Source organism: Isoptericola chiayiensis (assembly GCF_013149805.1).
Lineage (GTDB): Bacteria > Actinomycetota > Actinomycetes > Actinomycetales > Cellulomonadaceae > Isoptericola > Isoptericola chiayiensis.
Genome location: NZ_JABEZT010000003.1, coordinates 451,773 through 641,346, shown reverse-complemented (window position 1 = coordinate 641,346; position 189,574 = coordinate 451,773). Strand labels below are relative to the sequence as shown.

The 189,574-nt window shown below is 73.9% G+C and carries 176 protein-coding genes, 6 tRNA genes, 1 other RNA gene, 1 pseudogene and 2 riboswitches (1 of these 186 running past the window's edge); of the genes and pseudogenes, 90 read left to right on the top strand and 94 right to left on the bottom strand.

What is annotated here, in order from left to right; genetic code table 11:
* The 3 genes from HDG68_RS09275 to ffs all read right to left on the bottom strand — a co-directional run.
* Positions 1–657: IS110 family transposase (locus HDG68_RS09275; RefSeq protein ID WP_172151324.1), on the bottom strand; the 657-nt coding region annotated here is incomplete at its 3' end.
* A gap of 389 nt (positions 658–1,046) precedes the next feature.
* The gene (locus HDG68_RS09270; protein ID WP_172151322.1) at positions 1,047–1,937 is read right to left on the bottom strand and encodes a MetQ/NlpA family ABC transporter substrate-binding protein; all 891 of its coding nucleotides are present in this window, start codon (positions 1,935–1,937) and stop codon (positions 1,047–1,049) included.
* Positions 1,938–2,299: 362 nt separating this feature from the next.
* Positions 2,300–2,396, bottom strand: an RNA gene (gene ffs, locus HDG68_RS09265) — signal recognition particle sRNA small type.
* A gap of 159 nt (positions 2,397–2,555) precedes the next feature.
* Here ffs and HDG68_RS09260 point away from each other — a divergent pair.
* The 4 genes from HDG68_RS09260 to HDG68_RS09245 all read left to right on the top strand — a co-directional run bounded on the left by HDG68_RS09260 (position 2,556) and on the right by HDG68_RS09245 (position 5,610).
* Positions 2,556–2,640 (top strand) — tRNA-Ser (locus HDG68_RS09260).
* Positions 2,641–2,715: 75 nt separating this feature from the next.
* Positions 2,716–4,515, top strand: coding sequence for a glycoside hydrolase family 35 protein (locus tag HDG68_RS09255; RefSeq protein ID WP_172151320.1), 1,800 nt, complete (start codon positions 2,716–2,718; stop codon positions 4,513–4,515).
* 83 nt (positions 4,516–4,598) lie between these two features.
* Positions 4,599–4,895 (top strand): type II toxin-antitoxin system VapB family antitoxin, encoded by a 297-nt coding sequence (locus HDG68_RS09250; protein WP_172151318.1) that lies wholly within the window; start codon positions 4,599–4,601, stop codon positions 4,893–4,895.
* Between the two features lie 37 nt (positions 4,896–4,932).
* Positions 4,933–5,610 carry a LytR C-terminal domain-containing protein gene (locus HDG68_RS09245; protein ID WP_172151316.1) on the top strand — a complete coding sequence of 226 codons (678 nt, stop codon included), beginning with the start codon at positions 4,933–4,935 and terminating at the stop codon, positions 5,608–5,610.
* A 12-nt stretch (positions 5,611–5,622) separates the two neighbouring features.
* Here HDG68_RS09245 and HDG68_RS09240 read toward each other — a convergent pair whose 3' ends face one another.
* The 6 genes from HDG68_RS09240 to HDG68_RS09215 all read right to left on the bottom strand — a co-directional run bounded on the left by HDG68_RS09240 (position 5,623) and on the right by HDG68_RS09215 (position 13,505).
* On the bottom strand, positions 5,623–6,891 hold the full coding sequence (locus HDG68_RS09240) for a uracil-xanthine permease family protein (protein WP_172151314.1): 1,269 nt from the start codon (positions 6,889–6,891) through the stop codon (positions 5,623–5,625).
* A 91-nt stretch (positions 6,892–6,982) separates the two neighbouring features.
* Positions 6,983–9,109, bottom strand: a complete 2,127-nt coding sequence (locus HDG68_RS09235; RefSeq protein ID WP_172151312.1) for a glycosyl hydrolase — start codon at positions 9,107–9,109, stop codon at positions 6,983–6,985.
* Positions 9,106–9,837 (bottom strand): efflux RND transporter periplasmic adaptor subunit, encoded by a 732-nt coding sequence (locus HDG68_RS09230; RefSeq protein ID WP_172151310.1) that lies wholly within the window; start codon positions 9,835–9,837, stop codon positions 9,106–9,108. The genes HDG68_RS09235 and HDG68_RS09230 overlap by 4 nt, the downstream gene beginning before the upstream one ends.
* A complete protein-coding gene (locus tag HDG68_RS09225; RefSeq protein ID WP_172151308.1) occupies positions 9,834–11,627 on the bottom strand; it encodes a glycosyltransferase family 2 protein in 1,794 nt (597 codons plus the stop codon). The genes HDG68_RS09230 and HDG68_RS09225 overlap by 4 nt, the downstream gene beginning before the upstream one ends.
* A 324-nt stretch (positions 11,628–11,951) precedes the next feature.
* Entirely contained in the window at positions 11,952–12,875 is a 924-nt protein-coding gene (locus HDG68_RS09220) for an LLM class F420-dependent oxidoreductase (RefSeq protein WP_172151306.1), read from the bottom strand.
* A 9-nt stretch (positions 12,876–12,884) separates the two neighbouring features.
* Entirely contained in the window at positions 12,885–13,505 is a 621-nt protein-coding gene (locus HDG68_RS09215) for a mycothiol-dependent nitroreductase Rv2466c family protein (RefSeq protein ID WP_172151304.1), read from the bottom strand.
* An 83-nt stretch (positions 13,506–13,588) separates the two neighbouring features.
* Between HDG68_RS09215 and HDG68_RS09210 the strand changes: the two genes are divergently transcribed.
* Positions 13,589–13,816 (top strand): hypothetical protein, encoded by a 228-nt coding sequence (locus HDG68_RS09210; RefSeq protein ID WP_343037507.1) that lies wholly within the window; start codon positions 13,589–13,591, stop codon positions 13,814–13,816.
* A gap of 110 nt (positions 13,817–13,926) precedes the next feature.
* On the opposite strand, the gene HDG68_RS09205 is transcribed toward HDG68_RS09210, so the two are convergent.
* From HDG68_RS09205 to HDG68_RS09195, 3 genes are read right to left on the bottom strand one after another with little or no spacing between them, the layout of a single operon-like run.
* On the bottom strand, positions 13,927–14,499 hold the full coding sequence (locus HDG68_RS09205) for an ECF transporter S component (protein ID WP_216648168.1): 573 nt from the start codon (positions 14,497–14,499) through the stop codon (positions 13,927–13,929).
* Positions 14,500–14,534: 35 nt separating this feature from the next.
* Positions 14,535–15,347, bottom strand: coding sequence for an energy-coupling factor transporter transmembrane component T family protein (locus HDG68_RS09200; protein WP_172151300.1), 813 nt, complete (start codon positions 15,345–15,347; stop codon positions 14,535–14,537).
* Positions 15,344–17,098, bottom strand: a complete 1,755-nt coding sequence (locus tag HDG68_RS09195) for an ABC transporter ATP-binding protein (protein WP_343037506.1) — start codon at positions 17,096–17,098, stop codon at positions 15,344–15,346. The genes HDG68_RS09200 and HDG68_RS09195 overlap by 4 nt, the downstream gene beginning before the upstream one ends.
* A gap of 115 nt (positions 17,099–17,213) precedes the next feature.
* Here HDG68_RS09195 and HDG68_RS09190 point away from each other — a divergent pair, with 115 nt between their 5' ends.
* From HDG68_RS09190 to HDG68_RS09175, 4 genes are all read left to right on the top strand, one after another.
* Positions 17,214–19,205: an ABC1 kinase family protein gene (locus HDG68_RS09190; protein ID WP_172151296.1), complete on the top strand. Its 1,992-nt coding sequence runs from the start codon at positions 17,214–17,216 to the stop codon at positions 19,203–19,205.
* Between the two features lie 87 nt (positions 19,206–19,292).
* Positions 19,293–20,057 carry a TetR/AcrR family transcriptional regulator gene (locus HDG68_RS09185; protein WP_172151294.1) on the top strand — a complete coding sequence of 255 codons (765 nt, stop codon included), beginning with the start codon at positions 19,293–19,295 and terminating at the stop codon, positions 20,055–20,057.
* 10 nt (positions 20,058–20,067) lie between these two features.
* Complete coding sequence (gene pnuC / locus HDG68_RS09180) at positions 20,068–20,763, top strand: nicotinamide riboside transporter PnuC (RefSeq protein ID WP_172151292.1); 696 nt, start codon at positions 20,068–20,070, stop codon at positions 20,761–20,763.
* A gap of 52 nt (positions 20,764–20,815) precedes the next feature.
* Positions 20,816–21,511, top strand: coding sequence for a GOLPH3/VPS74 family protein (locus HDG68_RS09175; protein ID WP_172151290.1), 696 nt, complete (start codon positions 20,816–20,818; stop codon positions 21,509–21,511).
* A 225-nt stretch (positions 21,512–21,736) separates the two neighbouring features.
* Here HDG68_RS09175 and HDG68_RS09170 read toward each other — a convergent pair whose 3' ends face one another.
* Positions 21,737–22,987 (bottom strand): acyl-CoA dehydrogenase family protein, encoded by a 1,251-nt coding sequence (locus HDG68_RS09170; protein WP_172151288.1) that lies wholly within the window; start codon positions 22,985–22,987, stop codon positions 21,737–21,739.
* A 172-nt stretch (positions 22,988–23,159) separates the two neighbouring features.
* Here HDG68_RS09170 and HDG68_RS09165 point away from each other — a divergent pair, with 172 nt between their 5' ends.
* The 9 genes from HDG68_RS09165 (at position 23,160) to HDG68_RS09125 (ending at position 32,140) form a co-directional block, all read left to right on the top strand.
* Positions 23,160–24,482: a glycosyltransferase 87 family protein gene (locus tag HDG68_RS09165; RefSeq protein ID WP_172151286.1), complete on the top strand. Its 1,323-nt coding sequence runs from the start codon at positions 23,160–23,162 to the stop codon at positions 24,480–24,482.
* A gap of 89 nt (positions 24,483–24,571) precedes the next feature.
* Complete coding sequence (locus tag HDG68_RS17085) at positions 24,572–25,660, top strand: acyl-CoA dehydrogenase (RefSeq protein ID WP_172151285.1); 1,089 nt, start codon at positions 24,572–24,574, stop codon at positions 25,658–25,660.
* A complete protein-coding gene (locus tag HDG68_RS09155; RefSeq protein ID WP_343037504.1) occupies positions 25,657–27,030 on the top strand; it encodes a PIG-L family deacetylase in 1,374 nt (457 codons plus the stop codon). Before HDG68_RS17085 ends, HDG68_RS09155 begins: the two co-directional genes overlap by 4 nt.
* Positions 27,027–27,758 (top strand): glycosyltransferase family 2 protein, encoded by a 732-nt coding sequence (locus HDG68_RS09150; protein ID WP_343037503.1) that lies wholly within the window; start codon positions 27,027–27,029, stop codon positions 27,756–27,758. Before HDG68_RS09155 ends, HDG68_RS09150 begins: the two co-directional genes overlap by 4 nt.
* Before the next feature lie 144 nt (positions 27,759–27,902).
* Positions 27,903–28,979, top strand: a complete 1,077-nt coding sequence (locus HDG68_RS09145) for a glycosyltransferase family 4 protein (protein WP_484496822.1) — start codon at positions 27,903–27,905, stop codon at positions 28,977–28,979.
* 1 nt (position 28,980) lies between these two features.
* Positions 28,981–30,252, top strand: a complete 1,272-nt coding sequence (locus tag HDG68_RS09140) for a glycosyltransferase (RefSeq protein ID WP_172151282.1) — start codon at positions 28,981–28,983, stop codon at positions 30,250–30,252.
* Positions 30,249–31,169, top strand: coding sequence for an SGNH/GDSL hydrolase family protein (locus tag HDG68_RS09135; RefSeq protein ID WP_172151281.1), 921 nt, complete (start codon positions 30,249–30,251; stop codon positions 31,167–31,169). Before HDG68_RS09140 ends, HDG68_RS09135 begins: the two co-directional genes overlap by 4 nt.
* 54 nt (positions 31,170–31,223) lie before the next feature.
* A complete protein-coding gene (locus HDG68_RS09130; protein ID WP_172151280.1) occupies positions 31,224–31,853 on the top strand; it encodes a dihydrofolate reductase family protein in 630 nt (209 codons plus the stop codon).
* Positions 31,850–32,140, top strand: coding sequence for a DUF1905 domain-containing protein (locus HDG68_RS09125; protein WP_172151279.1), 291 nt, complete (start codon positions 31,850–31,852; stop codon positions 32,138–32,140). The genes HDG68_RS09130 and HDG68_RS09125 overlap by 4 nt, the downstream gene beginning before the upstream one ends.
* Positions 32,141–32,149: 9 nt before the next feature.
* Here the strand turns inward: HDG68_RS09125 and HDG68_RS09120 are convergent, their stop codons facing one another.
* The 3 genes from HDG68_RS09120 to HDG68_RS09110 all read right to left on the bottom strand — a co-directional run bounded on the left by HDG68_RS09120 (position 32,150) and on the right by HDG68_RS09110 (position 34,039).
* On the bottom strand, positions 32,150–32,293 hold the full coding sequence (locus HDG68_RS09120) for a hypothetical protein (protein ID WP_172151277.1): 144 nt from the start codon (positions 32,291–32,293) through the stop codon (positions 32,150–32,152).
* Complete coding sequence (locus HDG68_RS09115) at positions 32,286–32,951, bottom strand: helix-turn-helix domain-containing protein (RefSeq protein ID WP_172151274.1); 666 nt, start codon at positions 32,949–32,951, stop codon at positions 32,286–32,288. Before HDG68_RS09115 ends, HDG68_RS09120 begins: the two co-directional genes overlap by 8 nt.
* Before the next feature lie 110 nt (positions 32,952–33,061).
* Positions 33,062–34,039, bottom strand: coding sequence for a substrate-binding domain-containing protein (locus HDG68_RS09110; protein WP_216648167.1), 978 nt, complete (start codon positions 34,037–34,039; stop codon positions 33,062–33,064).
* Positions 34,040–34,204: 165 nt separating this feature from the next.
* Here HDG68_RS09110 and HDG68_RS09105 point away from each other — a divergent pair, with 165 nt between their 5' ends.
* The 4 genes from HDG68_RS09105 to HDG68_RS09090 are packed head-to-tail and all read left to right on the top strand — an operon-like array spanning position 34,205 to position 39,600.
* Positions 34,205–35,923 carry an HAD family hydrolase gene (locus HDG68_RS09105; protein ID WP_216648166.1) on the top strand — a complete coding sequence of 573 codons (1,719 nt, stop codon included), beginning with the start codon at positions 34,205–34,207 and terminating at the stop codon, positions 35,921–35,923.
* A gap of 40 nt (positions 35,924–35,963) precedes the next feature.
* Positions 35,964–36,947: a DUF8171 family membrane protein gene (locus HDG68_RS09100; protein ID WP_172151272.1), complete on the top strand. Its 984-nt coding sequence runs from the start codon at positions 35,964–35,966 to the stop codon at positions 36,945–36,947.
* Entirely contained in the window at positions 36,947–38,728 is a 1,782-nt protein-coding gene (locus HDG68_RS09095; RefSeq protein ID WP_172151270.1) for an ABC transporter ATP-binding protein, read from the top strand. Before HDG68_RS09100 ends, HDG68_RS09095 begins: the two co-directional genes overlap by 1 nt.
* The gene (locus HDG68_RS09090; protein WP_172151268.1) at positions 38,725–39,600 is read left to right on the top strand and encodes an energy-coupling factor transporter transmembrane component T family protein; all 876 of its coding nucleotides are present in this window, start codon (positions 38,725–38,727) and stop codon (positions 39,598–39,600) included. Before HDG68_RS09095 ends, HDG68_RS09090 begins: the two co-directional genes overlap by 4 nt.
* Before the next feature lie 95 nt (positions 39,601–39,695).
* Here HDG68_RS09090 and HDG68_RS09085 read toward each other — a convergent pair whose 3' ends face one another.
* Complete coding sequence (locus HDG68_RS09085) at positions 39,696–42,356, bottom strand: M14 family zinc carboxypeptidase (protein WP_172151266.1); 2,661 nt, start codon at positions 42,354–42,356, stop codon at positions 39,696–39,698.
* A gap of 125 nt (positions 42,357–42,481) precedes the next feature.
* Complete coding sequence (locus HDG68_RS09080) at positions 42,482–44,773, bottom strand: sodium-translocating pyrophosphatase (protein ID WP_172151264.1); 2,292 nt, start codon at positions 44,771–44,773, stop codon at positions 42,482–42,484.
* Between the two features lie 238 nt (positions 44,774–45,011).
* Between HDG68_RS09080 and HDG68_RS09075 the strand changes: the two genes are divergently transcribed.
* The 5 genes from HDG68_RS09075 to HDG68_RS09055 all read left to right on the top strand — a co-directional run bounded on the left by HDG68_RS09075 (position 45,012) and on the right by HDG68_RS09055 (position 50,477).
* Positions 45,012–46,742, top strand: coding sequence for a carbon starvation protein A (locus HDG68_RS09075; protein ID WP_172151262.1), 1,731 nt, complete (start codon positions 45,012–45,014; stop codon positions 46,740–46,742).
* 2 nt (positions 46,743–46,744) lie between these two features.
* Positions 46,745–47,002: a cory-CC-star protein gene (locus tag HDG68_RS09070; protein WP_425483755.1), complete on the top strand. Its 258-nt coding sequence runs from the start codon at positions 46,745–46,747 to the stop codon at positions 47,000–47,002.
* Positions 46,993–47,955 carry a TRC40/GET3/ArsA family transport-energizing ATPase gene (locus HDG68_RS09065; RefSeq protein WP_172151260.1) on the top strand — a complete coding sequence of 321 codons (963 nt, stop codon included), beginning with the start codon at positions 46,993–46,995 and terminating at the stop codon, positions 47,953–47,955. Before HDG68_RS09070 ends, HDG68_RS09065 begins: the two co-directional genes overlap by 10 nt.
* A gap of 152 nt (positions 47,956–48,107) precedes the next feature.
* Complete coding sequence (locus HDG68_RS09060; RefSeq protein WP_172151258.1) at positions 48,108–49,082, top strand: glycoside hydrolase family 19 protein; 975 nt, start codon at positions 48,108–48,110, stop codon at positions 49,080–49,082.
* A gap of 75 nt (positions 49,083–49,157) precedes the next feature.
* Positions 49,158–50,477 carry a M18 family aminopeptidase gene (locus HDG68_RS09055; protein WP_172151256.1) on the top strand — a complete coding sequence of 440 codons (1,320 nt, stop codon included), beginning with the start codon at positions 49,158–49,160 and terminating at the stop codon, positions 50,475–50,477.
* Positions 50,478–50,510: 33 nt separating this feature from the next.
* Here HDG68_RS09055 and HDG68_RS17375 read toward each other — a convergent pair whose 3' ends face one another.
* Both HDG68_RS17375 and HDG68_RS09045 read right to left on the bottom strand, forming a co-directional pair.
* The gene (locus HDG68_RS17375; protein WP_216648165.1) at positions 50,511–51,311 is read right to left on the bottom strand and encodes a transglycosylase family protein; all 801 of its coding nucleotides are present in this window, start codon (positions 51,309–51,311) and stop codon (positions 50,511–50,513) included.
* Positions 51,312–51,433: 122 nt separating this feature from the next.
* Entirely contained in the window at positions 51,434–52,282 is an 849-nt protein-coding gene (locus HDG68_RS09045; RefSeq protein WP_172151254.1) for an NPXTG-anchored protein, read from the bottom strand.
* A gap of 188 nt (positions 52,283–52,470) precedes the next feature.
* On the opposite strand from HDG68_RS09045, the gene HDG68_RS09040 reads away from it, so the two are divergent.
* Together HDG68_RS09040 and HDG68_RS09035 are read left to right on the top strand one after the other, a co-directional pair.
* A complete protein-coding gene (locus tag HDG68_RS09040) occupies positions 52,471–55,011 on the top strand; it encodes a DEAD/DEAH box helicase (RefSeq protein ID WP_172151253.1) in 2,541 nt (846 codons plus the stop codon).
* A gap of 25 nt (positions 55,012–55,036) precedes the next feature.
* Complete coding sequence (locus HDG68_RS09035; protein ID WP_172151434.1) at positions 55,037–55,888, top strand: aldolase/citrate lyase family protein; 852 nt, start codon at positions 55,037–55,039, stop codon at positions 55,886–55,888.
* A gap of 90 nt (positions 55,889–55,978) precedes the next feature.
* Here the strand turns inward: HDG68_RS09035 and HDG68_RS17370 are convergent.
* The 7 genes and pseudogenes from HDG68_RS17370 to ssd form a co-directional block, all read right to left on the bottom strand.
* Positions 55,979–56,320, bottom strand: a pseudogene (locus HDG68_RS17370) (Rv3654c family TadE-like protein); the annotation flags it as partial.
* Entirely contained in the window at positions 56,317–56,730 is a 414-nt protein-coding gene (locus HDG68_RS09025) for a TadE family type IV pilus minor pilin (RefSeq protein WP_343037501.1), read from the bottom strand. The gene HDG68_RS09025 and the pseudogene HDG68_RS17370, both read right to left, overlap by 4 nt.
* The gene (locus HDG68_RS09020) at positions 56,727–56,993 is read right to left on the bottom strand and encodes a DUF4244 domain-containing protein (RefSeq protein ID WP_172151252.1); all 267 of its coding nucleotides are present in this window, start codon (positions 56,991–56,993) and stop codon (positions 56,727–56,729) included. The genes HDG68_RS09025 and HDG68_RS09020 overlap by 4 nt, the downstream gene beginning before the upstream one ends.
* 113 nt (positions 56,994–57,106) lie before the next feature.
* Positions 57,107–57,787 carry a type II secretion system F family protein gene (locus tag HDG68_RS09015; RefSeq protein ID WP_343037500.1) on the bottom strand — a complete coding sequence of 227 codons (681 nt, stop codon included), beginning with the start codon at positions 57,785–57,787 and terminating at the stop codon, positions 57,107–57,109.
* Positions 57,784–58,443 (bottom strand): hypothetical protein, encoded by a 660-nt coding sequence (locus HDG68_RS09010; protein ID WP_216648164.1) that lies wholly within the window; start codon positions 58,441–58,443, stop codon positions 57,784–57,786. Before HDG68_RS09010 ends, HDG68_RS09015 begins: the two co-directional genes overlap by 4 nt.
* Positions 58,440–59,594 (bottom strand): TadA family conjugal transfer-associated ATPase, encoded by a 1,155-nt coding sequence (locus tag HDG68_RS09005; protein ID WP_172151249.1) that lies wholly within the window; start codon positions 59,592–59,594, stop codon positions 58,440–58,442. Before HDG68_RS09005 ends, HDG68_RS09010 begins: the two co-directional genes overlap by 4 nt.
* Complete coding sequence (gene ssd / locus HDG68_RS09000; protein ID WP_172151248.1) at positions 59,591–60,376, bottom strand: septum site-determining protein Ssd; 786 nt, start codon at positions 60,374–60,376, stop codon at positions 59,591–59,593. The genes HDG68_RS09005 and ssd overlap by 4 nt, the downstream gene beginning before the upstream one ends.
* Positions 60,377–60,512: 136 nt before the next feature.
* Between ssd and HDG68_RS08995 the strand changes: the two genes are divergently transcribed.
* Entirely contained in the window at positions 60,513–61,349 is an 837-nt protein-coding gene (locus HDG68_RS08995; RefSeq protein ID WP_172151247.1) for an HAD-IB family hydrolase, read from the top strand.
* A 479-nt stretch (positions 61,350–61,828) separates the two neighbouring features.
* Positions 61,829–63,826: an acetate--CoA ligase gene (gene acs / locus HDG68_RS08990; RefSeq protein WP_172151245.1), complete on the top strand. Its 1,998-nt coding sequence runs from the start codon at positions 61,829–61,831 to the stop codon at positions 63,824–63,826.
* A 202-nt stretch (positions 63,827–64,028) separates the two neighbouring features.
* On the opposite strand, the gene HDG68_RS08985 is transcribed toward acs, so the two are convergent.
* The gene (locus tag HDG68_RS08985; RefSeq protein WP_172151243.1) at positions 64,029–64,808 is read right to left on the bottom strand and encodes an AraC family transcriptional regulator; all 780 of its coding nucleotides are present in this window, start codon (positions 64,806–64,808) and stop codon (positions 64,029–64,031) included.
* Positions 64,809–64,846: 38 nt separating this feature from the next.
* Here HDG68_RS08985 and mshD point away from each other — a divergent pair, with 38 nt between their 5' ends.
* The 3 genes from mshD to HDG68_RS08970 all read left to right on the top strand — a co-directional run bounded on the left by mshD (position 64,847) and on the right by HDG68_RS08970 (position 69,293).
* Entirely contained in the window at positions 64,847–65,782 is a 936-nt protein-coding gene (gene mshD, locus HDG68_RS08980; RefSeq protein ID WP_343037499.1) for a mycothiol synthase, read from the top strand.
* Positions 65,783–65,869: 87 nt separating this feature from the next.
* Positions 65,870–68,242 (top strand): RNA degradosome polyphosphate kinase, encoded by a 2,373-nt coding sequence (locus tag HDG68_RS08975; protein WP_425483754.1) that lies wholly within the window; start codon positions 65,870–65,872, stop codon positions 68,240–68,242.
* A 4-nt stretch (positions 68,243–68,246) separates the two neighbouring features.
* Positions 68,247–69,293, top strand: a complete 1,047-nt coding sequence (locus tag HDG68_RS08970; RefSeq protein WP_172151239.1) for an NUDIX hydrolase — start codon at positions 68,247–68,249, stop codon at positions 69,291–69,293.
* A gap of 4 nt (positions 69,294–69,297) precedes the next feature.
* On the opposite strand, the gene HDG68_RS08965 is transcribed toward HDG68_RS08970, so the two are convergent.
* The 3 genes from HDG68_RS08965 to HDG68_RS08955 all read right to left on the bottom strand — a co-directional run bounded on the left by HDG68_RS08965 (position 69,298) and on the right by HDG68_RS08955 (position 71,747).
* Positions 69,298–70,302: an inorganic phosphate transporter gene (locus tag HDG68_RS08965; RefSeq protein ID WP_172151237.1), complete on the bottom strand. Its 1,005-nt coding sequence runs from the start codon at positions 70,300–70,302 to the stop codon at positions 69,298–69,300.
* Between the two features lie 2 nt (positions 70,303–70,304).
* A complete protein-coding gene (locus HDG68_RS08960; RefSeq protein ID WP_172151235.1) occupies positions 70,305–70,925 on the bottom strand; it encodes a DUF47 family protein in 621 nt (206 codons plus the stop codon).
* 222 nt (positions 70,926–71,147) lie between these two features.
* Positions 71,148–71,747, bottom strand: coding sequence for a hypothetical protein (locus tag HDG68_RS08955; protein ID WP_172151428.1), 600 nt, complete (start codon positions 71,745–71,747; stop codon positions 71,148–71,150).
* Between the two features lie 178 nt (positions 71,748–71,925).
* On the opposite strand from HDG68_RS08955, the gene HDG68_RS08950 reads away from it, so the two are divergent.
* The 4 genes from HDG68_RS08950 to HDG68_RS08935 all read left to right on the top strand — a co-directional run bounded on the left by HDG68_RS08950 (position 71,926) and on the right by HDG68_RS08935 (position 76,216).
* Entirely contained in the window at positions 71,926–73,386 is a 1,461-nt protein-coding gene (locus tag HDG68_RS08950; protein WP_172151233.1) for a sugar porter family MFS transporter, read from the top strand.
* A gap of 144 nt (positions 73,387–73,530) precedes the next feature.
* Positions 73,531–73,983, top strand: a complete 453-nt coding sequence (locus HDG68_RS08945; RefSeq protein WP_172151231.1) for a MarR family transcriptional regulator — start codon at positions 73,531–73,533, stop codon at positions 73,981–73,983.
* Complete coding sequence (locus HDG68_RS08940) at positions 73,980–75,599, top strand: MFS transporter (protein WP_172151229.1); 1,620 nt, start codon at positions 73,980–73,982, stop codon at positions 75,597–75,599. The genes HDG68_RS08945 and HDG68_RS08940 overlap by 4 nt, the downstream gene beginning before the upstream one ends.
* A gap of 89 nt (positions 75,600–75,688) precedes the next feature.
* On the top strand, positions 75,689–76,216 hold the full coding sequence (locus tag HDG68_RS08935) for a MarR family winged helix-turn-helix transcriptional regulator (RefSeq protein ID WP_172151227.1): 528 nt from the start codon (positions 75,689–75,691) through the stop codon (positions 76,214–76,216).
* Between the two features lie 13 nt (positions 76,217–76,229).
* Here HDG68_RS08935 and HDG68_RS08930 read toward each other — a convergent pair whose 3' ends face one another.
* From HDG68_RS08930 to HDG68_RS08920, 3 genes are all read right to left on the bottom strand, one after another.
* The gene (locus HDG68_RS08930) at positions 76,230–76,946 is read right to left on the bottom strand and encodes a tyrosine-protein phosphatase (RefSeq protein ID WP_172151225.1); all 717 of its coding nucleotides are present in this window, start codon (positions 76,944–76,946) and stop codon (positions 76,230–76,232) included.
* A 25-nt stretch (positions 76,947–76,971) separates the two neighbouring features.
* The gene (msrB, locus tag HDG68_RS08925) at positions 76,972–77,379 is read right to left on the bottom strand and encodes a peptide-methionine (R)-S-oxide reductase MsrB (RefSeq protein WP_172151223.1); all 408 of its coding nucleotides are present in this window, start codon (positions 77,377–77,379) and stop codon (positions 76,972–76,974) included.
* 68 nt (positions 77,380–77,447) lie between these two features.
* The gene (locus HDG68_RS08920; protein ID WP_172151221.1) at positions 77,448–78,917 is read right to left on the bottom strand and encodes a DEAD/DEAH box helicase; all 1,470 of its coding nucleotides are present in this window, start codon (positions 78,915–78,917) and stop codon (positions 77,448–77,450) included.
* Between the two features lie 178 nt (positions 78,918–79,095).
* On the opposite strand from HDG68_RS08920, the gene HDG68_RS08915 reads away from it, so the two are divergent.
* Positions 79,096–79,833 (top strand): M50 family metallopeptidase, encoded by a 738-nt coding sequence (locus HDG68_RS08915; RefSeq protein ID WP_172151219.1) that lies wholly within the window; start codon positions 79,096–79,098, stop codon positions 79,831–79,833.
* 17 nt (positions 79,834–79,850) lie between these two features.
* Here HDG68_RS08915 and HDG68_RS08910 read toward each other — a convergent pair whose 3' ends face one another.
* Positions 79,851–80,672, bottom strand: a complete 822-nt coding sequence (locus HDG68_RS08910) for a DUF1206 domain-containing protein (protein ID WP_172151217.1) — start codon at positions 80,670–80,672, stop codon at positions 79,851–79,853.
* A 138-nt stretch (positions 80,673–80,810) separates the two neighbouring features.
* Positions 80,811–81,098 (bottom strand): iron-sulfur cluster biosynthesis family protein, encoded by a 288-nt coding sequence (locus tag HDG68_RS08905; RefSeq protein ID WP_172151215.1) that lies wholly within the window; start codon positions 81,096–81,098, stop codon positions 80,811–80,813.
* A gap of 240 nt (positions 81,099–81,338) precedes the next feature.
* On the opposite strand from HDG68_RS08905, the gene HDG68_RS08900 reads away from it, so the two are divergent.
* A tRNA-Lys gene (locus HDG68_RS08900) sits at positions 81,339–81,411 on the top strand.
* A 21-nt stretch (positions 81,412–81,432) separates the two neighbouring features.
* On the opposite strand, the gene HDG68_RS08895 is transcribed toward HDG68_RS08900, so the two are convergent.
* Positions 81,433–81,849: a hypothetical protein gene (locus HDG68_RS08895; protein WP_172151213.1), complete on the bottom strand. Its 417-nt coding sequence runs from the start codon at positions 81,847–81,849 to the stop codon at positions 81,433–81,435.
* 172 nt (positions 81,850–82,021) lie between these two features.
* On the opposite strand from HDG68_RS08895, the gene HDG68_RS08890 reads away from it, so the two are divergent.
* A complete protein-coding gene (locus tag HDG68_RS08890) occupies positions 82,022–82,801 on the top strand; it encodes a glycerophosphodiester phosphodiesterase (RefSeq protein WP_172151211.1) in 780 nt (259 codons plus the stop codon).
* 57 nt (positions 82,802–82,858) lie between these two features.
* On the opposite strand, the gene HDG68_RS08885 is transcribed toward HDG68_RS08890, so the two are convergent.
* Together HDG68_RS08885 and HDG68_RS08880 are read right to left on the bottom strand one after the other, a co-directional pair.
* A complete protein-coding gene (locus tag HDG68_RS08885; RefSeq protein ID WP_172151209.1) occupies positions 82,859–84,550 on the bottom strand; it encodes a mechanosensitive ion channel family protein in 1,692 nt (563 codons plus the stop codon).
* A 10-nt stretch (positions 84,551–84,560) separates the two neighbouring features.
* A complete protein-coding gene (locus HDG68_RS08880; RefSeq protein ID WP_172151207.1) occupies positions 84,561–85,163 on the bottom strand; it encodes an antibiotic biosynthesis monooxygenase in 603 nt (200 codons plus the stop codon).
* Positions 85,164–85,380: 217 nt separating this feature from the next.
* On the opposite strand from HDG68_RS08880, the gene HDG68_RS08875 reads away from it, so the two are divergent.
* On the top strand, positions 85,381–86,574 hold the full coding sequence (locus tag HDG68_RS08875) for a M15 family metallopeptidase (protein ID WP_172151205.1): 1,194 nt from the start codon (positions 85,381–85,383) through the stop codon (positions 86,572–86,574).
* A gap of 12 nt (positions 86,575–86,586) precedes the next feature.
* Here HDG68_RS08875 and HDG68_RS08870 read toward each other — a convergent pair whose 3' ends face one another.
* Positions 86,587–86,949: a metallopeptidase family protein gene (locus HDG68_RS08870; RefSeq protein WP_172151203.1), complete on the bottom strand. Its 363-nt coding sequence runs from the start codon at positions 86,947–86,949 to the stop codon at positions 86,587–86,589.
* Between the two features lie 58 nt (positions 86,950–87,007).
* Here HDG68_RS08870 and HDG68_RS08865 point away from each other — a divergent pair.
* From HDG68_RS08865 to HDG68_RS17070, 5 genes are all read left to right on the top strand, one after another.
* Positions 87,008–87,083: transfer RNA gene (locus HDG68_RS08865), tRNA-Glu, on the top strand.
* A 191-nt stretch (positions 87,084–87,274) separates the two neighbouring features.
* Positions 87,275–87,348: transfer RNA gene (locus HDG68_RS08860), tRNA-Asp, on the top strand.
* A 49-nt stretch (positions 87,349–87,397) separates the two neighbouring features.
* Positions 87,398–87,470: transfer RNA gene (locus HDG68_RS08855), tRNA-Phe, on the top strand.
* Positions 87,471–87,669: 199 nt separating this feature from the next.
* Positions 87,670–88,101, top strand: coding sequence for a phage holin family protein (locus tag HDG68_RS08850; protein WP_172151201.1), 432 nt, complete (start codon positions 87,670–87,672; stop codon positions 88,099–88,101).
* Complete coding sequence (locus HDG68_RS17070) at positions 88,098–88,421, top strand: DUF3618 domain-containing protein (protein ID WP_172151199.1); 324 nt, start codon at positions 88,098–88,100, stop codon at positions 88,419–88,421. Before HDG68_RS08850 ends, HDG68_RS17070 begins: the two co-directional genes overlap by 4 nt.
* 88 nt (positions 88,422–88,509) lie before the next feature.
* Here HDG68_RS17070 and HDG68_RS08840 read toward each other — a convergent pair whose 3' ends face one another.
* Entirely contained in the window at positions 88,510–88,764 is a 255-nt protein-coding gene (locus HDG68_RS08840; protein ID WP_172151196.1) for a BldC family transcriptional regulator, read from the bottom strand.
* 297 nt (positions 88,765–89,061) lie between these two features.
* On the opposite strand from HDG68_RS08840, the gene HDG68_RS08835 reads away from it, so the two are divergent.
* The gene (locus tag HDG68_RS08835) at positions 89,062–89,265 is read left to right on the top strand and encodes a DUF3073 domain-containing protein (RefSeq protein WP_172151194.1); all 204 of its coding nucleotides are present in this window, start codon (positions 89,062–89,064) and stop codon (positions 89,263–89,265) included.
* 134 nt (positions 89,266–89,399) lie between these two features.
* Here HDG68_RS08835 and purM read toward each other — a convergent pair whose 3' ends face one another.
* From purM to HDG68_RS08775, 12 genes are all read right to left on the bottom strand, one after another.
* Positions 89,400–90,503, bottom strand: a complete 1,104-nt coding sequence (purM, locus tag HDG68_RS08830) for a phosphoribosylformylglycinamidine cyclo-ligase (protein WP_172151192.1) — start codon at positions 90,501–90,503, stop codon at positions 89,400–89,402.
* 49 nt (positions 90,504–90,552) lie between these two features.
* The gene (gene purF / locus HDG68_RS08825; protein ID WP_172151190.1) at positions 90,553–92,100 is read right to left on the bottom strand and encodes an amidophosphoribosyltransferase; all 1,548 of its coding nucleotides are present in this window, start codon (positions 92,098–92,100) and stop codon (positions 90,553–90,555) included.
* A 55-nt stretch (positions 92,101–92,155) separates the two neighbouring features.
* Positions 92,156–92,527, bottom strand: a complete 372-nt coding sequence (locus HDG68_RS08820) for a histidine kinase (RefSeq protein WP_172151188.1) — start codon at positions 92,525–92,527, stop codon at positions 92,156–92,158.
* A 46-nt stretch (positions 92,528–92,573) separates the two neighbouring features.
* Positions 92,574–95,426: an ExeM/NucH family extracellular endonuclease gene (locus tag HDG68_RS08815; RefSeq protein WP_172151186.1), complete on the bottom strand. Its 2,853-nt coding sequence runs from the start codon at positions 95,424–95,426 to the stop codon at positions 92,574–92,576.
* A 167-nt stretch (positions 95,427–95,593) separates the two neighbouring features.
* Positions 95,594–95,767, bottom strand: coding sequence for a hypothetical protein (locus HDG68_RS08810; RefSeq protein WP_172151184.1), 174 nt, complete (start codon positions 95,765–95,767; stop codon positions 95,594–95,596).
* 77 nt (positions 95,768–95,844) lie between these two features.
* Complete coding sequence (locus HDG68_RS08805; RefSeq protein WP_172151182.1) at positions 95,845–96,219, bottom strand: sterol carrier family protein; 375 nt, start codon at positions 96,217–96,219, stop codon at positions 95,845–95,847.
* A gap of 52 nt (positions 96,220–96,271) precedes the next feature.
* Positions 96,272–97,099, bottom strand: coding sequence for an ABC transporter ATP-binding protein (locus tag HDG68_RS08800; RefSeq protein ID WP_172151180.1), 828 nt, complete (start codon positions 97,097–97,099; stop codon positions 96,272–96,274).
* Positions 97,096–97,995: an ABC transporter ATP-binding protein gene (locus tag HDG68_RS08795; RefSeq protein WP_172151178.1), complete on the bottom strand. Its 900-nt coding sequence runs from the start codon at positions 97,993–97,995 to the stop codon at positions 97,096–97,098. The genes HDG68_RS08800 and HDG68_RS08795 overlap by 4 nt, the downstream gene beginning before the upstream one ends.
* Entirely contained in the window at positions 97,992–99,032 is a 1,041-nt protein-coding gene (locus tag HDG68_RS08790) for an ABC transporter permease subunit (RefSeq protein WP_172151176.1), read from the bottom strand. Before HDG68_RS08790 ends, HDG68_RS08795 begins: the two co-directional genes overlap by 4 nt.
* Positions 99,025–100,017: an ABC transporter permease gene (locus HDG68_RS08785; protein ID WP_172151174.1), complete on the bottom strand. Its 993-nt coding sequence runs from the start codon at positions 100,015–100,017 to the stop codon at positions 99,025–99,027. Before HDG68_RS08785 ends, HDG68_RS08790 begins: the two co-directional genes overlap by 8 nt.
* 57 nt (positions 100,018–100,074) lie before the next feature.
* Positions 100,075–101,820 (bottom strand): ABC transporter substrate-binding protein, encoded by a 1,746-nt coding sequence (locus HDG68_RS08780; protein ID WP_172151172.1) that lies wholly within the window; start codon positions 101,818–101,820, stop codon positions 100,075–100,077.
* 202 nt (positions 101,821–102,022) lie between these two features.
* Complete coding sequence (locus HDG68_RS08775; RefSeq protein ID WP_172151170.1) at positions 102,023–103,498, bottom strand: RNB domain-containing ribonuclease; 1,476 nt, start codon at positions 103,496–103,498, stop codon at positions 102,023–102,025.
* A 198-nt stretch (positions 103,499–103,696) separates the two neighbouring features.
* On the opposite strand from HDG68_RS08775, the gene HDG68_RS08770 reads away from it, so the two are divergent.
* Positions 103,697–105,925 (top strand): NADP-dependent isocitrate dehydrogenase, encoded by a 2,229-nt coding sequence (locus HDG68_RS08770; RefSeq protein ID WP_172151168.1) that lies wholly within the window; start codon positions 103,697–103,699, stop codon positions 105,923–105,925.
* Positions 105,926–106,074: 149 nt separating this feature from the next.
* Here HDG68_RS08770 and HDG68_RS08765 read toward each other — a convergent pair whose 3' ends face one another.
* Positions 106,075–106,467, bottom strand: coding sequence for a hypothetical protein (locus HDG68_RS08765; protein ID WP_172151166.1), 393 nt, complete (start codon positions 106,465–106,467; stop codon positions 106,075–106,077).
* A gap of 197 nt (positions 106,468–106,664) precedes the next feature.
* Between HDG68_RS08765 and HDG68_RS08760 the strand changes: the two genes are divergently transcribed.
* Entirely contained in the window at positions 106,665–107,150 is a 486-nt protein-coding gene (locus tag HDG68_RS08760; RefSeq protein ID WP_172151164.1) for a Dps family protein, read from the top strand.
* Between the two features lie 171 nt (positions 107,151–107,321).
* On the opposite strand, the gene purL is transcribed toward HDG68_RS08760, so the two are convergent.
* Positions 107,322–109,655, bottom strand: a complete 2,334-nt coding sequence (gene purL / locus HDG68_RS08755; RefSeq protein WP_172151162.1) for a phosphoribosylformylglycinamidine synthase subunit PurL — start codon at positions 109,653–109,655, stop codon at positions 107,322–107,324.
* A gap of 115 nt (positions 109,656–109,770) precedes the next feature.
* Positions 109,771–110,322 carry a MarR family winged helix-turn-helix transcriptional regulator gene (locus tag HDG68_RS08750; protein WP_343037498.1) on the bottom strand — a complete coding sequence of 184 codons (552 nt, stop codon included), beginning with the start codon at positions 110,320–110,322 and terminating at the stop codon, positions 109,771–109,773.
* Between the two features lie 70 nt (positions 110,323–110,392).
* Between HDG68_RS08750 and HDG68_RS08745 the strand changes: the two genes are divergently transcribed.
* The 3 genes from HDG68_RS08745 to crtI are packed head-to-tail and all read left to right on the top strand — an operon-like array spanning position 110,393 to position 113,951.
* Positions 110,393–111,391 (top strand): polyprenyl synthetase family protein, encoded by a 999-nt coding sequence (locus tag HDG68_RS08745; RefSeq protein ID WP_172151160.1) that lies wholly within the window; start codon positions 110,393–110,395, stop codon positions 111,389–111,391.
* Positions 111,388–112,317, top strand: a complete 930-nt coding sequence (locus HDG68_RS17065) for a phytoene/squalene synthase family protein (protein WP_172151158.1) — start codon at positions 111,388–111,390, stop codon at positions 112,315–112,317. Before HDG68_RS08745 ends, HDG68_RS17065 begins: the two co-directional genes overlap by 4 nt.
* Positions 112,314–113,951, top strand: a complete 1,638-nt coding sequence (gene crtI / locus HDG68_RS08735; RefSeq protein ID WP_172151156.1) for a phytoene desaturase family protein — start codon at positions 112,314–112,316, stop codon at positions 113,949–113,951. The genes HDG68_RS17065 and crtI overlap by 4 nt, the downstream gene beginning before the upstream one ends.
* Before the next feature lie 47 nt (positions 113,952–113,998).
* Here the strand turns inward: crtI and HDG68_RS08730 are convergent, their stop codons facing one another.
* A complete protein-coding gene (locus HDG68_RS08730; protein WP_172151154.1) occupies positions 113,999–114,571 on the bottom strand; it encodes a hypothetical protein in 573 nt (190 codons plus the stop codon).
* Positions 114,572–114,770: 199 nt separating this feature from the next.
* Between HDG68_RS08730 and HDG68_RS08725 the strand changes: the two genes are divergently transcribed.
* Positions 114,771–115,253, top strand: a complete 483-nt coding sequence (locus HDG68_RS08725; protein WP_172151152.1) for a T6SS immunity protein Tdi1 domain-containing protein — start codon at positions 114,771–114,773, stop codon at positions 115,251–115,253.
* 195 nt (positions 115,254–115,448) lie between these two features.
* On the top strand, positions 115,449–115,751 hold the full coding sequence (locus HDG68_RS08720; RefSeq protein ID WP_172151150.1) for a hypothetical protein: 303 nt from the start codon (positions 115,449–115,451) through the stop codon (positions 115,749–115,751).
* Between the two features lie 6 nt (positions 115,752–115,757).
* Here the strand turns inward: HDG68_RS08720 and HDG68_RS08715 are convergent, their stop codons facing one another.
* Entirely contained in the window at positions 115,758–117,848 is a 2,091-nt protein-coding gene (locus tag HDG68_RS08715; protein ID WP_172151148.1) for an acyl-CoA dehydrogenase family protein, read from the bottom strand.
* 2 nt (positions 117,849–117,850) lie between these two features.
* Positions 117,851–118,579 (bottom strand): TetR/AcrR family transcriptional regulator, encoded by a 729-nt coding sequence (locus HDG68_RS08710; protein WP_172151146.1) that lies wholly within the window; start codon positions 118,577–118,579, stop codon positions 117,851–117,853.
* A gap of 59 nt (positions 118,580–118,638) precedes the next feature.
* Here HDG68_RS08710 and HDG68_RS08705 point away from each other — a divergent pair, with 59 nt between their 5' ends.
* The 4 genes from HDG68_RS08705 (at position 118,639) to HDG68_RS08690 (ending at position 124,179) form a co-directional block, all read left to right on the top strand.
* Positions 118,639–120,000 (top strand): acetyl-CoA C-acetyltransferase, encoded by a 1,362-nt coding sequence (locus HDG68_RS08705; protein ID WP_172151144.1) that lies wholly within the window; start codon positions 118,639–118,641, stop codon positions 119,998–120,000.
* Positions 120,001–120,017: 17 nt separating this feature from the next.
* Positions 120,018–121,379, top strand: coding sequence for a 3-oxoacyl-ACP reductase (locus tag HDG68_RS08700; RefSeq protein ID WP_172151142.1), 1,362 nt, complete (start codon positions 120,018–120,020; stop codon positions 121,377–121,379).
* Positions 121,376–122,497 (top strand): MaoC/PaaZ C-terminal domain-containing protein, encoded by a 1,122-nt coding sequence (locus HDG68_RS08695; RefSeq protein WP_343037496.1) that lies wholly within the window; start codon positions 121,376–121,378, stop codon positions 122,495–122,497. The genes HDG68_RS08700 and HDG68_RS08695 overlap by 4 nt, the downstream gene beginning before the upstream one ends.
* Before the next feature lie 221 nt (positions 122,498–122,718).
* A complete protein-coding gene (locus tag HDG68_RS08690; protein ID WP_172151140.1) occupies positions 122,719–124,179 on the top strand; it encodes an amidase in 1,461 nt (486 codons plus the stop codon).
* 18 nt (positions 124,180–124,197) lie between these two features.
* On the opposite strand, the gene HDG68_RS08685 is transcribed toward HDG68_RS08690, so the two are convergent.
* Positions 124,198–125,625 carry an aminotransferase class V-fold PLP-dependent enzyme gene (locus HDG68_RS08685; protein WP_172151138.1) on the bottom strand — a complete coding sequence of 476 codons (1,428 nt, stop codon included), beginning with the start codon at positions 125,623–125,625 and terminating at the stop codon, positions 124,198–124,200.
* A gap of 32 nt (positions 125,626–125,657) precedes the next feature.
* A riboswitch (SAM riboswitch) is annotated at positions 125,658–125,773 on the bottom strand.
* A 285-nt stretch (positions 125,774–126,058) separates the two neighbouring features.
* Here HDG68_RS08685 and HDG68_RS08680 point away from each other — a divergent pair.
* From HDG68_RS08680 to HDG68_RS08660, 5 genes are read left to right on the top strand one after another with little or no spacing between them, the layout of a single operon-like run.
* Positions 126,059–126,514 carry a rhodanese-like domain-containing protein gene (locus HDG68_RS08680; RefSeq protein WP_172151136.1) on the top strand — a complete coding sequence of 152 codons (456 nt, stop codon included), beginning with the start codon at positions 126,059–126,061 and terminating at the stop codon, positions 126,512–126,514.
* Positions 126,511–127,782 (top strand): O-succinylhomoserine sulfhydrylase, encoded by a 1,272-nt coding sequence (locus tag HDG68_RS08675; RefSeq protein ID WP_172151134.1) that lies wholly within the window; start codon positions 126,511–126,513, stop codon positions 127,780–127,782. The genes HDG68_RS08680 and HDG68_RS08675 overlap by 4 nt, the downstream gene beginning before the upstream one ends.
* A gap of 54 nt (positions 127,783–127,836) precedes the next feature.
* Positions 127,837–129,195, top strand: coding sequence for an MFS transporter (locus tag HDG68_RS08670; RefSeq protein WP_172151132.1), 1,359 nt, complete (start codon positions 127,837–127,839; stop codon positions 129,193–129,195).
* A gap of 40 nt (positions 129,196–129,235) precedes the next feature.
* The gene (locus tag HDG68_RS08665; protein ID WP_172151130.1) at positions 129,236–129,742 is read left to right on the top strand and encodes a GNAT family N-acetyltransferase; all 507 of its coding nucleotides are present in this window, start codon (positions 129,236–129,238) and stop codon (positions 129,740–129,742) included.
* Complete coding sequence (locus HDG68_RS08660; RefSeq protein WP_172151128.1) at positions 129,739–130,143, top strand: Rid family hydrolase; 405 nt, start codon at positions 129,739–129,741, stop codon at positions 130,141–130,143. The genes HDG68_RS08665 and HDG68_RS08660 overlap by 4 nt, the downstream gene beginning before the upstream one ends.
* Before the next feature lie 4 nt (positions 130,144–130,147).
* On the opposite strand, the gene HDG68_RS08655 is transcribed toward HDG68_RS08660, so the two are convergent.
* Entirely contained in the window at positions 130,148–131,227 is a 1,080-nt protein-coding gene (locus tag HDG68_RS08655) for an FUSC family protein (RefSeq protein WP_172151126.1), read from the bottom strand.
* Positions 131,228–131,358: 131 nt separating this feature from the next.
* Between HDG68_RS08655 and HDG68_RS08650 the strand changes: the two genes are divergently transcribed.
* From HDG68_RS08650 to HDG68_RS08625, 6 genes are all read left to right on the top strand, one after another.
* Entirely contained in the window at positions 131,359–132,405 is a 1,047-nt protein-coding gene (locus HDG68_RS08650; RefSeq protein WP_172151124.1) for an LLM class flavin-dependent oxidoreductase, read from the top strand.
* A gap of 71 nt (positions 132,406–132,476) precedes the next feature.
* Positions 132,477–132,758 carry a type II toxin-antitoxin system prevent-host-death family antitoxin gene (locus HDG68_RS08645; RefSeq protein ID WP_172151122.1) on the top strand — a complete coding sequence of 94 codons (282 nt, stop codon included), beginning with the start codon at positions 132,477–132,479 and terminating at the stop codon, positions 132,756–132,758.
* Positions 132,755–133,141, top strand: coding sequence for a PIN domain-containing protein (locus HDG68_RS08640; protein ID WP_172151120.1), 387 nt, complete (start codon positions 132,755–132,757; stop codon positions 133,139–133,141). The genes HDG68_RS08645 and HDG68_RS08640 overlap by 4 nt, the downstream gene beginning before the upstream one ends.
* Before the next feature lie 72 nt (positions 133,142–133,213).
* Positions 133,214–133,834, top strand: a complete 621-nt coding sequence (locus tag HDG68_RS08635; protein ID WP_343037495.1) for an acetyltransferase — start codon at positions 133,214–133,216, stop codon at positions 133,832–133,834.
* A gap of 41 nt (positions 133,835–133,875) precedes the next feature.
* Entirely contained in the window at positions 133,876–134,595 is a 720-nt protein-coding gene (locus HDG68_RS08630; RefSeq protein WP_172151420.1) for an MBL fold metallo-hydrolase, read from the top strand.
* Positions 134,596–134,602: 7 nt separating this feature from the next.
* Positions 134,603–135,478: an LLM class flavin-dependent oxidoreductase gene (locus HDG68_RS08625; protein ID WP_172151118.1), complete on the top strand. Its 876-nt coding sequence runs from the start codon at positions 134,603–134,605 to the stop codon at positions 135,476–135,478.
* A gap of 30 nt (positions 135,479–135,508) precedes the next feature.
* Here the strand turns inward: HDG68_RS08625 and HDG68_RS08620 are convergent, their stop codons facing one another.
* The 3 genes from HDG68_RS08620 to purS are packed head-to-tail and all read right to left on the bottom strand — an operon-like array spanning position 135,509 to position 137,006.
* Positions 135,509–136,018, bottom strand: coding sequence for a GNAT family N-acetyltransferase (locus HDG68_RS08620; RefSeq protein WP_172151116.1), 510 nt, complete (start codon positions 136,016–136,018; stop codon positions 135,509–135,511).
* Positions 136,015–136,734 carry a phosphoribosylformylglycinamidine synthase subunit PurQ gene (purQ, locus tag HDG68_RS08615; protein ID WP_172151114.1) on the bottom strand — a complete coding sequence of 240 codons (720 nt, stop codon included), beginning with the start codon at positions 136,732–136,734 and terminating at the stop codon, positions 136,015–136,017. Before purQ ends, HDG68_RS08620 begins: the two co-directional genes overlap by 4 nt.
* Positions 136,734–137,006: a phosphoribosylformylglycinamidine synthase subunit PurS gene (gene purS, locus HDG68_RS08610; RefSeq protein ID WP_172151112.1), complete on the bottom strand. Its 273-nt coding sequence runs from the start codon at positions 137,004–137,006 to the stop codon at positions 136,734–136,736. The genes purQ and purS overlap by 1 nt, the downstream gene beginning before the upstream one ends.
* Before the next feature lie 192 nt (positions 137,007–137,198).
* Here purS and HDG68_RS08605 point away from each other — a divergent pair, with 192 nt between their 5' ends.
* Positions 137,199–138,737 carry an arylsulfotransferase family protein gene (locus HDG68_RS08605; protein WP_172151109.1) on the top strand — a complete coding sequence of 513 codons (1,539 nt, stop codon included), beginning with the start codon at positions 137,199–137,201 and terminating at the stop codon, positions 138,735–138,737.
* Between the two features lie 25 nt (positions 138,738–138,762).
* Here the strand turns inward: HDG68_RS08605 and HDG68_RS08600 are convergent, their stop codons facing one another.
* From HDG68_RS08600 to HDG68_RS08580, 5 genes are all read right to left on the bottom strand, one after another.
* Positions 138,763–139,734 (bottom strand): phosphoribosylaminoimidazolesuccinocarboxamide synthase, encoded by a 972-nt coding sequence (locus HDG68_RS08600; RefSeq protein WP_172151107.1) that lies wholly within the window; start codon positions 139,732–139,734, stop codon positions 138,763–138,765.
* Positions 139,731–141,023: a phosphoribosylamine--glycine ligase gene (gene purD / locus HDG68_RS08595; RefSeq protein WP_172151105.1), complete on the bottom strand. Its 1,293-nt coding sequence runs from the start codon at positions 141,021–141,023 to the stop codon at positions 139,731–139,733. The genes HDG68_RS08600 and purD overlap by 4 nt, the downstream gene beginning before the upstream one ends.
* 54 nt (positions 141,024–141,077) lie before the next feature.
* Positions 141,078–141,785, bottom strand: a complete 708-nt coding sequence (locus tag HDG68_RS08590) for a transporter substrate-binding domain-containing protein (protein WP_172151103.1) — start codon at positions 141,783–141,785, stop codon at positions 141,078–141,080.
* Positions 141,782–143,077, bottom strand: a complete 1,296-nt coding sequence (locus HDG68_RS08585) for an adenylosuccinate synthase (protein WP_172151101.1) — start codon at positions 143,075–143,077, stop codon at positions 141,782–141,784. Before HDG68_RS08585 ends, HDG68_RS08590 begins: the two co-directional genes overlap by 4 nt.
* A gap of 108 nt (positions 143,078–143,185) precedes the next feature.
* The gene (locus HDG68_RS08580; RefSeq protein ID WP_172151099.1) at positions 143,186–143,563 is read right to left on the bottom strand and encodes an STAS domain-containing protein; all 378 of its coding nucleotides are present in this window, start codon (positions 143,561–143,563) and stop codon (positions 143,186–143,188) included.
* A 99-nt stretch (positions 143,564–143,662) separates the two neighbouring features.
* On the opposite strand from HDG68_RS08580, the gene HDG68_RS08575 reads away from it, so the two are divergent.
* Positions 143,663–144,106, top strand: coding sequence for a DUF3151 domain-containing protein (locus HDG68_RS08575; RefSeq protein WP_172151097.1), 444 nt, complete (start codon positions 143,663–143,665; stop codon positions 144,104–144,106).
* A gap of 33 nt (positions 144,107–144,139) precedes the next feature.
* Here HDG68_RS08575 and HDG68_RS08570 read toward each other — a convergent pair whose 3' ends face one another.
* A complete protein-coding gene (locus HDG68_RS08570) occupies positions 144,140–146,311 on the bottom strand; it encodes an ATP-binding SpoIIE family protein phosphatase (protein WP_172151095.1) in 2,172 nt (723 codons plus the stop codon).
* Positions 146,312–146,425: 114 nt separating this feature from the next.
* Between HDG68_RS08570 and HDG68_RS17060 the strand changes: the two genes are divergently transcribed.
* Entirely contained in the window at positions 146,426–146,845 is a 420-nt protein-coding gene (locus HDG68_RS17060; protein ID WP_172151093.1) for an STAS domain-containing protein, read from the top strand.
* Positions 146,846–146,901: 56 nt separating this feature from the next.
* Here the strand turns inward: HDG68_RS17060 and fbaA are convergent, their stop codons facing one another.
* The 3 genes from fbaA to HDG68_RS08550 all read right to left on the bottom strand — a co-directional run bounded on the left by fbaA (position 146,902) and on the right by HDG68_RS08550 (position 149,765).
* Positions 146,902–147,921 carry a class II fructose-bisphosphate aldolase gene (gene fbaA / locus HDG68_RS08560; RefSeq protein WP_172151091.1) on the bottom strand — a complete coding sequence of 340 codons (1,020 nt, stop codon included), beginning with the start codon at positions 147,919–147,921 and terminating at the stop codon, positions 146,902–146,904.
* A gap of 232 nt (positions 147,922–148,153) precedes the next feature.
* The gene (locus HDG68_RS08555; RefSeq protein ID WP_172151089.1) at positions 148,154–148,801 is read right to left on the bottom strand and encodes a TrmH family RNA methyltransferase; all 648 of its coding nucleotides are present in this window, start codon (positions 148,799–148,801) and stop codon (positions 148,154–148,156) included.
* The gene (locus HDG68_RS08550; protein ID WP_172151087.1) at positions 148,794–149,765 is read right to left on the bottom strand and encodes an undecaprenyl phosphate translocase family protein; all 972 of its coding nucleotides are present in this window, start codon (positions 149,763–149,765) and stop codon (positions 148,794–148,796) included. Before HDG68_RS08550 ends, HDG68_RS08555 begins: the two co-directional genes overlap by 8 nt.
* Before the next feature lie 31 nt (positions 149,766–149,796).
* Here HDG68_RS08550 and HDG68_RS08545 point away from each other — a divergent pair, with 31 nt between their 5' ends.
* A complete protein-coding gene (locus HDG68_RS08545) occupies positions 149,797–150,573 on the top strand; it encodes an HAD-IIA family hydrolase (protein ID WP_172151085.1) in 777 nt (258 codons plus the stop codon).
* Between the two features lie 150 nt (positions 150,574–150,723).
* On the opposite strand, the gene pyrE is transcribed toward HDG68_RS08545, so the two are convergent.
* On the bottom strand, positions 150,724–151,299 hold the full coding sequence (pyrE, locus tag HDG68_RS08540; RefSeq protein ID WP_172151084.1) for an orotate phosphoribosyltransferase: 576 nt from the start codon (positions 151,297–151,299) through the stop codon (positions 150,724–150,726).
* Between the two features lie 29 nt (positions 151,300–151,328).
* Positions 151,329–152,102: an SDR family NAD(P)-dependent oxidoreductase gene (locus HDG68_RS08535; RefSeq protein WP_172151083.1), complete on the bottom strand. Its 774-nt coding sequence runs from the start codon at positions 152,100–152,102 to the stop codon at positions 151,329–151,331.
* 31 nt (positions 152,103–152,133) lie between these two features.
* On the opposite strand from HDG68_RS08535, the gene HDG68_RS08530 reads away from it, so the two are divergent.
* From HDG68_RS08530 to HDG68_RS08520, 3 genes are all read left to right on the top strand, one after another.
* Entirely contained in the window at positions 152,134–152,931 is a 798-nt protein-coding gene (locus HDG68_RS08530; protein WP_172151082.1) for an exodeoxyribonuclease III, read from the top strand.
* A gap of 52 nt (positions 152,932–152,983) precedes the next feature.
* Entirely contained in the window at positions 152,984–153,631 is a 648-nt protein-coding gene (locus tag HDG68_RS08525) for a septum formation family protein (protein ID WP_172151081.1), read from the top strand.
* Positions 153,632–153,925: 294 nt separating this feature from the next.
* A riboswitch (cyclic di-AMP (ydaO/yuaA leader) is annotated at positions 153,926–154,089 on the top strand.
* Positions 154,090–154,092: 3 nt separating this feature from the next.
* Entirely contained in the window at positions 154,093–154,941 is an 849-nt protein-coding gene (locus HDG68_RS08520; RefSeq protein WP_172151080.1) for a C40 family peptidase, read from the top strand.
* Positions 154,942–155,020: 79 nt separating this feature from the next.
* Here HDG68_RS08520 and clpB read toward each other — a convergent pair whose 3' ends face one another.
* Positions 155,021–157,630: an ATP-dependent chaperone ClpB gene (gene clpB, locus HDG68_RS08515; RefSeq protein ID WP_172151079.1), complete on the bottom strand. Its 2,610-nt coding sequence runs from the start codon at positions 157,628–157,630 to the stop codon at positions 155,021–155,023.
* 151 nt (positions 157,631–157,781) lie between these two features.
* On the opposite strand from clpB, the gene HDG68_RS08510 reads away from it, so the two are divergent.
* The 5 genes from HDG68_RS08510 (at position 157,782) to HDG68_RS08490 (ending at position 162,691) form a co-directional block, all read left to right on the top strand.
* Complete coding sequence (locus HDG68_RS08510) at positions 157,782–158,840, top strand: LppM family (lipo)protein (protein WP_172151078.1); 1,059 nt, start codon at positions 157,782–157,784, stop codon at positions 158,838–158,840.
* Positions 158,841–158,876: 36 nt separating this feature from the next.
* Positions 158,877–159,830, top strand: coding sequence for an alpha/beta hydrolase (locus HDG68_RS08505; protein WP_172151076.1), 954 nt, complete (start codon positions 158,877–158,879; stop codon positions 159,828–159,830).
* 85 nt (positions 159,831–159,915) lie between these two features.
* The gene (locus tag HDG68_RS08500; RefSeq protein ID WP_172151074.1) at positions 159,916–161,550 is read left to right on the top strand and encodes a bifunctional transcriptional activator/DNA repair enzyme AdaA; all 1,635 of its coding nucleotides are present in this window, start codon (positions 159,916–159,918) and stop codon (positions 161,548–161,550) included.
* A complete protein-coding gene (locus HDG68_RS08495) occupies positions 161,547–162,053 on the top strand; it encodes a methylated-DNA--[protein]-cysteine S-methyltransferase (protein WP_172151072.1) in 507 nt (168 codons plus the stop codon). Before HDG68_RS08500 ends, HDG68_RS08495 begins: the two co-directional genes overlap by 4 nt.
* Before the next feature lie 377 nt (positions 162,054–162,430).
* Positions 162,431–162,691 (top strand): hypothetical protein, encoded by a 261-nt coding sequence (locus tag HDG68_RS08490; RefSeq protein ID WP_343037510.1) that lies wholly within the window; start codon positions 162,431–162,433, stop codon positions 162,689–162,691.
* A gap of 56 nt (positions 162,692–162,747) precedes the next feature.
* On the opposite strand, the gene HDG68_RS08485 is transcribed toward HDG68_RS08490, so the two are convergent.
* Together HDG68_RS08485 and dcd are read right to left on the bottom strand one after the other, a co-directional pair.
* A complete protein-coding gene (locus HDG68_RS08485) occupies positions 162,748–163,875 on the bottom strand; it encodes a hypothetical protein (protein WP_172151070.1) in 1,128 nt (375 codons plus the stop codon).
* A 104-nt stretch (positions 163,876–163,979) separates the two neighbouring features.
* Positions 163,980–164,555 carry a dCTP deaminase gene (gene dcd / locus HDG68_RS08480; RefSeq protein ID WP_172151068.1) on the bottom strand — a complete coding sequence of 192 codons (576 nt, stop codon included), beginning with the start codon at positions 164,553–164,555 and terminating at the stop codon, positions 163,980–163,982.
* Positions 164,556–164,728: 173 nt separating this feature from the next.
* Here dcd and HDG68_RS08475 point away from each other — a divergent pair.
* Positions 164,729–164,799, top strand: a tRNA-Gly gene (locus tag HDG68_RS08475).
* A gap of 92 nt (positions 164,800–164,891) precedes the next feature.
* Here HDG68_RS08475 and HDG68_RS08470 read toward each other — a convergent pair.
* The 3 genes from HDG68_RS08470 to HDG68_RS08460 form a co-directional block, all read right to left on the bottom strand.
* Positions 164,892–165,935 carry a pirin family protein gene (locus HDG68_RS08470; RefSeq protein WP_172151067.1) on the bottom strand — a complete coding sequence of 348 codons (1,044 nt, stop codon included), beginning with the start codon at positions 165,933–165,935 and terminating at the stop codon, positions 164,892–164,894.
* Between the two features lie 732 nt (positions 165,936–166,667).
* Positions 166,668–167,669 (bottom strand): hypothetical protein, encoded by a 1,002-nt coding sequence (locus tag HDG68_RS08465; RefSeq protein ID WP_172151066.1) that lies wholly within the window; start codon positions 167,667–167,669, stop codon positions 166,668–166,670.
* A 111-nt stretch (positions 167,670–167,780) separates the two neighbouring features.
* Entirely contained in the window at positions 167,781–168,323 is a 543-nt protein-coding gene (locus tag HDG68_RS08460; protein WP_172151065.1) for a DinB family protein, read from the bottom strand.
* A 51-nt stretch (positions 168,324–168,374) separates the two neighbouring features.
* On the opposite strand from HDG68_RS08460, the gene HDG68_RS08455 reads away from it, so the two are divergent.
* Positions 168,375–168,980 carry a TetR/AcrR family transcriptional regulator gene (locus HDG68_RS08455; protein WP_172151064.1) on the top strand — a complete coding sequence of 202 codons (606 nt, stop codon included), beginning with the start codon at positions 168,375–168,377 and terminating at the stop codon, positions 168,978–168,980.
* A 34-nt stretch (positions 168,981–169,014) separates the two neighbouring features.
* On the opposite strand, the gene HDG68_RS08450 is transcribed toward HDG68_RS08455, so the two are convergent.
* Positions 169,015–169,875 carry a sugar phosphate isomerase/epimerase family protein gene (locus tag HDG68_RS08450; RefSeq protein WP_172151063.1) on the bottom strand — a complete coding sequence of 287 codons (861 nt, stop codon included), beginning with the start codon at positions 169,873–169,875 and terminating at the stop codon, positions 169,015–169,017.
* 92 nt (positions 169,876–169,967) lie between these two features.
* Between HDG68_RS08450 and HDG68_RS08445 the strand changes: the two genes are divergently transcribed.
* Positions 169,968–170,612 carry an HAD family hydrolase gene (locus HDG68_RS08445; protein ID WP_172151062.1) on the top strand — a complete coding sequence of 215 codons (645 nt, stop codon included), beginning with the start codon at positions 169,968–169,970 and terminating at the stop codon, positions 170,610–170,612.
* Positions 170,613–170,616: 4 nt separating this feature from the next.
* Here the strand turns inward: HDG68_RS08445 and HDG68_RS08440 are convergent, their stop codons facing one another.
* Positions 170,617–171,381 carry a GAP family protein gene (locus HDG68_RS08440; RefSeq protein WP_172151061.1) on the bottom strand — a complete coding sequence of 255 codons (765 nt, stop codon included), beginning with the start codon at positions 171,379–171,381 and terminating at the stop codon, positions 170,617–170,619.
* Positions 171,382–171,499: 118 nt separating this feature from the next.
* Here HDG68_RS08440 and HDG68_RS17550 point away from each other — a divergent pair, with 118 nt between their 5' ends.
* Positions 171,500–172,783, top strand: a complete 1,284-nt coding sequence (locus tag HDG68_RS17550) for a histidine kinase (protein ID WP_172151060.1) — start codon at positions 171,500–171,502, stop codon at positions 172,781–172,783.
* A complete protein-coding gene (locus HDG68_RS08430) occupies positions 172,780–173,469 on the top strand; it encodes a response regulator (protein ID WP_172151059.1) in 690 nt (229 codons plus the stop codon). The genes HDG68_RS17550 and HDG68_RS08430 overlap by 4 nt, the downstream gene beginning before the upstream one ends.
* A gap of 27 nt (positions 173,470–173,496) precedes the next feature.
* Here the strand turns inward: HDG68_RS08430 and mnhG are convergent, their stop codons facing one another.
* The 8 genes from mnhG to HDG68_RS08390 all read right to left on the bottom strand — a co-directional run bounded on the left by mnhG (position 173,497) and on the right by HDG68_RS08390 (position 182,266).
* On the bottom strand, positions 173,497–173,880 hold the full coding sequence (gene mnhG, locus HDG68_RS08425) for a monovalent cation/H(+) antiporter subunit G (protein WP_172151057.1): 384 nt from the start codon (positions 173,878–173,880) through the stop codon (positions 173,497–173,499).
* Positions 173,877–174,278 carry an MrpF/PhaF family protein gene (locus HDG68_RS08420; protein ID WP_246253703.1) on the bottom strand — a complete coding sequence of 134 codons (402 nt, stop codon included), beginning with the start codon at positions 174,276–174,278 and terminating at the stop codon, positions 173,877–173,879. The genes mnhG and HDG68_RS08420 overlap by 4 nt, the downstream gene beginning before the upstream one ends.
* The gene (locus tag HDG68_RS08415) at positions 174,278–174,841 is read right to left on the bottom strand and encodes a Na+/H+ antiporter subunit E (RefSeq protein ID WP_172151055.1); all 564 of its coding nucleotides are present in this window, start codon (positions 174,839–174,841) and stop codon (positions 174,278–174,280) included. The genes HDG68_RS08420 and HDG68_RS08415 overlap by 1 nt, the downstream gene beginning before the upstream one ends.
* The gene (locus HDG68_RS08410) at positions 174,838–176,469 is read right to left on the bottom strand and encodes a Na+/H+ antiporter subunit D (RefSeq protein WP_172151053.1); all 1,632 of its coding nucleotides are present in this window, start codon (positions 176,467–176,469) and stop codon (positions 174,838–174,840) included. Before HDG68_RS08410 ends, HDG68_RS08415 begins: the two co-directional genes overlap by 4 nt.
* The gene (locus tag HDG68_RS08405) at positions 176,466–176,990 is read right to left on the bottom strand and encodes a Na(+)/H(+) antiporter subunit C (RefSeq protein ID WP_172151051.1); all 525 of its coding nucleotides are present in this window, start codon (positions 176,988–176,990) and stop codon (positions 176,466–176,468) included. Before HDG68_RS08405 ends, HDG68_RS08410 begins: the two co-directional genes overlap by 4 nt.
* The gene (locus tag HDG68_RS08400) at positions 176,987–179,872 is read right to left on the bottom strand and encodes a Na+/H+ antiporter subunit A (protein WP_172151049.1); all 2,886 of its coding nucleotides are present in this window, start codon (positions 179,870–179,872) and stop codon (positions 176,987–176,989) included. Before HDG68_RS08400 ends, HDG68_RS08405 begins: the two co-directional genes overlap by 4 nt.
* Before the next feature lie 137 nt (positions 179,873–180,009).
* Complete coding sequence (locus HDG68_RS08395; protein ID WP_172151047.1) at positions 180,010–182,019, bottom strand: thioredoxin-like domain-containing protein; 2,010 nt, start codon at positions 182,017–182,019, stop codon at positions 180,010–180,012.
* A gap of 25 nt (positions 182,020–182,044) precedes the next feature.
* Positions 182,045–182,266: a hypothetical protein gene (locus HDG68_RS08390; protein WP_172151045.1), complete on the bottom strand. Its 222-nt coding sequence runs from the start codon at positions 182,264–182,266 to the stop codon at positions 182,045–182,047.
* A 113-nt stretch (positions 182,267–182,379) separates the two neighbouring features.
* Between HDG68_RS08390 and HDG68_RS08385 the strand changes: the two genes are divergently transcribed.
* Positions 182,380–183,225, top strand: a complete 846-nt coding sequence (locus tag HDG68_RS08385) for an aldo/keto reductase (protein WP_172151043.1) — start codon at positions 182,380–182,382, stop codon at positions 183,223–183,225.
* A 127-nt stretch (positions 183,226–183,352) separates the two neighbouring features.
* Here HDG68_RS08385 and ptsP read toward each other — a convergent pair whose 3' ends face one another.
* On the bottom strand, positions 183,353–185,026 hold the full coding sequence (ptsP, locus tag HDG68_RS08380) for a phosphoenolpyruvate--protein phosphotransferase (RefSeq protein ID WP_172151041.1): 1,674 nt from the start codon (positions 185,024–185,026) through the stop codon (positions 183,353–183,355).
* A gap of 115 nt (positions 185,027–185,141) precedes the next feature.
* On the opposite strand from ptsP, the gene HDG68_RS08375 reads away from it, so the two are divergent.
* The gene (locus HDG68_RS08375; RefSeq protein WP_172151039.1) at positions 185,142–185,594 is read left to right on the top strand and encodes a PTS sugar transporter subunit IIA; all 453 of its coding nucleotides are present in this window, start codon (positions 185,142–185,144) and stop codon (positions 185,592–185,594) included.
* 26 nt (positions 185,595–185,620) lie between these two features.
* Here the strand turns inward: HDG68_RS08375 and HDG68_RS08370 are convergent, their stop codons facing one another.
* Positions 185,621–186,703, bottom strand: a complete 1,083-nt coding sequence (locus tag HDG68_RS08370) for a chymotrypsin family serine protease (RefSeq protein ID WP_172151037.1) — start codon at positions 186,701–186,703, stop codon at positions 185,621–185,623.
* Positions 186,704–186,864: 161 nt separating this feature from the next.
* On the opposite strand from HDG68_RS08370, the gene HDG68_RS08365 reads away from it, so the two are divergent.
* On the top strand, positions 186,865–187,095 hold the full coding sequence (locus tag HDG68_RS08365) for a hypothetical protein (protein WP_172151035.1): 231 nt from the start codon (positions 186,865–186,867) through the stop codon (positions 187,093–187,095).
* Positions 187,096–187,143: 48 nt separating this feature from the next.
* On the opposite strand, the gene HDG68_RS08360 is transcribed toward HDG68_RS08365, so the two are convergent.
* Positions 187,144–189,574, bottom strand: partial view of a YhgE/Pip domain-containing protein gene (locus tag HDG68_RS08360; RefSeq protein ID WP_172151033.1) — the 3' portion only. The gene runs 53 nt beyond the window's last position; 2,431 of the gene's 2,484 nt are visible here — the last part of the coding sequence; the start codon falls outside the window, past its right edge; it ends in the stop codon at positions 187,144–187,146.

Here is a 189,574-nt window from a genome sequence, read left to right as displayed (position 1 = left end):
TTGGTTGGCCTTGAGGAGCTTGTCGATCGTGGTGATGGCTTTGGCGGTGCGGATCGCGATCTGGCGGGCGTGGGCGCTCAGGGGGTCTTCGTGGCGGGCGCGCCAGGTGGTGATCGTGGTGATCTGGGTGGTGGTGAGTCCGGTGCGGGCGTCGATGCCGAGGCTGTGGGTGCGCGCCAGCGCGGTGAGCTGGTTGATCTTCGCGGTGCGGTCGCTGTTGAGGGCGTCGCGGTCGGCCAGGAGCAGGGCGGCGAGCTGTCCGGCGTGGCCGGTGCGCGGTCGGCGTAGCCGGTCGGGGTGGGTGCCCAGCACGGTGCGGGCGATGCGTGCGGCGTCCAGCGGGTCGGACTTGGCGGTGCGCAGGTCGGCGCGGGTCGGGGTCATGGCCTCGACGGTGGTGTAGCCGGTGCGGGTGAACCTGGCGGCGGCGATGCGTCCGTAGGAGCCTGCTCCCTCCACGACGATCAGGACCTGGTCCAGGTCGCCGTCGGTGCGTCGGGCGATCCAGGCGATCGCGCGGTCGATGCCGGCGGTCGTGGTGGCGAAGGACTGCAGGTCCTGGCAGGCGCCGTTGCTGGTGAGCAGGGCGTAGGTGTGTTGCTCGGCGTGGGTGTCGATGCCCACGACGTATCGGTAGGTCTCTGCGACGATGGTCATTGCGGCGGACTCCGTTCGGGTGGACGTCGTGACCGGCGTCGTTCCCGGGGTGGAGTCACTTCGAGGCAAACCTGTGACGAGCCACAGCCCCCTGAGGTTCTAGCGGGGGGCTGGTGCATGTTTCTATCAAGCCATCGAGGTGGACCGGGGCGGCGCCGGCCCGGCCGCGGCAGCGGGCAGTTCTCGCGAAAGCCACTCCCGACAGGCTCGGGAGGGCAGGTAGGCAACGAGCCACGCCACCGCGACCAGAACAACACCACCCTGGCCAGCCGACCCCGGGTCAGCCACCCGAAGACTCACAGGTAGGCAACTTCTCGGCGAGGCGACGCCTACCTGGCGGGAACGTTGCCTACCTCGCCGGAAGATTGCCTACCTGGCGGGACGTTTGCCTACTTCGCGGCGAGGTTGGTCTCGATCTCGCCGAGGATCGACTGCAGCTCGGCCGCCTCGTTGCCCTTGATGACGCCGGTGCCGCCGGAGGCCTCCAGGACGCCGTCCTCGATCTCCGGCGAGTGGTAAAGGTCCACGAGCTGCGCGAGCGTCTCGTCGTCGGCGTCGGCGGACCGCGCGACCCACACGTTGATGTACGGCTCGGCCGCCGCGGAGTCCGGGTCGTCGGTGTAGATGGCGTCGTCCTCGGTCAGCCCCGCGTCGCCCACGAAGTCGTTGTTGATGATCGAGGCGTCGACGTCGGCGAGGGCGATCGCGGTCTGGGCCGCGTCCACCGGCGTCACCGTCACCCGCGACTCGTCGGCGATCACGTCGGCCGGGGTGGAGAACGAGTTGCCGCCGTCGCGCAGCGTGATCAGTCCGGCGTCCTGCAGCACGAGCAGCGCGCGGGCCTGGTTGGTCTCGTCGTTGGGGATGGCGACCTGGCCGCCGTCCGGGATCTGCTCGACGCTGCCGTGCGCGGTCGAGTACAGGCCGAGCGGGTAGACGGCGGTGGCGCCGATCGGGGTCAGGTCGTCGCCGCGGGCCACGTTGTAGCCGGCGAGGAACTGCAGGTGCTGGAACTGGTTGAGGTCGAGGTCGCCGTCCGAGAGACCCTGGTTGGGCAGCTGGTAGTCGGAGAAGTTCACGATCTCGACCTCGATGCCCTCGTCGGCGGCGGCCTGGGCGAAGGTGTCCCAGTACTCCTCACCAGCGGAGACCACCCCGATGCGGATCGGGTCCTCGGCGGTCCCGGCGGCAGGTGCGGCGGAGGAGTCACCGCCGCAGGCGGCCAGGGCGAGCACGGAGGCGACGGCGCCGGCGGAGAGCAGGGTGGAGCGCAGGTTCATGGTGGTCCTTCCGGGCAGGGATGCACGACGGCGGATCTCGCCGTGGCACGGGGTGGTGACGTTGCGGGGCCGCGCCGGCACGCGCGGCGGGCGGTCGTCAGCGGTGGACGACGGCGGGGCGGGGGCCGATCAGCGGCGGCACATTCGCGTGCGGGGCATCGACGGGACGCACATGACGGCGCGCGAGGCGGTGCGCGGGGTCCGGGGTGCGACGTGGTCGGTGCGGTGCATGCTTACAGGTGAACACCGTGGGACAGGGGCGGCCAACTCGACGGCGGAGAAATCTCGCCATGCGAACCGACCGTGTCTCACATCGAGAGAAAGTGCAGGTCAGAGCCCGGTGTGACGCACCGCTCAGCCACGCAAAGGACCCCTCGCGCACCCACCAGAGCTCACTTACCCTTGCTGCCTTCCGGCCCTGGGGGAGTTCGGCGAGATGGTGCCGCACGAGGGGTCTGCCCCCTACCCTAACGGAGACCGGGCGGTGCTCCGAAACCCGTCGCGACCGCCGTCGCGCACCTCACACCGGGCCGATTCGGCCCCCGGGCACCTCGTCCGCTATTCTGCTGGGGTTGCCTGCGCCAGTGTGCACACCGGAGACCTCAGGCAGCACCACGAGGAGGATTCGCCTAGCGGCCTATGGCGCACGCTTGGAAAGCGTGTTGGGTTCACGCCCTCGGGGGTTCGAATCCCCCATCCTCCGCACGGCCCGAAGGGCCCTGCACCACCGGTGCAGGGCCCTTCGTCGTTCCCCGGTCCAGCATGCTTGAATCGGTTCATGCCACGCTTCGACACCGGCGACGAAGACTTCCTGCTCGACGGCCGCCCGCACCAGGTCATCAGCGGCGCCCTGCACTACTTCCGCGTCCACCCGGACCAGTGGGCGGACCGGATCCGCAAGGCCCGGCTCATGGGTCTCAACACCGTCGAGACCTACGTGGCGTGGAACCTGCACTCCCCCGCACCCGGCACGTTCCGCACCGACGGGCGCCGCGACCTCGGGCGGTTCCTCGACCTCGTCGCCGCCGAGGGCCTGCACGCGATCGTGCGCCCCGGGCCCTACATCTGCGCCGAGTGGACCGGCGGCGGCCTGCCCGCCTGGCTGTTCACCGACCCGCGCGTCGGCGTCCGCCGCGCCGAGCCCCGGTTCCTCGAGGCCATCGCCGACTACTACACCGCCGTGGCGCGGATCGTCGCGCCCCGCCAGGTCACCCGCGGCGGCCCCGTGCTCATGATGCAGGTGGAGAACGAGTACGGCGCCTACGGCGACGACCCCGTCGAGACGCGACGGGCCTACCTGCGCACCCTGGCCGCCCTGCTGCGCGAGCGCGACCTCGAGGTGCCGCTCTTCACGTCCGACCAGGCCAACGACGAGCACCTGGGCCGGGGCAGCCTGCCCGAGCTGCTGACCACGGCCAACTTCGGTTCCCGGGCCCGCGAGCGCCTCGCCGTCCTGCGCCGCCACCAGCCCACCGGCCCGCTGATGTGCATGGAGTTCTGGAACGGCTGGTTCGACAGCGTCGGCGGGCACCACCACACCACGCCCGCCGCGGACACGGCCCGCGAGCTGGACACCCTCCTGGGCGCCGGCGCCTCGGTGAACCTGTACATGTTCCACGGGGGCACGAACTTCGGGCGCACCTCGGGCGCCAACGACAAGGGCGTCTACCGGCCCGTCACCACCTCCTACGACTACGACGCGCCGCTGGCCGAGCACGGCGCCCCGACGCCGAAGTTCCACGCGATGCGCGAGGTCGTCGCGCGCCACGCCGCCGTGCCGGACGAGGTCCCCGGTGCCGCTCCCCCGGCGCCGACGGGCACGGTGGCGCTGGACCGTCGGGTGCCGCTCACCGACCTCCTGGACGCGCTGGGCACCGAGCACTCCGTCGACGGCCCCGCACCCACGCACGACGACCTGGGCGTCTGGGACGGGTTCGTCCTCTACCGCACGCAGATCTCCGCCGGCGACGCCGTCCTGACGGTCGGCGACGTCCGCGACCGCGCCCTGGTGATGGTCGACGGCGAGCCCGTCGGGCACCTGGACCGCACCACGCACCAGCGGGCGGTCGCGCTGCCGGCGCGCGACGGCGAGCTGACCGTTCTCGTCGAGGACACCGGGCGCGTGAACTACGGCCCACGGATCGGCGAGCCGCACGGCCTGGTCGCGCCGGTGCGCACCGCACTTGGCGAACTGACGGGCTGGTCCGCGCGCCCGCTGCGGTTCGACGACGGCGACACGCTGTCGTCCGAGGTGACCACGGCGCTGCGTGCCGCGCCCCGGGCGGCCGTACCGCCGTCGTCCCCGCTGGCGGGCCCGGTGCTCGCGCTCGGCACCTTCGACGGCCGCGCGGGGACGGACCTGTTCCTGCGCGCCGACGGCTGGACGGCCGGCGTCGTCTGGGTCAACGGCTTCTGCCTGGGCCGGCACCGCGCGGCGGGGCCCGCGCGCACCCTGTACGTCCCGGGGCCGGTGGTCCGGGACGGTGAGAACGAGGTCGTCGTCCTCGAGCTGCACGGGGCGGACCGCGCCACCGTGGGTCTCGCCCCGGCGCCGGACCTGGGCCACACCGAGGAATAGGTCAAGGAATCGTCATGGCATCGTGACCGAAACATGGTGCGGACGTCCCAGGACCGTCACGTCCTACCCCTACGATGAGCCGCATGATCTTCAAGGCCGTGGGCGACGGGCGCCCCTATCCGGATCATGGACGCGAGAGCAGCCAGGACTGGTCCGACGTCCCGCCCCGGCAGGTCCGCCTCGACGAGCTCGTCACGACCAAGCGCAACCTCGACCTCGACACCCTGCTGGCCGACGACTCGACGTTCTTCGGCGACCTCTTCGCCCACGTGGTCGAGTACCGGGGCGTCCTCTACCTGGAGGACGGTCTGCACCGTGCGGTGCGGGCCGCCCTGCACCAGCGCCCGATCCTGCACGCCCGGGTCCTCACCGTGGGTTGATCCGAGCAGTCCGAAGATTCTCAGGTAGTTTCGTCGCGTGACTTCACCAGCCCAGGATCCGGCCCGCGTCGCCCGCCGGCGACGCAAGCACGAACGACAGGCCGTGGTCTTCGGGCTCCTCATCGCGTTCATGGTGCTCATGGGCCTGGGGGCGCTCGCCGTCTACACCGGCACGATCGACTCCCCGTTCGACGAGCCCATCCAGACCCCCGGCGGCAACGCCGACTCGATGCCGCCGCCGTGCGTCCCGCAGAACGACAACTGGCCCGACGGCGCCCCGCCGCTGGCCTACGACGACGTCCGCGTCCGGGTCTACAACGCGGCCGACTACAGCTTCGCGATCGCCGGCGCCAACGCGGACGTGCTGGCCGCCCGCGGCTTCGACATCCGCGACACCGGGGACTTCTCCCGCCTCGTCGAGGGGCCCTCGGAGATCCGCTACGGATCCGGCGCCGTCCGGCAGGCGTACACGCTCGCCGCGCAGTTCCCCTCGGTGCGCCTCGTGCTCGACGACCGGCCCGGGCGCATCATCGACCTCGTGGTCGGCGAGGACTACACCGAGCCGCTGCCCGTCGACCAGGTCCAGCTCGCCGCGGGCGAACCCATGACGGACATGGAGGACTGCGTGCCCGTCGGCGAGCTCACGCCCGTGCCGCGCGAGTTCGGCGAGGGCGACGGGCCGGAGTCCGCCGAGGATGACGCCCAGGACGCCTGAGGTGCCCCGAGCTCAGCGCTCCTGCGGGACGGTCCCCCGCCACCGGCCGATCGCGCGCATCCCGTGGTACAGGACCAGGGCGGACGCCGTGCCCAGCGCGATGCCCTCGAACGTTAGCCCGCCGACGACCCACTTGTAGTTCGCCACGGCCACCACCAGCGGCACGGCCGCGACGGTGAGGTTGACCGGGTCGGCGAAGTCCACGCGGTTCTGCACCCAGATGCGGAAGCCGAGCACGCCGATCATGCCGTACAGCACCGTGGTGACCCCGCCGAGGACGCCGACCGGGACGGTCGCGACGACCTCGCCGAACTTGGGCGAGAAGGACAGCAGCAGCGCCGCGACGCCGGCCACCCAGTAGGCGGCCGTGGAGTACACCTTGGTGGCCGCCATGACGCCGATGTTCTCGGCGTACGTGGTGGTGCCGGACCCGCCGCCGGTGCCCGCCAGGGTGGTGGCCACGCCGTCGGCGAGCAGCGCCCGGCCCATCAGGGGGTCGAGGTCCTGGCCGGTCATCGCGGCCACCGACTTCACGTGCCCGACGTTCTCCGCGATCAGCACGAACACGACCGGCAGGAACAGCCCGAGGACACCGGGCTCGAAGCTCGGGGCGGTGAGCTGCGGCGGACCGAACCAGCCGGCCTCCTCGACCCGGGTGAAGTCGATCTCGCCGCGCACGGCGGCGAACGCGTACCCGATCAGCACGCCGACCAGGATGGACAGGCGCCCCAGGATCCCGCGGAACAGCACCGAGATCAGCACCACGGCCACGAGCGTGACCATGGCCGTGACCGGCGCCTGGTTGAAGTTGTCCCAGGCGGCGGGCGCGAGGTTGAGCCCGATGAGCGCCACGATCACGCCGGTGACGACCGGCGGCATGACGACGTCGATCCACCGCGCCCCGGCGTAGTGCACCAGCACGCCGACGCCCACCAGCAGCAGACCCGTGAACAGGATCCCGCCGATCGCGGCCGCCTGACCGTGCGAGGCGGTGGCCGCCCCGATCGGGGCGATGAACGCGAAGCTGGAACCCAGGTAGCTGGGCAGCCGGTTGCCGGTGATCAGCAGGAACCCGATGGTGCCGATCGCGGAGAAGAACAGGGTGGTCGACGGCGAGAACCCGGTGAGGATCGGCACCAGGAACGTGGCGCCGAACATCGCGACGACGTGCTGGAGCCCGATGCCGATCGTGCGCGGCCAGCTCAGCCGCTCGCCGGGCGCGACGACCTCACCGGGCGCGACGTGCGCGCCGTCGCCGTGCGTGGTCCAACCGAGCTGCATGGTGCTCCGTCCGTGAAGGGGTGGTGAAGGCAGGCCAACCCTAACCGCCGGGCACCGGGCGGGTCCGGTCCTCCCCCAGGGAGCCCGTGGCCTACGCCGCGGCGCGCGTCATCAGCCAGGCCAGCAGCCACGAGCGGGTGGACCCGTCGTCGACCCGCTCGTCGGGCAGGTCCCGGGCGACCTCCAGCGCCGCCTCGGCGTCCTGCGGGCCGAGCAGCCCGGCGTACATCAGCAGCTGGTCGCCGAACATGACGTCCCACGTGTCGGCCTCGGACCACAGGTCGTCGGTGCCGAGCGCCTCGGCGAGGTTGGCCCGTACGCGGTCGGGGTCGTCGCCGAGGTAGGTGGACACCCCGGTCACCGGGAGGACGAGGATCCCCAGGGCGGCGCTCTGCTCGGCAGAGAACCACGTCGCCCGTTCCCGCTTGCCGTCCCACACCAGGGACGTGACCGACGCCTCGAGGCCCTCGGCGACCGGGTCGTCGCGGTCGAAGTCGGTCCAGTAGGCCCGCGCGGAGTCGGCCTCCAGCGACAGCATCCAGCGGGCCTGCTGCGACAACGCGTCGTCGCCGCTCGCGTCGGCCCACAGGGCCAGGCCGTGCCAGGCCGCCACCGCCTCGGAGGCGGACTCCTGGTTGTTGCCGTCGGCGAACGGCGAGGGGCCGGACGCCCACGAGTGCCCCATGACGACGTCGAGCACCCGCAGCGCCGGCATCGGGGCGCCGTCGCCGGCGTCCACCTCCGCGGCGGCGGCGACGTCCGCGGCCAGCAGGTCGATCACCGGGGCGACCTCCTCGGCCAGCGCGGCGTCGTCGGCCGCCAGCACGCCGGCGGCGTACAGGAAGTAGCCGTAGTGGAAGTGGTGGTCGTTGCCCTCGTCGCTGCCGAAGGACACGGCCTGCCCGACGACGGTCCGCAGGGTCGGGTCCCAGGTGAAGCAGCGTTCGGGCCGGGTCGTGCACCCGTCGGGCTCGGCCCAGGTGCGCAGGTCGGCGACGACGCTGTCGTGCAGGCTCGCCGCCTCGTCCTCCAGGCCGAGGTCGAGCGCCAGCATCCACAGGTTCGCGTCGCGGGCCAGCGCCTTGCCGCCGAAGTACGTGTCGGCGGGCCGCGTCTCGGCCAGCGCCGCCTCGACATCGGCGCGCACCTGGTCGGCCAGCTCGTCGCGCTGCTCCGTGGACAGGCCGGACAGGTCCAGGCCGAGCACGGGCTGCCGCGCGGGCGAGTGCCAGGCGATCTCGTCGCCGAGGCACAGCTCGGCCGTGCCGAGCACCGTCGCGTACGTGCCCAGTCCGCACGCGGCCTCGTCGGCGGCCTCGGCCTGGTGCGGGAAACGCACGAGGACGGCGTCCCCGCCGCCCGCTGTCTCGTAGCGCACCGCGGTGGTCACCTGCCCGTCGCCGGTCGCGTAGTCGGCCTGCGAGGCCACCACCGGGTCGCGGACGGCCTCGACCAGGTCCGCGAGCGCCGTCGTCCCGGCGTCGCCGTCCTCGGTGTCGCCGTCCTCGGTGTCGGGCTCGACCAGCCAGGACACGGCGTCGCCGGCGGACAGCGAGATCGTGCCACCGTCGCCGGCCAGCGCCGCGGTGACGTCGAGCCCGTCGGAGCCGACCAGCACGTGCCGGCGGCCGTCGACGTCCGCGGCGGCGACGTCGTCGGGCAGGTCGCCGGCCGCGGCGAAGGTCTGGCTGAGGCGGACGTCCTGGTCGCGGCTGGCGGTGTAGTGCAGGACGGGCGACCCGCGGGTCAGGCGGAGCTCGCCGAGCACGGTGCCGTCGCCGGCGACCAGGTCGACGCTGACGGTCGCGGCGTCGTACCCGCTGACCTGCCCGGTGACGGGTTCGCGCAGGTCGACGGCCACCTGGGGGACGAACGGCCCGGCCACGAGCGTGCCGTCGGCGCGGACGTCGGGCAGCCCGTAGGCGAACCCGGAGGCGGTGACGTCGACGGCGAGCGGCAGCGGGAAGACGGGCTGGGACTCGTCGCCGAAGACGAGACCGGAGAACCAGCGGTTGGTGGGGGGCGGCAGGTCGTCGGCGAGCCGCATCGCGACGTCGGGGCCCTCCGCGGCGGGCAGCACCGTCGGGTCGACGGCGGGGGCGGCGGCCTCGACCACCTCGACGCCGGAGGACGTCGGGCCGGCCGGGGCCTGCGCCGTCGTGCACCCGGCGAGGAGCGCACCGGCCGCCACCACGGCGGCGAACGGACGCGTCCTCACAGACCGATCCTGGTCAGGAAGCGCTGGAACGCGAGGTCCGGGCCGGCGAGCGGTCCGTCGTCGCGCAGCTCGACGCTGGCCTGCACGGGGGTGCCGGGCAGCACGATGCCCTCCCCGGCCTGCTGCGCCAGGGCGGCGCTGGTGATCGTCAGGGTGGCCTCGGCGTCGTTGCGCGTCGACTGCACGGCGAGCGACTCGACCTCCCCGGGCAGCTCGGTCTGGTCGGGCAGGACGATGCGCGCGTAGGAGCCCTCCTCGATCCGCGCGAAGTCGGCGGGGTCGAGGAGCAGGCGCGCGTCGACGGAGATCGTGCCGTGGCGCTGCAGCGTGGCCAGCACGGTGCCGGACTGCACGAACCCGCCGGGCGCGGCGTCGACCGCCGAGACGACGCCGTCGTCCGGAGCCGTGATGGTCATCTCGCCCTCGTCGGTCACTTCGTAGGTGGCGGCCTTGCGCGAGACCATGCCGATCGACAGGTCGTGGGCGAGCACGAGGCTGCGCAGCGTGAACACGGGGTCGCCCTCGGCGACGACGTCACCCTCCTCGACAAACGTCTCCACGACGGTGCCGGCGTAGTCGGTGCCGACGGAGATCTCCTCGGCCACGATCGTCGCCTGCGCGGAGACGGCCTGGCTCATGCGACGGTTCAGGACCAGCGTGAGGGTGGCGCACAGCGCCAGGATGACGACGACGCCGACCGCGAGCTTGAGGCGGGTGGTCCAGGTCATGCGGCACCTCCGGAGGTGACGGTGGTCCGACGGCGGTCGCCGCGGCGGGTGTTCCGGTCGCGGCGGGCGGCACGGGAGTCGCCGGCCGCGGGGCGGGCAGGTGCCTGGGGGCGGCGGGCGGCCCGCTGCTCACGCATGGCGACCCGGTGCTCCCGGACCGCGGTGAGGACGAACCCGCCCAGGATCAGGGTGTTGGTGACGTTCCAGGCCACGGACAGGCCCGGCAGACCGTCGTCGCCCCAGTGCTTCCAGAGGCCCACCACGGAGGTGACCAGGAGGAAGACGAAGCACAGCACCTGCGGGACGATCACCTCGAACGGGGACGTCGCTCCCCCGACCCGGCCGGTGACCGCCCAGGCCTGCTGCTTGCCCGTGAGCGCGTTCCAGAACGCCTTGACGTAGATCGGCCAGGACACGGCCGCGAGCAGCAGGACCTCCCACCGGAACGAGCCGAGCGTGAAGAACGCCAGGGTGATCTGCAGCCCGTAGAACCCGAGGTAGTACAGCGCCCACGTGCCGACCGACACGTCGAGCCGCATCGGGGTCAGGTCCAGGTAGATCTGCAGCGGCGGGACCAGCAGGAGCAGCAGCGGGGCGATGCCCGACAGGTAGTGGGTCGAGGTCACGAAGTACTGCAGCCGCTGGTCCACGGTGAGGTTGCGCCGCGGGGACAACGGGTTGTGCTGCAGGAGGATCTCGAACCCGCCCGTGGCCCAGCGCAGCTGCTGCTTGGCGTACGCGACGATCGTCTCCGGCGTGTCGCCGACGGCGAGGGTCTGGGGGATGTAGGTCGAGCGCCAGCCGCGTTCGTGCAGGTGCAGCGAGGTCCACACGTCCTCCGACTTGGAGTCGGTGTACATGCCGCCGACGTCGTCGATCGCCTCGCGGCGGAACACCACGTTGGTGCCGACGCAGAACGCCGCGTTGAAGCGGTTCCGGCCGGGCTGGACGAACCGGTAGAAGACCGCCTGCATGTAGCCGGCGCCGCGCGAGATGAGGGAGTTCATGTTGCCGTACGTCTGCGGCGACTGGACGAACGCGACGTCGTCGCGCACAAAGAACGGGACCGTCTCGACGAGCAGCTCGGGCCGGGGCACGAAGTCGGCGTCGAGGATCACGAACAGCTCGCCCTTGGCGATGCTCAGCGCGTGGTTGACGTTGCCGGCCTTCTGCCCGCCGCTGGACAGGCGCCGGATGTACCGGGCCCCGAGCGTGGCCGCGAGGTCGCGCACCTGGTCGTCGCGTCCGTCGTCGAGCACCCAGGTGCGGTGCTCGCCGTGCACCGCCACGGCGGCGCGGACGGTGCGCGCGATGGTGTCGACGTCCTCGCCGCAGGTGGTGATGAAGATGTCCGCCGTCACGGGCCGGTCGTGCAGGTACATGCGCCACCGGGTCGGGTCGTCGGTGGCGCCGTCGCGCAGGATCTCCGGGGCGTCGAAGAGGCGCTCGCGCGCCTGGTGGTAGGCGAAGTCGCGCGGGTTGTACCCCGAGGACAGCACCGTCCACATGGCCAGCAGCGCGAGGCCGAGCAGCACCGACTCGGCGACGACCACGAGCGTGTACGGCAGCAGGTCGCCCCGGTTGTCGGGGTTCAGCAGGAAGACGGCGTAGGCGACGGCGCCGAGCGTGGCCAGCAGCATGACGAGCATGAGCGACGGCGAGTGCGCGGCGGCGTTCGCGTCCCGACGGCGAGCGGCGGCCTGCGGGTCGCCCTGGATGGTGGTGCCGGGCGTCGGGGGCGGGCCGGCGGTGTACGGGATTTCGGTACTCGGTGAGTCCAGGGTGGTCATGACGGGTGTCCCTTCGCGAGACGCCGGTGGAGCAGTGCCTGGCGGTACGGGGGAAAGCTGCCCCCGAACGCACGAGGTGGGTCCCCCGCGTCGGGGAACCCACCTCGTCGTCTGCTGCTCAACCTAGGTCGCGCTGTGGTGGCTGTCACGATGGAAAGCGCTGTCGCCGAGGATCTCCACCAACCGGCAACCGGGGTGCGCTCAGCCCGCAATACCCCGTTCACACACCCCAGCCCACGCTGTGGGCGTGATCCTTGGCCCGAGATGCACCTTTTAGCCACCTTCACAGCCCAAGAATCACGCCCACAACTCGTGGGGGCTCGCTCAGAGCTGCGGGGCGATCTCCCGCGCCACCAGGTCCAGGTGGTCCAGGTCCTGCTGGTCCAGCACCTGCAGGTAGACGCGCTGCACGCCCTGGTCGCGCAGCGACGCCAACCGGTCCACGGCCTCGGCGACCGTGCCGGCGACCCCGTGCTCGCGCAGCTCCGCCGGCTCACGGCCGATGGCCGCGGCCCGGCGGGTGAACTCCGCCTCGTCGCGGCCGACGGCGAGCACCAGCGCCACCGACTGCGTCAGCGAGTCCGACGGGCGTCCGGCGTCGGCAAGGGCCTTCTCGATGACCCGGATCCGCGGGCCGACGGCCTCGATCTCGGGGAACGACTGGTTGTACTCGCTCGCGAACCGTGCCGCGAGCCGCGGTGTCCGCCTCGGCCCACCACCGCCGACGATGAGCGGGATCGACTCCTGGGTGGGCTTGGGCAGGGCCGGGGAGTCGGTGAGCGTGTAGTGCTCGCCGGCGAAGTCGAAGGTCTCGCCCACCGGGGTGCCCCACAGCCCCGTGAGGATCTCCAGCTGCTCCTCGAGCAGACCGAACCGCTTGTCCGGGAACGGGATGCCGTAGGCGGCGTGCTCGGCACCGAACCAGCCGGTGCCCAGGCCCAGCTCGACGCGGCCGCCGGACATCTGGTCCACCTGGGCGACCTGGATCGCCAGCACCCCGGGGTGACGGAACGTCGCCGACGACACCAGGGTGCCCAGCCGCACCGTGGACGTCTCGCGGGCGATACCGGCGAGCGTGGTCCACGAGTCCGTGGGCCCGGGCAACCCGTCCCCGCCCATCGCCAGGTAGTGGTCCGAGCGGAAGAAGGCGCTGAACCCCAGCTGCTCGGTCGCCTGGGCGACGGCGAGCTGGGTGTCGTACGAGGCCCCCTGCTGGGGCTCGGTGAAGATGCGCAGATCGAGAGTCATGACGCCCCCTCAGTCGTGGACCGGGCGCTCGGTGCGGGAGCGCTTGAGCTCGAAGAAGTGCGGGTTGCGGGCCAGCGACACGGCGGCGTCGAAGACCTCGGTGGCCTCCTCGCCGCGCGGGACCCGGGTCAGCACCGGGCCGAAGAACGCGACGCCGTCGACGTGGATCGTCGGGGTGCCGACCTCCTGGCCGACGGGGTCCATCCCCGCGTGGTGGGACGCGGCCAGCGCGTCGTCGTACTCCTCGGAGGTCGCGGCGTCGGCCAGCTCGGCAGGCAGGCCGGCGTCGGCCAGCGCACCGGCGATCACGCTGTCGACGTCCTTGACTTCCTGGTCGTGCCAGCGGGTCCCGAACGCCGTGTAGTACGCGGACAGCGCCTCGGCACCGTGGTCGGCCTGGACCGCGGCGGCCACCCGACCGCCGCCGCGGGAGGCCTCGATGCGCTCGCGGTAGTCGTCCGGGATGTCCTTGTCCGCGTTGAGCAGGTAGAGGCTCATCAGCTTGAACGTGAGGTCGACGTCGCGGTGCTTCTCGACCTCCAGCGCCCAGCGCGAGGTCACCCAGGCGAAGGGGCAGGTGGGGTCGATGTAGACGTCGACGACGGGCTTGGTCGTGTCGGTGGAAGTCATCGCCTGCACGATACTCCGGAGCGTGTATCGATTCGACAGCAGCGCACGATCGCGTGCGATCACGGGTCGGTAGGGTCGGCGTCGTGCTCTCGATCGTGCGCAGGGTCCCGTGGGCGAGCGTCCTGACCATCGCCGCCGCCGCCGTCTTCACCCTGGTGACGCTGTTCGCCGCGCTGCGCGGCCGGGTCTGGGCCTGGATCCCCTTCGCCCTGGCCGCGGCGATCCTGGTGCGCGAGATCCGGCACGTCCAGCGCAGCCGGCGGCGGCACGTCGGGTTCGAGGAGCCCGACCGCCGCAACCCCGGGACCTAGGCGCTCCCCTGCGAGGTAGGCACCGTCCCTGTGAGGTAGGCGACCTCCTCCGCGAGGTAGGCACCGTGCCCTCCCTCGCGGGAGAGTTGCCTACCCCGCGGGAAGAATGCCTACCTCGCCGGTTCCGGGCCGACCTCGCGCGCCCGGGCCGGGCCGGACGGCGCCAGGCCGCGCGCGACGCCGGCCTGCGCCAGCTGCCGCGCCAGCAGCAGCCCCAGCCAGGTGAACACCACAAAGCTGCCCATCATGAGCACCACGAACGCCGCCAGCACCCCGGGCGCCATCGCGGCCATGTCGAACGCCGCCCATCCGGAGGCGACGTACGCCGCCCCGAACACCGCCGCGTCCAGGTAGAACAGCCAGGCCCTCCACACGCGGTACCGGGTCACCAGGAACGCCAGCTCCACCGCCACGCCCGCCATGAGGCACGTGACGATCGACCACGCGCCGACCGGGGAGGCCGACGAGACGACGCCGGCGACGAACGTGGTCAGAACGGCCGCACCCGGGCGGCGGATCAGCGCCAGCGCCAGCACGGGCCCGATCATCCACAGCCCGACCAGCGGGGCGTAGGCGAGGGGTGCCGCCGCGGCCAGCGGCGCGCTGACGAAGTTCGCCGGGACGAGGAGCACGCCCACGGCCGCGCCGATGGCGGCGCAGGTCATGAGGTAGCGGGTGGTCACGGACTGCATGGTGGGACTCCGGTGTCGAGGGGCGGTCAGAGGAGGGTGGCGAGCGCGGCGCAGGCGGCGGCTCCGCCCCACAGCGCGAGGAGGAGGACGACGTCGCGGGGCCCGAACGGCACCCGGACGCGTTCGGTGCGGGTCGGGTGGGCGCCGAACCCGCGCGACTCCATGGCGAGCGAGACCCGTTCGCCGTGCCGGATCCCGCCGGCGAGCAGCGGCACCACGTACCCGGCGCGGCGGCGCACTGCCCCGAGCGGGCCGCGGCTGAGGGCGACGCCCCGGACCCGGTGCGCACCGCGGATGACCTCGAGCTCGTGGCCGAACCGTGGCACGAACCGCACGGCCGCGAGCGCCGCGTACCCGATCCGGTAGGGCAGGTGCAGCTGCTGGGTCATGGCGCGCACGAGGTCGGCGCCGGTGGTGGTGAGCCCGCCGAGCAGCACGAGCATCAGGAGCGCGACGGTGCGCACGGCGGTGGCGAGCCCGGTGGCCAGCGCCCCGGACCACACCTGGACGGGTCCGATGGAGGCGATCAGGGTGCTGCCGGTGACGGCGGCGGGGTCGGTGAGCAGCCCGAAGGAGAGCGTCATGACGGCGACGAGCGCGGCGGCGGTGAGCGCGACGCCGGCGAGCACCGTGGGACGGACGCGGCCCATCGCGGCGAGGACAGCGAAGGCGGCGGCGCCGATGAGCGCGGGGGTGAGCACGTCGCGGGTGGTGACGACGTAGAGCATCACGGGCACGACGCCGAGGATCTTGACCAGCGGGTTGTAGGTGCGCAGGTCGCTGCGGCCCTCGCGGGTCCGGGTCGTCGACGCCGGCGCGGGCAGGACGGCGGCGCTCATGCCCCGACCTCCACGGGCGCCGTGGCGGTGGGCAGGTCGGCGAGTCGCGTCACCGACCGCCACCGCGGGTGCCGGTGCACGTCGCGCGTGGCGCGGGCCAGCGGGGGTGTGCGCAGCCCGGCGCGGGCCAGCAGGGCCTCGTCACCGAGGACGACGGCGGGGCTGCCGTCGGCGACGACGCGCCCGTCGGCGAGGGCCACCACGCGGGTGGCGTGCTCCGCGACGAGCTGCATGTCGTGGGAGACCACGACGACGGTGGTGCCGTCGTCGTGCAGGGCGGTGAGCAGGTCGAGGAGCTCGACGGCGCGTTCGCGGTCCTGGCCGTAGGTGGGTTCGTCGAGGACGAGCACGTCGGGCCGGCAGACGATCGCGGTGCCGACGGAGAGGCGGCGCTTCTGCCCGCCGGAGAGCCAGAACGGATGGCGGTCGCGCAGGGGGGTGAGGCCGAACCGGTCGAGCACGTCCTCGACGCGCGCAGCGATCTCGGGCTCGGGCAGGCCGCGGGCCCGGAGCCCGACGGCGAGCTCGTCGTCGACGCGGGAGGTGACGAACTGGTGCTCCGGGTTCTGGAACACGAAGCCGACGGCGGCGGTCAGGTCGCGCACGTCGGCGCGCCAGGGGTCGAGGCCGGCGACGGCGACGCTCCCCTGCACGGCCCGGCGGCGCGGCCGCAGCACGCCGGCGACGAGCTGGGCGAGGGTGCTCTTGCCGGCACCGTTGGCGCCGACCACGGCGAGGAACTCGCCCCGACCGACGGCGAGGCCGACGTCCCGCAGCACGGTCGTCCGGCCGCGGCGGAACGTGAGCCGGTCGACGGTCAGGACGGGCGGGCCCGGTCGCCGCGGGTCCGCGTGCGCGGCCGGGTCGGGCAGGTCGTCGGCGGCCTCGAGCGTCGCGGTGAGCTCGGCGGGGGTGAGCGGCAGCGGGTCGACGACGACGCCCTGGTCGCGCAGCCGCAGGCCGGCGAGCGTCGCGGTCGGCAGCCAGACGCCGAGCGCGTCGAGCAGCTTCGCCTGCCCGGTCAGCACCTCGCGCACCGGGCCCTCGGCGGCGACGCGGCCTCCGTCGTCGAGCACCACGACCCGGGATGCGACGTCGGCGGCCACGTCGAGGTCGTGCTCGACGAGCAGCACGCCGTGCTCACCCGTGGCGACGAGCGTGCGCAGGACGTCGTAGACCTCCTCGACCCCGGCCGGGTCGAGGTTGGCGGTGGGCTCGTCGAGCACGAGGGTGCGGGCCCCGGCCGACAGCGCGGCGGCCAGCGCGAGCCGCTGCCGTCCCCCGCCGGACAGCGTGGCGGGGTCGTCGGCGCGGCGCGCCCACAGCCCGACCTGCCGCAGCGCGGTCTCGGCGCGGGCGAGCACCTCGTCGGCGGGCCGACAGAGGTTCTCGGGGGCAAAGCAGACCTCGTCGAGCACGGAGCCGGTGACGACCTGGGCGTCCGGGTCCTGGAAGACCATCGCGACGTCCCCGGCGAGCTCCGGAGGGCGCGTCCGCGCCACGTCCCGCCCGCCTGCGGTGATCGTCCCGGCGACGTCGGCGGCGACCACGTGCGGGACCAGCCCGTTCGTGGCCAGCGCCAGGGTGGACTTGCCGCACCCCGAGGGCCCGAGCAGGAGGACGACCTCGCCGGGATGCACCGCGAGGTCGACGCCGTCCGGGGCCGCGGCACCCAGCCGGAACCCGCCGTCGTCGTGCGGCAGATGGTGCCGCACGCGCAGGCCGGTCGTCTCGAGCAGCGGAAGGATCACCGGGCCAGGATAGGCAAACCTCACTCTCCTGACGAGGCCCTGTCCGTCCGACGGACAGGACACGATCCGCCCGCTCAGCGCGCCGGAGGGCGCGAGACACGCCAGAGTGGGCGTCATGTCGTGGCTCTCGGGACTCGTGGTGCTGGTCGTCACCCTCGTGTCGGGGCTCCTGCTGGCCGCGGCCGCACGCCGCGCGCTCGACGCGCCCGTCGGCTGGATCCGCTCGATCGTGACCACACTGGTCGTGTTCGGCGTCGGCACCTCCCTGCTGGACGCCGGGATCGGCACCCTCGACGTGGGCAGCACCGGGGAGGCCCTCGGATTCTTGCTGCTCGTCGTCGTCGCCTGGGCCTGGATGTTCGCCGTCGCCCTCGGCTTCCTCCTCGCCTTCGAGGTGCTGCTGCCCACCGGGCGGCTCCCCTCGCCCCTGCAGACGCTGCGCGGCCTGCGCGAGGGCCGCCAGGAGTCGCAGCGGTACGCCCAGGTCGTGGCGATCCTCGTGCAACGTGGCCTCGGCGGGTTCCTGCGGCGCGGCGCCGACGGCGAACCCGAGTCGACCGGGGCGCTCGCCGCGCACGCCCGGTCCCTGCGTCTCGCGCTGTCCGACGCCGGCGTGACCTACGTGAAGTTCGGCCAGATGCTCTCCAGCCGACGCGACCTCGTCCCCGACGTCGTCGCCGACGAGCTCACCCACCTGCAGTCCCGCGTGCCGCCGGAGTCCTGGGACACGGTCCGCACCGCCGTCGACGCCGCGCTCGGGCGCCCTCTGCAGGAGGAGTTCGAGCGGTTCGACGAGACCCCGCTGGCCAGCGCGTCCGTCGGCCAGGTGCACGCCGCACGGCTGCGCGACGGCCGCGACGTCGTCGTCAAGGTGCTGCGACCCGGCGCCCGCGCCCAGGTCGAGGTGGACCTGCGGATCCTCGGAAGGCTCGCCCGACGCCTGGAGCGGGACACGCAGTGGGCCCGGTCGCTCGGCGTGGAGGGCCTGGTCGCCGGGTTCGCGGCATCCCTGCGCGAAGAGCTCGACTACACGATCGAGCTCGGCAACACGCTCAACCTCGACGGGGCCCTCGCCGCGACGCCCGGCGGCGTCGACCCGCGCGTGCAGCTGCCCACCATGCACCCCGAGCTGTCGGGCCCGACCCTGCTCGTCATGGACCGCATGGAGGGCGTCCCCCTCGGCGAGGCCGACGCGGTGCTCGCCGACCTCGACCCGGACGAACGGCAGGCCATGGCCGAGGCGCTGCTCGGCAGCGCGATGCGCCAGCTCGTCGTCACCGGCGTCTTCCACGCCGACCTGCACCCCGGCAACATCCTGGTCCGCGCCGACGGCACGCTCGGCCTGCTCGACCTCGGCGCCGTGGGCCGCATGGACGAGTCCGAACGCATGGCGCTCGGCGCGTTCCTGCTCGCCGTGCAGGGCGACGACTCCATCGCCGCCCTCGACGCGCTGCGCGAGCTGCTCGACCAGCCCGCCCACCTCGACGCCCGCGACGTCGAGCGACGCCTCGGCGCCGTCATCGTCCGGTTCCGCCACGGCACCGGCCCCGGCGGCTCCGGCGAGCTGTTCGGCACGATGATCTCGCTGTTCGCCGACGCCGGCATGACCGTCCCGCCCGGGCCCGCCTCGGCGCTGCGCACCATGGCCTCCCTCGAAGGTGCGCTGGCCCTGATCGCACCCGGGTACGACCTCGTCGCCGGCGCCCAGGAGATCGGGGCACCGCTGCTGAAGGCGTCGATGGGCCCGCGCGCCGTCCGCGACCGCGTGACCCGGTCCCTCGCCGGCATGGCGCCCACCCTGCAGCGCCTGCCCCGCCGCCTGACCCAGGTCGTCGAGGACCTGCAGGACGGCAACCTCACCGTCACCGTCCGCTCGTTCGCGCACCCCGAGGACCGCCGGTTCCTGACCTCGCTCGTCCAGCAGCTCGTCACCGCGGTCATCGCAGCGGCGTCGCTGGTGGGTGCCGTCCTGATGATCGTCTCCCCGACCGGGCCGATGCTCATGCCCGGCATCGACCTGTACTGGGTGCTCGGCGCGGGCCTGGCGTTCGTCGGCACGCTGCTCAGCGTCCGGGTGCTGGTGTTCGCGCTGCGCTCGCGGCGCTGACCGGGCACGCCGGGGCCCGCCGTCGGAGACGCCGTCCACCGTCCGGCGACTGGGACGCCGTCTCACCGCGGAGTAGCCTCGTGTGCCATGACCGCCGTCCGGACGCACACCCACGCCCAGGCCGTCGACGCCGCCATCGAGCTGTTCTCCCGGAAGGGGTTCGAGCAGACCACCGTCGAGGAGATCGCCGACGCCGCACAGATCAGTCGTGCGACGTTCTTCCGTCGATTCCGGTCCAAGGAGGACGTGGTCTTCGCCGACCACGAGATCCTCCTCGAGGAGGTCGTGGTCATGCTGGCGGCGACCCGCCCGGAGGCGCGCGTCAACGAGGAGGCCAACACCTCACGCGAGTCGGCGTGGGACCCGTCGGTGGACCCGTACCTGGAGGTGTGCCGGGCCGCGCGCCTGGTGTTCGACCACCACGTCGGGCAGCGCGAGACGTCGCTCGCGCGACACCGACTCCTGCAGCAGGTGCCGGCGCTGCGGGACCGCGAGCTCGTCACCACCCACCGTTACGAGCGCGCCTTCACCGCCTACCTGCGCGACACGCTGCCCACCGACCGCTCCCGCACCACCATGTCGATCGCGTTCGCGGCCTCGGTGGTCGCCGTGCACAACGCGGTGCTGCGTCGCTGGCTGCGCAACCCCTACCTCGACCTGCGTCCCGACCTGGAGGAGGCGTTCGCGGACCTGCGCCGCGTCGCCGCTGCTCCGGCGTCCGACGGCGGCACCACGGCCGCGGAGGACGTCGGCGAGCCGCACGCCGGCAGCAAGCGCGTCGTCGTGGCGGTGCTGGAGGAGGGCGCCGGCCCCGACGACGTCGCCCGTGCCGTGCGCGACGTGCTCAACTGAGGAGGCACGGATGATCGAGTGGCTCTTCGACGCGACGTTCACGGTCGGCGACTCCGGTCCGGTCCTGTGGCGCGAGGTGATCGGCAACGCGTTCGGACTCGCCTCGGCGCTCGGCGGCATGCGCCGCAAGGTCTGGGCGTGGCCGGTCGGCATCATCGGGAACCTGCTGCTGCTCACCGTGTTCCTCAACTCCGTGTTCGGCGACGCGAGCCGGGCCGACATGCTCGGCCAGGCCGGCCGCCAGGTCATGTTCATCGCGGTCTCGGTCTACGGGTGGATGCGCTGGCGCGAGACGAGGAAGCAGGACCTGGAGGTCCGTGCGGACGGCAAGGTGCCGTCGTCGGGCGCCGAAGGGGTGCACCCGCGCTGGGCGACCTGGCCGCAGCGCGCGTTCCTGGTGGTCGCGATGGTGGGCGGCACGCTCGCGCTGACCCCGCTGTTCAAGGCCCTGGGCTCCTACGAACCCGTGTGGGCGGACGCGTGGATCTTCATGGGTTCGCTGCTGGCCACCTACGGCATGGCGCGCGGCTGGGTCGAGTTCTGGCTGATCTGGGTGGCCGTGGACGTCGTCGGGGTCCCGCTACTGTGGTCGGCCGAGTACTACGCCACGGCCCTGATGTACGTGTTCTACGGCGCGTTCACCCTGGTCGGGTTCTTCGTCTGGCTGCGGGTGCACCGCCGCGAGCAGGCCGAGGCCACACCCTGACTCCGTCGCGCGGGGGATCCGCGACACGGGCCCGGCGCGCGATGATGGCCCCATGCTGATCGCCGAGGACCTGCTGCTGCTCGCCTACGACGACACCACCGGCAAGCCGGACGGCTGGCTCACCGACCTGGACACCCGGCTCGGTGCCGCGCTGCTGCTCGAGCTGGCGCTGGCGGGTCGCGTCCAGGTGGCCGGCGCCGGGACGACGACGGCGGCCGGGTCGGCCGTGCCGCAGGGCGCCGTCGTCGTGCTGGACGCCTCCCCCGCCGGGCACCCCGCGCTCGACCGGGCGCTCGCCGTCGTCGCCGAGCGGCCGCGCACCCCGAAGGACCTGCTCGGCCCGCTGGCGAAGGACGTCCGGGACGAGCTGCTCACCGGGCTCGTCGAGCGTCGGATCCTGCGCCGGGAGTCGGGCAAGATCCTCGGGATCTTCCCCACCACGTCCTGGCCGGCCGCCGACTCGTCGCACGAGACGGCGTTGCGGGCCGAGTGCGAGGACGTGCTGCTGGGCCGTCGTGACCCGCGGCCCGAGACGGCGGCGCTGCTGTCCCTCGTGGCGGGCACCGCGCTGGTCAAGCAGCTCGTGCCCGCCGAGCACCGCAAGCAGGCCGAGGCGCGCGCGAAGGAGCTCGCCGAGGAGTCCTGGGCGCACGACGCCGTCAAGAAGGCCGTCGACGAGATCAACGCGGTGCTCCTGACGACGATCATCCTCCCGGCGATCATCACGCCGACGATCCTGTCGTCCTGACCGGACGGGCCGCCTTTCCGGCGACCTGTCGGCACTCCGCGGCCGGATCGGCACGGATGATTGCCGACCCGGCCGCGGAGTGCCGACGCGACGCCTCGGGAACGACGCAGCGCCGCCCCGGATCACGGGGCGGCGCTGCGCCTCAGGTGGACCGCCGTCCGGCTGGTGATCGCACGGCGGTGCACGTGACCGGCGTCGACCCACGCCGGAACCTGCGGTGATCGTCTACGCGAAGGCGGAGACACCGGTGATGGCGCGGCCCACGATCAGCGCGTTCATCGACTCGGTGCCCTCGTAGGTGTGGATCGCCTCGATGTCCGCGAAGTGCCGCGCGACGCGGTTGGCCAGCAGGATGCCGTTGCCGCCCAGCATGTCGCGGGCGATCGAGGCGACCTCGCGGGCGCCCCGGGTGCACGTGTACTTGGCCAGGGAGGCCTGCTCGCCGGTGAGCTCGCCGGCGTCGGCCTGCTCGGTCAGGCGCGTCACCAGCAGCTGCAGCTGGGTCACCGTGGACAGCATCCGGGTCAGGCGCTCCTGGACCATCTGCTTGGCGGCGAGCGGCTTGCCGAACTGGACGCGCTGGGTCGCGTAGTGCACGGCGGCCTCGTAGCAGGCGATCGCGTGCCCGACGGCGGACCACGCGACGGCGAGACGCGTCGCGAAGAGCACCTCGGAGGTGGCCTTGAAGGACGTGGCGCCCGGCAGGGCGGCGTCGGCGGGCACGAACACGTCGTCGAGCACGATGTGCGCCTGCCAGATGGCCCGCAGCGCCATCTTGCCCTCGATGGTGGTGCCGGTGTAGCCGGGGGCGTCCTGCGGGACGACGAACCCGTGCACCTGGCCGTGACCCGGGCTGCCCTCGTCGACCAGGCGGGCCCACACCACGGTGATGTCGCCGCAGGAGCCGAACCCGATCCACTTCTTCTCGCCGTCGATGACGTACCCCTCGACGCCGTCGCGGGTCTCGCGGCGGGCCGTGGTCTCCAGGGACACGGAGTCCGAACCGTGGGTGGGCTCGGTCAGCGCGAACGCACCGAGGATCTCGCCGCGCGCCATCGGCTCGGCGTACCGCTCGACCTGCTCGGGCGAACCGTGCATGACGATCGAGCGCAGGGCGAGCCCGCCCTGGACGCCGCAGATGGTGGCCACGGAGCCGTCGCCGCGGGACATCTCCATGCTGGCCAGACCTTCAGCCATGAAGGAGATCGACGGGCGGCCGGGCACGTCGACGCCGTCGCGCAGGAAGTCGCGCTCGGCGAGCGCCTTGACGAGGTCGAACGGCACCTCGGCGCGCTCCCAGTAGCCGTCGATGACGGGCAGGACCTCGTCCTGGACGAACTCGCGCACGGCGAGCTGGTGCGCGCGGGCGGCGGGGTCGACGTCGGCGAACGCGCGGGCGAAGTCGACGTCGAGGGGTGCGGCGACGTCGTAGTCGGGCGCGGTGACGCCGATCTGTGCGGGTGCGGGGCGGTTCATGAGGTCCTTCTCTCCAACTGGTGCGCCGGCGCCGTCACCGAGGCTGGTGGCGACGGCGCCGGTCTGCCCCCATCATGCGCACGCGACTCGGTCTCAGTCAAGCGATACGGGGTATCACAGCGTCCGCGGCTCGTGCCGGACGGCGTCCCCGCGTGATCGCGGATCTGGCACGATGTGGCGCGTGCCCGACGACGCCCCCGCCCCCACGACGGCCGCCGCCGCGCGGGACCGCGGTGCCCACCTCCTGGCCTCGCCGTGGCTGCTCGCGCTCGCCTTCGTCGTCGTGCACGCCCGTCTCGTCCACGAGGCCATCACCTGGCAGAACACGATCTACGGCGACGTCACGCTCTACGAGTGGTGGGCCCGCCACGGCCTGACCACCGGCCAGTGGCCCGTCCTCGACTACGACTGGGTCTACCCCGCCGGCGCCCTCGCCCCCGTCGTCACGCCCGCGCTGGTCACCGACGACCTCCTCGGCTACGAGATCCTGTGGACCGCGGCGATCGTCGCGCTCAACGCGGTCGCCACGGTGATCCTCGTGCGCTCGACCCCCCGCGGCGTCCTGGGCGCCTGGTGGTGGCTGCTATTCCTGCTCGCCCTCGGACCCATCTTCCTCGGCCGCCTCGACGGCGTCGTCGCGCCGATGATCCTCGTCGCCCTCGTCCTCGCCCGGCGCCACCCACGGATCGCCGTCGCCGTCGCCACCGCCGGCGCCTGGATCAAGATCGCCCCCGGCGCCGTCGTCGTCGCGATCGCCGCCACCCGCCGCAGCCTGCGCGACCTGCTGCGCGCCGTCGTCGTCCCCGGAGCCGTCGTCAGCGCCGTGGTCGTCGGCCTCGCGCTCCTCGGCGGCGCCGGCACCCGTGCGCTGAGCGTGTTCGGCCAGCAGGGGTCGCGGACCCTGCAGGCGGAGTCCGTCCTCGCCACCTGGTTCTCCGTCGCCCGCTGGTGGGACCCCGGCATCCGCATCGAGTACAACGACGAGATCTTCACCTACGAGGTCCAGGGCGACGCCGCGCGAACCGTCGCCGACACCCTCGACTGGCTGCTCGTCGCCGCCGTCGCCGCCCTCGCGCTCGTGACGCTGTGGGCCGCCCGCCGGCACCCCGAGAAGGCCTACGAGCTCGTCCTGCTGTCCGCGGCAGCGCTGCTCGTCGCGCTCATCGTCTTCAACAAGGTCGGCTCGCCGCAGTTCGTCGCCTGGATCGGGCCCACCGTCGCGGTGGCGCTCTCCGCCGCCCCGGCCGGTCGCTCCCTGCGCTGGTGGTGGCCACCGGCGCTCGGCATGATCCTCGTCGCCTACGCCACCTACCTCGTCTACCCGGTCGCCTACGGCCCCTTCCTGGGCGGCGAGACCTGGATCGTGGTCGTCGAGGCGCTGCGCAACCTCGCCCTCGTCGTGCTGCTCGCCGGGGCCACCTGGCGCATCGTCCACCTCGGCGCCGAACCGGCGGCACGGACGCGCGACGGCCGCCCCGTCCACCCCCGCCCCTGAGCACTGCGCAACCGGATCCTTCCGGTTGCGCACGCACCCACCTCCCCGGACGCTGAGGCAACCATCGCCGTCCCCGTCCAGGAGGTCCCGTGGCAGACCCCGCCGCACCGTCGCCCGTCACCCTGGCTCCCGACCCCTCGCCGGGCGCCGACGCCGCGCTGCCGCCGTCGGACCTGGCGTTCGTCGCCGACCACGCCACCGACGTGCCGGCGCTCCTCGACCGGGTGGGGCGCATCGCACCGTCGCTGCCCGCACCCGGCGAGGGCGACACCGTCCGGCTCTGGTCGGCCCTGGCCTCGGTGGCCGCCGCCGACGTCGGCGCGGCACGCGTCCTGGAGCCGCACCTCGACGCCCTGACGATCCTGCGCCAGGCACCGGACGGCGTCGACCTGGGCCTTCTCGACGCCGGACCGGCATCGACCTGGGGCGTCTACGCCGCCGAGGGACCGGGCGTGCGCGTCGAGGCCCGGCCGGACGCCGCGGGCGAGGGCTGGGTGCTCGACGGGACCAAGCCCTGGTGCTCCCTGGCCCGCCACCTCAGCCACGCCCTCGTGACGGCCTGGGTCGGCGACGAGCGACGGCTCTTCGCCGTCGCCCTGCGCACCCCGCACGTCCGCGCCGACGAGGGCCCGTGGGTGGCGCGCGGGCTCACCCAGGTGGTCAGCGCTCCGGTGCACCTCGACTCCGCACCCGCCGTACCCGTCGGTCCGACCGGCTGGTACCTGCGGCGCCCCGGGTTCGCCTGGGGCGGGATCGGGGTGGCCGCCTGCTGGTGGGGCGGTGCGGTCGGGCTGGCGCGCAGCCTGTGGTCCTCGCTGCAGGGCCGCGAGGCGCAGCAGCTCGCGCTCGCCCACCTCGGCGCCGTGGACGTCGCGCTCGGCGCCGCACGGTCGGCGCTCGCCGAGGCGGCCGTGCTGGTCGACGGCAGCGTCGACGGCGGGCTCGACGACGCCGTCGCGGGCCTGACGGCGCGCCGCGTCCGAACTGTCGTCGCCGACGCCGTCGAGGAGGTCCAGCGGCGCTGCGCGCACGCCATGGGTCCCGGGCCGCTGACGACCGACGAGGCCTTCGCCCGGCGGGTCGCCGACCTCGGCCTCTACGTGCGCCAGCACCACGCCGAACGCGACCAGGCCTCCCAGGGTCGCGACCTCCTGGCCCGCGGGGAGCTGCCGTGGTGACGTTCGACCACCGGGAGCCCGGCACCGCGGAGCAGACCTGGGTGGACGCCGGCATCCTCACCCGGCCGCACCCGCTCGACCTCGAGGGCGTCGACGAGCTCGTCGTGCTCGCCGCCCACCCGGACGACGAGTCGTTCGGCGCGGCGGGACTGCTCCACCGGCTCGGCGGGGCCGGGGTCCCCGTCACGGTCGTCGTCGCCACCGACGGCGAGGCGTCGTACCCCGGCACGGCGGACGTCGAGGAGCTGCGGACCACGCGTCGCGGCGAGCTCGTCGCCGCCCTGGCCGTCCTCGCCCCGAGCGCCCGGCTGGTCCTGCTCGGACTGCCCGACGGCGGTCTGCGCGAGCACCGCGACGAGCTGCGCCGCGGGCTCGACGCAGCGCTGGCGCCGGGCCGGGGCCAGGGCCACGGCCAGGGCACGCTCCTCGTGGCGCCGTGGCGCGGTGACGGCCACCGGGACCACCGGGTCGCCGGGGAGACCGCCGCCGACGTCGCCGCCGCCCGCGACGCCCGGCTGGCCGAGTACCCCATCTGGTGGTGGCACTGGGGCGACCCGGCGTCCGACGGACCCTGGCAGCACCTCCACGGCCTGCGGCTGACGCCGACCGAGGTCGCCGCCAAGGCGAAGGCCCTGGCCGCCCACGCCACCCAGGTCGCCCTGCCGACCCCCGGGACCGAGCCCGTGCTGGGTGCCGAGATGCTGCGCCACGCGGCCCGACCCGTCGAGGTGTTCGTCGTCGAGCGGGCTCCCGGTGCCCCGCCGCCACCGACCAGGTCGCTCGACCGCGGCTTCTTCGACACGTTCTACGCCGGACGGACCGACCCGTGGGGGTTCGAGACGCGCTGGTACGAGGAGCGCAAGCGCGCCGTCCTCCTCGCGGCCCTGCCGCGCCCCCGCTTCCGGCACGGGCTGGAGATCGGCTGCTCCACGGGGGTCCTCACCGCCGAGCTGGCCCACCGGTGCGACCGCGTCACCGGTGTCGACATCGCCGACGCACCCCTGGACCGCGCCCGCCGACGCCTCGGCGACACCGTCGAGCTGCTCCGCCTCGACACCCCCGCCCGGTGGCCCGACGGCACCTACGACCTGATCGTGCTGTCCGAGGTCCTGTACTACTACGACCGCGCCGACCTGGACACGGCCGTCGACAGGACGGTCGCGACGCTCGACGACGACGGCGTCGTGGTCGCCTGCCACTGGCGGCACGAGGTCCCCGAGTACCCGCTGGCGGGCGACGAGGTCCACGACGCCCTCCGGTCGCACCCCGGCCTCGACGTGCTCGTCCGCCACGAGGAGGAGGACTTCGTGCTGGAGGTCCTGGTCCGGCGACCGGCACGGTCGGTCGCCCGCGAGACGGGGCTCGTGTGAACGCCGCGCCGGACCCGCTCGAGGCGATCCACGTCGTCGTCCCGGTCCACGACGAGGAGGAGCTGCTGCCACGGTGCCTGCACGCCCTGCGGGGCGCCGTCGCGCTCCTGCACGACGCCGCGCCGCTCGTGCGGGTGCGCACCGTGCTCGTCCTGGACGGCTGCACGGACGGCAGCGCGGACGTCGCGCGGGCGTCGGGGTTCGCGACGCTGACGACGCCGGGCGTCGGCGTCGGGGAGGCCCGCCGGGCCGGCGTCGACGCGGTCGGGCGGGCCGACCCCGGTCGTGACACGGCGCGCGTCTGGCTCGCCTGCACCGACGGCGACTCCGAGGTGCCCGAGCACTGGCTGGTCCGGCACCTGGAGCTGGCCGACGGCGGTGCGGACGTCGTGGTCGGAACCGTCCGGCCCCGCCTGGAGGAGCTGTCCGCGGACCGCGCCGACGCGTGGCTCGCGTCGCACCGGCCGGGCGTGGCGAACGGCCACGTGCACGGCGCGAACCTGGGGATCCGACGCTCGACCTACGAGTCCGCCGGCGGTTTCGCGGCCCTGCGCGAGCACGAGGACGTCGTCCTGGTGGACCGGGCCCGCACGACCGGGGCGCGCGTCGTCGCGGACGCCGCGTGCGAGGTCGTCACGTCGGCGCGGCTGGTCGGCCGCACGCCGGGAGGCTACGCGCGGCACCTGCGCGAGGACCTCGTCCCGCCGGGGTCGGTCCGCTCCGCGTAGTTCCGCCCGAACGTTTGCCGCCCGTTCGGCAACCCGACCCCGACACGTCGCCGCCCGCTCCCCCGCAGGTCACCGGGCCCCACGACAGTGCAAGTCGTGAGGGTAGCGATCGTCGCAGAGTCCTTCCTTCCGCAGGTGAACGGGGTGACGAACTCCGTCCTGCGGATCCTCGAGCATCTCCGCCGGACCGGCCACGAGGCCCTGGTGCTGGCGCCCGACTGCGACGACGGCGACGTCCCGCCGTTCGTCCACGGCGCGCCGGTGGTCGAGGTCCCGTCGGTCGGCCTGCCGGGGTACCCGGACGTGCGGGTCGTCGTCGGGCAGCGTGCGCGGATCGAGCGGACGCTCGCCGCGTTCGGGCCCGACGTCGTGCACCTCGCCTCGCCGTTCACCCTCGGCTGGCGCGGGATGCAGGCCGCCGAGTCGCTCGGTGTCCCGACCGTGGCGGTCTACCAGACCGAGGTGCCCGGATATGCGGCGCGGTACGGGATGCGGCACCTGGAGCCGTTCCTGTGGCGGCGGGTGCGCAACCTGCACGACCGCGCATCGGTCACGCTGGCGCCGTCGACGCCCACCATCGACCACCTGCGCGCCCACGGGATCCCGCGCCTGCACCGGTGGGGCCGCGGCGTCGACACCGTGCAGTTCCGCCCGGAGGCCCGCGACGAGGCGTGGCGGCGCGAGGTCGGGGCGGGCCGCCGGCTGCTCGTGGGGTACGTCGGGCGGCTCGCCGCGGAGAAGCAGGTCGAGGCCCTGCGGGTGCTGCACGACCGCACCGACGTCCGCCTCGTCGTCGTCGGCGAGGGTCCCGAGCGTCCGCTGCTGGCCGAGCTGCTGCCGGACGCCGTGTTCACCGGTCTGCTGCGTGGCCAGGAGCTGGCCCGGGCGATGGCGAGCCTGGACGTGTTCGTCCACCCGGGCGAGCTGGAGACGTTCGGCCAGACCCTGCAGGAGGCGAACGCGTCCGGGGTGCCCGTCGTCGCGCCGGCCGCGGGCGGACCGATCGACGTCGTCGACCACTCCCGCACCGGCTGGCTCTACCCGCCGGGCGACCACGCGGCGCTCCGCGCGCACGTCGACGACCTGCTCGGCGACGACCGCAAGCGCCACGCGTTCGGCCGGGCCGCCCGGGAACGGGCGCTGGGTCGCACCTGGGCGAAGGTCTGCCACGAGCTGATGGAGCACTACGAGGCGGCGATCCGGGTCCGATCGGGGGTGTGAGATGCGGATCGTGCACGTCGCCAACGCGTACGCGCCGCGCTCGGGCGGCATCCGCACCGCGATGCACGCCCTGTCCCGCGAGTACCTCGCCGCGGGCCACGAGCCGGTCCTGGTGGTTCCCGGTCCGACGGCGGAGGACCGGCGCGAGGGCGACGTGCGCGTGGTGCAGGTCCCGGCACCCCGCGTGCCCGGCGTCGCCGGCTACCGGATGGTGACCCGCCCGGGGTCGGTGCGGACCGTCCTGGAGTCGCTCGAGCCGGACCGGGTCGAGGTCTCCGACCGTGCCTCCCTGACCGGAGTCGGGCTGTGGGCGCGCGCGGCGGGCGTGCCGTCGTTGCTCATGCTGCACGAACGGCTCGACGGCGTGCTGTCGGCGTTCTGGCCGGGCGCCGGGTCGGGGGCTCGACCCGGGCCGGTCGGCCGTCGGCTGGCGCCCGCGGTGGCCGACGCGTGGAACCGGCGCACGCTGGGCCGGTTCGACCGGCTGGTGGCCACCACGGGGTTCGCCGCCGAGGAGGCGGAACGGCTGGGCGCGGGGCGCGAGGTACCGCTGCCGCCGCTGCACCGGGTGCCGCTCGGCGTGGACCTCGAGCGGTTCGGACCGGACAGGTTCGACCTGGACGTGCGACGGCGGATCACCCCGGGCTACGAGGCGATGGTGCTCGTGGTGAGCCGCCTGTCCCGGGAGAAGCGTGTCGACCTGGCGATCGACGCCGTCGGGCACCTCGTGGCCGAGGGGGTGCCGGTGCGGCTGGTCGTGGCCGGCGGCGGACCGGACCTCCGGGCGCTGCGGGCCCGGGCGGAGCGGCTGGGCGTCGACCACCGGTTCTGCGGGTTCGTGCCCGACCGGGACGAGGTGGCTGCGCTGCTCGCGAGCGCGGACGTCGTCGTCGCACCGGGGCCGATCGAGACATTCGGCCTGGCGGCGCTGGAGGCTCTGGCCTCGGGCACGCCGGTGGTGTGCTCGGCGACGAGCGCGCTGCCCGAGGTGGTCGGTGACGCGGGGGTCGCGGCCGCGCCGGAGCCCGCGGCGCTGGCCCTGGCGATGGCCGACGTGCTGTCACGTCCGGTCGGGGTGCGGCGGGCCGCCGCGCGCGAGCGCGCCGAGCTGTTCCCGTGGGCGGCGACCGGCCGGGCGATGCTCGCCCTGCACGGCACGGCGGTGTTACCCGCCACCCCGACCCCGACCCCGACCGCTGTGGGCATGAAATCTGCAGCCCCGGAGCGGTGCGAACCTGCAGACTTCATGCCCACAGCGGGAGGGTCGCGATGACCGGCGGGCCTGCCGTCGTCGCGCTCGGCGACTCCATCACGGCGGGCGTGGGCGACGCCGTCACCCCGGAGGCGGTGCACGGTCCCGGCTGGGCGGCACACCTGGCCACTCTCGCCGGGGCGTCCCGCTTCGAGAACCTCGCCCGCAACGGGGCCCGCGCGCAGACGGTGGTCTTGGAGCAGCTCGACGCCGCGCTGGCCGCCGACGCCGACGTCGCGACCCTCGTCGTCGGCGGCAACGACGCGCTGCGCACCGACTTCTCCCCGGTGGACGTCGGGCGGCACCTGTCGCGGTGCACGCGGACGCTGCGGGCCCGCGGTGCGGTCGTCGTCCTCGCGACGCTGCCGCCCGTCGGCCTGTTCGAGCTGTTCCCGGGCCGGGTCCGCCGCGTCATGCGGGCCCGGATCGACGCCGTCAACGCCATGGTCCGCGCGACGGCGGCCCGCGAGCGCACGGGTCGGGGGCCGTCCGTGGCGCTCCTCGACGTCGGCGAGGCCGTCCGCCGCGCCGGGCCCGGAGCCTGGTTCGTCGACCGGGTGCACCCGTCGCCGCTCGGGCACCGGCACGTCGCGGCCGGCGGGGTCCGAGCCGTCGCTGCCGCGCTGCCCGGACTGCCGGGACCGTCGGCCGTCCGCTCGGCACCGCCTGACACCTCGACGGGAGCCTTGCTGGCGCGGCTGCCCGCACCTCCGCCGCCGCCGTCGGCGTGGCAGCGCGCGGCGTGGCTGACGCTCGCCGGCGTGCCGTGGGCGGTGCGGCGGGGGCACGACTTCCTGCCCGGGCTCGTCCGTGCCGTGCTCGACGACGTGCGCGGCGGCGTCGGCCCCCTCGACCTGGACCTGACGGAGCTGTCCGACCTCGCGGACCTGCGCGCGCCGGAGCAGGCCGCGCCGGACGTCCTGCTGCCCGGGCGGTGACCCCGGATCCCACGGCCACCGATGAGTTCGGGCGGCCCCGCCCGTCCGAACGACATGACCAGGATCGTCGGAGACATCTCGATCTCGGTCGACGGGCTCGTCACCGGTCCGGACCCGGGGCCCGAGAACGGCCTCGGGGACGGCGGCGAGGCGCTGCACGCCTGGGCGTTCGGCGACGACCCCGTCGACCGCGAGGTGCTGCGCGACGGGACGGCGGCCAGCGGTGCCGTGGTCCTGGGGCGGCGACTGTTCGACGTCGTCGACGGCCCGCAGGGTTGGACGGAGGAGCTCGGGTACGGGGCGCGCGAGGCCGCCACGCCGGCCTTCTTCGTCGTGACCCGCGAGCCACCGGTCTCCCCGCGACTACCCTTTTGGCGGTTCGTCACGACCGGGCTGGCCGACGCCGTCACCCAGGCGTCCGACGTCGCCCGGGGCGTCGCGCAGGCCGGTGGCGGCGCCGACGTGGTGCTCATGGGCGGCGGAGCCACGATCGGGTCGGCCCTGGAGGCCGGGCTGCTGGACGTGCTGCAGCTGCACGTCTCGCCCGTCGTCCTCGGCGCGGGCACCCCGTTGTTCACGGGACGACGTCGGCACGGGCTCGTCCAGCGCGAGGTACGGGTGTCGTCGACGGCGGTGCACCTGGTCTACGACGTCCACCACCCATCGAGCAGAGGAGACCCATGACGGCCGAACCCACAGCGATCGACCACAGCTTCACCGCACCCATCGGCGTCGACGTCCGCGGGGAGGTCTGGCCGTGCGTCGAGCTCGCGGGGGCGACCGAGCTGCTCGGCACCGGTCGGTCCGTCCGCGTCGACGGCACGGTGGACGGCGTCGCCGTCGAGAACGTCGGACTGATGCCGACGGGGCGGGGCGAGCTGATGCTGTCGCTCAACGCGAAGCTGCGCAGACGCCTCGGCAAGGACGTCGGCGACACCGTGACGGTCCGGCTCACGCGGCGTCGGAGCTGAGCGCGGAGCTCAGGTCGTCGGCGGTCCGGCGGCGAGGATGCGGAGCGCGGCCTGACCGTCGTTCCGCTGCTCCTCGGCCGACGGGACGCTGATCGTCGTCGTCCCCCAGCCTCCCGGCGGGGCCGGTACGTCGAACGTCGGGCGGTCAGCCACGGAACCGCTCCAGCGCACGCCCCAACGCCTGCTGCCCTGCGCGGCGTTCTCGGACGTCGAGCGACTCGGCAAGATCGAGTGCCGCCAGCACCACGTCCCCCTCGGCGAGCTCACGCACGACGCCGAGGTCCATCGTCGTCGCACGGAGCACGACGTCGCCGTCGTCGTCCCGATCCAGCCCGTACTGCGACACGAGGCCTCCGAGGTCGGCCTCGGCGACGTACCCGTCCAGCGCTGTCGAAGCCGTCAGCCCGAGACGCTGCTCCGCCTCCTGATGGTGGACGACGGCGTCGCTCAGATGCCGGGCGACGCTCGGATGGGCCCGGTAGCGCGTCACCGCGGCGCGGTCACGTGTCCTGACGACAAGCACCTCCGGCGAGTTGCGCCGAAGTTGTTGCCTGAGGCGGGACCGCTGGCTGGCCCCGATCCAGCCCGATCCCCGACCGGACAGCAGCGAGACAGCGGCCCATGCGGTCCCACTGGACCAGGCTCGGGTGTGGGCCCCGGACCGGACCGCCATATACCGGTCGACCGACGTCTCGTCGACCAGGCCGCGGGCTATCTTGCGCAGCTCGCCGCGGGCGACGAGGTGCTGCACCTGACGGACCGAGACGCTCAGCCGTCCGGCCGCGTCCGAGACCGTGAGCAGACCACCCATGACAGACAGTTTCGTCTTGACGAAGTCTTCCGTCAACAGGGTGATGTGCCGGGCCAGGCAGAGCCACCGTCCTGGCTCCTGCACTCCGGACTCTCACCTCAGCCCGACGCTCAGCCAGACGCGCGCACCACGAGCCGGGGTTCGAGCACCTCGTGCACGTCGTCGGCGCGTCCGCCGAGCCGCCCCGTGAGCAGCTCGACCGCCCGGGTGCCCATGACCTCGCGCTGCTGCTGCACCGTGGTGAGACGGGGCCGCGCACGGCGGGCCAACATCGTGTCGTCGTAGCCGACGACGGCGAGGTCGGCGGGCACGGCGAGCCCGGCGTCGAGCGCGTGGTCGAGCACGTCGCACGCCTCGACGTCGTTGCGGGCGAACACGGCGGTGGGTCGCCCCGGCCCGGCCAGGAGCTCCGCGACGCCGTCGGGCTCGACGGTCCGGACGTGACTTTCGAGCCCGACGGCGGCCATCGCGTCCTCGTAGCCGCGCCGTCGGGCCGTCCCGGCCGGCCGCCGTGAGCCGTTGACGTGCGCGATCCGCTCGTGGCCCTGCGCGGCGAGGTGCCGGACGACGAGCGCGGCGCCGTGCTCGTCGTCGTTGTTCACCGAGTCGATGCCGGGCACGGGTTCGGCCGTGCGCCCGACCATGACCACGGGGGCCCGGCGCGCGGCGGTGGTGAGCACCTCGGCCGGCACCCAGGAGGAGACGACGACGAGCCCGTCGACGCCGAGGTCCCCGAGCTGCTGGACGCGGTCGGCGAGCCGGTGTCGTTCCCGCGACCCGTGGGCGAGCACCACCGAGAGCCCTTGCGCCTCGGCGGCGTCCTCGACGGAGGCGACGATCTCGGTGTGGTACGGGTTGGCGAGGCTGGAGATGACCACCCCGACCAGCATGGAGCGACCCTGCTTGAGGGTGCGGGCGCTGAGCGAGGGGCGGTAGCCGACCTGGTCGGCGACGGCGAGGATGCGTTCGCGCGTCCGCTCCGAGACGCCGGGGTCGCCGCGCAGGGCGAGGGACACGAGCGACTTGGACACCCCGGCCGCGGCGGCGACGTCGAGCAGGGTGGGGCGGGGACGGCGAACGGCGGGCACCGGTCCATCCTGCACCGTGGCCGACGGGTGCGCGACGACGTCGGCCCGCCAAGGGAACCGGCGTCCGGCTCATGAACTGGAACGTTCCAGAAGTTCGGGTCGCGTTCACCGACCGGCCACCGCAGCGACGCCGCGGCGTCGTCGCGCCTCCCTAGCGTCGCCGCCGTGACCATCGCCCCGAGCCCCAGCGCACCAGCACCCCGTACCGCCGACGGCGGCACCACCGCCCTGCGGACGCGGCCCGCCGCGCTGCTGCTCGACTTCGGCGGCGTCGTCGTCACCACGCGGCAACGCCCGGACGGCCTGGAGCGGATGGCCGACCACGTCGCCGAGGTGCTCGCCCGCGCCGGGCACGAGCGCACCCCGGCCGAGCTCGTCCCGGTCCTGCGCGGCGGCAAGAAGGCCCTCAAGGACTGGAAGAACGCGTCGTCGCGACGCCTCGCCCCGACCGAGCTCGACCACCGCACCATCTGGCGCGAGTTCTACGGCTCCCCGCTGACCGCCGCCGAGCGCGAGGTCCTCGCCGGGTCGGCCGGCGCCCTGCAGGAGACCCTGACCCGCACGCTCACGGACCACCACCTGCGCCCCGGGATCGGCGAGCTGATCGACCTCGCCGCCACGCTCGGCGTGCCGCTCGGCATCGTCTCCAACGCCCACTCCGGCCGCGCGCACCGCGCGATCCTCGCCGAGCACGGCGTCGCCGACGCCTTCGCCGTGCAGGTGTACTCCGACGAGGTCGGCATCCGCAAGCCCCACCCCGGCATGATCGACCTCGCCGCTCGCGCGCTGGGCACCGAGCCCGCGCGGTGCTGGTACGTCGGCGACACCTACGACCGCGACGTCCTGGCCGGCCGGCGTGCCGACGTCGGCGGCCTCGTGCTGACCCGCGACCACCACACCGACCGGGTGCCGTTCCCGGTGGCCGACCGGCCCGACGTCGTCCTCGACGACCCCCGCGGCCTCGTCGACCTCCTGCGCGACGCCGCACCGTCGTCGTCCACGGACGTGCCTGCGGCGGCCGTCCCGGACCGCGCCCCGGCCCGGGACCGCACAGGAGTCAGCGCCCTCCTGCTCGACCACGGCGGCGTCATCGCCACGTCCCGCGCCGACCAGGCCGTCCGCCGCGGCTTCGCGACCGAGCTCGCCACCCGGCTCACCGCCGCCGGCTACCCGACCGGCACCGACGACGCCCTCGAGGTCCTCACTGTCGCCCGCGCCGCGCACAAGCGGTGGAAGGCGGCGCACGAGGCGGGCACGGCGTCCGACGACGGCACCACCGTCCCCGAGATCGACGCACCGACGTTCTGGGTCGAGCTGGTCGGGCCGCAGCTCGCCCACCACGGCCCCGGCGTCCGCCACTGGCTGCGCGCCGAGGCCCACGCCCTCATGGTCGGCTACGCCCGCACCAAGTCCGTCCCCACCGTCCGGCCCGGCGTGCGCGAGCTGCTCGTCACCACCCGCGACGCCGGCGTCCCCGTGGCGGTCGTCTCCAACACCGTCTGCGGACGCGCCGTGCGCGAGGAGCTGGTCGAGGCAGGCCTGGACGACCTGATCGGCGCGCACGTCTACTCCGACGAGCTCGGCCGCCGCAAGCCCGACCCCACCACCGTGCGCACCGCCCTGACCGCACTCGGCGCCGAGGCCGCGAGCGCCGTGTTCGTCGGCGACAAGCCGCAGCGCGACGTCGCCGCGGCCCGCGCGGCCGGCGTCGGGACCACGGTGCTCGTGCGCGGGGGCTCCACGGACGACGACGCGCTCGACGCCCTGCCCGCGGACGGCCCCCACACCCCCGACCACCTGCTCGACACCATGACCGACGTCGCCGCCCTGCTGGGCGTACGCGTCGACGTCGTGCAGGGAACCCCCGCCGGCACCCGCCGGTAGCCCGAGCAGTACCGAGACGAAACCCTCCAGGAAGGTCCTCATGTCCAGCGACGTCACCGCGGCGGGTGCGCCCCGCACCCGGCTCGCCGACCCTCGTCCGTTGTCCGGTTCGCAGAAGCTCATGATCCTCGTGCTGTCCATGACCCTGTACGGCGTGGGCGACATCGTCGCCAGCGTGGTGCCGGAGTTCCAGGTGGGGCCGCTCGAGCTGGGCGTCTCCTACTTCTCCTTCATCGCCGTGGTGCTCGCCGCGCTGCTGAACCCGTTCTGGGTCGCGATCGGCGCGCCGCTCGGCGAGCTCGTCTTCTCCGACATGCTGCTCGGCGACTTCTCCGGGTTCGGCGAGCTCGAAGGGTTCCTGCAGACGGCCCTGGCGATCTACGTCGCCGGCTGCCTGGTGCGCAACCCGCTCAACCGGGTCCAGGTCGCCCTGGCGCCGATCGTCATGGTGCTGGTCGACAAGGTCTCCGGCGGCATCGTCGACATCACCAAGGTCCTCATCGGGATCGACCCCGAGACCCTCGAGGAGGCGGACGGCCTGGTGGGGGCGTTCCTCGTCGCCGAGGGTCTGGACATCGTCGTGACCGTGGTGTTCTCCGGCATCCTGTTCGGCGCCCTGCCGGCGCTGTGGCTGACCCCGCGCCTGTACGGCAAGCTCGAGCCGATCATGGGGCTGCGTCCGCGCGACCCGGAGCACCCGCCGCGCCCGACCGGACCGAAGGGGACGCGCTTCTGGCCGGTCGCGGTGCTGGCGCTGGTCGCCGCCGCGGCGCTGGCCCTGCTGTCCCAGTGGGAGGAGTTCGTCGGCCGCGAGGGCGGCATCTCCACGATCGGGGCGTTCGAGCCCGACTACGTCGACCGGTACGGCGACGTGTGGCTGTGGATCGCCGCCGCGGTCGCGCTGGTCGTCGGTCTCGGCGTCTTCGTGATCGTCGCCGTCGTGCGCCGTCGCCGTGCCGCCGACGCGGCCGACGCCGACGCCACCGCCGGCACGCGTCGCTCGGACGACGAGGCGTCCTTCTGATGCCCGGCCGCGACGGAGCGCCGGCCGTCGAGGTCCGCGACCTGACGTTCCGGTACCCGGGCGCCTCGCAGGACTCCCTGCGCGGGGTGGACCTGACGATCGAGGCCGGTGACTTCGTCGCGGTCGTGGGCGGCAACGGGTCCGGCAAGACGACGCTGTGCAAGACGTTCAACGGTCTGGTGCCGCACTTCTGGGACGGCGACATCTCCGGGCGGGTCAAGGTCGCCGGGCGGTCCACCGCCCGGCGCACCGTCGGGGAGATCGCGCACGACGTCGGCTACGTGTTCCAGGACTTCGGCAACCAGCTCGTGCGGCCCACCGTGCTCGACGACGTCGCCTTCGGGCCGCTGAACTTCGGGCTCGAGGACTGGGAGGCGCGCACGGACGCGGCGCTGCGCGCCCTGGAGATCGACGACGTCGCCGGCACGCACACCTGGCAGCTCTCCGGCGGTCAGCAGCACCTCACGGCGCTGGCGGGTGCGCTCGCGCTGGCCCCGTCGATCCTCGTCGTGGACGAGCCCGCCGCGGAGGTCGACCCGCGCCGGGCGGCCCAGGTGTACGAACACCTGACCCGCCTCAACTCCCAGGGCGTCACGGTGGTCGTCATCGAGCACCACGCCGAGCTCATCGCCCGCTACGCCCGCAGCGTCGTGCTGATGGACGCCGGACGGGTGCGCTGGCACCTCCCGGTCGAGGAGGCCCTCGCCCGCACGGCCGACCTGGCCGACGCCCACATCCCGGCCCCCCAGGTGGTGGCGCTGGCCCAGGGTCTGGTCCCGGACGTCGCCGCCGGACGACGGCGCCCGCCGCTGACGGTCGAGGCCTGCGCCGCGCTCCTGCGGGAGGCGGGGCGGTCGGAGCAGCCGGGTGCCGCGCTGCTGCGCACCCCGGACCATCCGGGGGACGACGGTTCGCCGGCACCCGACGCGCCGCGCGCGCGTAACGCCCGGTCCGACGTCGTCGCGCGGCTGGACGACGTGCGGTACGGCTACCGCACGATCTCCGGCGGCAAGCACACCGTGCTCGACGGCTTCGACCTGACGCTGCGGGCCGACGAGCGCATCGCGCTGGTCGGCTCCAACGGCGCCGGCAAGTCCACGCTGCTCTCGCTGCTGTCCGGGCTGGCCGTGCCGGAGACCGGTACCGTCGAGGTGGACGGCCGCGACACGCGGAGCGTCAGCGCGGCCGAGCTCTCCTCCCAGGTCTGCTACCTGCTGCAGCGCCCCGAGGAGATGTTCCTGACCGACTCCGTGCGGTCCGACGTCGCCATGCACCCGGTCGGGCGGCAGGTCCCGGACGCCGAGGCCCTGGTCGACCAGGTCCTCGACCGCACCCGGCTGACCCACCTGGCCGACCGGGACGGCCGCCTGCTCTCCGGCGGTCAGCAGCGCCGGGCGACGCTCGCCGTCGGGCTGGCGATGCGGCCCGGACTGCTCCTGCTCGACGAGCCGACGTCGAGCCTGGACCTGCGCTCCCGCGACGACGTCATCGAGATGCTCGCCGCGCTCGCCGAGCACATCCGCTGCACCGTGGTGGCCACCCACGACATGCACCTGGTGGCCGAGTGGGCCGACCGCGTCGTCGTGCTCGACCAGGGCCGGGTGGTCGCCGACACCGACCCCGCGACCCTGTTCGACTCCCCCGACGTGCTGCGCCGCGCCCGCCTCGTGCCGCCGCAGGTCACGCAGGTCGGCCACGCGCTGGGCATGAACCCGCTGCCGCTGTCGGTCGACGAGATGAGCCGGCGCCTGGCCCCGCTACCGACCGAGGAGCTCGTATGACCACCGTCGACGTCGCCACGCCGGACGGCACCACCTCCGGCGCCGGCAGCACCACGAGCCGCAAGCGCTCCGGCCTGGACCGGATGTCCGTCGAGTGGGTCAAGCTCGAGCTGATGCGCGTCGCGTACGCCACGCGCGGCGGGTTCCTGGCCCGCCGCGACCCGCGGGCGGTGCTCGGCTGGTACGTGCTGTGCGCCCTGGCCCCGTGGTTCACCTACTCCACGCCGATCCTGGTCGCGCTGTTCGTCCTCGCGCTGGGCTGCGCGCTGGCCGCGCGGATCGGCCCGCTGCTGCTGGGGCTGTTCACGCTCGGCCTGGTGGGGCAGGCGGCGTACGTCCTGGTGCTCGTGCTGGTCCTCGGCGGGGACACGACGGCGCTGGACGGTCTGCTGCAGATCTCCCTGAAGCTCGGGGCGGTGTCGCTGGCCAGCATGGCGGCGTTCGTCTCCCTCGACCCGGAGAAGCTGTCCGACGGCCTGCAGGCGATGCGGGCCCCGGCCGTGCTCGGGTTCGCGATCAGCTACGGCTACCGGATGGTGCCGCTGCTCATCGACGAGTTCCACGACATCGTCGACGGTCACCGGCTGCGCGGCGCCCCGCACCGGGGGCACGGGTTCCTCGGCTGGCGCACGATCGCGCGGATCGGCCGGATCGCGGTGCAGGCGTTCTACCCGCTGTTCCTCAACACCGCCCAGCGCACCCGGACCACGGTCGAGGCCATGGAGACCCGCGGGTTCACGAGCGCCGGGCCGTCGACCGCGGGGCGGCGCCTCCGGCTGGCGCACCTGCGCTGGAGCGTCGGCGACACGCTGCTGGTCGTCGCGACGGCCGCGACGATCGCCGCCGTGTACACGTTCCTCCCGACGTCCTGACCCCGTGCGTCCCGCTGTGGGCATGAAATATGCAGGCTCGGACGGGTCCGAGCCTGCATATTTCATGCCCACAGCGTCGGTGGGGGCGGTGACCGTCAGTCGCCGGACGTGGCCCAGAACATCGCCGTCGCGACCTGGCTCATCCCGCCCTTGGGGTGGGTGCGGAAGAACGGCGTCGTGCCGAACACCACCGCTCGGGCACCCGTGGCGGTCTCCCCGGAGACGACGGCGGCCTGGCCGGCAGCCGCGTCCGGACCGGCGCCGTAGAGGGCGTTCCAGTGACCGGCGAGGAACGGCTCCGCGGCGTACGACAGCTCGACCGTGGTGCCGTCACCGAGGTCGGTGAACCAGACCGCCGGGTAGATGAACGACGTGGACTGCGGGAACGCCCCGAGGAGCGAGTCGCTCGGCGTGTCCACGGCCACGATCCCGTTGCCGCGCGAGTTCCCGCGCACGGCGTCGCCCTCGACCAGGCCGTAGGCCTCGGCGGCGGCGAACCCGGCGGTCGACTCGCCCACGATCGCGCCGCCGTCGTCCAGCCACTCCTGCACGGCGACGTCGCCCGCCGCGTCGGGGTCGAACGTCGAACCGACCCACAGCACGTCCGCGTCCTCCAGACCGGTGGTGCCGTCGGCCGCACCGGCCGAGACCCCGGAGGACGACACGGCCACCAGGTCGTCGAACCCGAGGTCGGTGAGGGCGAGCACGTCGTCCGACCCCCCGGTATAGGCGACGGTCAGGTCCTCGAGCTCGGGAGCCTCGTCCAGCGCCGCGAGCTCGGCGGACGTCACGGCCTCGAACGGGATGTCGTAGGTGACGACGGCGTCCGCGGCGGCCGGGAGACCCTCCGGTCCGACGACGGCACGCCCGTCGTCGAGGAGCCACACCGGGGCGTCCTCCTCGAGGAGGGCGTTCAGCGCCCGGAAGTCCTCGACGCCCGCCAGGTCGAAGGCGACGTGGTCGGCCTTCTTCGGCAGGCCGCCGTCCTGCGGGAGCCGGTGCAGCGGCGTCGTGCCGCCCAGCGCGGCGTCCGTCGTCGAACCGACCGGGACCACGGTGGCACCCCACAGGTCGGCGAGGCTCCACGCCGAAATGTCGTACATGGTGGGCAGCTTGGCGGAGATGTCGGACCCGGTCGCCAGCAACGTGTTCGCCAGGCCGCGGCGCGGCTGGTGCATGTCGACGACGATCGAGCCGGCCGGGAACGATGTCCCGTCGACCTCGGCCGCACGCCGGAGCGTACCGACCTCGACACCGTGGTAGAGCAGCGCGTCCACGAGGGCCTCGGCGTCGGACGACGAACGCTGCCCCTCGCCGACCGGGATGACGTAGGCGCGCGGCAGGTCCACCGGCTCCTGGTCGTCCGTGAGGTCCCACAGCTCCTTCCAGGAGTCGGGGCCCTCGACGTCGGCGATCGTCTCGGTGGTCAGCGACTCCTTGGGCGCACCCTCGACCCCACGGCGGAACGTCTCGATCTGGTCGGCCAGCATCTCGTCGCTGTGCGCGGCCACGTAGTCGAGCATCGAGACCATCGTGACGCGGGCGACCTCGGTGTTGACCGCGGCGTCCTCGGGAGTCGTGGTCCCCAACGACCAGGAGCGTCCGAGCGGGAGCTCGACGGTGCTGGTCACGGCGCCGTGGTAGGCGGCGTACTGCGCGGTGAAGATCGGCGGGTAGTCGTCCCAGCCCGACGGCGTGTCCCGGTAGGGGATCTTGATGTTCCCGGTCTTCTCGGTGGTCGAGCGGCCGGTCTCGGTGTCGAAGTACGTGTTGCCCTCGATGTCCGCGGCCACGACGTCGGCCTCGACCTGCTCCGCGAGGGCGTAGCCGTGCGGCAGGAAGAGGTCGTACTCGTAGTTGTCGCCGTGGGGCGGCCCGCAGGGCTCCACCTGGAGGACGCCGGTGTAGCCGTGGAAGTCCGCGGCGTACAGCGGCTGCAGGGTCTGCGCCGTGGCCACGAACGAGCGGGCCTCCGGCGTGGCGCCGGTGACCATGTCGCGGTTGGCGTCCAGGCCGAGCTCGGTGGCGCGGGTACCGATGGTGCGGCCGTCCGGGTTGAGCGACACGGAGAAGTAGAGGCGGTGGTTCTCCAGCAGCTCCGCGGTGGCGGCGTCGTCGGACGTGGCGAGGTCGGTGATGACCTGCATCGCGCCGTCGGTGCCCTCCCACTCGTTGCCGTGGATGTTGGCGCTGATCCACAGCGGTGTCTTGTAGCCGGCGGCGAGCCGGGCGTCCCCGGCGGCCTGCGCCGGGTCCTGCCGGATCTCCTCGCGCCAGCGCGTCTGCCGGTTCGTCTCGCCGCGCGACTCGGGGGCCGTCACGGTGACGAGGTACAGGTCCCGGCCCCCGGTCGACTGCCCGACGACCTGCGCCGAGACACGGTCGCTGACGGCCATGAGGTCGTTCAGCCGCGGCGCGATCTCGGAGTAGGAGATCGTCTCGTTGCGGGTGGTCGCGTCCTCCTCGGCGGGATCGTGCACGGTCAGCGTCGGCTGGTACGGGTACGACGTCGGCATCTCGATGCTGCCGTCCGTGGCCTTGGCGGGTGCGGTCTTCTTCGCGGCCCGCACCAGCTCGGAGAACGACTGCCCGCCGAACGGCGTCGCGCCAGCCCGGTCCCGCTCGGCCCCGCGGCCGTCGGAACGCCCCGGGGCGTCGTCCTCGTCGGCGACGGCTGTCAGGGCGCTGGTGCCGACCAGGCAGGTGGTGGCGACGGCCACGCCGCTCAGGCCGGCGATCGTGCGCTGGAATCTCATGGGTCCCCTTCATCGGTGCGTGCCGGACCCGGGCTGCGCACGCGGGTGGCGCAGGCTCCGGGACGTCAGCATGACCGCTGGACGTTTCGTGGATGTGACCTGCGCCACCCGATCGTGTTGCGTGCTCAGCGCACCGGTACCGACTCCGCGGGGGACCCCTCGTCGACGCGGGCGGCCCGCAGCCGCGACCAGACGACGGCGCCCATCGCGATGGCCGCGGCGACGAGCGCGATGGCGATCCGCAGCACGTGGTTGGCGTCCGCCGGCACGCTCATCATGACCACGGCGGGGGCGATCAGCAGCGAGACGAGGTTCATCACCTTGATCAGCGGGTTGATCGCGGGGCCGGCGGTGTCCTTGAACGGGTCGCCGACGGTGTCGCCGATGATCGTCGCCTCGTGCGCCTCGGACCCCTTGCCACCGAACGCGCCGTCCTCGACGATCTTCTTCGCGTTGTCCCAGGCGCCGCCGGAGTTGGCGAGGAAGATCGCCATGAGCACGCCGGCACCGATGGTCCCGGCGAGGAACCCGGCCAGCGGCCCGACCCCGAGGCCGAACCCGACGGCGATCGGCGCGAACGCCGCCAGGAGACCGGGGGTGGCGAGCTCGCGCAGGGAGTCCTTGGTGCAGATGTCCACGACCCGGCCGTACTCCGGGCGCTCCTCGTAGGTCATGATGCCCGGCTTCTCGCGGAACTGGCGGCGCACCTCGTAGACGATGGCGCCAGCGGCCCGCGTGACGGCGTCGATCGCCAGACCGGAGAACAGGAAGACCGTCGCGGCACCGAGGATCACGCCCACCAGGGTGATCGGGGAGACGATCTCGTAGCTGAGCATCGCCCCGACCAGACCGGTGCCGACCTCGGCGACGTCGGCCAGCGCCGTCTCGACGGCGTCGGCGTAGGACCCGAACAGCGCGGTGGCGGCCAGCACGGCCGTCGCGATGGCGATGCCCTTGGTGATCGCCTTGGTGGTGTTGCCGACGGCGTCCAGGTCGGTGAGGGTCTGCGCGGCCTCGTCGTCGCCGCCGTCCTCGCCCTGGGACATCTCGTAGATGCCCTGCGCGTTGTCGCTGACGGGCCCGAAGGTGTCCATGGCCACGATGACGCCGACCGTGGTGAGCAGGCCGCAGCCCGCGAGCGCCACGAGGAACAGCGACAGCCACAGGGAGCCCCCGGCGAGCAGGAAGACGCCGCAGATCGCGGCGGCGATGACGCCCGCGGTGTAGACGGCGGACTCGAACCCGACGCCGATGCCGGAGAGCACGACCGTGGCGGCCCCGGTCCTGGAGGTCGCGGCCACGTGCTTGGTGGGCTTGGAGTCGGTGCCGGTGAAGTAGCCGGTGAGCCACAGGATGACGCCGGCGAGCACGATGCCGACAAGCACCGCCAGCGAGGCGACGACCCGGGGGTCGCTGGAGACGTCGCCGAGGTCCGCGGTCCCGGCCATCTCGGCGAAGGAGCCTGGCAGGTAGGCGAAGGCGGCGATCGCGGCGAGCAGCGCGCCGACGACGGCGGAGATGTAGAAGCCGCGGTTGATCGCCGTCAGCCCCGACTCGCTGCCGCGCACCTTGGTGATGGCCACGCCGAGCAGGGCGACGAACGCGCCGATGGCGGTGACGATCAGGGGAAAGACGAGGCCTTCCTCGCCCATGACCGCGCGGCCGAGGATGAGCGCGGCGACGAGGGTGACGGCGTAGGACTCGAAGAGGTCGGCGGCCATGCCGGCGCAGTCGCCGACGTTGTCCCCGACGTTGTCGGCGATGGTGGCGGCGTTGCGGGGGTCGTCCTCGGGGATGCCCTGCTCGACCTTGCCGACCAGGTCCGCCCCGACGTCGGCCGCCTTGGTGAAGATGCCGCCGCCGACGCGCATGAACATCGCCAGCAGCGCTGCTCCGAACCCGAAGCCCTCCAGCACGGCGGGTGCGTCCGTGCGGTAGACGAGCACCACCACCGACGCCCCGAGCAGGCCGAGCCCGACGACGGACATCCCGACGACGCCGCCGGTGCGGAACGCGATCCGGGCACCTGCGGCCCGCCCGTCCGGCCGGGTGGCCGCCGCCGCGACCCGCACGTTGGCCCGCACGGCCAGCCACATGCCGAGGTAGCCGATCGCGGCGGAGAAGCCCGCACCGACCAGGAACGCCACGGAGCGGCCGATGCGGATGCCGCCGTCGCCCGGCAGCAGGAACAGCAGCGCGAACACGACGATCGCGAACAGCGCGAGCGTCCGGAACTGTCGGTTGAGGTAGGCCGAGGCCCCCTCCTGCACGCCGCGGGCGATGTCCTGCATCGCCGCGGTCCCGTCCCCGGCGGCGAGCACCTGGCGCCGCAGGGTCGCCGCGCAGACCAGGGCCGCCAGGGCGACGACTCCGATGACCGCGACGATCGTCACGCTGTCCGACCCGAGTTCGAGCATCCGTCCTCCTCGACGTGCTGCCGCGTCCGAGAGGTCGCCGTCGACCGCGCCCCGGACGCCCGTGGTGAGACCCCGCCGTCGCCGTTGACGACGGGATGCGCGCGAGTCTACCCACATGTGACGGCCGTCACGAACAACACGGTGACCAGCGCCGACACGTCAACGTTGTCACCGGCACCGACCTGCCGTCGTAGACTCCGGGTGAAATCTAGTCAACGACGACCGGACGGAGCACACCGTGAACTCCCTGGTGCTGATGGTGGTGGGCCTGGCGATGGTGCTCGCCGGCTACTTCCTCTACTCGAAGTTCCTCGCCAGCCGGATCTACAAGCTCGACGAGAACTTCCGGACCCCCTCGCACGAGATGCGCGACGGCGTCGACTACGTCCCCACGAACAAGTTCGTCCTGTGGGGCCACCACTTCACCTCGGTGGCCGGCGCCGCACCGATCGTCGGCCCGGCCGTCGCGGTCATCTGGGGCTGGCTGCCGGCCTTCCTGTGGGTGACGCTCGGCACCGTGTTCTTCGCGGGCATGCACGACCTGGGCGCCCTGTGGGCGTCGGTGCGCAACCGGGGCCGGTCCATGGGCATGATCTCGGGCCGCTACATCGGGGCCCGGGGCCGCGCGCTGTTCCTCGTCGTGATCTACCTGGTGCTGCTGATGGTGGTGGCCGCGTTCGCCACCGTCATCAAGAACCTGCTCATCTCCACCCCGAGCGCCGTCATCCCCGTGTGGGGCGCCATCATCGTCGCGCTGATCATCGGCCAGATGATCTACCGCTGGAACATGAACCTGCTGCTGACCACGGTGATCGGCGTCGTCGCCCTGTACTCGCTGATCCTCGTGGGCGACCGGTTCCCCGTCGAGCTGCCGGACCCCATCCTCGGCATGTCGCCGGCGACCTTCTGGATCCTCGCCCTGTTCGCCTACGCGGGCATCGCCTCCCTGCTGCCCGTGTGGGTGCTGCTGCAACCGCGCGACTACATCAACGGCGTCCAGCTGTTCATCGGCCTGGGCATCCTGTACCTGTCGGTGCTCTTCGCGGCCCCGACCGTCGTCGCCCCGGCGATCAACGAGAACCTGCCCGCCGACACGCCCAGCCTCGTGCCGCTGCTCTTCGTGACCATCGCCTGCGGCGCCATCTCCGGGTTCCACGGGATCGTGGCGTCCGGGACCTCCTCCAAGCAGCTCGACAAGGAGACCGACGCACGGTTCGTCGGCTACTTCGGGGCCGTGGGCGAGGGTCTGCTGGCCCTCGGCGCGATCATCGCCACCACGGCGGGCTTCCGGACCCTGGCCGACTGGGAGAGCGTCTACTCGGCGTTCAACGAGGGCGGGGTGACGGCCTTCGTCACCGGTGGCGCGCAGATCGTCAACGACGGTCTCGGCATCCCGGCGTCGCTGTCCGCGACGATCCTCGCCACGATGGCGGTGCTGTTCGCGGCCACCACCATGGACACCGGGGTGCGTCTGCAACGGTTCGTGGTCCAGGAGGCCGGCGAGCTGATGGGGATGCGGATCGGCAAGGGTGTCGCGATGGTGGTGGTGCTCGTCGTGGCCGTCGGTCTGACCTTCTCCGCCGGCGGCGACGGCGCGGGCGGCCTGCTCATCTGGCCGCTGTTCGGCACCAGCAACCAGCTGCTCGCCTCCCTGACGCTGTCCATCGTGGCGGTCATGCTGCTGCGCCGGAAGCGCAACCCGCTCGCGGCGCTCGTCCCGCTGGTGTTCGTGCTGAGCATGAGCGTCTACGCGCTGATCGTCCAACTCGGACAGTTCTACGCCGAGCAGAACTGGTTCCTCCTCGGCCTGGACGTCGTCATCCTGGTCGCCTCCGCCTGGGTCGCCGTGGAGGCCGCGCGCGCCATGAACGCCGCCCGCAAGGGCACCTTCGACCCGGAGACGGACGAGCCGGTGCCCGCGGGCAGCGTGGGTTCCGGCGCCTCCGGCGCCCGCCGGTCGGAGGACTGAGCGTGGCCGGCACCCTGAGCGCCGTCGCCGCCGGGCTGCGCGAGCTCTACGAGGCGCCCTACCGGCGCACGATGGCTCGCGCCCGGCGGGACGAGGACGACCTGTTCACGCTGGTCGTGCTCGCGGAGGCGCTCGGGGTGCCGAACCCCGCCAGCTACTACACGGTCGAGATGCTGCCGCTGGTGGCCGACCGCGTCCACGAGTGGCACACCCGGCTGGGGATGGACCGCTCCCCCCTGGAGCACGTGTCGTGCTGCTAGACCTCGCCGCGCGGCGCCGGGTGCTGTTCCTCGGCGGCAAGGGCGGGGTCGGCAAGACGTCGATCGCGTCCGCCGTCGCGCTGTCCCGCGCCCGCGCGGGGCAGCGGGTGCTGGTGGTCTCCACCGACCCCGCCCACAACCTGGGGCACCTGTGGCGACGCACGGTCGGTGACGACATCGTGCGCCTGGACACCGCGCCGGGCGGCGGACACCTCGACGGCGTCGAGGTGGACCCGGAGCGCACGACGGCGGCACACCTGTCCGCGGTCCGGGCCACGTTGCGCCGGATCGTGCCGGAGCACCTGGGCGGCGAGGTGGACCGGCACCTCGACCTGGCCCGCGACGCGCCGGGAATGCACGAGGCCGCGGTCCTGGAACGGGTCGCCGACCTCACCGAGCAGGGGCTGGCCGGCTACGACCTCGTCGTCTTCGACACCGCGCCGTCCGGGCACACCGCCCGCCTGCTGTCCCTGCCGGAGACGATGGGTGCCTGGACCGACGGGCTGCTGCGCCGCCGCGACCGGTCCGAGCGGCTCGGCGGGGCGGCCCAGATGCTCGGCGGGCGCGGCGAGTCCGAGGCGCGGCGCGACGCCGAGATCCGGTCCGTGCTGACCCGCCGCCGGGAACGCTTCACGCTGCTGCGCGAGGTCCTGACCGACCCCGGACGGTGCGCGTTCGTCGTCGTGCTCGCCGCCGAACGGCTGCCCGTGCTGGAGTCCGTGGAGCTCGTGGAGCAGCTGTCGACGCTGCAGGTGCCCGTCGGCGGACTCGTCGTCAACAAGCGCTCCCCCGCCGACGCCGGCCCCCTGCTCGCCGCACGCCACGAGGCCGAGCGCGCCCACCTCGACGCGCTCCGTGAGCGTCTGGGCCACCTCCCGCTGGACGAGGTGCCGCTGCTGGGCGACGACCTCGTCGGACCCGACGCCCTCGACCGGCTCGCCGGCTTCCTCTGAGCGCCGCACGCTCCGAGGGCCGGAACCGGGCGAGAGCCCGACGGGTACGGGAGAGCACGTATGCCGTCGCGGTCGGCGTACGGGTGTTGTCCACCGGCGCCCGCACTGGTCAGACTTCCCGGGTTCCTTGCCTCCGACGACGAAGGACCCTCATGAGCACCGCAGCCCCCACCGTCACGGCCGCCGCACCGCGCCGACGCACCTCGGCACCGGCCGCGGCGACGGTCGCCCTCGCCGCCGCGCTGTCCTGGGCGCTCGCCGGCCCCGCGCCCGCCGCTGGAGCCGTGGAGTGCGCCGCCCCGTGGTCCGCGGACACCGTCTACACCGGTGGCGACGTCGTCTCCCACGACGGGGAGAACTGGCGTGCCGGGTGGTGGACCGTCGGCACGACGCCCGCCGACACCGACTGGGGCGTGTGGACGTCGGTCGGCACGTGCGACGACGGCGGGACCGATCCGGGCGACGGCGGGACCACCGACCCCGGCGAGGGCGACGGCGGGTCCAGCGGTGGCTTCGTCGTGTCCGAGGCCCAGTTCGAGCAGATGTTCCCGGACCGGAGCTCCTTCTACACCTACGACGGCCTCGTCGCGGCGCTGTCCGCCTATCCGGGGTTCGCCACGACCGGCGGCGACGAGATCGCTCGGCGGGAGGCCGCCGCGTTCCTGGCCAACGTCGACCACGAGTCGGGCGGGCTGCGGTACGTCCGGGAGATCAACACCGCCAACTACCCGCACTACTGCGACGAGACGCAGCCGTACGGCTGCCCGGCCGGCCAGGACGCCTACTACGGCAAGGGCCCGATCCAGCTGAGCTGGAACTTCAACTACAAGGCGGCCGGTGACGCCCTGGGCCTCGACTTGCTGAACGACCCGTTCCTCGTGGAGAACGACCCGGCCGTCGCCTGGCAGACGGCGCTGTGGTACTGGAACACGCAGTCCGGTCCGGGGACGGTGACGGGGCACGAGGCGATCGTCGACGGTCACGGGTTCGGCGCGTCGATCCGCTCCATCAACGGCGCCCTCGAGTGCGACGGCGGGAACCCCGCCCAGGTGAACAGCCGCGTGGCGGCCTTCCGGGAGTTCACGCAGATCCTCGGCACCACCACCGGCGGCAACCTGACCTGCTGACCTGAACGCTCGGGATCGTGCCGACCTGATCAGGCTCCCGGATGAGGTCGGCAGGACCGTGCGAGGATGCACGGCATGCAGGACTCCCACGCCACCACCGTGCCCGAGGCCGCCCGCACCCACGCCGAGGACCTCGGCCGGTTCGTCAGCGCCGCACCGTCCTCGTACCACGCGGCCGCCGAGCTGGCCCGCCGCGCCGAGGCCGCCGGGTTCGTCCGCCTGACCGAGACCGACGCCTGGCAGGTCGCACCCGGCGGTCGCTACGTCGTCGTGCGCGACGGGTCGGCGATCGCGTTCGTGGTGCCGCCGTCCGCCGGTCCGACCACGCCGTTCACCGTGCTGGGCACGCACACCGACTCCCCCGGCTTCAAGCTCAAGCCGCAGCCCACCACGGGGCGCGGCGGCTGGGTGCAGGCGGGACTCGAGGTCTACGGCGGGCCGCTGCTGAACTCCTGGCTGGACCGCGAGCTCGAGCTCGCCGGTCGCCTCGTGACGCGCGACGGCGCCGAGCACCTGGTCCGCACCGGTCCGTTCGCGCGCATCCCGCAGCTCGCCATCCACCTGGACCGCCAGGTCAACGACGGCCTCGCCCTCGACAAGCAGCGGCACACCCAGCCCGTCATCGGTCTGGGTGACGTCTCCGGGGCGGACGTCCTGGGCGAGCTCGCGGCCCGCGTCGACCCGGCCGCCGGCGGTCCCGTGGACCCCGCCGACGTGCTGGGTTACGACGTGCTGGTCGCCGACACCCAGGCCCCGCGCGCCTTCGGGGCCCGCGGCGAGCTGTGGGCCTCGGGACGCCTGGACAACCTGCTCTCCACGCACGCGGCCCTGGTGGCGCTGCTCGACGCCGACCCCGACGCGCTGACCGGAGTGGCCGCCGTCGCCGCGTTCGACCACGAGGAGATCGGCTCGGAGTCCCGCTCGGGAGCCGCCGGCCCGTTCCTCGCCGACGTGCTCGGACGCGTCTCCCGCGCGCTGGGCGCGGGCGGTGAGGACCGCCGTCGTGCGCTCGCCGCCTCGCTGTGCGTGAGCTCCGACGTCGGGCACGCCGTGCACCCCAACTACCCGGAGCGCCACGACCCGGCCAACCAGCCGCAGGCCGGCGGCGGCCCGATCCTCAAGATCAACGCCAACCAGCGCTACTCCACCGACGCGCACGGCGCCGCGCTGTGGCAGGAGGCGTGCACGGCCGCCGGGGTGCCGAGCCAGGAGTTCGTCTCGAACAACACGATCCCCTGCGGTTCGACGATCGGGCCGATCACCGCGACGCGCCTGGGCATCCGGGTGGTCGACGTCGGCGTGCCGATCCTGTCGATGCACTCGGCGCGCGAGCTCACCGCCGTCGTCGACCCCTGGTACCTGTCCCGGGCGATGGGCGCCGCGCTGGTGCGCTGACCGGCGCTCGGCCCGCGCCCGCGCCCGCGGGGATCAGCGCAGGCCGAGCTTGCGGGTGCAGTGCGGCCACTGCCCCCACCCGGCGCGGGCCTGCAGGATCTGCGCACGCTTGGTCTGCTCCCGCGCGCCGTGGCGGTGCGGCAGCCCGCGCCCGCCGACCGAGCGCCAGGTGCGCGCGGTGAACTGGTACATGCCGTAGTACCCGTTGCCGGTGCTGATGTGCACCCGACCCCCGGACTCGCACTGCGCGAGCTGACCCCAGACGTCGCGCTTCGTCAGCCGCCCGGCCGAGACCCAGCCGGTGCGGCCGCCGGGCAGCCTGACCTTGACCCGGGTGGTCGGGCGCTGCGTGGTGCGGGCCAGCTTGACGACCTTCGACCCGAGGGCGGCGCGGGTGACGGTCCGCGACGACGCGTTGATGTTCTTCGTGACGCGCACGCGCTTCGTCGTGTACCGCTTGCCGGTGATGTCCCGCAGCGGCACGGTCGTGACCTGCTTCTTGGCGACCCAGCCCTTCCGACCGCCGGGCAGGCGCACCTGGAGCCGCTTCGGCGCGCGGTCCAGCACGACGAGGCGAGTGCCGTCGTCGGGCCGGGCGACGCGCCGGCTGGACGGGCTGCGCTTGGCGGTGACCTTGGCGCGGTCGGCCTTGACCCAGCGCACCGAGCGCTGGGCGGGCGCGGTCTGCACCGGCCCGACGGCGGTGGACACCGTGGGTGCCGCGGCGGCGGTAACAGGGTTCGCCGACGCCGGGGCGACCGTCAGCGGAACGAGGGCCGCGGCGGCAACGGTCGCGACGGTGGCGGCGACGCGCCGCGGCAGGAGTGTGGGCATGGCTACCAGGGAACGATGATCACGAAACGATAACGAGCCCCTTCACGAGACCCCCTCGGGACTCGCGCACCGCCCGTCGGGCGAACCGGACGGACCCGGACGATGCGCCGCCTGGACCCCGGTCAGACCCGTCGACGGATCGCCATCACCACGAGACCCGCGAGCGCCGACGCCGCGGCGGTCAGCGCGAGCGCCGCGGTCCCGGAGCCGGTCTGCGGCAGGGTCGATGACGCCGTCGGGACGACCTCGGCGGCAGGCTCCGTCGGCTCGGCAGGCTCCGTCGGCTCGGCGGGCTCGGTCGGCTCCGCAGGCTCGGTCGGCTCCGTCGGCTCGGTCGGCTCCGTCGGCTCCGCAGGCTCGGTCGGCTCCGCAGGCTCCGTCGGCTCGGTCGGCTCCGTCGGCTCCGCAGGCTCGGTCGGCTCCGTCGGCTCCGCAGGCTCGGTCGGCTCCGCAGGCTCGGCAGGCTCGGTCGGCTCCGTCGGCTCCGTCGGCTCCGCAGGCTCGGCAGGCTCCGTCGGCTCCGTCGGCTCGGCAGGCTCCGTCGGCTCCGTCGGCTCCGTCGGCTCGGTCGGCTCCGCAGGCTCGGTCGGCTCCGCAGGCTCGGTCGTCGTGCATACCGGGTCCTGACCGCCCTCGCCGAAGTGCTCGTTGAACTGGGAGACCTGTACCCACGTGATGCAGAAGTCGGTCTCACTGACCAGGGCAGTCCACGGCAGGTACGACTCCCCGATCCACACCCCGGAGGGCTGGTTGTTGAGCGCCTCGAAGTGGATCCCCACGGCGCGTTCCTGACCGTCGACCGTGTATCGGATGTTCACGTGCCCACTGTCGTGGAACGTCTCGGACTCCGGCAGCTGCAGACCACTCGCAGTCACGGTGTAGGGCGTGGGGTCGTCCGAGCCAGCGGCCCATGCGGCAACAGGGGCCAGGACGAGGCCGGCGGCACCCGCGGCGACGAGCGTCTTCTTCATGGTGGTCGTGCTCCTGTCGGTCGTGAACCGTGCATCTCCGACGAGGAGTATTGGGTGCCGCGGGCGCACATCTGCGCCGATCCGGGGGCTCCTGCGGGGATCCTGAGCGAGATGGTGGACGCGGAGAAGTCAGCCTTGAGGATCTCGCGACAACCCTGAGGTTCTGCCGCGGTGCCACACTGTGCGGCGTGCACCGAGCCGAGCCGACCCCCGCGGACCACCCGCTGCTCGACGTCCTGACCGCCCACGGCGCCCGCGCCGACCGCCTCACGCACGTGCGCACCCTGCCCGCCCGGACCGGGGAGCACTCCGACTGGCCCGCCTGGGCCGACCCCGGGCTCGTCGCCGGCTACCGCGCCCTGGGCGTCGAGAGGCCCTGGCGGCACCAGGTCGAGGCCGCCGACGCCCTGCACCAGGACCGGCACGTGGCCCTGGCGACCTCCACCGGGTCGGGCAAGTCGCTCGGCTTCTGGCTGCCGGCCCTGACCGCCGTCCGCGCAGGACGCGACCTGCCCGCGAGCGACGCCGGCCGCATCGAGACCGTCGGACGGCGCAGCACCGTGCTCTACCTGTCCCCCACCAAGGCGCTCGCCGCGGACCAGCACGGTGCGCTGACGCGCCTGCTCGACGCCGCCGGGGCGCGCGACGTGCGTGCCGCCACCTGCGACGGCGACACCCCCGCCGAGGAGCGCCGCTGGATCGTCGAGCACGCGGACGTCGTGCTGACCAACCCCGACTTCCTGCACTTCGCCCTGCTGCCCGCGCACCGCCGGTGGGGACGCCTGCTGCGCGGGCTGCGCCACGTCGTCGTCGACGAGGGGCACGCCTACCGCGGGGTCTTCGGCGCCCACGTCTCCCTGGTGCTGCGTCGCCTCGCGCGGCTGGTGGAGCACCACGGCGGACGGCCGCCCACGATCGTCGTCGCCAGCGCCACCAGCGCCGACCCCGCCGCGAGCGCCGCACGACTGATCGGCGTGCCCGTCGACCGGGTCACCGCGGTGACCCGGGACTCCTCGCCCTCGGGGCGGCGGACCGTCGCCCTGTGGCAGCCGCCCGAGATCGCCTCTGCGGGTCTGGAGCGCTCCGGTGCGGGCGACGTCGACCCGGCCGCGGACCCGTGGGCGCTGCCCGACCCTCTGGACCCCACCGCGCACGAGGCCGACCAGGTGCTCACGGTGCGGGGCGCTGCGGACCACCCGCGCCGCTCGGCGACGGCGGAGGTGGCCGACCTGCTGGCCGACCTGGCGGCGCACGGGGCCCGCACCCTGGCGTTCACGCGGTCCCGGCGCGGCGCCGAGTCCGTGGCGCAGCAGACGCGCGACCACCTGAGGCCGGTGGACCCTGCGCTGGTCGGGCGGATCGCCGCCTACCGCGGCGGCTACCTGCCCGAGGAGCGCCGCGAGCTGGAGCAGGCGCTGCGCACCGGTGAGCTGCTGGGTCTGGCCACCACCAACGCGCTGGAGCTCGGGGTCGACATCTCGGGACTGGACGCGGTGCTCGTGGCCGGCTGGCCCGGGACGCGGATGTCGTTGTGGCAGCAGGCCGGTCGCGCCGGCCGCGCCGGGGCGGACGGGCTGGTGGCGTTCGTGGCCCGCGAGGACCCCCTGGACACCTACCTGGTGACGCACCCGGAGGCCGTGTTCGACGCGCCGCTGGAGGCGACGGTGTTCGACCCGGCCAACCCGTACGTCCTGGCGCCGCAGCTGTGCGCGGCCGCCCAGGAGGTGGCGCTGCGCGGCGAGGACCTCGACCGGTTCGGCGACCGGGGGCAGGTGCGCGAGGTGCTCGACGTGCTGGTGGCCCGCGGCCTGCTGCGCCGGCGTCCGTCAGGCTGGTACTGGACACACGCCCAGCCCGCCGCCTCGATGGCGGACCTGCGGGGCTCGGGCGGACAGCCGGTGCGCGTCGTCGAGGCCACCACGGGCCGGCTGCTCGGCACCGTGGACGCCGGGTCCGCCGACGGTCAGGTGCACGACGGCGCCGTGTACGTGCACCAGGGCGTCACGTTCGTCGTCGACCGCCTGGACCTGGCCGACCACGTGGCGCTCGTGGTGCGCCGCGACGTCGACCACGCGACCTGGTCGCGCGAGGTCATGGAGATCGCGCTCGCGGAGGCCGGTGACCCGGCGCACCCCGCGCCGGAGGGCTCGCCGCCCGCCCGCGGGCGGGAGTGGGGTCCGGTGACGTGGGGGCTCGGACCGGTGGAGGTGACCAGCCAGGTCGTCAGCTTCCAGCGTCGCCGCGTGCCCGACATGCAGGTGCTCGACACGGAGCCGCTCGAGTTGCCGGAGCGCACCCTCGGCACCACGGCGGTGTGGTGGTCCGTGCCGGACCACGTGCTGCGGGCGGCCGGTGTCGACGCCGACGCGGCACCGGGGGCGCTGCACGCCGCCGAGCACGCCGCGATCGGCATCCTGCCCCTGCTGGCCACCTGCGACCGGTGGGACCTCGGCGGGGTGTCCACCGACCTGCACCCCGACACCGGGGAGGCCACCGTGTTCGTCTACGACGCCTACCCGGGCGGCGCCGGGTTCGCGGAGCGCGGCTACGAGCAGGGCGAGCGGTGGCTGCGCGCCGTGCGGGACGCCGTGGCGGCCTGCCCGTGCCCCGACGGCTGCCCGGCCTGCGTCCAGTCGCCGAAGTGCGGCAACGACAACTCCCCGCTCGACAAGGCGGGCGCGGTGCGCGTCCTCGACGCGGTGCTGTCCCACGCGCCGGTCGGCACCTAGGATCGTGCGGGTGACCGACGACGAGATCACCACCCTGCGCGCCACCCGCGAGTCGACGCGCGTCGCCCCCGCCCACGCGCGGTCCTGGCTGCTGCTGTCGGCCCTGCGCCGCGACGACTTCGACGCCGCCCAGCTCTGCCGCGCCGACCAGCTCGTCCTCGACTGCGAGGACGCCGTCGACGACTCCCGCAAGGACGAGGCACGCCGCGGCGTGCTGGACTGGTTCGCCGGCGGCGGGCGCGCCTGGGTCCGCGTCAACGAACGCGGTTCGGACGCCTGGGGCGACGACATGCGCGCCCTGCGCGACGCCGAGGGCCTGTGCGGGGTGATGCTCGCCAAGACCGAGAGCCCCGACCAGGTGGTCGACACCGTCCAGCGGCTCGGCGGCGACGTGCCCGTGATCCCGCTGGTGGAGTCGGCGCTCGGCATCGAGGAGGCCGTCGGCATCGCCACGGCGCCCGGCGCGTTCCGCCTCGCGTTCGGCTCCGGCGACTACCGGCGGGACACCGGCGCCGCGAACGAGCCCCTCGCGATGGCCTACCCCCGGTCCCGGCTCGTCGTCGCCAGCCGCATCGGCGGGCTGTCCGGGCCGATCGACGGCCCCACGGTCGGTTCCAGCCACCCGCTGCTGCGCGAGCAGTCCGGCGACGCCGTCGCCCTCGGCATGACCGGCCGCATCTGCCTCGACCTGGAGCAGCCGGCCGTGGTCAACGAGGTGCTCTCCCCCGCCCCGGCCGACGTCGCGTGGGCCCTGGACTTCCTCGTGGAGTTCGAGGCCGCCGGCTCGGTGATCCGCGACGGCTCCGACAAGCCGCGCCTGGCCCGCGCACGGCTCATCGAGGAGCGCTCCAAGCTGTACCGCGTCAACCCGAGCTGACCGGTCCGCCGGGGCGGAGCCCTCGCTGCTCGGCGGCGCGCCGCTCGCCGGTGCCGAGCTCGCCGGTGCCGCGCTCGCGGGTCCGGCACGGGCGGTTGCCCGGGCGCGGCCGCCCCAGCCGGCGATCCCCCGCGCCTGCCGGCGGGTGGTGACGGTGACGACGCCACCGCCCTCGACCTCGCACGCGACGACCTCGGCCCCGTTGCGCTCCGCCGCGCGGTCCGCCGTCGCGCAGGGGTCCTGTCCCCACCGCACGGCGCCCGCTCCGGCGAGCGCCGCCAGGTCTGCGGCGGTCCGCGCCGTCGAGCTCGCCTGCTGGGCCGCGCCCAACGCCGCGAGTGCCGTGGCGCAGACCAGCAGGACGGACGTGACCGCGAGGGTGAGCACCGTGCCGGCGCCACGTTCCGGGTGCCGCGCCGGGGTGCGGGTCACGGCTCCACCCAGGCCACGGCCTCGCCCGTGGCGCGCACGGGCAACCCCGCGAGCCACCCGGCGGCCACCGGCCGGGTGACCACGACGCGGACCCAGTCGCCCTCGTCGACGACGGTCACCCGCGCCCGATCGCCGCCGGCCGTCGTGACCGCTGCGCGGACCGCGGTCTCGTCGTGGCCGATCGCGGCCTGCCGCGCCCCCGCCCGGGCCGCGTCCGCCGCCCGCAGCTGGGCGGAGGACGCGGCCACGAGCGTGAGCACGGCGACCAGGAGCAGCACGACCACCGGCATGCCGACGGCGAGCTCGGCCGTGACGGCACCTCGCTGACCGGCCTCCGGACGGCGCGCCGCCGTCCCGGGGAGCGCCGGCGACGCCGTCGGAAGGACCGATCCCTGGTCGCTGCCGCTCACACCGTCAGCGCCTGGCCGATGAGCGCCTCGAGCATCCCGCGCACGGTGTCGCTCTGCAGCACCAGCAGGAGCAGACCGGCGAACCCGACGGCGGCGATCGTGGCGATGGCGTACTCGGCGGTGGCCAGGCCGGCCTCCGTGTCCCGGTCCGGCGCGGCGGCGCCGTCGGGGGCCGGGCCCCCGTCGGGTACGGGTGCGCCGACCGTGGTGAGCCGGCCGGTCCCGGCCGGCTGGTCGGCCTCGCGGGTGATGGTGTCGGTCATGGTTCTCCTTCCCCGGCCGGGTGTCGACCCGGCCTGTCCGTCGCGACCGGGTGGTCGCGACACGGCGTCCGGCCGGTCGGCCGGACGAAGCACCCGAGCGGGTGCGGCTCTCGTCAGCCGGACAGCACGTCCAGGCCGAGCGCGAGGAGGACGGGCGTGAGCCCGACGAGCACGAAGGCCGGCAGATAGCACAGGCCCAGGGGCAGCACGAGGCGGACGGCGAGCCGCGCCGCTGCCGTGCGTGCCGTCGACCGCCGTTCGTGCAGCAGGTCGGCGCCCGCGGCACGGAGGGCCTCCTGCGGGGCGGCACCGTCCGTCCAGGCGGCGCGCAGGCCTCGGCGGACGGGGTCGAGGGCACGGCCGGTGCCCTCCCCCGGGGCACCGGGGCCGGTCGCGGCGTCCCAGGCCGGGTCCCATCCCGCACCGAGCAGCAGCCCGCCGGAGACTGCCTCGAGCGCACGTCCGCGCCGTCCACCGGTCGCCCGACCCACGGCCTGCAGGGCCCGCGGCAGCCCCGCCCCGGCGAGCACCGCTGCGGCGACGAGCTCGAGCACGACGACGACGTCCACCTCGGGGTGCCCGTCGCCACCCGCCCCGCCGGCTCCGGCCGGACCGGTGCTGCCCACGCCACGGCGAGGACCGCCGTCCGACCCCCCCGCACGCGCACCGACGGACCGCGACCGGGCCAGCGTCTCCCGTCGACGTCGACCGCCGGTCTCGGCGACCCACCAGGGCACGAGCGCCCCGACGGCGCACGCCGTCACCAGCAGCCCGGTCACCGGCAGGCCGCTCACGACTCGGCCCCCGCGGCCCGGGCGGCGGCCATCAGGCGGCCGCTCCACCATCGCCCCACCAGCAACGCCGCCAGGCCGCCACCGACGGCGGCGGTCCCGGCACCACCGTCGGTGGCGGTGGCCCACGGATCGGCGCCGAGCACGACGGCAAGCAGCACCCCCAGGGCGGGCAGCCAGACCAGCACCCTGGCCGTCGCGCGGGGTCCGGCCAGGGAGGCGTCGCGTTCCGCCTCGGCCTCCTGGCGTGCGACCAGCGCCTGGCCGACGACGTCCAGCACGCCGCCCAGGGGCGCGCCGACGTCGCGGGACAGGCGTGCCGCCGCGACCATGGCCGCAGCGGCCGCACGATCGCCGCCGAGCCGCGCACGCAGCTCGTCCTCGACGGGCAGTCCGTCGCGGGTGGTGGGCACGGCCAGCGCACGCGGCCACGCGTCCGACGGCGCGGCACCGGTCCGCAGCACGCCGGCCACCTGCGTGACGGCGACCCGCACCGGGGTCCCGCGGTCCGACGCCGCCCGGTCACCGCGCGGAACAGCGGTGCCACGCACCAGGGCCGGCTCCTGCCCGTCGCGCCGGTCCCGGGACACGCCGGGTCGTCCGGGCGGTGCGAGCAGGCACCAGACCGCGAGGGCGACGAGGCACCCGACCCCCGTCACGACGCCCACCTGCGCACGACGTCGCCCCACCCGGCCAGCCGATCGGGTCTCCCTGTACCCGGCCCGCCCCAGGTCCCGACGGTCCGGACCGCCAGCTCGCCGTCGTCGCTGCGTTCGACGACGGCGACCTGCGCGAGATGACGTGCGCCGTCCCGGCGCCGGAGGTGCAGCACGACGTCGAGCGCGGCCGCCGCCTGCGCCGAGACCGCGGCACGGGACATCCCGGCCAGCGCCGCCAGGGCCTCGAGGCGTGCGGGCACGTGCTCGGCCGCGTTGGCGTGGACCGTGGCCAGCCCGCCGTCGTGCCCCGTGTTGAGGGCCAGCAGCAGCTCGCGCACCTCGGCGCCGCGGCACTCGCCGAGCACGATGCGGTCCGGCCGCATCCGCAGGGCGCCGCGGACCAGGTCGGTCAGGGAGACCTCGCCCACCCCCTCGACGTTCGCCCGCCGCGCGGCCAGGGCGACCACGTGAGGATGCTGCGGCGCGAGCTCGCGGGCCTCCTCGACGGTGAGCACCCGTTCCTCGGGCCCTGCCAGGCCGAGGAGCGCGGCCAGCAGGGTGGTCTTGCCCGTCCCGGTGCCGCCGGTCACGAGGAGGTTGGCCCGACGCCGGACCAGCCCGTGCAGCAGCGCGGTCCACGCGGCCGGGACACCGCCGCGGGCGACGAGGGCAGGCAGGTCGAGCGTCGCCTGCCGCAGCACGCGCAGGGCGACGACGGCCCCGGCCGGTGCCACCGGTTCGACGGCGGCGTGCAGGCGGGTGCCGTCGGGCAGGCGGGCGTCGACGACGGGGCTCGCGTCGTCCAGCCGCTGGCCGGCGACGGTCGCCAACCGGACGGCGAGCGCCCGGACGTCGTCGTCCGTGCCGAGCCGGACGTCCGCGCGCCGCAGTCCTGCGCCGTCGTCGACCCACACCTGGTCGGGGCCGTTGACGAGCACGTCGGTCACGCCGGGCCGGTCCAGGAGGTGCTGCAGGGGCCCGGCCCCGGTGAGCTCGGCCCGTGCCGCCCGGGTGAGGTCGGCGAGGGCGTCGGAGCCGAGCACCCGGCCGCTGGCCCGGATCGCGGCGGCCACCGCGTCGTCGTCGGGCCGACGGCGGGACGCGTCCAGGCGGGCGCGGACGTCGTCGAGGAGCTGCTGATCCACGGTCACGCCCCCACCGCCGTCCGGTCCGCCCCCGGCACGCGGCTCAGGGCGTCGACGAGGCCCCTCGCGGCACGGCCCACCGGTGTCCGGGCACCCGTGCGCGGACCCTCGCCGCGCTCGAGCGCTGCCGGCAGGTGCCGGTCGCGGTCGAGGACGGCGGCGAGGGGGCCACCGACGGCGCGGGCGACCTCGCCGGCGTCGACCCGGCCCGCGGACGGCAGACCCGCGACGAGGCGTACCGGCCCGCGGGTGACGGCGTCGAGCGCGCGACGGGCCGCTATCCCGCCGGCGACCCCCCGGGCCGACCGGGGGACGACGAGGACGACGACGTCGGCCGAGCGCAGCAGGTTGCCCGGGGCCCGGTCCCACGACCGTGGCCCCGGCAGGTCGAGGACGATCCGCTGCCCGGCTCGCACCAGCGCCGTCACCACGTCGAGCACGACGTCGTCCTGCGGCGGCGCGGCGGCGTACCGGGACGCGGACAGGACCGGCACCCCGGCCCAGCGGGGCAGGGCGGCGAGCAGGTCCGGCGGGTCGACGGTGCCGCGGGCGTCCGCGAGGTCGGGCCACCGGGCACCGGGTGCGTCCTCGACACCGAGCAGCACGTCGACGCCGCCGCCGGGCGTGTGCAGGTCGACGAGGGTGGTCTCCCCGACCTGGCGGCGGAGGCTGCGCGCGAGGGCGGCGGCGAGGGTGGAGGTCCCGGCGCCGCCGGCCGCGCCGACGACGGCGACCATCCGCGCCGCGCGGGTCGTGTCCGGGCCGGTGGCCGGGGGCGAGCTGTCCATGTCGGCCACCCTGGTGCGACCGGCCCGCCCGGCGCTCCGAGCGGCGCCGCACCTGTGGACAGCGCCTCGACGGGGGCGGGCCGCGCGCCCGGGAATCGTCCGACGTCACCCTCTGCACGCCCACTAGGCTCGGCCTGTGACCGTCTCACCGCACGACCCGGGGCCCGCTCGTCGCCCCCCGCACGCCCGTCGTGTCGCGGCGTTCTTCGACCTGGACAAGACGATCATCGCGACCAGCTCCACGGCAGCGTTCTCCCGACCGTTCTTCGCCGGTGGGCTCATCACCCGCGGGGACGTGCTGCGCAGCGCCTACGCGCACTTCCTGTTCATGCTGGGCAGCGCGGACGCCGACCAGACCGAACGGATGCGCCGCCACCTGTCCGAGCTCGCCACGGGGTGGGAGGTGGCCAAGGTCGAGCAGATCGTCGCGGAGACCCTCCACGAGCACATCGACCCGTACGTGTACGCCGAGGCCGTCGAGCTGATCGCCGACCACCACGCCCGGGGGCACGACGTCGTCGTGGTGTCCGCGTCGGGTCGCGAGCTGGTCGAGCCGATCGCGGCGATGCTGGGCGCCGACCACATGGTGGCGACGCGCATGGCCGTGGCCGGCGGACGGTTCACCGGGGAGATCGACTTCTACGCCTACGGGGAGAACAAGGCCACCGCGGTCCGCGACCTCGCGGCCGCTCGCGGGTACGACCTCGAACGCTCCTTCGCGTACTCGGACTCGATCACGGACGCCCCGATGCTCGACGCGGTCGGGCACGCGTTCGCCGTCAACCCCGACCGTTCGCTGCGACGGGTCGCCGCGGAGAAGGGGTGGGACACGCTGACGTTCGTCCGGCCGGTGGCCCTGCGCACGTCGTGGCGCCCGACGGCGGCCCTCGCCGCGGCCGGTGCCCTCGGCCTGGCGGCGGCGTGCTGGTGGTGGTGGCGCCGCCGTCGTGCCGGCGGGCCCGCTCCGGCCTGAGCCGTCCGGCCGGGTGCCCCGGGGGCATCCGGACAACGCACTCCTCTTGCGGCGGGTGCGCGGTGGTCGTTCCATGGAAGCACGAGGACGAGCCGGGGGACCCACGCGAAGACAGTCCGCTTGGGACTCGTCGGGCGGGCTGGACCCGGTACGGCGACGCGAGGACCACGCGCCTGCTACCCGCGGATCGTCCTGCGAGAGCGGCGCTCGGTGGCACGGTCCCGGGCGCCGTCCTCGTGCCCGGGGCGGTCCCGCCGGCGGTCGTGGCGCCGCTCGGGTGGCCGTCCGGACCGCTGGGGCCGGGCTGCCGACCGTTCGCCGCCGAACGGCCCTCGGGACACGGTCACCGCCAATTGTGAACTCCCCTTACTATGTTCTGTCGTGGCGTGATGCGCCTCACGGTCCGGGTCTAGACTCCCCAGGAGAGCGGCCCGTGAGGCACGCCCGACGGACGGAACGCGACGACGCGGAGGAACCCAGTGACCGACACCCAGTCCAGCAACCCGAGCCTGGAGAACCTGCTCCACGAGACCCGCGCCTTCCCGCCGAGCCCGGAGTTCGCCGACCAGGCCAACGCCGGCCCGGCGCTCTACGAGGAGGCCGCGGCGGACCGCCTCGAGTTCTGGGCGAAGCAGGCCCGCGAGCTCGTGACGTGGAGGACGCCGTTCACCGAGACCCTCGACTGGTCCGGCGCGCCGGTGGCGCGCTGGTTCGCCGACGGCACCCTCAACGCCGCCTACAACGCCGTCGACCGGCACGTCGAGGCCGGCCACGGCGACCGCGTCGCCATCCACTTCGAGGGCGAGCCCGGCGACACCCGCACCGTCACCTACGCCGACCTGCAGCGCGAGGTCTCGCGCGCCGCCAACGCGCTGGCCGCGCTCGGCGTCGAGTCGGGCGACCGGGTCGTGATCTACATGCCGATGCTCGTCGAGTCGGTCGTGGCCATGCTGGCCTGCGCACGCCTCGGCGCGGCGCACTCCGTGGTCTTCGGCGGGTTCAGCGCCGACGCCCTGCGCAGCCGCATCGCCGACGCCGAGGCCAAGGTCGTCATCACCGCCGACGGCGGGTACCGCCGCGGCGCCCCCAGCTCGCTCAAGCCCGCCGTGGACGAGGCGCTCACCGGCGAGGGCGCCGAGAGCGTCCAGCACGTGCTCGTGGTCCGCCGCACCGAGCAGGACGTCGACTGGACCGAGGGGCGCGACGTGTGGTGGCACGAGGCCGTCGAGGCCGCCGACACCTACCACGAGCCCGCGTGGGTCGAGGCCGAGCACCCGCTGTTCATCCTCTACACCTCGGGCACCACCGGGAAGCCCAAGGGGATCCTGCACACCACCGGCGGCTACCTGACCCAGGCTGCCTACACCCACAAGAACGTGTTCGACCTCAAGCCCGAGACCGACGTCTACTGGTGCTCGGCCGACATCGGCTGGGTCACCGGGCACACCTACATCGTCTACGGCCCGCTGCTCAACGGCGCCACCCAGGTGCTCTACGAGGGCACGCCGGACACCCCGCACAAGGGTCGCTGGTGGGAGCTCGTCGAGAAGTACAAGGTGTCGCTGTTCTACACGGCCCCGACGGCGATCCGGGCCTGCATGAAGTGGGGCGAGGAGATCCCCGCCGGCTTCGACCTGTCCTCGCTGCGCCTGCTCGGCTCGGTGGGCGAGCCCATCAACCCCGAGGCGTGGATGTGGTACCGCCGTGTCATCGGCGGCGACAGCGCCCCGATCGTGGACACCTGGTGGCAGACCGAGACGGGGGCCATCATGATCAGCCCGCTGCCGGGCGTCACCGCGACCAAGCCCGGCTCGGCGCAGGTCGCGCTGCCCGGCATCAGCGCCGACGTCGTCGACGACGAGGCCCGTCCGGTCCCCGACGGCGGCGGCGGCTACCTCGTGCTCTCGGAGCCGTGGCCGTCGATGCTGCGCGGCATCTGGGGCGACCTGCAGCGGTTCAAGGACACCTACTGGTCCCGGTTCGAGGGCCTCTACTTCGCCGGCGACGGCGCCAAGAAGGACGAGGACGGCGACATCTGGCTGCTCGGCCGGGTCGACGACGTCATGAACGTCTCCGGGCACCGGCTGTCCACCACGGAGATCGAGTCCGCGCTGGTCTCCAACGACCTGGTGGCCGAGGCCGCCGTCGTCGGCGCCAGCGACGAGGTGTCCGGGCAGGCGGTCGTCGCGTTCGTCATCCTGCGCGGCGAGCACGCCGAGGAGGCGTCCACCGACGAGGGCTCGGCACGCATCGAGAAGACGCTCCGCGACCACGTCGCCAAGGAGATCGGACCGATCGCCAAGCCGCGCAAGATCCTCGTGGTGCCCGAGCTGCCCAAGACCCGCTCCGGCAAGATCATGCGGCGGCTGCTGCGCGACGTCGCCGAGAACCGCGAGGTGGGCGACGCCACGACCCTGGCGGACTCGTCGGTGATGAACCTCATCCAGTCCGGCCTCGCCAAGCCGTCGGAGGACTGACCCGGAGCGAGCCCGCGAGCGCAGGGACAGTCCGACCGGAGGACCCTCAGGACTGACCCGGAGCGAGCCCGCGAGCCGACCGCGAGGTCGTACCTCCCGTCGTCCGGTCGTACCCGCGGGTACGACCGGACGGCGGGAGGTACGACCTCGCGGTCTTGTGGAGGCTCGCCGGGTGGGGCGATCTCGCGGTCGAGGCGGAGAGTCAGTCGGCGGCGAGCGCCCGCCCCTTGCGCCGGTAGGCCGACGGCGTCTCCCCCGTGAGCCGCACGAAGGTCCGCGTGAACGACGGCTGGTCGTAGAACCCGGCCCGCACGGCGACGTCGGCGAGCGCCAGGTCGGTCTGCACCAGCAGGGCGGTGGCGCGGTCCACGCGGGCCCGGAGCACGAACTGCTTGGGCGTCAGCCCGAACACGCGACGCATGCGGCGCTCGAGGGCGCCCGTCGTGCACCCGGCGGCGTCAGCCATGTCGCCGATCCGCACCCCGCGGTCGAGCCGCTCCTCGACGAGCTGCACCACGCGCGTGAGGGACCCCATGACCTGGTCCTCGACGTCGTCCGTGGCCAGGTCCCGCGAGGTGGAGACCAGGCCGACGACCGTGCCGTCGCGCTGCACGGGCAGCTTGGTCGTCAGGTACCAGCCGGGGGTGCCGCCGTGGCGGCGGATGAGCTCGAGCTCGTTGCGCAGCGGCCACGCCTCGGACAGGACGTACTGGTCCTGCTCCTCGTACCGTTCGGCGAGCTCCGGGGCGAACAGCTCGTGGGAGGTGCGCCCGACGACCTCGCGGGGGGAGCGCCGGTTCGCACGGTCGACGAAGGTGCGGTTGACCAGCACGTAACGACCGGTGACGTCCTTGGCGCAGAACATCGTCGCCGAGCCCTCGTCGAGGAGCGTGACGAGCTCGGGGCTGAGCGCGTCGAGCAGACGCTGGGCCGCCTCGCCGGCGTGCGGCGGCGGCGCGCTGCGCGGACGGTCCCCGGTCATGACGCGGGACGGTATCACCGGGCGTCACAATGGGACACGTGCGCCTTCCTGTCCCGATCGAGATCGGCCCGCTGTCCCCGTCCGCCCAGGACGCCGTGCGTTCCCTGGCGGAGGCCGCCGCGGCGTCCGACGGCGTCGCGCCGCTGTCCGAGCAGCCGCTGCTGCGCCTGGGTGACGACGCGGCGTCCCTGACCCACGTCGTCGTGCGCACCAGGACCGGTGCCACGATCGGCTACCTGCAGGTCGACCGCGGCGGCGACGTGGCGAGCGCGGAGCTGGTGGTGCACCCGGAGCACCGGCGCGGCGGCGTCGGCAGCCTGCTGCTGCGCACCGCGGAGCGCGACGCGCGGCTGCCCGAGCGGTCCGGTGCCCCGGACCAGCGCGGCAAGGCCCTGCACGTGTGGGCGCACGGTGACCTGCCGGCGGCCCGCGCGTTCGCCGCGGCACGCGGGCTGCGCAGCGTGCGCGAGCTGCTGTTCCTGGCGCGGCCGCTGCGCGACGACCTGCCCGCCCCGGCGGCGCCTGCGGGGACGTCGCTGCGCACGTTCGTGCCCGGGGAGGACGACGAGACGTGGGTGGCGCTGAACGCCCGCGCCTTCGCCGACCACCCCGAGCAGGGCCGGCTCACCGTCGCGGACCTGCGGGCCCGGCAGGCCGAGCCGTGGTTCGACCCGGCGGGGTTCCGGCTGCTGACCGAGGGTGAGCGCGCGATCGGGTTCGTGTGGACGAAGATCGAGCCGGACCAGCCGGCCGGGGCGGTCGACGGCGAGATCTACGCCGTCGGGACCGACCCGGACGCCCGTGGCCGCGGCCTGGGGCGCCTCCTGACGACCGTGGGCCTGGCGCACCTGCGCGAGGCGGGCTGCGACCGGGCGGTGCTGTACGTCGACGGCGACAACGCGGCGGCGCTGGCCACCTACGACCGGGCGGGGTTCGGGCGCGCCGCGGTCGACGTGCAGTACACCCGCGGCTGACACGCGCCCGGACCACGAGCCCGCTCCTGCGGGTCCTTGTGTCGCGTCCGTCACCCACCGTTCATCTATCGGTGCCAGGATGGGCCCATGACCTCGTCCAGCACGGACCGGACCGCGACGGACCGGTCCCAGCCCTCCCGCCACCGCGACGCCCGCGGCCGGTTCGTGGCCGCGGCCACCTCGACCGCACCGGGAACCCGCACCACCGCGACGGCACCGCGTCGTCGTATGGATCCCGAGCTCGCGGCGCACATCGCCGAGCACATCGCCGAGGACATGGGCGACCAGCCGGTCATGGCACCGCCCGCGGACCTGGAGCCGTTGCCGAAGGACCGGTTCGCGGACCGCGAGCTGAGCTGGCTGACGTTCAACGAGCGGGTGCTCGAGCTCGCCGAGGACGCTCGGCTCCCCCTGCTGGAGCGGGTGCGGTTCCTGGCGATCTTCGCCTCGAACCTCGACGAGTTCTTCATGGTGCGCGTGGCCGGCCTGAAGCGACGCATGGCCACCGGTATCGCCGTGACGGCCGCATCGGGGCTGAGCCCGCGCGAGGTGCTGGCGGGCATCGGCGAGGGCGCCCACAACCTCATGTCCCGGCACGCCGAGGTGTTCCGCCGCGACGTGCAGCCGCAGCTCGCCGACGAGGGCATCACGATCGTCCATTGGGACGAGCTGGCGGACAAGGAGCAGCAGCGGCTGCACAAGTTCTTCCGCAAGCACATCTTCCCCGTGCTGACGCCGCTAGCCGTCGACCCGGCGCACCCGTTCCCGTACATCTCGGGCCTCTCGCTCAACCTCGCCGTCGTGGTGCTCAACCCGCTGACCGGCAAGGAGCACTTCGCGCGCGTCAAGGTGCCGCCGCTGCTGCCGCGGTTCATCGCCGTCGACGACCGCGGTCGGCCGAGCGCGCCGACCCCGACGCAGAAGGGCGGCACGCAGAAGTCGTTCGTGCCGCTGGAGGAGGTCATCGCCCAGCACCTCGACCACCTGTTCCCCGGCATGGAGGTGCGCGAGCATCACACGTTCCGCGTCACCCGCAACGAGGACGTGGAGGTCGAGGAGGACGACGCCGAGAACCTGCTGCAGGCGATGGAGAAGGAGCTGCTGCGACGTCGGTTCGGCCCGCCGGTGCGGCTCGAGCTGGCGGAGGGCATCTCGCCGCGCATCCGTGAGCTGCTGGTCCGCGAGCTCGGCGTGTTCGAGGACGAGGTCTACGAGCTGCCGGCCCCGCTGGACCTGACGGGCCTGAACGTCATCGCGGACATCGACCGGCCCGAGCTGCACTACCCGCCGTTCGTGCCGACCACCCACCGCCAGCTCGCGGAGGTGGAGTCGGCGATGCCGGGCGACGTTTTCGCCGCGATCCGCGAGCGCGACGTGCTGCTGCACCACCCGTACGACTCGTTCTCGACGTCGGTGCAGACGTTCCTGGAGCAGGCGGCGGCGGACCCGAAGGTCCTGGCCATCAAGCAGACGCTGTACCGCACGTCGGGCGACTCGCCCATCGTGGACGCCCTGATCGACGCCGCCGACGCCGGCAAGCAGGTGCTGGCCCTGGTCGAGATCAAGGCCCGCTTCGACGAGCAGGCGAACATCTCGTGGGCGCGCAAGCTCGAGGAGTCGGGCGTGCACGTGGTGTACGGCATCGTCGGGCTCAAGACGCACTGCAAGCTGTCGCTGGTGGTGCGCCAGGAGAGCGACGGGCTGCGCCGCTACTGCCACGTCGGCACCGGCAACTACCACCCCAAGACGGCCCGGCTGTACACCGACCACGGCCTGCTGACGTGCGACCCCGACGTCGGCCAGGACCTGACGCGGCTGTTCAACCAGCTCTCCGGGTACGCGCCGCAGTCGCGGTTCCACCGGCTGCTCGTCGCGCCGCGCACGGTGCGCTCGGGGCTCATCGAGCGGATCGACCGGGAGGCGGCGGCGGCGCGCGCGGGCCACGAGGCGTGGATCAAGATCAAGGTGAACTCCGCCGTCGACGAGGCCACGATCGACGCCCTGTACCGCGCCTCGCAGGCGGGGGTGCAGATCGACCTGGTGGTGCGGGGCATCTGCGCGCTGCGCCCCGGGGTGCCGGGCCTGAGCGACAACATCCGGGTCCGGTCGATCCTGGGCCGGTTCCTGGAGCACTCGCGGATCTTCGCGTTCGCCAACGCGGCGGGACCGGCCATCGGGGAGGGCCCGGACGCGGGGCCCGAGGTCTTCATCGGGTCGGCCGACCTCATGCACCGCAACCTGGACCGTCGGGTCGAGGCGCTGGTGCGCATCGTCGACGAGGGGCAGATCGCCGAGCTCCTCGACCTCGTCGACGCCTCGATGTCGCCGGAGACGGCCGCCTGGCACCTGCAGGACGACGGCACGTGGCAGCGCCACGACGTCGCGCCGGGCGGGGAGCCGGCGGCCGACCTGCAAGCGGTGCTCGTCGACCGGCACCGTCGCCGTCCGGGTGCGCACTGACCGGATGAGCACTCCCGCGCACTCCCCCCGACCGCTGCGCACCGCCACCCCGTTCGTCGACCCGCTCGGCGCGACGTCGGTGCAGCACACCCCGGTGATCGAGACCGCCGGGGCGCTGGTGTGGCGCCTGCGTGAGGGGCGGCTCCAGATCCAGCTCGTGCACCGGCCGCGCTACGACGACTGGTCGTGGCCCAAGGGCAAGCACGAGGAGGGCGAGTCGCTGGCCGCGACGGCGGTGCGCGAGGTCACCGAGGAGACCGGCAAGCCCGTGGTGCTGGGCCTGCCCCTGCCGGGTCTGCAGTACCTGACGCCCGAGGGCCGGGTGAAGCGCGTGCACTACTGGGCCGCGCGCCGCGCCTCCTCGCGCCAGGACGCCCGGCCGCTGGCGGCGCGCGCCCCCGTGGCCCTGGCCGGCAAGAAAGAGATCGACCGCTGTCAGTGGCTCGACGTGGACGACGCCGCCGAGCAGCTCACGCGGTCCACGGACCGCGGGCCCCTGGACGCGCTGGTGGAGGCGCACCGCGACGGCCTGCTGTCCACGCACGCGGTCGTCATCGTGCGCCACGGCCGGGCGCTGGCCCGCGCCTCCTGGTATGGCCACGAGCAGGACCGTCCGCTGACCCCGGTGGGGCACGGCCAGGCCGCCGCGCTCGTGCCCGTGCTGGCGGCGTACGGCGTGGGGACGGTGGTCTCGAGCCGGTGGGAGCGGTGCGCGACGACGATGGACCCGTACGTGCGGGCGGCGGGCCTGCGCCCTGAGTACAGCGACAACCTGGGCGAGGCCCAGCACGAACGCTCGCCGGCGCGGGTCGCGGCGGCGGTGCGGGACCTGCTGGAGGCTCCGCGCGCCTCGGTGCTGTGCACGCACCGGCCGGTGCTGCCGACCGTGCTCGACGTGCTGGGGCAGCACTCGCGCCGTGCGGTGGCCTCGGCGCTGCCGCGGCGTGACCCGTACCTGGAGCCCGGCGAGGCCCTGGTGGCGCAGGTGGCGATCACGGCCAAGGGACCGCGGGTGGTCTCGGCCGAGCGGGTGGCCCCGCCGGTCTTCTGAGGCGTCAGCCGGCCAGCGGCAGGAGCGCGAGCGTCACGCCGGCGGCGAGCAGCCCTGCCACGGGGGCCGTGAGGACCCAGAACACGGCGATGTCGCGGGCCACGCCCCACCGGACGGCGGCCAGCCGCCGGGTGGAGCCGACGCCCATGATGGCCGCGGTGATGGTGTGCGTGGTGGATACCGGCGCCTGCAGCACGATCGCGTTGGCGTACAGCACGAACGAGGCGACCGTCTCCGCGACGAACCCGCGGGCCGGGTCGAGCTCGATGATGCGCCGGCCGAGGGTCCGCACGATGCGCCAGCCCCCGGCGTAGGTGCCGGCGGCCAGCGCCGCGGCGGCCGAGACCTTCACCCACACGGGGATGCCCTCGCCGTCGGCCAGCACGCCGGTGGTGAGCAGGGCGAGCCACATGACGCCCATCGTCTTCTGCGCCGACTGCAGGCCGTGGCCGAGCGCCATCGCGGCGGCCGAGGCGGTCTGCGCGATGCGGAACCGGCGGTTGACGCGGGCGGGGGCGGCGTTCCGGAAGATCCACAGCACCGCGATCATGAGCCCGAACGCGAGGACGAAGCCCACCAGCGGCGAGATCAGTGTCGGGAGGATCACGCGGTCCACCAGCTCGGCGCCGTGGACGGTCATGCCGCCGGCGATCCCGGCGCCGAGCAGGCCGCCGACGAGCGAGTGGGTGGAGGACGACGGCATGCCGAACCACCAGGCGACCAGGTTCCACAGGATCGCACCGACCAGGGCTCCGACGAGCACGATCAGTGCCGCGCTCTCGGTGGCCCCGTCGAGGTCGACGATCGCCGTGGCGACGGTCTCGGCGACGGCCGTGCCCAGCAGCGCGCCGACGAAGTTCATCACGGCGGCCATCGCGACGGCGATGCGCGGCGTGAGGGCCCGGGTGGAGACCGACGTCGCCACGGCGTTGGCCGCGTCGAGGAACCCGTTGGTGTACGCGAAGCCGAGCGAGAGCGCGACCACGACCACCAGGAGCGCGACGTCCACGCTCAGGACTCCTTGAGGGCGATCGTCTCGACGAGGTTCGCCACGCGCTCGTAGGCGTCGGCCGCCTCCTCGAGGACGTCGACGACCTCCTTGAGCTTGATGAGCGTGATCGGGTCGGTCGTCCGGTCGAACAGGTCGCCCAGCAGCGAGCGGTGCAGCGTGTCGCCCTGGTTCTCGAGCCGGTTGATCTCGACGCAGTACTCGGTGAGCTGCTCCAGCCGGCGCAGCCGGGGCATGGCGTCGGCGGTGAGCTCGGCGCACCGCTGCAGGACCTGCACCTGCTCGGAGACCGCCATCGGCAGCTCGTCGATCCGGTACAGGACGATGAGGTGGCCGGCCTCGTCCATGGCGTCCATGCAGTCGTCGAGCGCGGACGCGAGCGCGTAGATGTCGTCGCGGTCGAACGGCGTCACGAACGTCTGGTTGAGCCGCTTCATGATGCTATGGGCGACGTCGTCGGCCAGGTGCTCGACCTCGGTCAGCCGCTTGACGAGGCCTTCGCGCTCGGGGCGGGACGCGCCGAGCAGCTCGGCGAGCAGGCTGGCGCCGGTGACGGTGTGCCGCGCCAGCTGGGCCAGCAGGTCGAAGTACGTCGAGTCGCGCGGGGTGAGGCGCAGGCGCACAGGGGCTCCCGGTGAGGATTGACGCTCGGTCACTGACAGGGTAGAGCCCGCCGCGGGGGCGTGCGTACCCCGACCACGGAGTGGCACGTCGCCGCGGCCAGGCAGAGAAGTGCGACGCCGGACCGGGAGCGCCTCTCGGCGCGTGGCCGCTCGTAGCGGCTGAAGATGGAGCCCGGGGCTACCGCAGCCCGACGTCGCCCGTCCATCGTAAGGGCGGTGCCGCTAGTCGAGCGAACCCGCACGCCACAGCGCCGCGGCGTGCTCGAGCTCGCCGGCCGTGCCGACGAGGTCCGCGGCACCCCGGGTCATGCGGGCCGCCTGGTCGGGGTCGGCGACCTCGCGGGCGTCCGCGTCGTAGGCGGCGCCGGTGGCGAGGATCCGGCAGAACGCCCCGGCGCGCTCCAGGGCCACGTCCAGCTCTCCGGAGTAGACGCCGGACAGCACGGCGTCGGCGAGGTCGCGCAGGTCCGACGGCGTGGGCGGCCGTGGGACGCCGGCGACGGCCTCCTGCACGGGGGCTGCGTCGACGCCGAGCCGGTAGCGCAGGCCGACCGTGCGCGCGTCGCGCCGGACCCACTCGCGCAGGGCGTACAGCCGCCACAGGGCGCCCGGGAGCGTCGCGGGTGCGGCGTCCGCCCAGAGGCCGGCGACGACGTCGAGCCCTTCGTCCTCGACGAGCCGCACGAGGCGCGCCACGACCTCGGGGTCCTCGGCGGCGCGGGCCTGGTGCACGACGGCGCGGGCCGTGGTGTGCGCGACCTCGTCGCGCCGGGCGGGGTCGAGCGATCCCGGCAGGTTCTCGGCCTCCTGGGGGTCGAGCATGGCGGGTCGGCGGAACCGGGGACGGTCGTTCACCCGTCCAGTCTCGCAGCCCGGGGCCGGCCGAGGGGCCGGGGTGAGCCGTGTCGCACCGCTCCGCCGTGCCGACCAGCGGTGACGGACCTAGCATCGGTCGTGGCGGCGCCGCTGGGCGTCGTCTCGACGTCTGGAGGAATGTCGCATGTCGAATTCCGCACCTTCCGGGTCCGGAGCCCGCGCGGCCCACCGCAAGGCGATCGCGCTGTCGTTCTCCGCCGCCGTCGGCGGTTTCCTCTTCGGGTTCGACTCCTCGGTGATCAACGGCGCCGTCTCGGCGATCGAGGGCGAGTTCGAGCTGAGCTCGACCATCACGGGGCTGGTCGTCGCGGTCGCGCTGCTGGGTTGTGCCCTCGGCGCCTGGGGCGCGGGTCGCCTGGCCGACCGGATCGGGCGCATCAAGGTGATGCTGCTCGGTTCGGGACTGTTCCTGTTCTCCGCGATCATGTCCGCGCTGGCGTGGACCGCGCTGGACCTGTCGCTGTGGCGGTTCATCGGCGGCATCGGCATCGGTATCGCCTCGGTGATCGCCCCGGCCTACATCGCGGAGATCGCTCCGGCGGCGATCCGCGGGAGCCTGGCCTCGCTGCAGCAGCTCGCGATCACCGTCGGCATCTTCGGCGCCCTGCTGAGCGACCAGATCCTGGCCGAGACGGCCGGCGGCGCGGCCAACGAGCTGTGGCTGGGGTTCGAGGCCTGGCGCTGGATGTTCCTGGTCGAGGCCGTCCCGGCGATCCTGTACGGGATCCTCGCGCTGGCGATGCCGGAGTCCCCGCGCTACCTGGTCGCCAAGGGGCAGGAGGAGGACGCCCAGCGGGTGCTGGACTCCGTCCTGGGACCCGAGGAGGGCGTGGGCGACCGCATCGCCGAGATCAAGCGCTCGATCGCCGTCGACGAGAAGAACGCGGAGCTCGGCTCCCTCAGGGGCAGCGGGTTCCTGGGGCTCAAGCCCATCGTCTGGGTGGGGATCGTGCTGGCGATCTTCCAGCAGTTCGTCGGTATCAACGTGATCTTCTACTACTCGACGACGCTGTGGCAGGCCGTCGGGTTCGACGAGTCGCAGGCGTTCCTCGTCTCGACGATCACCTCGGTCACCAACATCGCCGTGACGTTCATCGCCATCGCGCTCATCGACAAGGTGGGCCGGCGGCCGATGCTGCTCATCGGGTCGGCCGGCATGGCGGTCTCGCTGCTGACGATGGCGGCGGTGTTCACGCAGGGCTCGGCGGTCACCGACCCGGCGACGGGTGAGTCGACGCTGCAGCTCGGCGACCCGTGGTCGACGATCGCGCTGGTCGCCGCGAACGCGTTCGTGGTGTTCTTCGGCGCCACGTGGGGCCCGCTGATGTGGGTGATGCTCGGCGAGATGTTCCCGAACCGGATCCGCGCGGCGGCGCTCGGCGTGGGTGCGGCGGCGAACTGGATCGCGAACTTCACGATCACGCTGACGTTCCCGCCGCTGCTGTCGACGTTCGGGCCGACCATCCCCTACGGCATGTACGGGTTCTTCGCGGTGCTGTCGTTCTTCTTCATCTGGTTCAAGGTCTCCGAGACCAAGGGCAAGGAGCTCGAGGACATGACCGAGGAGGTGCGCCACCGGGCCTGACCGGCGCTCGCACGGCCCGCCCACCCACGACGGCGGTCCGCCCCTGCACGGGGCGGGCCGCCGTCATCGTGCGCGCTGCGACCCGGGTACTTGCTTGATGCAAGCAAATACCATACGGTATCCCCGAGCAACGAAAGGAGCGCCGTGTCCGACGACGCCGCACCGGCCCTGGTCGGTGCCCTCGAACAGCTCGGGCGGGCCCAGCGCGAGGCCGCCGCGCGCATCGCCCACGACCTCGACCGTCCCCGGGCCGGTCTGGGCGTGATCCGATACCTGCGCGCCCACGGACCCGTCCAGCTCTGCGAGGTCGCCGAGGCGCTGCGGGTCGACGCCTCCGTCGCCAGCCGGCAGGTCAGCGCGCTCGTCGACTCCGGGCACGTCGCCCGGCACGTCGACGAGTCCGACCGCCGCGCCCGCACCCTGGAGCTCACCGACTCCGGCCGGCACCTGGCCGCCCGGAGCGACGAGCTCTTCGAGGCGTTCATCGCCGAGGCCTTCGCCGACTGGTCCCCCGCCGACCTCACCCACGCCATCGAACGGATCCGCAGCGTCGCGGCCGCCATCAGCTCCGTCAGCCAGGAGGCCACGCACCGATGACCGACACCACCGACGCGCGCACCGCAGGGTCCGCGACGCCCACCGAGCACACGCCCGCCGGCCGCGCGCCCGCGATGAGCCGCCGGGAGACCCTCGAGGCGCTCTCCGGCATCCTGCTGGGCGTCTTCGTCTCCCTGCTCGCCACCACGATCGTCTCCACCGCGCTGCCGCGCATCGTCGCGGACCTGGGCGGCTCCCAGCACGCCTACACCTGGGTCGTCACGGCGATGCTGCTCACCATGACCATCTCCACCCCGCTGTGGGGCAAGCTGGCCGACCTGACCGACCGCAAGGTGCTCATCCAGGTCGCCCTGGTGATCACCGTGGTGTCGGCGGCGTCGGCCGGGTTCGCGCAGAACATGGAGATGCTCATCACCTCTCGCGCACTGCAGGGCATCGGCGCCGGCGGCCTGATGTCGCTGGCGACCGTGCTGATGTCGGACATCATCAGCCCCCGCGAGCGCGGCAAGTACATGGGCCTCATGGGCGGGGTCATGGCCGTCGCGCAGATCGGGGGCCCGCTGCTGGGCGGTCTCATCACCGACTCGGTGGGCTGGCGGTACACGTTCTTCGTGGGCGTGCCGTTCGCCGTCGTCGCGCTGTTCGTGCTGCAGAAGACCCTGCACCTGCCGGCCCGTCCGGCGCGGGCCGTCCGGATCGACTACGTCGGCGCCGCCCTCATCGCCGTCGGCGTCGCCCTGCTGCTGCTGTGGGTCACGTTCGCCGGCGACCAGTTCGCCTGGACCTCGTGGCAGACCGCCGCCATGGTGGGCGCCGCGGTCCTCGCCCTGGTCGGCGCCGTGCTCGTGGAGCGGCGCGCCCCCGAGCCGATCATCCCGCTGCACCTGTTCCGCAACCGCACCTTCGTGCTCTCGATCGTCGCCTCGGCGGCGGTCGGCGTCGCGATGTTCGGCACCGCCGTGTTCCTCGCGCAGTACCTCCAGCTCGCCCGGGGCATGACCCCGACGCAGTCCGGCCTGCAGACCATCCCGATGGTGGTCGGCACCATGCTCGGCGGCGTCGTGCTGGGCCGGATCATCTCCCGCACCGGCCGGTACAAGGCCATCATGGTCGGCGGCGCCGCCGTGCTGAGCCTGTCCCTGTTCGGGATGTCCACCATCGGCACGGACACGAGCCTCGTCGTGGTGTCGGTGTACCTGTTCGGGCTCGGGCTGTCCGTCGGCGCGCTCATGCAGAACCTCGTGCTCGCCACCCAGAACACGCTCGACCTGCGCGACATGGGTGCCGGGACCGCCACCGTGGCGTTCTTCCGCTCCCTCGGCGGCGCCATCGGCGTCTCCGCGCTCGGGGCCGTGATGGCCGCCGACGTCAAGGAGCGCATCGCCGACGGCCTGGCCGACCTCGGGGTGCCCGCCGCCGCGCTCGGGGGCTCCACCGGGTCCGTCCCCGACATGTCCGCCCTGCCCGCCCCGGTGGCCGACGTCGTGGCCGGCGCGTACACCGAGGGGATCACCGGGATCTTCCTCGTCGCCGTCCCGATGGCGCTCGTGGCGCTCGTGGCGATCTGCTTCGTCGTCGAGATCCCGCTCGGCGAACGCTCCGGCATCGAGCAGGCCCGCGATCTCACGAAGGAGCCGGAAACCGTCACCGACTGAGGAATTTCACCCGCTGAAAAGCCGTTGATGGCCGAATCGTGACCTGCGGACCTACCGCAGCATCGGCAACGCCCGCCATGATGGACCGCATGCACGACAGCGAAGCACACGGCGCCTCCCCCCTGCCGGACCCGGTCACCGACCCCTTCGGCGCCCTCGAGCGGGAGCTCAGGGTGCTCATCCGTCGTGCGCAGTCGACGTCCGCCCAGATGGCGCGGATCATCCACCCGCAGCTCGACGCCTCGGCCTACCCGCTGCTCGCCCACATCGCGATGTACCCGGGCACGCGCGGCTCGGACCTCGCCGCACACTTCGGCGTCGGGCGGGCCACCGTCTCGCGCCAGCTCAGCCGGATGGTCGATCTCGGACTGGTCCACCGCGAGACCGACCCCGAGGACACCCGCGGTCAGCTCATCACCCTGACCGACGCCGGGGCCGCGCGGTTCGAGCACGCCCGCGACGCCCGCATCGGCATGCTCGAGGGCTCGCTGAGCGGCTGGGAGAAGGACGACGTCGCCGAGCTCGCCACCCTGCTGCACCGGTACTCCGCCGACGTCGTCGACTGGCTCGCCACGCAGCAGGCCGCCGACCAGGTCGACGCCGCCCACGCGGACTGACCCCCGCCGCCGCTCAGCGCAGCAGGCGCCCGCGCAACCGCTCGACCGTCGGTGCGTCGCCCCCGTGCGCGACGAACCAACCCACCGCCCCGCCCTCGTGCGCGGCGAGCACGTCGAGCACGGCCTCGACGGCGTGGGCCGGTGCCGTGAGCAGCTCGGGCGGCAGCGCCGCCAGGACGTGCGAGTCGCCCCGCGGGGTGCGCGCCGTCCGGCGTGCCCGCGCGATGATCTGCGGCATGTTGGGGTCGGTGCGCACGTAGTCCGTCACGATCGCGGCCCGGTCCACCCCGACCAGGGCCAGCACGACGGCCACGAGCACGCCCGTGCGGTCCTTGCCGGCGGTGCAGTGCACCAGCACCGGGGCGTCGTCGTCGGCCACCGCGCGGACCCCGTCGGCCAGGTGCGCGGCACCCACGCCGTCGAGCATCTCGACGTACAGCCGCCCGAGGTCGAACGGGACGACGTCGCCGGCGGGCCGGGCCCGCGTCGCCCCGTCCAGGACGGGCAGGGCCACGACGCGCGCGACGTCCCGCAACGGGTGCTCCTCGCGCTGCTCGCCGACGTCGCGCAGGTCCAGCACCGTCCGCGGCGGCCACGCGACGCCGTCGGGCGGGACGTCGCCCGCCCGGGGCGCGTCGGAGCGCAGCAGCACCCCGGGTCGCAGGGCGTCCGACGCCGAGGCGACGTCGCGCAGGTTGACGAGCCGGTCCGCGGAGGTCTCGACGCTCATGGCACGACCGTAGCCGCTGCGGGCGTCAGGAGTCGGCGACCGGGTCGAACGTGAGACTCACCGAGTTCATGCAGTAGCGGTCCCCGGTCGGGGTCTGCGGGGCGTCCTTGAACACGTGGCCCAGGTGCGACCCGCAGCGGGCGCACCGCACCTCGGTGCGCACCATGCCCAGCGACCGGTCCTCGATCAGCTCGACCCGGTCCCCCGCGAGCGGGGTGTAGAAGGACGGCCAGCCGCAGTGGGAGTCGAACTTCGTCTCGCTGCGGAACAGCTCGCCGTCGCAGGCGCGACAGCGGTAGACGCCCTCGCGGCGCTCGTCCAGCAGCTCACCCGTCCACGGGCGCTCGGTGCCGGCCTGGCGCAGCACCTGGAACTCCTGCGGCGACAGCTCCACGCGCCACTCGTCGTCGGTCTTCGCGATCTCGTAGCTCATGCCCGCACCAACACGCCAGGTCCCGGCCCTGTTCCTCGGTGTTCCTCGGTGTTCCTCGATGCCGGGCCTCAGCGCGACGACCCCGACCGCCGCGGGGCGCCCGACCGCCGGCCACCCTGGTTCCGGGAGCCCTGGCGACCCTGCGTCGATCCGGAGCCGGCCTGCGCCGCACCGGCACCGTTCTGGCCGCCCCCGCCGCCACCGCCGCCACCGCCGCGGCGGCGCCGACGTCGGCCACCACCGCCGTTGCTGCCGCCGTTGCCGGCGGCCTGCCCGGAGCGCCCCCCGGACCGGCCCTGCTGCCGGCCGCCCTGCTGGCCCTGCGCGGCCGGCTCGGGCGGGGTCACGTACGGGGCGACCTCGCCGACCAGCGCCGTCACGACGGCGTCCCCGGGGGCCACCTGCTGCGGCTTCGCGGAGATCTTCGCCTTGCGGGTGAGGTCCCGCACGTCACCGCGCTCCTCCGGCAGCATCAGCGTGACGACGTCACCGCCCGAGCCGGCGCGGGCGGTGCGGCCCGACCGGTGCAGGTACGCCTTGTGCTCCGCCGGCGGGTCCACGTGCACCACGAGCTCGACCTCGTCCACGTGGATGCCCCGCGCGGCGATGTCGGTGGCCACCATGACCTTCACGTCCCCGGAGGAGAACGCCGCCAGGTTCCGCTCGCGGGCGCCCTGGCCGAGGTTCCCGTGCAGGTCCACCGCGGGCACCCCCGCCGCCGTGAGCTGGCGCGCGAGCTTCTTGGCCTGGTGCTTGGTCCGCGTGAACAGCACCCGCCGGCCGGTCCCGCTGGCCAGGTCGTGCACGAGGCGCTTCTTGGCCTCCTTGTCCGCCACGGCGAGGATGTGGTGGGTCATCTGCGGCGGCGGGGCGGCCGCCTCGTCCACCGAGTGCGTCACCGGGTTCTTGAGGTAGCGCTTGACCAGCACGTCCACGCCGTTGTCGAGCGTCGCGGAGAACAGCATGCGCTGACCGTCGCGGGGGGTGCGGTCCATGATGCGCTTGACGCCGGGCAGGAACCCGAGGTCGGCCATGTGGTCCGCCTCGTCGAGGATGGTGATCTCGACGTCGTCCAGGGTCAGCACCTTCTGGCCCAGCAGGTCCTCGAGGCGTCCGGGGCAGGCGATGACGACGTCCACGCCCTGACCGAGCGCCGTCACCTGACGGGACTGGGCGACGCCGCCGAAGATCGTCGTCGTGCGCAGACCGAGCGACTCCGCCAGCGGCTTCATCGTGGCGTCGATCTGGTTGGCGAGCTCACGGGTCGGGCACAGCACCAGGCACGTGGGCCGGTTCGGCACCCGGCGCGACCGTCCCGCCGCCTTCGCCCGGGCCGCCGAGCGCGCCAGCAGCGTGACCGCCGGCAGCGAGAAGGCGAGCGTCTTGCCCGAGCCGGTACGCCCCCGGCCGAGCACGTCGCGGCCCGCCAGGGAGTCCGGCAGCGACGCGGACTGGATCGGGAACGGGGTGGTGATGCCGGCGCGCGTCAGGTGCTCGACGACGGGCGCGGGCAGGCCGAGTTCGGCGAAGGAAGTCACAGATGATGCCTCTCTGGGACGCCTGGCGGCGTCCGGGTCGGGGTCCGCCGCACGCAATCCGGGGGATCTCCACGACGTGGGGCGCGCGGTGGTCGCACTGCCCTCTCGGACCCATTCTCGCACGTCCCCGCGCTCCGGCGCCGCCGACGTGCCCGGCGTCACATGGTGGAATGGCCCCGTGGACGACTTCCTCGCGACGACGGGCGCCGTGCTCGCACAGATCTGGACGGCCGCCACCACCCCGGTCGACCCGCCCGACCGGACGGTGGTCCTCGCCGCCGCGCTGGTGGCGCTCGCCGTCGTGCTCGTCACGCCCGTCTGGCGGGTCGCCCGCCACGTGGTCACGATCGCCCACGAGGGTGCGCACGCCGTGGCGGCGATGCTGACGGGCCGCCGGCTCGACGGCATCCGGCTGCACTCGGACACCTCGGGCCTGACCGTGACGGCCGGCCGGCCCCGCGGCGTCGGCATGGTCCTGACGGCGTTCGCCGGCTACGTCGGGCCCGGGCTCGTCGGCCTCGGCGCGGCCTGGCTGCTGCGCGCGGGTTACGCCGTCGGGCTGCTGTGGCTGCTCGTGGTGCTGCTGGCGCTGCTGCTGCTGAAGATCCGCAACTGGTTCGGCCTGTGGTCGGTGCTCGTCAGCGGGGCCGCGCTGGTGGGGGTGTCGTGGTGGCTCGAGCCGGCCGCGCAGTCCACCGTCGCCTACGCCGTCACGTGGTTCCTGCTGCTCGGGTCGGTGCGACCCGTCCTGGAACTCCAGTCCCAGCGCTCCCGCGGACGGGCGCGCACGTCCGACGCGGACCAGCTCGGCCGGCTCACCGGCGTCCCCGGCATCGTCTGGGTCGTGGTCTTCGCCCTGGTGACCCTCACCTGCCTGGTCGTGGGCGCGGGGTGGATCCTCGGCCCGGCGGTCTGACCGCCGGGCCGGGGCTCTCAGAGGCGCGCGTACCGGGCGCGGGCGAACGAGTACAGCCCGTAGGCCGCGATCCCGAGGCCGACGACGACGAGCAGCACGGTGCCGAACGGCTGCTCACGGATGGTCTGCAGGGCCTGGTTCAGCCCCCCGGCCTGGTCGGCGTCGGACTGCCAGCCGGCCAGGACGAAGAGCCCGCCCAGGACGGCCAGGGCGACGCCCTTGGCGATGTAACCGACCTGGCCGAGCCGCACGACGGCGGTGCCGACGGCGCCGCCGCCGGTGCTGCGCAGGTCCTCGACGAACTTCTTCCGGGCACCCTTGACGACGTGGTAGACGCCGACGCCGACGATCACCAGGCCGGCGGCGGCGACGATCCAGCGACCGCCGGGCAGCTGCAGCGCCCAGGCCGTCAGACCCTCCTGGCTGTTGCCGGAGCCGCCCGAGCCCGTGGCGAACTGCGCCGCCGACACCGCGAGGACCGCGTACAGCACACCCTTGGCGGCCGCCTTGATGCGGGCCCCGGTCTGCTTCGACATCGACACGCCGACGGACCCGAGGAGCGCCTCGGCGATCTGCCACAGCGCCAGCGCGGCGAAGCCGACCGTGACGGCCCAGAGGAGGAAGGCGCCGCCCGGCGCCGACGCCAGCTGCTGGAACGCGCCCGACGAGTCGGCGCTGCCGTCGGACGAACCGAAGGCGATCTGCACCGCCAGCCAGCCGATGAGCAGGTGGAGCACTCCGGACGCCACGAAGCCCGCGCGGGCGAGCGTCCGCAGGGCCGTGCTGTGGCGCAGCTCCTGCGCGGCACCGCGGGCCTGGTTGGCAGGGTCAGCAGTCATCGATTCACCTCCGTGCGCCACGGATCTCGTGGCAGGCGCCCACCATGCCGCAGGTCGCGCGGCACGTCCACAGGAAGCACCCGGGCACGACGACGGCGGGCCACCCGGGGGTGACCCGCCGTCGTGGGTGCTGGGGGCTCAGGCCTGCTGCGGCGTGAGCACGAAGCCGGGTCCCTCGGTGGAGGGGTCGGCGTCGAGCTGGAGGGTGTCCAGCGCGGGAGCGGACTCGGAGTCGACGAAGACGTTGGTCTGGCCGGACTCGTCGACGCGCTGGTCCTCGGGCTGAGGAGCGGGCACGAGCGCGAGCTCGAAGTTGCCGGGTTGCTCGGCGGACTGCGCGATGCGCAGACCGCCCTCGGCGGGTACCCCGGCCTGCTCGGCCAGGGTGTCGACGGCGGTGCGGGCGTTGTCCGTCACGGTGAGCACGATTGCTCCTCTCGTCGGGTACGCGACTCGTCCACCGAATCAGCACCCGGGGGCGAACGCAACGTCCCAGCGCACCCGAGACGAAACTTCCCGCTGGGTGAGACCCGCGGGCCCGGTCGGCGCCCCATGCCGGTCGAGCCCGCGGCGCACCGGTGAGGTGCGTCGCACGACGGCCGGGGCGGCCCGTGGCACGCGCGCCGCGTAGGCTGACCCCTGCCCCGGCCGGAGACGGCCGACGGCGGGCCTCTAGCTCAATCGGCAGAGCAACGGACTTTTAATCCGTGGGTTCAGGGTTCGATCCCCTGGGGGCCCACTCCCCCGCTGCCCGACGCCGTCAGTGGCCGGCGAAGAAGGCGTTCGCCCGGGCGTTCCAGAGCATCGCGATCACGAGGACGGCGAACAGCCCGGACAGCAGCGCCGACCAGGTCCCGGCGGTGCCCCACCAGGCGATGACCACCCACAGCGTCGCGGCCGCACGCAGGGCCATCAGCAGGGTGACGAGCAGCCGCGAGAAGCTGTTGCCGTGGCTCAGTCCGATCGCGACGAGCGCGGTGATCACGCCGAAGACGATCTCCACCCAGGAGTACACCGCCGCGTCGCCGGCACTGATGCCCGCCTCCGCCAGGAGGTCGTCGGGAGTCACGAGCATGACCACCCCGGCGACGATCGACAGGAACGCGACGAGCCAGGTCAGCACCACGACGACGGTGACGCTGCCGGGACGGGTGGTGGGGGGACGGACGGCGGACATGGCGATCAGCTCCGTGGTTCGACGCTTCCGTGCGGCGGACGGGCGCCCGTCAGGTCCGATGCTACGGACGGTCCCGGCCCGACGCCCGCCCGGCACCCGAGATCACCCGGCCGCCGCGGGACGCCGCTGGAGGACGCCGCCCGGTCGCCGACCGGTCCGCCCAGCAGCCAGGATGGACGTCGTGACCACCCTGCTGCCCGGCACCCCGGACCCGGACCGCCCCGTCGTCGTCGCCCACCGCGGCTACAGCGCCGTCGCCCCGCAGAACACGATGGCGGCGTTCGACGCCGCCTGGCGCAGCGGCGCCGCTGCGCTCGAGCTCGACGTACGCCGCACCGCGGACGGCGTCCCGGTCGTCGTCCACGACCCCGTCGTGGACCGGGTCACCGACGGCTCCGGTGCGGTCGCGGACCTCGACGCGGCAGCGATCGCCCGCCTGGACGCCGGCGGGTCGTTCTCCACCGCCTTCGCCGGTCAGCGACTGCCCCGCCTGACCGACGTGCTGCGCTACCTCGCGGCCCGCCCCGGGTTCGACCTGCTCTGCGAGCTCAAGGGGCGATGGACCGCCGAGGACGTCGCCCCGACCACGGCGGCGATCGACGCGGCGGGGCTGGCCGGCCGCGTCGTCGTGCAGGGTTTCGACCGCGCCACGGTGGCCGCGCTGCGCGCCGCCGCCCCGCACCTGCCGCGCGGCCTGCTGTGCGACGCCGTCCCGGACGACCTCCTCGACGCGGGCCGGGACCTCGACGTCGTCACCGTCAACCCCTCGGTCGCCGCGGTGATCGCCGCGCCACACCTCGTCGAGCGCGCCCACGACGCAGGTCTGCGCGTCATGCCGTGGACGGCGAACACGCCGGAGCGCTGGACGCGACTGGTGGACGCCGGCGTCGACGGGATCATCACCGACCGGCCCGGCACGCTTGCCGGATGGCTCGCCGGGCGGTGCGGCTGACCGCCGTCTCCCGACGGCGCTGCTGCCCTCCGGCGCGCCGCCGTCCACGTCGGCGCGCTACTGCCCGCCGTCGCCGCCCTCGCCCGGGCCCTGCACGGCCCCACCGGAACCCGAGTCCCGAGCCATGCCGACCCGGTGCCGACGCGAGTCGTCGTCGCGGTCGTCACCCCCGTCGTCGGCGCCGACGCGGCCGGCGTCCGGGTCGTCGGGGGTGGACGCGCCCGACTCGTCGAGCGGCACCTCACCGGTCAGCCGGCGCTCGGCGTTCTCCTCCCGCTCCTCGATGACGTCCTGACCCGGCCCGTGGAACGTGCGCGAGCGCTCCTCCGCCTCCGCGCTGCCGCTGTAGAGGCCGGGCCGGTCCACGCTCTCCAGGACGACTGTCTCCTCGGCCCCCGCGGTGGGAGGCACCGGGGCGGGTTCGTCCGACTGATGGCGCCGGATGCGTCGCAACAGACCCCGCTGGCGCACGGACGCGCGCCGAGGGCCTTCCCGCCCCGGCACGACCACGATCACGTCGTCGCCGAGGTCGGGCTCCGGCTCGGGTGACGTCCCGGGCCGTTCGGCGGACGACCCGTCCGCCTCCTCGGCAGACGACTCGTCGGGTGCCTCGAGCTCGGGACGCACGTCGTGCTGCCCCTCGGCGGGCGGCGGCGGGGCGTGGTCGGCCGCCTCCTCGAACCGCGTGCGCGGGATCGCGTACGGCGCCTCCCGCTGCAGCCAGGCGACCAGACCCTCGCGCACCGTGCACCGCAGGTCCCACAGGGTCGGCGAGTCGGGGGCGCTCACCAGCGCCCTGGCCCTGACGTACCCCTCGGTGGCGGACGTGACCTCGAGGATGCCCAGCCGGTGGTCCCACAGCGAGGAGGCGTGCAGGATCCGGTCGAGCTCGGCCCGCATCGCGGGCAGCGGGACGCGGAAGTCGACGTCGATCTCGACGGTGCCGAGCAGGTCGGCCGCCCGCCGCGTCCAGTTCTCGAACGGCGTGGTGGTGAAGTAGGTGCTGGGCAGGATGATGCGCCGGTCGTCCCACACGTGCACGACGACGTAGGTCAGCGTGATCTCCTCGATGCGACCGAACTCGCCGTCGAGCACGACGACGTCGTCCACCCGGATGGCGTCGGTGAACGCGATCTGCATGCCGGCGAAGGTGTTGGCCAGGCTCGACTGCGCGGCGAGACCGGCGACCAGCGAGACCAGGCCGGCGGACGCCAGGATCGAGGCACCGGCGGCACGCATCTGCGGGAAGGTCAGCAGCACGGCGGCGACAGCCAGCACGACGACGACGGCGACGGTGACGCGACGGATCACCGAGATCTGCGTCTCGACCCGGCGCTTGTGCCGGTCGTCCTGGCTGCCGGACAGCCGGGCGAGGGTCCGGTCCTCGACCACGAACGCCAGGGCGCCCAGCAACCAGGCGCCGGCGATGATCGTCGCGATCAGCAGCAGGTGCTGGACGAGCGGGTACCAGGCCTCCTCCTCGTCCGCGGAGAGCGAGAACGCGATCCACACGGCCACCGTCATGAGCAGCGCCCGCATCGACTTGCGCAGCCGGGTGGCCAGGTCGTGCAGGAGCGGCCGCTTGCGGGCCAGCCGCCGGACGATCGCCGAGACCAGCGTCACGAGGATGTAGGCGGCGACCAGGGCCGCCCCGGCCCAGACGAGGGTCAGAGTCAGGTGCGCGGCCGACTGGACGGTCTCCTCGACCGTCTCCTCGTCGATCCCTCCGTTGTCGCTGTCCAGGAACATGGCCCCCAGCCTAGGGACGACGTGCCGGCCGTGCGCCCCGGCTCGGCGGGCGGTGCAGCCACGGGCGCAGCCGCCCCGTGACGAACGGCAGGACCCAGAACGACATGATCGGCGTGAGGACCAGGGTGGAGGCCAGCACGCCGAGCACCAGCGGCAGGTCGTCGAACGCCGGGACCAGCCACGCCATCAGCGCCGTGAACGCGAGGTTCACCGGGAAGAACCCGAGCCAGATCGCGACCGACTGCTTCCACCGGGGCGGGGCCGGCAGCAGCGGGGGCCCGGTGGGTTCGTCCTGCCGCAACGGCGGGTCGAACCAGCCCTCGATCCCGGTGCGGCGCACCACGCCCTGCTCGGCGACCAGTCCCTCACCGCGGTCGAGCCACTCGCGCCGCTCGGCGGACTTCTCCCACGCCTCCAGGCGCTCGACGTCGGCGAACCGGTACAGCATCACCCACTCGGTGGACCCCTCGGCGGCGCGGATCCACCCGGAACCGAGGAACCCGGGCCACCGGTTCGCCAGGCGGACTCCGGCCTGCACCCAGGCGGTGACCTCCGGGACCCGCTCCGGGCTGACGACACGGTGGATCGACACGGTCACAGGGGTGGGACTCATGGGCCCAGTGTTCGACGGCGACCCCCGGTTCGCGCGGCGGGGAACGCGCAGCGGGACGCGCCGTCCCGTCATGCGGACGTCACGGTTGCCCGATCTTCACCGGTCGGGCGCAGGCCTTCCCCCGGAACGCGAGGAGATCGGCGCGCGGCCCTCAGCCTCTCTCCACGTCCGGGGTCCACGATGGACGACGGCCCCGCAACCCGGAGGACTTCCCCCTGTGACCAGACCTCGATTCACCCTGCCCTGGCGCCGTCGGACCCGACGCGGCGCCCACCGCGCCGACCCGCGTGCGGCGCGCCGCCGTCCGTCCGTCGGACCGCGGACCGCCGTGGCCGGCGCCATGGCCGTCCTGGCCCTGGGTGCCGGCACCGCGACCGCGCTCACCCCGGGCGTCGCGACGTCGGCGACCAGCGCCCCCGGCACGGACGGCTCCGCGACCCCCGCGCCCGCCGCCGAGCCCGCCGAACCCGCGACCCGGGCCGACGGCGACAGCGACACCACCACCGCCGTCGACGGCAAGGTCGTCACGCGGGCCACGACCGCGCTGCAGCGCGCCCGGGAGGTCACGAGCGAGTCCACCTCGCTGACGGCGAAGCAGGAGCGCGCCATCGCCGAGCAGGCCGACGCCGTGGCCGAGCTGCTCGCCGCGCGGAGCTCCGGCGCGGCCTCCCGGTCGAGCGAGCGCGAGCCGCTGCCGACCGAGCGCGAAGCCCTGCCGAGCGCCTCCCCCTCCCCCCTCGTCGAGGACGACGTCCGCGACGAGGCCGGGGCCGACGACGGCGCCTCGGGTGACGTCGTCGACGACGCCCAGGACGGGACCGCCGACGCGGTCTCGACGGAGCAGGTGGCCACGGCCACGAAGAAGCTCACCCGGCTCGTCACGAAGGCGCGGACCGACGTCACGGTCGAAGCCGCACCGGAGACACCGGTGGAGATCACGGCGGCGCAGGCCGCCGAGGCGAAGGCGGCGGCCGCGAAGCTCGCGCAGCACGTCGACTCGTTCGAGGGCTTCGCCAACGGTCGGGTCCCCGCCGCCGAGTTGCGGGAGCTGTCGTTCGCCGGCGGCGAGACGCTGCGCCGGGACGCCGCCGCCCAGCTCGAACGGCTCGACGTGGCCTTCCGGGCGAGGTTCGGCACGCACCTCGACATCACCGACTCCTACCGTTCCTACGACTCGCAGGTCGCCGTGCGCGCCACGAAGGGGTACCTGGCTGCTGTCCCCGGTTACTCGGAGCACGGCTGGGGCGTGGCCGTGGACCTCGGGGGCGGCGTGGAGTCCTTCGGCACGGCCGAGTACGAGTGGCTGCGCGAGAACGCGCCGATGTTCGGCTGGGACAACCCCGCCTGGGCGCGCTCGGGAGGCTCCAAGCCCGAGGCGTGGCACTGGGAGTACACCCCGCTGCAGGGCTGAGCACGGCCCGGATCAGCCCCAGCCGAGCGCGTGCAGCCGGTCGTCGTCGATGCCGAAGTGGTGGGCGATCTCGTGCACCACGGTGACGGCGACCTCGTCGGCCACCTCGTCGGGCGTCTCGCAGATCGCCAGGGTCGGGTGCCGGTAGATCGTGATGCGGTCGGGCAGGGAGCCGGCCGCCCAGGCGAGGTCGCGCTCCGTCAGGGGCACGCCCTCGTAGAGCCCGAGCAGCTCGGGGTCGTCGGCCGGCGCGTCGTCCTCGACGAGCACCACCACGTTGTCCATCAGCCGGGTCAGCTCGGCCGGCACCTGGTCGAGCCCGTCCGAGACGGCCGACTCGAAGTCCTCGCGCGACATCTCCACCACGTCGCCCATCCTCTCCCACGGCAGGATGCGGTCCGGACCGGTCCCGGCCGGTATGGTGGTCCCGCCGGCCCCCATCGTCTAGCGGCCTAGGACCCCGCCCTTTCACGGCGGTAGCACGGGTTCGAATCCCGTTGGGGGTACCAGGGACGGCTCGTCACGGGCCGTCCGACACCTCCTTCGAGGGCCCCGCGCGGGGCGCCGGAGGGTGTGATGCGGATCATCGCCGACGGCCCCGGAACGGATTTCCAGTTCGGGACATCGATGGGGTACGCTTCTTCTCGGCTCGGAAACGAGTCCCCCGATCAGCAGGCCTCTGCGGAGGCCGAACGATCATGGCCCTGTAGCGCAGTTGGTTAGCGCGCCGCCCTGTCACGGCGGAGGTCGCGGGTTCAAGTCCCGTCAGGGTCGCGCATGAGCGCCCGGAACGTCGGAAACGGCGCCCGGGCTTTCGTGTCCTGGCTCTGTAGCTCAGTTGGTAGAGCGTTCGACTGAAAATCGAAAGGTCACCGGATCGACGCCGGTCGGAGCCACCGCGCAAGACCCCTCGGAGAGATCCGGGGGGTCTTCGTCGTTCCACGGCTCCGGGTGCGTCGCACGCGGCGGGCCGCGCCTGGCGGACGAGCTCGGGACGCCGGTCCACGACGCGCCGATCCCGGCGTTGGAATTGCCGGGACCGGCACATAAGGGTTGAGTGGGACCGCACAGACTCGTCGAGGATCGGAGCAGGCGATGACGGACTGGGACGACGGGCGCACCCCGCCCGCCGACCGACCCCCCAGCATGGGCCGGCTCATGGAGCAGGTCTCGGAGCAGGCGACCCGGCTGGCGCGGGCGGAGATCGCGCTCGCCAAGGCCGAGCTCGCCGAGAAGGCCAAGCGGTCCGGCGTCGGTGTCGGGCTGCTCGCCGCCGCGGTGGTGATCGTGCTGTACGCCGTGGGCGTCCTGATCTGGTCGGCCGTCTTCGGTCTGACGGACATCTTCGGCCCGTCCGTGCCGTGGCTGTGGCTCACGGCGCTGATCATCGGCGTGGCGATGCTCCTGCTCGCCGGGCTGCTCGCCTGGATCGGCGTCAAGCAGCTCAAGCAGGCCGCCCGCAAGCCGGAGTCGATCGACCGGGTCAAGGACGACGTGGCCGCGGTCAAGGAGGGGATGAAGCGGTGAGCCAGTCCACGAACCCGGCTGCTCCGGAGCAGGGCACCGCACCGAGCCGGCGCGAGCTGCAGTCCGAGGTCGAGGAGGCCCGGCGCGAGCTCGGGTCGGCGCTCGACGAGCTGACGACACGTCTGTCGCCCGGCTACCAGGCCTCGCAGCTCGCCCGCGGGACCCGCCAGGCGGCGGCGGACGCCGGCGGCCTCTTCACCGGTCAGGGTCTGCCCGACGACGGCACGCACCGTGGCCGCAACGCCAAGATCCTGCTGGGCGCCACCGTCGCGGGTGCCGTCGCCGTCGTCGTGCTGGTGGTGCGCGCCGCTCGCCGTTGAGGCTGCGCGCGACGTCGGACCGCGGCTCGCCGAGCCTGCGCGGGTCGCGCTGCGGCCGGCACCGTCGGCCGCAGCGCGAGCAGGTCGATCAGCGCCGGGTGTCCGGCCGCGTCGCCTCGTTCGCGGCGGCGTTCTGGGCCGCCTCGGCCTCGGCGGCGTCGGAGGCGGCACCGAGCAGGGCGCGCACCTCGGACTCCTTGTAGCGGCGGTGGCCGCCGAGCGTCCGGATGGACGACAGCTTGCCCGCCTTGGCCCACCGCGTCACCGTCTTCGGATCGACACGGAAGAGGCTGGCCACCTCGGCAGGCGTCAACAGGACCTCGGAGTCACTGTGGAAGGACATCCCCTGCACCTCCTGGCACACGCGACCGGGCCGGACGGCGTCCGGACGACACGACGGCCGTGTCGTTCCATTGTGTGCAGAAAGTGGGATTGAGGCGACTTGAACCGGGCCTGTCGGGCCTGCGCGGGATGCCCGTGACGTCCGCGGGCCGGACGAGAGACGCGCCACGGGCCGGACGGTCGAGTGGAGGGAATACCGCCGTTGCATGTACCGTTAGAGCCTGAACAGACGAAACTTCTCTCGGGGCCGCACGTCGAGACGTCGCCGCCCCGCTCCTACGTTGAGGGGGTCGGAGCCATGGGCCGCGGCCGTCAGAAGGCTAAGCACACCAAGGTTGCTCGCGCGCTGAAGTACTACAGTCCCGAGACGAACTTCCACGCGCTGGAGCAGGAGCTGGGGTCGGGCACCACCGATGTCGTGACCGAGGACCGCTGGGACTCCGGCGGACCCGACGAGTACGACAACAGCTCCTCCCCGTGGGACGACGACGAGCGACACTGAGGCTCACGCTGCGGCGGTGACGCCGGCGGGAACCGACGAGAGGTCGGACGGCAGGGCCGTCCGACCTCTCGTCGTGTGAGGTCTGTCACTCACCGCGTGTCACGCCGCCCGGGCGAGGACGGCCGGGGCGATCGTCAGCGGTAGTCGCCAACGAGGCGGACGGCCCCCGCCTGGACACCCTTCGTCCCCGCCACCAGGTCCGTCGTGTCCGCGTCCGGGTGCAGGTCCTCGACCGTCCCGAGCGTCCACGCCGCCACGCCCCGCGCACGGAGCGCGGCCAGCGCGGCGTCCGCGCCGTCGGCCCCGACCACGGCGACCATGCCGACCCCGAGGTTGAGCGTGTTCTCCAGATCGCCGCGCGGCACGTCGCCCAGCTCGCGGACCGTGCGGAACACGGCCGGCACCTCCCAGGTCGAGCGGTCCACCGTGGCGACGACGCCGGAGGGCAGCACGCGGGCGAGGTTGGCCGCCAGCCCCCCACCGGTGACGTGCGTGAACGCGTGCACCTGCGCGGCCTCGTCCCGGGCGAGGGCGAGGCAGTCGGCGGCGTAGACGCGCGTCGGCTCCAGCAGCTCCTCGCCCAGCGTGCGGCCGAACTCCGCCACGTGCCGGTCCAGCTCCCACCCGGCGTGCCGGATCACGGCCCGCACCAGGGAGTAGCCGTTGGAGTGGATGCCGCTGGAGGCCATCGCGATCAGGACGTCGCCGGCCCGGACCCGCTCGGGACCGAGCACGTCGTCCGTCTCGACGACGCCTGTCGCGGCACCCGCGACGTCGTACTCGTCCGGGGCCAGCAGGCCGGGGTGCTCGGCGGTCTCGCCGCCCACGAGCGCGGTCCCCGCGACCTCGCAGGCCTGGGCGATGCCCCGCACGATGTCGGCGACACGCTCCGGGACGACCTTGCCGGTGGCGATGTAGTCCGTCATGAACAGGGGCTCGGCACCGACCACGACGATGTCGTCCACGACCATGCCCACCAGGTCGAACCCGATCGTGTCGTGCACGTCGAGCGCCTGGGCGATCGCCACCTTGGTGCCGACCCCGTCGGTGGAGGTCGCCAGCAGCGGCTTGCGGAACCGCGTCAGCGCCGAGGCGTCGTAGAGCCCCGCGAACCCGCCGACACCACCGAGCACGGCGGGCCCCTGGGTGCGGCGCACCGCGTCCTTCATCAGCTCGACGGCCTTGTCGCCGGCCTCGGTGTCGACTCCGGCGGCGGCGTAGGTCAGGGGTTCGCTCACGGGCGTTCGGCTCCTGGGTGGTGCGGGTGGCGACGAGGTCGCGCAGGGATCAGGGGTGGTCGAGCGCGGTCTGGCCGCCGACTCCCACGGAGAGCTGGGACAGCCCGTCCTCGGGCGCGCCCAGGGGCAGCTCGGCCTGCTCCAGCAGGTGCTTGCCGAGGCGCTCCTCCTCCGGCAGCTCGATCGGGTACTCGCCGGTGAAGCACGCGGCGCACAGCTGGGAGGACGGCTGCTCCGTCGCCGCGATCATGCCCTCGGTCGAGATGTAGCCGAGGGAGTCGGCACCGAGCGACTGCCCGATCTCGTCGGGCGTCAGACCGTTGGCGATCAGCTCGGCGCGGGACGCGAAGTCGATGCCGTAGAAGCACGGCCACTTCACCGGCGGCGAGGAGATGCGCACGTGGACCTCGGCGGCCCCGGCCTCGCGCAGCATGCGGATGAGGGCGCGCTGGGTGTTGCCCCGCACGATGGAGTCGTCGACGACGACGAGCCGCTTGCCGCGGATGACCTCGCGCAGGGGGTTGAGCTTGAGCCGGATGCCGAGCTGGCGCAGGGTGTCCGACGGCTGGATGAAGGTGCGCCCCACGTAGGCGTTCTTCATCAGGCCCTGCCCGAACGGGATGCCGGACTCGGCGGCGTACCCGGTGGCGGCGGGCGTGCCCGACTCCGGCACCGGCATCACCATGTCCGCCTCGACCGGGTGCTCCCGGGCGAGCTGGCGGCCCATCTCCACCCGCGCGGCGTGCACCGGACGCCCCTTGATCGTGGTGTCGGGACGCGCCAGGTAGACGTACTCGAACACGCAGCCGGCCCGCTCGGTGGGCGCGAACCGGGTCGAGCGCAGGCCGTCGTCGTCGATGCAGATCAGCTCGCCGGGCTCGACCTCGCGGACGTACGAGGCGCCGACGATGTCCAGGGCCGGGGTCTCGGAGGCGACGACCCAGCCCCGCTGGGTGCGCCCGAGGACGAGCGGGCGCACGCCCTGCGGGTCGCGGGCGGCGTACAGCGTGCGCTCGTCCATGAAGACCAGCGAGAACGCGCCGCGCAGCTTCGGCAGCACCTCGAGGGCCGTCTGCTCCAGGGTGTGGTCCTCGTCGCCGGTGAGCAGGGCGGTCACCAGCGCGGTGTCGGTGGTGTTGCCGCGGGCGAGCTCGCCGCGGCGCTGCGCGCCGTAGCGCTCGGCGACCAGGTCGACGAGGTCGGCGGAGTTGGTCAGGTTGCCGTTGTGCCCCAGCGCGACCGTGCCCGACGCCGTGGCGCCCAGCGTGGGCTGGGCGTTCTCCCAGGTGACGCCACCCGTGGTGGAGTAGCGGCAGTGCCCGACGGCGATGTGGCCGGTCAGGGCGTTCAGGGCCGTCTCGTCGAACACCTGGGAGACGAGGCCCATGTCCTTGTAGACGAGGATCTGCTCGCCGTTGCTGGTGGCGATGCCCGCGGACTCCTGTCCGCGGTGCTGCAGGGCGTAGAGACCGAAGTACGCGAGCTTGGCGACCTCTTCACCGGGTGCCCAGACCCCGAGGACCCCGCAGGCGTCCTGCGGGCCCTTCTCGCCGGGCATCAGGTCGTGGTTGAGGCGGCCGTCAGGACGCAGGGGCATGGTCCGAGTATCCCACAGCGAGTCCGCGCCGGTCGCCGCCGGGCACGGACCGCGCTCAGCGCCGCTGCATCGCCCGCACGCTGCGCCGGTCGGCCCAGACGGCGATCGCCCCGGCCAGCAGCACGAAGAACGTGGTGACGCCGAGGACGACGACGGAGACGAACACGCCCGGCTTGAGCATCGGGATGTCCTCGGCGACGGCGATCGCGTTGAGCCACACGCCCAGGGCGACGCCGACGACGACGCCGACCACGGCACCGACGGTGAAGAACGCCCGCAGCCGGGGCGCGCGGCGTACCCGGGCGGGGTCGACGAGCAGGTGCTCGTCGGGCTCCCCGGGCTGCTCCCCGACGGGTGCGTCCCCCGCGGGTGCAGGGTCGGGCCCGTCGGGCGTCTCGGCGGGGCGCTCGGGGTCGGTGCTGCTCACCTGTCGAGCCTAACGCGCCCCGCCGGACGTCCTGCCTCCGGCGAGGTCAGGAGGTCTGCTCCCACGGCCCGTACGGGTCACCGGGCTCCTGGTTGCGGGTCCACCACCGGGCCCGCCAGAGCTCGCCGTCGTGCGCGACGGTCTCGCCGCCGGTGTAGATCCCCGACGGCGTCCACGCGGGCGCCGTGCCCGCCGGGGTGGTCACCGCGGCGCCGACCTCGGCCCACGCGCCCCACGGGCTCGCCCCGGGGACCTGGCCACGGGTCCACCACTGCGCCTCGAAGACCGCGCCGTCGTGCTCGACCCGGTCCCCGGCCGTGTACACGGTGCCGGCGTCCCAGGCGGGCAGCGCCGGACCGTCGTCAGCGAGCGCCAGCCCGACCAGGATCGGGTCGTGGTCCGAGGACCGGTACGGCGACTCGTCGTAGAGGATGGTCGCGTTGTAGTTGTACCGGCTGTACTCGTTCGCGACCGGCTCGTAGGCGTTGATGTTCCAGATGTCGACGCCGGTGACGTCCTCCAGGGCGCCCGCGGAGGCCAGCACGTGGTCCAGGGAGCCGACCTGCCCGCCGTAGCTGTAGGTGTACTCGCCCACGGTCGGCCCGAGGTCGGTGTACCCGGCGTCGGTGAGGACGACGATCGGGTCCTCCTGCTCGTAGGCGTTGAAGTCGCCCACGAGCAGCACCCGGTCGGTCCCGGCGTCGGCCGCGACCTGGTCGGCGAACTCGACCAGCGCGGTGGCCTGGCGCACCCGCGACTCGTTGGAGCTCCCCTGCCCGTCGCCGGCGTCCTCGTCGCCCGGCCACGGCCCGGCGGAGCCCTTGGACTTGAAGTGGTTGGTGATCACCACGACGTCGTCGGCCGGGTCGCCGGTGGCCCCTCCGGCCGGCTGGAACACCTGGGCGAGCGGCTCGCGCGCGTTCCCGAAGGCCTCGGAGCCCAGCAGGATCTGCGACGCACCGACCGGCTCGGCGTCGGCGACCCGGTACACGAACGCGTTGCGGATGACGTCCTCGTCGGCGGGCACCCCGTCCGGGGAGGGCACGTACGCCCAGGTCCCGGCTCCCTGCGCGGCGTTGAGCGCGTCGACGAGGTCGGACAGGGCCTGGTCGCGGTCCTTGCCGAACGCGGCGGACTGCTCGATCTCCTCGAGGGCGACCACGTCGGCGTCGAGGTCGCCGATCGCCGCGACGATCTTGGTCTCCTGCCGCTCCAGGTTCTCGGCGTCGGCGGCACCCCGGGCGAGGCAGCCGGTGCGCACGCTGATCGGGTTCCCGTCGCGGTCGGTGTAGTACTGGCACCCGTCGAGCTGGTCGCCGGTGGTGGTGAAGTAGTTGAGCACGTTGAACGTGGCCACCTGCAGGTCCCCGCCGACGTCCTCGGGCGCGGCGGTGCGGGTGTCCTCGAACGTGGCGGGCTGCACTGCGTCCGCGTTCTCGCCGGTGAGCTGGGTCTGCGGCTGGAACGACCAGGCGCTGTACCGGTAGTCGAGCACCACCGGACCGGTGAACGTGACCGAGGCCCCGACCCGGACGGGGTCGGTGCCGTTCAGCCAGGGCAGCGGGGTGGCGGCGCGGGAGGCGCTGGAGTAGTTCCACGAGGAGCCGTCGTCGAGCTGCACGGCGAGGGCGGCGTTCTCGGCCTCCTGCGCGGCGGCCTCCTCGGACCCGGGACGGCCCGCCGTCGTCGGCTGCACCAAGGGGCTGTCGCCGGCCGCGAGCCCGACGGTGCCGTAGTAGTTGGTCGAATAGTTGTCGGTCACGGTGAACTCGCCGGCCGGGGCCAGCAGCATGTTCTCCAGCGCCTCGCGCTCGTCCTGCGTGGCCGGCCAGCCCGTCACGGTCGGCTTCACGGCCGCCGCCGGCTCGTCCAGCACCGTCCACGAGTCTGCGGAGACCTGCGTCAGGTCGTAGTAGTCGCCGGCCTCGCCGGTGACCTCGACGTGGTCGCCGACCTGCACGTCCTGGGCGCCCGCGCGCGAGTAGACGAAGACGGCGTCCGAGGCGCCCGGGGTCGCGTCGTCGGCGGGGTCGCCGCCGGTGCCGGGCGTCTGGATCGTGAACCCGTCGAACCCGCCGGTCGGCCAGGCCGCGGTGACGACGCCACGGATGGTGACGTCCTGCCCGGCCAGCGGCGAGGAGTCCCCCGTGCCCTGGATCTCGGCGATCGTCACGAGCGCGGGCTCGTCGGTGGGCTCCGGGGTGGGTTCCGGCGACGGGCTCACCGTCGGGGTCGGGGTCGGGGTCGGGGCGCTGCCGCTGTTCTGCGGCGTCGGCGGACCGGTGACGAAGTCGGCCGCGTTGTCGAGCGTGTGGGCGTGGTCCACGCGGGCCACGGAGACCGGGTTCGTCGTGGCCGGCGCCGGGCCGGAGCCCAGGAAGGTGTTGGCCGAGCCCCAGCCCACCAGGTCGACGAGGTCGTCGACGTCGGCGCACGCGGTGCCGGTGCAGTCGAGCCGGTCCGTGGAGGACACGAGCGCGACCTCGGCGCCCGAGCCGGACATGAAGATGCCGCCGTCCACGTCCGGCGTCGGCAGGTCGGGCTGCGAGTCGTCGCTGCCCGGCGCCTGGGCCACGAGGAACGACCCGCCGGCCGGGATCTGGCCGCTGAGGTCGGTCTGGGAGGACCAGGTGGTCCCGCCGGCGGACCCGTACTGGACGGACCAGCCGTCGAGGGACACGGGTTCGTCACCCGGGTTGTGGAGCTCGACGAAGTCGCGGTCGTAGGTGCCGCCGTTGTTGCCGCCACCTCCGTAGACCTCGTCGATGACGACAGGGGCGTCCACCGACGGCACGGCGGCGGCCGGCAGGGCGGCGACGGCGGCCGGGACGGTGAGCGTCGCGGCCACCGCGGCGGACAGGGTCCGACGGCGGCGCGACAGGGGTACGGTGCGGGTCACGCTGGTCCTCCTCGAGCAGGGACGGCAGGTGGGCCTAGCCAACCAGCACGGCGTGAACCCTGGTTGAACCGCAGGTCACGAGCGTGCTTCCGACGGCAGACGGCCGGTGACCGCGACGCTAGCGGGGACCGGGGCGCCGCGCAGGTCGAGCGGGCCGCCGTCGGACCTCAGTCCAGCAGCGCCGAGACGCCGAGCAGCAGCAGCCCCCAGCACGCCGCCGAGACACCGAGCGCCAGCATCAGACCGTGCGCGCCCGTGGTCCGGCGCGACCGCGACACCCACATGGTGCGGCCCGCGAGCGCGACACCCACGACGACCAGAGACCCCCCGACCCACAGCATCGCTCCATGGTGGGTGAAAAACGTTGCCCGTGCATGCCGTCCCGGGATCCGGGACCGGCGCGGCGACGCCGGGCGGGTCAGCGCCGGACGCGAGCCGCCTGCAGGGGCAGCGGGCCGGACAGGTCGGCGCGCTCGCCCGAGGCGTGCACCCTTCCCGCCGCCACGGCGTCGGACCAGGTCAGCCGCCCGGTCGCGAGGCCGAGCCACGTCTCGACGTCCGTCTCGACCACGTTCGGCGGCGTCCCGCGGGTGTGCCGCGGCCCCTCGACGGCCTGGACGGCGCCGGCCGGCGGCACGCGCACCTCGACCGCGTTGCCGGGAGCGACCGCCGCGAGCTCCTCCAGAGTGAACCGCACGGCCGTCGTCACCGTGCGGCGGTCGGCCTCCCCGGCCAGCCAGGCGGCCACGGCGGCGCGCCCGGCCAGCGGATCGGTCCGTCGTCGTGCAGGCATGAGCCCACCCTAGGTCGCGGCTGCCGCCGGACGGACCGACCCGGGAGTCGTGTCAGCCGGCGGCGAGCTCGGCCCGCACCTCGTCGCGCAGCCGGCCGTGCCGCGACGGCTCCGGGGCCGCGGCGAGCAGCGTCTTGGTGTAGTCGTGCTGCGGGTCCAGGATCACCTCGTCGCTCGGCCCCTGCTCGACGACGTCCCCGCGGTACATCACGACGATCTCGTCGCTGAAGTGCCGGGCGGTGGCGAGGTCGTGCGTGATGTAGAGGACCCCGAGGTTCTCCTCGCGCTGCAGCCGGGCGAGCAGGTTCAGCACCCCGAGCCGGATCGAGACGTCGAGCATCGAGACCGGTTCGTCCGCGACGAGGAACCGGGCGCCCGGCGCGAGCGCGCGGGCGATCGCGATGCGCTGCCGCTGCCCGCCGGACATCTCGTGCGGCCGCTTCTCGGCGAACACCGGCGCCGGGGTGAGGTTGACCCGTTCGAGCAGCCCGTACACCGCCGGGAGCACGTCCTTGCCCCGCGCGACCCCGTGCAGCTTCAGCGGACGGGCCAGGTGGTGCTCCACCGAGTGGTACGGGTTGAGGGACGCGAACGGGTCCTGGAAGACCATCTGCACCTGGTGGCGGTAGTCGGCCAGCGCGCGGCCGCGGCGCCCGATCGCCGCGTCGTCCAGCAGGATCTCGCCCGACGTCGGGGTCTCGAGCTGGGCGATCATGCGGGCGACCGTGGACTTGCCGGAGCCCGACTCCCCCACCACGGCGACCGTGCGTCCCGCCGACAGCGTGAAGGACACGTCGTTCACCGCCCGCAGCGTGCTGCGCCGCAGCCCGTCCCGGACCTTGAACTCCTTGACCAGGTTCCGCACCTCGAGCGTGCTCATCGTCCGGCCCCCTCGCCGTCGTCGTAGGAGAAGTCGCCCAGCAGGCTGGGGAACGAGGACAGCAGCGTCTGCGTGTACTCGTGCTGCGCCGCCGCGTAGAGCTGCTCGGCGGTGTCGAGCTCGACGATCTCCCCGGCGCGCATCACGGCGATGCGGTCGGCGATCTCGAGCAGCAGCGGCAGGTCGTGGGTGATGAACACGACCGCGAAGTCGAAACGTTCGCGCAGCCGCATGATCTCGCGCAGGATGTCGCGCTGGACCACGACGTCGAGCGCGGTGGTCGGCTCGTCCATGATCATGACCTGCGGCTCGAGCGCCATCGCCATCGCGATCATGACGCGCTGACGCATGCCTCCGGAGAGCTCGTGGGCGAACGAGTCCAGCCGCACCGGGTCGACGCCCACCATCTCGAGCAGCTCGGCGCAGCGCTCCCCGCGCTCGGTCCTCGACAGGCCCGGCCGGTGCGTGGTGAGCACGTCCTCGAGCTGGGCGCGCACGCTGAGCACCGGGTTCAGCGAGTTCATGGCGCCCTGGAAGACCATGGACACCTTGTCCCAGCGGAAGGCCCGCAGCGCGTCACCGTCCAGCGCGACGACGTCGGTGTCCGTGCCGTCGGCGTCGTGGAACGTCACCTCCCCCGAGCGCAGGACCGCGGGATCCTTGAGCAGCCGGTTCAGGCCGTACGCGAGCGTGGACTTGCCGCAGCCGGACTCGCCCGCCAGCCCCAGGATCTCGCCGCGGTGCAGCGTCAGCGAGACGCCCTGCACGGCGCGCACGGGCGGGTCCACCTCGTACTCGATCGAGACGTCGTGCGCCGTGAGCACCGGGGTCAGCCGGGCCACGTGCTCGGCGTGCGCCGCCGAGCTCAGCGGCCCGGCCGTCGTCGTCGCGGTCATCGCCGCACCGCCTCCTTCTGGGCGTCGGTCCCGCTGCGGACCGGGGCGCCGTCGTCGTGCACCGTCACGTCCAGGCCCGCCCTGCGCGCCTTGCGCACGCTCTTCGCGGCGGCCGGGGCCGAACGGAGCTTGGGGTCGATGACCTCGTCGATGGAGAAGTTGATCAGGCTCAGCGCGCAGCCCAGGAGCGCGATCATCAGGCCCGGCGGGATGAACCACCACCAGGCGCCGCGGGTCAGCGCGCCGCCGCCCTGCGCCTCGTTGAGCATCGTGCCCCAGGTGATCGAGCCGTTGGGGCCGAGCCCCAGGTAGGACAGGCCGGCCTCGCCGAGGATGGCGAGGATCACCGCGAAGAGGAACTGCGCGGTCAGGATCGGCAGCAGGTTCGGCAGGATCTCCACCATGAGGATCCTCGGGGTCCTCTCCCCCGAGACCTTCGCGGCCGACACGTAGTCGCGCTTGCGCAACGAGCGGGCCTGGAGCCGCAGGATGACGGCGGACCCCGGCCAGGCGGTGGCGCCCAGGATGAGCGCCACGACGAACAGGCTGCGGACCTCCAGGTAGCTGGAGACCACGATCATCAGCGGGAGGCCGGGGATCACCAGCATGACGTTGGTGATGAGGGAGAGCCCCTCGTCGGCGATCCCGCGGGTGTAACCCGCCACCACGCCGAACAGCAGGGAGAGCACGATCGCGAGCAGACCGGCGACGACGCCGACCATCAGCGAGCCACGGGCGCCCTCGGCGAGCTGGGCCAGCACGTCGTAGCCGAGGCTCGTGGTGCCGAGCCAGTGCCCGGGTTGCGGCGGCAGCATCGCCGCGTTGTCGGAGTCGCGCGGGTCCTGGGTGAAGAACGGGCCGACGATCGCGAACAGCACGATGGCGATCACGATCCCCAGGCCGACGACGAGCTTCCCCTGGCCGGCCAGGCGGCCGCGCAGGCCTCGACGGGGCGGCTTCGACGTCGTCGCCGGGGCGGTCGGGGGCGCGCTCGGGGGCACGCTCGACGGCGCGGTGCGGGTGCGGGTGTCAGTCACTGTGGCGGGCCCTCGGGTCGATGAGGCCGTGCACCAGGTCCATGATGAACAGGGCGGCGAGCACGGCCAGGGTGATCATGAGGAACACGCCCTGCATGAGCGCGTAGTCGTTGTTCCGGACGGCCTCGATCATCAGCTTGCCCAGCCCGGGATAGCTGAAGACCTGCTCGGTGACGAGGGAGCCGGCCACGACGAAGGCGAGCGCGATGCCGAACCCGTTCACGGACGGGATGGCGGCGTTGCGCACGGCGTAGGTGCTGAAGATGCGCCGCCGGCTCAGGCCCTTGGCCTCGGCGGTGGTGATGTAGTCCTCCGAGAGCGTGGCGACCATCATGTTGCGCATCCCCAGCAGCCAGGCCCCGACCGACGAGATGACGATCGTCAGCGCCGGGAGGAACGCGTGGTAGAGCACGGAGCCGACGAACGCCCAGCTCCACTCGGGGCCGTCGAACGTGAACACGTCGTACGCCCCGATGATGGGGAACCACTGCAGCGTGACGCTGAAGACGAAGATGAACAGCAGCGCGACCCAGAAGTAGGGCAGCGACTGCAGCAGCGTGGTGGACGGGATGATCGAGTCCACCCAGGTGCCGCGACGCCACCCGGCCCAGGCGCCGAGCCCGACACCGAGGACGAAGGACAGCACGGTGGCCGTGCCGACCAGGCCGAGGGTCCAGGGCAGCGCCCCGCCGATCAGGTCGGTGACGGGGGTGGGGAACTGCGTCACCGAGATCCCCAGGTCACCGCGGAGCAGGTTGCCCAGATAGGTCGTGTACTGCTCCCACAGGCCGGTGTCCTCGTCGGCGCCGAGGAGGAGCCGGAGCGTGTTCTGGATGGCCGGTGACACGTCCCCGTTCCGCTGGAGCTTGGCCAGCAGGATCGTGTACGGGTCTCCGGGCAGCAGGCGCGGGAGCAGGAAGTTCAGCGTGACCGCGATCCACAGCGTCAGCGCGTAGAACCCGATGCGACGGGCGTAGAACCTCATGGCGTCCCTCCCTTCGTGAACGGCGTCCGGCTCCTCCTCGACTGGGACATCAGGCGATCACTCGGTCCCGGCGAGGTTGCCGAGGATCACGCCGGAGGACGGCCCCTGCCAGGCCGGCGGGAAGAGGTAGAGGTCCTCCTCCGTGGGCCAGCCGGTGTAGTCGTTCTGGTTGTAGAACGTCTGCGAGGCGTTGACCAGGAGCGGGATGTACGGCACGTCGTTGACGATGTGCTCCTGGACGGTCGCGTAGGCGTCGGCCTTGACCGCGTCGTCGTTCGTCGCGGAGGCCTCGGCCACCGCGGCGTCGACCTCCTCGTTCGAGTACCGGGAGAAGTTCCAGAACCCGGGCTCCAGCGGGGTGCCCACCTCGGTGGTGTACCCGCTGGTGAACCAGTCGCGGTAGATCTGGTACGGGTCGGCGGTGGAGGTGCCGACGACGCCGCCCATGATGAGCTCGAACTCGCCGGAGGTGCGGGAGTCGGCGAACTCGTTCCAGGAGACGGTCGAGGCGACGACCTTGATGCCTGCCTCGGCGGCCTGCTCCTCGATCAGCTTGGCGGCGTTGTTGTAGTCGGTCCAGCCGTCCACGGAGGTCAGCGTGAGCTCGACGGTCTCGCCGTCCTTGCCGTAGAACCCGTCGGCGTCCTTCTCGTAGCCGGCGGCCTCGAGGATCTCGCCGGCCTGCGCGGCGTCGGCGGACTGCTCGATCGCGGCGGGCATGCCGTCGGCGATCCACTTGTCGTCACGGCCGAGCAGGGCGAACGTCGGGGAGATCTCCTTGGCCAGGCCCACGAACGCCTTCTCGTTGATGGCGCCGCGGTCGATGGCCACGCTCAGGGCCTGGCGCACGGCGACGTCGGTCTGCTCGCCGGAGCAGCCCATGTCGGCGTCGGCGCAGGTGTACAGCACCGTCGGGTCGACCTGGGTGTTGAGGTAGCCGAGGCCGGCGTCGACCAGGCGGTCGGGCTCGGGCACGAACATGGTCGCCCAGTCGATCTGGCCGGTGGCCAGCAGGTCCTCCGCGGACTGGTTCGAGTCGATGCCGATGTAGCGCAGGTTCGAGACCTGCGGCTCGCCGCCCCAGTACTCCGGGTTCGCGACCGCCGTGTAGGCGGCGTCGGAGGTGGAGTCCACCAGGTACGGGCCGGTCCCGACCGGGGCCTCCGCGTTGGGCCAGGCCACGATGCCGGTGAGCTCGGCCTCGGCGTCCTCGGCGTCCTCGTTCGCGCTGAAGACGTGCTCGGGAACCATGTAGGTGGAGCCGAGCAGCGCGAACTCGTTGGTGTACTGCGGGGTGTCGAAGGACAGCACCACGGTCGTGTCGTCGACGGCCTCGGCGCCGGCGAGGTAGGCGGGCTGCGCGGCGTCGTTGGTGAACGAGTACACGACGTCGTCGGTGGTGAACGGCTCGCCGTCGTTCCAGGTCACGCCCTCGCGGATCGTGACGGTCAGCTCTGTGCCGTCCTCGTTCCACTCGAACCCGGTGCCGAGCATCGAGATCGGCTCGGTGTCGGCGGCCTTGTTGTAGGCGAACAGCGTCTCGTAGATGCCGCCGTTGGCCAGGTGGAGCACGCCCACGGCGTAGGGGTTGAAGTTCGCCGTGATGGGGGTCTGGGAACCGGCCCAGATCACGAGCTCGCGGTCGGTGGCGACGCCCTCGCCGCCCTCGGTCGACTGCGACTCGCTGGTGTCGGTGGTCTCCGGGTCGTCCGCCCCGCCGCCGCAGGCGGCGGCGAGGAGGGTCACGCTCGCGGCGAGTGCGGTGGCGGTGAGCCAGCGCTGGCGCCTCGTCCGTCCGTACATCGTGGTCCTTCCTTTCGTCGGCGCGGCTGTGCGCCGGTCGGTGACGCTGCTGCGCGTCCAGGGGGTACCGCTCGGTAGGTAGGCAAGTTAACAAATAGAGGCGTGACGAGCGCCACCTTGTGCATCGATGTAAAGAAGGAGTGTTACCAAACCGTGTTCTGAGAGCGATCCCAACAGGTCAGGTACCGGTCGAACGGCGGCGTCAGGGCAGCGTGAAGAGCACGCGCCGCTCGGCGACGGACGCCTCGGCGAGCGTCACCTTGGTGCGCTCACCCAGCGGGAGCTCCGTCCCCTGCACCCGGGCCCGCACCGCCGGCTCGCGCAGCATGACCTCGCCCCGCCGCACGACGTCCGCGCCCGGCTCGCCGTCAGCGGACACCACGACGCCCTCGAACCGCCGGCCCACCCGAGGCGCGAGCAGCGCCGCCTCCACGATGTCCACGCAGGCCCGCTCGAACGCCGCAGCCCGCCGCGCGGCGGTCGCCATCGTGCCCGGCAGCCCCGGCAGCGCCGCCAGGACCCACCCCGGCACGGCCCGGCCGGCCGACTGCGCGAGGCAGACCTCCGTGGCGTACCGGTCCGCGAGTCGCCGCAACGGGGCCGTGACGTGGGCGTACTCCACACCCAGGGCGGCGTGCGAGGCGTCGTCCGGCAGCGCGACCTTCGCCCCGCCGTCGGGCCCCGGCACCCCGAAGGCGAGGTACCCCGCCCCACGGAAGAGCGTCGTCGCCTCCGTCAGGAACGCCGCGTGCGCCGCCCGGCGCGACTCGACCCCCGCGAGCACGTCGGTGTACCCGGCGTCCTCCGGCCAGTCGATCCCCAGCGCCGCGGCCGTTCGCCGCAGCCGGGCCACGTCGTCGTCGGCCGCCGGCGGCAACGTCCGCAGCAGACCCACGCCCGCCTCCCGCATCAGCCGGGCCGCGGCGATCCCCGTCAGCTGCGAGATCTGGGCGTTCCACCCCTCGATCGGCACCGTCCGCCGCAGCTCCAGGCCGAACGTGCCGTCGGGGCGCTGCAGCACCTCCTGCTCCGGCACCGCGAGGGACACACCGCCGCGGTCGCGCTCCCTGGCCTCCCGCAGCCGCCCCACGTCCGCGAGCAGCACCAGCGGTTCCGGCGCCGTCCCCGAGTCCAGGGCCGTCTGCGCCTCCCCGTACGTCAGCCGCGCGCGGGACCGCACGACGGCGCGGGTCACCGACGCGCTCGTCAGCTCACCCGAGGAGTCCAGTGCCATCGTCCACAGCACCGCGGGGCGGTCCTCCCCCGGCAGCAGGCTGGCCGCGCCCTCCCCCAGCACCGGCGGGTGCAGCGGGGTCCGCGTGTCCGGGCCGTAGAAGGTCACGCCCCGCCGGTGCACCTCCGCGTCCAGCGCACCGCCCGGCGAGACGAACGCCGCCAGGTCCGCGATCGCGTAGCGCACCACGTACCCGTGACCCGACGTGGCGACATGGACCGCCTGGTCGAGATCCATCGACCCCGGCGGGTCGATGGTGACCAGGTCCAGGTCCCGCCGGTCCTGCCGGAAGTCCTTCAGGTCGCCGCGAGCGGCCTCGACCGCCTCGTCCCGCGCCTCCGCCCGATACATCGCCGGGATCCCGACCTCCGCCCGCAGCGCCGCGAGCGCGTCCGCGACGTCCTCCGGTGCGGCGGGTGCGATGCGGAGCTGTCGGGTGGGCACGCCACGACCGTAGTTGCGCCCGGACCGCGGCGCGCGGCGAGGACGGGACCTCCGCCGTCGTCCCGCGACACCGCCGCGCACCCGGCGGATGCACGACGACGGCGGACGCGAGACGCTGTTTCGACACGGCCGCGCGCGGCAAAGTATCTTGATATCAAGCAATCGCGCGATCCCTCACGTCCCCAGGAGCACTCCCGCATGACCACCGAGTCCCGGCCTGCGGCCGGCAAGATCGTCTACACGTACACCGACGAGGCACCGCTGCTCGCGACGTACTCGTTCCTCCCGATCGTCCAGGCGTACGCGAAGCAGGCGGGCGTCGAGGTTGAGACCCGGGACATCTCGCTGGCCGGGCGCATCCTCGCCCAGTTCCCCGAGACGCTCGGCGACGAGCGCGTCGAGGACGCCCTCGCCGAGCTCGGTCAGATGGCCACCACCCCCGAGGCCAACATCATCAAGCTGCCGAACATCTCGGCCTCCGTGCCCCAGCTCAAGGCGGCCATCGCCGAGCTGCAGGCCGCCGGCTACGCCATCCCGGACTACCCGGAGGAGCCGACCACCGACGCCGAGCGCACCGCCCGCGCCGCGTACGACAAGGTCAAGGGCTCGGCCGTCAACCCGGTGCTGCGCGAGGGCAACTCCGACCGCCGCGCACCCTCGGCCGTCAAGAACTACGCCAAGGCGCACCCGCACCGCATGGGCGAGTGGAGCGCGGACTCGAAGACCGAGGTCGCCACCATGGGCGCGGCGGACTTCCGCTCCAACGAGCAGTCCGTCGTCATCCCCGCCGCCGACAGCCTCACCATCCGCCTGCGCACCGCCGACGGCACCACCGTGCTCAAGGACGGGCTCGCCGTCGAGGCCGGCGAGGTCGTCGACGCCACCTTCCTGTCCGTCGCCGCGCTGCACACGTTCCTCGCCGAGCAGATCCAGCGCGCCAAGGACACCGGTGTGCTGTTCTCCGCCCACCTCAAGGCCACGATGATGAAGGTCTCCGACCCGATCATCTTCGGGCACATCGTCGAGGCGTTCCTGCCCGAGGTGTTCGAGCGGTACGGCGCCGAGCTCAAGGCCGCCGGCCTCTCCACGCGCGACGGGCTCGGCGGCATCCTCGCCGGACTCGACGGGCTCGAGCACGGCGCCGAGATCAAGGCCGCCGTCGAGAAGGGCCTGGCCGACGGCCCGGCGCTGGCGATGGTGGACTCCGACCGCGGCATCACCAACCTGCACGTGCCCTCCGACGTCATCATCGACGCCTCGATGCCCGCCATGATCCGCATCGGCGGGCACATGTGGGGCCCGGACGGCGCCGAGCACGACACGCTCGCCGTCATCCCCGACTCGTCCTACGCCGGCGTCTACCAGGCCGTGATCGAGGACTGCAAGGCCAAGGGCGCCCTCGACCCCGCCACCATGGGCTCGGTGCCGAACGTCGGCCTCATGGCCCGCAAGGCCGAGGAGTACGGCTCGCACGACAAGACGTTCGAGATCCCGGCCGCCGGCACCGTCGAGGTCGTCAGCGGCTCCGGCGAGGTCCTCATGTCGCACGACGTCGAGGCCGGCGACATCTGGCGCGCCTGCCAGACCAAGGACGCCCCGATCCGCGACTGGGTCGGCCTGGCCGTGCGCCGCGCCCGCGAGTCCGGTGCGCCCGCCGTGTTCTGGCTGGACGAGACCCGCGCGCACGACAAGAACCTCATCGCCAAGGTCGAGGAGTACCTCCCGGAGCACGACACCGAGGGGCTCGAGATCCTGGTCATGAACCCCGCCGAGGCGACGCAGTACTCGCTCGACCGCATCCGCGAGGGCCTGGACACCATCTCGGTGACCGGCAACGTGCTGCGCGACTACAACACGGACCTGTTCCCCATCCTGGAGGTCGGCACGTCCGCCAAGATGCTCTCGATCGTGCCGCTGATGAACGGTGGTGGCCTGTTCGAGACCGGTGCCGGCGGCTCCGCGCCGAAGCACGTCCAGCAGCTGCTCGCCGAGAACTACCTGCGCTGGGACTCCCTGGGCGAGTTCTTCGCGCTCGCCGCCTCGTTCGAGCACCTGGCCAAGGTGGAGGACAACGCCCGCGCCCGCGTGCTGGCCGACACCCTCGACCGCGCCACCGAGACCTTCCTCAACGAGGACAAGGGCCCGACCCGGCGCATCGGCGGCATCGACAACCGCGGCTCGCACTTCTACCTGGCGCTGTACTGGGCCCAGGAGCTCGCGCAGCAGACCGAGGACGCCGCGCTGGCCGAGATCTTCAGGCCGCTGGCCGCGAAGCTGGCGGCCGACGAGGCCACGATCGTCGACGAGATGCTCGCCGTGCAGGGCAACCCGGCCGACGTCGGCGGCTACTACTGGCCGGACGGCGACAAGGCCGCCAAGGTGATGCGCCCGTCGGCGACGCTGAACGCGGCGATCGACGCGCTCTGACCCTCCCCGCCCTCCCGCGAGGTGGGCAAACCCTCGGCGAGGTAGGCAAACGTCCCGCGAGGTAGGCCACGGATCCGTGGCCTACCTCGCGGGACGTTTGCCTACCTCGCGACGTTGTTGCCTACCTCGCGGTCGCGTGCGGTGCGGGGTCACCAGTTCCAGCCCCGGGAGCTCAGCTCGAGCTCCTCGCGGAGCCGTTCGTCCGCGGCGACGTGCTCGTCGGGACGGAGCGGCTGGTCGACGACGGACAGCCCGGCGACGCGACAGGCCTCACGCAGCATGGCGTCGTACGCGTCCTGGGCGGCCCGCCAGTGGTGGGCTCGGGCGTAGACCTCGGGGTCCTCCGCGACGGTGCGGAGCTCGCGGGAGAGCTCGCCGAGCCGGATCTGGATCGCCAGCGTCACGAGCGGGTCGGGGCCCGCCCGTCGCCGCCGACGCCGGGCGACGGCGGCACGGTGCGACGGTGAACGGCACCACGACGTGCCGGCCACCACGCCCAGCAGCACGGTGCCGGCCAGCAGGAACGCCGCGAGCCACGTCATCGTGAGCACCCTCCTGCCCACCATTCTAGTGACCCAGGTCACGTCTCGGCGACCCCGGCAGCGGCACTCAGGCGTGCCTGTCCTTGCTGGCGAGGTCGCGCCGAGCGACCTAAACTGGAATCGTTCCAGGAAGACACCACCGGAGAATCCCGGGGTGACCGCCACCGGGCGATCCCCGAGAGAGCGAGGAGCACACCATGACCACTCCGTCGATCGATCGCACCACCGACCGCGTCCAGGCGTCGGAGAAGCTCACCACGAGCCTCCAGCGCGTCCTCGTCGCCCTCGTCGACCTGCACGTGCAGGGCAAGCAGGCCCACTGGAACGTCACCGGCCGCGGATTCCGCGACATCCACCTCCAGCTGGACGAGGTCGTCGACGTCGCCCGCGAGCACAGCGACACCGTCGCCGAGCGGCTCCGCGCCCTGCAGGTCGTCCCCGACGGCCGGTCCGAGACGGTCGCCACGACCACCGAGCTCTCGCCGTACCCGGCCGGGCTCGTCTCCGTCGGCGACACCGTCGACGCGATCGTCGAGCGCCTGACCCAGACCGTCGAGGTCGCCCGTGCGGTCCACGACGACGTCGACGCCGAGGACCCGACCACCGCGGACCTCCTGCACGAGATCATCCACGACCTCGAGAAGCAGGCCTGGATGATCGCCTCGGAGAACACCGAGGTCTGACCCCTTCCGACCTGCCGACGTCGGCAGTTCGTCGCCAGGTCGGCAGGACACACTGCCGATCCGGGCACGGACTGCCGACGTCGGCAATGTGGTGCCGCGGGCCGGACTCCGAGCAACGGACTCCGGCCCGCGGCCGTCAGCTGTCAGCTGTCAGCTGTCAGCTGTAGGCCGTCAGCCGAAGAGCCGCGGCAGCGTGCCCTCGTGCACCTCGCGGGCCTCGTCGAGGCCGATCTCGAACGTGTCCTCGCCGAAGGACACCGAGACGGCGCGGCCGCCGGTCGTCCCCAGCCGCAGCGCGGGCACACCGGCCTCGGCGGCAGCGGCCAGCAGCTCGTCCTCCCGCTCGGCCGGCACCGCGACGAGCGCCCGGGCCGTCGACTCGCTGAACAGGGCCACGAACGGGTCCACCCCGTCGCGGGTCGTCAGCTCGTCCAGGGACACCGACACACCGACGTCGTGCCGCAGCGACGACTCGAGGAGCGCCTGCACGAGCCCACCCTCGGACAGGTCGTGGGCCGCCGTCGCGGCACCCGACCGCCGGGCCCCGACCAGGACGGACGCGAGCGCACGCTCGGCCTCGAGGTCGACGCGCGGCGGCAGCCCGCCCAGGTGCTGGTGGACGACGTCGGCCCACGCCGAGCCGTCGAGCTCGTCGGCCGTCGTGCCGAGCAGCAGCACCGACGCGCCCGCCTCCCGCCAGCCCGAGGCCAGCGCGGTGCGCACGTCCTCCAGCACGCCGAGCACACCCACCACCGGCGTCGGGTGGATGGCGGAGTCGATCTGGCCCGGCTCGCCGGTGCCGTTGTACAGGGAGACGTTGCCGCCCGTGACGGGCACCGCGAGCTCCTGGCAGGCGTCGGCCAGGCCCTCGATCGCCTCGACGAGCTGCCACATCGAGTCGGGGTGCTCCGGGGAGCCGAAGTTGAGGCAGTCGGTGACCGCCAGGGGCGTCGCGCCCGTGGTGGCGACGTTGCGGTACGCCTCGGCCAGCGCCAGCTGAGCGCCGGTGCGCGGGTCGAGCTTGCCGTAGCGACCGTTGGCGTCCGTGGCCAGGGCGACGCCCAGGCCGGTGGACTCGTCGACGCGCACCACGCCGCCGTCGTCGGGCTGGGCGAGCGCGGTGTTGCCCTGCACGTACCGGTCGTACTGGTCGGTCACCCAGGCCGGGGAGGCGAGGTTCGGCGAGCCGAGGAGCTGCAGCGCGGCCGCGCGCAGACCAGGGGCCGACGCCGGACGCTCCAGCCCGAGCCCGACGACGGACGCCGCCTGCAGCTCGTCCTGCCAGCCGGGGCGGGCGTAGGGGCGGTCGTAGACGGGGCCCTCGTGGGCGACGGTCTTCGGGTCGACGTCGACGATGCGCTGGCCGTGGTGGTCGATGGTGAGGCGCCCGGAGCCGTTGACCTCGCCGATGACGGAGGTCTCGACGTCCCAGCGGCCGGTGATGGCGAGGAACTCGTCGAGCTTCTCGGGCCGCACCACGGCCATCATCCGCTCCTGCGACTCCGACATGAGGATCTCGCCGGCGTTGAGCGAGGGGTCGCGCAGCAGGACGTCGTCGAGGTCGACGTGCATGCCGCCGTCGCCGTTGGAGGCGAGCTCGCTGGTGGCGCAGGAGATGCCGGCGGCACCGAGGTCCTGGATGCCCTCGACGACGCGCGCGGCGTACAGGTCGAGGCAGCACTCGATGAGCACCTTCTCCATGAACGGGTCGCCGACCTGCACCGACGGGCGCTTGGCGGGCACGCCGTCCTCGAAGGTCTCGGAGGCGAGGATGGAGGCGCCGCCGATGCCGTCGCCGCCGGTGCGGGCACCGAAGAGGATCACCTTGTTGCCGGCGCCGGAGGCGTTGGCGAGGTGGATGTCCTCGTGCCGCAGCACGCCGAGGCACAGGGCGTTGACCAGCGGGTTGCCCTGGTAGGAGGCGTCGAAGACGAGCTCGCCACCGATGTTCGGCAGGCCGAGGGAGTTGCCGTAGCCGCCGACGCCGGACACCACGCCGTGCACGACGCGTGCGGTGTCGGGGTGGTCCACGGCCCCGAAGCGGAGCTGGTCCATGACGGCGACGGGGCGCGCGCCCATGGAGATGATGTCGCGGACGATGCCGCCGACGCCGGTGGCGGCACCCTGGTACGGCTCGACGAACGACGGGTGGTTGTGCGACTCGACCTTGAAGGTCACGGCCCAGCCGTCGCCGATGTCGACGACGCCGGCGTTCTCGCCGATGCCGACCAGCAGGTGCCGCGTCATCTCGGGGGTGACGCGCTCGCCGAACTTGCGCAGGTGCGGCTTGGACGACTTGTAGGAGCAGTGCTCGGACCACATGACCGAGTACATGGCGAGCTCGGCGGCGGTGGGGCGCCGCCCGAGGATGTCGCGGATGCGCTGGTACTCGTCGGGCTTGAGGCCGAGCTCCCCGAACGGCAGGGTCTCGTCGGGCGTCGCGGCGGCGTTCTCGACGGTGTCGAGCGTCGGACGGGGGGCGGCAGCCTCGGCAGCGGCGGTCATGAAGTTCCCTCGGGTCGCACGGGTCGCCGGACCGGGTGATCACCGCCCGCGGACGGCATCCGGCGTCGGTCCGGGCCTGGTTCGCACGCGACCCGCGCGGGGGGCCGGTGCGGGGTCAGTCTACCGACGCCGGGCGCACGGTCCCGACATCGCCGACGACGCTGCCCGCGACGTCGTCGTCGGACTCCTCGACCGACGCCGCCATGCCGAGCAGGAAGTCCCGCACGGCGGGCCGGCAGTGCTCGGGCACGGCGCGCGCGACCTCGATCATGCGGGCGTGCGCCCCGCCGAGCCGGTCGCGGACCTCGGCGTGGGCGGCGGGGGTGGCCACGACGACGACGGAGCGCCGGTCACGGGGGTGCGGTCGGCGTTCGAGGCGTCCGGAGGCGCTGAGGCGGTCGAGCAGCTTGGTGGTGGAGGCGGTGGAGATCTCGAGGTCGGCGGCCAGCCCCCGCGGCGTGACGGGGCGGTCGTGGCGCTCGGCGGCGATGACGTGGCGCAGCGCCCGCAGGTCGGTGAGGTTCATGTCCATGTCCCGCACGGCACGGCGGCGCATGACCTCGTCGGAGCGCCGGAAGACGCGCAGCGCCTCCAGCAGGCTGCGGGGTGCGTCGTCGCCGGGCCCGTAGAAGTACGGGTCCCCGTCGGTCTCGGGGTGCTCGGTCACGCTTTCGATGATACCTAGTTAGACGAACTAGTCACTTGCTAGGCTAGTGACATCGATCGAGGAGGAGCTCGTGGACGGACCGCACCCCCCACCGGACCTGTCGCTCTGGCAGGCCCTGCGCACCACCACCGAGGGCGGCAAGCGGGTGCGCCCGAGGCTGCTCACCGCCACCTACGACGCGCTCGCCGGGCCCTGCTCCCCCGCCCCGCGCGACGTCGTGGACCGCGTGGCCGACGCCGTCGAGCTCCTCCACGTCGCCTTCCTCGCGCACGACGACGTCATCGACGACGACGAGTACCGCCGCGGCCGGGCCAACGTCGCCGGCGTCTACGCGGCACGGGCGCGCAGCACCGGCGCCGCCGAGGACGCCGCGCACGACGTCGGCGCCGCGGCCGGCCTGCTCGCCGGGGACCTCGCGCTCGCGGGTGCGGTGCGGGACGTCGCGCTGTGCGGCGCCGACCCCGTGCTCACGGCACGCCTGCTGGACCTCATGGACGAGGCCCTGCACGTCACCGCCGACGGCGAGCTGCGCGACGTGTGGGCGGACGCCCACCGCGGTGCCGGGCTCGAGGACGTGCTGCTCACCGCCGAGCGCAAGACCGCCGCGTACTCGTTCCAGCTCCCGATGCGCCTCGGTGCCGCGCTCGCCGGCCGGGGCGACCTCGACGACCGTCTCGTCACGATCGGCCGGCATCTCGGCGTGGCCTTCCAGGTCCGCGACGACGTGCTGGGGACCTTCGGGGACCCGGCCAGCACCGGCAAGCCGGCCAGCACCGACCTGCGCGAGGGACGCTGCACGGTGCTCGTCGCCCTGGCGCGCGGCACCGACGTCTGGCCACGGCTCGCACCGCTCGTCGGCCGCGCCGACGCGACCGACGCCGACCTCGACCTCGCGCGCACCCTCCTCGAGGAGTGCGGTGCCCGCAGCACCGCCGAGGACCTGGCGGGACGGTTCGAGCAGGCCGCGCTGCGGACGGCGACCGGCATCGGCCTCGACGCCGCCGTCGCCGCCGTCCTGGGGCACGCCGCCCCGACGACGAGCGCCGGGACGGCGGTGCAGGCAGCATGACCCTCGTGCACGACCGTGACGACGCGACCACCGACCACCGGCAGCAGGCCGCGCCCGCACGCCGCGACGAGCCCGCCACGACCTACGACGTCGCGGCGACGCGCAGCGCGGCCACCGTGGTCGAGGAGTACTCCACGTCCTTCGGGTGGGCCTGCCGGCTCCTCGGTCCCGAGGTCCGCGACCACGTGCGCGCCGTCTACGCCCTGGTGCGCGTCGCGGACGAGATCGTCGACGACATCGACGTCGAGCTGACCACCGAGCAGCGCGGCGCCCTGCTGGACGGCATGGAGGCCGAGACCGCCGAGGCGGTGCGCGTCGGGCGCAGCACCAACCTCGTGGTGCACGCGTTCGCCCGCACGGCCCGCAGGTTCGGGATCGGCGCGGAGCTCACCGCGCCCTTCTTCGCCTCGATGCGGGCCGACCTGACCGTCACCGAGCACGACGCCGACAGCTTCGAGGAGTACGTGTACGGGTCCGCCGAGGTGGTCGGCCTGATGTGCCTGCGGGTGTTCGTCGACGGCGACGACGCCGCCTACGAGCGGCTGGCCCCGGGGGCGCGGAGGCTGGGGGCCGCGTTCCAGAAGGTCAACTTCCTGCGGGACCTGGCCGACGACGTCGACGGCCGCGGCCGTACCTACTTCCCCGGCCTCGACGTCGCCTCCTTCACCGACGCCGACCGGGACGCGCTCCTGGCCGACGTCGACGCCGACCTGGACGCCGCCGCGACCGCCGTCAGCGACCTGCCCCGGAACAGCCGCCTGGCCGTGCGCACCGCGCACGGGCTGTTCGCCGAGCTGTCCCGGCGCCTGCACCGCACCCCGGCCGCGACGCTGCGCACCCGCCGGGTGCGGGTGCCGGACGCCGTCAAGGCCCGCATCGTGCTGGCGGCCGCCGCCCGCGAGGCCGCCGGGCGGGTGCGCTCGTGAGGGTCGTCGTCGTCGGCGGCGGGATCGCCGGGCTGGCGACCGCCGGCCTCCTGGCCCGGGACGGGCACGAGGTGGAGCTGCTGGAGCGGCACGACCGCGTCGGCGGCCGGGCCGGGTCGTGGGAGCGCGACGGGTTCCGGTTCGACACGGGCCCGTCGTGGTACCTGATGCCGGAGGTCTTCGACCACTTCTTCGCGCTCATGGGTTCCTCGACGCAGGCGGAGCTGGACCTGGTCGCGCCGGACCCGGCCTACCGGGTGTTCTTCGAGGGGCACCCCGGGCCGTTCGACGTGTCACGGGACCGCGCGGCGAACGTGGCGGCCTTCGAGGCGGTGGAGCCGGGTGCCGGTGCGGCGCTGGAGCGCTACCTGGACCAGGCCCACGACACCTACGACGTCGCGCTGCGGCGGTTCCTGTACACGTCGTTCGACTCGTTGCGGCCGTTCACCCACGCGGACGTGCTCCGCCGGGCCCACCGGCTGACGCCGCTGCTGTCCCGCTCGCTGGCCGGGCACACGGCCTCGCGGTTCGACGACGTGCGGCTGCGCCAGGTCCTGGGCTACCCGGCGGTCTTCCTGGGGTCCTCCCCGGACCGCACCCCCGCGCTGTACCACCTGATGAGCTCGCTCGACCTGGACGGTGGCGTGCGCTACCCGCAGGGCGGCTTCGCGCACCTGATCGAGCGGGTCGCCGCGCTGGCGACGGCGGCGGGGGTGACCGTGCGGACCGGTGCCACGGTGACGGCGGTCAGCACCACCGGCACCGGGGCGCCGCCCGTGGCCCGGTCGGGGCGCCGTCGTGAGCTGGTCCCCGGCCCGCGGCGGCCGCGGGCGCGCGTCACGGGGGTGCGCTGGTCCGACGTGCACGGGACCGCGCACCACGCCGCGGCCGACGTCGTGGTGACGGCCACGGACCTGCACCACGCGGAGACGGCCCTGCTGCCGCCCCGCCTGCGCAGCCACTCCCCCGGACGCTGGGACCGGCTCGACGCCGGCCCCGGGGGCGTCCTGGCGATGCTGGGGGTACGCGGCCGGGTCCCCGAGCTGGCGCACCACTCGCTGTTCTTCACCGCCGACTGGGACCGCAACTTCGGCGACATCGCCGCGGGGCGGATCCCGGACCCCGCGTCGCTGTACGTGTGCACGCCGTCGCGCACGGATCCCACGGTGGCGCCGGACGGTGACGAGAACCTGTTCCTGCTCGTGCCGGTGCCGGCGGACCCGACGATCGGCCGCGGCGGTGTCGACGGCACGGGTGACCCGATGGTCGAGCAGGTCGCCGACGCGGCGATCGACCGCGTGGCCGACTGGGCGGGCGTCGACGACCTGCGCGAGCGCGTCGCCGTGCGCCGCACGGTGGGTCCCGGGGACTTCGCCGCGGACCTGTCGGCGTTCTCGGGCAGCCTGCTGGGCCCGGCGCACACCCTGGCCCAGAGCGCGTTCCTGCGCGACGGCAACGTCTCGCGCCGGGTGACGGGGCTGCTGCACGCCGGGGGTTCGACGGTGCCCGGCGTCGGCCTGCCGATGTGCCTGATCAGCGCCGAGCTCGTGGCCCGGCGGCTGCGTGGCGGCGAGGGTCCGCTGCCCGTCTCGCCGGCGCCCGACCCGGACGGCGCCGCGGCCGACGCCGCGTGATCGAGCCGGTCCGGTCCGTCACCGCCGCGGGTCCGCGGGGGTGACGATCACCGGGCCGGCGGCGCGCCGTCGGGCTGCGCTGGACGCGGCTCGACGAGCGACAGCCCGGCGGCGGCCGCGCCCAGCACGATGCCGACGGTGGTGTGCGGGGCGGGCCAGCCGCGCGCACCGAGCCGCTCGGCCAGCCGGTGCACCAGGATCTCCCCGGCGACGGCGGCTCCGGCCACGAGCGTGAGCCCGCCGGTGACGACGGCCGCGCCGGCCCACCCCGAACCGGGCCCGGGCGGCTCGGTCAGGGTCGTGGGCGCCGGGTTGTCGACGGCCTCGTCGTCCGGCGTGCCCGGGTCGGCGCCCTCCAGCCCGGCTTGCGCCAGCGGGTCGGCGGCGTCCGTGACGGCGCCGTCGACGGCGTCGCGCAGCTCGTCGACGGCGGCGCGCGCGGCCCGGCCGTCCCGCGTGACGGCGAGCGCCGCGGTCAGCCCGCCGGCCAACACGGCCGTCTTGGCCAGGGCGCGCGCCCAGCGGGGGCGCACGACGTCGGGCACCGCGTACCAGGCGGCCGTCGCGACCCCGCCGACGACGGCGGCGCGGACGTCGGGTCCGCCTGTCTCGTGACGCATCGGTCCTCCGGGGGCTCGTGGGTGTGCCCGGCAGAACGAGGACGAGGGTCGAGAGGTTCCCGCCGGCGCGGCCCACCCCGCAGCAGCCCGGGACTTGAACAACTCTTGTCCCGTGTGACTCGCGCCCGTGAACCCGGTCACAGGTTGTTCACTGCGACCGGGGGTTTCAGATACCCGCCGACCGTGCTTTGATGCGCCCGTGGAACACCTACGGCCTTTCGACCCCCGCTCCTTCTCCTACGGGCTGGACGCGTGGACGTGGCTGGGGCTGGACGGGAAGACCGCACGGTTCGCCACGGTGTTCGGCGACGTGGTGCTGGAGTCGCTGGAGGGCTGGTGGTTCCTCGACACGGTCGAGGGCACCCTCGAGCTGCGCTGGCCGACCGCCGTCGAGCTGTCGGCCGAGCTCGACTCGCCGGAGGGCCGCCAGGACCTCCTCCTGGAGGACCTCGTGGTGGAGGCCGCGCAGCGCGGCGTGGTCCCGGCCCACGACGAGGTGCTGACCTTCATGCCGCACCCGGTGCTCGGCGGTCGGCTCAGCGCCGAGTCCGCCGTCCCGGTCCGTCTCGAGCTCGCCCTGCGCCTGTCCGGCGAGGTGCACCGCCGCACCCGCCGCCGCCCCGAACCGTCGCCGCTGCTGCTGGGCCACAGCCTCGAGCACGTGCCGCAGCACTCCCGCTGACGACGCTCCCGCCGACGACGGAGCGGGGCGCTGCGCGCCCCGCCGCCGGCCCGCAGCAGTTGAGGTCCACCTGAGGTCGTCGGCCGGTCGGTATCGAGTTGTGACCCGATCGAGGCCTCCTGCGGATGCGGACCGGCCCGACCTGTCGTGTGCTGGACAGTGCACGGATGAGGCGGACCGTGGAGGACTTCCAAGATGCGACGGGTCATTCTGACCGGGACTGCAGTAGCCCTGGGCGACGGCGTGCTGCTCGGCACGACGCTCGCCCTGGGATGGCCGATCGTGGCGGCGGTGTGCGCCGTCGCCGGCCTGGTCGGCGCCGGGTGGGTGGCGACCGCGACACCCCCTCCCCGCACCCGGCCCAGGCCCTCGACCGTCACGCTGGGGCTGCCCGTGCGTGAGCTGACCTCCGCCCCGGAGGAGGAGGTCGCCGCGGCCACGGACGAGCGCGGCGCCGGCATCGCCGACGAACCCGCGGTCGCGCCCGTGGCCGCCTGACCCGCCTCAGGCCCGCGAGGTGCGCAGCGCCTTCTCGCTGATCGGCGCCTTCCCGCTCGCCCGCAGCGCCGCGTAGTAGGCGCGCGCCTCCTCCTGCCGCTCGGCCTCCGCGCCGGAGGCGATCTTGGCGCGCAGGTGCTCGGGCCCGTACCCCCAGGCGTCGACCAGGTCGAGCACGTGCGGGCGCAGCCGGCGCAGCAGCCGGTCGACGTAACCCGTCACGGTGCGCGCGCGCTGGTCGGACAGCCGGCCGTGCAGCAGGTACCAGGTGAGGTTGCGCTCGATGACGGTCAGGCCGTACACGTCCCGCAGCCACGTCATGACCAGCCGGGTCCCCGTGTCCTCGATGCCCGCGAGCGCGTCGGTGAACGCCTCCCAGCGCAGCAGGTCCGCGTGCGCCGCGGCCGCCTCGACGAGCGCGACCTGGTTCTCGTCCAGGATGCGCGCCGCCTCGTCCGGTGCGGCCTTCTGCGCGGGGCGCAGCGCCATCGCGACGTCCTCGACCATCGTGGCCACCCGGTCGGCGAGCAGCTCGCGCTGGGTCTCGGCGTCCCGCAGGTGGCCGGCCGCACGGCGCGGGTCGCCGACGTCGGCGATCGCCTGCGACACGCGGCGCAGCCCGGTGCGGTGCAGCGCGGCGTCCGTGGCCCGCTCGACGACGAACCGTGCCATGCCGGCCGGCGTCTTCGTCGCGCCCTTGACCTCGCGCCCGTAGTCCGCGACGAGGCGCTTGGCGACGAGCTGGCGCAGCACGGTGTTGTCGCCCTCGAACGTCGCGTAGACGTCCAGGTCGGCGCGCAGCGAGGTGATGCGGTTCTCCGTGAGGAACCCGGCGCCGCCGCACGCCTCGCGGCACTCCTGCAGCGTCTCCAGCGCGAACGCCGTCGACGTCGACTTCAGGGCCGCCGCCGTCGTCTCGAGGTCCTCGCGCCGCTCGGGGGTGTCGCCGGCGCCGGAGAAGACGTCGTCGAACAGGTCCAGCAGGCGCTCGTTCGCGAAGTGACCCGCATAGGCCTCGGCGATGCGCGGGAAGAGCCGACGGCGGTGCGTGGCGTAGTCCAGCACCACCATCTCGTCGACGCCCGCCCCGGCGAACTGCCGGCGCTCCGCGCCGTACTTCACCGCGATGGCCAGACCGATCTTCGCGGAGTTCACCGCGGAGCCGTCCAGGGAGACGCGCCCCTGCACCAGGGAGCCGAGCATCGTGAAGAACCGGCGGCCCGGGCTCTCGATCGGCGAGGAGTAGGTGCCGTCGGCGGCCACGGACCCGTACCGGGCCAGCAGGTCCGTGCGCGGGACGCGGACGCCGCTGAAGTGCAGGCGGCCGTTGTCGATGCCGCGCAGCCCGCCCTTGAGCCCGTCGTCCTCGCCCCCGACGCCGGGCAGGAACTCCATCGTCTCCGCGTCGCGGATCGGCACGTAGAAGCAGTGCACCCCGTGGTTGACGCCGTTCGTGATCAGCTGGGCGAACACCGTGGCGGCCGTGGCGTGCACGGCCGCGTTGCCCAGGTAGTCCTTCCACGCCCCGCGGAACGGGGTGTCGATGACGAACTCCTCGGTGGCCGGGTCGTAGGTGGCCGTGGTGCCGATCGACTGCACGTCCGAACCGTGGCCCGTCTCCGTCATCGCGAACGCACCCGGCACGGACAGGTCCATCGCGCCGGGCAGCAGGCGGTCCTGCTGCTCGGGGGTGCCCAGGTGCAGGATCGCGGCACCGAACAGTCCCCACTGCACGCCCGACTTGATCTGCAGCGACGGGTCCGCCGCGACCAGCTCGCTGAAGCACGCGAGGTTGGCGCCCGGCTCGTCGAAGCCGCCCATCCGCTCCGGGAAGGCCAGCCAGGCGATCTTGTCGTCGGCCGCGACCATCTCGCGCATCTGCTCCAGCGTGCGCTCGCGGTGCTCGGCCGGGGTCAGCGACTCGTCCTTGTGGAAGCGGGGGTCGCCGGCGCGCTCGCGGGCCTTGCGTCGCAGCTCGGGCCACCGGCCCAGCAGGTACTCGGACAGCGCGGCGACGTCGACGTGGGCGGTCGCGGCGTCGTCGGCGGTGGTCGTCTGGGCGGCGCCGAGGTTCTCGGCGGGGGACGTCGTCGTCATCTTCACTCCAGCTTCTCGGGGGTACCAGGGGTGCCAGGGGTCTCGGTGCCGGTGGCGGGCGCCTCGTGGTGCAGCACGCCGACCGGCCCGTTCCAGAGCCAGGTGGTGACCTGGTCGGTGAGGTCGTCGCGGGTCAGGCCCTCGGCCCGGGTGTGGCCGAGCCACCACTCGCCGGCGCCGCGCACGAAGCCGACGGCCCCGGCGGCCCAGGCGGCCGCCGTCGTGGGCGGGACGTGGACGGCACGGGCGAACGGCTCGGCGACGAGGGTGATCACGGAGTCGAGGTAGGCGCCGAGCGCCTCGACGCGGCCGGTGCCGTCGTCGGGCTCGTTCCCGCCGATCGCCGTGCGGGTGACGAACCAGTAGACCTGCGGCGAGCTCTCGATGGTCTGCAGGTAGGTGCGCACCATCGCGCGCAGCGCGGAGTGCGGCGTGGGCGCCTCGTGCGCGGCCTCGGCCAGGCGGCGGTGCATCCCCTTGACCACGGACTCGGCGACGGCGAGCCGCAGCCCGGCCTTGTCGTCGAAGTACCGGTAGAAGATCGACTTCGAGGTCCCGGCGACGCCGGCGATCTCGTCCATGGACGCGCCCGGACCGAGCTCGTGGATCGCCCGGCGGGCGTCGCGCACGAGCGCGGCGCGGCGCTGGGCGCGATGATCGTCCCATCGGGTCGACCGTCCGTCGGGGCGGGCCCGCGCGGCCCGGTCCGTCCCGTGTGCTGCGACCGTCATCGGTCACCCCCTGTGACTCGTCTCACGAGACTGAGAGTATCAGGTACTGTGAGTACTACATGTCCCCGTCGAGTGTGAGGAAGCACCCCGTGGCCTCTCGCCAGTCCCGAGCCGCAGCGACCAACGGCCCACGCGACGCCGTCGTCGTCGGCGGCAACCGCATCCCGTTCTCCCGCGCCGGCAAGAAGTACGCCGACGCCTCCAACCAGGAGATGTTCACCGCCGCCCTCGAGGGCCTCGTGGCCCGCTACGGGCTGCAGGGCGAACGCCTCGGCGAGGTCGTCGGCGGCGCCGTGCTCAAGCACTCGCGCGACTTCAACCTGGTCCGCGAGTCCGTGCTCGGCTCCTCGCTGTCCCCCGCCACCCCCGCCTACGATCTGCAGCAGGCCTGCGCCACCGGCCTCGAGGCCACGATCGGCGTCGCCAACAAGATCCGCCTCGGCCAGATCGAGTCCGGCGTCGCCGGCGGCACCGACACCGTCTCCGACGCACCCATCGCCGTCGGCGAGGGGCTGCGCCGCGCCCTCCTGGACGCCCAGCACGCCAAGACGTGGCAGGCCCGTGCCAAGGCGCTCGCGCAGATCCGCCCCGGCGACCTCAAGCCGCTGACCCCCGCCACCGACGAGCCGCGCACCGGCCTGTCCATGGGCGAGCACCAGGCGATCACCACCGCCCGCTGGGGCATCACCCGCGAGGCGCAGGACGAGATCGCGCTCGCCAGCCACCAGCACCTCGCCGCCGCCTGGGAGTCCGGGTTCTTCGACGACCTCGTCACCCCGTTCCGCGGCCTGACCCGCGACGACAACATGCGGCCCGACACCTCCGCCGAGAAGCTCGCCGGCCTCAAGCCCGTCTTCGGCCGCTCCCTGGAGACGCCGGCCACCATGACCGCCGGCAACTCCACGCCGCTCACCGACGGCGCCTCGACCGTGCTCCTCGGTTCGCGCGAGTGGGCCGAGTCGCACGACCTGCCCGTCCTGGCCCGCGTCGTCGACGCCGAGACCGCCGCCGTCGACTTCGTGCACGGCCACGAGGGCCTGCTCATGGCCCCGGTGCACGCCGTCCCGCGCCTGCTCGCCCGCAACGGCCTGACCCTGGACGACTTCGACTTCTACGAGATCCACGAGGCCTTCGCCTCCACCGTCCTGACCACGCTCGCCGCGTGGGAGGACGTCGACTACGGCAAGAACGAGCTCGGCCTGTCCGGCGCGTTCGGCTCCGTGGACCGCGCCAAGGTGAACGTCAACGGCTCCTCGCTCGCCGCCGGGCACCCGTTCGCCGCCACCGGCGGGCGGATCGTCGCCACCGCCGCGAAGCTGGTGGCCGAGAAGGCCGCCGAGACCGGCAGGCCCGCCCGTGCCCTGGTGTCCGTCTGCGCGGCCGGCGGCCTCGGCGCCACCGCCGTCCTCGAGTCCGTCTGATCCCGGGAGGAGCACCCATGACCGACCGCTACACGAAGGCCGTCAACTCCGGGTTCACCCAGACCCTCGCGAAGAAGCTCGGGCTGCCCCGACCGGCCGTCCTGCGCCGCTACCGCGCCGGTGACTCCCTCACGGTGGGGCCCGTGCTCGTCGTGTCCGACGGCGCGTCCAAGGCCGACGCCGACGCCATCGCCCAGACCCTGCTGGGCTGGGACCTCGACGTGCGGCGCGAGCCCACCGACGACGTCCGGTGGGGCGCCGTCGTCCTCGTGCTCACCGAGGCCACCGCCCCGACCGACGCCTCCGAGGCCGTGCTGGCCACCGGCTCCGTGCTGCGGCGCCTCGCCGGCAACGGCCGCGTCGTCACCGTCTCCCGGGCCCCGGCCGACGGCGACTCCCCCGCCCTGTCCGCCACCCGCCACGGGGTCGACGGGTTCCTGCGCTCGGTCGCCAAGGAGCTGCGCGGCGGCGCGACCGGCAACGGCGTCGTCCTGACCGACGACGTCGCCGTCGACGACCCGTCCGTCCTCGGCACCCTGCGGTTCTTCCTCGGCGCGAAGAGCGCGTACGTCGACGGCCAGCTCCTGCGGGTCGGGCCGACCGCGGACGGCGTGCCCGCCGCGGACGCGCCCGAGCCGGCCACCGACCGGCCGCTGACCGGCCAGGTCGCCGTCGTCACCGGCGCGGCCCGCGGCATCGGCGCGGCCATCGCCCGCACCCTGCACCGTGACGGCGCCACCGTGGTCTGCGTGGACGTCCCCGCCGCCGGGGAGGCGCTCGCCGCGACCGCCAACGCCGTCGGCGGCACGGCCCTGCAGCTCGACGTCACCGCCGAGGACGCCGGCGAGCGCATCCTCGCCCACGCCCGCGAGCGCCACGGACGCCTCGACGTCGTCGTGCACAACGCCGGCATCACCCGGGACAAGCTGCTCGCCAACATGAAGCCGGGACAGTGGGACGCGGTGATCGCGGTCAACCTGGCCGCGCAGCTGCGGATCAACGCCGCGCTCCTCGAGGCCGGGCTGGAGGGGCTGCGCATCGTGTCCCTGGCCTCCACCTCCGGCATCGCGGGGAACAAGGGCCAGACCAACTACGCGTTCTCCAAGGCCGGCGTCATCGGGCACACCCGGGCCACCGCAGGGCTGCTCGCCGCGCGCGGCGGCACCGCGAACGCGGTGGCACCCGGCTTCATCGAGACCGAGATGACCTCCCGCATCCCGTTCGCGACCCGCGAGGTGGCGCGCCGCATCCCGTCGCTGGCCCAGGGCGGTCAGCCGGTGGACGTGGCCGAGGCGATCGCGTTCCTCGCCTCGCCGGCCGCCGCAGGTGTCAACGGCCAGGTCCTGCGGGTGTGCGGCCAGCACCTGGTGGGCCAGTGACGGCGGCCCCGCCCCGCACCGCCGACGGGCGGACGCTGCGCGTCGAGACCCAGACCGGGCTGCCCGGCCTGGGCGGCCTCTACGCGCGCGGCGCCGCGGCGTCGGGCCGGATCGCGGCCGGGCGGGCCCTGCCGTCGTTGCCGGTCATCGGGACCGGACGACCGGCGTCGGACGACGACGGCGAGGCACAGGCCGCGCTGGTCCTGCCGGACGTCGCCTACCGCGTCTCGGGGGTGCGCACCGCGGGGCTGGAGCGGCACCTGCACGACTACCAGCGGCTGCTGCACGAACCCGTCGGCAGCACGATGCCGGCCGGCTACCTGCACGTGCTCGCGTTCCCGCTGGCGACGGCCGTGATGGTGCGGGGCGACTTCCCCCTGCCGCTGCTCGGCATGGTGCACCTGCGCAACGTCGTCGAGGTGCGCGGGCCGGTGACCGTCGGTGACGTGCTGGACGTGCGCGCCTGGGCGGAGAACCTCACGGCCCACCGGCGCGGCGTCCAGGTCGACCTGGTCGCCGAGATCCGATTCGACGGGGCCGACCCGTCCGAGCCCCCGGTGTGGCGCGGCGTGTCGACCTACCTGGCCAAGGGGTACGAGCTGCCGGACGCCGAGGCCGACGGCCAGCGAGGTCGTACCTCCCGTCCCGAGGTCGCACCCGCCGGGTACGACCCGGCGACGCACGGTACGACCTCGGCGGCGTCGGTGGCGTCGGCTTCGGACGGGTGGACGCCGCCGCTGCCGACCGGCCGCTGGGCCCTCGGTCCCGGCACCGGCCGCGCCTACGGGGCCGTCTCGGGCGACCGCAACCCGATCCACCTGTCGGCGCTGTCCGCCAAGGCGTTCGGGTTCCCGCGGGCCATCGCCCACGGCATGTACACCGCCGCCCGGGCGCTGGCCGACGTCGGGCACCGGCGCGCCGACGCGTACCGCTGGACGGTGGACTTCGCCAAGCCCGTCCTGCTGCCGGGCACCGTCGACGTGGCGATCACGCCGCGGTCCGACGACGACGGCAACCCCGCCCCGGACCTGACGGGGACCGCCGCCGGGTTCGACTACGTGGGGTGGAGCTCCCGCAAGGGGGTCCGTCACTTCTCCGGCGAGGTCACGCCGCTCTGACGAGGCCCGGTGGCCGTCACGCCGAGAGCCTGCCGGGCCGCGGGCTCACCGCAGCGCAGCCTCACCGCAGCGCGAACTGTCGACGTCGGCACAGCGCGTCGAGATCGGCAGGACGAGTTGCCGACCTCGGCACGAACTGTCGACGTCGGCAGTTCGTGCGGTCGCACCGTCGTCGCTGGCCGGGGCCGTCGACCTCGGGCGCACGGGCGTAGGGTCGGGTCATGGCCGCCCTGCACGAGCAGACCGCCCTGACCCTCCGCGACCGGCTGCGCGCCGGGGAGCTGAGTCCGGGCGAGGTGACCGACCATTTCCTGGCCCGCATCGCCGCGCGCAACGACGCGCTGGGTGCGTTCGCGCACGTCACCCCGGACTCCGCCCGGGAGCGCGCCGCGGCCCTGGGTCCGCCGTCGGGCATCCTGTGGGGAGTCCCGACGGCGGACAAGGACCTGTGGAACCGGGCGGGCGTGCCGAGCGGGTTCGGGTCGCGGGCGATGGCGGGGTTCGTGCCCGAGGAGTCCGACGACGTCGTGCGCGACCTGGACGCCGCGGGCATCGTCAGCCTGGGCAAGACGGCGACGCCGGAGCTCGGTTTCCCGGCCTATACCGAGCCGGTGGTCGGCCCGGTGGCGCGCAACCCGTGGGACACCTCGCGGGGGGCGGGCGGCTCCAGCGGTGGCGCGGCCGTGGCGGTGGCGGCGGGGCTGCTGCCGTTCGCGCCCGGGTCCGACGGCGGAGGCTCGGTCCGCATCCCGGCCGCGGCGTGCGGGGTGGTCGGCCTCAAGCCCACGCGGGGTCTGCTCCCGGCGGGTTCCGGGATCGAGGGCCTGGGCGGTCTGGTGGTCAACGGTCCGATCGCGCGCACGACGGCGGACGCCGCTCTGCTCCTGGAGGGCATGCTGCGCCGTACCCCGACGGGCGAGGTGGACCACCGGTTCACGCTGCGCACCCCGGTGCAGCACGAGGGCGCCTACCTGGCTGCGGCGCGCACGGCCGCCGCCCGGGGTCACAGCGGGCTGGTCGGGGGCCACGGCAGCCGGTTCCGCGTGGGCGTGACCACGTGGAACGCCTGGGAGTTCCACTACGACGTGACCGTGGAGCCGGAGGCGCACGCCGCCCTGGAGGCGGGGACGCGGGCGCTGTCGGGGCTGGGCCACGAGCTCGAGGACCACTCGTGGGACCCGGCGCCGGAGTTCGGGGACGCGTTCCGTTCCCTGTGGATGGCGGGGGCGTCGGCGGTGCCGATCGACGACGACGCCGTCCTCGACTCGCTGGAACCGCTGACGTCGTGGCTGATCCGGCGCGGACGAGAGGTGCCGGCACGGGAGCTGGCCGAGGCGCTGGCGACGCTGACGCAGTTCGAGCGGCGACTGATCGCCGGGTTCGGCGACCTCGACGCCGTCATCACCCCGGCGCTGGCGATGACGCCGCGGCCGATCGGCTGGTTCGACGCCGAGGACCCGGACCGCAACTTCATGCAGCAGTGCCAGTACACGCCGTTCACGTCGTGGCTGAACGTGGCGGGGCTTCCCGCGATCACCGTGCCGACGCACTGGACGGACGACGGCCTGCCGATGGGGGTCCAGATCGTCGGGCGTCCCGGCGGCGAGCCCACACTGCTGGCGCTGGCGGCCCAGCTCGAGGACGTGCTGCGCTGGCCGGAGAAGCACCCGCCCGTCTGGTAGCCGCGTGAGGTGGGGGGCTCAGGCGTCCTCGAGCAGGCAGCCGAACGCCTCGTCCTGGCCGGGGCCGGCGGTGGCGAGCAGCCCGGTCAGCCCGGAGCCCTCGGGCACGGGCCGCGGGTCGTCGACGACGATCCACAGCCCGTCGACGACGTCGTAGCGCGCCTGGGGGCCGTCGGCGACCAGCGCCGCCACGGCCGCGACGAGCCGCTCGACCTCCTCGCCGGCGGTGCCGACGCCGACCGAGGACCGCACGGCACCGGCACCGTAGCCGAGGCGGGACAGCAGCGGATGGGCGCAGAACCGGCCGTCGCGCACGCCGATGCCGTGCTCGGCCGAGAGGTAGGCGGCGACCTGGCCGGGCTCGTACCCGGCGACGGTGAAGGTCACGACGCCGACGGTGTCGGGGGCGTCGGACCACAGCCGCACGACCTCGACGCCGTCGATCGCCTCGAGCCCGTCGACGAGCCGGGCGCGCAGAGCGTCCTCGTGCTCCCGCAGGTTCGCGGCGTCCAGCGCGGCGAGCTCGTCGCACGCGGCCGCGAGCGCCACGGCGCCGAGCACGTTGGGCGAGCCGGCCTCGTGCCGCGCGGGGCCGTCGTGCCACTCGGTCTCGGCGACGCGGACGCTGCGCACGGCGCCGCCGCCGGCGAGGTACGGGGTGCCGGCGTCGAGCCAGTCGCGGCGGCCGACAAGGGCACCGACGCCGAACGGGGCGTAGGTCTTGTGGCCGGAGAAGGCGAGGTAGTCGACGCCGGTGGCGGCCAGGGAGAACCGGCGGTGCGGGACGAGCTGGGCGCCGTCGAGCAGCACTCGGGCGCCGTGGGCGTGCGCGGCCGCGACGACGTCGTCGACCGGGAGGGTCTCGCCGGTGACGTTGGAGGCGCCGGTGACGGCGAGCAGCGCGTAGCCGCGACCGGCGGCGTGCGCCGCGGCGAGCTCGTCGCGGATCGCGGCCACGGTGGCGGCGACGGTGTCGCGGCCGGTGAGCACGGTGGCGTCGGCGGAGCGCTGCCAGGGCAGGAAGTTCGCGTGGTGCTCGACGTCGAGGACGAGCACCCGGCCCGGCGTGCCGTCGTCGGACGCGGGGACGCAGCCGGCGAGCAGGTTGAGCGCGTCGGTGGTGTTGCGCACGAGCAGCGTGACGTCGTCGTCCCGGGCGCCGACGAACGCGCCGATGGTGGCCCGCGACTGCTCGTAGAGGGTGGTGGAGACCTGGGAGAGGTAGCCGGCGCCGCGGTGCACGCTGGCGTAGAGCGGCAGGGTGGCGGTGATGCGGTCGCCGACGGCCTGCAGCGCGGGGGCGGAGGCGGCGACGTCGAGGTTCGCGTAGGGCACGCGCCGGCCGTCGACGAGGGGTGCGAGGGTCTCGTGCCCGACGACGGGCAGCACGGGGGCGAGGTCGCCCACCGTGGCGGGACAGGCGGGGCTCTCGGCGATTACGGTCATGGCGTCCTCCCTGAGTGGTCCGGGGAGTCGCCTCCCCGCGCTTGCCCGACGCCGGTCGACGTCGTGCCTGGTCGTCACCCGGGGCACCCCGCCGCGAGGGGAGGGTTGCCGGCCAGCGAGCCGGGGCTTGGCGCTGGCGCTCTTGACCTGATGCCAGGTTCACCGATCCCCGAAATCGTGTCAACAAATGAGCGGCACGTCTCAGGATGCGGTCGAAATGGGGTCAGGCCACGAGCCCGGACGCCACCGGCTCACAGATTGAGACACCCGTCCCGCCCCCTGGAACCGCTGGCGTACGATCGCCCTGACCATCCCGAGCGGCCGAGTGACGTGGCACGTCGACGCCGCAGCAACCCCGCGGGACCGGGCCGCCGTCGTCGGCGACACGGGACCGGGCGCGGGTGCTACCGCCACGACCGATGGGAGGAGTGCCGTGACCGCACCGATCGAACCCCGACCCGCGCAGGGCTACGCCGGCGACCTGACCCCGCAGCAGGCGTGGGACCTGCTCGCCGCCGACACCGGCGCCGTCCTCGTCGACGTCCGCACCGAGGGCGAGTGGCGCACCATCGGGGTGCCCGACGTCGGCACCCTCGACAAGCGCACCGTCTTCACGCAGTGGGTCACCGGCGACGGCCGCCCCAACCCGGGATTCCTCGCCGAGCTCGAGGCCGCCGCCGTGCCCACCGACCACCCCGTGGTGTTCCTGTGCCGCTCCGGGCAGCGCTCCATCGGCGCCGCCCGCCTGGCGACGTCGGCCGGCTACGGCCCCGCCTACAACGTGCTCGAGGGCTTCGAGGGCCCCGTCGGCCCGTTCGGCGCCCGCGACCAGGCCGGCTGGAAGGTCCGCGAGCTGCCGCACACCACGTACGCGGAGCCCGCCCGGTGAGCCGCACCGAGATCCCCACCGGCCCCGGCCCCAACCCCGAGCCGTACGGCGGCGCCGGCCACGCCCCGCTGCCGGCCACCGCACGGCCCGCCACCCTCGCGGTGCGCGGCGGCCACCGCCGCTCGGACTTCTCCGAGACGTCCGAGGCCATGTTCCTCACGCAGGGCTACACCTACGACTCCGCCGCCGACGCCGAGGCGGCGTTCGCCGGGGACCACTCCCGGTTCGTGTACTCCCGGTACGGCAACCCGACGGTGCGCACCTTCGAGGAGCGCCTGCGCCTCATCGAGGGCGCCGAGGCCTGCTACGCGACGGCGACCGGCATGTCGGCAGTGTTCACCACCCTGGCGGCCCTCGTGCGCAGCGGGTCGCGCATCGTCTCGGCCCGCGCCCTGTTCGGGTCCACCAACGTCATCTACGACGAGATCCTCGCCAAGTGGGACGTGCAGGTCGACCTCGTCGACGGCCACCACCTGGACCAGTGGGAGGAGGCGCTCGCGACCGGCGCGGACGTCGTCTTCTTCGAGACGCCCTCGAACCCGATGCAGGAGCTCGTGGACGTGCGCCGCGTGTGCGAGCTGGCCCACGCCGCGGGCGCCGTCGTCGTCGTCGACAACGTGTTCGCCACGCCGGTCATGCAGAAGCCGCTGGAGCTCGGCGCCGACATCGTCGTGTACTCGGCGACCAAGCACATCGACGGGCAGGGCCGTGTGCTGGGCGGAGCGATCCTCGGACCCCAGGAGTTCCTGTCCGGGCCCGTCGAGACGTTCCTGCGCCACACCGGCCCGTCGCTCAGCCCGTTCAACGCGTGGGTGCTGCTCAAGGGCCTCGAGACCCTCGACGTGCGGGTCCGGGCGCAGAACGCCGCCGCGCTGCAGCTCGCCGAGTTCCTCGAGACCGCCGACGGCGTCACCGGCGTGAAGTACCCGTACCTGCCCTCCCACCCCCAGCACGAGCTCGCCAAGGCCCAGCAGACCGGCGGCGGCACCGTGGTCACTTTCGACCTCGAGGTGCCCGACGGCGCCACCGACGCCGAGGCGAAGGCGCGCACCTTCCGCTTCCTCGACACCCTGCGGATCATCGACATCTCCAACAACCTCGGGGACGCCAAGTCGCTGGTCACGCACCCCGCGACGACGACGCACCGCCGCCTGGGGGCCGAGGGCCGCGCCGCGGTCGGCATCAACGAGACCACGGTGCGGCTGTCCCTCGGGCTCGAGGACCCGCTGGACATCGTCGAGGACGTCGCCCAGGCGCTCCGGGCCTGACGCCGTCGTCCGGCTCGGGGAGCGCACCGCGCCGCTGACCTGCACGATGGTCACGTGGCGACGACGGACGAGCTCCTCGAGGAGGCGCGGCTGACGCCGCTGCACCGGCGGATCTGGCTCGTGGCCGCCCTCGGGCTCATGCTCGACGGCTTCGACTTCTTCGTCATCGGGGTGTGCCTGCCGCTGATCGCCGCCGAGCTCGCCCCCTCGGAGCTGGAGACCGGGCTCATCGCGTCGTCGGCCGTCGTCGGGTCGGTGTTCGGCGCGCTGCTCGGCGGGATCCTCGCCGACCGCATCGGTCGGCGCACGATGTTCCGCCTCGACCTGGTGCTGTTCGTGCTCGCGGCACTGGCCTGCGCCCTGGCGTGGGACGTGTGGTCCCTCATCCTGTTCCGGTTCGTGCTCGGCCTGGCGATCGGCGCCGACTACCCGCTCAGCTCCAGCTACGCCGCCGAGGTGGCACCCCGCCGCAGCCGACGGCGCCTGCTCGTCGGGGTGATCAGCTTCCAGGCCGTCGGCTCGCTGCTCGGCGTCGGTCTCGGTCTGGCGATCCTCGACCTCGACCCGTCCGAGGGGGCCTGGCGCTGGATCCTCGGTTCCGGCGCCGTGCTCGCGTTCGCGGTCGTGCTCGCCCGGATCGGCGTGCCCGAGAGCCCGCAGTGGCTGCTGGCCCAGGGAGAACGCACGGAGGCGGCCGACGTCGTCTCCCGACTGGTCGGACGACCGGTCGCCGCCGACGACCTGTCACCGCCGCCGCCCGCGGAGCAGGTCTCCCAGCGCGAGCTCTTCACCGCCGGCCTTCGCCGCCTCACCCTGGTCACCAGCGTGCCCTGGTTCCTGCTCGACGTCGTCGTCTACGGGGTGGGGGTGTTCACCCCCACCGTCCTCGCCGCCGTCGCGACCGCTGACGCCGACAGCACCGTCGGCGCGACGGTGACGAGCCTGCGCCAGACCGCCGTCACCGACGTCTTCCTCGTGCTCGGGTTCGCTGTGGCCCTCGTGCTGATCTACCGCGTCGGGATGATCCGCCTGCAGGTGGTGGGATTCGTCGGCATCGCCGCCGGACTGGGGACGCTGGCCCTCGCCGCCGCGCTGCCCGGCGGCGTCGCGGCGTACACCTGGCTGGCGTTCGCCGGGTTCGCCGCGTCGAACTTCTTCCAGAACGCCGGGCCGAACTCCACGACGTTCGTCCTGCCCGCCATGGTGTTCCCCACCCGGGTGCGCGCCACCGGTGCCGGGTTCGCCGCCGCGGCCGGCAAGGCGGGCGCCGTCGTGGTGACGTTCGCCTTCCCGCTGCTCGAGGAGTGGTGGGGCCTGGCCGTCACGGTCGGCGTCATGGCTGCCGGGGCGCTCGTCGCGGCTGTCGTGACCGTCGTCGCGCGGCCGCGGGAGTCGCAGATGTCGGACCGGTAGCGCGACGCCGTCAGCCCGGCCTGCGCCATAGACTCGCCGCGTGAGCCCGACGATCCGCACCGCCACCTCCGACGACGTCCCCGCGATCCTGCGACTGGTCCACGCGCTGGCCACCTACGAGCGTGAGCCCGACGCCGTCGAGGCCACCGAGGAAGACTTCACGGTGGCCTTGTTCCCGACGTCGGGCACCCCGACCACGCACGGGCTCGTCGCGGAGGTCGACGGCGAGGTCGTCGGCATCGCGATCTGGTTCCTGACGTTCTCGACCTGGACCGGACAGAACGGCATCTGGCTCGAGGACCTGTTCGTCGACCCCGCCCACCGCGGCGGCGGCGCCGGCCGGGCGCTGCTGACCCGTCTGGCCGAGATCTGCGTCGAACGCGGGTGGCGCCGCCTCGAGTGGTGCGTGCTGAACTGGAACGAGCCCGCGATCGCCTTCTACCGGTCCCTCGGTTCCACCCCGCAGGACGAGTGGACCACCCACCGCGTCGACGGCGCGGCGCTCACGGCGCTGGCCGGCGCGTCCCGGACGGGGGTCGCCTCGTGAGCGGGGTCCGGCTCGTCCGCTCCGACGTCCTGACCACCGACGTCGACTACGCCTACGCCTCGGTCGTCCCGGCCGGCACCCGGCTGATCCACCTGGCCGGCGCCTGCCCGCTCGACGCCGACGGACGCACCGTCGCGCCCGGCGACCCGGTCGCCCAGGCGCACCAGGTCGTGGCGAACCTCCGCCAGGCCCTCACCGACGCGGGCGCCGGCATCGACGACGTGGCGTACACCCGCGTGCTCGTGGCCTCGACGGACCAGGCCGATCTCGTCGCGGTGTGGGACGTCGTCCGTGCCGCGTTCGGCGACCACGACGTGCCCAGCACGCTGCTGGGCGTCACCGTGCTCGGATACCCCGACCAGCTCGTCGAGGTCGAGGCGGTCGCCGCCGTCGGCGAGTGACCCGTCACCGCGGGTCGGTCCGGACGACCTCCTCGTCGACGTCGTCCGGCCGCACCCGCGTGAACGCGTCGGACGCGCGGCGCAGGGCGACGGCCACCGATCCGGCCACCAGCCCCTCCCCGGGCGGGCTCTCCAGCTCCAGCAACCGGTCCCGGAAGCCCCGGACCTGACCCTGCAGCTCGTCGACGAGCCTGTCCCGGTCCTCGCTCCAGGCGTCCGCCCGCAGGACCTCGGCCAGGGAGCGCAGGGACCGGGCGAGCGGACCGCACAGGCTCTCGGGCAGCCGGACGGGCTCCCCCGTGTCGACGAGCAGCGTGACGACGACGTCGACGGACGCGGCCACGGTCTCCAGCTCGCGGGCGCGCACGTCCTGCCCGCGGGTCCACCGCCGGTAGCGGCGCACCCGCGGGTTCACCCGGGCCGCCTCGCGGCTCTGGCGCACCGACTCCCGCGTCCTCTCCAGCACCGGCTGCAGCGCCGCGCGGCGGTCCTCCCAGTCCTCGACCGGGACGTCACCGGTCTCGTCGAGCACGTCGGCCAGGTCCTCGGCCTCGTGGGCGAGCAACGTGCTCAGGCCGTCGAGGGCGTTCTCCGCCGGGGTCAGGTGCAGCGGCGGCAGCAGGAAGTTCACGCCGATGCCCACGAGGGCGCCGATCGCCACCAGTCCGGCGAAGGACCCGACGAACGACAACGCGTCGGCGTTGCCGAGGATCAGCACGAAGAGGGCGGAGGTCGCCACCCAGCTCCCCGTCTCGCGGAAGACCCGCCAGCTCGAGCACAGCAGCGCGACGGCGACGACGAGCGCGATCGAGAAGGGACCGACCGGCAGGAGCCAGTCGGCGAGCCGGGCGATCAACGCACCGAGCAGCACCGCGACCGTGACCCGCACCGAGTCCTGGACGGACCGCACCAGCGTGCTGGTCGTCGCGATGACCGCACCGAGCGGCGCGTAGTAGGGGAAGTCTCCCAGCGGGTGGGGCACGTAGATCCCCACCAGCCACGCCAGCCCGGCGGCGATGCCGCCCCGGACCGCCATCGACAACCGCGGGTAGCGCAGCCAGGCGCCGTACAGCGCACGAGCCACCCGTCGACCACGTTCCTCGACCATCGTCCTCCCTCTCGTCCGGAAGTGATCGTCACCGCACGACGCCGCCCGCGCATCCGGAATAGGCACCGCGCCGCCACCGGTTGACCTGGGCGATGAACGACACCGGCATGCCCACCACCCCCGCCCTCTCCGTGCTCGACCTCGTCCCCGTCCGCTCCGGGCAGTCCAGCGCCCAGGCGCTCGCGTCCTCGATGACCCTCGTGGAGCGTGCCGACGACCTCGGGTTCGCGCGCTACTGGTTCGCCGAGCACCACAACATGCCCGCCGTGGCGGCCTCCACGCCCCCGGTGATGATCGCCGCGGCCGCGGCGCGCACGTCGCGCATCCGCGTCGGGTCGGGCGGTGTCATGCTGCCGAACCACGCCCCCCTCGTGGTGGCCGAGCAGTTCGCCGCGCTGGAGGCCCTCGCCCCGGGCCGCATCGACCTCGGCATCGGCCGCGCCCCCGGCTCTGACCCCGTCGTGACGGCGCTGCTGCGTTCCTCCGGACCGACGTCGGACGTCGAGAGGTTCCCGGAGCACGTGCGCAACATCCTCGCGCTCATGGAGCCGGAGGGCGCCCGGCTGCGGCTGACCGACGGCAAGACCTACGACGTGCACGCCACCCCCGCCGCGACCGCCGCCCCGACCCTGTGGCTGCTGGGATCCTCGGACTACTCGGCACGCCTGGCCGCCGAGCTCGGGCTGCCGTACGTGTTCGCCAACCACTTCTCCGGGGCCGGCATCGACCAGGTGCTCGCCCTCTACCGCGACGGGTACCGTCCCAGCGAGGCACACCCGGAGCCGCGCACCTTCCTCACCGTCAACGCCGTCGTGGCCCCGACCGCCGAGGAGGCGCACGAGCGGGCGCTGCCGCAGCTGCGCGCGATGGCCCGGCTGCGCACCGGCAAGCCGATGGGCACCGCGGAGACCGTCGACAAGGCGCTCGCCGCCCCGCTCGACGGGCTCGGGCAGCAGATGATCGAGGACATGCGCCCGCGATGGCTCATCGGCACCGCCGACGACGCCGCCGCCGAGATCCGCCGGCTCGCCGACCGCCACGGCGTCGACGAGGTCATGGTCGTCCCGGTGGCCGGCACCTACGCGACCGAGCCCCTGGACGCCACCCCCGGCCGGGTGCAGACCCTGGAGCTGCTGGCCGGCGCCCTCGCGTGAGCCCGCCCGCTGCGCGGCGGCGCCGAGGTGGACTAAGTTGGACTGAGTCCACCTGAGTCAGGGAGCAGACCGTGAAGACCGTCAACGTGCACGAGGCGAAGACCCACCTGTCCCGCCTGCTCGCCGAGGTCGAGGCGGGCGAGGAGATCGTCATCGCACGCGCCGGCAAGCCGGTGGCACGCCTGACCCCGGAGGTCCCGGTGCCGAGCCGTCGCCGCCTCGGGCCGCTGGCGGGCCAGTTCTCGATGCCGGACGACTTCGACACCTGGGCTCAGGACGAGATCGTCGCGATGTTCCACGGCGGTACGGCGGACACCCCGAGCGCCGCGGACGCACCGGGAGCTGAGCGGTGAGGTATCTGCTCGACACGAACATCCTCGTGTGGACGCTCGGCTACCCGGACCGCCTGCCCGACGCGGCGGCCGAGATCCTCGCCGACCGGGAGCCGGACATCTGGTTCAGCGCGGTGAACATCTGGGAGATCGGCATCAAGTACCGCCTCGGCCGACCGGACTTCGACCTCAATCCGCACGTCGCACGCGCCTCGACGCTCTCGCTGGGGTTCACCGAGCTCGCCGTCGACGGTGCGCACGCCGCGGCCGCCGCCGACCTGCCGCCGATCCACCAGGACCCGTTCGACCGCCTCCTGGTCGCCCAGGCCCTGCTCACCGGCTCCACGCTCCTGACCAGCGACTCGACCGTCGCCCGCTACCAGGGGCCGATCCGCCTCGTGTGACGGCGGGCCGACCGGACGACTCCGGGCGGACGTCGGTATCGTGAGCGGGCGACCACGACCTGCGAGGTGACCGTGCCCCCCACTGCCAGAACGCCGAGCCCGACCCCGGTGCTGCGCGACGACGACCCGCAGCGCGTCCGGCTCGAGGCCGACGGCTGGACGGTGGTCGCGCGGTCGTGGGGCGCCGTGCTGACGGCCGACGACGTGGACGTGAGCCGGCTGCGCGACGCGGTGACCGCCGTCGGACCGGACCTCGCCGTCCGCCCGCTCACCGCCGACGACGTGGAGGACGCGCTCGCCCTGGACGCCGCGACCCTCGACGACCACCCCGGTGGCCCCGCGACGGCGCACCTGCCGCTGACGCCGAGCACCGCCCGACCCACCGACGTGCGGCGCGGGTACGGGGCGTTCGACGGCGGCGAGCTGGTGGCGATGACGTTCGTCGACCGCGACGGTCGGACGGCGGAGACGGACTTCACCGTCGTGGCGCCGGTGTGGCGGGAGCGCGCCGTGGCCACCGCCGTGAAGGCCGCCTCGGTCCTGGGCCTCCTCGGCGACGGCGTGCGCCGCTTCCGCACCGGCGGCGCCACCGAGAACGAGGCCATCCTGCGGGCGAACGCCCGACTCGGGTACGTCGTCGACGAGCAGTGGCTGACCTACGCGCCCCCGGAGGCCGCGCCGTGCGCACCCTGACCCCGTCGATCTCCGTGCTGCGTGCGGACAACCCCGGCCCGATGACGCTGGACGGCACCCGCTCGGTCGTGCTGCGGGCTCCGGGTGCGGCGGCGTGCGTCGTGGTGGACCCGGGGCCCGACGACGGCATCCACCTGGCGGCGCTCGCCACGGCCGGCCCGGTCGTGCTGATCCTGATCACGCACCGGCACGCCGACCACACCGCGGGCGCACCGCGGCTGCGCGAGCTGACGGGCGCCCCGGTCCGCGCCGCCGACCCGGAGCACTGCCACGGTGGGGACCCGTTGAGCGCCGGTGAGGTGATCGAGGCCGGTGGTGTCCGCATCGAGGTGCTCGCCACGCCCGGCCACACGGGCGACTCGGTGTCGTTCGTGGTCACCGGCGCCGACCAGGAGCCGGTGGTGCTGACCGGTGACACGGTGCTCGGCCGCGGCACCACCGTCATCGCGGAACCCGACGGCTCGCTGGCCGACTACCTCGCCAGTCTGGACGCGCTGGAGCGCGTGGGTGACGGTCGTCTCGGGCTGCCCGCCCACGGTCCCGAGATCGAGGACCTGGGTGCGGCCGTCCGGGCCTACCGGGCCCACCGGATCGAACGGCTCGACCAGGTGCGCGCCGCCCTGGAGGTGCTCGGCACGGACGCCGGGGTGGACGACGTCGTCACCCACGTCTACGCCGACGTCGACCCGTCGGTGCTCCCGGCGGCGCGCCAGTCGGTGGCGGCCCAGCTCGCGTACCTGCGGCGGCCCGGAGGGGCATGATGGAGCGATGACCGTCCGCCTCGGCATCGCCCACGTCCCCACCCACGCCCCGGAGTCGCTGCGCACCCTGGCCACGGCGGCCGAGGACGCCGGCCTCGACGACCTGTGGGTCTGGGAGGACTGCTTCAAGCAGAGCGGGCTCGCCTCGGCGGCCGCCGCGCTGGCGTGGACGGACCGGATCCGCGTCGGGCTGGGGCTCATGCCCGCCCCGCTGCGCAGCACGGCGCTGACCGCGATGGAGATCGCCACCCTGGCCCGGTCGTTCCCGGGCCGGTTCGTCCCCGCCGTGGGGCACGGAGTGCAGTCGTGGATGGGCCAGTCGGGCGTGCGCGTCGACTCGCCGCTGACGCTGCTGCGCGAGCACCTCGAGGCGCTGCGCAGCCTGCTCGACGGCGGCCAGGTGACGACGTCGGGCCGGTACGTGACGCTCGACGCCGTGCGCCTCGACTGGCCGCCGACGACGCCGGTGCCCCTGTGGACGGGTGGGTTCGGCCCCCGCACGCTGGCGCTGACCGGCGAGCTCGGCGACGGGCTGATCCTGGGCAACGCGCTCACCCCCGACGCCGTGCGCGACGCCGTGGCCATCACCCGGGACGCTGCGACCGCCGTCGGACGCGAGCTGGTCGACGTGCACGCCACGCTGATCGTCGCGACGGGTCCGCACGCGGCGGACCGACTCGCGGCCGAGCTGCCCCAGTGGGGCGCCGAGCCGGCGAGCGGGATCGGGGCGGCGGGCGGCGCCGACGAGGTCGCCGCGGGCGTGCGGGCCCTGGCCGATGCCGGGGCGACCGCCGTCGCGATCCAGCCCACCGCCGACGAGCCGGACCTGGCCGGGCTGGCGGCGTTCCTGGGCCGTGAGGTCAGGCCGCGGCTCGCCGACTGAGCGCTCCCGTCCGCTCGCGGACGAGCAGAGTCAGAGGTCCTTGCCGTAGCAGCGCTGGTCGTCCTCGGCGGCGTACCGGCCGTACGACTCGATCGGCGCGTAATCGAGGGCGACGTACATCGCCATCGCCTCGGGCTGGGCGGTGCCGGTCTCCAGCACGAAGCGCCGGAACCCGACCTGCCGGGCGGCACGCTCGAGCTCGCCCATGAGTCGCCGGGCAACGCCGTGGCCCCGGTGCTCGGGGAGCACGTAGACCCGCTTGACCTCGCCGGTCGCGGCGGGATGGGCGGTGCCGTGCCCGCGGCCGTCGTCGGTGCCGGAGACGTCCCGGACGCTGCCGCACCCCGCGGTCACGCCGTCGACCCGCGCCAGGAGCGTCACGACGATGCTCGCCGGGTCGATGACCTCCTTGGCGTCCTCGTCACCGCCGTAGCGGCGGCCCAGGTCGGCGACGGCCTCGGCACGCAGCGCGACCGCCTCGGCGTCGTCCCAGGGGACCTCGACGATCTCGACCGTCGCGGTGCCGACCTCGAGGCTCATGCGTGGACGAGGGCCGCGAGCACGGACGTGAAGAAGCCCAGCCCGTCCACACCCGTCTTGGTGCCGTCGGCGGCCTCGGGGCCGAACCCGGCCTCCACCGCGTGCTCCGGGTGCGGCATGAGCCCCACCACGTTGCAGGCGGCGTTGGTGATGCCGGCGATGTCGCGGCGCGAACCGTTCGGGTTGGTCCCGACGTAGCGGAAAGCGACGCGGCCCTCCCCCTCGAGCTCGTCCAGGGTGCGCTCGTCGGCGACGAACTGGCCGTCCTGGTTCTTCAGCGGGATCGTGATGTGCTGACCCTGCTCGTACCGGTTGGTCCACGCCGTGGACGCGTTCTCCACGGCCAGGACCTGCTCGCGGCACACGAAGTGCAGGTGGTCGTTCTTGATCATGGACCCCGGCAGCAGGTGCGCCTCGGTGAGGACCTGGAAGCCGTTGCAGATGCCGAGCACCGGCATCCCGCCACGAGCGGCGTCCACGACGGCGTCCATCGCGGGCGCGAACCGGCTGATCGCCCCGGCCCGCAGGTAGTCGCCGTAGGAGAACCCGCCGGGCAGCACGACGGCGTCGACCCCCTGCAGGTCTCCGTCCGCGTGGAACAGGGACACCGGCTCCCCGCCGGCCAGCCGCACGGCGCGGGCCGCGTCGCGATCGTCCAGGGTGCCCGGGAACGTGATGACGCCGATGCGGGCGGAGGCGAGCGTGCCCGCGGCCATCAGGCCACCGCCCCGGCGGACTCCTCGGAGGCGTCCGCGACGCGCACGACGTCCTCGATGATCGGGTTGGACAGCAGCGTCTCGGCGGCCTGGCGGGCGGCCTCGAGCACCTCGGGCGTCACCTCGCCGTCGACCTCGAGCTCGAACCGCTTGCCCTGACGGGCACCGGAGAACTGGGTGAAGCCGAGGCGCGGCAGCGCCCCGACCACGGCCTTGCCCTGGGGGTCCAGGATCTCGGGCTTGGGCATGACCTCGACGACGACGCGTCCCACTTCGGGCTCCTCAGCGCTCGGCAGGGCCGTCACTCCGGGTTCTGGCTGCCGACGTCGGCGCGGCGGAGGCGCACGGGCAGCGAGCGGGAGCACGACGGCGGGATTCCGTCCGCCAGTCTAGCGCCCCGGCCCGACCACCCGGGACGCCCGTTCTGCTGGCGCCGGGTGCGCGCTGTGGGGCACTCTCGGAGCATGACCCTGCACCGTCCCCGCGTCCGGCACCGGCCCCGCGGCACCCGGACCACCACCGCCGTCGTCGCCGCCGGCGCCCTCGTGCTGCCGCTCGCCGCCTGCTCCGGCTCGGGGTCCGAGGAGCCGGAACCCGAGCCGGGACCCGACGCCGAGCCCCGCACCTACCGCACCGTCGAGATGACGGCGCCGCCCCTGCCGATCACGGAGGGGGACGCCGCGGACCAGGACGACTCCGACGCGCTCTACTTCCTCGCGCCCAAGAAGGAGGCCGAACCGCACCTGGGCGGCCTGATCGTGGACGCCACGGGCGAACCCGTGTGGATCGACCCGGCGGAGACGCCGATGTACGACTTCCGCGTGCAGGAGTACGACGGCGAGCCCGTCCTGACCTACTACCGCGGCAAGTCGGACTTCGTGGGCCACGGCACCGGGGACATCCAGCTGCTGGACACCTCGTACGAGGAGATCGCGACCGTCACGACCGGCGGGGACCTGGACCCGCACCTCGCCGACCTGCACGACACCACGATCACGCCCGAGGGCACGATGCTCGTCCTGGCCTACCCCGTGGTGCCGCTGGACCTCACGCCCGTCGGCGGCCCGGAGGACGGGTACGTCTTCGACGGCGTCGTGCAGGAGGTGGACATCGCCACCGGCGAGGTGCTGCACCACTGGTCCGCCCTCGACCACGTCGACCTGACCGACACGTACGCCGAGGTCGAGCCCGAGGACGGCGACCCGTCGGGAAGCGAGGAGAACCCCTTCGACTTCTTCCACGTCAACTCGGCGACCCTCACGCCCGACGGCGACGTGCTCATCTCGAGCCGGCAGTACCACGCCGCGTACGCCGTGGACCGCACCAGCGGCGAGGTCCGCTGGACGCTCGGCGGGGAGGACTCCGACTTCACGATGGAGGGCTCGGGCGAGGACGACGAACCCGGCACCGGCGCGCAGTTCGCGTGGCAGCACGACGTCCAGCAGCACGACGACGGCACCGTCACCCTGTTCGACAACCAGGGCAACCCTCCGATCGGCGAGCACTCCCGCGGCCTGCGGCTCGCCCTCGACACGGACACCATGACCGCGTCCGTGGACCAGGAGTGGCTGCCCAGCGACCCGGAGCTGCTCGCCGGCAGCCAGGGCAACCTGCAGGTCCTCGACAACGGCAACGTGATCGTCGGGTGGGGCGACGCGCAGTGGACCAGCGAGTACACCGACGACGGCACCCTCGTGCGCGAGTTCCCGTTCCTCGGCGGGGAGACCTACCGGGCCTACCGCTTCGACTGGCAGGCCACGCCCACGGACCCGCCCGCCGTCGTCGTCACCGACGGCACGGCGTACGTCAGCTGGAACGGCGCCACCGACGTCGCGAGCTGGCGTCTGGTCGCGGGCGCCGACGCCGACTCGGCGTCCGAGGTCGCCACCGTGGCGCGCGACGGGTTCGAGACCGCCGTGGACGGCGTGCCCGACGACGCCGAGTACGTCGCGCTCGAGGCCCTCGATGCCGACGGGGAGGTCCTCGCCACCGGCACCCCGTGAACCGGCGCGGCCAGTCTGCGGCCCGTCAGCGCAGCGGGGCCCCGGTGAGGCGCTCGTACGCCTCCAGGTAGCGCTCGCGGGTGCGCTGCACGACGTCGGCCGGCAGCGCGGGCGGCGGCGCGTCGCCCGCGCGGTCCCACCCGGAGGCGTCCGACGTCAGCCAGTCGCGCACGAACTGCTTGTCGAAGCTCGGTTGCGCGCGGCCCGGCTCCCAGTCGTCGGCGGGCCAGAACCGCGACGAGTCCGGGGTGAGGACCTCGTCGCCGAGCACGATGCGCCGCTCGCCGTCCGGGGCGGCCACCGTCCCGAACTCGAGCTTGGTGTCCGCGAGGATCACGCCGCGCTCGCGGGCGACCTGTTCGGCGCGGGCGTAGACGGCGAGGGTGAGGTCGCGCAGCCGCGCGGCGTCGTCGTCCCCGATCCGGCGGGCGACCTCGGCGAACGTGACGTTCTCGTCGTGCTCGCCCACCTCGGCCTTGGTGGCCGGGGTGAAGATCGGTGCGGGCAGGCGCGATCCGTCCTCGAGCCCGGCGGGCAGCGGGATCCCCGTGACCTCCCCGCCGGCCCGGTACTCGGCCAGTCCCGACCCGGTGAGGTAGCCGCGGGCCACGCACTCGACGGGGAACATGTCGAGGCGGCGGCAGATCATCGCGCGGCCGGCGACGACGTCGGGCACCAGCCCGTCCCCCGGCTCGGCGCTCGCCTCGGTCGAGACGACGTGGTTGTCCACCAGGTCGGCGAGCTGGTCGAACCACCACAGGCTGAGCTGGGTCAGCACCACCCCCTTGTCGGGGATCCCGGGGCTGAGCACGTGGTCGTAGGCCGACACGCGGTCGCTGGCGACCACCAGCACGACGTCGCCCAGCGGGTGGACGCCACCGAGGGCGGGCAGGTCCGGGGCGTACAGGTCGCGGACCTTGCCGGAGTAGACGTGCCGCCAGCCGGGCAGGTCCAGGGGTCCGCCGGCGAAGGCGTCGGACGTGTCGAGTTCGGTCACGGCAGCTGCACCTCTCCGCGCTCGGCGGCGAGCGCGATGTCGGTCCGGTGGTGGGAGTCGGCCAGGTCGACCTCGGCGACCCCGGCGTAGGCGGCGGCGCGCGCCGCGGCGAGGTCCTTCCCCCGCCCGACCACGGACAGCACGCGACCGCCCGCGGACACGAGCGTGCCGTCGTCGGACCGGGCGGTGCCCGCGTGCAGCACGTGGACCGCGTCGAGCACCTCGGCGGCCTCGACGCCGGCGATCGGGTCCCCCGTGCGGGGTGCCTCGGGATAGCCGGTGGACGCCACCACGACGTTGACGACGGCGTCGTCGGACCAGACCAGCGGCGGGAAGTCGGCGAGCTCGCCGCGCGCGGCCGCGAGCAGCACCCCCGACAGCGGCGTGGTGAGGCGGGCGAGCACCGCCTGGATCTCCGGGTCGCCGAAGCGGGCGTTGAACTCGACCACGCGGGTGCCGCGGGAGGTCAGCGCGAGCCCCACGTACAGCACGCCCACGAACGGGGTGCCGCGGCGCACCATCTCGTCCACCGTGGGCTGCGCGATCCGGTCGACGACCTCGCCGACCAGGCCGGACGGCGCCCAGTCGAGCGGCGTGTAGGCGCCCATCCCGCCGGTGTTGGGGCCCTCGCCGCCGTCGAGCGCCCGCTTGAAGTCCTGGGCGGGCACCATGGGCGACACGGTCGTGCCGTCGCACAGGCAGAAGAGCGAGACCTCGGGGCCGTCCAGGTACTCCTCGACCACGACGCGGGCGTCCGCGCCGCGGGCGGACAGCGCGGCGTCGGCGTGCGCGAGCGCCTCGTCCCGGTCGGAGGTGACGACGACGCCCTTGCCGGCGGCCAGACCGTCGTCCTTGACGACGTAGGGCGGGCCGAACGCGTCCAGGGCGGCGGCGACCTCGTCGAGGGAGGTGCACACGTGCGCCATCGCGGTGGGCACGTTGGCCGCGGCCATGACCTCCTTGGCGAACGCCTTGGACCCCTCGAGCCGGGCGGCCTCGGCGGACGGACCGAAGACGGGGATGCCGGCGTCCCGCACGACGTCGGCCACCCCGGCGACCAGGGGCGCCTCGGGTCCGACGACGACGAGGTCCGCGCCGAGCTCCGCGGCCAGCGCGGCGACGGCCGTACCGTCGAGGGCGTCGACGGGGTGCAGCGTGGCCTGCGCGGCCATGCCGGGGTTCCCGGGGGCCGCGTGCAGCTCGTGCACGTCACCGCCCGAGGCCTCGGCCGCGAGGGCGTGGACGATGGCGTGCTCGCGAGCACCGTTCCCGACGACGAGGATCTTCACGGGGCCTCAGTGTAGGTGCCGGGACCCGACGGCGGGGCGGTGGCCCGCATGCCGTCAGGACGCGACGGTGGCGTCCTGGCCGGAGGCGGCGAGGGCGTCGGCCACGAATCCGCTCCCGACCAGGTCCGCGACCTGGTCGCGCAGCCAGTCGACGGCCGTGGGCGCCCGGTCGCGCCCGGTGGCGACGGCCTGCCGGATCTCGGTGAACCGCGGCTCGAGCACCCGCACGTCGCGGGCGTCGGCCCAGCGCGTCAGGGGCTGGCGGATCCCGGCGGCGACGTCGGCCGCCCCGGCCTCGAGCACGGCCGTGCCCTCGGCGCCACGCACGATCTGCGCGTGCTGCAGCGTGCGGGTCAGCGCCAGGTCGTACGCGGACCCCTCCTTCACACCGATCCGCACACCGGGGGCGTCGACGTCGTCCGCCGTCCGCAGCGACGACGACGCCGGTACCGCGTACACGCCCTCGATCAGCACGTAGGGGTCGGTGAACGCGACGTGCTCGGCACGCTGCGGCTCGGCGGCGAGGAACCCGACGTCGACCCGCCCGTCACGCACGGCGGCGAAGGAGTCCCGCGCCGCGTCGGTGCAGGTGAGGTCCACGTCGACGTCGAGGCGCGCGGCCAGCTCGCGGGCGAGCGCGACAGTCACCCCGCTCGGCGCGTCCGGCGTCCCCTGGGCGAGCACGGCGTTGCCGAGGTTGATCACGGCGCGCAGCACCCCGGTCGGGGCGAGCGCGGCGACCACCGCGGCCGGGGCCGTCATGCCCGGGCGTGGATGAGGTCGTGCACCGGGATGATCTCGTCGCGTCGCGGGCCGACGCCGATCGCGGAGATGCGGCAGCCCGACATCTCCTCGAGCGCCCGGACGTACGCCTGGGCGTTGGCGGGGAGCTCGTCGAACGACCGGCACCGCGAGATGTCCTCCCACCACCCGGGGAACTCCTCGTAGATCGGCTTCGCGTGGTGGAACGCCGACTGGTCGTCCGGCATCTCGTCGTAGCGGACGCCGTCGACGTCGTAGGCCACGCACACCGGCACCTTCTCCATGCCGGTGAGCACGTCGAGCTTGGTCACGACCAGGTCGGTGAGCCCGTTGACCCGTGCGGAGTAGCGGGCGATCACCGCGTCGTACCAGCCGCAGCGGCGGGCGCGACCGGTGGTGACGCCGTACTCGCCGCCCGTCTTGAGCAGGTACTCGCCGTCGGCGTCGAACAGCTCGGTGGGGAACGGCCCCTCGCCCACGCGGGTGGTGTAGGCCTTGATGACGCCGATGATGGAGTCGATGCGCGTCGGCCCCACGCCGGAGCCGGTGACGGCGCCGCCTGCCGTGGCGTTCGACGACGTGACGAACGGGTAGGTGCCGTGGTCGACGTCGAGCATGGTCGCCTGGCCGCCCTCGAACAGCACGGTGCTGCCGGCGTCGAGCGCCTGGTTCAGTGCCAGCCCCGTGTCGGCGACCATCGGGCGCAGCCGCTCGGCGTGGCCGAGGAGCTCGTCGACGACCTCGTCGACCTCGACGGCGCGACGGTTGTAGACCTTGACCAGCAGGTGGTTCTTCTGGTCCAGCGCCCCCTCGACCTTCTCGCGCAGGATCTTCGGGTCGAACAGGTCGGCGACGCGCAGGCCGACGCGGTTGATCTTGTCGGCGTAGGCCGGGCCGATGCCGCGGCCCGTGGTGCCGATGCGCCGCTTGCCGAGGAACCGCTCGGTCACCTTGTCCACCGTGCGGTGGTAGGACGCGATGACGTGCGCCTGCGAGGAGACCATCAGCCTCGAGGTGTCGACCCCGCGCGCGTTCAGGGCGTCGAGCTCCTCGAACAGCACGTCGATGTCCACCACGACGCCGTTGGCGATCACGGGCGTCACGCCCGGCGACAGGATCCCGGACGGCAGCAGGTGCAGGGCGTACTTCTCGTCACCGATGACGACGGTGTGCCCGGCGTTGTTGCCGCCGTTGAACTTGACCACGTAGTCGACGCGGTCGCCGAGGAGGTCCGTCGCCTTCCCCTTGCCCTCATCGCCCCACTGGGCGCCGACGAGCACCACGGCTGGCATGGATCAACTCTCCTCGTGTGTCGTGGAGACCGGCGGTCGGCCGCCGGCCTCACCGGAGTTTACCGGTCCGTGACCAAGGTTTTCGATCGACCGGGCCGAGGCGGTGTGTCAGGAGGGCCGCGGACGCTGCGGGAGCTGGACCGGGCCCGTCCCCGGCGACTGCGAGGCGGACTCGCAGCGGTGGTCGGTGTCGATGCGGAACAGCTCCAGCGCCCCGCACACCTCGAGCACGAACAGGTCGCGCTCGTCCGCCCCCCGCAGCACCGTCGCTCCCCCGCGCTTGCGGCCCGAGTCGGCCAGCGAGATCAGGAACGCCGCACCCGTGGAGTCCATGAAGGTGACCCGGCACATGTCGATCACGAGCAGCTGGCGGCGCAGACCCACCACGCGCGCGGCGATCTCGGGGAACTGGTCGCGCTCGGCAAGATCGAGGTCGCCCGCGATCACGAGCGTCGTCGTCGTGGAGGACGTCGCGATCTCGATCATGCGCCGAGCCTACCGGCGAACCCTGCCGGGCCGCCGGGCGTAGTGCCGCCCCCGCCCGGTGAGGTGCGTCGCGCGGGCCCGTCCTGGGACACTGGGGTCATGACCTCACCGAAGCCTGTGGAGAACCTGCTCGGGGGCCCGCCCCCGACGCTCCTGCCGGACGACCACGCCGCCGCGCGCGAGGGGCTGGAGACGGGCGAGGACCCGGCCCGCCTGGCCGCCACCGACCCGTCCGCCGGCCTGGTCTGGGCCGTGCTGGCCGAGCAGACCCTCGACGGCGGTGACGACGTCGTGCACGCGGTCACCGCCTACGCGTACGCCCGGACCGGCTACCACCGCGGGCTCGACGCGCTGCGACGCGCCGGCTGGCGCGGGCAGGGCCCCGTCCCGGCCGACCACGTGCCCAACCAGGGGTTCCTGCGAGCGCTGCTGGCGCTGGCGGAGGCCGCCGGACGCATCGGCGAGGACGACGAGGCGCAGCGGTGCGAGCAGTTCCTCGTCGACTCCGGCACGTCGGCCGACGAGGTGCGCGCCCTGCGCTGACCCGTCCGGCCGACGGGCCGGTCGGCCGGCCCGTCAGGTCGCCCGCAGCCGTGCCCACACCAGCTTGCCGCTGCCGGCCGGACGCCAGCCCCAGTCGGCGAGCCGCTCGACGATCTGCATGCCGAACCCGCCCAGCCGGTTCGGGTGCCCGTCGGTGGCGACCGGCGGCGCCGGGTTGGCGTCCTCCACCTCGATGCGGAGCCCCTCGCCCGTGTCGTACAGGCGCAGGGCGATGTTCCCCCAGCCGTGCAGCACGCCGTTGGCGACCAGCTCGGACACCACCAGCTCGGCGGCCGCGGAGTCCGGCAGCCCCCACGCCTGGCAGGTGCGCAGCACCGCGTGGCGCGCACGACCGATGGACGCCGGCTCGCTCGGCAGCAGCCACCGGCGCGACCGCGGGCTCAGCGCCGTGACCTGGTCGTCCGTGGCCGGGTCGGGCACCCGCACGACGACGATCGCGACGTCGTCCTCCGGGGCGTCCGCGAGGCGGGCCAGCAGCTCCTCGCCGACGCCGGCGGAGTCCCGGGCGGTGATCCGCGCGGAGATGTCGACGAGCGTGTCCAGGCCGACCTTCAGGGACCGGTCGCGGCGTTCGATCAGCCCGTCGGTGTAGAACAGCAGCACGTCACCGCGGCGCAGCTCCTCCCGGCTGACCGCGCGCGGGTCGGCCCCGAACCCCACCAGCGGTCCCCCCGCGCCGGAGAGCAGGCGGACCGTCCCCTCGCGCAGGAGGAGCGGCGGCAGGTGCCCGGCGCGCGTGTAGTCCAGCGCCCAGGTGTCGTCCTCGACCCGGTGCTCGAGGGTGGCGTAGACGAGCGACGCCGGCCGTGGCACCCGCATGCCCGTCACGAGCTGGTCGACGCGGTCCAGGACCGTCGCCGGGTGCGTCAGCTCGTAGGCGTAGGCGCGCACCACGGAGCGCAGCTGGCCCATCGCCGCCGCGGCCTCGACGTCGTGCCCCACGACGTCGCCGATGACGAGGCCCACGGTGCCGTCGGCGATCTGCAGCAGGTCGTACCAGTCGCCCCCGACCTGCGCGTGCTCGGCGTTGGGCGCGTAGTAGGTCCACACGTCCAGACCGGTGACGTCCGCCTGCTCGGGGAGCATGGCGCGCTGCAGGGCCTCGGCGAGCCGGTGCTCGCGCGCGTAGAGGCGGGCGTTGTCGATTGCCGTCCCCGCACGGCGGGCCACGACCTCGACGACGGTGACGACGTGCTCGCCCTCCGGGGCCGGTGCGGTGGCGGGGGGCTCGCCCTGCGCGTCCCCGTGCCAGGTCACGACCAGGCCGAGGACGCGGCGTCGACCGGCCACGGCGTGCACGACGACGGAGCGCGGGATCGCGCCCGTCTCCTCCACGACGCGGTGCCGCAGGTCCCGGGACAGCCAGCCCGAGGCGGAGAACGGCGGGTAGGTGGCCCCGAGGTCGAGCCGCACCGGACCGTCGACGAGGCCGTCCAGGAGGTCCTGCACGTGGTCGCCCGCCAGCGTCTCGCCGCCCTCGACGGCGTCCCCGGGCCCGGTCGAGGGCTCGCCCGGCGGCGCGGGGACGTACCGGGCGTGCCGGCGCCCCCGGCCCGACGGCGGCGAGGCGACGTCGACGCCGTCGGCGTGCTGCAGGCCGTCGTCGTTGAGGTAGAAGCTCGCCCAGGGCACGAGCGAGCGCAGCAGGTCGGCGATGTCCCGCAGCGCCAGCGGGTACTCGAGGTCGCCGAGCAGCTCGGTGGTCTGGGCGATCAGGTCGAGGTCCGCGCGCTGCTGGCGCTCCACCTCCAGCGACGCGAGCTGCGCCGCCTGCCGGTCGACGTACTCGGACACGTCGGTGGCCATGCCCACCCAGTGGTGCGCGCCGCCGTCGTCCGAGGGCAGCGGGGTGACGTCGATCTGCAGCCAGCTGGTCCGGCCGTCCCGGGCGCGCATCCCGACGATGCGGCGCATCGAGCGCCCCGCGACCAGGTCCACCTGCGCGGGCTCGCGCTCGGGGTCGTCGTCGACCAGCGCCAGCAGCGCGTTCGGGCCGAGCACGGCCAGGTCCTCGACCGTCATCCCGGTGAACCGTTCGAACGCGGCGTTGACCCACAGCACCGGCATGCCCGCCGACCACTCACCGGTGATGAAGGTGGGGACGCCGGTCGCGGCGAGCGCGGCCGTCAGATGGTCCGCCGAGACGGGCAGAAGTCCCGCCGGGGAGGGGGACATCTCGGTCATATCCTCCCCATCTCGGTATGATCGCGGCCAGGTTGGTGCATTCGCAGGCCATTCAACCGTAGATTGGTGTCCGCTGAGACCTCAGGTGAGCGACGAGCTCGTGGAAGGAGCACCGTGCACGACGGATCGAACACGGCCGCGGACCGCCCCGTCGACGACGACGGCGCGGACCCCGCCGCGCCCCGGATCGGTGACCCCGCCAGCGTCCACGTCATCCAGGGCACCTCGCGCGCCCGGGTCGTGCTGTCCGGCGAGATCGACGCCGACATCAGCGCCGAGCTCGGCGACGCCATCTCCGACGCCGAGGCCTCCGGCCTGCCCGTCGAGATCGACGCTCACCACGTGACCTTCATGGACTCCTCCGGCGTGGCGTTCCTGGCCCGCCTCGCCACCCGCAGCCCGCACAAGGTGCGCGTCCTGCGGGCCCCGCCCACGGTCCGGTTCCTGCTCGACGTGACCCGCATCGGCGAGCTGCTCGAGATCGTCGACGAGGACCCGGGCGTCGACCTCGACGTCACCACGACCCGCAACTGACGACGCCCCCCGGCCCGGCAGGGGCAGGAGGGCGTCGCGTCGGCGCGGAGCGCTGATCACATCTTGTGACCGGCCGAGCGCAGCCACTGGCAGGCCTCGACGATGCGCTGGGCCATGCCGGCCTCGGCCAGCTTGCCCCAGGCACGCGGGTCGTACGCCTTCTTGTTGCCGACCTCGCCGTCCACCTTCAGCACGCCGTCGTAGTTGCGGAAGAAGTGGTCCGCGACCGGGCGCGAGAACGCGTACTGGGTGTCGGTGTCGATGTTCATCTTGATGACGCCGTTGTCGACCGCCTCGGCGACCTCCTCGGCCGTGGAGCCCGAACCGCCGTGGAACACGAGGTCGAACGGGTTCTCCTTGCCGATCTCGTCCCCGACGGCCTTCTGGATCTCGCCCAGGATCGCGGGACGCAGCTTGACGGCACCGGGCTTGTACACGCCGTGCACGTTGCCGAAGGTGAGCGCCGTCAGGTAGCGGCCCTTCTCACCGGCGCCGAGCGCGCGGACCGTGGCCAGGCCGTCCTCGGGGGTCGTGTACAGCTTCTCGTTGATCTCCGCGACGTGGCCGTCCTCCTCGCCGCCGACGACGCCGATCTCGACCTCGAGGAGGGTGCGGGCGGCCTGCGAGAGCTCGAGCAGCTCCTCGGCGATGACGAGGTTCTCCTCCAGCGGGATGTCCGAGCCGTCGAACATGTGGGACTGGAAGGTCGGGTTCTTGCCGGCCTTGACCTGCTCGGCCTCGAGGGCGAGCAGCGGACGGACCCAGGAGTCCAGGTTCTTCTTGACGCAGTGGTCGGTGTGGATCGCGATGTTGACCGGGTAGTTCTTCGCGACCTCCGTCGCGTACGCGGCCAGCGCGAGCGAACCGGTCACGCGGTCCTTGATCGTGGCGCCCGAACCGTACTCCGAACCACCCACGGAGACCTGGATGATGCCGTCCGACTCCGCCTCGGCGAAGCCCTGCAGGGCGGCGGTGACGGTCTGCGACGAGGTGATGTTGACGGCGGGGTAGGCGAACTTGCCGGCCTTCGCCCGGTCGATCATCTCGGCGTAGACCTCGGGGGTTGCGATAGGCATCTGCGGTACTCCAATGAGGGAACGTACGAGGGACGCAGGCGGACGGCATCACACCCTCACTGGTGGGGCGAGCGCAGCCCACATGCAACCGGATTTTCTCACGACCACCACATCGGCGTCACGTCGCGTCGCACAGGGTGAGACGCGCGGACGGTCCACGCCACCCGCCGGACGCCCAGCGCAGCACCGGTCACGGGTGCTGCAGCACCGGTCACGGGTGCCGCAGCGCCGGTCACAGGTGCTGCAGCGCCCAGGAGTGCATCGCGATCGCGGCGGCGGCCCCGGCGTTCATCGACCGGGTCGACCCGTGCTGGGTGATGTGCACGACGACGTCGCACACGGCCTGCGCCTCGGCGGTCAGGCCGCTCGACTCCTGCCCGAGCAGCAGCACGCAACGGGCCGGCAGCTCGCGGCGCTCCAGCGGGACCGACCCGGGCACGTTGTCCACCCCGATCACGGCGAGCCCCTCCGCGGCGGCCCAGGCGGCCAGGTCGCCCGCGTCGGGACGGTGGTGCACGTGCAGGTAGCGGTCGGTGACCATCGCGCCGCGGCGGTTCCACCGCCGTCGTCCCACCACGTGCACGCCGGCCACGTTGAACGCGTTGGCGGTGCGCACCACCGACCCGATGTTGAGGTCGTGCGCCCAGTTCTCGATCGCCACGTGCAGCAAGGCGTCGGCGTCGCGACGCTGATCCATGTCGGCGACGACCGCCTCGACGGTCCAGTAGCGGTACCGGTCGACGACGTTGCGCCGGTCGCCGTGCTCCAGCAGCTCGGGGTCGTACCGCGGGTCGTCGGGCCACGGCCCCTCCCAGGGCCCCACGCCGACCTGGACGACCCGAGGGGCGTCCGGCCCCGGGCTCCGACCCTGCTCAGGCATCGGCGGTCCGGCTCGACTCCCACCAGATCGCCGCGCCGACGACGGCGGCACCGGCCAGCGCCAGCAGCACCGGCCCGAGCACGGACCCGGCGTCGGGCGGTGCGAGGAGCCCGCCGTCGGCGTCCTGCCAGGGCCACAGCGCCCGCAGCGAGCCGATCATCAGGCCCGCGAGGACCGCCATCGTGCCCTGCCGCCGGTGCTCCAGCAGCCAGTGCAGGAGCTTGACGAACGAGGCCAGGCCGACGATCGCGCCCAGGGCGAACGCGCCGACGAAGGCCAGGTCACGGTCCTCGATCGCCTGCTGGACCGGGACGTAGAGACCCATGACGACGAGCAGCGTCGACCCCGACACCCCCGGCAGGACGAGGGCGTTGATCGCGATGGCAGCCGCGCCGGCGACGTACCAGAGCGACGGGTCGGTGGCCTCGGCCGGGGGCAGCCCCACCAGGAAGAAGCCGATCACGGCGGCCGCCACCAGCAGGGCGGCGTCGGCGGGCCGGAACCGCCGCGGCATCATGCGCAGCGGGACCAGCACCGAGACCGCGATCATGCCGAAGAACACCGACCGGACCGGGACGGGGTGCTCCTCGAGGAGCGGGGCGATCGTGTTCAGCGACACCAGCAGCACCACCGCCATCCCGGCGATCACCGGGACCAGGAACCGCCAGTCCACCGCACGCAGCGCGCGGGCCGCCGGTCGCAGCCCGCGGCGCTGCACCACGCCCTGGACGAGCTCGCGGCCGGCGTGCACCACCTGGTTCGCCGCACCGAGCAGGCGGTCGTACAGACCGGTGATCAGCGCGACCGTGCCGCCGGAGATCCCCGGGACGGACTCGGCCATGCCGACCAGTCCCCCGCGCACGGCGAGGCCGGGAGCGGCGCGCCACGGCGTGCCGGGACGGGGTGCGGCGTGCCGGTGGATCGCCCCGGTGTCGGTGGTGGGCTCGTGCGGCTGGTCGGTCACCCGACGAAGCCTACGGGCTACCGTGGGGGCCATGACCTCACGGACGATCGAGTGCTGGCTGACGGACATGGACGGCGTGCTCGTGCACGAGGGCGAGGCGATCCCCGGTGCCGCCGACTTCATCGCCGCCCTGCGCGAGCACGAGCGCCCGTTCCTGGTGCTGACGAACAACTCGATCTACACGGCGCGGGACCTCGCCGCGCGGCTGGCGCACTCGGGCATCGACGTCCCGGAGGAGGCCATCTGGACCTCCGCGCTCGCCACCGCGACGTTCCTCACCGAGCAGGTGCCGAACGGGTCGGCCTACGTGATCGGTGAGGCCGGGCTGACCACGGCCATGCACGAGGCCGGCTACACGCTCACCGAGTCGTCCCCCGACTACGTGGTGCTCGGCGAGACCCGCACCTACTCGTTCGAGGCGATCACCAAGGCCATCCGCCTGATCAAGGCCGGCGCGCGGTTCATCGCGACGAACCCGGACACGACCGGACCGTCGGCCGAGGGCCCGCTGCCCGCCACGGGCGCCGTCGCGGCGATGATCACCGCCGCGACCGGCCGCTCGCCGTACTACGTCGGCAAGCCGAACCCGATGATGTTCCGGTCCGCGCTGAACCGGGTCGAGGCGCACTCCGAGACGACGGCGATGATCGGCGACCGGATGGACACGGACGTGGTCGCGGGGATCGAGGCCGGGCTGGAGACGTTCCTCGTGCTCACGGGGTCCACGGCTCCCGAGGACGTCGACCACCACCCGTTCCGGCCGACCCACGTGGTCGACTCGGTCGCGGACCTCGTCGACCGCGTCTGAGGCCCGCCGGGCACCTCGCGCCTGCCCGGCCCCGCCCCGCGCCACCCCATCCCGAGACTGTGGGCGCACTTCGTGGGGCCCGATCAGGTGCATACCTGGGCATAACGGGCCACGGAGTGCGCCCACAGTCTCGGGAGGCGCGGGGAGGGCTCAGGCGAGGCCGAGGTCGTTCAGGTCGAACAGGTGATGGTAGGGCACCCCGAGTGCCTCGATCTTCTCCCCCGCACCGGTGGCCCGGTCCACGATCGTGGCGCAGCCGAGCACCTCGGCGCCGGCCTCGCGCAGCGCCTCGATCGCGGTGATCGGCGACCCGCCCGTCGTCGTCGTGTCCTCGAGGACGACGACGCGACGCCCGGCCACGTCCGGCCCCTCGATCTGGCGCTGCATCCCGTGCGTCTTGGCGGACTTGCGCACCACGAAGGCGTCCAGGTCCTGCCCGCGGGAGGCCGCGGCGTGCAGCAGCGCGTCGGCGATGGGGTCGGCCCCGAGGGTCAGGCCGCCGACGGCGTCGACCTCCGCCGTGCCCAGCCCGACCTCCTCGAGGTGGTCCAGCAGCACGTGCCCGACCAGCGGCGCGGCCCGGTGGTGCAGCGTGATCCGGCGCAGGTCGACGTAGTAGTCGGCCTCCTTGCCGGAGGACAGCGTCACCCTGCCGTGCACGACGGCGAGCTCCTTCACGAGCTCGAGCAGCTGTTCGCGGGGCGTCGGGGAGAAGTCAGCAGTCACGGCACCAGGGTACGGCGCTCAGGTCCCGGTCAGCGGTAGTGCCCGATGGCACGGACGGCAAAACGCGGGAGGAGCCTCAGCAGCGCCGAACCGGCCTTGTACCGGACCGACGGGGTCGAGATGACGACGCCTCGACGCACGTCCGCGAGCGCCTGCGCCACGACGTAGGTGGCGTCGAGCCAGCCGATGTCCGGCACGGACGTCATGTCGAGCCCGGCGCGGTCGTGGAACTCGGTGCGCACGAATCCGGGGCAGAGCACGGTAGCGGTGACGCCGGTGCCCTGGAGGTCGACGGTGAGCCCTTCGGTGAAGGACCGGACGTAGGCCTTCGCGGCGGCGTAGGTGCCGCCGGTGGTCAGCGCGGCGACGGACGCGACGTTGAGCACGGCGCCGCGACCGCGGGCGGTCATCTGTCCGACGGCGGCGTGGGTGAGCTGGACGACGGCGCGGACCATGACGTCGATCGCCCGGAGCTCGGCGTCGACGTCGCCGCCGACGAACCGTTGGGCGGTCGCGAAACCGGCGTTGTTGACGAGCAGCCCGACGGGTCGCAGCTCCAGGTCGGGTTCGTCACCGGTGACGGCGAGCCGTGCGGCGACGCGGTCGACGTCGTCGGGCACCGACAGGTCGGCGGCGAGCACCTCCACGTGGACGCCGGCGGCCGCGCGGATCTGCGTGGCGACCTGGTCGAGGCGGTCGACGTCGCGGGCCACGAGCACGAGGTCGTGGCGTGCGGTGGCGAGCTGCCAGGCGAACTCCAGTCCGAGGCCGGCGGTGGCGCCGGTGACGAGCGCGGTTCCCATGCAGGCACTCTATGGCCCTAGGGTGCCTCGCGTGCGCATCGCCACGTGGAACGTCAACTCGATCCGGAGCCGTCTCGACCGGGTGCTCGCCTTCCTGGACCGTTCCGGCACGGACGTGCTCGCGATCCAGGAGACCAAGTGCCGCGAGGAGCAGTTCCCCGTCGCGGCCTTCGCCGAGGCCGGGTACGAGGTCGTCGCCTCGGGGTATCACCAGTGGAACGGGGTGGCGATCGCCTCGCGCGTCGGGGTCGACGACGTCGCCCGGTCGTTCGCCGGGCAGCCGGTGTTCGGCAAGCCGGACCAGGATCCGCGCCGGGAGGCTCGGGCCCTGGCGGCGACGTGCGGCGGGGTGCGCGTGTGGTCGCTGTACGTGCCGCACGGCCGGGCGCTGGACGACCCGCACTACGCGTACAAGCTGGACTGGCTAGCGGCGTTGCGTGCCGACGCGGCCGGCTGGTTGGAGGCCGATCCGGGCGCGCAGGTGGCGCTGACCGGGGACTGGAACGTGATCCCGCGGGACACGGACGTGTGGGACGTCTCGGCGTTCGAGGGCAGGACGCACGTCTCGGCCGCGGAGCGTGCGGCCTTCGCCGCCTTCGAGCCGGCCGGCTACACCGAGGTCACGCGTGAGCACGTGCCGGCCGAGCACACCTACACGTACTGGGACTACCAGCAGCTCGCCTTCCCCCGGAACAAGGGTCTGCGCATCGACTTCGCGTACGCGTCCCCGGCGCTGGCCGCCCGGGTCGCCGGGGTGCGGATAGACCGCGACGAGCGCCGCGGCAAGGGTGCCAGCGACCACGTGCCCGTGGTGCTGGAGCTGGCGTGAGGCCGACGACGGCGGCCCGGTGCCGCCGTCGTGCCCGGATAGGTTGGGGCACATGACCGACCGCCCCGACGCCGACCCGCTGTTCGTCGCCCCGGGTCCGGGCGCGCCCGCGGAGCCGGAGCCGGAGGTCACCGCCGTCGGCTCGGACGCGTTCGGCGCCCGGTGGGGTGCCCCGGGTGGTCCGACGCCGCAGGAGCGGGCCGCGGCACGACGCCGGGCGCGACTGTGGGTGGCGTCGGTCCTGGGGGTCGTCGCGCTCGTGGTGGGGATCGCCGCGGGCGTCTCGTACGCGGTCTCCACGGGGCAGGAGCGTGCGTGGGCCCCGGTCGCGGCCCTGCCCGACGCGCCGACGACGGTCAACGCCGTCCAGCTCGTGCTCGGCTCCTGCCTGGACGCGCCGCCCTCGTCGGGGCCGGTCGGTCGGGTGGAGGTGGTGCCCTGCGCGGACGACCACGACGCGCAGGTCGTCGGCCGTACCGACGCGGCGCCGCGGGAGGTCTGGCCCGGCGCGGACGCCGTCCTGGCCCGCGCGGCGCGGATGTGCACCCCGGAGCTGCTGGGGCCGGCGGCGCGCGCGGGGCAGGACGACGTGTCCCTGGTGGTGTGGACCCCGAGCGAGGACTCGTGGTCCGCCGGCGACCGCACCAGCCTGTGTGTGGCCCGGCTCACGCCGTCGGCCACCGGAAGCCTCCTGGAGTGATCGGCACCACAGAAGTTGTGGAGGGTCGGGCCCGACCTGCACCGACGCCTTCTCGGGCGACCGGATGACGCACGTTCACATGGTGCGTCCCGCGCATTCCGGGCACGGTTCCAGACCCCTTTAAGCCTTTTTAGCGGGACAGCGGCGATCTGCCCGACACGTTCCCGCGGCCGGAGTTCTTCACAGACCCTCCACGACATGCACCGCGACTGGTCGTTACCTGATTGTGACCTGCCGTGGACGCGTGGTTACGGTCCCGTCGTCGCCCGGAGACTCGGGCGGTGGCAGGCCCGCAGCCCAGTGCTGCCGGCGGACCGGCCCCCAGGAACACCACGGCAGCAGCGGGAGAACCACTTTCGGGCGACCACGGTGTCGTCCTCGGGGTTAAGCCGTCCTTCGGCGGCGGGCCACTACTTCTCGGCCTCATCCGACAGCTCATCTCGCAGGCTGGAGAGGTACCCATGTCCACCAGCACCACGATCGCGCCTGCGCGCCCACGGCTCGTCCGCCGCGCCGCCGTCGCCATGTCGCTCACCGCCGCCCTCGCCGGCGGCACCCTCGTCGCCGGCGCCGGCACGGCCTCGGCAGCACCCGCCTCGACCACCACCGCGTCCGCGAGCACCGCAGCCCTCGGCGGGGTGGTCGTGACCGGCAAGAAGAAGGCCACGCCGAACGTCAAGGTCTCCGTGTCCCGCAAGAAGGGCACCAAGGGCAAGGCGCACACGCGACCGAAGTACACCGTGAAGGTCACCAAGCACGGCGACGCCGTCAAGAGCCGCGTGCGCCTGTTCATCAACGGCGACAAGAAGGCCGTCAAGAAGGTCAACAAGAACGGCATCGTCCGCTTCCGTCCCGGCTGGGGCAAGTACGACACCGGCAAGAACCGGATCCGCCTCACCGTGGTGCCGGCCAAGTCCACCGGGCTGGCCAAGGAGAAGAAGCACCGCGTCGTCCGCGCCAAGGCGAAGCAGAACCGGGGCCAGAAGGTCGTCCGCGTGGCCCACAAGTACGTCGGCCACCGCTACTCGTACGGCGGTGGCTCGCCGCGCACCGGGTTCGACTGCTCCGGCTTCACCTCGTACGTGTACAAGAAGGCGACCGGCAAGACCCTGCCGCGCTCGTCCTCGGCCCAGCGCAGCGCGGGCAAGAAGGTCTCGCGCAGCAAGGCGAAGAAGGGCGACATCGTCTACACCCCCGGGCACGTCGCGATCTACGCCGGCAACGGCCGGATCATCGAGGCCGCCCGCCCCGGCGTCGGCGTCGTCAAGCGCAAGATGTGGCAGGACAACCCCACGTTCATCCGCGTCTGACGTCCACGCGCTCGACGGCCCCGGCCTCCACCTGTGGAGGCCGGGGCCGTCTTCGTACCGGGCTGCCGTGCGGGCTCCGTCAGCGGAGCGTCAGGCCGGTCCCCTCGGCGTCGCGGTCCACGACGACGGTGCCGCCGTCGGACACCTCGCCGGCCAGGAGCCGGCGCGCGAGCCGGTCGCCGATCTCGCGCTGCACCAGCCGGCGCAGCGGCCGCGCCCCGTAGGCCGGGTCGAACCCTTCCAGCGCCAGCCACTCGCGGGCCCCGTCGGTGACGTCGAGCGTGATGCGCCGGTCGGCGAGCCGCCGCGCGAGCGCCTCGACCTGCAGGTCGACGATGCGTCCCAGCTCGGCGACGCTCAGGGCGTCGAACAGCACGACGTCGTCGAGCCGGTTGAGGAACTCCGGCTTGAACGCCGCACGCACGGCCGTCATCACGCTCTCGCGCCGGGCCGCCTCGTCCAGGGTCGGGTCCACGAGGAACTGCGAGCCCAGGTTCGAGGTCAGCACCAGGATGGTGTTGCGGAAGTCCACGGTGCGGCCCTGCCCGTCGGTGAGCCGCCCGTCGTCGAGCACCTGCAGCAGGATGTCGAAGACCTCGGGGTGGGCCTTCTCGACCTCGTCGAGCAGCACCACCGAGTAGGGCCGACGGCGGACGGCCTCGGTGAGCTGGCCGCCCTCCTCGTACCCGACGTACCCCGGGGGCGCGCCGACCAGGCGGGCGACGGCGTGCTTCTCGGAGTACTCGGACATGTCGATGCGCACCATGGCGCGCTCGTCGTCGAAGAGGAACTCGGCGAGCGACTTGGCGAGCTCGGTCTTGCCGACGCCGGTCGGTCCGAGGAACAGGAACGACCCGGTGGGCCGGTCGGGGTCGGCGACGCCGGCTCGCGAGCGTCGTACGGCGTCGGACACGGAGCGCACGGCGGCCTGCTGGCCGATGAGGCGGTGGCCGAGCACGTCCTCCATGCCGAGCAGCTTCTCGGTCTCGCCCTGCAGCATCCGCCCGGCCGGGATACCGGTCCAGGCGGAGACGACCTCGGCGATCTCGTCGGCGCCGACCTTGTCGGCGATCATGGGGGCCTCGTGCGCGGTCTCCTCGGCGGCCGCCTCGGTGGCCTCGGCCTGCTCGGCCTCGACGAGCTCGCGCTCGACCGACGGGATCTCCCCGTACAGGAGCCGGGCGGCGGCCTCGAGGTCGCCGTCGCGCTGCAGCCGGTCCGCTTCGGTGCGCAGCTCGTCGATGCGGGCGCGCAGGTCGCCGACGCGGTTGTGGCCGGCCTTCTCGGCCTCCCAGCGGGCGGTGAGCGCGGCGAGCTCCTCGCGACGGTCGGCGAGGTCGGCGCGCAGCTTCTCGAGCCGCTCGCGCGATGCCGCGTCCGCCGAGCCCTCGGCGTCCTTGAGTACGACCTCCTCCATCTCGAGCCGGGTGACGGCTCGCTGGAGCTCGTCGATCTCGACGGGTGAGGAGTCCATCTCCATGCGCAGCCGTGAGGCGGCCTCGTCGACGAGGTCGATGGCCTTGTCGGGGAGCTGGCGGCCGGTGATGTACCGGTCGGACAGGGCGGCGGCCGCGACGAGCGCGGAGTCGGCGATGGTCACCTTGTGGTGGGCCTCGTAGCGCTCCTTGAGCCCGCGCAGGATGGCGACGGTGTCCTCCACGGACGGCTCGCCGACGAACACCTGCTGGAAGCGGCGCTCGAGGGCGGGGTCCTTCTCGATGTTCTCGCGGAACTCGTCGAGCGTGGTGGCGCCGACCATGCGCAGCTCGCCGCGGGCGAGCATGGGCTTGAGCATGTTGCCGGCGTCCATGGCGCCCTCACCGCCCGCTCCGGCGCCGACGACGGTGTGCAGCTCGTCGATGAAGGTGATGACCTCGCCGTCGGAGGCGGTGATCTCCTCCAGGACGGCCTTGAGGCGCTCCTCGAACTCGCCGCGGTACTTGGCGCCGGCGACCATGCCGGCCAGGTCGAGGGCGACGAGCCGCTTGCCCTGCAGGGAGGTGGGCACGTCCCCGGCGACGATGCGCTGCGCGAGTCCTTCGACGACGGCGGTCTTGCCGACGCCGGGCTCGCCGATGAGCACGGGGTTGTTCTTGGTGCGTCGGGACAGCACCTGCACGACGCGCCGGATCTCGGCGTCGCGGCCGATGACGGGGTCGAGGCGGCCGTCGCGGGCCCGCTGGGTGAGGTCGCTGCCGTACTGCTCCAGCGCCTTGTAGGTGCCCTCGGGGTTCGGGCTGGTGACCCGGCTGTTCCCGCGGACGGCGGGCAGCGCGGAGCGCAGCGCGTCGGCGGTGGCGCCCGCGGCGGTCAGGGCCTGCGCGGCGGCGGACTGCCCGGCGGCGGTCGCGATGAGCAGGTGCTCGGTGGAGACGTACTCGTCGCCGAGCGCCTCGGCCTCCTGGCCCGCCGCGGTCAGCACGGTCTGCATGGCGCGCGACGGCGTCGGCTGGGCGACGCCGCCACCGCTGGCCGCGGGCAGCGCGACGAGCGCGGCCCGGGTCTTCTGCCCGACCTGCTGGGCGTCGGCCCCGACGGCCTCGAGCAGCCCGACGGCGACGCCCCCGGTCTGCTGCAGCAGCGCGGCCAGGAGGTGGACGGGTTCGAGCTGGGGGTTGCCGGCCGCCGACGCCGACTGCACGGCGTCGCCGATGGCCTGCTGCGACATGGTCGTGAACTTGGTGTCCATGGATCCTCCGGGTCCGTCTGTGGGGTCTGACCGTGCCAACCTCGGCAAAGTTGAGTCTATTCCACTCAACTTTGTGCTGCAGCCGGGTGAACCACCTCAGATCGACCCGAACCGGGATGCCGAGGACCTTCCCGTGCGGGATGCTGGTCGGGTGACCTCCGCCACGCTCGCCTCCCCCGCGGTCCGACGCCGGACCCGACGTCCCGCCCGCACCGTGCTCGCCGCCGCGCTCGCCGCCGTCGGGCTCCTCGCCCTGGCCGGCTGCATGAAGATCGAGACGGACTTCGTCCTCTCGGAGGACGACACGGTCTCCGGGTCGGTCGTGATGGCCTTCTCGGACGAGTTCGCCGAGTCGCTCGGCATGGACCCCCAGGAGCTGTGGGACTCGGCGAACGAGGGCGACGACTCGCTCGTCGACGAGCTGCCCGACGGCGCCACCGAGGAGCCCTATTCCGACGGCGAGTACACCGGCACGCGGATCACCTACACCGACCAGCCGCTGGACCAGATGAGCGGCGGCACCGACGACCTCTCGATCACGCGCGAGGGCGACGAGTACGTGGTCGAGGGCGTCATGGACCTGTCGGACACCAGCACCGAGGAGACCGGCGAGCTGCCGGAGGGCCTCATGGACTCCTTCGTGGTCCGCATCGCCGTGACGTTCCCCGGCGAGATCAGCGAGACCAACGGCGAGGTGGACGGCACCACGGTGGTCTGGAACCCGCCCGTCGGCGAGAGCACCGAAATGTTCGCCCGCGGGTCGGCCGTCGGGGACGGCGCCGCGCCCGACGACTCCGCCACCACCGAGGAGACCGAGGAGCCGGCCACGGAGGACACCGCCGGCACCGAGGACGGGGCGACCACGGACGACTCGATGACCGACACGAGCGAGGAGTCGATGATGGTCGACGAGGCCTCCTCCCCCTGGGCGTGGATCGTCGGGGCCGTCGTCGGGCTCGCCGTGCTCGGTCTGGTCGTCTGGCTGATCGTGCGCAACAACCGCTCCTCCGGCCCGCCTCCCGCGGCAGGGTTCCCGCAGGGGCCGGGCGGGGCCGCCGCTCCCCCGCCGTACACCTCGGGCGCCGCGCCGCGCGCGGACTACGGCCAGCCCCAGCAGCCCGCCCCGCCGGTGGTCCCGCCGCAGCAGGGCCCGACCGACCCGTACCAGGGGCCGGCCGACCCGAACTCCACGCCGCCCACGCCACGCTAGGACGCCCGACGGCGGCACCCCGGTAGCCTCGTCGCCATGACGTCGCTCGAGAGCACCGCCTGGCACCCCGACGTGCTCGGTCCCGACTTCGAGGACCGCACGCTCGACCTCCCGGACGGAGCCTCCGCGACCCTCGTCCGGCACCGCGCCTCGGTCGCTCCCGACGACTCGCCGGCACGGGTGGCCGTGCTGCAGGTGCACGGGTTCGCCGACTACTTCTTCCACCCGCACGTCGCCCGCGCGGTGGCCGACGCCGGTCACGCGTTCTACGCCGTCGACCTGCGCGGGCACGGCCGCTCGTGGGACACCCAGGTGGCCGCGGGGGGCGACCCCAACCAGGTGCCGGACATCGCGGTGTACGCCCAGGACCTCGACGCGGCCGCGGCGGCGGTCCGGGCCGCGGGGCACGAGCGTCTGGTCGTCCTCGGCCACTCGACCGGCGGGCTGATCGTCCCCCTGTGGGCCGCGGCCCGACCCGGCCGGGCGGACGCGCTGGTGCTGAACAGCCCGTGGGTCGGGCAGAACGCCTCGCTCCCGGCGCGCTGGGCCGGGACGCTCGCGGTCGAGGCGCTCGCACCGCTGGCACCCCGCGCCGTCGTCTCCCACCTCGGCGTGGACTATGCCCGCGCACTGCACCAGGGGTACGGCGGCGAGTGGGACTTCGACCCGGCATGGAAGCCGCACGACCCGTTCCCCGTGCGGGCCGCCTGGTTCCGCTCCGTGCTGCGGGCCCAGCGCCGTCTCGCCCGGGGCGTCGACCTCGACGTGCCCGTGCTGGTCGTCACCTCGGACCGCACCACCCGCACGGAGCACCTCACGAGCGACACGGTGCTCGACGTCGCGCACATGTGGCGCATCGCGCCGCGTCTGGGCGAGGACGTGAGCCTCGTGACGGTCGCCGGCGGGACCCACGACCTGGCGCTGTCACCGTCCCCCGCGCGCGAGGAGTACCGCCAGGTGGTGCTCGACTGGATCGCCGCGGCGGTCTGACGGCGCCGCTGACCCTGCCGGCACCGCGGCCGTCGTGTCCGATTCCCGCTAGCGACGGACGGTCGGAGCACGCGACGATGGCTCCATGACCACGCAGCCGGCCACCGAGCAGCACGGGGAGCAGTTCGCGGAGCGGTACCGCGCGATCGCCGCCCGCGACGCCCGGTTCGACGGGCAGTTCGTGACGGCCGTGCGCACCACCGGCATCTACTGCCGCCCCTCCTGCCCGGCCCGTACGCCCCGGCCGACGAACGTCACCTTCTACCTGACCAGCGCCGCCGCGCACGACGCCGGCTACCGCGCCTGCAAGCGCTGCCTGCCGGAGGCCAGCCCGGGCACCCCCGCCTGGGACCAGCGCGGGGACCTCGCCGGACGGGCGATGCGGCTGATCGGCGACGGCGTGGTGGACCGCGAGGGCGTCGACGGCCTGGCCTCCCGGCTCGGGTACAGCCCCCGGCACGTGCACCGGCTGCTGCGCACCGAGCTGGGCGCCGGACCGCTCGCCCTCGCGCGGGCCCAGCGCGCCCAGACCGCCCGCGCGCTGCTCACCGGGACCGACCTGGCGGTATCGGACGTCGCGTTCGCCGCCGGGTTCGGCAGCATCCGCCAGCTCAACGACACCGTGCGGGAGGTGTTCGCCACCTCCCCCTCCGAGCTCCGCGCCCGCCGCGGCCGCACCGTCGGGTCCGACAGGCCACGCGTCGGCATGGTGCGGCCGGAAGAACCGGCATCACCCCGCGTCGTGCACCTGCGGCTCACCCTGCCCGTCCGCGAGCCGTTCGACGCCACCGGCACGATCGCCTTCCTCGCCGCACGCGCCGTCGACGGCGTGGAGGCCGCCGACGGCCCGGGGACCAGCGGCGGCACAGGGATCAGCGGCGGCACAGGGATCAGCGGCGGCACAGGGATCAGCGGCGGTCCAGCGACCGACGGTGCAGCGACCGACGACGGCGAGCTCCGGTACGCGCGCACCCTGCGCCTGCCCCACGGCCCGGGCGCCGTCGAGATCCGCGCGGGCACCGCCGTCGGCCCCGGACGCGTCGACGTGCGGCTCGAGCTGACGGCGCTCGCCGACGTCGCCACCGCCGTCGCCCGCACCCGGCGGCTCCTCGACCTCGACGCCGACCCGGTGGCGATCGACGCCGCGCTCGGCGCCGACCCGCTGCTCGCCGGCTCCGTGCGGGCCGCACCCGGCCTGCGGATGCCCGGCGCCGCCGACGCCCACGAGCTCGTCACCCGCGCCGTCGTCGGGCAGCAGATCTCCGTGGCCGCGGCCCGCACCCACCTGTCCCGGCTCGCCGCGTCCGCCGGCGCGCCGTACGCGTCGGGCTTCGCCGGGCTGACGCGCCTCTTCCCGGAGCCGGCCGCCGTCGCCGAGACGGCCGGGACGCTGCGCCTGCCCGCCCGGCAGCGCGCCACGCTGGCCGCCGCCGCGGCCGACCTGGCGAGCGGGGACCTCACGGTCGACGTCGGGCAGGACCGCGCCGAGCTCACCACCGCCCTGCAGGCACGGCACGGCATCGGGCCGTGGACCGCCGCGTACGTCGGGATGCGGGTGCTCGGCGACCCCGACGTCTGGCTCCCCGGCGACGCCGCGCTGCGCCCCGTGACCCCCGACCGGGCCGCCGCCTGGGCCCCCTGGCGCTCCTACGCCGTCGGGCACCTGTGGCGCCGCCCCCGACCCGCCCCTGCCCGTTCCCGAGGAAGGACCACCCGATGACCTCCGCCACCACGCTCGACACCCCCGACGGACCGTTCACGATCGTCGCCGACGACGGCGTCGTGCTCGCCTCGGGCTGGACCGCTGACGCCGCGTCGCTGGTCGCGCTCGTGCACCCGGCGCTGCGCCCCGACCAGGTGCCGGGCGTGCCCGACGACGGCACCGACGTCGCGGCACCGGTCGCGGCCGTGCGGGCCTACTACGCGGGCGACGTGACCGCCGTCGCACAGGTCCCGGTGCGCCAGCGCTCCGGACCGTTCCGCGAGCAGGCGTGGGAGGCGCTGCGCGCCGTGCCTGCCGGCGAACCCGTCACCTACACCGAGTACGCGGCGCAGGCGGGCCGACCCGCCGCCGTCCGGGCCGCGGCCGGGGCGTGCGCGCACAACGCTGCCGCGCTGTTCGTGCCCTGCCACCGGGTGCTGCGCAGCGACGGCACGCTCGGCGGCTTCCGCTACGGCACCGCCGTCAAGGAGTCGCTGCTGGCCCGCGAGCGCGCGGGCTGACCGGCGGCGGCACGACTCTCGGCGTCGGCCGGTATCTCGGAGGGTGGCGGGCGCTCCCTTCATGGTGGAGATGGCTACTCAGCCGCTCCGACGACCGAGGAGGAGCCATGGATGCCACGTCCCACGTCGGAATCGGAGTTGCCGACCTACAGCACGCAGCGCTGAGCGAAGCGCGACGCTACATGAGAGAAGCGCGTGGGGACCGCGCTGTCGCCGCCCGCCTTGTCTTCGCCCGGCTCGAGGAACTCGGGTGGATCACCGCGCACGAGCGGGATGTCGTGACCCGGATGCACGCGACCGGGAGGCCCGCGCCGGGCCGAGACACGTCCGAGCGCAAAGGGCCGATCGCCGCACGAGAATACTTCGCTGTGCGTGACATGCACGACGAGCTGCTCGCACGTGGCGACGCCAGCCCCGTCGCTCTCGTCCTGGCATCGTCCGCCGTCGGGTCCTATGAGGCCACGCCCGGGGACGACGGCACGACCGTCGTCTTCGCCAAGAGCAACCGCGACTACCAGGGGCTGCTCACCGGAGCAGGAGCGATCATCGGCGGCGCACTCGGCGGCCCGACAGGAGCCGCCATCGGAGGGGCCGTCGGGGGCGTCATCGGCTACGTCGTCGACGACTGCAAGGACTGACGGGTCGTCCTGCACCGGAGGGTCGCTCCCTGATATGACCTCGGCAACTGCCGCGATCAGCGCAGGTCCTCGGGGGCGAGCAGGAACTCGGCCTCGTCGGCGATCTCGCCGCCGACGGCCTCGTGCAGGGCGAGCGCCACCCGGCCCACCAGGTCGGCGGCCCGCTTGCGGGCCACCACGAGGGCGGGCTGGGGGAACTCCATCTGCGACTCGGCCTGGTCCGGCGGGTCCCACACGACGCGGTAGCAGATGGCGCCGGACCCGGCCCACGGCAGCTCCTTGACGAGCAGCGGCAGGACCTCGTCGCCGTTGACCTCGACGGTGACGTAGCCGTCGTGGCCGAGGTCGATGGTCAGCCCGTACCCGTCGAGCACGATCGGCGCCTGCAGCGCCGCGATGTCGTAGTCGTCGGCGCGGGCGTGCAGCTCGCGGCGCACGTCCGGGTCCATCTTCTCGCCCGGGTAGAGGGGCTTCTCCGCGATGCCCTCGGGCGGGCCCTGGTAGTCGGCGCCCTGGGTCGCCAGGACGACGCGCGGATGCACGGCCTGCAGGACGCGGTGCGCGGCCTGCGGGTCGAGCCACACGTCGGACCAGACCGTCAGGTCGACGGCGGCGGCCGGGTCGGGGCGCAGCACCACACCGGCCCCGGCGTCGCGCCGGGCGGCCTCCGCGGGGTCCCACAGGGCCGCCACGTCGAGCCGTGTGGAACCGCCGAGGCGCCGCGCCGCGGCGATCAGCCAGCGCACCACCCGCTCCTCCTCGCGGTTCGGCAGCGCCCGGGGGAAGGCGCGGGCGAGCCCGTCCCGGTCTCCGCCGAAGGACGCGGGCGGGTCGTCCCAGCGCTCCCGCGGGGTGACGACGTCGAACACCATCGCGGTGCCGGGCGGCAGCCCGAGCTCGAAGCCGTCGCCGCGCGGCGCGTAGGGTCCGTGCACGTGGCTGTGCCGGGTCAGCCGCAGCACCCCCGGCTCGCCCGGGGAGGCGATGCGACCGGCGGGCAGGTCGGCGCCCGGCATGTCGGAGGGGACCACGTCCCAGCGCGTCCCCGAGAAGCGGGAGACGGCCAGCACCTCGACCTCGTCGACGAGCACGTCGTCGGGCACCGCCAGCAGGTGGCGCGCCTGGTGCCCCTTCGTGGTGGCGGCGGGCAGCGGTGGCAGTGACGGCGGCGACTGCTTGGCCATCTGGCGGAGCTCCTTCCGGGACCGGAGCACGGTGGTCTGGCTGGTCGCAGACCCCGCGCGGCGGGACCGAGCGTACCGACGTCTGCCACCCCGGTAGTAGGGGTTCATACGTCGGTACGGTGGAAGGACTGCCAGGACCGGCTCGCCGTCGGACCCCGCTGCCCCTGGTAGCGCGAGCCGTACCGCTCCGAGCCGTAGGGGTGCTCCGCCGGGGACGACAGGCGGAAGAAGCAGAGCTGACCGATCTTCATCCCGGGCCACAGCGTGATCGGCAGGGTGGCGACGTTGCTCAGCTCGAGCGTGACGTGGCCCGAGAAGCCCGGGTCGATGAACCCCGCGGTGCTGTGCGTCAGCAGGCCGAGACGTCCCAGCGACGACTTGCCCTCGAGGCGGGCGGCGACGTCGTCCGGCAGGGATACCGCCTCGTAGGTGGAGCCGAGCACGAACTCCCCCGGGTGCAGCACCATGGGCTCGCCGGCGTCCACCTCGACGAGCCGCGTCAGCTCGGGCTGCTCCTCGGACGGGTCGATGAACGGATACCGGTGGTTGTCGAAGAGGCGGAAGAAGCGGTCCAGGCGCACGTCGATGGACGACGGCTGGATCATCGCCGGGTCGTAGGGGTCGAGCTCGACCCGCCCGGCGTCGATCTCGGCTCGGATGTCGCGGTCGGAGAGCAGCACCAGCACACGGTAGCCCCGCGGCGCAGGTCGCGCCGCCCGCGCCCGGGAGAAGAACCGGGGCGACATGCCTCCGGCCTCGGCGGACGGGTCCACACGCTGGTCGGACGCCCGTTTTCGGGTCTCGGGCGCAGTTGGGTATGATCGCCGTGCGCGCATCGACGTCGGTGCGCCGCGCGGGTGTAGTTCAATGGTAGAACTTCAGCTTCCCAAGCTGACAGCGCGGGTTCGATTCCCGTCACCCGCTCCGCTCGAAGGGCCCGGCCGTCACGGCCGGGCCCTTCGCCGTCTCCGGTCCGTGCCCCGGTGCCGGTCTCCGGCCCCGGTCCCCGCCCGGTCTCAGCCCGGCGGGCGACGGCGCGGCCGCAGGCGCACGTCGGGCAGCGCCGGCGCTCGCAGCGGTCCGCCGTCGTACCCGTCGACCCGGCCGAAGCGGCGCCGGTCGGCGCCGGCGGCGTAGTCGGTGCCGCCGTCGGGCAGGTCGGCGACCTGGGCGGACCAGTCGGCCCGTGCGGCGACGATCTCCTCGTGCGTGCGCCCCACGAAGTTCCACCACATGACGACGTCCTCCTCGAACGGCACGCCGCCGAGCAGCATCGCGCGCACGGGCTCGGTGCCGGCGGTGACCCGCAGGCGGGTGCGGCCGGGCGGGACGTAGGCGAGGTCCGACGGCGGCACCACCGTGTCGGCGAACGTGGCCGGCCCGGCGTCGACGAGCAGGGCGTGCTCGAACCCCGCGTCGACGTCGAGGTCGAGCTCGGTCCCGGCGTCGAGGTCGAGCTGGGCACCCACGAGGGGCGTGTACGTCGGCGCGGGCGACACCAGTCGCTCCCCGGCGACCTGCAGCGAGCCGAGCAGCACCTGGACGCGTGCCCCCGCGGTCTGGGCGACCGGGAGGTCGTCGTGGTGGCTGAAGGCCGGCTCCACGTCCCGGGCGGTGGACGGCAGCACCGTCCACAGCTGCACCCCGTGCAGCATCGGCGGGCGGGGCTGCTCGGGCGTCCCCGCCGGGGACTCCTCGGAGTGGGAGATGCCGCGTCCGGCGGTCATGAGGTTGAGCTCGCCCGGGCGGACGCGCTGGGTGGAGCCCACCGAGTCGCGGTGCAGGATCTCGCCGGCGAACAGCCAGGTCACGGTCTGCAGCCCGATGTGCGGGTGGGGCGGCACCTGCATCCCCGCCGAGGTGGCGACGTCGTCGGGGCCGTAGTGGTCGCAGAAGCACCAGGCGCCCACGAGGGACCGGCGTCGTTGCGGGATGGTGCGCCGCACCGTCATGGCCCGGGGGCCGCCGAGCGGCACGTCACGGGCGGAGAGCAGCTCGACGGACTCGCCCGGGTCGGGGCCGCAGACCTGCTCGGCCGGTCGCGTCTCGAGGTTGCTCATCCACCGAGATTACGCGCGGCGAGCCGACCGGGCGATGCCGAGGCCCCCCGGGGCGGCCGGGGGGCCTCGGCAGGACCGCGTTCCCCACGCGATCGCTGGCGGGGCGCCGTGTCGACGTCACGGCCCCGGATCGCCCTGCCGGACCGGCGGGGCCTGGTGCGTCGTCGCCCCGGTCGGTCCGTTCTCCGCAGGAGCCCGGACGCGGCTGGTCTTCCGGCCCCGCCGGGCACCCGCGTCGTCACCCGCGGCCCGCACCTGGGTGCGGATCGGCCCGTCGTTCTCCGGTCGACCGTGGACCCGCCGCCCGGTCCCCCTCCTCACGTCTCCGCGAGGTCGAGAGGTCCTGCCGGCGAGACCGCTACCGAAGTTTCTAACCCCCTGTCGGGGCCGCTGCAAGGGGTCCGCGGGACCGAGTTTTCGGCCACAGGTTCGTCCACAGCCGGAGCCGCGGAATCCCCACACCGTCCACACCCCTGTGGAAAAAATCTGTGGACAGCACGGTGCCTGTGACGTGTCGCACACGCTCCCACCGGACGGCCCGAACGCCGCGTTGCGACCGCGCGAACGAGCTCCGACAGCCGGAGAACCGCGGAATCCCGCGGATCTGAGCCCGTACCGGACCGTTCCGGGGCCTCCGGGGGGCGTCGTCGGCCCGCCCGGGACACCGACGATTCACCGGATCACCGCAGGTCGGCGCGACGACACGCCGTGATCCACACACCTGTGGACAACTCACACCCAGGCGCGGGACGCCGTCCGCTGCTCGTCGGTACGGCGCTCGATCTCCGCCGTCGTCGCCACGAAGGCGCCGTCGTCCACCACCACGCCGCCGAGCCGCGCCTGCAGCAGGAGCACCAGCCGGGCGACCATCGCCCGCATGCGGGCGCGGGCGATGACGTGCACGCCGGACGGCTGCTCCACCTGCAGCTCGTAAGGGTCCTGCGGCGTCCAGCCGACGCGGACCACGTGCGGGCCGTACTCGCGCCAGTCGAGGTCGGCCAGCGCCCGCGGGACGCGGTCCACGTGCTCGACCTCCGCCGTGATCGTCCCGTCGTAGGGGGTGGCCGCCACCGCCCGGTAGGTCCGGCTGCCGTCGGGTGCGGTGCGCTCGTCCGCCAGGTCGGCGGTGGCCACCTGGGAGCGCAGCAGACCCAGCAGGTCCGCCGGGGCGATCGGGTGCGCGGAGTACAGGGTGAGGTCCACGGTCGCCGTCGGGTCCGGCCGCAGCAGGTGTCGCCCGTCCGCCAGGAGCGAGCCGCCCAGCTTGCGGGCGGCGGCCACGCCGAACTGCACCAGCCGCAGCTCCTCGCCCTCCGGCAACCCGGCCGCGAACGCCCGGGCGATGCCGTCCCGGTCGTCGGTCACGGCCGGCGGACCCTGGCGCCGGTCGATCATCCCGTCCACCCGTCCGAGCGCGTACGCCGAGGCCGCCCGGTCGAGGCCCGCCTGCGGCGCCACCTCGGCCGCGACCGGGAAGGGCCCGGCAGCGCCGTGCTCCGCGCCGATGCCCAGCACGCCGGGGCCCGCGCTGCGGGACTCCGACGCCGCCATGCCCCGGAACCGCGCACCCCGAATCGGCGCGGCCGTCGTCGCGGCCTGCGGCTCGCGCAGCCACCGCACGTCCGCGAACCAGGCGGAGGCCAGCTCGACGACCGAGGGCCCACCTCCGTCGGGCAGGACGAGCACGTGGTTCGCGGCGTGCTGCGGAGGGACGAGCGCCTGGACGTACGACATGTGGCGCAACCTACTCCCGTCCGCGGTCGCGGAACACACCCGGATGTTTCCGTCGTGTGACGATGCCCCGGGCCGCCCCGGCGCCCGGCTTCGCGCCGGGACGTGCGCCGCTCAGGCGCCGACGTCGTGCAGGTGGTGGACGACGTCGTGCACGAAGTAGCGCCCGATGCTGCGCACCGTGAACTGCGAGCCGTTGGACCGCAGCCCGACCCGGTCCAGGTGGGCGGTCTTGACGGTGTCGAACCGGCCCGCCACCGTCAGCCCCTCGTCCACGAGCTCGACCGCGACCCGGTCCGGGTCGAGCCGGTCGTACCGGCCGGACAAGGCGGCGTCGTCCTGGTCCCAGTTCGCGAACTGCGCGCCGTCCACGGCGAGCATCAGGGCGAGCCGCTGGTCGAACACGCCGAACACGTCGCGCACGTGCGCACCGTACTCCAGCGGGGACCACACGGACGGCGCGGGACGACGGCGGACGTCCGGCCGCGAGAGCACGGCACGCCAGCGCGGCAACGTCGCCCGCACGGCGTCCCCGACCCGCAGCGGGTCCAGGTCGGCGGGCACGAACCCGCAGTCCGGGCACGGCTCGGAAGCCGCCCACGTCCAGTCCTTGGTGTCCGGGACGACGTCGGCGTACGGGTCGGTGGCATCGGTCACACGGCGACTGTACCGACCGCTGTCCTGACACGGGATGCCTATGATGTCAGCATGCCCAAGATCATCGGCAAGAGCCTCCACGAGCACCGCCAGATGACCCGGCACAAGCTGTTCACGGCGCTGTCCACGCTCATGGCCGAGCGCGGGTTCGACACCATCACCCTCGCCGACATCGCCCAGGCGGCCGGCGTCGGTCGCACCGCCGTGTACAACCACTTCTCCGACAAGGAGTCGCTGCTGCTCGGGTTCATCACCCACGAGACGGAGCAGTACGCCCTCACCCTCGAACGGGCTCTCGCCGAGGTCGACGACCCGGTCGCCCAGCTGCGCACCTACATCCGCCAGCAGGCGCAGCTCACCCGCGTCTTCCACCTCGCTCCGGGACCGGACCTGCGCACGGTGCTGTCCCGGTCCACGCTGGCACGCCTGCGCGAGCACGCCGAGATCGTCGAGTCCATCCTCAAGCGGATCCTGCACGACGGCATCGAACGCGGCTCGTTCCCGCCCCAGGACATCGAGCCGACGGTCCAGCTCGTCAACGCATGCCTGTCCGGGCGCCTGATCCCGGACGACGCCGAGGCCCGCGAGCGCGCGATCCGCGCGGCGGAGACGTTCGTGCTGCGCGCCGTCGGGGCACGACCTCAGATGGCGGCCTGAGTCACCACCGAGTCAGCGCTGCGTCGCCACCGGCTCACCACCAGGCGTCGGCGGGCACGTGGCGGTGCTCGGGGTCCGGCGTGCGGTAGGGCACCGGCTCCGGCGCGGTGTAGGCCCGCGCGAACTCCAGCCCGGCCACCAGGTCGGCGTGCCGCTCGTGCGCGTCGCGCGCCTTGCGGGTCGAGATCTCGAGGACCACGTCGCCGGTGAAGCCGCGCCGGGTCAGCTCGGTGAGCACCTTGTCGCAGTGCATGTCGCCGCGCCCCGGGACCAGGTGCTCGTCGCGCGCGTTGAACGTGCCGTCCGCGAGGTGCACGTGCCGCAGCCGGTCGCCGAACTCGTCGAGCAGCGCGAGCCCGTCCTGCTGCGCGATCGCCGCGTGCGACAGGTCCAGGGTCACCGAGTCGTACCCGTGCTCCGACGGGTCCCAGCCCGGCAGGTACGCCTTGAGCTCGCGGTCCAGCCGGCTGTGCGGCCGCCACGGGTACATGTTCTCGACGGCGACCGTGACCTCGCCCTGCTGGTTCAGCTCGTGGACCTGCTCCTCGAACCCGCGGGCGTACTTGTACTGCCAGCGGAACGGCGGGTGCACGACGACGGTCCGCGCGCCGAGCTCACCGGCCATGTCGACCGCGCGGGCCAGCTTGTCCGCCGGCGACCGGCCCCACACCCGCTGGCTCACCAGGAGGGTCGGCGCGTGGATCGACCGGATCGGCACGCCGCTGTCCGCGACGAGCCGCTCCAGCGCGCGCGGGTCCTGCGTGACCGGGTCCGACCAGACCATGACCTCCACGCCGTCGTACCCGATCTGCGCCGCCGACTCGAAGGCGAACGCCGCACGCCGCGGGTACACGGATGCTGTGGACAGAGTCACGGGGATGGACGGGTCGGCCATGTCAACACCTTAGGTCGGGGACCTGGACGGTCGCTGAATACGCTACGCCCGGACGGTGAAAGGCGCGTGTCACCGCGACTAGGCTCGCCCCCATGGTGCGCGCGGTGGTGTTCGACGTCGGTGAGACCCTGATCGACGAGACCAGGATCTTCACGCGGTGGGCCGCCCGCCTCGGCCTCCCGGCCGGCACGTTCCTCGGCCTGATCGGCGCCTGCGCGGCCACCGACCGCCCGCTCTCGGACGCCTTCGCGATCGCGCGGCCCGGGATCGACCTGGAGGCCGAGATCGCCCGGTGGGCGCACGACGACCCCGAGGGCCTGCGGGAGAACTTCGACGCCGACGACCTCTACCCCGACGTGCGCCCGGCACTGACCGCCCTGCGCGACGCCGGGCTCGCCGTCGTCGTCGCCGGCAACCAGCCGCCCCAGGCCCGCGCCGCCCTGGAGGCCATGGGCCTGCCCGTCGACGCGATCCGCACCTCCGACGAGTGGGGCGTGGAGAAGCCGGACCCCGTGTTCTTCGCCCGCGTGGCGGACCTCGCGGGTGTGCCGGCCTCCGACGTGGCCTACGTGGGCGACCGCCTCGACAACGACGTGCTGCCCGCCGCCGACGCCGGGATGCGGCCCGTGCTGGTCCGGCGCGGCCCGTGGGGCTACCTGCACGCCGAACGGCCCGAGGCGGCCCGGTGCGCCGTCGTCGACTCCCTGGGCGACCTGGTGGGGCTGCTGGCGCGCTGAGGCGTCAGGTCCAGCCGAGCCGCCCCACGGCGTCCAGGGCCAGCAGCACCCCGACGATCCCCAGCACCCAGGCGGTCATCTCGGCCGCGTGGCGGGTCAGCCAACGCTCCAGCCGACGCAGCACCGGGTCCACGGCCCGCGCCGCCACCCGGCGCGCGACCAGCAGGAGCAGGGCCGGGACCACCATGACGACGCAGTAGGCCGCCAGCACCCCGACCGACGCCGGTCCGGACAGGTCGGAGGCGGTGATCAGCCCGATCGCCGCGAGGTACGGCAGCATCGTCGCGACCTCCAGCGCGCCCGCGCCCAGCGCCAGGCCGGCCAGCGGGGCGAGGGACCCCGACGACCCGTCGGTCGCCGTCGCGCGCTCGCGCCAGCGCACCAGCCTCCCGGGCGTGCCGCCCCGCTGCGCGGCGCGCCGCGCGGCCCGCCGACCGTCGAACCGGAAGCTCAGAGCCAGCAGCGCGACGCCGACCACGAGCTGGGCCGCCACCACCGGGCGGGAGTCCAGCACGTCCCCGTACCGATCGAGGAGCGTCGTGCCGCCGAGCATGACCAGGACCCCGACCGCGAGGTAGAAGCCCGCGATCGTGGCGAGATACACGATCACGCGGCCGACCCGCACCCGTCCCGGCGCGAGCAGCAGCCAGACGGGCACGAGCAGCGTGCCGAAGCTCGTCGAGTCCACGAGCGCGAGGACCGCCAGCACACCGACCAGCGCCACCGGCCCGGCAACCTCCGGAGCAGCGAGGTCCACGGGAAGTTCCATGCGGAGCAGCCTGCTCGCGACCCGGGGCCGCCACATCGCCCACCCGACGGATCCGTCCTCGCCCGACGTACCTCGTTCGACGGACACGCGCCGCGGCGGCCTGTGCTGGGATGGGGGCGTGGCAGGCGAGGAGCCCCGGGGCGCCCGGGTCCGCGACCGGTTCCGTCGGCTCTGGGGCGACGGCCGGCGCGGCGACCTGTCCACCGCGGTCGTGACGTTCGTCGCGGGGTGCCTGCTCCTCGCCGTGGGACTCACGGACGTCGTGGCCGACCCTCCGCTGGACCTCCCCCGCGGCGCCCACCTCGGGCTGCTCACGGCCGGCTGCGTCCTGGTCGCCCTCAAGCGCGCCCGGCCCCTGCTCGCGCTGGCCGGCGGTTCGGCCCTCACGGGCCTCGACCTGGCCGGCGGCGGCAGCCTCGCCCTCCTGCTCGTCCTGTGGGACCTGCTCTACAGCGCCGCCCTGTGGGCACGGGCCACCGCCCGCGACGCCCTGTGGATGGTCGCCGGCGCGATCACCGTCGTCGGCGGCGTGACCGCAGCCGTCGTCGCCGACGACCCGCGCGCCCTGGTGCACGCGACGCTGCAGCTCGGTGCCCTGCTGCTGGTCCCCCTCTGGTGGGCCCAGAACGTCCGTCAGAAGACCGAGCTCGTCGAGCTCGAGCGGGCTCGCGCCGACGCGGCCGCCCGCTCCGCCGCGCTCGAACGAGCCCGGGCCGCCGACCACGCCCGTCTCGCCGAGTCCCGCCGGGTCGCGGCCGTCCGCTCCGAACGGGCGGCGATGGCCCGCGACCTCCACGACGTCGTCGCCGGCCACCTGTCCACGATCGCGATCCACTCCGGCGCAGCGCTCAACGGCCCGCCCGACCCGGACCGGGACCGCGCCGCGCTCGAGCAGGTGCGCGTCAGCGCGCTGGACTCGCTCGGCGAGATGCGTTCGATGATCGACCTGCTGCGGGCCGGGACGTCCGACTCCGTGCGGGCGCCCGGGCGGCTCGACGAGATCGCGGGCCTCGTCCAGGCCGCCCGCTCCGGGGGCGTCGAGGTCTCGTTCGTCCGGCCGGCACCCGCCGTCGACGCCGGGACCGCTGCTGAGCAGGCCCTGCACCGCATCGCCCAGGAGGCCCTGACGAACGCCCGCAAGCACGCGCCCGGCCGGCCGGTGGAGGTCCGCCTCGACCAGGACGGCCGGGGCACGCTGCACCTCGACGTCCGCAACGGTCTCGGCGACGGCGGACGGCCAGGAGCCTCGGACGAGGTCCTGCACTCCGGCATCGGGATCCTCACCATGGCGGAGCGCGCCGAGGCGCTCGGCGGCAGCTTCCGCGCCGGGCCCGAGAACGGGTCCTGGGTCGTGCACGCCGCCGTCCCCCGAGCCGCGGAGGTCCCGGTGACCGACGGATGACCGTCCAGGAAGCCCGCGTCCGGGTCCTCCTCGCCGACGACCACGCCGCGATCCGTGCCGGCCTGCGGATGCTGCTCGAGGCCGCCGGGGTCGAGGTCGTGGGCGAGGCGGCCGACGGTGACGCCGCCGTCACCAACGCCCGGGCGCTGCGCCCCGACGTCGTGCTCATGGACCTGCGGATGCCGGGCACGGACGGGATCACCGCGACGGACGCCGTCGTGCGCGAGGGGCTGGCGGACGTGCTCGTGCTGACCACGTTCGACCTCGACGACTACGTCGACGCCGCCCTCGCGGCCGGAGCCGCCGGGTTCCTCCTCAAGTCGGCCGAGCCCGCCGCCCTCGTCGACGCCGTCCGCCGGGTGGCGGCGGGCGACGGCGTGCTGGCGCCGGAGATCACCCGACGCGTCCTGGCCCGCCTGCCGCGACCGGACCCCACGGCGTCGGACGGTGATCGAGGTGGTCCGTCGACCACGAGGGACGACCACGCGGGCCTCGCCGCGCTCACCTCCCGGGAGAGGGACGTGCTCGTCACGCTCGGGCGGGGGCTGTCCAACCAGGGCGTCGCCGCCGCGCTCGGCATCACCGAGGCGACGGCCAAGACGCACGTGTCCCGGGTGCTCGCCAAGCTCGGGGTGCCCACCCGCATGCAGGCGGCCGTCGTCGCCCGGGACGCCGGGCTGGTCTGACGCGCGCGTGGGGCGCGGCCCCGGGGCTCAGGCGCCGCCGTGCGGGCCGTCCGGCTCGTCGGACGGGTCCATCTGGTTCGGCACCAGCTCCGACTCGTCGACCTTGCCGGTGCGGAACCCGGCCCGGCTGAGCAGGTGGGCCGCCACGGGTGCGGTGGCGAGCTGGAAGACGACCACGAGGGCGAGCATCGCCACCGCCGACCAGCTGCGCACCCGCAGCGCCAGGCCGATCAGCAGCAGCACCAGGCCCAGGACCTGGGGCTTGGTCACCGAGTGCATGCGGGCGAGCAGGGAGCCGAAGCGCAGCGCGCCGACGCCGGCCGCGAACGTCAGGAAGGCCCCGGCCAGCAGGCAGAGGGCGGCGACGACGTCGGCGAGCGCCGTCCAGAAGCCGGGCTCGATCTCGGTCATGGCCGCTCCTCGGGGGTCTCCGGCGACTCCTCGGTGCCGTCGTCCTCACCGGCGTCCTCGACGCGCAGCACGGCCACCGGGCGCTCCTCGCCGTCGCCGACGTCGGCGTCGTCCCGGGCGTCGGGCGCCGCGGGTTCCCGGGCGGCGAACCGGGAGATCGCCACCGACCCGACGAACCCGACCAGGGAGAGCGCGACGAGGATGGGGATGGTCTCGGTCCGGCGCAGCCAGGCGGCCTCGATGGCGATCACGCCGACCAGGGCCGCGGCCAGCAGGTCGAGGCCGAGCGCCCGGTCGAGCATGGAGGGACCGCGCTCGATCCGCACGAGCGCGAGCAGCGCCGCGACGGCGACCAGCACGGCCGCGACGGCGACGACGACGAGCATCACGGTCTCCATCAGCCCTCCAGCCCGCAGCGTTCGAGCACCTCGGAGGGCGCCAGCGTGCGCAGCACCCGCTCCTCGAGCCCGCGGATGTCGGCGCGGACCGCCTCCGGGCCGTCGAAGTGCGCGATGTCCAGCACGTGCACGTACAGCCGGCCCGTGTCGGGCCGCGCCTCGACGACGAGCGACCCCGGCACGAGCGTGGACAGCACGGCCGTGACGGTGAGGAACAGGTCGTCGGGGTTGCGCAGCTGCACCTCGACCACGGCGCCGCGCGGCAGCGGTCCGGGACGCACCGCCACCCACGCGACCTGGAAGGAGGCCACGACCAGGTCGGCGACGAACCGGCGCAGGAGCCCGAGGAACGGCAGCACCCGGAAGGTCGCGCGGTCCTCGATGCGGGGCAGCGGGAACGCGACGACGACGAGGGCCGCGAGCGCCGCACCCCCGAGCACGTTGGCCCAGGAGACGTCGCCCCACAGCAGCACCCAGACGACGGTCAGCGCGGCGACGGCGGGCCACTGCCAGACGAACCGGCCTGCGGCGCGGCGCAGGGCGCCGGTGGACGGTGCGCTCATGACTCCTCCTCCCCGGTGCTCTCCTCGGTGACCTCGACGGACTGTCCGGTGCCGCGGTCGGACCCGCCGGGGTAGACGGCGTCGACGTAGGTGACGCCGTCCATGGTGGTGGCGGCGGACCGTTCGGCGTAGGCGTACAGCGGGCCGGCCACGACGGTCAGGGACACCCCGAAGGCGACGAGCGCCCCTGCCGGCCAGACCATAGTGCGCGGCAGGGGGGCGTGTTCGGGCAGGTCGGGCGGCGCCGTCTGCCAGAAGGCCTTGTTCCACGCCTTGACGACGGCGTACAGGGTGAGCAGGGAGGTGACGACGGAGCCCACCACGAGGATCCAGGCCAGCGGCGTCCCGGTGCGCACGCCCTCGGTGAGCAGCCCGACCTTGCCGAGGAACCCGGACAGCGGCGGGATGCCGGCGAGGTTGATGGCGGGCACGAAGAACAGCACCGCCAGCACGGGCGCGATCCGGGCCAGCCCGCCGAGCCGGTCGAGCGACGTCGACCCGCCGCGCCACTCCACGAGCCCGACGACGAGGAACAGCGCGGTCTGCACGGAGATGTGGTGGACGACGTAGAAGATCGCCGCTGCGGTGCCCGCCTCGGAGGCCAGCGCCACGCCGAACACCATGAAGCCGATGTGGCTGACGAGCGTGAAGGACAGGAGCCGTTTGACGTCGTTCTGCGCCACGGCGCCGAGGATGCCGATCACCATGGTCGCCAGCGCCACGACCATCAGCACCTGGTCGACGGCGGGGCTGTCGGGGAAGATCAGCGTCTGGGTGCGCAGGATCGAGTAGACCCCGACCTTGGTGAGCAGGCCTGCGAACACGGCGGTGACGGGCGCGGGGGCGGTCGGGTAGGAGTCCGGCAGCCAGAAGGACAGCGGGAACACGGCGGCCTTGATCCCGAAGGCGAGCAGCAGCAGGAGCTGCAGCGCGACGCGGACGGTGTCGTCGATCTCGGGCAGCCGCACGGCGAGCTGTGCCATGTTGACGGTGCCGGTCGCGGCGTAGACGAGGGCGATCGCCGCGAGGAACAGCACCGACGAGGCGAGCGCGACGATGAGGTACACCGACCCGGCACGCACCCGTTCGGCGGTGCCGCCGAGGGTGAGCAGCACGGCGGAGGCGGCCAGCAGGATCTCGAACCCGACGTACAGGTTGAACAGGTCCCCGGTGAGGAACGCGTTGGACACCCCGGCGGCCAGCACGAGGTAGGTGGGGTGGAAGATCGCCACGGGGATGGCCCCGCCGACGCGCGCCTCGTCGACGGAGAGCTCCTGCGCCGGTTCGGCCTCGCCCTCGGGCACGCCCTGGCCGAGGGAGTAGAGCAGGACGCACAGCAGCATGACGCCGCTGACGGTGAGCATGAGGGCGGCGAGCCGGTCGGCGACGAGCGCGATGCCGACGGGTGCGGCCCAACCACCCAGGTCCACGACGACGGGACCGGAGTCGGCGGCCAGGACGAGACCGGCGGACGCGGCGGTGGACACCGCCAGCGCCACGACGGAGATGACGCGCTGGACGTTGGCGTACCGGTGCAGCGCGAGCGTGAGCCCGGCGGCGAACAGCGGCACCAGGACGGGCAGCGGGACGAGCGTCGGTGCGCTCAGCACGGTGTCGAGCCAGCTCATGCGTCCCACCCCCGGCGCGGCGCGTCTCCCGGCGTCGGGTCGGGGTCGCCGTCGCGCACGACGTCGTCGTGCACTTCGGCGGCCTCCTCGTCGAGCGTGGTGCCGGGTTCGTCGGCGTCGGCGTCGGTGTACGCGGGCGCGTTGAGCGCGGCCTGCCGTGCGACACGCTGGTCCTCGACGTCGTCGGCGACCTCGTCGTGGCCGTGCAGCTGCCAGGACCGGTAGGCCAGCGCGAGGATGAACGCCGTCAGCCCGAGGGTGATGACGATGGCGGTGAGCGTCATCGCCTGGGCCAGCGGGTCGCTCATCGGCTCGTCCTCGGGCGCGCTGCCGACGATCGGCGACGCGCCGGCCTTGCCGCCGGCGACGAGGAGCATGAGGTTGACGCCGTTGGACAGCAGGATGAACCCCAGCAGGATGCGGGTGAGGGGCCGTTCGAGCAGCAGGTACACGCCGGCGCCGCACAGCACGCCGATCGCCAGCACCAGCACCGCCGAGGGGGTGTTCTCCAGGACGATCATCGCTGCTCCTCCCCCGCGGTCCGCACGACCTGCTCGGGCAGCTCGCCCTGCCGGTCGATCTCGGCGCCGAGCGTGCGCAGCACGTCCAGCACCAGGCCCACGACCAGCAGCATCACCCCGACGTCGAAGAACAGCGACGTGACCAGGTGGACGTCGCCGAGCAGCGGCACGTGGAAGTCGTACGTGAAGCTCTCCAGCACTTCGTTGCCGGTGAGCAGGGCGAACAGGCCCACGCCGGCCGAGAGGAACAGGCCGGTGCCGAGGAGCAGGCCGGGCGGCACCGGCATCGCCTCGCCCAGCTCGTAGCGGCCGCCCGCGAGGTAGCGCACCGCCAGCGCGATACCGACCATGAGCCCGGCCGCGAACCCGCCGCCGGGTGCGTTGTGGCCGCTGAACAGCAGGAACAGCCCGAAGACGACCATCGCGTGGAAGACCAGGCGGGTGACCACCTCGAACATCACCGAGCGACGTCCGGGGGCGAGGGTGCGCCCGGCGACGAGCCACTGCCCGCGCGACTCGGACCGGTCCCCGTCCTGGCCGGGTGCGCGCGAGAGCCGCAGCACCTCGCCGCTGCGCTGCCGCAGGAACACCAGGGAGGCCACCCCGGTCGCGGCGACGAGCAGCACGGACAGCTCGCCGACCGTGTCCCAGGCGCGGATGTCCACGAGGGTGACGTTGACGATGTTGCGGCCGCTGCCGTACTCCACGGACTCCGCGGGGAAGTCCACGCTGATCGGGTCCGCGACCCGGGCGAGCGGCGCCGCGACCGTCAGCGCCATCATGACGACGCCGGTGACCACGGCGAGCGCCAGGCGCACCCACCGGCTCGCCGCCAGGGGCCGGTCGGTGAAGTACGGCGGCATGCGGCGCAGCACCAGCACGAGCACCACGAGCGTGACGGTCTCGACCAGCACCTGGGTCAGCGCCAGGTCGGGGGCTCCGTGCAGCAGGAACAGGGCGGCGTTGGCGTAGCCGGCGACGCCGACGAGCACGACGGCCTTGAGCCGGCGCCGGGCGCGGACGGCGAGGACGGCGGCGACGGCGACGATCGCGACCACCGCCGCCTGGGCGGGCTCGTCCCAGGGGCGTACCTCGAGCGCCACCGACGTGCCGCCCACCAGCCCGGTCAGGATCACGGCGCCGGGGGCGAGCGCCAGCACCAGCACCACGATGCCGAGGTAGAAGGGCAGGGACCCGCGCTGGGTCGCGGCCGTGACGTCGGCGGCGAGGTCGTCGAGGCGGCGCATCCCCCGCCGGTAGACGACGTCGGCGCCGCGCGCGGACGGCAGGGCCTCCTGCCACCGCTCGACGCGCACCCGCTGCCAGAACAGCAGGGCACCGACGGCGAGGATCCCCGCGGACATCACGAGCGCCGGCGTGAGTCCCGCCCACAGCACCAGGTGCCCGGGGTCGCCGCTCGGGTAGGTGTCGGCGTAGGGGGCGAGCAGGTGCTCGCCGGTGGCCGGCACGAGCGCGACGGCGAGGCCCAGCAGGGCGAGGACGGCGGGCGGTCCGACCAGCAGCCACGACTGGCGACGGACCCGCGTGACCGGGGCGACGTCGTCGGGCAGGGACCGCTTGGTGCCGAACGCGCCCCAGACGAAGCGCAGCCCGTAGGTGACGGTCAGGACGGAGCCGACGACGACGGCGACCAGCGCGACGACCGCGAGGGTCCCGCCGCCGTGGGTGACGTCGTGCCACAGGCCCTCGAGGGCGGCCTCCTTGGCGACGTAGCCGGCCAGGGGCGGCAGCCCGATCATGGATGCGGTGGCGAGCACGCCGGCGGCGGCGGCCACGGGCATGGACCGCCACAGCCCGGACAGCTTGCGCAGGTCGCGGGTGCCCGCGGCGACGTCGACGGCGCCGACGACGAGGAAGAGCGCGGCCTTGAACATCGCGTGGGCGCCGAGGAGCGCGAGCCCGGCCAGTGCCGCCGCCCGGGTCCCCAGGCCCAGCAGGAGCACGAGCAGCCCGAGCTGGGAGACGGTGCCGAACGCGAGGACGAGCTTGAGGTCGTGCTGGCGCAGCGCGCGGTACCCGCCGAGCAGGAGCGTGCCGCCCCCGGCGAGCACCACGGTCCACCGCCACACGGGCAGGTCCGCCAGGCCGGGGGCGAACCGCGCCACGAGGTAGACGCCGGCCTTCACCATGGCGGCGGCGTGCAGGTAGGCGGACACGGGGGTGGGTGCCGCCATCGCGGCGGGCAGCCAGAAGTGGAAGGGCACGAGCGCGGACTTCGTGGCGGCACCCGCGAGCAGGCACAGCGCGGCGACGACGGCGGGCGCGCCGGTGGGCGGGTCGGCCACCACCTCGGAGATCCGCCACTGCCCGGTGGACACGCCGAGCACGATGAGCCCGACGAGCATCGTCAGCCCGCCCGCCGTGGTGACCACGATCGCCTGCATCGCCGCGCGACGGGAGGCCTTGCGGTCCGCGTAGTGGCCGATGAGCAGGTAGGAGAAGACCGTGGTCAGCTCCCAGAACACGAACAGCAGCAGCAGGTCGTCGGCCACGACGAGCCCGATCATCGCGGCGACGAAAGCGGTCAGCGTGCCCGCGAACCGGCCGGTGCCCACGGCGTCGCGGGCGAAGTAGGCCGAGCAGTACAGCAGCACCAGCGCACCGACGCCGCCGACGACGAGCAGCATCAGCCAGGCGAGGCTGTCGAGGCGCAGGTCGACGGCGAGCTCGAGGCCGGGCACCCAGGGCACGTGCTGGGTGGGGTGGTCGCCGGCGGCGACCTGGTCGGCGACGGCGATCGCGTAGCCGGCGGCCGACGCCGGACCCAGCGCCAGCACCCAGAAGGCACGACGACCCCACCACGTCACCAGGGCGGGCGCGACGAGCGCCGACGCGAAGGTGAGCAGCAGGATCTGGAGCACGGCACTCCGTCCGTCGGGGGCGGGCGGGAGCATCACCCTATCCGGGCGGCGCCGCGACGGCGCGGCGGCGCTCCGGGCTCCTTCGGCGGACGGCGATGGCCCTGGTCACAGTAGTCCACCGGACGGTGGACGCGGGGTCAGCCCCGCAGCGGGAGGGTGAGCGTGGCCTCGCCGTCGGCGCTGACGTGCACGGGCACGCCCCAGTCCTGCTGGGCGAGGTGGCAGGCTCCGAAGAAGTCCTCCGGCTCGCCGTCGGGGCCGAGCGGCACGTCCGCGGGCGGCAGGTCGCAGGAGGCGGCCTTGGCGGTCACGTGCAGCACACCCGCGCCGACCGTGGCGTCGAGGTGGAGCGTGCGGGTGAGGTCGGTGCCGGTCCCGCTGCCGTCGAGCAGCAGCTCCGGCGGGGTGGCGCTGACGGTGAGCTCGGTGGAGGGGCCGAACCGGTCGTCGAGCTTCTGGCCGGGGGCGGGCGTGAACGGGACCTCGAGGCGGACCTCGCCGGCGGCGACCGCGGTGGCCGCCCGCGTGACGCGGTGGGAGCCGGCGTCGAGCACCTGGCCGGCCAGGTCGGCGGGCACTGCGACGCGCGTGAGGCGGTGCGCGGCGGACTCGACCACCAGCAGGTGCAGGGTGCCGGCGGCCGGGTCCGGCTGCACGACGACGTCGCTCGGCTCGGCGAGGCCCGTCACGAGGGTCGTGACCTCGCCGGGACCGCCGTCGGCGGCGGGGGCGTAACGCCGCAGGGCGCCGTTGTAGGTGTCGGCGACGACGACGGACCCGTCCGGCAGCGTCGCCAGGCCCAGCGGGTGCTGCAGCAATGCCTCCCCGGCGGCGCCGTCCCGGTGCCCGAAGTCGTACAGTCCCTGCCCGACCGCGGTACGGACCTCGATCCCGCCCATCCGGGCGGGCGTGCACCGGCGCAACGCGGACGTCTCGGCGTCGGCCAGCCAGAACCTGCCGTCGGGGGCGCCGTCGGCGTCGAGCGAGGCGGTCAGGCCCGAGGGCTGGGCGAACCACGCGTCGGCACCCGGCCCGTCCTCGAGCCCCTCGTTCATGGTGCCGGCGAGGAGCCGCAGGGCGCCCGTGCCGTCGTGCGCGACGGGGTCGAAGGTCCACAGCGTGTGGTTGCCGGCCATGGCGACGACGAACGCGTCCAGCGCCTCGGACCAGGCGACGTCCCACGGCGAGGACAGCTTGACCTCCCGGGCCGGGTAGGTGCGGTCCGGGTCGAACGGCGCGCTGGTCCCCGCCACGTTGTCCACGGCTCCGACCATGAACTGCTCACCCATGCCCGCCACGGTGTACACCTGGCCGGACTCGAGATGTACACCGCGCAGCGCGTGGTTCACCGTGTCCGCGACCAGCACGTCGTAGCCGAGGCGCTCCCGCAGCGGCTCGGGCACCAGGCACAGCCCGTTCGGCTCGCTGAACCGGGCCTCGTGCGCGCCCGGGGACGTCGGTCCGCCGTCGACCGGCCCGCCGTCGACCAGTCCGCGCTCGCCCGAGCCGATGCTCCGCACCAGGGTCTCGCCGTCGGACGCCAGCTCCGCCAGGGCGTGATGCCCGGCGTCCGCCACGAGCAACGTGCCGCCCGGCAGCGCCACGGCCTTCGCCGGGAACCGCAGCGTGGTCGCCTCCGGCGTCGGCGGCACGTACGGCCCGTCGCCCCGGTGCAGCGTCCCCTTCGCCTCGTGCTCGGCGACCAGATCGCGCACGATCCCCGCGAGCGCCGACCCGTGCCCCTCGCCCGCCATCTGCGCGACGACGTAGCCCTCCGGGTCGATGACCACGAGCGTCGGCCAGGCGCGGGCCGTGTAGGCGTCCCAGGTGGTCAGCTCCGGGTCGTCGAGCACGGGATGGCGCACGTCGTACCGTTCCACGGCTGCGGCGAGGGCGTCCGGGTCGGCCTCGTGGGCGAACTTCGGCGAGTGCACGCCCACGATCACGAGGGTGTCGCGGTGGGACTCCTCGAGCTCGCGCAGCTCGTCGAGGACGTGCAGGCAGTTCAGGCAGCAGAACGTCCAGAAGTCGAGGACGACGACCTTGCCCCGCAGATCGGCGAGGGCGAGATCCTTGCCGCCGGTATTCAGCCAGCCACGCCCGGTGAGGGCGGAGGCGCGGACCTTGGGCAGTGCGGTGGTGCTCACCGGTCCATTCTGCGGCACCGAACCGTCACAACGGCTGCACGGCCCCCACGACGCACACCGTCACCGGGACGCCCTCGACGTCGGGCGGCACGTCCTTGCGGGCGCGGACGTCGGCGACGTCGACCTGCAGGATCCACTCGTGCGACTCCCCGCGCTGCGTCAGCCCGACGCCCTGCACGCCGTCGACGCGCTGCAGACGCTCGCGCAGCATGCTCTTGGCGGCTCGTGCCTCGTCCCTCGTGACCATCGGATGACCTCCCGGGTGCTCCTTCCATTGTGCCCCCGCCGACGGCGGCCCGCCGCGACCGGAGTCACGCACCGGGGTCGCGCGCGGTGGCCGGTTGTGGTCACGATGGGCAGATGAGCACCGAGCAGCAGATCCCCGACCTCCTCCTCAACAGCGGCGTGTCGATCCCCCAGCTGGGGTTCGGCACCTTCCAGATCCCGCCGGAGCAGACCCGTGACGTCGTGGCCCAGGCGCTCGACATCGGTTACCGGCACATCGACACCGCGCAGATGTACCGCAACGAGCGCGGCGTAGGCGAGGCTCTGGCGGAGTCGGGCCTGGACCGCGACGACGTGTTCGTCACGAGCAAGCTGAACAACGCGTTCCACGCGCACGACGACGCGCTGGCGGCGTTCGACAAGACCCTCAAGGAGCTGCACCTCGAGCACGTCGACCTGTTCCTCATCCACTGGCCGCTGCCGAAGGTGGACAAGTACGTCGAGGCGTGGGGAGCCCTGGAGGAGATCTACCGGTCCGGGCGGGCGCGGGCGATCGGGGTGTCGAACTTCGAGCCCCACCATCTGCGCCGGCTGATGGACGAGTCCACCGTGGTCCCGGCCGTGAACCAGATCGAGGTGCACCCGTGGCTCGGCAACGAGGACGTGCGCGCCGTCGACGCCGAGCACGGCATCGTGACGGAGGCGTGGTCGCCGCTGGGCCGGGGTGCCGTGCTGGAGGACCCGACGATCGTGCGCATCGCCGGGAACCTGGACCGCACGCCCGCGCAGGTGGTGCTGCGCTGGCACATCGAGCGCGGCGACGTGATCTTCCCGAAGTCGGTGACGCCCGAGCGGATCAAGGAGAACTTCGCGCTCTTCGACTTCGAGCTCTCCGAAGCCGACATGGCGGACATCACGGCCCTGGACCGCGGCGAGCGGGTCGGCTCGCACCCGGACGAGATGAACAACACCGGCCGCTGAACCGGCGCGCCGGCGTCCCCGCCGACCGCACCCACCGTTGTGGGCGCACTTCCTTTGGTTCCAGACCTGGACATCACGGTCATCACGGGCCAGGAAGTGCGCCCGCAGCGGTGGAGGGCGGGCGGCCTCACAGACCCAGGTCGGTGAGCACCGGCCGGATCCGGTCGCGCACCGCCTGGCGCGCGGCGATCGGGTCGTCCTGGCCCAGCGCCAGCTCCGCCAGCTCGACGCACTCCGCGTCGCTCACGCGCCCCAGAACGGCCGCGACGTCGGCCAGGGCACGCGGCGTCATCGACAACGAGCGCACACCCAGGCCGACCAGCACCGGCGCCAGCGTCGCGTCCGCCGCCGCCTCGCCGCACACGCCGACCGGACGGTCGTGCTCCGCGGCACCCCTGCAGGTGGTGCGGACCAGCTCCAGGACCGCCGGCTGCCACGGGGAGGACAGCGCGGCGAGCTCGCCGAGCACACGGTCGGCGGCCATCGTGTACTGGATCAGGTCGTTGGTGCCCAGGCTGCCGAACGCCGCGTGCGCGAACACGGCGGACGAGCGCAGCGCCGCGGCCGGCACCTCGATCATGACGCCGGCCGTGTCCAGGCCGTGCCGCGCGCAGGCCGCCACGAACTCCGCGGTCTCCTCGGCCGTGGACACCATCGGGGCCATCACCCAGACCTCGGCGTTCTCGGCCTCGGCGGCCCGCGCGATCGCCTGGAGCTGGCGGTCCAGCACCCCCGGGCGCGACGACGCCGTGCGCAGACCCCGCACCCCGAGCGCCGGGTTGGGCTCGCCGTCGGACGTCACGAACGGCAACGGCTTGTCCGCACCGGCGTCGAGCGTGCGCACCACGACCTTGCGTCCCGGGAACGCCGAGAGCACCTGCCGGTAGGCCGCGACCTGTTCCGACATCCCGGGCTCGGCGCTGCGGCCCAGGAAGCAGAACTCGGTGCGGAACAGTCCCACGCCCTCCGCGGAGGCCTCGATCGCGGCCTGCGCCCCGGCCGGGTCGGCCACGTTGGCCAGCAGCTCGACGCGGGTGCCGTCGGCGGTGCGTCCGGTGCCGTCGAACCGACGCCGGCTCGTGACCTTCTGCTGCGCGGCCGCCACCGTGTCCGGGTCAGGGTCGCGCACGACGACGCCGGCCCCGCCGTCGAGCAGCACCGTCTCGCCGTCGATGATGTCCCGCGCGCCGCGCACCGCGACGACGGCCGGGATGCCCAGGGCCCGGGCGAGGATCGCGGTGTGCGACGTCGGCCCCCCGGAGCTCGTGACCACGCCCACCACGACCTCCGGGTCGAGGGAGGCGGTGTCGGCCGGGGCAAGGTCCTCGGCCACGAGCACGAACGGCACGTCGGACTGGGGCACGCCCGGTGGCCGCACCCCGATGAGCTCGGCGACGATGCGGTCGCGCACGTCCCGCACGTCCCGCGCCCGCTCCGACAGCGGCGGCCCCATCTTCTCGAGCTGGCGCACCGCCGCGCGCGCGGCGTCCCAGATGGCCCTCTCGGCGGTGAGCCGGTCCGTGCGGATCCGCCGCTCGGCGTCCGCGGTGAGTCCCGGGTCGGCCGCCATGGCGGCGGTGACGGCGAGGAGGTCGGCGGCCGTCCCCGTGGCCCGCCCGGCGCGCTCGGTGAGCTCGTCGCGGACCGCGCGCGCCGCGGCCGCGAGATGCTCGACGGCGGCCTCGACGTCGGCGCTGCCCACGCGGGTGGTCCGGGGCTCGGGCACCGGGTCGGGCATGGTGACGGCCGGCCCCGCGGCGCGCCCCGGACTGACCGGCGCTCCGGTGAGCGTCGTGCTCATGCCATCGACCTCCGAACCCCACCACGCAACGCCGCGCGCACCGACCCGTTCCGTGCAGACTGGTCGATGCACCACCCCGTGTCAACAGTCCGCACCGACCAGCCCGGAGGCCCCGATGCCGCTGACCGTCCGCTCCCCCGTCGCCGGCCGCGTGATCCCCACCGACGAGGTGCCCGACCCGGTCTTCGCCGGAGGACTCGTCGGGCCCGGGACCGCCGTCGAGCCCACGGGCGACGACGTGACCGCACCCGTCGACGGCCGCGTGGTCAAGCTGCACCCGCACGCGTTCGTGGTGCAGAGTCCGGACGGACCCGCGGTGCTCGTGCACCTGGGGATCGACACCGTCCAGCTCGGCGGCGAGGGCTTCACCCTGCACGTCGTCGAGGGGGACGAGGTGACGGCCGGCGACCCCGTCGTGACCTGGTCTCCCGCGGCGGTGCGCGACGGCGGACGCTCGGCCGCGTGCCCCGTCGTCGTCCTCGAGGCGCCGCCCGAGCAGGTGGAGCTCCTCGCCGCGCCGGGCTCCGACGTCAGCCCCGGAGACCCCCTCCTGACGCTGTGGGCATGAAATGCCCACAGCGTCAGGAGGGGCGGTCAGCGCAGCCGGACGCCCAGCGCGGTCAGCACCGCGTCGACCGGGTTGACGTAGGTCAGCCCGCTGCCGTCGGGGCCACCCGTCTCCGAGCCCGCGAACAGCAGCCCCAGCGCGACGCCGTCGGCCCGGTACACGAGCGAGCCCGAGTCCCCGCCGCGGGAGAACGGGCCCGGCGCGGTCGACTCCACCTCGATCTGCCCGTCGAACGCGAGCACGCCCAGCTCGGGCCCGTACCCGACGAGCACGTCGTCCATCTCGATCGCCGACACGCGTCCCTGCGTGTGCCCGGTGGTGCGGCCGATCTTCTCGACCGCGTCCCCCGGCATCGCCTCCGCCGTCGTCGTGATGCGGCCCACGGGGTAGTCGAGGTCGACCTGCGGGTCGTCCAGCAGCGCCACGGCCGCGTCGACGGTCGCCCGCTCCCCCGCCGCCAGCGGGACCACCGCCGCGACCGTGCCCACCCGGTCGGCGGGATCGGTGCCGCCGTCGGCCGGCCCGGGCTGCAGCACCCCGTCGCCCGGCGCCCCGTCCAGCACGTGCCGGTTCGAGAGCGCGTACAGCGCGTCCGGACCGCCGGGCAGGTCCGGCGCCCCGGGGACCGCGCAGTCCGGGTCGGCCACGACGAACCCGCCGAGCGTGCCCGCCGTGACGTCCACGTGCGCGATCGAGACGCCCGGTCGCAGCGGTCGGACCCGCGAGGTCTCGCCGAGCGCGAGCGCCGTGGCGACGGGCGGCTGCGGCTCGACGACGTCCGACCGGCTGCTGGCGCGGCGCCCCGGGCTCAGCCGGCGGATGCGACCCGTGCGCCGGACGTCGGGTGCCGGACCGGCCTCGGCGGCGACCCGGCGGACCACGGCCCGGGCCGCCGGCACACCGAGCCGGTAGCGCACCGCGATCTGGTAGCTGCCGGGTTCCGCGGACGGCGCGAGCCCGATCGAGACCGTGGGCGCCCGCACCGCGGCGAGCGGCCCGCCGTCGGGCACCGAGGCCTGGGGCGTGACCGCGACGCCGTAACGTTCGGCCAGGTCACGGGCGTAGTCGGTCAGGTGGTGCTTGGTCTCGCGCGCCTGCGTCAGGTCCATGGGGCGAGTCTGTCGGACGACGTCGCGTTCGGCGCGGCGGGCGCGCCCGAGGCGGTCCGGTCCGACGCCCGGGGCGACGTCTGAGGAAGACCTGAGGAAAATCCCTGCCCACCTGGGCCGATACGCGTCACAAGTCCGCGGTACGACACTCTCTGCCGGTGATGAGGAACTCCACGACGGTCGACGAGGTACGCGCCGCGGTCCGCTGGGCACTGTCCCACGACCTGACGGCGCTCCTGGCGTACCGCCAGGTCACCCACGTGGACAAGGCGGGCCGCCGGCAGGCGGACGCCGCCCTGGTCGCGCACTGGCAGCAGGCCACCGGTGCCGGCTTCCGCCCCGTGCAGATCCAGGAACGCCAGAACGCCGCACCGCTGCCCCGGCGTCACTGAGGACCGGGCTGCGGCACGGCGTCCCAGGGGGCCGTCCGACGGCGCAGGTCAGGTGCGCAGCAGCGCCGCGACCCGGGTGCGACGCGCCCGCGCCGCGGCCCCGACGCCCAGCCCGATCCCCGCGAGCGTCCACAGGACCAGCACGGTGATCGCACCGGCCAGGCCACCGACACCGGACAAGACGACGGCGGACAGCGCCGACTGCGCCGCACCGGTCGGCAGGAAGTCGGCCACGGCGACCAGCACGTCCGGCACGGTGGCCACCACGCCGGTCCCGATGAGCAGCACCGCCATCAGCAGGCTGATCCCGCGCCCGACGTTGCCCAGCCAGGCCAGGAAGCCGAGGTGCGCGGCCACGAAGCACACGGACACCAGCGCTCCGACCACGATCGCACCGAGCCAGCCGCCGAGGGACAGGCCCTCGACGCCCGCCAGGATCGCGCCGACGGCGGCACCGGTCCCCGTGCCGATCGCGGCGGGCACCGCCAGTGCGCCCAGCGTGAGCCGCAGCGAGGAGCGCGTCGAACCCAGGGCACGGGCGGCCACGGGCGGGTAGACCGTCAGCAGGCCGAGCGCCCCGAGCCACAGGGCGACGACGGCGAACAGCGGTCCGGTGGCCCCGGTGGACAGATCGTCCACCCCGGGCGCGGCGACCGGGTCGGCGACGACGCCGGAGAGGTTCTCGCGCTCGCTGTCCGAGTAGGTCGGGATGCCCGACGCCGCCTCGTCCAGACCGCCGGCCAGGTCGGTCGCACCGTCGGAGAGCTGGTCGACGCCGTCGGCCAGACCCTGGGACCCGTCGGCGAGCCCGTCCGCTCCGCTCACGAGCTCCCCGGCGCCGGCGTCGAGCTGCCCGACGCCGTCCGCGAACCCAGACACGCCCGTCGCGAGCTCGCTGGCCCCGGCGTCGAGCTGGTCCACCCCGGCGGCGAACTGGTCGACGCCGGACGCGAGACCGGTGGCGCCGGCGTCGAGCTGCCCGACGCCGTCCGCGAACCCGGACACGCCCGTCGCGAGCTCGCTGGCGCCGGCGTCGAGCTGGTCGATGCCGCCGGCCAGGTCCGTCGCACCGGACGCGACGCCGTCGGCCCCGGCGGCGACCTGGTCGTTGCCGGCGGCGAGCTCCCGGAGCCCGTCGCCGAGCTCGGCGTTGCCGTCGGCGATGCCGCGGGTACCCGTCGCGACCTGCTCGGCGCCGGCGGCGAGCTGCGCCGTGCCGTCGGCGAGCTCCGTGACCTGCCCGCGGGCGCTCAGGAGCGCGCTGGTGACCTCGTCGAACTCGCCGGTGACGTCACCGGACAGGCTGGCCAGCGCGGCGCGGATCTCCTCGAGCTGGAGGCAGGCGGCGCTGTCGGGCGTGGTCTCGCACCCGAGCGCGGCGGCGGCCTCGTCGAGGGCCGCGGTCACCTCGGCCGCGTTCTGCTCGTAGCCCGCCGCGATCTCGTCGATCCCCGCCTGGATGTCCTCCTCCGAGGGGATCTGCTCGTTGATCTGCCCGGCCTGGTCGGCCAGCTGCTGCACGCCGCCGGCGACCTCGTCGGCCCCGTCGGCGAGCTCGTACCCGCCGTCGGCGAGGTCGTCGGCCCCGTCGGCGCTCTCGCGGATGCCACCGCTGATCCCGGCCACGCCGGCCGCGACCTGGTTCGCGCCGTCGGCGAGCGCGTCGGCGCCGTCGGCGGCCTCGCCCACCCCGTCCGCGTACTGCTGGGCGCCCGTGGCGAGCTGTTGACCGCCGTCGGCGGCCTGACCCACGCCGTCGGCGAGCTGGTCGGCACCGGAGACCAGCGCGTCCGTCCCGGAGGCGGCCTCGGACACGCCGGCGGCGTACTGCTGCGCACCGTCGGCGAGCTGGAAGCCGCCCGAGGCGGCCTCGTCGAGCCCGACGGCGAACTGGTCGACGCCGTCGGCGTACTGGCCGGCGCCGTCGGCGAGCTCGTCGGCGCCCGAGGCGGTCTGGTCGACGCCGTCGGCGAGCTGGTCCGCGCCGTCGGCCGCCTCCCCGATGCCGTCGGAGAGGTCGTTGAAGCCGACCAGGACGTTGTCCACGTAGGTCTCGGTCAGCGACGAGCCCATGACGGACGTCGCGGTGGTGGCCACGATCCGGGCCAGGGCGTCGTCGACGACCCGACCGCCCGCCGGGGTGGAGATGTCGATGGTGGCCTGCTCGGCGTCGGCCGGGTCCTCGGACCCGAACGACGTCGCGGCCGCGGAGAAGCCCTCCGGAATGGTGACGACGGCGGCGTAGGTGCCGTCGGCCAGCCCGTCGGTGGCGTGCTCGGTGTCGGTGAGGGTCCAGTCGTAGTTCACGTCCGAGTCCTCGGCGCCGCCGACGAGCCCGGCGGCGAGCTGACGGCCGAGGGGCACGGTCTGCCCGTCCACCTCGACCGGCTCGTCGTTGTTGACGATCGCCGCCTGGACGGTGTCCAGCCGGTCGACGGGGTTCCACAGCGCGGCCAGCAGGATGCCGAGCGCCAGCACG

Excerpts from the sequence above, each read along its gene's own strand:
- HDG68_RS09270 (WP_172151322.1), bottom strand. The coding sequence starts at position 1,937 with ATGAACCTGCGCTCCACCCTGCTCTCCGCCGGCGCCGTCGCCTCCGTG.
- HDG68_RS09255 (WP_172151320.1), top strand. The coding sequence starts at position 2,716 with ATGCCACGCTTCGACACCGGCGACGAAGACTTCCTGCTCGACGGCCGC.
- HDG68_RS09250 (WP_172151318.1), top strand. The coding sequence starts at position 4,599 with ATGATCTTCAAGGCCGTGGGCGACGGGCGCCCCTATCCGGATCATGGA.
- HDG68_RS09240 (WP_172151314.1), bottom strand. The coding sequence starts at position 6,891 with ATGCAGCTCGGTTGGACCACGCACGGCGACGGCGCGCACGTCGCGCCC.
- HDG68_RS09230 (WP_172151310.1), bottom strand. The coding sequence starts at position 9,837 with ATGACCTGGACCACCCGCCTCAAGCTCGCGGTCGGCGTCGTCGTCATC.
- HDG68_RS09225 (WP_172151308.1), bottom strand. The coding sequence starts at position 11,627 with ATGACCACCCTGGACTCACCGAGTACCGAAATCCCGTACACCGCCGGC.
- HDG68_RS09220 (WP_172151306.1), bottom strand. The coding sequence starts at position 12,875 with ATGACTCTCGATCTGCGCATCTTCACCGAGCCCCAGCAGGGGGCCTCG.
- HDG68_RS09215 (WP_172151304.1), bottom strand. The coding sequence starts at position 13,505 with ATGACTTCCACCGACACGACCAAGCCCGTCGTCGACGTCTACATCGAC.
- HDG68_RS09200 (WP_172151300.1), bottom strand. The coding sequence starts at position 15,347 with ATGAGCGCCGCCGTCCTGCCCGCGCCGGCGTCGACGACCCGGACCCGC.
- HDG68_RS09190 (WP_172151296.1), top strand. The coding sequence starts at position 17,214 with ATGTCGTGGCTCTCGGGACTCGTGGTGCTGGTCGTCACCCTCGTGTCG.
- HDG68_RS09185 (WP_172151294.1), top strand. The coding sequence starts at position 19,293 with ATGACCGCCGTCCGGACGCACACCCACGCCCAGGCCGTCGACGCCGCC.
- pnuC (WP_172151292.1), top strand. The coding sequence starts at position 20,068 with ATGATCGAGTGGCTCTTCGACGCGACGTTCACGGTCGGCGACTCCGGT.
- HDG68_RS09175 (WP_172151290.1), top strand. The coding sequence starts at position 20,816 with ATGCTGATCGCCGAGGACCTGCTGCTGCTCGCCTACGACGACACCACC.
- HDG68_RS09170 (WP_172151288.1), bottom strand. The coding sequence starts at position 22,987 with ATGAACCGCCCCGCACCCGCACAGATCGGCGTCACCGCGCCCGACTAC.
- HDG68_RS09165 (WP_172151286.1), top strand. The coding sequence starts at position 23,160 with ATGTGGCGCGTGCCCGACGACGCCCCCGCCCCCACGACGGCCGCCGCC.
- HDG68_RS09140 (WP_172151282.1), top strand. The coding sequence starts at position 28,981 with ATGCGGATCGTGCACGTCGCCAACGCGTACGCGCCGCGCTCGGGCGGC.
- HDG68_RS09135 (WP_172151281.1), top strand. The coding sequence starts at position 30,249 with ATGACCGGCGGGCCTGCCGTCGTCGCGCTCGGCGACTCCATCACGGCG.
- HDG68_RS09130 (WP_172151280.1), top strand. The coding sequence starts at position 31,224 with ATGACCAGGATCGTCGGAGACATCTCGATCTCGGTCGACGGGCTCGTC.
- HDG68_RS09125 (WP_172151279.1), top strand. The coding sequence starts at position 31,850 with ATGACGGCCGAACCCACAGCGATCGACCACAGCTTCACCGCACCCATC.
- HDG68_RS09115 (WP_172151274.1), bottom strand. The coding sequence starts at position 32,951 with ATGGGTGGTCTGCTCACGGTCTCGGACGCGGCCGGACGGCTGAGCGTC.
- HDG68_RS09100 (WP_172151272.1), top strand. The coding sequence starts at position 35,964 with ATGTCCAGCGACGTCACCGCGGCGGGTGCGCCCCGCACCCGGCTCGCC.
- HDG68_RS09095 (WP_172151270.1), top strand. The coding sequence starts at position 36,947 with ATGCCCGGCCGCGACGGAGCGCCGGCCGTCGAGGTCCGCGACCTGACG.
- HDG68_RS09090 (WP_172151268.1), top strand. The coding sequence starts at position 38,725 with ATGACCACCGTCGACGTCGCCACGCCGGACGGCACCACCTCCGGCGCC.
- HDG68_RS09085 (WP_172151266.1), bottom strand. The coding sequence starts at position 42,356 with ATGAGATTCCAGCGCACGATCGCCGGCCTGAGCGGCGTGGCCGTCGCC.
- HDG68_RS09080 (WP_172151264.1), bottom strand. The coding sequence starts at position 44,773 with ATGCTCGAACTCGGGTCGGACAGCGTGACGATCGTCGCGGTCATCGGA.
- HDG68_RS09060 (WP_172151258.1), top strand. The coding sequence starts at position 48,108 with ATGAGCACCGCAGCCCCCACCGTCACGGCCGCCGCACCGCGCCGACGC.
- HDG68_RS09055 (WP_172151256.1), top strand. The coding sequence starts at position 49,158 with ATGCAGGACTCCCACGCCACCACCGTGCCCGAGGCCGCCCGCACCCAC.
- HDG68_RS17375 (WP_216648165.1), bottom strand. The coding sequence starts at position 51,311 with ATGCCCACACTCCTGCCGCGGCGCGTCGCCGCCACCGTCGCGACCGTT.
- HDG68_RS09045 (WP_172151254.1), bottom strand. The coding sequence starts at position 52,282 with ATGAAGAAGACGCTCGTCGCCGCGGGTGCCGCCGGCCTCGTCCTGGCC.
- HDG68_RS09020 (WP_172151252.1), bottom strand. The coding sequence starts at position 56,993 with ATGACCGACACCATCACCCGCGAGGCCGACCAGCCGGCCGGGACCGGC.
- ssd (WP_172151248.1), bottom strand. The coding sequence starts at position 60,376 with ATGGACAGCTCGCCCCCGGCCACCGGCCCGGACACGACCCGCGCGGCG.
- HDG68_RS08985 (WP_172151243.1), bottom strand. The coding sequence starts at position 64,808 with ATGACCGGGGACCGTCCGCGCAGCGCGCCGCCGCCGCACGCCGGCGAG.
- HDG68_RS08975 (WP_425483754.1), top strand. The coding sequence starts at position 65,870 with ATGACCTCGTCCAGCACGGACCGGACCGCGACGGACCGGTCCCAGCCC.
- HDG68_RS08970 (WP_172151239.1), top strand. The coding sequence starts at position 68,247 with ATGAGCACTCCCGCGCACTCCCCCCGACCGCTGCGCACCGCCACCCCG.
- HDG68_RS08955 (WP_172151428.1), bottom strand. The coding sequence starts at position 71,747 with ATGCTCGACCCCCAGGAGGCCGAGAACCTGCCGGGATCGCTCGACCCC.
- HDG68_RS08950 (WP_172151233.1), top strand. The coding sequence starts at position 71,926 with ATGTCGAATTCCGCACCTTCCGGGTCCGGAGCCCGCGCGGCCCACCGC.
- HDG68_RS08940 (WP_172151229.1), top strand. The coding sequence starts at position 73,980 with ATGACCGACACCACCGACGCGCGCACCGCAGGGTCCGCGACGCCCACC.
- HDG68_RS08935 (WP_172151227.1), top strand. The coding sequence starts at position 75,689 with ATGCACGACAGCGAAGCACACGGCGCCTCCCCCCTGCCGGACCCGGTC.
- HDG68_RS08930 (WP_172151225.1), bottom strand. The coding sequence starts at position 76,946 with ATGAGCGTCGAGACCTCCGCGGACCGGCTCGTCAACCTGCGCGACGTC.
- msrB (WP_172151223.1), bottom strand. The coding sequence starts at position 77,379 with ATGAGCTACGAGATCGCGAAGACCGACGACGAGTGGCGCGTGGAGCTG.
- HDG68_RS08910 (WP_172151217.1), bottom strand. The coding sequence starts at position 80,672 with ATGACTGCTGACCCTGCCAACCAGGCCCGCGGTGCCGCGCAGGAGCTG.
- HDG68_RS08895 (WP_172151213.1), bottom strand. The coding sequence starts at position 81,849 with ATGTCCGCCGTCCGTCCCCCCACCACCCGTCCCGGCAGCGTCACCGTC.
- HDG68_RS08890 (WP_172151211.1), top strand. The coding sequence starts at position 82,022 with ATGGACGTCGTGACCACCCTGCTGCCCGGCACCCCGGACCCGGACCGC.
- HDG68_RS08885 (WP_172151209.1), bottom strand. The coding sequence starts at position 84,550 with ATGTTCCTGGACAGCGACAACGGAGGGATCGACGAGGAGACGGTCGAG.
- HDG68_RS08880 (WP_172151207.1), bottom strand. The coding sequence starts at position 85,163 with ATGAGTCCCACCCCTGTGACCGTGTCGATCCACCGTGTCGTCAGCCCG.
- HDG68_RS08870 (WP_172151203.1), bottom strand. The coding sequence starts at position 86,949 with ATGGGCGACGTGGTGGAGATGTCGCGCGAGGACTTCGAGTCGGCCGTC.
- HDG68_RS08850 (WP_172151201.1), top strand. The coding sequence starts at position 87,670 with ATGACGGACTGGGACGACGGGCGCACCCCGCCCGCCGACCGACCCCCC.
- HDG68_RS08840 (WP_172151196.1), bottom strand. The coding sequence starts at position 88,764 with ATGTCCTTCCACAGTGACTCCGAGGTCCTGTTGACGCCTGCCGAGGTG.
- HDG68_RS08835 (WP_172151194.1), top strand. The coding sequence starts at position 89,062 with ATGGGCCGCGGCCGTCAGAAGGCTAAGCACACCAAGGTTGCTCGCGCG.
- purF (WP_172151190.1), bottom strand. The coding sequence starts at position 92,100 with ATGCCCCTGCGTCCTGACGGCCGCCTCAACCACGACCTGATGCCCGGC.
- HDG68_RS08810 (WP_172151184.1), bottom strand. The coding sequence starts at position 95,767 with ATGCTGTGGGTCGGGGGGTCTCTGGTCGTCGTGGGTGTCGCGCTCGCG.
- HDG68_RS08805 (WP_172151182.1), bottom strand. The coding sequence starts at position 96,219 with ATGCCTGCACGACGACGGACCGATCCGCTGGCCGGGCGCGCCGCCGTG.
- HDG68_RS08800 (WP_172151180.1), bottom strand. The coding sequence starts at position 97,099 with ATGAGCACGCTCGAGGTGCGGAACCTGGTCAAGGAGTTCAAGGTCCGG.
- HDG68_RS08795 (WP_172151178.1), bottom strand. The coding sequence starts at position 97,995 with ATGACCGCGACGACGACGGCCGGGCCGCTGAGCTCGGCGGCGCACGCC.
- HDG68_RS08785 (WP_172151174.1), bottom strand. The coding sequence starts at position 100,017 with ATGAGGTTCTACGCCCGTCGCATCGGGTTCTACGCGCTGACGCTGTGG.
- HDG68_RS08780 (WP_172151172.1), bottom strand. The coding sequence starts at position 101,820 with ATGTACGGACGGACGAGGCGCCAGCGCTGGCTCACCGCCACCGCACTC.
- HDG68_RS08770 (WP_172151168.1), top strand. The coding sequence starts at position 103,697 with ATGACCACCGAGTCCCGGCCTGCGGCCGGCAAGATCGTCTACACGTAC.
- HDG68_RS08765 (WP_172151166.1), bottom strand. The coding sequence starts at position 106,467 with ATGACGTGGCTCGCGGCGTTCCTGCTGGCCGGCACCGTGCTGCTGGGC.
- HDG68_RS08760 (WP_172151164.1), top strand. The coding sequence starts at position 106,665 with ATGACCACTCCGTCGATCGATCGCACCACCGACCGCGTCCAGGCGTCG.
- purL (WP_172151162.1), bottom strand. The coding sequence starts at position 109,655 with ATGACCGCCGCTGCCGAGGCTGCCGCCCCCCGTCCGACGCTCGACACC.
- HDG68_RS17065 (WP_172151158.1), top strand. The coding sequence starts at position 111,388 with ATGACCCTCGTGCACGACCGTGACGACGCGACCACCGACCACCGGCAG.
- HDG68_RS08730 (WP_172151154.1), bottom strand. The coding sequence starts at position 114,571 with ATGCGTCACGAGACAGGCGGACCCGACGTCCGCGCCGCCGTCGTCGGC.
- HDG68_RS08720 (WP_172151150.1), top strand. The coding sequence starts at position 115,449 with ATGCGACGGGTCATTCTGACCGGGACTGCAGTAGCCCTGGGCGACGGC.
- HDG68_RS08715 (WP_172151148.1), bottom strand. The coding sequence starts at position 117,848 with ATGACGACGACGTCCCCCGCCGAGAACCTCGGCGCCGCCCAGACGACC.
- HDG68_RS08710 (WP_172151146.1), bottom strand. The coding sequence starts at position 118,579 with ATGACGGTCGCAGCACACGGGACGGACCGGGCCGCGCGGGCCCGCCCC.
- HDG68_RS08705 (WP_172151144.1), top strand. The coding sequence starts at position 118,639 with ATGTCCCCGTCGAGTGTGAGGAAGCACCCCGTGGCCTCTCGCCAGTCC.
- HDG68_RS08700 (WP_172151142.1), top strand. The coding sequence starts at position 120,018 with ATGACCGACCGCTACACGAAGGCCGTCAACTCCGGGTTCACCCAGACC.
- HDG68_RS08690 (WP_172151140.1), top strand. The coding sequence starts at position 122,719 with ATGGCCGCCCTGCACGAGCAGACCGCCCTGACCCTCCGCGACCGGCTG.
- HDG68_RS08685 (WP_172151138.1), bottom strand. The coding sequence starts at position 125,625 with ATGACCGTAATCGCCGAGAGCCCCGCCTGTCCCGCCACGGTGGGCGAC.
- HDG68_RS08650 (WP_172151124.1), top strand. The coding sequence starts at position 131,359 with ATGCCCACCACCCCCGCCCTCTCCGTGCTCGACCTCGTCCCCGTCCGC.
- HDG68_RS08630 (WP_172151420.1), top strand. The coding sequence starts at position 133,876 with ATGACGCTGGACGGCACCCGCTCGGTCGTGCTGCGGGCTCCGGGTGCG.
- HDG68_RS08625 (WP_172151118.1), top strand. The coding sequence starts at position 134,603 with ATGACCGTCCGCCTCGGCATCGCCCACGTCCCCACCCACGCCCCGGAG.
- HDG68_RS08620 (WP_172151116.1), bottom strand. The coding sequence starts at position 136,018 with ATGAGCCTCGAGGTCGGCACCGCGACGGTCGAGATCGTCGAGGTCCCC.
- purQ (WP_172151114.1), bottom strand. The coding sequence starts at position 136,734 with ATGGCCGCGGGCACGCTCGCCTCCGCCCGCATCGGCGTCATCACGTTC.
- HDG68_RS08605 (WP_172151109.1), top strand. The coding sequence starts at position 137,199 with ATGACCCTGCACCGTCCCCGCGTCCGGCACCGGCCCCGCGGCACCCGG.
- HDG68_RS08590 (WP_172151103.1), bottom strand. The coding sequence starts at position 141,785 with ATGACGGCCCCGGCCGCGGTGGTCGCCGCGCTCGCCCCGACCGGGGTG.
- HDG68_RS08585 (WP_172151101.1), bottom strand. The coding sequence starts at position 143,077 with ATGCCAGCCGTGGTGCTCGTCGGCGCCCAGTGGGGCGATGAGGGCAAG.
- HDG68_RS08580 (WP_172151099.1), bottom strand. The coding sequence starts at position 143,563 with ATGATCGAGATCGCGACGTCCTCCACGACGACGACGCTCGTGATCGCG.
- HDG68_RS08575 (WP_172151097.1), top strand. The coding sequence starts at position 143,663 with ATGACCTCACCGAAGCCTGTGGAGAACCTGCTCGGGGGCCCGCCCCCG.
- HDG68_RS08570 (WP_172151095.1), bottom strand. The coding sequence starts at position 146,311 with ATGACCGAGATGTCCCCCTCCCCGGCGGGACTTCTGCCCGTCTCGGCG.
- fbaA (WP_172151091.1), bottom strand. The coding sequence starts at position 147,921 with ATGCCTATCGCAACCCCCGAGGTCTACGCCGAGATGATCGACCGGGCG.
- HDG68_RS08555 (WP_172151089.1), bottom strand. The coding sequence starts at position 148,801 with ATGCCTGAGCAGGGTCGGAGCCCGGGGCCGGACGCCCCTCGGGTCGTC.
- HDG68_RS08545 (WP_172151085.1), top strand. The coding sequence starts at position 149,797 with ATGACCTCACGGACGATCGAGTGCTGGCTGACGGACATGGACGGCGTG.
- HDG68_RS08535 (WP_172151083.1), bottom strand. The coding sequence starts at position 152,102 with ATGGGAACCGCGCTCGTCACCGGCGCCACCGCCGGCCTCGGACTGGAG.
- HDG68_RS08525 (WP_172151081.1), top strand. The coding sequence starts at position 152,984 with ATGACCGACCGCCCCGACGCCGACCCGCTGTTCGTCGCCCCGGGTCCG.
- HDG68_RS08520 (WP_172151080.1), top strand. The coding sequence starts at position 154,093 with ATGTCCACCAGCACCACGATCGCGCCTGCGCGCCCACGGCTCGTCCGC.
- clpB (WP_172151079.1), bottom strand. The coding sequence starts at position 157,630 with ATGGACACCAAGTTCACGACCATGTCGCAGCAGGCCATCGGCGACGCC.
- HDG68_RS08505 (WP_172151076.1), top strand. The coding sequence starts at position 158,877 with ATGACGTCGCTCGAGAGCACCGCCTGGCACCCCGACGTGCTCGGTCCC.
- HDG68_RS08500 (WP_172151074.1), top strand. The coding sequence starts at position 159,916 with ATGACCACGCAGCCGGCCACCGAGCAGCACGGGGAGCAGTTCGCGGAG.
- HDG68_RS08495 (WP_172151072.1), top strand. The coding sequence starts at position 161,547 with ATGACCTCCGCCACCACGCTCGACACCCCCGACGGACCGTTCACGATC.
- HDG68_RS08490 (WP_343037510.1), top strand. The coding sequence starts at position 162,431 with ATGCACGACGAGCTGCTCGCACGTGGCGACGCCAGCCCCGTCGCTCTC.
- HDG68_RS08485 (WP_172151070.1), bottom strand. The coding sequence starts at position 163,875 with ATGGCCAAGCAGTCGCCGCCGTCACTGCCACCGCTGCCCGCCGCCACC.
- HDG68_RS08470 (WP_172151067.1), bottom strand. The coding sequence starts at position 165,935 with ATGAGCAACCTCGAGACGCGACCGGCCGAGCAGGTCTGCGGCCCCGAC.
- HDG68_RS08465 (WP_172151066.1), bottom strand. The coding sequence starts at position 167,669 with ATGTCGTACGTCCAGGCGCTCGTCCCTCCGCAGCACGCCGCGAACCAC.
- HDG68_RS08455 (WP_172151064.1), top strand. The coding sequence starts at position 168,375 with ATGCCCAAGATCATCGGCAAGAGCCTCCACGAGCACCGCCAGATGACC.
- HDG68_RS08450 (WP_172151063.1), bottom strand. The coding sequence starts at position 169,875 with ATGGCCGACCCGTCCATCCCCGTGACTCTGTCCACAGCATCCGTGTAC.
- HDG68_RS08445 (WP_172151062.1), top strand. The coding sequence starts at position 169,968 with ATGGTGCGCGCGGTGGTGTTCGACGTCGGTGAGACCCTGATCGACGAG.
- HDG68_RS08440 (WP_172151061.1), bottom strand. The coding sequence starts at position 171,381 with ATGGAACTTCCCGTGGACCTCGCTGCTCCGGAGGTTGCCGGGCCGGTG.
- HDG68_RS08430 (WP_172151059.1), top strand. The coding sequence starts at position 172,780 with ATGACCGTCCAGGAAGCCCGCGTCCGGGTCCTCCTCGCCGACGACCAC.
- mnhG (WP_172151057.1), bottom strand. The coding sequence starts at position 173,880 with ATGACCGAGATCGAGCCCGGCTTCTGGACGGCGCTCGCCGACGTCGTC.
- HDG68_RS08420 (WP_246253703.1), bottom strand. The coding sequence starts at position 174,278 with ATGGAGACCGTGATGCTCGTCGTCGTCGCCGTCGCGGCCGTGCTGGTC.
- HDG68_RS08415 (WP_172151055.1), bottom strand. The coding sequence starts at position 174,841 with ATGAGCGCACCGTCCACCGGCGCCCTGCGCCGCGCCGCAGGCCGGTTC.
- HDG68_RS08410 (WP_172151053.1), bottom strand. The coding sequence starts at position 176,469 with ATGAGCTGGCTCGACACCGTGCTGAGCGCACCGACGCTCGTCCCGCTG.
- HDG68_RS08405 (WP_172151051.1), bottom strand. The coding sequence starts at position 176,990 with ATGATCGTCCTGGAGAACACCCCCTCGGCGGTGCTGGTGCTGGCGATC.
- HDG68_RS08390 (WP_172151045.1), bottom strand. The coding sequence starts at position 182,266 with ATGGTCACGAGGGACGAGGCACGAGCCGCCAAGAGCATGCTGCGCGAG.
- HDG68_RS08385 (WP_172151043.1), top strand. The coding sequence starts at position 182,380 with ATGAGCACCGAGCAGCAGATCCCCGACCTCCTCCTCAACAGCGGCGTG.
- ptsP (WP_172151041.1), bottom strand. The coding sequence starts at position 185,026 with ATGAGCACGACGCTCACCGGAGCGCCGGTCAGTCCGGGGCGCGCCGCG.
- HDG68_RS08375 (WP_172151039.1), top strand. The coding sequence starts at position 185,142 with ATGCCGCTGACCGTCCGCTCCCCCGTCGCCGGCCGCGTGATCCCCACC.
- HDG68_RS08370 (WP_172151037.1), bottom strand. The coding sequence starts at position 186,703 with ATGGACCTGACGCAGGCGCGCGAGACCAAGCACCACCTGACCGACTAC.
- HDG68_RS08365 (WP_172151035.1), top strand. The coding sequence starts at position 186,865 with ATGAGGAACTCCACGACGGTCGACGAGGTACGCGCCGCGGTCCGCTGG.